This is a genomic window from Streptomyces sp. WMMC500 (genome assembly GCF_027497195.1).
Classification (GTDB): domain Bacteria; phylum Actinomycetota; class Actinomycetes; order Streptomycetales; family Streptomycetaceae; genus Streptomyces.
Window position 1 is genome coordinate 7,595,344 of sequence record NZ_CP114905.1, and the last position, 230,686, is coordinate 7,826,029.

Here is a 230,686-nt window from a genome sequence, read left to right on the forward strand (position 1 = left end):
GCCGAGCGTGAAGCGGTAGTGGATGCCCTCCAGGATCACGGCGAGCTTGAAGTACGCGAAGGCCGTGTACCACGACACGCGGGAGACGTCCCGGCCGGACCGCTCGGCGTAGCGGGCGGTGATCTCGGCGGGGGTCGGGTGGCCGGGGGCGTCGGCGGTGGTGGCGATGGGGGAGTCTCCGCCCGCGTTGCTGCTGTACATGGCCAGCAGGCCGAGGTCCGTGAGCGGGTCGCCGAGTGTCGACATCTCCCAGTCCAGGACGGCGGTCACGGTGTCGTCGCCGTCGACGAGGGCGTTGTCGAGGCGGTAGTCGCCGTGGACGACGGCGGGCGCGGAGCCGGACGGCAGGTCGCGGGCGAGGGCGTCGTGCAGCTCGTCGATGCCGGGCAGCTCGCGGCTGCGGGAGGCGTCGAGCTGCTTGCCCCAGCGGCGCAGTTGCCGCTCCAGGAACCCGTCGGGCCGGCCGAAGTCGCCGAGGCCCACGGCACCGGGGTCGACGGCGTGCAGGCGGACCAGGGTGTCGACGAGGCCGTCCACCACGGCGCGGGTGCGCGCCGGGCCCAGCGGGGCCAGTTGCCCGGCCGTACGGTACACCGTGCCGGGGACGGACTCCATGACGTAGAAGGGGGCGCCGAGCACGGCGTCGTCGGTGCAGAGCAGCAGCGTGCGCGGCACGGGGACCGGGGTGGGGTGCAGGGCGGTGAGCACGCGGTGCTCGCGGGCCATGTCGTGCGCGGTGGCGAGGACGTGGCCGAGCGGGGGACGGCGGACGACCCAGCGGCCGGTGCCGTCGGTCACGTCGTACGTGAGGTTGGACCGGCCGCCCTCGATGAGCCGGGCGCGGAGCCCGCCGCGGACGAGCCCGGGAATCCGCGCGTCGAGGTGACGGCGCAGCGCGTCGAGGTCGAGACCGGGCGGGTGGTCGTCGCTCATACGGGGTCCCTCCGGGACGGCGGCAGCGGGGGCCCGGGTCAGGGGCCCGGGTCCATAATGCCGACCGGTCGGTATGCAGTCCAGGCCGGAGAACCGGCCGGCCGCGCTAGCCGCGCTGTGTGCGCTGGCCGCGCTGTGTGCGCTGGCCGCGCTGTGTGCGCTGTGTGCGCTGTGCGCACCGCCGGGTTCCGTGCTCGTCCCGCCGCGCCCGCCGCAGGCGCTACGCGTGGCAGGGCATCATCTCGCCGCCGTTCAGCGCCGCCATGTCCGCGAAGTACTCCGCCGCGTCCAGCGGACCGCCCTCCGGCTCGCCGGCCAGCTCGCTGTACGCCCGGTGCAGATTCGCCACCAGCCGCTCCGGCTCCCGCAGCCCCGCGAACGCCTCCGGGTCCGCAGCACGCGCGGTCTCCAGCGGCGTCCGGCCCGCGGCGCGGCCCTGCGCCGCCAGCTCGCCGACGTACCGCAGGTACCGCTCCACCGCGTCGAACACCCCCGCGTCCGTCACCGGCCCGTGCCCCGGCACCACCGTCTCCGCGCCCAGCGACCGCAGGTGCTCCAGCGCCCGCAGCGAGCCCCCGAGCGAGCCGAACGCGACGAACGGCGTCCCGCCGCACAGCGCGATGTCCCCGGCGAACACGACCCGCTGCTCCGGCAGCCACACCACCGTGTCGCCGACCGTGTGCGCGGGCCCCGGGTGCAGCAGCCGCACCTCCGTGCCGCCCGCGGTCAGCGTCATCGACTCCGTGTACGTCATGTCCGGCGCCGTCAGCCGCACGTCCCCGTACTCCACCTCCGGCCACACCAGCTCCAGATGGCGCCCCGCGGCGAGCACCTGCTGCCGGCACGCGGCGTGGCCGACGACCGTGGCGGGCGCGAAGACGCTGTTGCCGTACGTGTGGTCGCCGTGGTGGTGGGTGTTGACCACGAGCGCCGGTTCGGGCGCCCCGCTGGCGAGCACCGCCTCCCGCAGCAGCCGCGCCCGGCGCTCGGTGGCCGCGGTGTCGACGAGCAGCGTGGTCGTGCCGTCGCTGACGAAGCCCGCGTTGCTCAGGCACCAGCCGCCGTCCGGCTGGATGTAGGCGTGCACGCCGGGGGCGAGCTGCACGCAGTACGGCGTGCGGGCGGCGTCGACCGCGCGGTCCACGATCTGCGCCGGCGTGCCGTCGATGCCGACCGCCGCCCCGTGCTCGTCGGGCGCCAGCGGTTCGAGCGCCGCGAACTGCGCGTCCAGCACGTCGTGCGGCACGAACAGCTCCTTGCGCTCGGCCAGCCGCGCGCCGACCAGCTTCCGCGAGCCCGCCAGGTGCAGGAAGTACAGCCCCGGCACCGCGGCCGCGAGCCGGTCGCGGTCGCGGCGGCGCAGCGCGGTCCTGCTGACGACGCCGCCGCTCGCGGCCCGCCTGCGGAGCCAGCCGGCGACGGCGTCGTGGGGCGGCTCGGCGAACCCGCCGGAGAGGCCGGCCTCCCGGCAGATGTCCGCGCCGTCCGCGTACGGCACGTTCAACCGCTCGGCCAGCTCCCGGCCCACCGTGGTCTTGCCGCAGCCGGACACTCCCATGACGACGATCAACGGCACGGTCACGGCCATGCGCATGCCCCCTCAAGAAAGCTCCCGCCCGCGCTGTGGTGCTGCTGCGAGCTTAGAACCACGCACCGGCGCGCGCGGCGGCCCGCAAGCGGCACCTGCCGGGGAGACCCGTCAGACGAAGAGCAGCACGGCGGCGGACGTCGCCGACGCCACGACGCACGCGCCCGCGACCAGCACGCGTCCCGGCGCCATCGCCGCCGGTGCGGTCGCGGCCAGTTGGGCTATCCGCCGCTGGCCCGTCGCCAGGAACGCCAGCCACGTGCACAGCGCCAGCGACAGCCCGGCGTAGCCGCCCGCCGAGCCGCCCTCGGCCACCAGCCGCCGTATCTCCAGCACCACCACGACGGCGAACGCCAGCGTCGTACGCCGCCACGCGAACCGCGTGCGCTCCGGCTGCGCCGCGGGGTCCCGGGCGTCGCTCACCCGCCCGTCCCGACCAGCACCGCCACGATCAGCCCCACCGCCGCCACCGCCGTGCCCACGGCGAGCAGCCCGGGGAAACGGGACTCCGGCAGGTCCTCGCCGCGGCGCATCGCCCGCTCGCAGCGGATCCAGTGGTTGACGGCCCGTACCGCGCAGACCGCCCCGCCGGCGAGCAGCACGGCGGCGATGGCCGTGCGGATGGGGCCGTACATGTCGGTGAGGAACTGGTCCGCGGCGATGCCGCCGCCGACGAGCGCCAGCGCGGTCCGTACCCACGCCAGGAAGGTCCGCTCGTTGGCGAGCGAGAAGCGGTAGTCGGGCGTGCGGCCCTCGGCGCGCAGCCGCCGGGGCGCGAACCACAGCCGCACGGCGGACGGACGCTCGGGGTCGCTCACGGCCTCGACCCTAACCGAACGCCCTCGTGCACCCGGCGGCCGACCCGCCCCGCCCGCGGGCCGGGAAAGTGCCCCGTGCCCGGCGGTTGACGGGCGGCGGCCCAGTCAACAGGATCTGAACCCACCGGTAACCTTCGAAGGGCGGCAGCCATGGTCCACGACGCCGACGTCATCGTGATCGGAGCGGGGCTCGCCGGCCTCGCCGCGACCGCGGAGCTTGCCGACGCCGGACGCAGGGTGATCCTGCTGGACCAGGAGCCCGAGCAGGCGCTCGGCGGCCAGGCGCACTGGTCCTTCGGCGGCCTGTTCTTCGTCGACTCGCCGGAGCAGCGCCGCATGCGCATCCGCGACAGCCGCGAGCTGGCCTGGCAGGACTGGCTCGGCACCGCCGGGTTCGACCGCGCCGAGGACCACTGGCCGCGCAAGTGGGCCGAGGCGTACGTCGACTTCGCCGCCGGCGAGAAGCGCGCCTGGCTGCGCTCCATGGACGTGTCGTTCTTCCCGGTCGTCGGCTGGGCCGAGCGCGGCGGCTACGACGCGGAGGGCCACGGCAACTCCGTACCCCGCTTCCACATCACCTGGGGCACGGGACCCGGCGTCGTCGCCCCCTTCGAGCGGCGGGTGCGCGAAGCCGCCGAACTCGGCCGCGTCGACATGCGGTTCCGCCACCGCGTCACCGGCCTCGCCCGCAGCGCCGGTGCCGTCGACACCGTCACCGGCGAGATCCTGGCGCCCAGCGACGCCGCGCGCGGCACCGCCAGCTCCCGGGAGGTGGCCGACACGTTCGAGCTGCGCGCCCAGGCGGTGATCATCACCTCCGGCGGCATCGGCGGCAACCACGATCTCGTCCGCGCCCACTGGCCCGAGCGCCTCGGCACCCCGCCGGCCAAGCTGCTCTCCGGTGTCCCGGCGCACGTCGACGGGCTCATGCTCGACGTCGCCGGGGCCGCCGGCGGCCGGCTGATCAACCGCGACCGGATGTGGCACTACACCGAGGGCATCGAGAACTGGAACCCCATCTGGGCCAGGCACGGCATCCGCATCCTGCCCGGCCCCTCGTCGCTGTGGCTGGACGCGACCGGCCGCCGGCTGCCCGTACCGCTCTTCCCCGGCTTCGACACGCTCGGCACGCTGGAGCACATCATGAAGTCGGGCCACGAGTACACCTGGTTCGTCCTCAGCCAGAAGGCCATCGAGAAGGAGTTCACCCTCTCCGGCAGCGAGCAGAACCCGGACCTGACCGGCAAGAGCGTGCGCGACGTGCTGGGCCGGGCGCGCTCCGGGGCACCGGCGCCCGTGCAGGCGTTCATGGACAACGGCGTCGACTTCGTCGTCGAACGCGACCTCGGCACCCTGGTACGCCGCATGAACGAGCTGACCGGCGACAAGCTCCTCGACGAGGAGGCGCTGCGCCGCACGCTGGCCGCCCGCGACCGCGAGATCGAGAATGCCTACACCAAGGACATGCAGATCACCGCCCTGCGCGGCGCCCGCAACTTCCTCGGCGACAAGCTCGTGCGCGCCGCCTCCCCGCACCGCTTCCTGGACCCGAAGAACGGCCCGCTCATCGCCGTACGGCTGAACATCCTCACCCGCAAGTCCCTCGGCGGGCTGGAGACGGACCTGTCGTCGCGGGTGCTCACCGAGGGCGGGGAGCAGTTGCCGGGCGTCTACGCGGCCGGCGAGGCCGCCGGCTTCGGCGGGGGCGGCGTCCACGGGTACCGGTCGCTGGAGGGCACCTTCCTCGGCGGGTGCCTGTTCTCCGGCCGCACCGCGGGCCGCGCGGCGGCGAAGGCGGTGGGCTGAGGGGCGTACGGGGCCGCGGGCGGCACGCCGCCCGCGGCTACGAGTCCGCCTTCGGTGCCGGCGCCGGATCCGGCAGGACGCCGGGCGCCCCGGCCTTCGTCTCCGAGCGCCGCCCGCGCAGCAGCCCCGCGCCCGCGACGAGCCCGGTGGCCAGCAGCGTCACCAGCCCGAACGACACGGTCAGCGACGTCGCGTCGGCGACCTGCCCGATCGCCGCCGGGGCGACCAGCCCCGAGGCGTACATGATCGTCGCCACCCCCGCGATCGCCTGGCTCGGCGCGTGGGCGGACCGCGCCGCCGCCGCGAAGACCACCGGGACCACGACCGCGATGCCGAGGCCCAGCAGCCCGAACCCGGCCATCGCCTGCGCCGGGACGGAGGAGGTGACGATCAGGACGCCGCCGAGCGTCGCCAGCACCCCGCCCGCGCGCACCGTGCGCACCGGGCCGAGGCGTTCCACGACCGCGTCGCCCACCAGCCGGGCCACCGCCATCGTCAGCGCGAAGCCCGTGGTGCACGCGGCGGCGAGGCCGGGCGAGGAGTCCATCTCCTCGCGCAGGTAGACCGCCGACCAGTCCAGGCTGGCGCCCTCGGCGAACACCGCGCAGAACCCCACCGCGCCGATGAGCAGCGCCGAGCGCGGCGGCAGCGCGAAGTGCGGCGGCGGCTCCTCGTCGGCGTGCGCGACGGGCGCGAGCACCCAGCGGCAGGCGACGGCGGAGACCGCGGTGAGGACGGCGGCGGCGAGCGCGAAGTGCACCCGGCCGTCCAGGTCGGTGTGCGCGGCGACGGTGCCGGCCGCGGACCCCGCGAGCGCGCCGCCGCTCCACATGCCGTGCAGCCCGGACATGATCGAGCGGCCGAGCCGCTGTTCGACGTCGACGCCGAGCGCGTTCATCGCGACGTCCGCCATGCCGGCGGTCGCGCCGTACACGAACAGGCCCGCGCAGAGCGTCGCGAGGCCGGGCGCGAGGGCCGGCAGCACCAGCGCGAGACACCACATGACCATCAGCCCGCGCAGCGCGCGGCGGGCGCCGAAGGTGTGGCTGATCCGGCCCGCGAGCGGCATCGCCGTGGCGGCGCCGAGCGCCGGCATCGCCAGCGCGAGGCCGAGTTGGCCGGCGCTGATCCCGGCGTGGTCCTGCACCCAGGGGACCCGGGTGGCGAAGCTGCCGGTGACGGCGCCGTGCGCGGCGAACACCGCCGCGACGGCGTACCGAGCCCGCCGTATCTCGCCCGTGCTCGCCACCCGGCCTCCTCCGCCCTCCCGTTGAGCCTGTTCCGGGCGCCGACGTCTCTCCGCCGCCGGCCTCCACCGGCCCGTATCCGCTGCCCGACCAGCTCGATTCCCGCCCACGATCGCATACGAACACCTGGAGGCCAGCCCTTTGGTGCGACCTTTCCCGGCGCGCGGGGTCTTGCCTCGCGCCGCGGCGCCCTCTACGTTTTGCGATCGGACATCCCACCTCCTACGTCCGACGACCTCGGGAGCCGCCGCATGCGCACCTCGACCAGCCTCCTGTTCCTCTCCGCGACCGCCCTCCTGGGCACCCTGGCCGCAGGCCCCGGCGCGGCGGCGGCCGACGCCGGGGCCACGGCCTCCGGCGAGGCCCGCTGCACGTCCTCCGTCCCCTACAGATCCGGCGAGGGCGGCTACGACACGTACCGCATCCCCGCCACCGTCATGACCCGCGGCGGCTCCCTCCTCGCCTTCGCCGAGGGCCGCGTCGGGGGCGCCGGGGACACCGGCAACATCGACGTCGTCGTCCGCCGCTCCGAGGACGGCGGCTGCACCTGGGGCCCGATGTCCGTCGTGGCCGCCGGCGGCGGCGACACCCGCGGCAACCCCGCGCCCGTCGTCGACCCGAAGACCGGCGACCTGGTGCTCGTCACCTCGTACAACAGCGGCGAGGTCACCGAGGCGCAGATCATGCGCGGCGAGGCCACGGCCGAGCAGAGCCGGCGGGTCTTCGTCCAGCGCTCCACCGACGACGGCCGCACCTTCGACGAGCCGCGGGAGATCACCGCCGACGTCAAGCTGCCGCAGTGGCGCTGGTACGCGACCGGTCCCGGGCACGCCGTCGCCCTCAAGCACGGGCCGCACCGCGGCCGGCTCGTCATCCCGTCCAACCACTCCACCGCGCCGCCCGCCGGCTCGCCCGACACCGGGCAGGAGGCCAAGTACTACGGGGCGCACGCCGTCTACAGCGACGACGGCGGGCGCACCTGGGAACTGGGCTTCATCGACGACGCGTACGAGGGCGAGGTCAACGGCAACGAGAACATCGCCGCGGAACTCCCCGACGGGCGCCTGTACTTCAGCACCCGGGACCAGAGCGGCACGTCGACCGGCAACCGCCTCGACTCCTACTCCAGCGACGGCGGCACGAGCCTCGACCGGCCGTACCGGGTGCAGCCCGACCTCAACGAGGTACCGGTCGTCCAGGCGAGCGTGCTGCAGACCGCCGGGCGGCACGCGCCGCTGCTGTTCTCCGGGCCTTCGAACCCGGCCAAGCGCGAGAAGCTGGCCGTCTGGCGCAGCGACGACGCGGGGCGCAACTTCACGAAGGTGACGACGCTGTCGCAGCAGCCGGCGGCGTACTCGGACCTGGTGCAGGTCAACGGCCGGACGGTCGGGGTCCTGTACGAGACGGGGGTGGCCGGGTCGTACGAGACCATTGAGTTCCGCCGCCTGGACCTGCGCAAGCTCGACGGCTGACGGCTGACGGCGCGGGGGTCCCCGCCGACGGCGACCGACGGTGCCTGACGGCCGGTCGGTCGCGTGCCGCTCGACCGCTGCCGGTGCGCCGGGACTTCCCCGGCGCACCGGCGGCGGCGGGCGCGACCTAAAATCTCCCTGTGGTGGCGATAGGCGTGCTCGGCCCGCTCGCCGCCGATGTCGACGGCGTGCCCGCCGAACTCGGCGGCCCGCGCCAGCGTGCCGTCCTCGCGCTGCTGCTGACCGCGCGCGGGGCGACGCTCTCCGCGGACCGCATGATCGACGACCTGTGGAACGGCACACCGCCGCCGCGCGCGCGGGCCTCGCTCCAGGCGTACGTCTCCCACCTCCGGCGCGGCCTGGAACCCGGCCGCTCCCGCCGTGCCCCGGCCCGGCTGCTGGTGAGCACCCCGCCGGGCTACGCCTTCCACCTGCCCGAGGAAGCCGTGGACGCCTGGCGGTTCGAGCGGGCGCTCACCCGGGCGCGGAGTCTCCTGGCGGCGGATCCGGAGCGGGCGCGCAGCCGGACGGCGGCGGCGCTGCGGCTGTGGCGCGGCGAGGCGTACGCGGAGTTCGCCGACGCGCCCTGGGCGGCGGCCGAATCCGCCCGCCTGACCGGCCTGCGGCTGACCGCCCGCGAAACCCACGCGGCGGCGACCCTCCACCTGGGCCGCCCCGCGGAGTCGGTGGCCGAGGCGGAGGCACTGACCCGCGAGGAGCCGCTGCGGGAGGAGGGCTGGCGGCTGCTGGCGCTGGCCCTGTGGGCGGACGGCCGCCAGGCCGACGCGCTGGCGGCGCTGCGGCGGGTGCGGCGGCGCCTGCGGGAGGACCTGGGGATCGAGCCGGGGCCGGAGCTGACGACTCTGGAGGACGCCATCCTGAACCGCCGCTGGGACGCGTTGCGCGACCAGGCGCGCGGCGGCCTGCGGCCGGCTTCGGGGGTGGGGGGTTCGGCCCCGGGCGGTGGAGTGCCGCGGGTATCCGGGGCGAGCGGGTCGGAGGCGGGCCGTGGTGGCTCGCGGGTTTCCGAAACGGCAGGGGCGGACCCGGTGTCGGCGTTCCCCGACGCGGACCCCGCCCCGGCGGTGCCGACTCCGGCCGGCCGGCCCGGGCGGGCCGCGCCCGGCGGCCCGGCCACTGCTCCCGAGCGCGGCGAGCTGCCGGGTTCCGCGCCCGCGCGGGGTGCGTCGCCGCGCGGTGCGGCGTCCGCCGCGACGGAGCGGCCCACGCCGGTCCCGGCCGGGCCGGCCGGGACCGCCGGCCCTGACCCGACCGCCGACCCGGAGCCCTCCGCGCCGCCGGGCGCCGGGCCCGCGGAGTCGGCCGACGCCGCGGTCGCCGGACCGGCGGGTTCGGTAGCGGCCCCCGTGCCGGCCGGCGACAGGGCGTCTCCCGGGCCCGTACTGTCCGTACGGACCGGTCCCGGGGCACTCGGTCCGTACCGCGCCGCCGTGTCGCCTCCGGTCGGCCCGTTCACCCCCGGTGGCGTCCCGGCGACGAGCGGCGGGCGCAATCCCTTCGACCCCGCCGCTCACACCCCCGTCCGTCCCTCCTCCGCACCCTCCTCGTCCCGCGGAGACCTCGCACCCGCCGCCGCGCACCCCGCCGGCCCGCCGCCCGAGGCGCCCGAGGCGCCCGTGCCGCACCCCGCCGGCCCGCCGCCCGAGGCGTCCGCCCCCTTCGTGGGCCGCGCGGCCGAGGTGGCGGCGCTCGACGCGGCGGCCGCGGAGGCGGTCGCGGGAGCGGTGCGGTTCGCGCTGGTGGCGGGGGAGGCCGGGGCCGGGAAGTCGCGGCTGCTTGCGCACTGCGCGCGGCGCCTCGAAGGTGCGGGGTGGATCACCGCCGTCGGCCGGTGCCCCGAGGCCGAGGGCGCGCCGCCGGCCTGGGCCTGGGAGGAGATCGCCGGCGAACTCGCCCGGCACGCGCCGCCCGACCCCCGGCTCGCCGACGACCTCGCCCCGCTGCTCGACCCCGGTCCGCGGGCGGCGGCGGGCCGGGCCAGCGACCGGTTCCGGCTGCACCGCGCCTGCCGCACCTGGTTCGCCGCCGCCACCCGCGCGCGGCCCGTCGCCCTCTTCCTCGACGACCTGCACCGCGCCGACCGCGAGACCCTCGCGCTGCTCGCCGGGCTCGCCGACGACCCGCCCGCCGGCCGGCTCCTGATCGTCGCCGCCCACCGCCCGGACGAGGGCGATCTCGCCGCCGCGCAGGCCGTCCTCGCCCGCCGCGCCCCGGTGCGGCTGCCCCTCGGCGGGCTCGCGCCGCCCGACGCCGTACGGCTCGTACGCGCGCTGGCCCCCGTCGACGCCGCGACCGCCGCCGCCCTCGCCGAACGCACCGGCGGCAACCCGTTCTTCCTGCTGGAAACCGCCCGCATGCTCACCGGGGGCACCGTCACCGCCGACGCGCTGCGCGCCGTCCCCGACGGCGTACGCGACGTGCTGCGGCGCCGCTTCGACCGGCTTCCGCCCGCCGCGCTGTCCGTGCTGCGCCTCGCCGCCGCGGCGGGCCGCGAGGCGGACGTCGAGGTGCTGGTCCGGGCCGCCGGCACCGGGGTCTCAGGCGCCGTCGAGGCCCCCACCGGATCCGACGCCGCCGCGCACCGGGCCGCGGATCCGGCCGCAGTTCCGGCCGCAGTTCCGGTCGCGGATCAGGAGCCGGCCCCCGCTCCCGACCCGTCCGCCGACCAGCGCGCCGCCGCCGAAGACGCCGTCCTCGACGGCCTCGACGCCGGCGTCGCCGCCGGGCTGCTCACCGAGCCGGGCCCCGGCCGCATCCGCTTCGCCCACGCCCTCGTCCGCGACACCCTCTACGCCGACACCAGCGGCCTGCGCCGCGCCCGGCTGCACGCCGCCCTCGGCCGGGCGCTGCGCGAACTGCGCCCCGACGACGTCTCCGCCATCGCCCACCACCACCTCCGGGCCCCCGCCACCGCGACCGCCCGCACCGCCGTCGACTACGCCGTGCGCGCCGCCGGTCTGGCCGGCCGCCGCTACGCCCACGACACCGCCGCCGACCTGCTGGCCCAGGCCGTCGCCTGCGTCGAGCGCCACCCGGCGGCGTTCGCCGCCGAGGACGCCCCCGCCCGCGTCGTCGCCCTGCTCGGGCTGCAGTTGCAGGCCCGGGCCCGCGGCGGCGCCGTCGTCGAGGCGCAGGGCATCCGCGCCCGCGCCATGGACGTGGCCGAGCGGCACGGCCGCGACGACCTGCTCGTGGAGGCGCTGACCGCCTGGACCGAGCCCAGCGCCTGGGAGCGCAGGACGTACGCGCACGAGGACACCCGCGCCGCCGCCGCGCTGCGCCGGCTGCTCGCGGACGGCACGCTCGACGACGCCACCCGCTGCCGGCTGCTGGAGGCCCTCGCCTCCGCCGTCGACAGCGCCGCAGGACCGACGCACGCGGCGCGCGCGGCGTCGGCCGAGGCCGTCGAGCTGGCCCGCGGCCTCGACGCGCCCGAGCTGCTCGCCCAGGTGCTCGCCACCCGGAGCAAGGTCATGGACTGGGAGTTCGACCCCGCGCCGCGCGAGCAGCTCGCCGCCGAGCTGGCGCGGCTCGCGGCCGGCCACGACCTGCCCGTCTACGCGTGGCACGCCGAGTACCTGGCCGCCGGGAACGCTGCCGTGCGCGGCGACGTCGCGGCGCTGCGCCGGCACGTCGACCGCGGGCTGGAGATCGCCGAGACCCACCGGCTCAGCGACCCCGCCGCCGTCGGGCGCGTCCAGTCGGCCGCGCTGCACATGGCCGCGGGCCGGGTGGCTGAGGCCGAGCGCGGCTACGCGGAGGCCGTCGACCGGCTGCGCGCCAACGGCTCCCCGCACGCGGGGGCCCTGTGGACGCTGGCGCGGTTCGCGCTGTGCTGGGTGAAGGGCCGGCCCGCAGAGGCGCTGCCGGAGATCGAGGCGGCGGTGCCCGTCTACGGGGCGGTCGCCGGCGACGCACTCGCGCTGGCCCTGGTCGACGCCGGCCGCCCGGACGAGGCCCGTGCCGTACGCGCCGAACGGCCGCCCATCAGGCAGGACTTCTTCTACTCGCTCTTCATGACCGCCCGCGCCCTGGCCGTGGTCGCGCTGGAGGAGCGGGACGAGGCCCCGGGCCTGCTGGCGGCGATGCTGCCGCTGCGCGACGTGGTCGCGGGCGCGGCGAGCGTCTGCCTGGCCATGCGGCCCGTCGCGCAGACGCTCGGCGACCTCGCCCTGCTGCTGGACCGTACGGACGAGGCCGCGGACCACTACGCGCACGCCGCCGTCGTCGCGCGCCGCTGGCAGGCGCCGCACTGGCGCGCGGACGCCGAGCGCGCCCTGGCCGCGCTGCCCGGCCGCACCGCGCCGGCGCCCGCCCCCGCTGAGCCCCGCTGAGCTGCGCCGGAACCCCTCCGCCCCGTTCCAAGAAGCCTCCAAGTCGCCTGCAAGAAGCCTCCGGCAGCGTGTGACCGGAATCGAACGGATCTGCCCAAGGAACGGTCATGACGCGACTGCTCGGCCGCCTCGGCGGCGCCTGCGCGGCGCACCCCTGGCGGACGATCTCCGCCTGGCTCGCCGCCATCGCCGCACTCGTCGCCCTCGCCGGGGCGTTCGGCGGCACCCTGCACGACGACTACCGCGCGGACGGCACCGCCGCCCAGGCGGGCACCGACTTCCTCGCCGACGCCTTCCCCGAGATGTCCGGCACCAGCGCCCGCGTCGTCGTCCACGGCGACTCCGGCGACACCCTGCCGGCCGACGTCCTCGCCGAGGTGCGCGAGCGGCTCGCGCGCGTGGAGGGCGCGTCCGTGGTGGACGAGCCGGTGCTCTCCCGCGACGGCGACACCGCGCTGTTCACCGTCGCGTACCGCATCGAGATCACCGACATCAAGGGCTCGGAGGGCACCGACGCGCTGCGCGAGGCCGCCGCGCCCGCCGAGGACGCGGGCCTGGACGTCGAACTGGGCGGCCAGGTGCCGGAGAACGTCACCAAGCCCGCCGTCACCGCCGAGATGATCGGCGTCGGCGCCGCCCTGATCATCCTGCTGTTCGCGCTGCGCTCGTTCACCGCCGCCGGGCTGCCCCTGGTCGTCGCCATCGGCGGCCTCGGCGCCGGCTTCGCGGGCATCACGCTGCTCTCCGCCGCCACCGACATCGGCAACATCGCGCCCACCGTCGCCTCCATGGTCGCCCTCGGCGTCGGCATCGACTACGCGCTGCTGCTCGTCGGCCGGCAGGCGGAGGGGCTGCGCGCCGGCCTCGCGCCGCGCGCCGCGGCGGCGGAGGCGACGGCCACCGCCGGCGTCTCGGTGGTCATCGCGGGCGCCACCGTCCTGCTGTCCCTCTTCGGGCTCCGGCTCAGCACGATCGGGGTGTTCGCGTCCTTCGGGTACGCGACCTTCTGCACCGTCATCGCCGTGATGGCCGCCGCGCTGACGCTGGTGCCGGCGCTGTGCGGGCTGGCGGGACGGCGCGTGCTGCCGCGGGCCGAACGCCTCGGCCTCGTACGCCCCGAGCAGACCGCGGAAGCGGCCCGGTCTACGGGTCCCGAGACGCCCCGCGCCACCCTCACCGAGCGCTGGGCCCGCGCCGTCACCAAGCGGCCCGTGGTCTCCGGCCTCGGCGCCCTCGTCGTGCTCCTCGCCCTCGCGGCACCCATCCTCGGCATGCGCACCTGGCCGCAGGACGCCGGCAGCCAGCCGGAGTCCAACACCACGCGGCGCGCGTACGACCTGGTGGCAGCCGAGTACGGCGAGGGCGCCAACGGCCCGCTGCAGATCGCCGTGGACCTCACCGAGGTGCCCGCGGACTCCCTGCCCGCGCTCCGCGACGACCTGGCCGCCACCGACGGCGTGGCCGCCGTGGCGCCGCCCCGCCTCAACGAGGCCGGCGACGCCGCCGTCGTCGCCGTCACCCCGGTCACCGGACCGCAGGACGAGCGCACGCACGACCTGCTGGACCGGCTGCGCGCCGACGTGCTGCCCGAGGGGGCCGAGGCCACCGGGGTCGTCGCCGTCTTCGCGGACATCTCCGACCGGCTCGCCACCCGGCTGTGGGTGGTCGTCCCGTTCGTCGTCGGACTGTCGCTGGTGCTGCTCACCGTGATCTTCCGGGCCCCGGTGGTGGCGCTGAAGGCGGCGGTGATGAACCTGCTGTCGGTCGGCGCGGCGTACGGCGTGATGACCGTGGCGTTCCAGACCGACGCGGGCGCGCGCCTGCTGGGTCTGCCGCACGGCGTACCGGTGTCGAGTTGGGTGCCGATCCTGATGTTCACCATCCTGTTCGGCCTGTCCATGGACTACGAGGTCTTCCTGCTCTCCCGCATCCGGGAGGACTGGCTGGCCACCGGAGACCCGCACGGCAGCGTCGTACGCGGCCTCGCGGCGACCGGGCGCGTCATCACCAGCGCGGCGGCCATCATGATCGCGGTGTTCACCGGCTTCGCGATCGACCCCGACGTGACGGTGAAGATGGTCGGCGTCGGCATGGCGGTGGCGGTGCTGGCGGACGCGACGATCGTCCGCATGGTGCTGGTGCCGGCCACCATGACGCTCCTCGGGCGGGCCAACTGGTGGCTGCCCCGCTGGGCCGACCGGCTGCTGCCGGAGCTGCATCTCGAACCGCCCGCCGCCGCGCGGCCGAAGGCGCCGGACGACCCGGCGGCGGCGCCCGGCGACCCGGCTGTCACCGCGGAGAACGGCGGCCAGGCGCGGGTGCCCGTCGGCGGCGGGGGGTAGAGCGGCGGGGAGGGGTCGGAGGGGCGGGCGCCCCCGGTGCCGGGGGTCCGCGCCCCTCCCGCCGCCGTACTGCGCGGAAGTTCCGTCAGCGCAGCCCCGCCGCGGCGAGGTGCTTCTCCACCCGCTGCACCTCCTCGGCGTCCAGCGGGATCTGCGGCAGCATCGTCGCCGGGCAGTCGATGACCCCGCGCAGATGCAGGGCGGCCTTGAACGCGCCGAGGGCCGAGGAACTCATGCCCATCCGCGCCGGGTCGCCGCTCCTGACCATCCCGAAGAGCGCAAGCAGCCGCTCCTGTTCGGTACGGGCCGTCTCCCAGTCGCCCTCCCGCGCGCTGCGGTACAGCCGCACGTAGCCGTGCGGGTCGACATTGCCGAGGCCGGGGACGACGCCGTGGGCGCCCATCGCCAGCGCGCTGTCGACCATCGTCTCGGACCCCGTCAGCGCGGAGAAGCCCGACACCTTCTCCCGTACGCCGACGATGACGCGGCGCAGGCCCGTCTCGTCGCCGCTGGAGTCCTTCAGCCCGGCCAGCACCCCGTCCGCGGCGAGTTGCAGCACCAGGTCGGAGCCGAGCTTGGTGTGCACCGACGTCGGCAGGTCGTAGGCGTAGACGGGCGCGCCGGTGCGGCCGGCGACCTCGCGGTAGTGCCGGTCGATCTCCGCCGGATGGGTGCGGGTGTAGAACGGCGCGGTGACGACGAGCGCGTCCGCGCCGGCGTCGAGCGCGCCGCGGGCGTGGTCGAGCACGCGCGGCGTCGTCATGTCGATCGCGCCGGCGAGCACGGGCAGTTGGCCGCCGACGTGCCGTACCACCGTGTCCACCACGGCTCTGCGCTGCTCGTCCCTGAGGTAGGCCGCCTCCGACGACGAGCCGAGCACGAAGAGTGCGTCGACGCCTCCCGCGACGAGGAAGTCCACCAGCCTGATCAGCGAGGCGGTGTCCACCTCGGCGTCCGGCGTCAGGGGGGTGCAGACGGGCGGTACGACGCCGGTCAGGTGGGTGGGACGGGTCATGCGCTCTCCTTCGCTTGGATCACGAGATCACGGGTGCTCTCCGCAGCGGCCACCGGATGATGGCAGCGGAACCGGTGGGCCTGCGCCGCCTGCGTGACCTCCGGCATGGCCGCGGCGCACTCCTCCGTGGCCTTCCAGCACCGGGTACGGAACGGGCAGCCGCTCGGCGGCCGGGTCGCCGACGGCACGGGACCGGCGAGCGGGATCGGGTCGATGGGGTCGAGGAGCCCCGGCGTCGCCGAGAACAGCGCCCGGGTGTACGGGTGCCGGGCGGTGTCCGTGCTGTGCTCCTCCGGGGCGTCGCTGCCCGAGCCCAGCGCCACCGCCGGCGCCTCCTCCACGATCCTGCCCAGGTACATGGTGATGACGCGGTCGCTCATCCGCCGCACCGTCTGGATGTCGTGCGAGACGAACACCAGCGCCAGGTTCAGCCGCTCCTTCAGATCCAGCAGCAGGTTGAGGATCTGGGCCCGTACGGAGACGTCGAGCGCGGACGTCGGCTCGTCGGCCACGACCAGGTCCGGCTCCAGCGCCAGGGCACGGGCGATGGCCACCCGCTGCCGCTGCCCGCCGGACAACTGGCCCGGCAGCGCGTCGGCGAGCACCGGCGGCAGCCCGACGAGGGCCATCAGCTCCCGCACCCGCTCGGTGCGCTGCGCGGACGTGCCGCGGCGGTGCACGTCGAGCGGGTCGCGGAGGATCTGCCGGACCGGCAGCCGCCGGTTGAGCGCGGTCGACGGGTCCTGGAAGATCATGCCCGTGCCGGTGCCGATGGCCGTACGCCGCTCGCTCCCGCCCATCTCCCAGATGTCGCGGCCCCGGAACTCCACCGTGCCGGCCGTCGGCGCCTGCACGCCGACCAGCACCTTCGCCAGCGTCGACTTGCCACAGCCGGACTCGCCGACCACGCCGACCGTCTCGCCGGCCGCGATCGTCAGGTCCGCGCCGGTCAGCGCGTAGACGCGGTCGCGGGCGAACAGCCCGCCGGTGCGCGCCCGGTGCACCACGTGCGCGTCCCGCACGGTGATCAGGGGCGGCGCCACACCGCCGCCTTCGAGCAGTGCGTCGCCCTCGACCAGGGGCTCGCTGGCCAGGTCGCCGATCGGCCCGGGGCCGCCGCTGTCCTTCGCGCTCATCGCAGCGCCTCCTTCTCCGCCTCGCCCGCGGCGGTCGCCGCCGGCCTGGCCGCCGGCTCGGCTCCCGGCCCGGCCGCCGGGTGGTGGCACGCCACCTCGTGCTTGCGTTCCTCGCCGACCAGTTCGGGCGCGGTCTCCTGGCAGACGTCGCTCGCCATCGGACAGCGGTCGGCGAACCGGCAGCCCGCCGGGAAGTCGGCGGGCGACGGCACCACGCCGCGGATCTGCGTCAGCCGCTCCTGAGCCGACTCCAGCGACAGCACCGAGCCCAGCAGGCCCCGGGTGTAGTGGTGGGTCGGCGCCTCGACCAGGTCGGCGGTGACGCCGGTCTCGACGATCTGCCCGCCGTACATGACGACCACCCGGTCGGTGACGTCGGAGATCAGCGCCAGGTCGTGGCTGACCAGGACGAGCGCGAAGCCCAGCTCCGCGCGCAGCCGCAGCAGCAGCTCGATGACCTGCGCCTGGACCGTCACGTCGAGCGCGGTGGTCGGCTCGTCGGCGACGATGAGCTTCGGGTTGCGCGAGAGCGCCATGGCGATGAGCACCCGCTGCCGCTGCCCGCCGGACAGCTCGTGCGGATAGCTGCGCAGCGTACGCTCCGGGTCCAGGCCCACCAGCTCCAGCAGCTCGGTCGCGGTGCGCGTGCCGCCGCGCCGGATCACCTGCTTGAGCTGGGCGCGGATCGTCATCGCCGGGTTCAGCGAGCTGAGCGCGTCCTGGTAGATCATCGCCATCTCGTGGCCGAGCAGCTTGCGGCGTACCCGCATCGGCGTGCCGATCAGCTCCCGGCCGTCGAAGACGACGCTGCCGCGGATCCGCGCGCCGGCCGGCTCCAGGCCCATCACCGTCAGCGCCGTCAGCGACTTGCCGCAGCCCGACTCGCCGACGAGGCCGAGGACTTCACCGGGCCTGACGTCGAAGCTGATGCCGTCGACGATGTCCACGCCCGAGTGCCGCTTGTCGAAGCCGATCGCCAGGTCCCGCACCGCCAGCACCGGCTCCCCGCCGGGCAGCGGCCGGGCCCGTTCGCGCAGCCGCCGGGCGGCCTCGGCGAGGCCGGGCAGCTCCACCACCTTGCCGGTGCCGGGCTTGGCGGCCTCGATCCGGTCCTCGGCCTCCGCTTCCTTGACCGGCACGCTCTCGGACCGCCGGGAGGCGGGCGCCGCCCAGGCGTCCGAGATGCCCTCGGAGAGGATGTTCAGCGCCAGCACGGTCAGCAGCATCAGCAGGCCCGGGAAGACCGTGGCCCACCAGCCGCCGAGCAGCACCATGTTCTTGCCGTCCGCGATGACGCTGCCCCAGGACGGGTCCGGCGGGCGGACGCCCGCGCCGATGAAGGACAGCGACGCCTCGAAGACGATCGCCTCGGCGACCTGCACGGTGCAGAACACCAGGATCGGCGCCGCGCAGTTGATGGCGACGTGCTTGACGATGATGTGCGGCGTACGGGCCCCGATGACCCGTTCCGCCGTCACGTAGTCCTCGCCGTACTGGTCGAGCACGTTGGCCCGTACCACCCGCGCGATCGGCGGCGTGTAGAGGAACGCGATGGCGCACACCAGCACCGGGATGCTGCCGCCGAACACGGCGACGAGCACCGCGGCCAGCGCGATCCCCGGGAACGCCATCACGACGTCCAGGCAGCGCATCACGAACTCGTCGACCGCCTTGCGGGAGGTGGCGGCGACGGCGCCCAGGACGGCCCCGGCGACCAGGCCGAGCAGGGTGGCGCCCAGCCCGATGACCAGCGACCAGCGGGCCCCGTACATCAGCCGGCTGAGGATGTCGCGGCCGAGGCTGTCCTGCCCCATCCAGTGGTCGCCGGACGGATGTCCGGTGCCGTCGACCTGGGCCTGCTGGTCGAGCGGGTCGTGCGGGGCGAGCAGCGGCGCGAACACCGCCACGGCCACGACCACGGCGAGCAGCCCGAGCGAGATCCGGGACATCCAGGGCAGCCGCTTCAGCCCGCGGAGCCGCAGGCCGGGCCGGGACAGCCGCTCCGCGAGCTTCTGGCGTCCCCCGAGGGTGGCGAGCATCAGGCGGCACTCCTCAGTCGGGGGTTGACCAGCAGGTACAGGATGTCGATGACGAGGTTGACGACGACGAACGCGACGGCCACGGTCAGCACCACGCCCTGCACGACCGCGGGGTCGCCGTTCTTCACCGCGTTGATCATCAACGTGCCCATGCCGGGCAGCGAGAAGATCGTCTCGATCACGACGGCGCCGCCGAGCAGATAGCCCACCCGCAGTCCGAGCACGGTCAGCGGGTTGATCAGCGCGTTGCGCAGCACGTTGCGGCCGACCACGACGACCGGCGGCAGCCCGCTGCCGATCGCCGTGCGCACGTAGTCCTTGTCCAGCTCCTCCACGACCGCGGTGCGGACGATGCGGGTGAGCTGCGCGGCGACGTGCAGCGACAGCGCGATGGCCGGCAGCGTCATCGTCTTGAGCCAGCCCGTGAAGGAGTCGCCCGGATTGACGTACCCCCCGGAGGGGAACCACCCCCAGTCCACCGCCAGGTACTGGATCAGCAGCAGCGCCACCCAGAAGGCGGGCGCGGCGACGCCGACCAGCGAGACGACGCGGATCACCTGGTCCGGGATCCGGTCGCGGTAGATCGCGGCCGAGACCCCGAAGAGCACCGACAGCACTATCGCGAGGGCGAGCCCCATGAAGGTGAGCTGCATGGTCAGGGGCAGCGCGGTGGTCACCTGGTCGATGACCGGCCGGCCGTTGAGCACGCTGAGACCCATGTCGCCCGTGATCAGCTCGCCGACGAACGCGGCGTAGCGGACGGGCAGGGGGTCGTTCAGCCCGTGTTCCTCGCGGTAGTCCTCGAGCTGCTGCTCGGTGGGGTTGGCACCCTGGAAGTGCGCCACCGCCGGGTCGATGTCCGAGAAGCGCATGACGAGGAAGACGAACAGCACGATGCCGAGCATCAGCGGGACGAGCAGGGCGATGCGGCGTAGCAGCATCCTGGCGATCTGGGCCACGTACGTGAGCTCCTAGCCTTGACAGACCGGGTCGGGCCGCCCTACGCGGGCTTGGCCTTGAGCAGGTTGATGCCGGGGTACGCCTGCGGCTGGATCCCGGTGATCGCGTCGGGGTCCCAGGCGGTGATCAGCTCGTTGTGGACCACGGGGTAGATGACCGCGTTCTCCGCGACGACGTCGAGGTACTCCTGCGTCATCAGCTTCTTCTTCTCCTGGTCGGGCTCGCGCGTGGCCGCGTCCATGAGCCGGAACAGCTCCTTGGCCTCCGGCGCCGCGGACCAGCGGGAGTACTGCATCCACACGTTGTCCGCCGTGTAGTTGTAACGGAGGATCAGGTCGGGGTCGATGCCGAGCTGGTTGGGGTTCGACGCGGAGGCGGCGACCTGGTAGTCCGCCTTCTGGTCCAGCTTGGTGAAGAGCGCGGAGGTCTCCTGCGGTTCGAGGGTGGTCTCGACGCCGATGGCGTCCCACGACTCCTTTATCGTCGGGATGCAGTCCGCGATCCAGCTCACGGTCGACGCCATGAGCGTGACCTTCAGCCCGCTGACCCCGGCGTCCTTCAGCAGCGCCTTGGCCTTGTCCGGGTCGTAGCCGTAGACGGTCTTGGCCTCGCGGTACGTGGGGTTGCCCTCGTCGAGGAAGGAGGTGGAGGCCTTGCCGTAACCCCTCAGGCCCGCCTCGATCATCTTGTCGGTGTCGATGGCGTAGTGCAGCGCCTGGCGCACGCGCACGTCGTCGAAGGGCGCCTTCTCGGTGTTGAAGAGCAGGAACATGTGGTTCATGCCGGCCCCGCCCTCGACGGTGAGGCCGTCCTGCTCCAACTGCTTGACGTTGGCGTACGGGATGTTGTCGGAGATCTGCGCGCCGGCGCTGCCTCCGGAGATCTTCGCGACCCGCGGGGCGGCGTCCACGATGGACAGCCAGTTCATCGACTTGAAGTTCGCCTTGCGGGGGCCGTTGTAGTCCGCGTACGCCTCGAAGGAGGTGTTCGACAGCGGCTGGTTGGCCGTCATCTTGTACGGGCCGGAGCCGACGACCACCTCGGGCACGCCGGTGTCGAGGTCGCGCCAGGCGCCCGACTTGCTCAGGATGTGCTTGGGCAGGATCTTCGCCAGGGTGAGCCGGGACAGCCCGTCCGGGAACGGGAAGGCGAGCACCAGGTCGACGGAGTTCTCCCCGGTCTTCTTGACCTCCTTCAGCCAGGCGGCGAAGAAGCCCCGGGCCAGGGTCTGCGTCTCGGGGTCGAGTATCCGGTCGAACGTGAACACCACGTCGTCGGCGGTGACCGGCTTGCCGTCGTGCCACGTCGCCCCGTCGCGCAGGGTGAACGACCAGGTGGCGGCCCCGGGGTCGGCGGGCAGCTCGGTCGCCAGCGCCGGGTAGGGCTCGCGGGTGATCGGGTCGGTGTCGAGCAGCCCCTCGAAGATGTGGTGGTTGCTGGCCACGGAGAACGCGGACGCGGTCAGCGTGGGGTCCCAGCTCTGGTCGTTGCCGTACCCGATGACGGCGGTGACGGAGTCGGCACCGCCGCCCCCGCCGGTGTCGGAGGTCGAGTCCGGCCCTCCGGAGCAGGCGGCCAGCGCCGGCGCCATGACGCCGAAGGCGCCCAGCGCCCCGCCGTACTGCAGCACTCGCCGGCGCTCGACGCCCGGCTCTGGTGATACGTCGCTCACGGTGCCTCCAGGAGGGAAATCAAGGGGATGGCGCCGCGCCCGTCCCTGTCCCGGGGATAGGCGGGGTCGTGGGAGGTCCTACGTTCTACCTCTTGGCGGTGAACATAGAAGTCAGCCCGGAGGCGGGTCAAGAGGTCGGCGGCAAGCGTTATCCGGTGTCAACCCGGCCCGAGCCGGGCAGCCACGACGATCTCGCCCGGCTCCGCGCGCCCTTCGGGCGTATCCGGCGGCGAGGTGCGATCCTGCGCGTCGTCCGGTACGCCGTGGAGCGCCGTCACGTCCGTCTCCAGCCGCGCGGTGGCCGGCGCGCCGGCCACCGCGCCCAACAGCCCGTGCTCCGCAGCGGCGTTGGCGGCGACCAGGTCCCCGGGTACGCCGGCGCCGGCACCGGCCCGGTCATCGCGGGCGGGTGCGCGACCACCTCCGCTGCGCGCATGAGGTGAATTCCGGTGAGGAGCACCCGAAAGGTGGAGAGCGGCGGCTTCGGCTCACCCGAGGAGCCGAAGAGCCGCCCCTCCCCACGCGCGAAGCCGCGGCAGTGGTGGGCGGGGGGCAGCGGCCCCTCCCGGTGCGCGGGCGGCTTCTCCAGCCGCCGGAACCACTCGGTCGGGGCGACGTCCCCGGCGCCGCCCGCCACCACCGCCAGGACGGTGTGCTCCTCGACCGGCAACCCGCCGCGCTCCACCGGGCCATCCTCGCCGGGCGCGAGCCCCGCCCGCCAGGGGTTTTACGGGCCGGCGCCGTCGGCCGAGGTGCTACGCCACCTGCCGCAGCACCTCGGCCGCGATCAGCTCCAGGTGGTCCAGGTCCGACAGGTCGAGGATCTGGAGGTAGAAGCGCTGCGAGCCGGCCGCGCCGTAGCGGCCGATCTTCTCGACCACCTCCGCCGGCGTGCCGGCCAGGCCGTTCTCCCTCAGCTCCGGCACCTGCCGGCCGATGGCCGCCGCGCGGCGGGCGACCTCCGCGTCGTCCCGGCCGACGCAGGCGACGAGCGCGTTGGAGTACACCAGGTCGGACGGCGTGCGGCCCGCCGTCTCGGCCGCCTCACGGACCCGCGCGAACTGCCGCTCGGTGTCCTCCAGCGAGCTGAACGGCACGTTGAACTCCGCCGCGTAGCGGGCGGCCAGCGCCGGGGTGCGCTTCGCGCCCATCCCGCCGATCAGCACCGGCAGCGGCGACTGCACCGGCTTCGGCAGGGCGGGGGAGTCCCGCAGCTCGTAGTGCGTCCCGGAGTAGGAGAAGGTCTCGTCCCCCGGTGTGCGCCACAGCCCCGTCACGATCGCGAGCTGCTCCTCCAGCCGGGAGAACTTGTCCTTCGGGAACGGGATCCCGTACGCCGTGTGCTCGTCCTCGAACCACCCCGCGCCGATGCCCATCTCGACCCGACCGGCCGACATCTGGTCCACCTGCGCCACCTGGATGGCCAGCGGCCCCGGCAGCCGGAACGTGGCGGCGCTCATCAGCGTGCCGAGCCGGATCCGGCTCGTCTCGCGGGCGAGACCCGCCAGCGTCACCCAGGCGTCGGTGGGTCCCGGCAGGCCGCTCACGTCGCCCATCTTCAGATAGTGGTCGGAGCGGAAGAAGGCGTCGAAGCCGAGGTCCTCGGTGGCGCGGGCCACCGCCAGGAGGGTGTCGTACGAGGCGCCCTGCTGGGGTTCTGTGAAGATGCGAAGATCCATGGGGCCATTGTGCTTCAGCCGTGCCGGCGGCTTCCCGGGGCACGGCGGCGGTGCATAGAGTGCTCTCACCGCACTGCCCGGCTTGCCGCTAGGGGGTCAGGATGACGGTCGTCTACCGCGCGCCGGAGGGGGACGGCGGACTGGAGTTCACGGTCCGGCTGACTCCCGAGGAGACCGGGGCACTGACCCGGGAGGCCCGGCTGCTGGCGGAGATCGTCGACAGTTGCCTGTGGGCCCTCGGCATGCTCCGCACGGGCGTCAACTCCCGCGACGCCGGCGGCCCGCCGCCGATTCCCGGCGACTGGTACGCCGCCCTGCGCGACCTGGAGCGCATCGCGCCCCGGATCGAGGGCACGCGGGACGCCGTGATCCGCGCGCTCGCCGTGTCGGGGGAGGGCACCGACCGGCTGGCGCAGGCGATGCACACCGACGAGGAGGCGGCCGTACGGCGCCGCGCCGACGTGCTCGGCAACCCGCCGTCCGAGTGGGAGACCTGGGCGGCGAAGGGCGTGGGGGAGTAGCGCTCCCGCGCGTCGCCCCGTTCCCTCAGGCCCGTTCCACCAGGACCGCCGAGCCCTGCCCCACCCCGACGCACATCGTCGCCAGCCCCCGCCGCGCGCCCGTGCGCGCCATCCGGTGCAGCAGCGTCGTCAGGATCCGCGCGCCCGAGCAGCCCAGCGGGTGGCCGAGGGCGATGGCGCCGCCGTCCGGGTTGACGGTCTCCTCGTCGAGCCCCAGCTCGTCCACGCAGGCCAGGGACTGCGCCGCGAACGCCTCGTTCAGCTCGGTCGTCTCCACGTCCGCCACCGACCAGCCCAGCCGGTCCAGGGCCCTGCGGGTCGCCGGCACCGGGCCGAGGCCCATGACGTCGGGGTGGACGCCGGCGGAGGCGCCGGCCGCGTACCGGCCCAGGGAGTCGAGGCCGAGGGTCTTCAGCGCCTCCTCGCTGACCAGCAGCAGCGCCGCCGCCCCGTCGTTCATGGGCGAGGAGTTGCCCGCGGTCACGCTGCCGCCCGCCCGGAACACCGGCTTCAGCTTCGCCAGTTGCCCCGCCGAGGTGTCCTCGCGGATGCACTCGTCCGCCGTCACCGCCGCACCGCCGTCCGGCCGTTCCACCGGCAGCAACTCCGCGTCGAAGTGCCCCGCCGCGCGCGCCGCCGCGGCCCGGCGGTGGCTGCGCAGCGCGAACTCGTCCTGCCGCGCCCGCCCCACCCCGTGGCGCCCGGCGACCTCCTCGGCGGTCTCGCCCATCGCGAGCAGCCCGTGCAGGTCCCGCATCCGCGGGTTGACCAGCCGCCAGCCGAGCCGGGTGTCGGCCGTCGCCAGCGCCCGCGGCAGCGCCTCGTCCGGCCGCGGCAGGACGAACGGCGCGCGGCTCATCGACTCCGACCCGCCGGCCAGCACCACGTCCGCCTCGCCGGCCGCGATGGCCCGGGCGGCGGTCGTGACGGCCTCCAGGCCGGAGGCGCAGAGCCGGTTGAGGGTGGCGCCGGGGACGGACTCGGGCAGGCCGGCGAGCAGGACGGCCATGCGGGCGACGTTGCGGTTGTCCTCGCCGGCCTGGTTGGCGGCGCCCCAGTAGACGTCGTCGATACGGGCCGGGTCGAGCGCGGGGACGCCGTCGAGCAGCCCGCGGATCACCCCCGCGGCGAGGTCGTCGGGCCGTACGGCGGACAGCGAGCCGCGCAGCTTCCCGATCGGCGTGCGGCGGGCGGCGGCGAAGTGGACGGTGCGCACGGCGGGCCTCCCCATCGAAACTAGCGGCGCTAGTTTCGGACTATAGCCCGCGCGCCGAGCCCGCGGCCAGCACGCACGATCCGCCCGCTCCGACAGTGATCGCTTACGATCGAACACGGCGTCCCGGACGTCCCGAAGCCGACGCGAGGAGAGCGCGATGAGCAGTGCCAAGGTTGCCGACCAGCTCGTGGACGTCCTGCTCCAGTACGGGGTGAAGCGCATCTACGGCGTCGTCGGCGACAGCCTCAACCCGCTCGTCGACGCCATCCGCCGCAGCGACGGCGCCATCGAGTGGGTGCACGTGCAGAACGAGGAGGCCGGCGCCTTCGCCGCCGCCGCCGAGGCGCAGGTCACCGGGCAGCTCGCCGCCTGCGCCGGCTCCTGCGGGCCCGGCAACACCCACCTCGTCCAGGGCCTGTTCGACGCGCAGCGCAGCGGCGCCCCCGTCCTCGCCATCGCCTCGCACATCCCCGCCACCCAGATCGGCAGCGGCTTCTTCCAGGAGACCCACCCCGAGAAGCTCTTCGACCAGGCGTCCGGCTACTGCGCGATGATCTCCCAGCCCGAGCAGATGCCCCGCATCGCCCGGATCGCCGCGCAGCACGCCGTAGGCGCCGGCGAGGTCGCGGTGCTCGTCCTGCCCGGCGACATCGCCGACAAGCAGGCCGCCAACCCCACCGGCCACACCGTCCCCTGCGTCCGCCCCGCGTCGATCGTCCCCGACGCGCAGACCGTGCGCGAGCTGGCCGACGCCGTCAACGCCGCCGACCGCGTCGCGCTGTTCGCCGGCGCGGGCGTACGCCACGCGCACGCGCAGGTGATGCGGCTCGCCGAGACCGTCAAGGCGCCCGTCGGGCACACGCTGCGCGGCAAGGAGTGGATCCAGTACGACAACCCCTACGACGTCGGCATGATCGGCCTCCTCGGCTACGGCGCCTGCTACGACGCGCTCCAGGACGCCGACCTCGTCGTCATGCTCGGCACCGACTTCCCGTACGACGCCTTCCTGCCCCAGGCTGGATCTGTGGCGATTGTCCAGATCGACGTCGACGCCACCCGCCTCGGCCGCCGCACCCCGCTGGAGGTCGCCGTGCACGGCGACGTCGCCTCCACCCTGGACGCGCTCCAGCCGCTGCTGCGCGAGAAGAGCGAGCGCCGGTTCCTCGACGGCATGCTGCGCAAGCACGAGCGGGCGCTGACCAAGGTCGTCGAGGCGTACACCTCGAACGTCGAGAAGCACGTGCCGATCCACCCCGAGTACGCCGCCCGGGTGCTGGACCGACTCGCCGCGGACGACGCGGTGTTCACCGTGGACACCGGCATGAACAACGTCTGGGCCGCCCGCTACCTCACGCCCAACGGCCGCCGCCGCGTCATCGGCTCGTTCACCCACGGCTCGATGGCCAACGCCCTGCCGCACGCGATCGGCGCCGCCTGCGCCGACCGCGACCGGCAGGTCATCTCGCTCTCCGGCGACGGCGGCCTCGGCATGCTGCTCGGCGAGCTGATCACCGTCAGGCAGCAGGACCTGCCGGTCAAGACCGTCGTGTTCAACAACTCCTCGCTGGGGATGGTCAAGCTGGAGATGCTGGTCGACGGCCTGCCCGCGTACGGCACCGACCACAGCAAGGTCGACTTCTCCGCCATCGCCCGCGGCGTCGGCATTCCCGCCTGGCGGGTGGAGAAGCCCGGCGAGATCGAGGGCGCGCTGCGCGAGGCGCTGGCGGCGAAGGGCCCCGCGCTGGTCGAGCTGATCACCGACTCCAACGCGCTGTCGATCCCGTCGCGGATCACGCTGGAGCAGGTGCGCGGCTTCGCGCTGGCCGCCGGGCGCACGGTGCTGGACGGCGGCGTCGGCACGATGCTCGACCTCGCCCGCTCCAACCTCCGCAACATCCCCCGGCCCTGACGCCCGCGCGGGCCTTCGTGCCGTACGGACCGGGCCGGCGCCGCGCCCGCCCGGTCCGTACGGCGCCGGCCCGCGGGCCCCTCAGGTCACCCAGGGCAGGTCGCCGAAGTAGCCGCCCTCCGCCGGCGGCGTGAGTATCGCCAGGCGCGCACGGTACGTCAGCGGCCCGCCCTCGCACCGCGCGACGGCCCGCGCGCGCAGCTCCCAGCGGCCCGCGGGCGCGCCCTTCGGCGGCGTGACCCGCCAGCGGGTGACCACCTCCGTGCCGGGCGCCAGCCGGCCGCGCGGCCGGCGGGTCGCGGCGCGCACCTTCCAGCCCTGGGGGACCTGCAACTGCACCCGCGGCTCGGTCCACAGGCTGCCGGAGCCGTTGCGCAGGGTGGCGGTGACCGTCAGCACGCGGCCCGGCTCGGCGTAGGGCGGGGCGCCGATGCGTACGCCGAAGGGCTCGCGGTCGTACGAGTCGTGCCACTCCCGCCGCATGACGTGCACCAGCCGGGCGGCGATGTCCGGGCGGTCCGCGGCGCGGTCGACGGACTCGGCGGGATCGTCCGCCAGGTTGTACAGCTCCACCTGCCAGCGCTCGTCCGGCACCCTGCGGTCCTTGCCGGGCGCGAAGCGCACCGCCTTCCAGTCGCCGGCGCGCACCGCCTCCGAGATCCGGCCGATCCGGTCGTGGTCGGCGGCGCGGGCCAGCGGCGTCGACGCCCGCTCGTTGCGGTACCAGTACAGGAACTCGTGCCGGGGCGCCGGCCCGGTGCCGGTGAGCAGCGGCGCGAGCGACAGCCCGTCGACGTCCCGGGGCGCGGGGGCGCCGCCCAGCTCGGCGAGGGTGGGCAGCAGGTCTATGTGGGGTGTCGGCCGGTCCACGACGCCCCGCCGGATGCGGTACGGGGACCAGGCGATGAGCGGCACCCGGATGCCGCCCTCGTACAGGTTCCGCTTGTAGCCGCGCAGCGGCCGGTCGCGCTGGAAGAGCGCCGGCGTCACGCCGCCCTCCTCGTGCCGGCCGTTGTCGCTGGTGACGATGACCACGGTGTCCTCGGCGACGCGCTGCGCGTACAGCTCCTCGATCACCTGGCCGACCATCCGGTCGAAGTTCGCGACCTGCGCGGCGTGCCCCTTGTCCTCCGGCTTCCAGTCGGTGTCGCTGTACTCGCCGGTGTCCGGCACGGTGCTCGGGGCGTGCGGCACGTTGGGGGAGAGGTAGAGGAAGAAGGGCTCCTCGGCGTGGCTGCGGATGAAGTCCAGGGCGCGCGTGGAGAACTGCTCGGGCGCATACGTGCCGCGCCCGCCGTCCCCGTTGCCGGCGAGCGGCACGCGGCGGCCGTTGTGCCACAGGTACTGCGGGAAGTAGGAGTGGGCGTGCCGGTGGGTCAGGTACCCGTAGAACTCCTCGAACCCGCGGTAGTTGGGGTGGCTGTGCTGGTCCGGCTCCTCGGGGCCGAAGCCCCACTTGCCGATGCACGCCGTGCGGTAGCCGCGGGCCCGCAGCAGCTCGGCGACGGTGGTGTCGCCGTCGCCGATGGAGGGCTGGATGCCGCGCATCGGGTTCTCCCGGACCCGGGCCCGGCCGCTGTGCAGGCCCGTCAGCAGCGAGGCACGCGACGGCGCGCAGACCGGCGCGGAGGCGTACGCCGCGGTGAACCGCAGGCCGTCGGCGGCGAGGCGGTCCAGGTGGGGGGTGCGGATGAGCTGCTGGCCGTACGAGCCGAGTTCGCCGTAGCCGAGGTCGTCGGCGACGATCAGGACGATGTTGGGGCGGTCGCCGCGCGGGCTGCCCGGCGCGGCGGCGAGCGGGGCGGGGGTCAGCGCCGCGGCGCCGAGGCCGGCGGCCGAGGCCGCGAGGAACTGCCGTCGGGTCGTCAACCGGCTCCCCCTCTCGGACGACTGGTGCCGATGAGCAGCGCCGTCCGGAGGCGGTGGCGGGCCGGTACGCAGTGTTCCGGGGCCGCGTCACCCGCCGGGGGTGAGCCGGTCCGGCAGCCGGATCCGCCGTGGCGGACTCCGGGCCGGAAGCGGTGCGACGGCGCCCGTACCCGGGTACGGGCCGGGCGCCCTCCTGGCGTGCCGTCTGGTCGGGACGGCGCGTTCGGCCGCGCAGGGGTGACCTACGGATCAGTTCCCCCCGGGACTGCGTCTACCCCGTGCGCTTGCGTACGGCTTGACGTTTCGAGGGGGACCCTACCACCAACGATCGACGCTCCCGCGCGCGTTGGGGCCCGGCGGAAGGCGCGACTCCGGTCGCCCCGTACCCGCTACTTGCGTCCCTCGCGCCCCTCACGCCACTCGCGTACCAGAGTGTCGGCGTCCAGCGGAGCCAGCTTCAGCGGCGGTCCGACGGCGGGCGCGCGGTGCGCCGCGAGGATCTTCTCGTTGACCTCCGCCACGATCTCGCGCACCTCCTTCTCGCTGCGCGCCCTGGTCACGGCGGCGAGCGCGGCCTCGGCCTCCCTGCGTACGGCGAGGGAGGGCGGCAGCGCGGACAACTGCTCGCGCGCCATCTTCGCCTTGACCCACCACAGCTCGTCGTACGGCCGGTCGAGGTCCGCGAGCGGCTTGCCCTTACCGGGGAGATCGTCGAACTCGCCGCGCTCCGCCGCCTCGCGGATCTGCCGGTCGATCCAGGACTCGAAGCTCACACCCGGCGGTTTGCGTTCGGTCACGTGCGCTGCTCCCTCCGCTCGCGGCGGTCGCCGATCGGCCGTTCGCCCACGTCAACGGTAACGCCGGCGGCGTGGGCCGCGGCGCGCGGGTGGTGTCACGCCGATGGCGGCTCTCAGCTTGCACACACCTTGGTAACAATTCAGACAATGGGCTCGGAAGGTGTCCATCCGGCCCCGATAGGGAGACCCTCGTGTCCCGTCTGCGTTCCGCGCGCCGTGCACCGCTGCCGCCGCGCCGTGTTCCGCGCGCCGTGCGCCCCGCGCCGCGGCTGCCGCGCTCCGCGCACCTCGCCGGCACCGCGGCCGTCGCCCTGGCCCTGTCCGTCGCCGCGGCGTCCTGCGCCGCACCGGGGCAGGGAAGCCGCGCGGCCGCCGCCGACCCGGCCGCGGAGCTGGTGCTGCAGCCCGTCGCCGACCGGGAGCACGACCCGTTCACCCCGAGCACCGCGACACCCGACGGCGCCGACCCGTCGCCCTCGCCCACCGCCGCGCCGCCCGACAGCACCCCGCCGGCGGAGCCGGGCAGGCACCAGTCGGTGCCGGGCGGACAGGCCGGTCTCTACGGCGGCGTACGGAACGTCGCGAGCTGCGACGTCGACAAGCAGATCGCGTTCCTCGGCCGCGACGCCGACAAGCAGGCGGCGTTCGCGCGGACCCTGCGGGTCGACGAGGGTGACCTGCCGGGCTATCTGCGCGAGCTGACCTGCGTGCTGCTGCGCGCCGACACCCGCCTGACCGGCCACGGCTTCGCGGGCGGCGAGGCGAGCCCGTTCCAGGCGGTGCTGCAGGCCGGCACCGCGGTGCTGGTCGACGACACGGGCGTACCGCGGGTGCGGTGCGCGAGCGGCAGCCCGCTGACGGAGCCCGAGAAGCTGAGCGGCGACGGCCGCTACGGCGGCACGGCCTGGCGCGGTTACCGGCCGTCGCGGACCGTCGTGGTCACGCCGGCGGACCGGGCGCTGTCGAAGCTCGTCATCGTGGACATCACCACGGACCTGTGGTTCGAGCGGCCGGTCGGCGCGCGACCCGGCGAGGACCGGAAGCTGCCCGAGGCGCCGCGGGACCACTTCGCACCGCCGGCGCCGGGCGGCGGGGCGTCGCCGAGCCCGACCACCGAGCCCACCGGCAGCCCCGGGCCGACCACCACGGGCCCGTCCGACGGACCCGGCACCGAGTCCGGGCAGCCGAGTACCGCCCCGCCGCTGCCGGGCGGCGCCGAGGACCCGGACCACGAGCGCGTCTCCGCGGGCGAGTCGGCGAGGAGCACCGCGTCAGCCCGGTGAACCCGCCGCCTCCTCCGCCGCCGCAGGACCCGGGGCCGTGCCGGGCGCGGCGGGCCCGCGGCGCACCGGCGCCAGCGTGAACCCGCGCGGCATCAGCGTCAGCCGCTCGGCTATCTCCAGCCGGTAGCCGGGGTCGCCGCGCAGCTCGTACCGGCGCAGCAGCAGACCCAGCACGAGCGTCGCCTCGTGCAGCGCGAACTGCCGTCCGATGCACGCCCGCTCGCCGGTCCCGAAGGGCTTGAACACGTGCCCCGGCCGGGCCCGTACCCGCTCCGGCAGGAACCGGTCCGGATCGAAGCGGTCGGCGTCCGCGCCCCACACCGCCGGGTCCCGGTGCAGGGCGGGGATCAGCACCAGGGCCCACGCGCCCGCGCGCATCGGGTGGACGCCGCCCAGCACCGTGTCCGTGCGTGCGGCGCGGGTGAACGCGGGCGCCGTGGGCCACATCCGCAGCGACTCGTCCAGCACCCGGCGCACGTAGCGCAGCTTGCTCACCTGCCGGTACGACGGTTCCCCGGTCCCTCCCCACACCTCGTCCACCTCGGCGCGGGCGCGGGCCGTCACCTCGGGGTGGCGGGAGAGGTAGTACAGCGCGAAGGACAGCGCGCCCGAGGTCGTCTCGTGCCCGGCGACCAGGAACGTGAGGATCTGGTGGCGGATGTTCTCCGGCGCCAGCCGCTCCCCGGTCCGCGGATGCCGGGTGTGGAGCATCAGCCCGAGCAGGTCCTGCGCACCCGGGTCCGGGCGCTCGGTGCGCTCCCGTACGACCTCGTCGACGACGGAGGCGAGATACGCGGCGTCGGCGGCGCCCCGGCGGCCGGGCCCGCGGTTCTTCATGGGGCTGAGCGGCCGGGGCACGGTGCCGCCCTGGGCGTGGCGCAGGGCGCGGACCATGGCGGCGACGAAGGGGTGCTGCTCGGTGCGCTCGAAGGAGCCGAAGTCGTAGCCGAAGCCGGTGTTCGCGATGGTCTCCAGGGTCAGCTTCGTCATGTCCGCGGACACGTCGGGCGCGGTGCCCGCGGCGGCGTGCGCGTCCCAGGCCGCCGTGAGCCGGCGGGCCATCGCGAGCATCACCGGGTGGTAGCGCTCCATCGCCTCGCGGGTGAAGCCGGGCGCGAGGATGTCGTGGCCGAGCTGCCAGTTGGGCTCGTGGCTGTGCGCCGTGAACAGGCCGTCGCCGGCGACGTCGCGCAGGTTGTGCACGGCGAGCACGACGCGCTTGGTGAAGCGCGACTCGTCCGCCAGCTCGGCGACCAGGTCGGCACCGGAGACCACCACGATCTCCAGACCGAAGATCTTGCGCCGGAAGATCGGCCCCAGCTCCCGGGCCATCCGCAGCGAGTCCTGTATGGGCGTGCCCGGGTCGAAGCCGAAGACGTCCCCCAGCACCGGCACCCGGTGGCGCGGGTGGGGGATGCGGGTCAGCTCCGGCCAGGAGCTGGGACGGGTGCGTAAGAACGGCTTCGCCATCGTGCGCCTCCCTTATTGAACTCGGTTCAGTACGCAGCGTGCGGTAGCGCTGAACCGGTGTCAAGTAAGGTGGCGCGATGGCTCGTTCCGGCGCTCGTGGTACGCGGTCGGGGCGCCCGCGCACCCGCATGGGCACCGAGGAGCGGCGCCGGCAGTTGCTGCGGATAGGCGCCGAACTCTTCGCCGAGCGGCCCTTCGACGACGTGTGGATCGAGGAGGTCGCCGAGCGCGCCGGCGTCTCGCGCGGGCTGCTCTACCACTACTTCCCGACCAAGCGGCAGTTCTACGCGGCCGTCGTCCGGCACGAGGGCGAGCGCCTCCTGCACCTGACCGAGCCGGATCCCGCCACGCCCGTCGACCGGCAGGTACAGCAGGGGCTGGAGGCGTACCTGCGGTACGCGGAGGAGCACGCGCGCGGCCTGCGCGCCTTCCACCGCGCCTCGGCCACCGGGGACCGGGAGATCCACGAGATCCACGAGCAGCTCCTCGCCGAGCAGGAGCGGAGGATCGTCGCGGCGCTCGACGCGCAGGCCGCCGCCGGGCTGCTCGACGGACCGTCGCCCGCCGCGCTGCGGCTCGCGGTGCACGGGTGGCTGGCGTTCGTCACGGCGGCGGTCCTGGACTGGCTGGAGCGCGGGGAGCCGTCGCGGGCGGAGGTACGGGAGGTGTGCACGCGGGCGCTGCTCGGCGCACTGGCGGGTGCGCGGGGAGACTGAGGCGCGGGGGACCCAGGCGCGGGGCCGGGCGCCCCCGCCGCGGGCCGTGCGCCTGTGGGCCGTGCGCCCGTGGGCCGTGCGGCGTGGACCGTGCGGCGTGGGTCGTGCACCGTGGGTGTCCGCCGGTCACCGCGCGGTCGCCGGGGGGGGCGGGCCGCTGTTCGATTCGTAGGGCGCGGGCGGCCGCCGTACGCTGGTGGTATGGCCGCGCGAGCACTGGACGCCACCGGGGCCGCGGAACTCGTACACGCAGCAACCGCCGCGCCCTCCATGCACAACGCGCAGCCGTGGCACTTCCGCTGCCACCTCGGACACCGGACCGTCGAGATCCGCGCCGACCCGGAGCGCGCCCTGCCGGCCTCCGACCCGGACCGGCGCGCCCTGCACCTCGGCTGCGGTGCCGCCACGTGCAACCTGCGCGCCGCCGCGGCCGCCGCCGGCTGGCGCACCGGCACCGTGCTGCTCCCCGACCCGGACGACCCCCTGCTGCTCGCCGTCGTCCGGCTCACCGAGCCGACGCCCGACGCGGACCCCGACGCGGCACTCGCCGGCCTGGAGCCGCAGATCGCCCGCCGCCACTCCAGCCGCTGGCCCTTTACGGACGAGCCGGTCCCGTCCGAGGACCTGGCCGACCTCGTCGAGGCGGCGCGGGCCGAGGGGGCGGACCTGGTCTTCCCCGACGCCTGGCACGCGGCCTCCCTGCTGGAGCTGGTGCGGGACGCCGAGCTCCGCGACGCGGAGACCCCGGAACGGGCCGAGGAGCTGGCCCGCTGGACGCACCCGTGGCCGGACACCGCCGACGAGGGCGTGCCCGGCTACGCCTACGGCCCCCGGCGCCGCGACGGCGCCGCACCGGTGCGCGACTTCGCCGGCGGCGCCGGCCGCGCCGGGCATGCCGGCCCGCCGGGACGGAGCAGCGTGGCCTTCGAGGCCCGGCCGACCATCGCCCTGCTCGGCACCGCGCACGACCGGCCGGCCGACTGGCTGCGCGCCGGCCAGGCGCTGGAGCGCGTGCTGCTCGCGGCCACCCGCGCCGGTCTCGTGGCCTCCCTGACCAGCCAGGCGCTGGAGTGGTCCGACCTGCGCGCCCTCGTACGGGACCCGCTCACCGACGTCGGCCAGGTCCAGATGATGCTGCGCGTCGGCTACGGCCCGCGTGGCCCGACGACGCCGCGCCGACCGATGTCGGAGGTCCTGGAGATCGTGGGCAACCCGCTGCTGTAGCGGGCCGGAAACGACGAACGGCAAGGAGCCCTGCGCTCCTTGCCACTCTCAACTTATAGCGCACCCCGGGGCTTGCGGCAAGGCCCGGGGCCCGGTGCAGAATCTCCCGCCGAGGCCAGGACCTGCGGAAATGGGGATTCATGAACGACGTGATCATCGCCGGCGGCGGCCCGACCGGGCTGATGCTGGCGGCCGAACTGCGGCTGCACGGCGTGCGCGTGGTCGTGCTGGAGAAGGAGCCCGAGCCGACGGCGGTCGTGCGGGCCCTCGGGCTGCACGCGCGCAGCATCGAGGTGATGGACCAGCGCGGCCTGCTGGAGAAGTTCCTCGCGCACGGCACGCGGCACCCGCTGGGCGGGTTCTTCGCCGGCATCACCAAGCCGGTGCCCGAGCACCTGGGCACCGCCCACGGGTACGTCCTCGGCATCCCGCAGCCGGAGATCGAGCGGCTGCTCGACGAGTACGCCCGCGCGCTCGGCACCGAGATCCGCCGCGGCACCGCGCTGACCGGGCTGAGCCAGGACGAGCACGGCGTGACCGTGCAGACGGCCGCCGGCGAGCTGACCGCCCGCTACCTCGTCGGCTGCGACGGCGGCCAGAGCACCGTACGCAAGCTCCTCGGCGTCGGCTTCCCCGGCGAGCCCGCCCGCGTCGAGACGCTGATCGCCGACGTCCGGCTCACCGCGCCGCGCGAGGAGATCATGGCCGCCGTGGCCGACATCCGCAGGACCCGGCTCCGGTTCGGCATCGCGCCCTTCCCCGGTGGCACGTACCGCGTCATCGTGGACGCCGCGGGCCTGGCCGCCGACCGCGGCGTCCCGCCCACCCTCGACGAACTCCGCGCGCGGCTGCGGGCCGTCGCGGGCTCCGACTTCGGCGCGTACGAGCCGACGTGGCTCTCCCGGTTCGGCGACGCCACCCGGCAGGCCGAGCGCTACCGCACCGGCCGCGTCCTGCTCGCCGGCGACGCGGCGCACGTCCACCCGCCGGTGGGCGGGCAGGGGCTGAACCTCGGTGTGCAGGACGCCTTCAACCTCGGCTGGAAGCTGGCCGCCGAGATCGCCGGCCGGGCGCCCGCCGGCCTGCTCGACACCTACCACGCCGAACGCCACCCCGTGGCCGCGGACGTGCTGGACAACACCCGCGCCCAGACGCTGCTGATGTCCCCCGAGCCGGGTCCGCGGTCCGTGCGCCGTCTGCTCGGGGAGCTGATGGACATCGAGGAGGTCAACCTGCGCCTCATTGAGAAGATCATGGCGACCGCCGTCCGCTACGACCTCGGCGCCGGCCACGACCTCCTCGGCCGCCGGCTGCGCGACCTGCGGCTCAAGCGGAACGGCCGGCTCTACGAGCTGACGCGCGCCGGCCGCGGGCTGCTGCTCGACCAGACCGGCCGGCTCTCGGCGGCGGGCTGGGCGGACCGCGTCGACCACGTCGCCGACACCGTCGAGGCGGGCGACGCGCGGGACGCGAGCGACGGCCTGGACGTGCCCGCGGTGCTGCTGCGCCCCGACGGCCACGTCGCCTGGGCCGGGGAGGACCCGGCTGACCTGCGCGACCACCTGGGCCGCTGGTTCGGCGTGCCGGCCGCCTGAACCCCGGCCCGGACGCCCCGGGTTCAGTACTCGGCGAGCAACTGCTCCAGCATCTCCTGGCTCGACTCCTGCTTCTCCGCCGCCGCGCACAGGCCGTCCATGGTCAGGAGATAGCGCTCGACGTCGTTGCGCTTGTCCAGATAGAGGGCGCTGGTCAGTTGCTCGATGTACGCCACGTCCGGGAGGTCCGGCTCCGCGAAGCGCAGGATCGTCAGCGGGCTGACGACGGCGGCGAAGCGGCCGGTGGCCAGCCGGGCCACCTGGACCGTGATGTTCGACAACTCCAGGATCCCGAGGAGGTGCTTGATCTGCGTGCGCATCACCCGGCGCCCGCCGAGCGGGCGGCGCAGCGCCGCCTCGTCGATGACCACCCAGTAGCGCGCCGGCCGGTCGGCGTGGCCCAGGATCTGCTGCCGGCGCAGCCGCAGGTCGACGTGGCGCTCTATGGCCGCCTCGTCCGCGTTCGGGTAGGCGATCTGCGCGAACGCCCGGGCGTAGTCGGCAGTCTGCAGCAGCCCCGGGATGCGCTGGGCCTGGTAGGAGCGGATCAGCGAGGCGGCCTCTTCGAGGCCGAGGAAAGTCTCCATCCAGGCGGGCGTCACATCGCTGTACTGATGCCACCAGCCCGTGGTGTTGGCGCCGCGGGCCAGCGCGAGGTAGTGCTCGCGCTCGACGTCGTCCTCCACCCCGTACAGCGTCAGCAGGGCGGCGATGTCGTGCTCCTTGCAGCCGCCCCGGCCCAGCTCCAGACGGCTCAGCTTGGGCTGCGAGGCGCCGATGGTGCGCGCGGCGGCCTGGAACGTGATGCCGCGCTGCTCGCGCAGCCGCCGCAGTTGGTTGCCGAGGATGATGCGGCGCACGGTGGGGCCGCCTCGGGAAGGGGCAGGCAGAGAGTTCGTCTCCGACATGCTTGGCGCGTGCATCGGGCTCCCAAGGATGATCAGGTCGCGCCCTTCAGTCTCGCATCCAACGCGTCGGCGTGTACAGGGGAAAGCGATTGTTCAAGCCGAATATGCCTCTGGTACGCGGCCGTTACGCGCGCCGTCCGCCCCGGACGTCAGGGCCGCCGCGCCAGCACGGCACGGGCGCGCGGACTGCCGTCCGGCCGCCGCCCCAGCTCCTCCAGCGCGGCCGTCGCCACGGTGAACCCGGCGCGCTCCAGGTCCGCCCGCACGTCCGGCAGGCGGAACGTGCGGTAGTACATGACGAACCGCGGGCGCCACAGGGCGTTGCGCACCCGCATCACGGCGTCGAACCCCCACAGCGCCCAGTAGCCCCGGGATCCCACCGGCGGCGGCGCGGGGATGGGGAAGGCGAAGTACCCGCCGGGCCGCAGCGACCGGAAGACCTGCGCGAAGAGCGCGGGGCGCTCCGCGGGCAGGAAGTGGCCGAAGGCCCCGAAGCTCACCGCGAGGTCGAAGGCGGGCGCGAAGGGCAGGGCCAGGGTGTCCGCCCGAACCCAGCGGGTCGGGGGCGCGCCGGCGTCCGCGTACGCGGCACGCGCCTCGGCGAGCATCCCGGCGCTGAAGTCGACGCCGACGACCTCGCCCGCACCCAGCCGGCGCAAGACCCCGGCCCCCGCGCCCGTACCGGTGCAGACGTCGAGGCCGCGCACGAACGGCCCCAGTGGCTCGACGACGGCGGCGAACGCGTCCAGCACGCGGTCGGGGGTGCGGAACGGCGTGCGGTCGAACTTCGGCGCCAGCAGGTCGTAGCCGCGCTCCGTGGAGGACATCGCCTGCACGGTCAGCTCGAGAAGGGTCGGACCCTCGGGACTGAACATCGCCGATCAGCGTAGCCGCCGGCGGCCGCACCGCCTGCCCGGGCGCTACGCCGCCCCCGACGGTTCGCCCGCCGCGGCCCGCCCGGCGGGCCCCGCGCCGGGCAGCCGCCGGATGCGTGGCACCGGCGACGGCAGCAGCCACAGCACGGCCAGTGTCGCGCCGGCTGTCGCCACCCACAGCGTCGGCCGCAGCCCGAGCGCGCCGCCCAGCGCCCCACCCGCGAGCGCGCCGAGCGGGCGGACGCCGAAGTTGACGGTCTGCAGGGCCCCGAGGACGCGGGAGCGCAGCGCGTCGGGGATGGCCGCGGAGAAGTAGGAGTTGGCCGAGATGTCGAGGATCATCACGCCGAACGCCGAGGCGAACTCGGCGGCCAGCAGCATCCCGGCGACCAGCGGCGTCGGCCCGTCCGCCAGCGGGATCAGCGTGAGCGGCACGCTGAAGCCGGCGAACCCCGCGGTCATCGCGGGGCCCACTCCGAACCGGGCCACGACCCGGGCGGCGAGGACCGCGCCGGCCAGGCCGCCGATGCCGCCGGCTCCGAGCACGACGCCGAGGAGTCCGGGGCCGAGGCCCAGCTCCCGAGTCGCGTAGAGCACGAACAGCGCCTGGAAGATGAAGTTGAAGAAGTTGAGCGTTGCGACCGCGGCGACGCAGGCGCGCATCGCGGGCGTCCGCAGGACCCACCGGATGCCGGTCGTCGCCCGGCTCTTCATTTGCACGGCGGGCGGCGGTTCCGCGGGGGAGATCCGGCCGAGGAAGAGCGCCGAGACGAGATAGCTGAGCGCGTCGAGCAGCAGCGCGAACGGCGCCGTGGCCATCTGCACGAGAGCGCCGCCGAGCCCCGGCCGGGCCGTGAACGCCAGCGCCCGGCTGCCGTTGAGCAGCGAGCTGCCCTGGACGTAACGCTCGACGGGCAGCAGGGCGACGTACACGGTGCCGGCGCAGACGTTGAACAGCGCGCCGAGGGTGCCGACGGCGAAGGCCGCCGCGTACAGGTGCGTGAGCGTCAGCGCGTCGAGCGCGTACGCGACGGGGACGGAGGCGACGGCCGCCATCCGGCCGAGGTCGGCGGCGATCATCACCCGGCGGCGGCTGCGCCGGCGGTCGGCCCAGGCGCCGGCGGGGACGGAGAAGAGTAGCGCGGGCAGCAGCGCCGCGGCGGTGAGGAGGCCCAGGTCGGTGGCGCCGGCGCCGAGGAGGAGCACGGCGGCGAGGGGGAGGGCTATGCGGTGGACCTCGTCGCCGAGGAGGGAGACGCTCTGGGCAGTCCAGTAGCGGCGGAAGGGGCGGTCGCGCAGCAGTTCCGGAACCGCGGGCAGGCGGGCGTGGCGTGTCACGACGGGCGCTGCGGGGGCTCGGCGGCGGGGTCGCCTGCTTCTCCCGGGTCTGTCGGGTCTGTCGGGTCGACGAAGGCCAGGCGCAGGACGCTGACCAGCCGGGCGCCCTCCGGGCGGCGCGCCGGGTCCGCGAAGCGGTCGTCGTAGCGGGACAGCAGCCGGGCCGTGTCCTCCGTCAGCCTGGTCAGCTCCCCCGGCGTGAGGTACAGGCTCCAGTCCCCCGAGTGCTCCGCGGCCTGCCACGCGCGCGGCAGCCGGTGGCGGACGGCGATCGCGGCGCCCAGCTTCCGCACGTACGCCTCCACCTGCGCCATCGTCAGGTCCCCGACGGCCTCGGTCGCGGCGGGGTCGTCGTACGCGGCCTCCCAGTGCGTCGTCCGCGCCGTGGCCCGCCACGGCTTCTCCCGCCCCCGGCCGCCGCCGCTCTGCTCCACGAGCCCGTACTTGGCGAGCATCCGCAGGTGGTACGAGCACCCGGCGACGGACTCCCCGGTCAGCTCCGCGGCCCGGGTGGCGGTGAGCGACCCGTGGCGGCGGAGCAGGCCGACCAGCTCCATCCGGGTGGGGTGGGCGTACGCGCGCAGAGCGCGGGCATCGGTGAGGTCGATACGATCCGGCATGCATCTAAAGGTACCTTTAGAAAGGTTTCTTTAGAAGCCGGGTGCGCCGACCGGGAGGAGAATGGCGGGGATGGATCTGGAGAGCGTTGCGGACGAGCTGTACGCGCTGTCGCCGGGCGAGTTCGTCGCCGCCCGCGGGCGGCACGTCGCCGCGGCGCGTACGGCCGGGGAGCGGGCGCTCGCCAAGGAGATCGCCGCCCTGCGCAAACCGACGCTCGCCGCCTGGGCCGGCAACCTGCTGGTGCGCTCCGCGCCCGAGCAGGTCGACGCGCTGCGCCGGCTCGGGGAGGGCCTGCGCGAGGCGCAGGACCGGCTCGCGGGGGAGCAACTGCGCGAGCTGACCCGGCAGCGCAACGCGCTGGTCGCCGAACTCGCCCGCGAGGCCCGCCGGCTCGCCGCCGAGGCCGGCCAGCCGGTCGGCGACGCCGTCCAGCACGAGGTCGAGACCACCCTCCACGCCGTCCTCGCCGACCCGGACGCGGCCCGCGAATGGGCCGCCGGCCACCTCGCCAAACCCCTCACCACCCGGCCCGGCTTCCCGGGCACCGCCACCACCGCCCGTGCACCCGCGTCCCGCCCCGCCCGCAAGCGCCACCTCAGGGTCGTCGAGGACACCGACAGGGCCCGCCCGGCAGAGCTGGCCCGGGCCCGCGAGGAGTCCAGGGCCGCGGAGCGCCGGGCCCGGGACCAGGACAAGGCGCTGCGCCGCGACGAGTCCCAGCGGGACAAGGCGGAGACCCGACTCGAAGAGGCCACCGCCCGGGTCGCCGAGCTGAGCGACCGGCTCCGGTCCGCCGAGAAGGCCGAAACGCAGGCCCGCGAAGCCCTCACGCAGGCCCGGCGCACGCTGACCGCCACCGCCCGCGCGACCCGCGAGTCCCGCAGGGCGGCGGACCGGGCGGCGGCGAAGCTCGAAGGTCTGGAAGAGGACACCTGAGGGCGTCCCGGCAGCGCACTCCGGTGTCACGCCGGGTCCGCTGTCACGCCCGGTCCGCGGGCGGTGTCTGGATGGGGACCAGATCGTTTGACCGAGGAGAGATCATGACGGTGCGTGTCCCGAAGGCGGAGCTTCCCGGCGAGGTGCAGGAGGCGATGGTGCGGCAGTTCGGCGAGGTGCCCGAGCCCGTGGAGGTGCTGTTCAACCATCCCGACCTGGCCGCCGCCAACCTGGAGTTCGCCGCGAAGGTGGCCTCGTGGAAGGCCGTCGACGCGAGTCTGAAGTCGTACGCCCACATGGCGGTCGCCGCGCTCGTCGGGTGCAGTTGGTGCCTCGACGTCGGCTACTTCCAGGCGCAGCACGAGGACCTGGACCTGGCCAAGGCCAGCCAGGTGCCGCGGTGGCGGGAGTCGGACGTGTTCTCGCCGCTGGAGCGGGAGGTGATGGCGTACGCGGAGGCGATGTCGGTCACGCCGACCACCGTCACCGACGAGCAGGCGGCGAGCCTGCTGCGGCAGCTCGGCACCGCCGGTGTCGTGGAGCTGACCGTGTTCGTCGCGTTCGTCAATCTGTCGACAAGGGCGAACACGGCGCACGGCGTCACCTCGCAGGGCTTCTCGGAGTCGTGCGAGATCCCGCTCGCCGGCCGCCCCGCGGCCGTCGGCCGGGCATGACCGCGACGCCCGACGACCCGTTCGTCACCCACCGCGGCCTGCTCTTCACCGTCGCCTACGAGATCCTCGGGTCGGCGGCGGACGCCGAGGACGTCGTGCAGGAGTCCTGGCTGCGGTGGGACGGCGCCGACCGGTCGCAGGTGCGGGACGCGCGGGCGTACCTCGTACGGACCGTCACCCGGCAGTCGCTCAACCGCCTGCGGACGCTGTCGCGCCGGCGCGAGGACTACGTCGGCGAGTGGCTGCCGGAGCCGTTGCTCACCACGCACGACGTCGCCGAGGACGTCGTGCTCGCGGAGAGCGTGTCGATGGCGATGCTCACCGTGCTGGAGACGCTCGGCCCCACCGAGCGTGCGGTGTTCGTGCTCCGCGAGGTCTTCGACCTGCCGTACGGCGAGATCGCCGGCGCCGTCGGCAAACCGGCGGCCACCGTGCGGCAGATCGCCCGGCGGGCCCGGCAGCACGTCGCTGCCCGCCGGCCGCGGGTGCGGGTCGGCCCGGCCGAGCAGCGGGCGGTGGTGGAACGGTTCCTCGCCGCGCTGCACACCGGGGACCTGCGGGAACTCCTGGAGGTCATGGCGCCGGACGTGGTCCTGGTCGCCGACGGCGGCGGGATCGTGGCCGCTGTGCTCTCCCCGATCCACGGGGCCCGCCCGGTGGCGGAGCTGCTGGCGACGGCGAACCGGGCGTCGCTGGAGACGGCCGCCGTCTGGCTGAACGGCGAACCCGCGGGCCGGCTCGACCTCGACGGCGAGCCGGCGGCGGTGAGCCTGGAGCTGGCCGAGGGGCGGATCACCCGGATCTACCTCGTCCGCAACCCGCACAAGCTCACTCGCCTCGACCACCCCGCCGATCTCACCAGATGACACGCAGACGCCGCGGCCGTCCGCACCGGCGCCGGCCGCGGCGCCGGGTGCGGGCGGCTGTGGCGCCGGGTGCGGGCGCCCGCTGCGCCGCCGCCTCCCGCCGGAGTACTCCGCCACGGCCTCCTCCGGCTCGACCGCGCCTTACTTCTGCGGTAATCGACGCCCGCCCCGCCGCCCCGCATCGTGGACGCATCGATCCGCAGCACCCCTGAGGAGGCCACCCCCATGCCGACGTACGAGACCGCCGTCGCCCGCTACTTCACCGCCTGGAACGCCCACGACCCCGCAGAGCGCGAGCAGGCCGTCGCCGCCGCCTGGACCGAGGACGCCACGTACACCGACCCCCTCGCCGAGGTCAGCGGCCACCCCGGCCTGACCGCCGCGATCGCCGGCGCCCAGGAGCAGTTCCCGGGCTTCGAGTTCCGCCTCCTCGGCCCGGTGGACGGCCACCACGACACGGCCCGCTTCTCCTGGGAGCTGATCGCCCCGGACGGCTCGGCGCCGGTGCAGGGCTTCGACGTCGTCACGCTGGCCGAAGACGGCCGTATCCGTTCCGTGTTCGGTTTTCTGGACCGAGTGCCGGACTGACGCGGGCCCCCACGGCAGACTGGTGCGGGTCGTGGCCCGAACCGATCCGCACCAGGAGCGCCGATCATGGACGAGCAGCACTTACCCGACGGAGCGAGGGAGCTGGACCAGCAGCGGCCCCACTCGGCGCGCGTCTGGGACTACTGGCTGGGGGGCAAGAGCAACTACGAGGTCGACCGCGCGGCCGGCGACCAGTTGCAGGAGGCCGTGCCCGACGTCGTGGAGGCCGCGCGGGCCGACCGCGGTTTCCTCACACGGTCGGTGCGCTGGCTGACCGCCGAGGCCGGGATCCGCCAGTTCCTCGACCTCGGTGCCGGACTGCCCACCAACCAGAACACCCACGAGGTCGCGCAGGCGGCGGCGCCCGAGGCCCGCGTCGTCTACGTGGACAACGACCCCCTTGTTCTGCGGTACGCCGAGGCGCTGCTGTCCAGCGGCCCGCAGGGCGCCTGCCGCTACCTCGACGCCGACGTACGCGACGTGGACGTGATCCTGGAGCAGGCGGCGAAGACCCTGGACTTCACGCGGCCCGTCGCGGTCATGATGCTGGGGATCGTGCAGTTCATCATCGACGACGCGGCGGCACGCGAGGTCGTGGGACGGCTCGTCGAGGCCGTGCCCCCGGGCAGTTGCCTGGCGATCGCCCACCCCGTCAAGGGGGTCAGCAGCGACGTGGACCGGGTCCTGCAGATGTGGAACGACACGGGCGTGGACCCGCAGACGCTGCGTACCCCCGCCGACGTCGCCGGCTACTTCGAGGGCCTGGAGATCGTCGAACCCGGGGTCGTCCCCTGCGCCGAGTGGCGGCCCGAGATCGCGGACGTCGGCGACCAGCGCGCGGTGGCGCCCTGGCGGCTCTGCGCCGTGGGCCGCAAACCCTGACGCCGGCGGGGCCGCCCCGTCAGCGGTCCTCGGCGACCTGGATGATCGTCTTCCCGGGAGTGCGCCGGCCGGGGGCGAACGCGTCCGCCGCCTCCGCGAGCGGCCGTACGCTCCCGACCAGCGGCTTGACCCGTCCGTCGCGCAACCGCCGCGCCAGCTCCACGAGGCGGGCCCGGTCGGCTTCGACGACGAAGAAGACCGCGCGTCCGTCGCGGGGCCGGACCGTGACCGGCTCGGCGATGGTCACCAGCGTGCCGCCGGGGCGGACCAGGGCGGCGGAGCGCTCAAGGATCTCGCCGCCGATGACGTCGAAGACCACGTCGCACTCGCCGGCGTCCTCCAGACGCTCCGCGTCCAGGTCGAGGAACGTGTCCACACCCAGCTCCAGGGCGGTGGCCCGGGAGGCGGCACGGCCGGTGCCGATCACCCGGGCGCCCGCCTCGCGGGCCAACTGCACGGCGACGGACCCGACCCCGCCGGCCGCGCCGTGGATCAGCACGGTCTGCCCGGTGGTGAGCCGGCCGTGGTCGAACAGCGCCTGCCAGGCGGTGAGTCCGGAGATCGGCACCGCCGCCGCGGTGACGTGGTCGACGTCGGCGGGCAGCGGCGCGAGGTTGCGCGCCTCGACGGCGGTGTACTGCGCGAGCGAGCCGTTGCGGGTCCAGTCGGCGAGCCCGTAGACCCGCTGACCGACGGTCAGCCCGGTCGTGCCGTAGCCGAGTTCGGCGACCACGCCGGACAGCTCGTGCCCGGGCACGCTCGGCGTACGGTCCCGGCCGGCGCGGTCGGTCCACGTGCCCGGCCAGGTCAGCTCGCCGGGGGTGAACCCGGCCGCGTACACCTTCACGATGACGTCGTTCTCGGCGGCGTGCGGGTGGGGCAGGTCCGTCAGGGACATCCCTGCCGGGCCGGCGTCACGGTCGCGGACGGTGATGGCTTGCACAGGATCCGGGCTCCTTACCAGGCGGTCGGGGGTGACTGCCCGCTCCGAACATAGCCGTGCCCCCGCCGGCGAGACGAGCCGACTCCCGCCCGCCGCCGCGATCGGCGCAGCCGAACGGGCCCCGGTGGGCCGACGTCATCGCCGGGCGCCTCGCTCGGCGGCGTCGAACGCGGGAGCGAGCGGCGCCAGCGCCGCGCGGAGCAGGTCGGGCAGGGAGCCCGAGGGCACGACCAGTCCGCCGGAACCGGAACTCCCGGCGGCTCCCGCGGTCCCGGCCGGCTGGAGCCAGCCTTCGCACGCGATGCGCACCGCCGCGGCTGCGCTCGCCGCGAGCACGCGAGCCGTGTGCGCTCCGGCGTCGCCCAGGCGTTCGGCGATCACCGCCGTGAGCGGGGCCTCGATGCCGGAGGTGGTGTCGAGGAACGCCTCGCGCAGTGCGGTCCGGCTGGTGATCAGCAGCAGCACCTCGCGTTCGCGCTCCCCGGTGTGCGTGTACTGCTCGACCACAGCTTCGGTGACGGCGTCGGCCAGGCGCTCTCCCGCGGGCCGGGCCGCGACCGCCGCAGCGACGCGCGCCTCCCGGTCCGCGGTGACGGCGGAGACGATCGCCTGCTCGCGGCTGGCGAAGTAGTTGTTGTAGGTGCGCGGCGAGACGCCGGCCGCCTCGGCGATGTCCTCGACCCGCACCCGGTCCGGTCCGCGCTCCACGGCCAGGCGCAGGGCCGCCGCGCGCAGCGCCTCGCGCGTGGCCTGCTTCTTCCGTTCCCGCAGCCCCGGTGGTGTCGTCACGTCGCCAGCGTTCCACAGAAGACTGCGTGTACGCAAACTTGCGTGCACGCACTTTTCCTGTCAGTCTCGGCCCGGCCCCGACCGACGGAGAGGACTCACCGTGCGAGCAAGAGGAATGACCTACGACACCGGACTCGTCGTGCACGGCCGGATATCCCGCGAGCAGTTCGATCCCGCGGTGGTCCGGCGCGAGCTCGCCGTCATCCGCGACGACCTGCACTGCAACGCGGTCCAGATCATCGGCGGCGACCCGGACCGCCTGGCGCAGGCCGCCGCCACCGCCGCCGAACTCGGCCTGGAGGTCTGGTTCTCGCCCTACCCGCTGGAACTGGATCCCGAGCAGATCCTCACGCTCTTCCGCGACTGCGCCGAGCGGGCGGAACGGCTCCGGCGGCGCGGGGCCACCGTCGTGTTCGTCGCGGGGGTCGAGCTGAGCGTGATGAACCACGGGTTCCTGCCCGGGGACAGCCCCGAGGAACGGGTCGAAGGACTGATGAGCCGACCAGAGCGGCGGGCCGAAAGTCTGCGCGAGCTCGGCGTACGCGTCAACGCGTTCCTCCGCGACGCCGCGGCCGCCGTCCGCGAGCGGTTCCGGGGCATGCTCACCTATGCGTCCATCCAGTTCGAGCAGGTCGACTGGACTCCCTTCGACATCGTGACGTTCGAGCTGATCCGCTCCGCCGAGGTCGCCGACCGGTTCCCCGACGCGGTGCAGGCCCTGGCCCGGGGCCCGAAGCCGCTCGCCGTCACCGGGTTCGGCACCGCGGCCTACCGCGGCGCGGGAGACCGCGGCGGGCGGGTGCTCGACGTGGTCGAGTACGACCCGGAGACCAGGGCCCCCGTGCGGCTGACCGGCGTGTACGAGCGTGACGAGGCCGGCCAGGCCGCCTATCTGAGCGAACTGCTCGACATCTTCGAGACCGCGGGCGTGGACAGCACGTTCGTGTTCCTGTTCGCCCTGCCCGGCTTCCCCCACCGCCCCGGCGGCGACCCCAGGGACGACCTGGACCGGGCGGGACTGGGCATCGTCAAGCTCCTCGAAGGGGGCCGCGGGCAGACGTACCCCGACATGGACTGGGAACCCAAGGCCGCCTTCACGGCAGTCGCGCAGCGGTACCTGCGCGGCATGCGAACGGCCCGGCCGCCGGCGTGATATTCGTGGCCCGGAACGCACAGCTCACCGCAGATGCGGTCCCGGTAAGGGGCGCCGACCCGGAGGGGGTCGCATGACAGCGACCCGTGCTGTCGGATAGTGGAGGCGAAGCCCCCGGGAGACGCGACCTCCCGGCAGGGCCCACGAAGGAAGGACGGCAGTAATGAGCGCTACCGCACAGATCGGTGTCACGGGGCTCGCGGTGATGGGCCGCAACCTGGCGCGCAACTTCGCCCGCAACGGCTACACCGTGGCGCTGCACAACCGCACCGCCTCGCGCACCCGTGACCTGGTGGCGGAGTTCGGCGGCGAGGGAGACTTCGTGCCCACCGAGAGCGCCGAGGACTTCGTGGCGGCGCTCGAACGCCCCCGGCGACTTGTGATCATGGTCAAGGCCGGCGAGCCGACGGACGCCGTGATCGAGGAGTTCGCGCCGCTGCTCGAACCCGGCGACATGATCATCGATGGCGGCAACGCGCACTTCGCCGACACCCGCCGGCGTGAGCAGGCCCTGCGCGAGCGGGACATCCACTTCGTCGGCACCGGCATCTCCGGAGGCGAGGAAGGCGCGCTGCACGGGCCGAGCATCATGCCCGGCGGCAGCGTCGCGTCGTACGCCTCGCTCGGCCCGATGCTGGAGAAGATCTCGGCGAAGGCGAAGGACGGCGCCCCGTGCGTGGCGCACGTCGGCCCGGACGGCGCCGGCCACTTCGTGAAGATGGTCCACAACGGCATCGAGTACTCCGACATGCAGTTGATCGGCGAGGCGTACCAACTGCTGCGGGACATCGGCGGGTACACCCCCGCCCAGATCGCCGAGACCTTCCGCACCTGGAACACCGGCCGTCTCGACTCGTACCTGATCGAGATCACGGCGGAGGTCCTCGCCCACGTGGACGCGGACACCGGCAAGCCCTTCGTCGACGTCGTCGCCGACCAGGCCGAGCAGAAGGGCACCGGCCGCTGGACGGTGCAGACCGCCCTCGACCTGGGGGTGCCGGTCCCGGGCATCGCCGAGGCGGTCTTCGCCCGCTCCCTGTCCGGGCACACCGACCTGCGGGCTGCGTCCGCGCACTTGGCGGGCCCGAAGCCGCAGCCGCTGGCCGGGGGAGAGGCGGAGGCGTTCGCCGACCAGGTCGAGCAGGCGCTGTACGCCTCGAAGATCGTGTCGTACACGCAGGGCTTCCACGAGATCGCCGCGGGCAGCGCCGCGTACGACTGGAACATCGACCCGGGCGCGGTGGCCCGGCTCTGGCGCGGCGGCTGCATCATCCGCGCGGCGTTCCTCGACCGGATCAGCGCGGCGTACGGCGCCGAGCCGGCCCTGACCTCGCTCCTGGCGGACAAGGGCTTCGCCGACGAGATCGCCGCCGCGCAGCACGACTGGCGGGCCGTGCTGAACGCCGCGACCACGCAGGGCGTTCCGGCTCCGGGCTTCGCGGGGGCGCTGGCCTACTACGACGCGCTGCGTGCCGAGCGGCTGCCCGCGGCTCTCACCCAGGGCCAGCGCGACTACTTCGGCGCCCACACCTACCGGCGCGAGGACCGCGAAGGGACCTTCCACACCCTCTGGGGCGGCGACCGCGCCGAGGTGCCGGCCTAGCAGTACGGACGGTGAGCGGTGGGCGGCGGCGAGCCGCTCACCGCACCCGGCGCAGGACCATGCGTACGGTGCCGTCCCGTTCCGTGGTCTCCTCGGCGAGATGGAAGCCCTCTTCCGCCAGGCGGGCCGCGGTGACGTGGTAGGCGTGGCGTGCGGTGAGCCGGTCCAGCCAGGCCGCGTCGTGCCTGCGGCGGTCGTAGTCGCTGATCGCGGCGGTGAAGCGGCCGTCCTCCCCGTGGAGGAAGCCGATGTCGTTCGACAGCCGCCCGACGTGTCTGCGCCGCACGATCACGTGTGCCGTGTGCTCCCGCCGGTCACCGCGGTAGCCGTGCAGCGGCTGCGCGGTGTCGTGCACCTCGACCTCGCGGTACCCGACGTCCGCCAGGGCGGCGCACAGCGCGTCGGTGTCGGTCAACGCCGTGCTGAGCACGCTGAAATGGGACATGCGACGACTCCGTCACGTCGGGAACTCATCGGGTTCGCGGGGCTCCAGCGGGTCGAGGGGCACGACGAACCGGCTCGCGGCCTCCCTCGTCTCGGCGAAGGACGCCGACTGCGCCCGGCCCTCCCGCAGCCAGGCGCGCAGCGCACCGATCGTCTCGCGCTGCGACACCGACAGCGGCACCTGCCGGGCGAGTGCGGTGAGAATGTCGTCGGTGGTGAACTCACGGCCCTCGTTGAACCCCACGTACATGGCGTCCACGACGGCCTGCTCGATCTCCGCGCCCACGTACCCCTCCGAGCTGCGGGCGAGCGCCGCGACGTCGAAGTCCGCCGGCAGCCTTCGGCGTTTACGCAGGTGCACCTCGGCGATTTCCGCACGTTCGTCGGCGATCGGCAGGTCGAGGAAGAAGATCTCGTCGAACCGGCCCTTCCGCAGGACTTCGGGCGGCAGGCTGGCCACGTCGTTGGCGGTGCCGACGACGAAGCACGGCGCCGTCTTCTCCTGCATCCAGGTCAGGATGGTGCCGAACACCCGCGTGCTGGTGCCGGAGTCGCCGCCGCCGTGCGCGAGCGCCTTCTCCATCTCGTCGATCCACACCACGCACGGCGCGACCGTCTCCGCGAGCCGCAACGCGCGGCGGGTGCGTTCCTCCGCCTCTCCGACCAGGGACCCGAAGAGCGCACCGACGTCCAGCCGCAGCAGCGGGAGCCGCCACAGCCCGCCGATCATCTTGGCGGTGAGGCTCTTCCCGGTCCCCGGAATCCCGATCAGCGCGATGCCCTTGGGCGCGGGCAGCCCGTAGTCGCGGGCCTCCTGGGTGAACGCCCGCTCCCGCAGCCGCAGCCACTTCTTGAGCACGTCGAGGCCGCCCACGTCGTCGGGGGTCTCGTGCACCGGATAGAACTCCAGCGCCTCGCTCTCCCTGATGACGTCCTTCTTCTCCTGCACCACCGCCTCGATGTGCCGGTCGTCGAGTGCGTTGTCCCGGACGATCGCCTTGGCGTAGGCGCGGCGTGCCTGCGCGGCGGTCATCCCGAGAGCCGCCTGCCCGAGCTTCTCCCGGCCGGCCGGGGTGAGGTCGACCTTCACGCCCGGTGTCGCCGTCAGCCCGCCCAGCACCTCGTCCAACTGCCCGCGATCCGGCAGCGGCAGTCCGATCACCACCGCCTCGTCCCGCAGTTCCTCGGGCACCGTGCGGTTCGGTGAGATGACGATGACCGACTTGCGGGTGAACTTCAGCCGCTGCACGGCGCTGCGCAGCTTGCGCTTCACCTGCGGGTTGCTCCAGCAGTCGTGGAAGTCCTTGAGGACGAAGACGGTGCCGTCCTCGGCCTTCTCCACCTGCTCGATCACCGAAACCGGGTCGCGCGCGGTGGGCAGCGCCCCGCCCTGGCCGTGCAGCGCCTCGAACCCGTCGGCGAGATCCCACGCGAGGCACCGGCGGCGTCCGCGCTCGCACACGGCGCGCACCGCCTCCAACGCCCGTTCCTCCTCCACCGTCACGGCCACGATCAGCGTGTACCGCGCGCGCAGGTAGAGGTCGAGATCGGTCCGAAATCCCACCGGATACCCCCAGCCCCTTCGCTGACCAGCCTCACGACCGTAGCCGACCGGTCGGTCATCCGTCGCTCACCTCGATGTCGGCGGTGCCCGGAATCCGTCCGGGGCCGGCGACTTCGATGTCATCGCGGTGGCCCCACCACGCCAAGGCGGAGATCGCGTCGGCCCACGCGCGGTGCGGCGTGCCCGGCGCCGCTTCCGGCAGGGCGTCGAGCCGCCCGGGATGCAACTCGTGGACCGGGAGCCGGCACAGCGCCGTCAGCTCCGGATCCCACAGGTGCCGCAGCCACAGGCCGCCGCGCCGGTCGCCGCTGACCAGCGAACCGCCGTCCGGGGTGAACACCAACTCGGTGACGCGCCGGTCGTGTTCGGCGCGGACCCCGGCGGCCTCGCCGGAGGGCAGCCGCCACAGCCGCACCGTCCCGCCCGCGTCGCCGCTTGCCAGGACGTCCCCGTCCGCGGACACGGCCAGGGCCGTCACCCCCTTTGCGTGGCCGGTCAGCACCCCGGCGGGCTCGCCCGAGGGCATCCGCCACAGCCGGATCGTACGATCCGCTCCGGCGCTGGCGAGCAGGGTTCCGTCCGCCGTCACGGCCAGGTGCTGCACCCAGCCCGTGTGCCCGTTCAGCACGCCCGCGGCCCGCGGCGCCTCCGCCTGCCACAGCCGGATGTCACCGCTGTCCCCGCCGGTCGCGACCAGCGCGGTGCCCGGGATCGCCACGACACGGTGCGGGGCGGTGCCGCTGCCGCTCATCGCCACCGTGTCGACGTCGGTGCCGGGCGGCAGGCGGGTGCGGCCTCCGACGAGGAAACGGCCGTCGGACGGGGACAGCATGGCGTGATAGACCGCCCTGTCGTCGGCCCTTTCGGTCTTCGGGCCCCAGGGGTCGCGCCACCGGGACGCGGTCCGGCCGTTGTCGATCAGCAGTTCCCCGTCCGGCGTCACCAGCAGCATGCCCGACCAGGATTCGTGCTGGGAGGTGCGTACGGTGCCGACCTGCTCGCCCGAGGGCAGCCGCCACAGCGCCGTCCTGCCGAGCTTGGCGGCGGCCAGCAGGTTCCCGTCCGGGAAGGCCGCCAGGTCGAACCAGCGCCCGTCGGCCAACTGGCGCATCGGCTCGCCGGTGGGCAGGTGCCACAGGCGTACGCCGCCTCCGTTGCCCGCGGACGCGAGCACGGTGCCGTCCGGCGTGGTCACCAGGCGGTTGACCTTGCCGGTGTGGCCGGGCAGCGCCCGCGCGTCGTCGTCTCCCGCGGCGGGGTTTCCGGTGCACCGCCGCGCCAGCGCGGTCAGCTCGCGGTAGCGGGCCCGGTCGGGCCCGGCGTCCGGTCGCCAGTCGTATGCGTGCAGTTCGGACAGGATGCGTACGGACCAGAACGACGGGGCCCGCAGGGCGAGCTGCCAGAGCCGCGCCGGTCTGCCCGCCGCCAGGAGCATGCCGATAGCGGCGTCCCACTCCACCTCGGACAGCTTCGCGACCGCCTCGTCGCGGCCGGAGCCGACGGCCGCGCGGACCCACTCGATACGTCCGGACTCGCGGGCCCGCTCGGCCAGCCGTGCGCGCAGGGGCTCGTCGGCGGCCGTACGTGCGGCGGCCAGGGCGCCGCCGTCGAAGTCCAGCGCGGCGTAGTCCTCGAACTGCCCGGTCAGGAACAGCAGCAGCGCCCGGCGGGCCGGATCGGAGTGCCGGTACCCGGCGGACGTGACCAGGTCGGCCAGCCGCGGGCTGTCGGTGCTGAACACCACCTCGCACAGCGCGTCGATCTCCGCCTGGCCGCCGAGCCGGGTCAGCCCGTCCTCGGCGATCGCCACGACCGTACGGTCCGGGCTCCCGGCGTACGCGGCAGCCAGCGCCCGTACGGCGGCCGGCGTGCGCAGCGCCGCCAGCCGTTCCGCCGCGCGGCGCCGCCGCCGGCCGCCGAACAGCGGGCCGCGGCCGTCCACTTCGGCGGCCAGCCGGGCGGTCTCGTCGCCCTCGACGCCGCTCACCGCCGCATCACTCCTGCCTCACTCCCGCAACTCGATGTCCGTCGCGGCGGCGGCCGAACCGTCGTCGATCTCCACGTCGTGCCGGTGCCGGCGCCAGGCCAGCCGTGCCAGGAGATCCACCCAGGGCTGCCCCGCGACGCCCGCGGACGCCCGTAGCCGCTCGACCTCGTCGGGGCGGAGCCGGCCCGCCGGGGCACGCGCCTGCGACAGGACCGCGGGCTGCCACAGCCGGAGCGAACCCGCGCCGCTCGCGGCCACCGCGTATCCGCCGGGAGCCACCGCCAGCGCGGTGATCTCGGCCCCGAGTCCCTCCGGGGCGACGGCGGGTTCGCCCGAGGGCAGCCGCCATGTCCACAGCCGGCCGTTGCGGCTGCCGGCGACCAGGAAGCGGCTGTCCGCCGTGACCGTGAGGCGGCCCACCTCGTCCCTGTTCCCCAAGTCCCAGGAGACCGGGCGCTCGTGGACGGGGAGCACTCCCGCCGGCTCACCGGACGGCAACCGCCACAGGCGCACCGTCCCCTCGCGGCCCGCACTGGCCAGCAGGCTGCCGTCCGGGGTGATCGTCAGGTGCGTGACGTTGCCGGCATGTCCGGTCAGTGTGCCGGCGGACTCGCCGGAGGGCAGGCGCCACAGCGCGATGTCGCCGCGCTGCGCGGGGGGTGGTGGCTGCCGCCCCGGTGTGCCCGCCAGCAGGGCGCCGTCCGGTGCGAGCGCCAGCGGGCCGTTGCCGTTGATCCGCTCCAGCAGGAGGGCGGACGGCAGCTCCCACACCCTGATTCCCCATCGGTCCAGCCCGGCCGCGCGTTCCCGGCCCGGGGTGGCGACGACGCCGGAGACGGAGCCGTAGAAGTCTTCGACGGTATGGACCGGGCGCAGCCCCGGCGACTCCCACACCTTCGGCTTGCCGTCGTAGCCCAGGGAGAACAGCGTCCTGCCGTCCGGTGCCGGCAGGAGGTTCGCCCGCGATTCCCACGCCCGCGCCAGCTCCGCGCCGTCCCGTAGCCGCCAGGAGGTCATCACGGCCGAACCCGCCGCGACCAGTGTGCCGTCGTCGATGACGATCGAGGTGACGGTGCCGGGGCTCACTTCGATACGCCGGAGCCGTCGCACCCGGGGCAGCGTCCACACCGTGATCACGCCGTTGTCGTCGCCGGCGGCGAGCGCCTCGCCGTCGGCGGAGACGGCGAGGGCGCGTATCGCGCGGGCTCCTTCGGGATCGAGCAGCAGCCGGTCCACCGGATGCAGCTCGCACCGGTCGGCGAGCCCGACGAGCGCCTCGTACTCGGCCCGCTCCACCGTCTGCCGCGGGCGCCAGCCGGATGCGCCGAGGTCACACAGGAGCCGTACCGCCCAGAACGGGGGAGCGGCCAGAGCCAGTTGCCACAGCTCCGCCCACCGCCGGGCGCGCCCGAGCATCGCGCGCGAGGTGTCCCACTCGTCGTCGGACAGCTCCGCGAGCCGCTCGTCGGAGCGGTCGAGCGTCACCGCGCGCACCCAGTGCAGCCGGCCGGTCCGCCGGGCCATCGCGGCCAGCCGGGCGCGCAGGGCCGGCTCCGCCGCCTCGTGCGCGGCGCGCAGCAGGCGCCCGTCGAAGTCCAACCGCCGGTAGGCGTCTTGTTGTTCGGTGAGGAAGAGGAGCACGGCGCGGCGACCCGGATCCTTCGGTGCGAACCCGCCGGCGACCGCCGCCCTGAGCGCGGCCTCGCTTCCGCTGTCGATGGCAGCCGCACACACGTGCTCGCGGGCCTCCTGGGCGTCCAGCCCGGCGAGCGCCGTGGCGGCCCGGGCGCGTAGCTCCGGGTCGCGGTCGCCGTCGGCGATGCCGACCATCGACCGTACGGTCAGCTCGTCGCTGCCGAGAACGTCCGGGCGGCCGGCCCGCAGCGCGGTCCGCACCCGCACGTACGGAGGATGCGAGGCGATCCAGCCGTGCTGCCCGACCAGCCGGTCGAGTTCATCGCTGCGCCGATAGCTCCAGACATGGCACACCACGTCGATCGCGCGCTGGTCGTCCAGCCGCGCCAGCGCCCGCCTCGCGACCTCGTGCGCGCCGCGGTCGTGCCCCCTGGCCAGCTCCTCGGCCAGGGCGCGTACGGCGTCCGGCGTGCCCGCCCTGGCCAGTCGTCTCGCCGCCCGTTGCGGCGGGATCCACACCGACCCACCGGATTCGAGGAGGCGGGCGAGCCGGTCCACCTGCTCGTCGCGCATCGTGGCTCACCACCCCGTGGGCGGGTCGATGCCGGTCAGGGTCACCCTGCCGTCGGGGTGCACGATGACCTCGGCTTCGGGCACGGCGTCGAGATCGGCGCGGGTGTAGCGGTCCGAGAAGAACCGGACAGTCTTGTCGGCCGATCCCCGCAGCCCGCGGGCGATCCGCAGGTCCTGCCGGTACCGGCCTGCCAGCAGCACGTCGACGCAGCGGCGCAGCTCGTCGAGCTCGCGCATCCGCAGCACCTCGGGCCAGTCGTAGCCGGTGAGCAGAATCGTCGACAGGCGCGTCCCGGCCCGTATCCGCCGCAGCAGTTCCAGCACGGCGCCGCGCTGCTGCAACGGCTCGCCGCCGGTGATCGTGACGCCCTCGATCCGGTCCGCGAGCGCGGCCACGCGGCGGTACAGCTCGGCCACCTCGACCTCCTCGCCCGCCCGGGCATGTGTGCCGGGGTTGAAACACCCCGGGCAGCCGAGCGTGCAGCCCTGTACCCAGATGACGGCCCGGGTGCCCGGTCCGTTGGCGACGCTGAACGGTTCGAAGCCGTGCGTCCGCAGCCGCCCGGGCACGGTCACGCCTGCGGCCCGCGGCGGAGGTGGTCCGGCACCTGCTCGTCGACCACCGCGTAGGCGTCCGCCGTGAGTTCGCGGCTGACGACCTCGCCGCCGAGCGCCTTCTCCAGGGCGGCCGTCAGGTCGAGGCAGCCGCGGCCGGGGACGCCGTGCACCTCGATCCGGGTCGTGCCGTCCGGCGCGATCGTCACCTCGATCTCCTGGAACTCCACGGTGCTCTCCTCACCCCGCAGGTCAGGTCAGCTTCACCACCGGGAAGTCCCGGTGCGTCTGCCGCCCGCTGACCAGATCGTAAGCCGTCAGCAACAGCCGTTTGTTGCCGTCGATGCCGAACTCGACCCGGAACCGGGCCTGCCCCGCCGTCGCGGCGGGGTCGGCGCGCAGGAACGTCGGGCTGTGCTCGTTCAGCCAGAACCGGTGGCGCTCCTCCTCCGCCGGCACCGCGCGCACCCGCCACGCTCCGGACGGGTCGCACACCAGCTCGGTGTTCCCCTCGCCGGCGCGGTGCCGGCTCAGCTCGTAGATCGCGATGCCCAGCTCGGTCTGGCCGTCGTGGGTGGCGTTCACGGTCATGGTGTGCACCGGCTCGGTGCTCGGATAGGCGGTACCCGCGGTGACGCAGGTGCGGTACTCGTAGCGCCCGGCCCGCCGGTCGAACCAGCGCACCGCGTAGTCGTGCTGGACGTGGTCGTAGAAGTCGGTGCCGGCGGCGAACGCCGCCGCCCCGCGCGCGACCGCGTCCAGCGGGCGCTCGGAGAGCACCCGGTCACGCCCGAAGATCCGCTCCAGCGTGCGGCGGACCGAGGGGATCAGGCTGCTGCCCCCGACCATCAGCACGGCCGCCAGATCGTCCTCGTCGTAGCCCCGGGTCGACGCGTCCCGTACGGCCCGGCGGACCACGCGGTCGATCCGGGAGAACAGCTCCCGGCGGTCCAGCAGTTCCTCGAACGACACGAGCCGCCGATCGCCACGCGCGGCGCCCTCCCGGACCAGTTCGAGGCCGAGCACCGCGCCGGTGTCCGGGTCCAGCACGCTGATCTCGGCGTGCTCCCGCGCGGACAGCGCCTCCTTCGCGCGCTCGCACTCCACCAGCAGCGCGCGGCTGACGCGCCGTACCTCCTCGTCGCTGTCGTGGCGATCGTTGCGCGCCAGCAGCTCCTCGAAGATCCACTGATCGACGGTGGCGCCGCCCAGCTCGTCACCGGCCTTGCCGAGCACCCGGCAGGTACGCCCGGTCGCCGCGCGCTCCTCCTCGTCCTGCACGCGCACCACGGCGGCCTGCACGGTTCCGCCGCCGAAGTCGAACATCAGGTAGACGTGCCCCGGCCGGATGTGCGCGCCGTAGCCCAGTGCCGCCGCGGACGGCTCGTCGATCAGCCGGTACCGGCTCAGCCCCGCGGCCTCGGCGACCTCGCCGAGCCAGTTCTCGTAGTGCTCGAACGACTCCACCGGCGCCGTCAGCGCGACCTCCTCGCCCTCGGCTCCCGCCTCGACGGCGGCGAACGCCAGAACAGCGGACAGGAAGTCGCGGCCGGCTTCGGAGGGGGAGACGCGCCGCCCGTTCGCCGCCATCGTCAGAGGACTCCGGTTGCCGACATAGCGCTTCATCCACCGGAAGGTGCCGGCGGCGTGGTAGAGGTTCCGGGCCAGCACCTGCTCGCCGAGGAGCCGGCGCCGGTCCCCGGTGTAGTGGATGAGGGAGGGCACCACGGGCACCCGGTCACCACCCTGTCCGAACGATCGCCCGTAGTCGGGCAATCGCAGGGCCGATCCCTCACCGGCCTCGTCGTCCCACAGGGCGACCACGGTGTTGCTGGTGCCGAAGTCGACACCCAGGCGACCCGCCATCAGGACTCCGGGTCAGCGGCGACCGGTTCGACCCCGGCCCGGCGCAGCACACGGCCCCGGTAGCACAGGCCGACCACCCGGATCCGCACCCGCGTCCCCGCTTCCGGTGCGCTGCTCATGCTCAGGGGGTCGTGCCGATCCGGATCGAACGCGGCTTCCTCGCCGAGCGCGCCGAGGGTGTCCACACCGGCCGCGCCCAACGACCGCACCAACCGCGCACCGACGGCAATCACGTCGTCCGCCCGCACCTGCACGGTGCCGCCGTGGTGGAGCTGAGCCTGCGTCGCCAACTGCACCAGCGAGGCACCCATGGACTCCACGAGCTGCTCGACCTGGGCCTGCCCCTGCCGCTCGGCCTCGTCCTCGGACGAGGTCCGGGCCCGTTCCAGGTCGGCGCGCAGTCGCCGCACCGAATCGTCGCGCTCCGTCAACGTCAGCCGGCACTCCTGGAGCTGCCGCTCCAACTCCAGCTCCCGCCCGGCCCCGCGCCCCCTGGCCCTCCACCGTCGGCGGAACTCTCCCCACATCCCACCGAACATACAGAACGCGACGGGGCGGGAACCAGGGAACGGCGCCCGGCCGGCCCCGGGGCAGTCCACGGTCCCATGAGGAGGCCGGGACGGGGGGCGGATCCGCCGCCTCGGCGATCCGGGCCGCGGCGTGCGGGGTGATCGGGATACGCGGGCTCTTCTTGCCGGAGGTCTCGGCTGGGAGCCGACCGCACCCTCCGGCGAACCACCGCACGGGACAGGGCTTCCGGGGCGGACCCGGGCGGATCGCGGATCCGCCCGGGGTAGCCGAAGGCCCTGTCTTCTCTTGTTTCTGCGTCGCCTTGTGCTGTGCCGGGCGTGGGATGGGTCAGTTCTTGATGTCGCCCTTGACGTGCTTGTCGACGAATTCGTGGGCCATGTCGCCGAACTGTTCGCCGAAGGTGATGGTGCGGTCGACGGTCTTCATGAAGTGGACGCCGCCCCAGACGCGGCTGGTGCCGCAGGCGCGGGTGAAGTCGGTCCAGGTGGGGAAGTGGAGCTGGAGGTCGGCGGCGGGGGTGATGCCGGGCTCGACCATGGTGGAGCCGGCTTTGTAGTCGATGGTCCAGTCGAGTTCGTCGGAGCCGAAGTAGCGGCGGGCGGCCTGGGAGGTGGCCGAGCACAGGCTGGTGGAGCCTGAGGGGTATTCGGGGTGGTCGCCGACGGGCAGGTAGCTGGACCACTCGGAGGCTCGGATGTCGTCGACGGTGCCCATGCCGATGCCGCCCCAGGCGGTGACCTTCTTCTTGCCGTAGACGTGCTGGACGACGGTGACGGGGCGGGCGGCGTCGAACTTGGTCTTCTGGTGCCAGGCGGCGATCAGCGGCTCGAACGTGGCCAGGACGTGGGAGAGCATCCAGTGGACCCAGCCGTGCATGCCCATCTCGTTGTTCTCATCGTGCTTCTTGGCGATGACGATCGATGAATGCCCGATGCCCCACAGCTTGTTCTCCATGATCTCGGTGACGACCTTGCGTTCGTCGGTGAGAGCGGCCGAGGTCTCCAGGATTTCGTCCGCGGAGCGCCTGAAGGCGCGGCGGTCGGTGTGGTCGATGTGGTCGGGGCGGGGCAGGCGGAACTGGGCGGGGTCTTTGAAGATGTGCGGCTTGGTGCGGGCGGCCTGGGGGGTGACGAAGTGCTGGGTGACGTAGATGCCGAGGTCGCCGGGGCCGCCGCCGGCGCGGCGGCCGTTGTGGCGCTGGAGTTGGGGCTGCCAGCGTGAGGGGTTGTTGACGTCGAAGGCGGTGTTGACCGGCTGGTAGCCGGTGTAGTCGGCCCAGGGTGTGGGGTTGTAGGTGCGGCCGCCTTCGTAGCCCAGGACGTTCATGCCGTCGTTCTTCAGCGCGTTCCACGCGTTCTTCGCGGCGACGTTCCCGATGCCGATGGGGCTGGTGAGGTTCTCCGACTCGTCCATGGGGTCCAGCCCGAGGCCGGTCATGAGTTCGCGGAGGCGGCCGACCTGCTGGGGGAGGATCTGTGTCCAGACGCCGTGCTGGGCGTAGAGGGCGGCGATGTTCATGTTGCGGTTGGTGGCCGATTCGCCGGCGGGGCGGCGGGGGATGCGGGAGTACACGCCGACGGCGGTCTCGTGGTAGGGGGCCAGGGCGTCGAAGGCGGCGAACCAGACGACGCGGTTGATCCACAGGAAGACGGTGACGTCCATGGGGCCGAGGATGGCCAGGGTGGGGGACTGGCCGGCGTTCTCGTCGGTGGGCTGGGCCCACTTGATGTAGTTGTCCTTGTCCAGGTCGAACTCGATCTGCGCCGACTGGGCCGCCCCACCCGCCGAGGTGCCGGCGGACGGGCTGGCCGGCTTGGGGGTGGCGTTGGCGGTGCCGGTGAGGCCCTGCGTGGTCAGGACGGCGGCGCCGGTGACGCCGCCGAGGAGCAGGGACCTGCGCCGCGGGGAGGAACCTGTGTCAGAAGTGTGTCCGGACGTCGTCATGTGTTGTGTTCCTTTCCAAGAAGAGAGGGGGGCTCCACGGTCCACGGCGACGCCCTTAGGGGGCAGGTGCTGCCCCGGGGCTTGTCGCACACACCGACTGTTCCGGCGCTTTCATAAAATGAAGAGGGGGCGGGTGCACCCGCTGTTCCTGTTCTTCTCGGGTATTTTCGGTAACGTCTTCAAATCCCTCGGACAGTATTTTCATTCCGCGCCGAAGGTCAGGAAATCATGCGCGGCACCCTGTGCGCTGCGGGGTACCTTACTGGGCTTTGCTAGAGGTCTGCTAGAGCGCAACTAAGAGTTGCGGCAACCAGCCCGACACGCCCGACACCCCCCACCGAAATTCATGACACGACGAGATATGTACGGAGTAGGCAAGGGACGGGGGGGTAAAGGCCATGCGCTCCCGGGCGCCGGCGGTGCGCGACTTCGGGGCGCCCGACGGGCGGTGCGATGCCCCCGCGGTGGCGAAGATCCCGTGTGGGTCGGTCCCGGTGGAGTCTGCACTGAGCAATCTGGGCGATGACAGGGTCTGTTGTGTGGGGTCAGTGTGGTGGTGAAGCGTGTTTTGGGTGCGTGGAGGGGGTCTTCACGCGAATCGCTGGTGCGGTCGTATCGGAACTGGGCATCGGAACGGGAAGGTCCTCTATGTCGTCCACTGTTGTCGGGTTTTCTGGCGATTTCGACGTTATCGTCATCGGCGGCGGGCCCGCCGGTGCGACCACATCCGCACTCCTGGCCAAGCGCGGACGCCGGGTCCTGGTCCTGGACCGCGAGCGGTTCCCCCGCTACCACGTCGGGGAATCCCTCATCCCCGGCGTGATGGTCCCCATGGAAGAACTCGGCCTCAAAGAACGCATGGAAGCCAAAGGCTTCGAGCGCAAGTACGGCGGCACCCTGGTCTGGGGCAACAACGAAGTCCCCTGGAACTTCTCCTTCACCACCGGCGGCCGCATCCCCTACGCCTTCCACACCCGCCGCGCCGACCTCGACGCGCTGCTGCTGGACCGGGCCCGGGAGCTGGGCGCCTTCGTCGTCGAAGACGCCACCGTCAAGGACACCCTCGAAGAAGACGGCCGCGTCGTCGGCGTCCGCTACGCCCTGCGCGGCCTGAGCGGCACCCAGGAAGCCCGCGCCTCCCTGGTCATCGACGCCTCCGGCCAGGCCCGCGTCATCGGCCGCAAGTACACCGAGGTCAACTGGAACGAACAACTGCGCAACGTCGCGGTATGGACCTACTTCGACAACTGCCACCGCCTGCCGGGCGACGAGTGGAGCAACATCCTCATCGAAGGCACCCGCGACGGCTGGTTCTGGGGCATCCCCATCGACAAGGGCGTCTTCAGCGTCGGCTACGTCACCCGCTCCGCCCTGGCCAACGAGTCCGACAAGTCACTGGAAGACCTCTTCGAGTCCGAGATCGCCAGCACCACCAAGCTGAAGGAACTCCTCAAGGACTCCACCCAGGCCGCCGGCTACCGCACCGCACGCGACTGGTCCTACACCAACGAACGCTTCCACGGCCAGGGCTGGGCCCTGGTCGGGGACGCCGCCGCGTTCGTCGACCCGCTGTTCTCCACCGGCGTCGCGCTGGCCACCCTGGCCGGCAGCACCCTGTCCAAGGTCGTCGACCAGATCCTGGAACACCCCCACATCGAGGAGAAGGCCCTCGACCGCTACTCCACCGCCTACCAGGAGTTCTTCCACGACATCCGCAAGTTCGTCGAAGGCTTCTACGACCGCTCCAAGACCAAGGGCTTCTACTTCAACATGGCCCAGGAGATGGTCGACCCCGAACGCGAAAACGAAGCCGAAGTCGACTTCGTCAAACTCATCTCCGGCCTCAGCGGCCGCCAAGGCGGCCTCTTCGAACTCAACGTCGACGACCTCATCGAAGACACCACCCCCACCCCCACCAGCACCTGACACCACACCCCGCACGAAGCTCCCGGCGGCGGAGGATCCAGTTGATCCTCCGCCGCCGGGAGCTTCTGCCGTTCATGCCCTGCAGTGCGCCGGCGCGGGGGCGCCCGACCTACCACAAGTCACCGCAGGGCCCCTATTCCCGACGCCGTACCTGCCCTGACATTTGCTTGCCGGTTACGATGAGCGGAGTAGGCGGGTAAGGTCCCACTCTATTCATCGCCCCGTGAATTTTTCGGCGCCGCACGCCCGAAATGTCAAGAATCCCTTCCATAGTTTCTTTCGAGTGGCTCTTGAGTGGCGAGTGTTAGGGTCCGCTCCAGGATTTCGCAAAAACGTTCGGCGTCGAGTGCGGGGGAGTGTCCGGTGGCCGAAGGTGCGGGGGCGGAAGGGCTTTGCTCGCCTATCGGGAAATCTGCTCGACTGGTCGATGCGCCCTTCTCGCGTGACAAGGTCTGGTCGATCCTCTCCGCATTCGAGCGCGGATTCTCAGACGCCCGCGGCGTCATTTCCCTCAACGTGGTCATAGCGGAGGAAGGCGTAGCCTCGTGACGACGTCCGCCCGTGTCCAGCAGATTCCGTTCGATTTCGGCAAGGGTAACTTCATCCGGGATTTGATCACGACTCATGGTGGTGGGGGGTATCCGCCGGCGGATGCGATGGCCCCGGGGGATGTGGCCTCGTACACGTGGGTGACGCATCTGCTGCAGACGTCATGGTTCGACGCGCTCGCCTCCTATCACCCCACCGCGGTGGGGGTGTGCCCCACCGCGGTGGGGGTGTGCTCCCGTATCCCGCGCCGTCCGGTGGGGGAGTCGGCGACCAACCGGAACAGGAACATCGCGGGCCTGTATGCGATGTTCCAGGTGGTCAAGGGGGTGTTCACGGAGCGGGAGCCGGTGTTGCGGCAGGCGTTCTCGGCACTGGGCCCGGATCCTGACGACGAGTCACGGGATGTGACGACCGCGGTGGGGATCGGCAACGTGGCCGGCACGTCGGTGGTCGCCACCCCCCAACTGGCCCTGGTCACCCCCCAGACCTACCACCACCCCGACCGCTTCACCCTCCCTGCACCGGGCCATCTCGACCACACGGACAGGAAGGCCTACCGGCAGGCGGTCGACGAGGTCCTGGCCGCCTCGGCCGGGCTGGACGACGAGCGGAAGATGAAGGCGGAGTTCTTCGAGCACACGCCGCTGTCGGTGACGCTGTCACCGCGGGCCGCGGCCATGGCCCACGATCTGGACCTGGACGGCTGGGCGCAGTTGTTCCTGGTGTGCTCGACCGCCCGGTTCGACAGCCTGATCGCCGCCTGGCACCACAAGCGCGCCTTCGACGCGGTGCGGCCCTTCGGCGCGGTGCGCCACTTTGCCGCCGGCTCCGGCCAGCGTGAACCCGGCACCGTCCCGGCCGCCGACCTCCAACTGACCTGGGCCACCTGGAGCGACTTCGAAACCGACTGCGCCGCCAGCCGCGTGTGGGCCGGCGCCCGCTTCACCCAGACCAGCCAAGCCTCCCCAGGCCTTCGGCACCCGGTTCGGCGACCTCGCCCACACCTTCGTCCACCAACACACCACCGGCAACGTCGACAACTGACCCCTCCTCCCACAAGCCACGACTGCCTTCCACCTCTGGGGACAAGGAAGATCACCATGACGACGTCCAGACGCACTCTCCTGCCCGGATCCCCCGGGGGCCGCAGATCCCTGCTGATCAGGGGTGCCTCGGCCTTAGTCGGCGAGAAGAAGGCCCGAGACCGACGCAGACATGTGGACGCACGACACCAACGCCTTGAAGAACGACGGATCGAACCTCCTGGGATACGAGAGCGGCCGCACACACAGCGCGCGACCCCGGGCGGATTACACCGGCTGGGCGCCGCTGAACTCGGCGTGCGAGGTGAACGCCCCCGCGGGCGCGCAGCCGCACCTCCAGGCCCCCGTCGACCGCCGCGCCTGCGGGGTCACGAAGTGCCGGGCACCTTCGCCGCCCGGCACTTCGTGACCCCGCAGGCCGCCCGGACCAGGGCCCTCATCCTCAAGGACCCGTCCCGGTCCCGGGTCGCCCGACCTGACCACGTCGATCACACCGCACGACCGGTGCGGTCAGGCACGTCCACGGCCGGCGTACCCGTCGGCCTCCACGAGCCTGTGCTCGGCCACCTCGCAGGCCGCCCGGAGCTCCAGCGGCTCCGACGACCCGCACGCCACTTCAACAGGACCGTCGACCCATCGAGTTCGGTGAGCAGTCGGCGACCTGACCCACGAGCAGCGCAACGGCACGTCGAGGGCAGCGTCAAGGGCTGAATCGTTTGCCCATGCCGCAGCCATCGAGAATCCCCCTTCCCTTGAAGGGCCCTTGCCAGGTTCGCCTCGGGAGGCCCTTCCCCGTAGACATCAAGGAAGACGATCATGACGACGTCCGGTCACACTTCTCCCGCAGGCACCCCGTTAAGCCGCCGATCACTGGTGGTCGGCGGCGCCTCGGCCGTGGCACTCTCCCAGTTGGCCTTCGCCCGCACGGCCGGTGCCGCGAGCGAGGAGCCGCCCGAACTCCTCGACCTGGACAAGGACAACTACGTCAAGTGGGCCCAGCCCGGCGACGACCAGGCCGGCCAGGTGCCCAGCCTGCAGTTCATCGGCCCGATGGATGCGACGGTCTTCCTCTGGACGAACCGCGCGGCGATGCTGGCGGCGTTCGACGCGCTCGCGCCGTACCACGAGACCGCGCTCGGCATCCACTCCCGGATTCCGCGCCGCCCCTCCAGTGAGTCCACCACCAACCGGAACATGAACATAGCCGTCATCTACGCCCAGCACGGCATCTGGAAACGTCTGCTGCCGGAGAACGTGGGTGCTCTGCAGCAGTTGATGACCGCGCTCGGCCTGGACCCCATGGACGAGTCGGAGAACCTGACCAGCCCGATCGGCATCGGCAACGTGGCCGCCGCATCGGTCTGGAAGTTCCTGGAGAGCGACGGCATGAACCTCCTCGGCGACGAGGGGGGCCGCAAGTACAACCGCCAGCCGTGGAGTGACTACACCGGCTTCGAGCCGGTGAACACGCCCTACCGGGTGGTCAACCCCTCACGCTGGCAGCCGCTGCTCGGCCCCCACAACGGCCGTCGTCTCGGTGGCGGCCCGGGCGACCTGGGCATCTACGTCGGCCAGCACTTCGTGACCCCGCAGGCCGCCAGGACCAAGCCGCACATCTTCGACGACCCCAGCCGGTTCCGGATCGACCCGCCCCGGCACAGCGACCACACCAACGCCCGCGCCTACAAGCGCTCCGTGGACGAGGTCCTGGAGGCGTCGGCCACGCTCACCGACGAGCGCAAGGTGCTCGCCGAGATCATGGACAACAAGCTCTGGGGCATCGGCCACTCGTCCATCGTCATCGCCCGCAAGCGCGACGAGGACAACCACATGGGTGTGCACGGCTGGGCCCAGTGGGTCCTCCAGAGCATTCTGGCGACCTTCGACACACTGATCGCCGACTGGTACCTCAAGGCCAAGTACAACGCCGTGCGGCCGATCACGGCGGTCCGGCACGTGTACGGCAAGAGCAAGATCACCGCCTGGGGTGGGCCGGGCATGGGCACGGTCGACGACATCCGCGCCGACGAGTGGACCAGCTACCTGCCGACGGGCGACCACCCGGAGTACCCGTCGGGTTCCACGACGCTCTGTGCCGCCGGGTCGCAGAACACGCGGCGCTTCTTCGGCGACGACGTGCTGGACTGGAAGTTCGTCTTCCCTGCCGGCACGTCGCTGGCGGAGCCCGGGGTCACCCCCGCCAGGGACATCGAGGTGCACTTTCCCACGTGGACGGACTTCGACAAGGCGTGTGCCCAGAGCCGGGTGGACGGCGGCGTCCACTTCAAGAAGACGGTCGAGCGGTCGATCAGGTTCGGTGAACAGTTCGGCGACCTGACCCACGAGTTCGTCCAGCGGCAGGTCAGGGGCGAGGTCAAGGACTGACCGCCGGCCGTAGCGGAAGGAAGGGCCCCCGGCGCTCCTGCCCGAGTGCCGGGCGGCCCCTTGCGCACCCGCCACGCACCACCACCTGACGAGCCCGCACCCACCTCCCCCCTCGCCCGGCGGCCGGTCCTGCGCAGCGCAGACTCCGCATCCCTTGTCGGGAGGAATCCATGGGTACGAACCCCGAACAGGCGGCACCCGCCGACGGGAGCGGCGGGGATGCGCTGGACGCGCGTCGGCGCGATCGGTGACCGTCTGGGCCGCAAGCCCACACTGCTCGCGGGGCTGGGCCTCTTCGGGGTGGCGAGCGTGGTGGCGGCGCTGGCGCCGAGCGCCGAGATCATGCTGGCCGCGCGGGTGGTCAGCGGCATCGGCGCGGCGACGATCATGCCCATCACGCTGGCCGTCATCACCTCCACCTTCCCCGAGGAGCAGCGCGGAAAGGCGGGACCGGCGTCGCGGGCGGAGGCGGCATCCTCGGCATGTTCCTGTCCGCCTTTCTCGTCGACGTCGCCGACTGGCGCTGGCTGTTCGCCCTGCCCGTGGCGCTGACCGTCGCGGCCCTGGCGATGACGCTGAAGACGGTGCCCAACTCCCACGAGCGCTCCGGTCACGCCCTCGACACCACCGGTGCGGTGGTCTCCGCCATCGCCGTGGTCGGCCTCATCTTCGCGCTGCAGGAGGGGCCGGAGCGCGGCTGGACCGAACCGGCCACCCTGATCAGCCTGGCCATCGGTCTCGTCGCCACGGCCGGGCTCGTGTTCTGGGAGCTGAGCCGCCGCGACGCCGCTTTGCTGGACGTGCGCCTGTTCCGCGAACGGGGCCTGGCCGGCGGGTCGACCACGCTGGTCGCGATCTTCGCCGTCCAGGGCGCGATCTCCGTCGTACTCTTCCCGTTCCTCCAGGCCGTACTCGACTGGTCCGCGCTGCTGTCCGCGGCGGCGCTGATGCCGCTGGCCGTCGCGATGATGATGACGTCGGGCCTGGCACCCAGGATGGCCGCGCAGGTGGGCCCCCGCCCGACCATGGCCACGGGGATCGCGCTCACCGGCGTCAGCCTGGCGCTCATGGCGGGGTTCGTCTCCGTCGACGACGGCTACCTGTCGATCCTTCCCGGCATCATCGTCATGGGTATCGGCCTGGGCCTGGCCATGGTGCCCTCCACCGAGGCCATCACCCGCTCGCTGCCGGAGGAGAAGCAGGGCGTCGCCTCCGCCCTGAACGACGTCACCCGTGAACTGGGCACCGCCCTGGGCATCGCGATGCTCGGGGCCATCCTGACGGCCGGCTACCGCAGCGCCATCGACGACGAACTGACCGGCTTCCCGGAGAGGGCCGCGGAGAGTGCGCGGGAGGGCGTCGCCAACGCCATCGAGGCCTCGGGCAGCGCGGGCCCGCAGGCACCGGCCCTGATCGACGCCGCACGGCAGTCCTACGTCGACGGATGGCAGCAGGCCATGTGGGTGGGCGTCGTCGTCATGGCCGTCCTGCTCGTCTACATCGTCTTCCGCGGCCCGGACAAGCCCGCCCCCAAGGCCGTTGCGGACAAGGCGGAGGGCGCCGAGGCCGTAGCGGCGGGGTGACCGGCACGGGCCGGAGGCACCGGCCCGGCGCTGCTCTCCGCCGGGCCGACGCCGTCCCGTTCGGGGCTCAGCTACCGATGCTCTGCGGGTGCCGGAAGAAGTTCGGCGCGTCGTACCGGCGCTTCACCGAAACCAGTCGGGAGTAGTTCTCGGCGTAGTACGACTCCCGCCAGTCCTCCAGGTCCGGGTTGGGGAAGCCGAGATAGGACTCTCCACTGGAGAGCGGGTCGATGACGTCGAAGCCCCGGGTGGGCCACACCATGGCGGCCTCGGCCTCCTCCGCGGGCGGCTGCGGGTCGGGCAGCAGGGACGCGCAGGCCACGAAGAACTCCGCGCCGCGGTGCACGAAAGCGGTCTGGTCGCGGGGGACGTCCTTGCCGGCGCCACCGAGCGACGTGAAGTACAGGTACGTGGTGTGCCCCGGCCTGCGGTTGGCCTCGTAGGTGGCGAGCAGGTCGGCCACCCCGGAGCTGCCCGTGGGGCGGTCGAGCAGCCGGGTCCGCTCCCTGAGGAAGGGGGTGCGCTGGATTCTGGCATCCGGGTTCGAGCCGGCGCGGTGGCACTCGGCCAGCGTGAACTGCTCGCAGCCGTAGACCGCTTTCATCCCCTTGTCGTACGGAAGCTCGACCACATGGAGACTGGGCGTGGCGCCCGACGTGGCGGCCAGCTCGTTCAGGAGCCGCTCGCACTCCGACTTCGGCCCGTGGTAGGCGCCGTGGATCCTGATGATCGGCACATTGCCCGGGGCGCCGTTGCTCAGCAGCACGGTCAGGGTCGAACCCAGGTCGCGCGGGCCGTGGTAGCACCACTCCTGCCAGGCCGTGATGATCTCCTGGGCCTTCTCCCACGGCCAGGTGGAGTCGAAGGACACCACGCTGGGGGCTGCCACCGGACGTACCTCGAAGTCGGTGACCACGCCGAAGTTGCCACCGCCGCCGCCGCGCAGGGCCCAGAAGAGGTCGGAGTGCTCCTCCTCGGAGGCGCGCACGACGCGGCCGTTGGAGAGGACCACCTGGGCCGAGACGAGGCGGTCGCTGCCGTAGCCGAACTTCCGTACCTGAAAGCCTATGCCCCCGCCCGATATGTAGCCGCCCATGCGTATGGTGGCGCAGGTGCCCGTGACCACCTGCCTGTCATAGGGCGCGAGCTCGGCCAGCACGTCGACGCTCTGTATCCCGGGCCCGAGCCGCACCGTGCGCCTGCCCGCCGCGACGTGGTCCAGCCGCGAGACGTCGAGGATCATGCCCTGGCCGGTGGACCAGCCGCTCAGACTGTGCCCGCCGCTGCGGGTGTGCACCGGTATGTCGTTGTCACCGGCGAACTTGACGGCCGTGCTCACGTCCCGGGCCGACTCGCAGTAGACGACCGCCCGGGGCGTCACGGTGTCGAACTCCACCAGAACGCCTTGCTTGGCATAGGCGTATTCCTGGTCTGAGGGCAGCACCACGTCGCCCTTCAGATGCTTGCGCAAACGCCCCCACTTGCCGTCATTTCCGTATACCGACCCCACTGATGCCCCGACTGCGGTGGCCGCGAGCGCTATGCCGCCTCCACCGCGAAGAAGGGATCGTCGACTCAGCATCGTTCCTCCTGTTACCAGCAGACAGAACGGACAGGTGGAGGGGGTCGACCGGGAGCCTTGAGGTCTCCTCATGCTTGGTCACGGGTCAGACGATGCTGCTGTGATCGGTGTGATCGGTGTGACCGCGCCCGTCGCGCCCGCCCCGAGCAAATGTTCGCCGACCCGAACCCCCGCGCCCCGGAGGACGGGTCGAGCCCCACTGGAAGCAGAGTCGACGTCCCCGGCCGCCGCCGACGTGGTTGATCCGATCAACTCCCTTGTCAACACAGGGTGGGCAGTCTCTCGCATGAATAGGATCGCGCGAGAGCGGACGCGAGGAGCAGGTGCCGATGACAGATGCGCGTTTCCTTCTGGCATCGACTCGTCCGAGTTGATGCGTCCTCTTGCCCGGGACGGCGCTCACGGGCCGTGGGATGCTGCGGAGCCGTTCCATCCCCGGGTCAGACGACTGGATCTCGGTACGCTCCTCGTGGCCGACGTCAACGGCGTTACCCTGCGCCCCGAGCAGCGTGGTCAGGAAGTCGGGGCCGTCACATTCGTCTTCGAGAAGTCGGCTCTCCAGCTACAGCTCTTTCATGCTGCCGAAGCGGGGGATGGGATGACGTGCGCGGCCGCTTGAGCTCTCAGGTGCTTGCGGCCGGGGGGCAGGTCGAGGAGAGGGCGGGCGCGCTGGGGGCGAGCTCGATTGCAGGCTTCCGGTGAGCGACGGATCGGGGCGGCTCGCCCGGGTGAGGTTCGTCGGCAGCCGTGGCCCCGGACGGCTACTGCGCGGAGTGCTACGGGGAGACGCCGCGGAGTCCGATGTCCACCACGCCTGTGAGTCGCCCGCCCGGAGCGGACTGCCGGTTACGAGCGGCTTACGCTCCTGGACTCCAGGAGGAATCTGGCCACAGCCGAGAGGATCCCCGGGACGGTGATGAACCAGAGATCGGCGTAGTCTCCCAGCCAGAGCAGGATCGCAGGGATCGCCGCGATCGAGATCACGAGATGCATCACCGCGACGGGGACCGCCGACTCCGGCCCGTCCGCGAACCAGGAGATCCAGGCCCGGGCGAGCATGGCCACCGGCACGCCGACGACGTACGCCAGTGTCAGCAGCAGCAATCATGTCTCCTTTACTTGAAGCTGAACTGCGGGTCGGGCTTCCCACTCAGAAGTGTCCCGAACGGTTCGCTTCAGCGGAGTCCAGGGGATTGATTCCCCACGAATCGCCGCCTCGTGGATTCCCGGCGAGCTATGCGGTCGTGCTGGTGCGCCCGTGTTCCCGTCTCGCAGGAAGTCTCTCGTCATCTTCGGGTTCGCCGTACGGTGCGTACAGGTGGCTCCGGTCGTGAACCGGCACGTTCGCGAACCGGGGAGGCTGCGCAGGGCGAGTGAAGAAGATGCTATGAGCGCCGCGCTAGCCCTCACCCGGGCCTCGACCGTCAAGGGCTTCGCGCAGACCCTGGCCGGGGGCAGGCTGCCCTCCGCCATCCGCGACCGCGGTAGCTCGGTGCGCAACGACTCCGGCCGCACCGCACGCGTCAGCCTCGCCCGCTTCGCAACAGCCCGCGACACAGGCCCGTTCGCGAGCGTTCAGCCGTTCGGCGGATTCAACGTGTTCGTATGGGTTTGAGAGGTGCAATTTGGTCAACCTCGACACTATGGCCCAGGCGAAGCAGGAGACGGAGCGCAAGTACGCCGCGGCAGCGGCCGAGGGCATCCCCTGGCTGCCCGAGCTGACCGCCGTGCACCCGGTCGCCTCGCTGGCAGACGCCGGGATGCAGGAGCTGGACGCCGTCCACTACGACACCGAGGATCTGCGGCTGACCCGCACGGGCGCGTCACTGCGCCGCAGAACCGGCGGCACCGACGCCGGCTGGCACCTGAAGCTGCCCCTGGAGGGCGACAGCCGGGAGGAGATCCAGGCCCCGCCGTCGTCGCAGGACGTCCCCGCGGAGCTACGGGAACTCGTTCTGTCCCGCACCCGCGGCGCGCCGCTGCGGCCGGTGGTGCGGATCCGCTCCACCCGCTGCCTGCACCGCCTCCTCGACGCCGACGGCGACCTGCTGGCCGAGCTGAGCATGGACGCGGTGCACGCCGAATCGCTGCTGGAGTCCGGCGGGCACGCGGTGTGGACGGAGATGGAGGTCGAGCTCGCCGACGGCGGCGACCCCGCGCTCCTGGACGACGTCGAGGAGGTGCTGCGCAGGAACGGCGTCGAACGCGCCGACAGCCCGGCCAAGGCGGTCCGCGCCCTGGCCGAGGCCGCGGGCCTGCCGCAGCGGACGCCGAAGAAGCGCCGCGTGCTCGCCGCGGGGTCGGCCGGCGACCACGTGCTCGCCTACCTGGACCGGATGGCCGCGAAGCTCAGGGACCTCGACCCGGCCGTCCGGCGCGACACGCCCGACGCGGTGCATCAGATGCGCACCACGGCCCGCCGCCTGCGCAACTGCCTGCGCTCCTACCGCTCCGTCCTCGATCGTGACGTCACCGATCCGATCCGCCGCGACCTGCGGTGGCTGGCCCGGGCGCTCGGTGCGGAGCGCGACCACGAAGTGCTCAACGAGCGGCTGGCCTCCGGTGTACGGGAGCTGCCCGGCGAGCTGGTACGCGGCCCGGTCGCCGCACGGCTGCAGGCCTGGGACGTGGCGCAGCGGGCCGAAGGCCGCCGGCGCACCCTCGACGCGCTCGCCTCGCCCCGCTACCTGGAGCTGCTGAACCGGCTGGCGGCGCTGACCGACGCTCCGCCGCTGCGCCCCAAGGCCGCCGGGAAGCCCAAGAAGGTACTGGTCAAGGCCCTCCTCAAGGAGTACGACCGGCTCGCCGAACGCATGGACCGCGCGCTGCAGATGCCCCCCGGGCCCGAACGCGACGCCGCGATCCACCACGCCCGCAAGACCGCCAAGCGACTCCGGTACGCCGCGGAGACCGCCGATCCGGCCCTGGGCAAGCCCGCGCAGCGGCTCCGCAAGCGCGCCAAGGCCGTCCAGCAGGTGAGCGGCGACCAGCACGACAGCGTCGTGGCCCGCGAAGCCCTGCTCCGCATGGCGGTCTCCGCGCACGCGGCGGGCGAGACCGCCTTCACCTGGGGGCTGCTGTACGGGGAGGAGCGGGCCACGGCCGGCGCACGGGAGAGGCAGCTCCCCGAGGCGTGGGCCCGGGTGCACCCGGCGGCTCGGCGCAAGGCCCTGCGCGGCTGAGCTTGTTCTTTAACCTTTGCCGCCTTTGTGTCGGTTGCGTTCGGGGTCCACAAAGCCCGAAATATCACGAACGCCCTGCCGAAGTCCGCGCAGCCGGGCGCGACGAAGGCCGTGCAGGAGATCTACAACGCCGAGGACCGCACGCACGCCGAGAAGGCCATCGAGGCGTTCGCGAAAACCGACGGCACGAAGTGGCCCAAGGCTGCCGCGAAAATCACCGACGACCGGGACGAGCTGCTCGCGTTCTACGACTTCCCGGCCGAGCACTGGGTCCACTTGCGGACCACGAACCCCATCGAGTCCACATTCTCCACGGTCAAGCTGCGGACCAAGGTCACTCGCGGGGCCGGCAGCCCGGCCGCCGCCCTCGCCATGGCATTCAAGCTGGTCGAGTCCGCCCAGGAACGCTGGCGCGCGATCACCGGCGCCTCCCTCGTCGCCGTGGTCCGCTCCGGGGCCACGTTCGAGAAAGGCTTCCTGGTCGAGCGCGACGAGACCGTCGCAGCCTGATCACACGTCACCGAACCACACCGATTGACAATCGGCTCTCGCCGCCAGCCTTCTTGACTCCCGGCTCCTCCAACGCGGGACATAATCGCCTATGTGGAATCGGCCACGCTCGCGTTCAGCGGCTTCACCAGATCCAGCGCCTGGCCGTCGCCGATCGCGGCCACCTGGTGAATACCTGCCCAATTAGCTAGGTTGCCCTCACCTCGTCCGTTTCTCACAGCCGGGAGTGGCAGCCGTGCGGCAACAGCACATGACCTTCCAGGCGATCGAGGTCGGCGACGGCGGCGACGGGCGGTGGGCCGCCTACGCCCGGGCCCTGTGGCAGGAGATGGAGGGCCTGCTGACCGAGGAGGGCCGGACTTCCCAGGGCGCGGACCGTGTTCGGGCGCTGTTCCGTGCACACATGCCGGAACTGGTCCCGGTGCTGGACCGCCTGGCCGGCCAACTCGACCGGCCCGAGGCGGACGTCTTCCTCACCCACGCGGCACTGCGGCCGTTCTCCCCATCCTGCACCCAGATCGGCCAGAGCGGCACTCTGCTGCGCAACTATGACCTACGGCCCGATCAGTGCGAGGGCACCATCGTCTCCTCCTGCCTCCTGCGCCCCGTGATCGGGATGCAGGACATGCTGTGGGGCTTGCAGGACGGGATGAACGACGCCGGTCTCGCGGTCTCGCTCACCTGGGGCGGACGTTCCGTCTACGGACGCGGCTTCGCCATTCTCATCGTGGTGCGCTACCTGCTGGAGACGTGCGACACCGTCGATGAGGCGGTCGGCAGGCTGCGGTCCCTGCCGGTCGCCGTCCCACAGAACCTCACCCTTGTCGATCCCGCGAAGGCGGTGACGGTGTTCGTGGGGCCGGACATGTCGCCGACGATGGCGCCGGATGCCTGCGCCGCCAATCACCAGCACCTGCCGGTGACCGACGAGCAGGAGCGGGCCTTGCAGACGCAGGAGCGGCTGCGCGCCATTCGCGCCGCCGGCGCAAACGTGGCGGCGATGCAGAAGCCGCCGCTGTATCGATCCGTCGACGAGCAGGGGTCGAGAACCCTCTACACAGCCCGCTACCGGCCCGTCGAGGGCCGTGTGACGTACTACTGGCCCGGTGAGTCCTGGCAGCAGTCCTTCGGTGACTTCGTACCCGGAGCCCGCACCGTGACCTTGGGCCAGGCCAGTTGAAAGGCTTTCCCGACTCCAGCTCACCCCTGCACGAAGATCTTGCAGGATCGTGACGTCACCCGCCGCCGACAGCCCCTCCCTCGGCCGGCCCTGCCACAGCCGCACGGTTGACCGGCAGTTACTCGGCACCGCTCCACAGATCGCACGAGCGCCCCGCCCGATACACCCGACAAGGCGTCTCTCGCCACGTGGTCACCAGTCCACAGGTCTTGACAATTGCTCCCGCGGGCATCTCCCCAGGTCAGAATCCAAACAGCCGCCCAAGGGGCGCCACTCAGGGCCAGAGGTTGAAGAACAAGCTGAGCGACGCCAACCTCGAGAAAGCTCGGGGGTGACCGGGACGGGTACCTACCGGGTACGCGCATCGACGAAGACCCCGACCGCGAACCGTCCCCGATTCCCAGCCCGACGACGTAACGCCACAGCCCGCGATCAGCGGCCGACTCCGGAGCCCGGGAGAAGGCCGGGCCGAAAAGCGCGCGACGGCGTTCCGAGTCGGCCGCTGCCAAGCGCTTCCACCTCCTCCAACCGCTCGGCGTCCCACGGTGGTCTCGTCAGCTTCGGGTCCCGGGTACGCGCGTTCAGGTGACGTCGGTCCCGAAGCGGAGCGGGTCTAGTCGTTGCGGCCGTAGAAGAGCCGCCCGCCCGCCGTGTCCACCAGGTACAGCACGTCCTGCCCGCTCGCGTTGCGGCGGACCGCGAGGCGGTCGACCGGCAGGCCGGGGGCGACGGTCGCGGCGGTCCATGCGCCGCCCGACTCGGTGGCGACGAACGCGTGGTCGGCGCCGGACTCGGTGACGTAGTAGACGCGCTTGCCCTCGTCCGCGTCCCAGGTGATGCCGAGCGCCGCGCGGGTCCCGGATCCGCCGTGCACCATCTGGCGGGCCCATGCGGTGCCTTGGGGGTAGGCGTAGCGGACCTGGAAGGTGCCCCCGTCTGTCGGCCGGTAGCGGTACGCGACCCTGGGCGCCGCGCCGTTGAGGGCGAGCTTCGCGCTCTGCACGGCCGGCCCGGTGTAGGTGTTGTCGCTGCTGTAGACCTCGCCGGCGCCGAGGGGCTGGAGCACGTCGGCGGTGGCGGGGGAGACGGGCGCGGCGACGGCGGCGCCCCGGGAGTCGGTGAACGCGCCGGTGGCCGGGGCGTACTTCAGGTACGACAGCTCGTGCCGGAACGCCGAGGACGGGAAGCGGCTCCACTGGAAGAGCAGGTGTACGTTCCCGGCCGTGTCGAACTGCAGGTCGTCCGGGTAGACGGCGCGGTCCGCTGCGCCGGCGAAGACCGCGGCCCTGCTCCACCGCGACTCGGCGTCGTGCCACCGGTAGAGCCTGCCTGTGCGGCGGTCCGCCTCGTCGATCCGGGCGATCAGCCACACGTCGCCGTCGGGGGCCGTGGCCACCACCGGATACGTGACTCCGGCGCCCTGGTCGGGCAGGTCGGCGGAGTGGTCGACGGGGGCGGAGCCGGTGGTGTCCGAGCGGAAGTACCGCCAGGGGTTGTTGTGCATCGAGGCGAAGACGTGGAACCTGCCGCTGCCGTCCCGGGCGATCGACGGCTGGTTGTGGCCGAGGTCGTCCGTGAACTCGGCCTGTGCGCCGCCCCGCATGACCGGGATGCGGGTCCATTGCCCCGCCGGGTCGCGGCGGGCGATCGCGACCCGGTGTGTGCCCGCGGAGGAGCCCGGCTCGTCGAAGGCGAAGTAGGTGTACTCGCCGGCGCCGCGGTAGGTGGCGACCGGCGTCCACCAGGCGGCCTGGTTGGAGGAGTCCATCGGATACGGCACCAGGACCGGGGCGGTGGGGGCTGCGGGGGCGGCCTGCGGCCGGGCGGCGGGGCCGAGGAGCGCGGCGGCCGGGGCGAGCGCGGCGGCAGTCAGCAGGCGCCGTCGACCCATGATGAATGAGGCATTCATATTGTGGGAGGATCACGCACAGAGCGGATGCCGTCAAGAGTAGGGCCCGGGGGAAGTAAGCCGCCGACCCGCCGCCCTGGCGCCGCCGGGCGTACAGCTCGCCGCCACGACGGCCGTCCATCGGATCACCACAGGAGAAACGGGGCTCGTCGGCGCCGTGAAGCCGGCCGCCGGTGAACCGCGTCCACGCTCTCAGCCCGCTGTCAGCCCGCCTTCTCGAAGCGGAACGAGCACCGCGCGGACACGCGCCGGGCGAGCCGGGCACGGCACCGCAGGGCAGGCACACCACGGGACACGCGCGAGCGGGACCCGGCGGGCTGCCCGCCCGTCGGTGTCAACCGGAACGGGGAATCCCCGCGCGGTGCCTGCCGGTCCGATAAGGAGGGGGCACGGCCCACCTCGACGACCCGCGGAGGATCGATGCGATGCGGCGGGCGGGTGACCTGACACGGGCCTACCTCTCCCAGGGCCGCGCCCGGGTCGCATCCTGCCTCACGGGCCTGGACGCCGACCGGCTCGAACACGTCATGTGTTGGCCGGGGGCCTCGATCACGACAAGCGCTTCGGCGAACTCGGGGAACCGTCCCTGACGGTACGCCAGATCCGCGCGGTGGCCGGCCTGGCACCGGTTGAGACCGAACTCGCTGTGACGACCGCCCTGCACCGCATCACCACAGGAGACAGGGGCTTCCCCCAGGCCCTGGAAGCCCTGGAGATGCGGGACCGCATCCACGCCCTCGCGATCTGGACCGCGGTCATGCTGCAGCGCTACTTCTCGCCGTGAACGCCGGTGCCCGTGGGGTGGTGGCGGGGAGGATACCGGTATGGCAGGTGGGGTGTTCCTCGGTGCGGGCAGCGGGCGGCGCCGGCTGGTGGTCGGCACGTACGTCATGCTCACCGCCTGCGGACTCGCGGCCATGGGCTGGGGTCTGCATCGCGGCACCGATGTGGCGACCGTCAGCAACGTGGCGGGCATCGTGAGTTCGCTCCTGGGCATGCTGGGGGTGCTGGCGGTCTGGGCGCGCCGCCCGGCGGTGGACGCCGCCGTCATCGGTGCCGCCGCCGACAACCTCGCGCTGGTGGTGCTGGCTCAGCACCGGGGGCGCCGCGAGCAGTTGCTCGGCGCGGAGTACCGGGCGATCGACGTCACCTTCCGGTACGTACCGGAGCCGGGCCGCAACGCCGAACACGCGGATGAACGGGGCAGCTTCACCGCCGTCGGCGCGTACTACACACAGCTTCAGCCCCGCCGGCTGGTGATCACCGGGGAGCCCGGGGCGGGCAAGACGCTGCTGGCAGTGGAGCTGGTGGTGCAGTTGCTCGAGGAGCGCCCGAGCGGCGGCGCGGTGCCCTTGGTGTTCTCGCTGCCGGCGTGGGACACCGACAAGCCGCTGACCGACTGGCTGGCCGCAGAGGTCGCGCTCTCCTACGGCCTGCCGCTGACGCTGGCCCGGGCGCTGGTCGAGCACGACCGCATCGTCCCGGTGCTGGACGGCCTGGACGAGATGGACGCCGCCGGCCGGCTGCCCGAGCGCGCGGAGGCGGCGCTCGGGCAGCTCAACCGGTACCACCGCGACCTCGTGCTGACCTGCCGGATCGGCCAGTACGCCGCGCTGCGGGGCAGGCGGCGCCGGTTGTGGGACTGTGCCGTGGTCGACCTCGACGTCGTCTCGGCGGCGCAGGTCCACGACTATCTGTCCGGCCGCTCCCCCGACCGTGAGCGCTGGCGGGCGGTCCTGGAAGACATCCGGCAGCGCGGCGACGGCGCGCTGGCCGTCACGCTCACCACTCCCTGGCTGCTGGCGCTGGCGTCGTCGGTGGCGCTGGCCGAGGAGAGCCCGGCGATATTGGAGCGGTTCGTCGGCGTCGCCGCGGAGCCCACCGGCGCCCGGGAGCTCCAGCAGACGCTGGTGCGGCAGTGCATCCCGGCGCTGACGGCGCTGCATCCCTCCACCACCGGGCGGCCCGCGGCCGCTCCGGGCCCCGCGGTCCCCGGCTCCGGTCCCGCTGTCTCCGGTGGCCTTGCCGGCCGCGGCCGCAGGGCCGGCCGCCGCTACGACAGCGCGGCCGTGGAGTCCTGGTGCGCGCATCTGGCTCGCTTCTTGCGGGACACCGGCGGGCGCAGCCTGGCGGGCCGGGTCATGTCCGGCACCGACATGGTCCCCCACTACCTCTGGCCCATCTCCGGATTGCGCGCGCCGCGGTTGGTCACCGCGGCGGTGACGGTGGCGCTGTGGGTCCCCCTGCTGGTCACCGGGAGCTTGTTGGTGGCACGCCAGGGCCACTTCCCGCATCCGGGGACCGCCGGAGTGCTGCTGGTCTGCACCGTTCCGGTGCTCTCCGTCTGGGGCGCGCTGAGCCACTGGCTGGTGCCCCGGCGGATCTTCTTCGACCGGCTGCTGACCCCGGGCGGCGCGCTCCGCTTCGGCCTGGGCCTCTTCCTGGGGTGCGTGCTCGGTCTGAACGCCGCCCTGGCGTTCGCGCCGGGTTTCGGGCTGCTGTTCTGCGCCGGCTTCTGCGGCGTGTTCGCCCTCGGCCTGGCCACGGCCGTGCGCTGGGACATCCACCTGCCGGCCGCGCTGGTCGGCGCCGGGCTCAGCGCGATCGGGCTGTGCGCCGCCGCGGGCGCCGTCAGCACGCAGCTCGGCGTCTCCGGCGCACTGGTCAGCGGGCTCGGCACCGGCTGCGTGGCGCTGTACGTCGCGGTCAAGGCCGGTGTGGCCGGCGCCCGCCGGTACGGCGGGGGGCTACCCGACGTCGCGGCCGAGGCGTTCTCCCCGCACGCCGCGCTGCGCTACGACATCGCCGCAGGTCTTATCGCCGGCACGGTCACGGCGACGGTGGCGTTCTTCGTCGGCTGGCAGGCCGCATGGGTGGCCGCCCCGCCGCCACTGGCCGCCGTGCTGGCGCTGACCGCCTTCTTGGCCGCGGGCCCAGGCTTCGTATCCGAAACCTCGCGCCGCTACCTGGCCATGCTGCTGACCACCCGCGGGCGGCTGCCCTGGCGGCTCGGACGCTTCCTCGCCTGGGCCCACGCCGCGGGCATCCTGCGCACCGCTTCGACCGCGTACCAGTTCCGCCATCATCAACTCCAGCAGTGGCTGGCACGCTGAACAGGCGGGGGTAGGGCCGGGCACGATCACCTCCTTGCGCGGGGCCCGGCCGGCCTGCGGGCCCGGGGCGATGCCGTGCAGCGTCTTCGGCGCCTGATCAGGGGAGTCGCCGCGGCGCCACAAGCGCAGCATGCTCACACCTCCGCGCGCCTGTTGCTCGCGCTTGGCGGCCTCGGACACGAACTGAACGCCGCGGGTGCGCCCCGCCGGCGACCTGGGCGCGGTGGGCCGGAGGGGTGGCCGGCCAGGTGGTGGGGTACGGGGGCCGGTGCGGCGATGAGTTTCGCGCCCCGCGCGAGTCACGATCAGTGGAGGCAGAAACGCCACGGAAGGACTCGCCATGACCAACGCAAGCCCCGACGTACCGGCCGCCCACCCGGACCTCGGCCCGCAGACCGCAGTCGTCGCCCGGCTCGCCGCCGGTGTCCCTGAGGACCGGCTGGAGGACCCCACGCCGTGCGAGGGCATGGCCGTACGCCACCTGCTGGGCCACCTGGTCGGCCTCACGGCCGCGTTCCGCGACGCGGGCCGCAAGGACCTCGGCCCCACCACCGGCACCGACCCGAGCTCCGCACCGCGCCCCGACATCGGCCCCGGCTGGCGCGAGGAGCTGGCGCGACAACTGCCCGAGCTCGCCCAGGCGTGGCACGACCCGGCGGCCTGGGAGGGCGACACCCAGGCCGGCGGCGTCACGTTCCCGGCCGCGGAGGCCGGCCGGGTCGCCCTCAACGAGCTGGTCCTGCACGGCTGGGACCTCGCCCGCGCCACCGGCCGACGTTACGAGCCGGACGAGGAAGCACTGCGTGTCTCGTACGAGCTCGGGCTGGCCACGCCCGACGGGCCCGCGCGAGAGGGGATGTTCGGGCCGATCGTCGCGGTGCCGCAGGACGCACCGCTGCTGGACCAGGTGGTGGGGCTCAGCGGACGCGACCCCGGCTGGACACCGCCCGGACACTGACGCCCGTCCATCGAGGGCGGTCCCGCCGCAGCGTAGCCGGGAGCGAAGGCCGAGGTCCATCAGACCTCGGCCTGAAGCTGACTTACCAGCCCGAAGGGCAACTGGTGCGGGTTGAGGCCGAGTTCGACCCGCACAGGGTGGGGACAAGGTCTGTGTCCAGGGGGGGACTTGAACCCCCACGCCCTAATACGGGCACTAGCACCTCAAGCTAGCGCGTCTGCCATTCCGCCACCTGGACCGGTGGGCGCCGCGCGGGCGTGGCCCGCCGCGACGCGGTACACCCTAGCAAACCCGCGGGCTCTCGCGATCACCCCGCGGGTTGGGTCGGGGGGTCCGGCGGGGCAGGATGGGGCGTGGACCCCGAACGTGCCAGGGAGGCATCGTGAGCCAGCCGGAGAACCCCCGTGGCGGCACCGTCGAGCGCGCGGAGGGCGAGGTCGTCGACCTCTGCCGCGAGCTGATCCGGATAGACACCAGCAACTACGGCGACCACTCCGGGCCGGGGGAGCGGGTGGCCGCCGAGTACGTGGCGGAGAAGCTGGCCGAGGTGGGGCTGGAGCCGGAGATCTTCGAGTCGCACCCCGGGCGGGCCTCGACCGTGGCGCGGATCGAGGGCGAGGACCCCTCGCGGCCCGCGCTGCTCATCCACGGGCACCTCGACGTCGTGCCGGCCAACGCCGCCGACTGGACCCACGACCCCTTCTCCGGCGAGGTCGCCGACGGCTGCGTCTGGGGGCGCGGGGCGGTGGACATGAAGGACATGGACGCCATGACCCTCGCCGTCGTACGCGAGCGGCTGCGCACCGGGCGCAAGCCCCCGCGCGACGTCGTGCTGGCCTTCCTCGCCGACGAGGAGGCCGGCGGGCTCTACGGGGCCCGGCACCTCGTGGACACGAAGCCTGAGCTGTTCGAGGGCGTGACCGAGGCCATCGGCGAGGTCGGCGGGTTCTCCTTCACCGTGAACGAGGACGTGCGGCTGTATCTCATCGAGACCGCGCAGAAGGGCATGCACTGGATGCGGCTGACGGTCGACGGGACCGCCGGCCACGGCTCGATGACCAACCGTGACAACGCCATCACCGAGCTGTCCGAGGCCGTGGCCCGGCTGGGGCGGCACGAGTTCCCCGTGCGGCTGACCAAGTCCGTACGCGGCTTCCTCGACGAGCTCGGCGACGCCCTCGGCGTCGAGCTGGACCCCGAGGACATGGACGCCACCCTCGCCCGGCTCGGCGGCATTGCGAAGATCATCGGCGCCACGCTGCGCAACACCGCCAACCCCACCATGCTCGGCTCCGGTTACAAGGTGAACGTCATCCCCGGGCAGGCCACGGCGCACGTCGACGGCCGCTTCCTGCCGGGGCACGAGGAGGAGTTCCTCGCCGACCTCGACCGCATCCTCGGCCCGCGCGTCAGGCGCGAGGACGTGCACGCTGACAAGGCGCTGGAGACCACCTTCGACGGGGCGCTGGTCGAGGCCATGGCGACGGCGCTGAAGGCGGAGGACCCGATCGCCCGCGCCGTGCCCTACTGCCTCTCCGGCGGCACCGACGCCAAGTCCTTCGACGACCTCGGCATCCGCTGCTTCGGCTTCGCGCCGTTGCAGTTGCCGCCGGAGCTGGACTTCGCCGGAATGTTCCACGGCGTCGACGAGCGGGTACCGGTCGCGGGGCTGCAGTTCGGTGTCCGGGTACTCGACCGGTTCCTGGATGCCTGCTGACCTGGGGTTTCTCCCTGACGTAGGCGCGGTCGCCGGCGCGTGGCGCACGCCGTCGAATCGACCGCTTGTGCCAAACGGCCTGAATCGGGTGAATGGCACGATAAGTGCGTAGCTCGACACCTACCTCGTCGTTGCATTGGATGCGGTCCGCTGCTGGGGCCGCACCGTCGATGAGGAGGAAGAATGATCAAGAAGGTTGTCGCTGTGGCGGCCGCCACGGGCGGCCTCGTGCTCGCGGGCGCCGGCGTCGCCGCCGCCGACGCGGGCGCTCAGGGCGCTGCCCTGCAGTCCCCGGGCGTGCTGTCCGGCAACGTCGTGCAGGCCCCGATTCACGTCCCCGTGAACGTCTGCGGCAACACCGTGAACATCATCGGTCTGCTGAACCCGGCGTTCGGCAACACCTGCGTCAACAAGTGACGTCGAACCTCCCTTGAGGGGGTGAACCGGACGGCCCCGGAGCGCGCAGCAGCGCTCCGGGGCCGGACGGGCTTTTTGGACGAGCAGGGCGGGGACGGCCCGCCTGCTCGCGTACCCAGAGCTCAGAAGGCAGGAAAAGACCCATGCGACATGTCGCAAGGAAGGGCTTGTTCAGCATCGCCGCCGCGGGCGGCATGCTGGTCGCCGCAGGCGCCGCCGCCCAGGCGGACGCGGGCGCCGAGGGCGTCGCGCAGAACTCACCCGGCATCGGCTCAGGCAACACGGTGCAGGTGCCGGTCAACGCTCCGGTGAACGCGTGCGGCAACTCGGTGAACGCCGGCGGGCTGCTCAACCCCGCGTTCGGCAACACCTGCGTCAACGACGGCGGCGGCACGAAGAGCGCCGGCGGCCAGACCGGCGTCCGGAGCGGCCAGACCGGCAGCCAGGGCGGCCAGACCGGCAGCCAGGGCGGCCAGACCGGCAGCCAGGGCGGCCAGAACGGCACCCAGAGCGGTCAGGCCGACACCCAGAGCGGTCCGACCCGTGGCAACACCACAGGCGGCGGCGCCCATGCCCAGGGCCTGTCGTCGCAGTCCCCGGGTGTGCTCTCCGGCAACACGGTGCAGGTGCCCGTGGACGTACCGGTGAACGCGTGCGGGAACTCCGCCAACCTCATCGGCCTCGGCAACGCCGTCTTCGGCAACGAGTGCGCCAACGGCGCCATCCCGAAGCCGCCCAGGCACGAGGCGCCGCCGGAGGAGCCTGACCGGCCCGACGTGGCGGACACCCCCGAGCGGTCCGACACCCCGGACCGGCCCGAGGAGCGGCGTACCCCGCCGAAGCACGAGACGCACGTCGCCCCCGTCCCCGCGGAAAAGCTCGCGGAGACCGGCTCCGAGATCCCGCTGGGGGCCATCGTCCCGATCAGCGGCGGCCTGCTGCTGGGCGGCGCGGTCCTCTACCGCCGCGCCCGCGCTTCCGCGGCCTGATCAAGTAGCCGACGGCAGGGGCGGGTCCGGCGAGCCGGACCCGCCCCTCCGCCGTGTCCGCCCACGTCGGGCACCCTCCGGCGCCGCCCCCTTGGGCGCGTAGAAGCCGCAGGTCAGCGGCGTGTCCCCGCGGTGGTCACGCGTCAACGGGGCTCACCACGTCGCCCGCACCTGCCTGATGATCCGGCGCCTCAGCCGCGCCCTGCGGCTGCCGTCGGGATACAGCCGCAGCCGGTGCAACTCCCAGTGCCCGTACTCGGCTTGGTCGGTGAAGAGCCTGGCCGCGGCGGCCCGGGAGACTCCCCGCGGCACATAGACATCACGAAACTCGTATTCCGGCATCGCATCCATTGTGCGGAAAGTGCCTCGCTCCGGATAGCGTCTGCACTATGTCTGATGCTGCGCAGCCTACGGCTGCCGAGGTACGCGCCGCCGCGTCGGCGCTGAAAGCCGCGATCGACCGCCACCTCGAAGCGGTCGAGCGCCGGTCGGGCGAGGAGGGCTCCGCCGTCTATGCCGCCTTCGAGGAGCTGGCAGCGGCAGCCGAGGCGTACGACGAGGTGTTGTACGAGGTCCACGACGAAGTGACCCCCTTCGAAATCCCCAGCAGCGACACGCTGCCCGCCTACACCGGGCCCGACGAGCCGGGGGCGCTCAGCGTCCTCATCCGCCGGGACTACACCGTGGCGGAGCCGCACCGGCTGCTGGCTCAGGCGCAGCGCATCGCCGACCTCGACCCGGACGTCGCGGGCGTGGACGACGCCGACGACCGGGAGGCCGTGGGCAGCAGCCTGACGGCGGCGGTCGGGGTGCTCTTCGGCGAGTTCGAACCCGACGAGATCGCCTCGCGGCACCGGGAGTTCGGCCTCTCCGAGGGCGACTCCGCGGTGTGGGTGGCGGCGGCGGAGGAGCCGGCGGAGCCGGGGGAGTGGCTGTCGGCGCCGTTCGACCAGGTCGACCCCGAGCTGGTCATCTGCCGCTTCGACGTCAGTGCGTCGTTCGAGGACGAGCTGGACTTCGACGCGGACGACGAGGCGGACCTCGAGGACGAGGACGCGGACGCCGAGGGCAGGGAGGACGGCCGGGCGGTCGACGCGCTCGACGACCTGGACGACGGCGACGACGAGCTGGAGCGGGTGGACACCGGCCGCTGAGCGTGGTCGCAGCGGGGGCCCGGCGCGCAGGCGCCGGGCCCCTTCGTGCCCGTACAGGGCGGCCGGGGCCGGGCCTCGCGGTCAGGCTTGCGCCTGGGCGGCGAGCAGGCCCCGTAGCCGTGTCGTACGCGGCGGGGCCGGCACCTCCGCGAGGCGCCGGGCCAGCACGGGGCCCGCGCCGTGCACGACGGACAGGTGCCGCTCGCCGCGGCCGAACGCCGTGTACGCCCACGCCCGGCTCAGCGCCGCCTCCGCGTCCCCGGGCACGACGACCACCGCGGCCGGCCAGCGCCGCCCCGCCGCCTGGTGCGCGGTCAGCGCCCACCCGTGCCGCACGGCCTCGCCCACCCGGTCCGGCCGGACGACGACGGCGGTGCCGCCGCAGTCGAGGTGCAGCCCCGCGTCGTCACCGGAGGTGACCAGGCCGGGCACGGCGGTGCCGGGGGCGGGGACGTAGACGACGCGATCGCCCGCGTCGAAGCCGCCGAACGCGCCGGGGCCGGGGTTCAGCCGCTCCTTCAGCGCCGCGTTCAGCACCCGGGTGCCGGCGGCGCCGCCGTGCCCCACGGCGATCACCTGCGTGTCCGCGGCGGGCACCCCGAGAGCGCGCGGCACGGAGTCCGCGACGAGCTGCACCGTGCGGTGGACCGCCTCGCCGGGGTCCTGCACCGGGACGATCACCACCTCCTTGCCGGGCGCCGCCACGGCCTGAAGCTCGCCGACGCCGATGCCGGAGACAAGCTCGCCGATCGGGCCGGGATCGGGGGTACGGGACGTCACCCGCGGGCAGACCCGGGCGGCGGCGACGTCGGCGAAGACCCGGCCGGGGCCGGCGGACTCCAGCAGCCCGGGGTCGCCGCTGAGGACCAGCCGGGCACCGTCGGGCAGCGCCTCGACGAGGGCCGCGGCGGCCTCGGCGTCGAGCTGCGGCGCGTCCAGCACGGCCAGCACGTCGATGCCGAGCACCCCGTCCGCGTCGCGCCCGGGGCCCTCCCGCCCGGAGAGCAGCCCGCGCACGGTCACGGCTCCGCCGGCGGCCGGGTCGGTTCCGGGTGCGGAGCCGCCCGGTACGGCTGCGTCCGCCGGCCCGCCCGCCGACTCCGGCCCGCCAGCCGCCGCGGCGAGCAGGGCGGCCAGGCGGGTGCGGCCGTCGTCGGTGTGGGTGGCCGCGTACGCGCGCAGCCCCAGGGCGCGGGCCGCGGCGACCAGGGCCGCGGGCTCCGCCCGGGCGGCTTCGCCGCCGGTGTGCACCACGAGCCCGCTCCCCGCGACGGCGCGGATCAGCTCGGCGGCCGAGGGCGACGAGGCGGCGCCGGCCGCAGCCTCCCACGCACCCGCCCCCGCGGTTCGGACGGCCGTGTCCGTGTCCCGTGGGCCGGGTGGGCCGGACGGGGGGCCGGCCGGCGCTGTCTGCGCGTCCGTCGCGGCTCCGCCGGCCGCAGGGTCGGCCGCCCCGCCGTCGTCGTCGGCCGAACCCGCCGGAGGCGGCGTGCACGTGCTCATGAGGCGGGACAGGCCGTCCGCCAGGCTCTCCTCCGCCATCGCGTAGCGCTCCAGGCCGAGGAGCAGCCGTACGGGGATCTCCTCCTCGCCCTCCTCGCCGCCCTCCGGGGCGCTCTGCGCCGCGGGCGGATCCTCCCGCTCCTCGAAGGCCAGTACGCCGCCCGTCGCCGCCGCCTCGCGCAGCGCCTCCCCGGCTTCCGGCACCCCGTACCCCGCCAGCGCCTCGGCCAGCGCCGGGAACTCCAGCGCGGTGTGCCCCCTGAGGGCCGCCTGCGTCAGCAGCCAGCCCACCAGCGCCTCCACCCGGCGGCCGTCGCCCGGCTCGGCGGACTCCAGCAGCCCGCGGGCGAACTCGTCGGCCTGCGAGGGCCGTACGCCCGGCACCGCGAGCAACTGCCAGGGGTCCGTACGCAACAACTCCGCCGCGCCCTCGCCGAAGTGCGCCGCGGCGCGGGCGCCCGGCTCCTCGGGGACGCCCGCGCCGGCGAGCAACTGCCGCACGGCGGCCACCGCCTCCGCGCTCGGCTCCGGCGCACGCACGGGCTGCCCCTGCTCGGGCCCGGCTCCGACACCGGCTTCGGCACCGGCACCGGCTTCGGCACCGACACCGGCTCCGGCCTCGACCCCGGCGGCCGGCCCGGCCGCCGGTGCCGCGCTCCGCGCGGGCCGGGGCGCCGGTGCCCGCGCCGGGGCGGGGAAGAACGCGGCGGCGGCGCGCTCGCCCCGCTCCACGGCCCGTACGGCGGCCAGCAGCTCCGCCGCCTTGCCGGTCAGTGCCGCGCCGCTCTCGACGGCCACCGCCGCCCGCCGCGCGCGCTCCTCGCCGCCGCCGTCGGCGCTCTCGCCGGTGCCATCGGCCGGTGCATCGTCGCCAGTCCCGCCAGTCCCGCCAGTCCCGCCAGTCCCGCCGGGCTCCGCGCTCGCGCCGGATCCCGCGCCCTCGCCACCGCCACCGGGCCCCGCATCCCCGCCGGTCCCGACGCCCGCCCCGGTGCCGTCCTCCGCGGCCTCCGGCCCCGTGCCGCCCCCCGCCGCCGCTTCGGCGGCCCCCGCGGGCCCCGCGGCCTCCCGTGCGTCGTTCACAGCGTGCTCCAGTCCTGATCGGGATAGCGGTGCACCGGCGCCGACACGTCGTCCAGCGCCCGGCAGATCTCGTCAGGAAGCGTAAGACCCTCCACCGACAACGCCGCCGTCAACTGCTCGGCGTTGCGCGCCCCCACCAGCGGCGCCGCCACCCCCGGCCGGTCCCGTACCCACGCCAGCGACACCTCCAGCGGCGTCACCGCCAGCCCGTCCGCCGCCGTGGTCACCGCGTCGACCACCCGGCTCGCCTCCTCATCCAGGTACGGCGCGACGAACGGCGCCAGGTGCTCCGAGGCGCCGCGCGAGCCCGGGGGCGTGGCGTCGCGGTACTTGCCGGTCAGGACGCCGCGGCCGAGCGGCGACGACGGCAGCAGGCCCACGCCCAGGTCCAGCGCCGCCGGCAGCACCTCCCGCTCCACCCCGCGCTGCAGCAGCGAGTACTCCATCTGCGTCGACGCCAGCCGGGTCCGCCCGCCCACCGCGCCCCCGCCGCCGCCCGCGACGCCGGCGAGTTGCCAGGTCGCGGCCTTGGCGAGCTGCCAGCCGCTGAAGTTGCTGACACCCGCGTAGCGCGCCCGGCCGCTCGCTATGGCGGTGTCGAGGGCCTGGAGGGTCTCGTCCATGGGCGTGTACGGGTCGAAGGCGTGCACCTGCCAGAGGTCGACGTAGTCGGTGCCCAGCCGCTCCAGCGAGGCGTCGAGCGCGCCGAGCAGGTGCCGCCGGGAGGTGTCGAAGCGGCGCTCGGGGTCGGGCACGCTGCCCGCCTTCGTGGCGACGACGATCTCCCGCCGCGGTACGAGGTTCCCCAGCAGGCGCCCCAGCAGATACTCCGCCCCGCCGTCCGCGTACACGTCGGCGGTGTCGACGAGCGTCCCGCCGGCCTCCCAGAACGTCTTCAGCAGGCCGGCCGCCTCGGGCTCTCCGGTGTCCCGCCCCCAGGTGAGGGTGCCCAGTCCCAAGCGGGAGACGCGAAGGCCGGTGCGGCCGAGTTGCCTGTGCTCCATGGGCGTTGAGATTACTGGGGACGGCGCACTGCGCGGCGGGGACGGTCACGCTAGAGTCGCACAGATATATTACCCACCGGTACGAAACCTCGGCGCGAGGCGCCGGAGAGCAGGAGGCCCGCATGCGGCTCGGGATCAACCTCGGCTACTGGGGCGCCGGCATGGACGCCGACAACCTCGCCGTCGCCCAGGAGGCCGACCGCCTCGGCTACGACGTGTGCTGGGCGGCGGAGGCGTACGGTTCCGACGCCGCCACCGTGCTCACGTGGGTCGCGGCCAAGACCGAGCGCATCGACGTCGGCTCCGCGATCTTCCAGATCCCCGCCCGCGCCCCCGCCATGACCGCGATGACCGCCGCCACCCTCGACTCCCTCACCGAGGGCCGCTTCCGCCTCGGCATCGGCGTCTCCGGCCCGCAGGTCTCCGAGGGCTGGTACGGGGTGCGGTTCGGCAAGCCGCTCGCGCGCACCCGCGAGTACGTGGAGATCGTGCGCAGGGCGCTGTCGCGTGAGCGGCTGTCGTACGCGGGCGAGCACTGGACGCTGCCCCTTCCCGACGGTCCCGGCAAGCCCATCAAGCTGACCGTGCACCCCGTGCGCGAGCACATCCCCGTCTACATCGCCGCCATCGGCCCGAAGAACCTGGAGCAGACCGGCGAGATCGCCGAGGGCGCCCTGCTCATCTTCTACTCGCCGGAGCACGCCGAGGAGACCACCCTGCGCCACCTGCGCGCCGGGCGCGCGAAGGCCGGCAAGGACATGGCGGGCTTCGACATCGTCCCCACCGTCCCGCTGGCGCTGGGAGACGACGTGTCCGCGCTCGCGGACGTCTTCCGCCCGTACACCGCCCTCTACGTCGGCGGCATGGGCAGCGCCGAGCAGAACTTCTACAACCGGCTCGCCGGACGCATGGGGTACGAGCGCGAGGCCGCCGAGATCCAGTCCGCGTACCTCGCCGGCGACAAGGCCGCCGCGGCCGCCGCCGTGCCGCAGGAGCTGATCGACTCCACCACGCTGCTCGGCCCGGTGGAGCGGATCGCGGACCGGATGCGGGCGTACGCGGAGGCGGGCGTGACGTCCCTGTCGCTGGCGCCCTCCGGATTCACCCGGGAGGAGCGCATCGCCGGCGTGCGCGCGGGAGCGGAGGCGCTGGACCGCGCCGGCCTCGCCTGACCCCGCAGCTCCAGAGCCCCCGGGCCCGAGCGGCGCCGCGGCCGTGGTGGGGGCTCGGGGTCCTCCCCGCCACGGCCGTCCCCCACCCAACGCGCCATCCGCCGATCGGTTACGGGATCGCCCGCATGGCGGATGGTGCGCACCGCGGTGTTGCGTCGAACGCATCTCCGTCATTCACTCGGATACGGGTGTATTCGGGCGGAGAGAGGCGGCGGTGACATGCTTTCGGCCAAGGACCTGTACCAGGAGATCCTGGACAACGACGAGACGTTCCGGCTGTTCTGCTCCATCGCCGCCGCCGGGGAGGCCCAGGGCGGCTGGGAGAACGCCCGGATCTCCGTCCTCGTCCCCGACTCGTACCGGGAGCTCGCCCCCAAGGTGGCCAGGCACGGCGCCGACGAGGACAAGCACGGCCGCATCTTCCACGCCCTCATGAAGAAGCGCGGCGTGGAGCCGGTGGACGTGCCCGGCGAGACGGACTACACGATGCTGCTGGAGGGCATCGGCATCGGCCTCGCCCACGACCAACTGCGCCGCGACCGGCAGCTCACCGAGGCCGACATCATCACGTACCTCGCGCACAGCCGGGTCACCGAGCAGCGGGCGTCGGACCAGATGCGGATGCTCCTCAAGTACTTCGGCGACCACCCGGACATCGGCCGCGCGGTGCGGATGATCTCCCACGACGAGGACAACCACCTCGCCTACTGCCACGAGGAGCTGCTCGGCATGGCCGCGCGGGGCCACGGCCGGCGCGTACAGGCCGCGCTGCGCGAGGCGGCCCTCGCGGAGATCCGCGTGTACCGGGACGTGAGCCACGCGGTGATGGCCCACATGGGGCGGATCCTGAAGTGGTCGCGGGCCAGGCGTGCGCTGCTGTCCGCGGGCATCCAGGCGGTGTACGCGTACGAACGCGCCGGCGGCTGGCGGCGGATGGTCTCGCTGCGGATGCCGGAGCGCCGCGACGCCCTCGGCGGCCCGCCGCCGCGCACCGCGACCGAGTTCGCCTGACGCGAACGGCACGCACACGGCACACACAGGGCACACACACGGCAGCTCCGGCCGTCAGCGCCCGTCGCTGCCCAGCCAGCCGCGCCGGCGGAAGAACATGTACAGCCACAGCACCACCGACGCCATCAGCAGCAGCACCGCCGGATACCCCAGCGTCCAGTGCAGCTCCGGCATGTGGTCGAAGTTCATGCCGTAGATGCTGCCGATCACGGTCGGCGCCGCGGCCATGGCGGCGTACGCGGAGATCTTGCGCATGTCGTCGTTCTGCTGCACCCCCACCCGTGCCAGGTGGGCGGAGAGGATGTCGGACAGCAGCCGGTCGATGGTCTCCCCGTGCTCGTTGACGCGCGCGAGATGGTCGCCGACGTCGCGGAAGAACGGCCGCGCCCCCTCGCCCACGAAGGGCAGCCCGGTCCCCGACAGCCGCGCGATCGGGTCGGTCAGCGGGCCGGTGACGCGGCGGAACTCCAGCGCCTGCCGCTTGAAGTCGTAGATGCGCGCGGCGGACCTGCGGGTGTCCGCACCGCCGGGCTGGAAGACGTCGGCCTCCAGCTCCTCCAGGTCGGTGTGGAAGTCGTCGGCGACGTCGAGGTAGTTGTCGACGACGGCGTCGCACACCGCGTACACCACCGCCGTCGGACCGTGCGCCAGCACGTCCGGCTGCTGCTCCAGCCGGGCCCGCACGCCGCCGAGCGGGTTCGCCTCGCCGTGCCGCACGGTGACCACGAAGGAGTCGCCGACGAAGACGTTGATCTCGCTGACGGTGATGGTGTCGGTGCGGTCGTCGTAGAGCACGGGCTTGAGCACGAGGAACAGCGCCGCGTCATAGACCTCCAGCTTCGGCCGCTGGTGCGCGGTGACCGCGTCCTCCGCCGCGAGCGGGTGCAGGCCCAGACCGTGGGTGACGGCGTCGAACTCCCCGCGCGAGGGTTCGAAGAGCCCGATCCAGCAGAAGGCGTCCTCCTCGGCGCGCGCCCGCGTGAGCAGGGCCTGGACGTCCGCGTGTGCGGCCACCCGCCGGCCGTGCCGGTAGAGCGCGCAGTCGACGATCACCTCGTCATTCTTTCCCGAACCCTGCCGGCTGTCTCGCAGGACGTACGCTGGCTGGCATGCCCACCCTCCTCCTGCTCCGGCACGCCCGGTCCACGGCCAACGTGGACGGCGTGCTCGCCGGCCGCAGCCCGGGCGTCGGGCTGGACGAGCGCGGCACCGAGCAGGCCGTCGCGCTGCCCGCGCGGCTGGCCGCTCTGGCGCCCGCCGCCGTGGTCACCAGCCCGCTCGAACGCTGCCGCGAGACGCTGAAGCCGCTGCTGGCCGCCCGCCCGGAGCTGCCGGTGCACGTCGACGAGCGGCTGAACGAGTGCGACTACGGGGACTGGACCGGCAGCAAGCTCGCCGAGCTGGCGCAGGACCCCCTGATGGACACCGTGCAGCAGCATCCCTCGGCGGCCGGGTTCCCCGGCGGCGAGACGATGCGCGCGATGCAGGCGCGCGCCGTCGAGGCGGTCCGGGACTGGAACGCCACCGTGACCGACGAGCACGGCCCGGAGGCGCTGTACGTGATGTGCAGCCACGGTGACGTCATCAAGTCCGTGGTGGCGGACGCCCTCGGGATGCACCTCGACCTCTTCCAGCGCATCGCCGTCGGCCCCGCCTCCGTGACCGCGATCCGGTACACCCCGCTGCGCCCCTTCGTGCTGCGCCTCGGCGACACCGGCGGCCTCGACGGCCTCGCGCCGCCGCCCCCGGCGGAACCGGGCGCGGAAGCGGAAGCGGCGCAGGAGAGCGCGCGGGGGAGCGCGGCGGACGCGTCCGCCGCGGAGGTGGGCGGCGGTGCCGGAGCCGGTTGATCCCCGATGATCAGCTCGCGCAGTAGGGTGGTCGGATCGGTCCCGCAGCGGATCCCGTTCAGGAGTCGAGCAATCGGAGCAGCACGTGCCGCGTGAGGTTTACTTCTACGACCCGCCGGACCGCTTCGTGGCCGGCACGGTCGGGCTGCCGGGGCGCCGCACCTTCTTCCTGCAGGCGTCCAAGTCCGGCCGCACCACCAGTGTGGCGCTGGAGAAGGCGCAGGTGGCCGCGCTGGCCCAGCGGATCGACGAGCTTCTCGACGAGGTGGTACGGCGCAGCGGCGGCACCAGCGACGTGCCTGCCGTCGCCCCCGCCGAGCTGTCCGACACCGCGCCCCTGGACGCCCCCATCGAGGAGGAGTTCCGGGTCGGCACGATGGCGCTGGCGTGGGACGCGGAGAGCGAGCGCATGGTCGTCGAGGCGCAGGCCCTGGTCGAGTTGGACGCCGACTCCGACGAGGACCTGGCGGCGGCCGAGGAGGCGCTGCTGCAGGACGACGAGAACGGCCCCCCGATGCTGCGCGTACGCCTCACCGGGCAGATGGCGCGCGCCTTCGCCAAGCGGGCCAACGACGTGGTGAACGCCGGCCGGCCGCCCTGCCCGCTGTGCAGCCTGCCGCTCGACCCGGAGGGACACGTATGTCCGCGCCAGAACGGATACCGCCGGGGAGAGTGAGCCCGCTCGCCCTGGCGCCCGACGAGGCCCGCACGCTGCTCACCGGCGGCGAGCTGACCGTCGCCGGGCGCATCCGCGGCGCGTCGAACGCGGTCCTGTTCTGCACCGTCGCCCACGACGGGCGCACGGCGGAGTGCGTGTACAAGCCGGTCGCGGGGGAGCGGCCGCTGTGGGACTTCCCGGACGGCACGCTGGCGCAGCGCGAGGTCGCGGCGTACGAGGTCTCGGAGGCCACCGGCTGGGGTCTGGTGCCGGCGACGGTGCTGCGGGACGGGCCGTTCGGCGAGGGCATGTGCCAGCTCTGGATCCCGTCCCCGGACGCGGAGGACGAAACCGGCCGGGCGGCGTCCGCCGGCGCCGACCTGCTCGCCCTCGTCGAGGGCGACGAGCCGGGACCCGGCTGGAAGGCCGTCGGCCTCGCCGAGACCGGCGAGGGCCGCCCCGCGCTGCTCGTGCACGCCGACGACGTACGGCTGCGCCGCCTCGCCGTCCTCGACGCCGTGATCAACAACGGCGACCGCAAGGGCGGCCACCTCCTGCCCGCCGCCGGCGGCAGGCTCTACGCCATCGATCACGGCGTGACGTTCCACACCGACGACAAGCTCCGCACGCTGCTGTGGGGGTGGGCCGGCGAGCCGCTGCCCGCCGAGGCCGTCACCGTGCTGCGCCGGCTCGCGGACGGCCTCGCCGCGGACGGGCCGCTGGCCGCCCGGCTGGCGCCGCTGATCACCCCGGCGGAGGTGGCCGCGCTGCGCGCCCGTACCGTCGCGCTGCTGGCCTCGGGACGGCACCCCGAGCCCGGCGGCGCGTGGCCGGCCATCCCCTGGCCGCCGGTCTGAGTCCGCCCGGACGGCATTCGCGTACCGCCCGGGCACCCGGCGGGGCCGCCCACGTCGCCGCCCCCGGTCATATTCCGTGCGAACCCTCCCACCCCTGTCCGAAACCGCGGCCTCGCGTCGCCCCGGTCGTTTCACCAGGCAACCGGCGGTTACGCTCGTGACATGCATGCCTGGCCTGCTCCCGAGGTCCCGGTGCTCCCCGGCACCGGCCGCGACCTCCGCCTCCACGACACCGCGACCGGAGGGCTCGTCACCCTCGATCCCGGCCCGGAGGCCCGCATCTACGTCTGCGGCATCACCCCCTACGACGCCACCCACATGGGGCACGCGGCCACCTACACCGCGTTCGACCTCGTGCAGCGCGTCTGGCTGGACAACAAGCGGCAGGTCCATTACGTGCAGAACGTCACCGACGTCGACGACCCGCTGCTCGTCCGGGCCGCCGAGACGGGCGAGGAGTGGACCGCGCTCGCCGACCGCGAGACGGACCTGTACCGCGACGACATGACGGCCCTGCGGAACCTGCCGCCCCGCGAGTTCGTCGGCGCGGTGGAGGCGATACCGGGCATCGTGCCCCTGGTGGAGCGGCTGCGCGACGCCGGCGCGGCGTACGAGCTCGACGGCGACGTCTACTTCTCGGTCGAGTGCGACCCCCGCTTCGGCACCGTCTCCGGGCTCGGCGCCGCGACCATGCGCGAGCTGTCCGCCGAGCGCGGCGGCGACCCGGGCCGCGCCGGCAAGAAGAACCCGCTCGACCCGCTGCTGTGGAGCGCCGCCCGCGAGGGCGAGCCGAGCTGGGACGGCGGCTCCCTCGGCCGCGGCCGGCCCGGCTGGCACATCGAGTGCGTCGCCATCTCGCTGGACCACCTCGGCATGAGCTTCGACGTCCAGGGCGGCGGCAGCGACCTGATCTTCCCGCACCACGAGATGGGCGCGTCCCACGCGCAGGTGCTGACCGGCGAGTTCCCCTTCGCCAAGACGTACGTGCACTCCGGGCTCGTCGCCCTCGACGGCGAGAAGATGTCGAAGTCCAGGGGCAACCTGGTCTTCGTCTCCCAGTTGCGCCGCGACGGCGTCGACCCCGTGGCCGTACGGCTCGCGCTGCTCGACCACCACTACCGCGAGGACTGGGAGTGGACCGCCTCCGGGCTGGAGCGGGCAGAGCGGCGGCTGGCGCAGTGGCGCGACGCCGTCTCCCGGCCGGAGGGGCCGCCCGCGGAGGGGCTCGTGGAGGAGATCCGGGCCGCGCTGGCGGAGGACCTGGACTCGCCGGCGGCGCTGGCCGCCGTGGACCGCTGGGCGGCGCTGCAGCGCGCCGGGGGCGGTACGGACACGGGGGCGCCCGGGGTGGTCTCGCGGGCGGTGGACGCGCTGCTGGGCGTGGCCCTGTAGCGGGGCGGGCGGCGCGGCGTCAGTCCTTGTCGCCGGTCCCGCCGTCGCCGCCGGGGCGGGGCTCGTCGCCGTCGCCGTGGGTGTCGGCGACGTCGGTCTCGGAGTCCCCGGCGGCTCCGGTGGCCTCGCCCTTGTCGCCGGTCTCGCCGCTCTCGCCGTTCTCGTCGGCGTGGCCGTCGTCCTCCGGCTCCGCGGCGCCCTCCGCCGCGGACGTGCCGTCGTCCTCGTCCTCGCCGCCGTCCTCGCCGCCGTCGTCCTCGCCGCGCTCGCCGGGCGCCCGCGGCTCCTCCCGCCCCGTGAGGTCCGCGAGGGGCTGCGGTCCTGAGAGGTCGCGCAGGTAAGGTCCCGCGCCCGGGTCGCGGCGGCGCAGATAGCGCTCGAACTCGCGCGCGATCGCCTCGCCCGACGCCTCCGGCAGCTCCGCCGTGTCGCGGGCCTCCTCCAGCGTCTGCACGTACTCCGCGACCTCGCTGTCCTCCGCGGCCAACTGGTCCACGCCCGTCTGCCAGGCCCGCGCGTCCTCGGGCAGCTCGCCGAGCGGGATGCGCACGCCGATCAGGTCGTCGAGCCGGTTGAGCAGCGCCAGGGTGGCCTTCGGGTTCGGCGGCTGGGAGACGTAGTGCGGCACGGCGGCCCACAGGCTGGCGGTCGGCACGCCCGCGTGGGTGCACGCCTCCTGGAGGATGCCGACGATCCCCGTCGGGCCCTCGTAGCGGGTCTCCTCCAGGTCCATCGACTCGGCCAGCTCGGGATCGGAGGTCACCCCGGTCACCGGCACGGGCCGGGTGTGGGGGGTGTCGCCGAGGAGCGCGCCGAGGAGGACGACCAGCTCGACGCCCAACTCGTGGGCGAAGCCCAGGATCTCGTTGCAGAAGGAGCGCCAGCGCATGCTGGGCTCGATGCCGCGGACGAGGACGAGGTCCCGCGGGTGGCCCTTGCCGTCGGCGTCCGCGATCCGCACCGCGGACAACTGCGTGGTGGGCCAGGTGACCTTCCGTACGCCGCCGTGCAGGGTGACGGTGGGCCGGTTGACCTGGAAGTCGTAGTAGTCCTCGGCGTCCAGCGACGCGAAGACGTCGCCCTTCCACTCCCGGTCGAGGTGGCCCACCGCGGAGGAGGCGGCGTCACCGGCGTCGTTCCAGCCCTCGAAGGCGCAGATCATCACCGGATCGACCAGTTCGGGCAGCCCCTCCAGCTCGATCACCCAGCGCCTCCTTCCGGCGGTAACGGCCCCTGTGGCCACATGCTCCGAGACCCGCGGCCCCCAGCCTAAGGCTTTCCCGCCTACGCGCCGTATCCCGTACGGCACGAGTACCGATTCATCCGAGGTGTTCCCCTTGAGGAGGGTTGGCAGCGCGTCCGTGCGGATAAATCACTCACTGCCTCTGGACGTTGGCAAGCGCATCCGGCTATACATCGGATGACTGTTCAAAGATCCGATGTTCCAAGTGTGAGGGAAGCCCGCATGCGACCGACTGTCACCGATGTGGAAGTCTCCGACATCCGCTTCCCCACCTCCCTGGAGCTCGACGGGTCGGATGCCATGCACCCCGACCCCGACTACTCCGCCGCGTACGTCGTGCTGCGCACCGACGCGCCCGGCGTCGAGGGCCACGGCTTCTGCTTCACCATCGGCCGCGGCAACGACGTCACCGCCGCCGCCATCCGCTCCCTTGCCCCCCACGTCGTCGGCCGCCCCGCGCCGCGTACCGCCGCCGAGCTCGCCGAGCTGTGCGACACCCTCACCCACGACTCCCAACTACGCTGGCTCGGCCCGGAGAAGGGCGTGATCCACATGGCCGCGGGTGCCGTGGTCAACGCCGCCTGGGACCTGGCCGCCGGGCAGGCCGGGCTGCCGGTGTGGGAGTTCCTGGCCCGCATGACCCCCGAGGAACTGGTCTCCCTCGTCGACTTCCGCTACCTCTCCGACGCTCTCACCCCCGACGAGGCGCTGGCCCTGCTGCGCGCCGCGGAACCCGGCCGCGCCGAGCGGGCCGCCCGGCTGCGCGCCGAGGGCTACCCCGCGTACACCACCACCCCCGGCTGGCTGGGCTACTCCGACGAGAAGCTCGTCCAGCTCTCCAAGGCCGCCGTCGCCGAGGGCTTCGGGCAGATCAAGCTGAAGGTCGGCGACGACCTCGACGCCGACGTACGGCGCATGCGGCTCGCCCGCGAGGCCGTCGGCCCGGACGTCCGCATCGCCGTGGACGCCAACCAGCGCTGGGACGTCGCCGACGCGGTGCGCTGGATGACCGCCCTGGCCCCGTACGCGCCGCACTGGATCGAGGAGCCCACCAGCCCCGACGACGTGCTCGGCCACGCCGCCGTACGCGCCGGGCAGCCGGTGAAGGTCGCCACCGGCGAACACGTCGCCAACCGCGTGATGTTCAAGCAACTGCTCCAGGCCGGCGCCGTCGACTTCGTGCAGATCGACGCCGCCCGCGTGGCCGGCGTCAACGAGAACCTGGCCATCCTGCTGCTCGCCGCCAAGTACGGCGTCCCGGTCTGCCCGCACGCCGGCGGCGTCGGCCTGTGCGAACTGGTGCAGCACCTGGCCATGTTCGACTACGTCGCCGTCTCCGGCACCCGCGAGGACCGCGTCATCGAGTACGTCGACCACCTCCACGAGCACTTCACCGACCCGGCCGTCGTCGTCGACGGCCGCTACCGCGCGCCCGAGGCCCCCGGCTTCTCCGCGCGGATGCACCCCGAGTCGCTGGCCGCGCACCGCTACCCGGACGGACCCGTCTGGCAGGCCGTGGCCGAGCGGGACCAGGGGAGCTGAGCCCCATGCCCGGCGTACCGCACGCCGCACCCGAGACCGCGCGGCCGGCCCTCCGGCCCGCCGCGGCCCGAGCCGAACCCCCCAGCCGCATACCCGAGACGAACGACGGGACGGGACTCCCATGCTGACTCGCAGCCTCCGCAGGACCGCCGTCGCGGCCTGCACCACCCTCCTCGCCATCGCCCCGCTCGCCGCCTGCAACCGCGGCAACGACGAGGCCGGCGCCGACGGCCAGGTCGGCATCGACATGCCGCGCACCGACAGCGACTTCTGGAACTCCTACCACCAGTACCTGAAGAAGGGCGTCTCGGACGGCGTGGTCGACGCCCTGCCGATCACCAACTCCCAGAACGACATCGGCAAGCTCGTCGCCAACGTGCAGGCGTTCACCGACCAGGGCGCCGACGCCGTCGTCATGGCGCCGCAGGACACCGGCGCCGTCGCCTCCACCCTGGAGCGGCTGGCGGAGGAGGACATCCCCGTCGTCAGCGTCGACACCCGCCCCGACAAGGGCGAGATCTACATGGTCGTACGGGCCGACAACGAGGCGTACGGCATCAAGGCCTGCGAGTACCTCGGTGAGCAGCTCGGCGGCAAGGGCAAGGTCGTGGAGTTCCAGGGCGACCTGGCCTCCATCAACGGCCGGGACCGCTCGGTGGCGTTCAAGAAGTGCATGGACGAGAAGTACCCCGACATGGAGGTCTTCGAGCTGCCCACCGAGTGGAAGGGCGACGTCGCCTCCGCCAAGCTGCAGAGCGTCCTGGCCAAGGAGAAGTCGATCGACGGCATCTACATGCAGGCCGGCGGCGTCTTCCTGCAGCCCACCCTCGCGCTGCTGGAGCAGAAGAACATGCTCAAGCCCGCCGGCGAGGAGGGCCACATCACGATCGTCTCCAACGACGGCATCCCCGAGGAACTGGACGCCATCCGCGAGGGCACGATCGACGCCACCGTCTCCCAGCCCGCCGACCTCTACGCCGAGTACGCGCTCTTCTACGCCCAGCAGGCGCTGAAGGGCAAGGAGTTCAAGCCGGGCAAGACCGACCACGGCTCGAAGATCGTCAAGATCCCGAACGGCCTGGAGGACCAGTTGCCCGCCCCGCTGGTCACCAAGGAGAACGTCGACGACCCCGAGCTGTGGGCGAACCAGCTCGAAAAGCAGGGCTGAGCCGTGGCCGCGGCGCCCCCTGCCGTACGCGCCGACGGCGTCGTCAAACGCTTCGGCCCCACGCTCGCGCTCGACGGCGTGCACCTGGAGGTCGCGGCCGGCGAGGCGCACGCCCTCGTCGGCCGCAACGGCGCCGGGAAGTCGACCCTCGTCTCCGTGCTGACCGGCATGGAGCGCCCCGACGCGGGCACCGTCGCCTTCTCCGGCGAGCCCGCGCCGCCGTTCGGCGACACGTCGGCCTGGCGCGCCAAGGTCGCCTGCGTCTACCAGAAGCTCATGATCGTGCCGGACCTCACGGTCGCCGAGAACCTCTTCCTCAACCGCTTCACCGGCCCCGGCGCCATCAACTGGCGCCGGCTGCGCTCACGCGCCCGCGAGCTTCTCGCGGCGTACGGCGTGGAGGTGGACCCCGCCGCGCGGGCGAAGGATCTCGGCGTCGAGCAGCGGCAGTTCGTGGAGATCGCGCGAGCCCTCAGCTTCGGCGCGCGGCTGATCATCCTCGACGAGCCGACCGCCCGGCTCGACGCCGGCGGCATCGACCGCCTCTTCGGGAAGCTGCGCGAACTGCAGCGGCAGGGGGTCGCCTTCCTGTTCATCTCCCACCACCTGCAGGAGGTCTACGAACTCTGCGACACGGTCACCGTCTTCCGCGACGCGCGGCACATCCTGACCGCGCCGGTCTCCGGACTGCCGAAGGAGGACCTCGTCGCCGCGATGACCGGCGAGGGGGCACCCCCCGGCGGCGCGGCCGTGGCGGAGGAGTCGCCCAGCCGGGCGATCCCGGGCCAGGCGGCGCGGACCGGCACGACCGCGCCCGCCGGGGACGGCGGCGTCGCGCCGGTGCTGCGGGCGCGGGCGCTGGCCGTCGCCGGCGCGTACGAGCCGCTCGACCTGGCGGTCGCCGCCGGCGAGGTCGTCGGCCTCGCCGGCGCCGCCGCCAGCGGCAACACGGCGATCGGGGAGACCCTCGTCGGCATGCGGGCGCCCGACGGCGGCGGGGTCGAGGTGCGCGGCGCCGCCGTCCGCACCGGCAGCGTGCCGCACGCGCTGGAGGCCGGCATCGGGTACGTACCGGAGGACCGGCACGAACAGGGCCTGGTGCCCGGCCGCAGCGTCGCGGAGAACGCCACGCTCACCGTCGCCGACCAACTCGGCCCGTACGGCACGGTGCTGCCCTCGCGGACCCGCCGGTTCGCGCAGCGCATGATCGAGTCGCTGGACATCAAGACCTCCGGGCCCGGCCAGGACGTCGACGGGCTGTCCGGCGGGAACCAGCAGAAGGTCGTCATCGCCCGCGCGCTCGCCCGGGACCCCGGCGTGCTGGTGGCGATCAAGCCGACCGCGGGCGTGGACGTGAAGTCCAAGGACGCCCTGCTGGGCGTCGTCCGGCGGGTGGCCGAGAGCGGCAGCGGCGCCGTCATCGTCTCCGATGAACTGGACGACCTGCGCGTCTGCGACCGCGTGCTCGCGCTCTTCCACGGGCGGGTGGTCGCGGAGTTCGACGGCGGCTGGACCGACCGGGAGCTGGTCGCCGCCATGGAGGGCATCGAACCCGGACGCCCGGAGCAGCAGAACGTGCAGAACGAGCAGAGCCAGCCAGACCAGCCAGACCGGCCGGACGGGCCGGACCAGCGGGAAAAGGGGCAGCAAGCATGACACGGCCTACGTCCACAGCGCCGCCGGCCGCCGCGGCCGAGGGCGGAGCGGCGGTGGAGAAGAAGCCGCAGTTGCAGCTCGGCGGGGTGGAGATCGACCTCGGCCGCTGGCGCGACTTCTCGCTCGTACCCGTCATCTTCGTGCTCGGCGTGATCGGCTTCATCGTCTCGCCCGCCTTCCTGACCTCCGACAACCTCATCGGCGTCGTCCAGCAGTCCACCGAACTCGGGCTGCTGGTCCTCGCGCAGGCCCTGATCCTCATCAGCGGCCGGATGGACCTGTCGCTGGAGTCGACGATCGGCGTCGCACCGGTGATCGCGCTCTGGCTCGTGCTGCCCGCCGAGGGCGGCCGGTTCACCGGCATCGAGCTGCTGCCGTCTGGCACGTCGATCTTCCTGTGCCTCCTCGTCGGGGCCGTGATCGGCCTGTTCAACGGCTTCCTCATCCTCAAACTCCGAGTCAACGGATTCATCGCCACGCTCGGCATGCTGGTCATGCTGCGCGGCCTGCACGAGGGCATCACGGGCGGCAAGTCCATCATCGAGGTGCCCGAGTCCTTCGCCTACCTCGGCAAGGAGAGCTGGCTCGGCATCCCCGCCGCCGTCTACGTCTGCCTCGGCCTGTACGCGGTGGGCGGCCTGATGCTCGGGTATCTGCGGCACGGCCGCGCGCTGTACGCCATCGGCGGCAACCCCGAGGCGGCGCGCGCCGCGGGCATCCGCGTCGACCGCATCACCTGGGTCGTCCTGGCCATCGGCGGCATGCTCGCCGCCTTCGCCGGCGTGCTCTACACCGGCCACTACGGCTCGGTCTCCGCCGGCCAGGGCAAGGACATGATCTTCCAGGTGTTCGCCGCGGCGGTGATCGGCGGCATCAGCCTGCGCGGCGGGCGCGGCACCCTCTTCGGGGCGCTGACCGGCGTGCTGACCCTCCAGCTCGTCATCAACGTGATGACGCTCGCGGGCGTGCCGGCGGAGTGGACGAAGTTCCTCAACGGGGCGATCATCATCGTCGCCCTGGTCATTTCCCGGTTCGTCAGCGGCGAGAAACAGGACTGAAAGGCGGCGGATGCCCCCCATATCCAGGCTCGGCCTCGGTTGCGCCAACCTCGGCAACCTCTACCGGGCGATGTCCGACGCCACCGCGGCCGAGATCGTCGAGACCGCGTTCGCCCAGGGCTACGGCTACTTCGACACCGCGCCCCACTACGGCGTCGGGCTGTCCGAGGAGCGCCTCGGCCGAGCGCTCGCGGGCCGGCCGCGGCACTCGTACACCGTGTCCACCAAGGTCGGCCGGCGGCTGCGGCCGCTGGGCCCCGGCGAGTCCGAGCCCGCCCACGACTTCGTCGGCACCCCCGCCCGCGGGCGGGTGTGGGACCTGAGCCGGGACGGGATCCGGGCGACGCTGGAGTCGTCGCTGGAGCGGCTGGGGCTCGACCACGTGGAGATCGCGTACCTCCACGACGTCGAGAACCACCTGCCGCAGGTGTACGAGACCGCCTTCGCCGCGCTCGCGGAGCTGAAGGCGGAGAAGGCCGTCGGCGCCATCGGCTTCGGCATGAACTTCAGCGACCACCTGGGCCGGCTCGTCGCCGACCTCGACGTCGACGTGGTGCTCTGTGCCGGCCGCTGGACGCTGCTGGAGCGCAGCGCGTACGACGACCTGCTGCCCGTCTGCGAACGGCGCGGCACCGCCGTCGTCGTCGGCGGCGTCTACAACACCGGGCTGCTCGCCGACCCGCGGCCCGGCGGCCGGTTCCACTACCGCGAGGCGCCGGCCGAGGTGGTGGCGCGGGCGCGCGGGATCGCCGAGGTGTGCGCCGAGTTCGGGGTGCCGCTGAAGGCCGCGGCGCTCCGCTACCCGTTCGCGCACCCGGCGGTGATCTCGGTCGTCCCGGGGGGCTCCCGGCCGGAGGACGTCAAGGAGAACGCGGAGATGTTCGCGTACGACATCCCCGACGGGCTCTGGCCCGCCCTCGTCGAACGCGGGCTGCTCGACGCCGACCTGCCGCTGCCGGCACCCGCGGGAGGTTGAGCGTGCCGCGCATCGACGCCCACCACCACCTCTGGGACATCACCCGCCGCCCGCAGCCGTGGATGGACGGCTCCTGGGCCGACCCGCTGCGGCGCACCTTCACGCTGGCCGACCTCGGGCCGCATCTGGCGGAGCACCGCATCGACGGCACGGTCCTGGTGCAGACCTCGTCGTCGTACGAGGAGACGCTGGAGCTGTGCGAGGAGCCGAGCCCGCCGGTGGAGCTGGTCTGCGGCTGGCTCGACCTGACCGCGCCCGGCCTGGACGCGGACACCCTGCGCCGCCGCCCGCCGCGCCTGCGGGCGCTGCGCCACCAGGCGGAGGACGAGCCCGACCCGCGGTGGCTGGTACGCCCCGACGTGCTGCGGGCGCTGGGGCTCGCGGGGGAGAGCGGCCTCGTCTACGACCTGCTGGTGACGCCGCGCGAGCTGCCGGCGGCCATCGCCGCGGCGCGCGCGGTGCCGCACACCCGGTTCGTCCTCGACCACGCGGGCAAGCCGCCGATCGCGGCGGGGGAGTGGCAGCCGTGGGCGGATCTGGTCACGGAGCTGGCCCGGCTGCCCAACGTGAGCTGCAAGGTGTCCGGCCTGGTCACGCAGGCGGACTGGGAGCACTGGCGGCCGGCGGACGTGCTGCCGTACGCCCGGCACGTGATCGACGCGTTCGGCCCCGGACGGATCCTGTTCGGCTCGGACTGGCCGGTGTGCACGCTGGCGGCCGACTACGGGCGGGTCGTCGAACTGGCCGAGGAGGCGGCGGCGGAACTGGCGGCCGAGGAGCGCGAGGCGTTCTTCGGCGGCAACGCCCGCCGGATCTACCTCCCCGGCTGACGCCGTCGCCGGGCGCGGCCGGTGGCCGTGCCCGGCGCCACGGCGCTCACAGCGTCCGGCGCAGCCACTGCTCCACGCTCGCGATGTGCACCGTGGCCCACGACCGCGCCGCCTCCGCGTCGCGGCTGCGCATCGCGTCGAGGATCGCCCGGTGCTCGGTGAGCGTGCGCCGTACCGCGTCCTCCTGCGTGAGGCCGCGCCAGATGCGGGCGCGGGCCGTCGGCCCCGACAGCCCCTCCAGCAGGGAGCTGAGCACGGAGTTCCCGGACGCCTGCACGATCCGGCGGTGAAACTCCAGGTCGGCGCGGACCAGTTCCTCCACCGACGGGTCCTCGCCCAGCTCCGTCAGCTCCGCCTCCAGCGCGTCCAGCTCCGCCTCCTCGATGCCGGTGCAGGCCAGCGAGGTCGCGGCGGGCTCCAGGATGCGGCGTACGGCGAGCAGCTCCAGCACGGTGTCGTCGCGGTGGAAGTCGACGACGAAGCTCATGGCCTCCAGCAGGAGTTGGGGGTCGAGGCTCGTGACGTAGGTGCCGTCGCCCTGCCGTACGTCGAGGATGCGGATCAGCGCCAGGGCGCGCACCGCCTCGCGCAGCGAGTTGCGGGACAGACCCAGCTCGGCCGCCAGCTCGCTCTCCTTGGGCAGCCGGTCGCCCGGCCGCAGCTTGCCGGAGACGATCATTCCCTTGATCTTCTCGATCGCCTCGTCCGTGACCGCCATCTCGCGCCCTCCCTGACACAGACATCCGATGTCTGCGCCGCTTCCATTATGACCTGCGCACGCGGTGAGAGAGGCGGCGGTGGGCGGTGAATCCCGCGGGAGGCGGAAGCCGGCGAGGGGAGAGGCGCCCCACGGTACCTCCCCCCTCGGACCTCCCGGCCGGCCGCCGGCGCTCAGTCCCGCCTGTGTGCGAGCAACTCCCGCACCCGGGCCCGGACGTCGGCGGTGTCCAGGCCGCGGATCACCGCCGTCGTGCGGCGGCGCAGCACGTCGTCCTCCGTCGCGGCCCACTCGTGGTCGCGGGCGTAGACCACCTGCGCCCAGATCTCGGGCCCGTCGGGGTGGATGCGCTCGCCCAGGTCGGGGTTCTCGTTGACCAGACGGGCGATGTCGTACGACAGCGAACCGTAGTGCGTGGCCAACTGGCGTGCGGTGTCGGGGGCCATGCGGTGGCCCGGGTCGCGGTCGACGAGGAGCCGGTGCGCGACCGCCTGGGGGTTCGCCACCCCCGGCAGCGGCGTGTGCGGCACCAGGGACTTCACCGGCTGCATGTCCTCGGCGATCGCACCGCCGTGCTCCTTGGCGAGCTTCCCCAGCACCATCCGGCCGATGTGCCGGTACGTCGTCCACTTGCCGCCCGCCACCGACAGCATCCCGCCGGTGCCCTCGGTGACGACCGTCTCCCGCCTGGCCTGCTCCGTGCCGCCGGGACCGCCCGGCAGCACCCGCAGCCCGGCGAAGGTGTACGTCACGAGGTCCGGCGACAGGTCCTCGTCGCGCACCGAGAGCGACGCCTCGTCGAGGATCTGCGCGATGTCGGCGTCGGTCGGGCTCACCTCGCCCGGGTCGCCCTCGTACGCCTCGTCCGTGGTGCCCAGCAGCAACTGGTCCTCCCACGGCAACGCGAAGGTGACGCGGTACTTGTCCACCCACGTCGACATCGCCGCGCGCCACGGCGACCGCCGCTTGAGCACGACGTGCGCGCCCTTGGAGAGCCGGATGGAGGGCGCCGCGGCCGGGTTCTCCATCCGCCGCAGGTGGTCCACCCACGGACCGGTCGCGTTGAGCACCAGCCGGGCGTCGACGCCGAACTCGTCGCCGCTCAGCCGGTCCCGCAGGTCCGCACCCGTCACCTGGCCGTGGGTGAACCGCAGCCCGGTGACCTCGGCGTGGTTGAGGACGACGGCACCGGCGCCGACCGCGGCCCGTACCGTCATCACCGACATCCGGGCGTCGTTCATCTGGTGGTCGCCGAAGACGGCGACCGCCTTCAGCCCCTCGGTACGCAGCGCGGGGACGGTCCGTGCCGCCTTCGCCGGGGTGATGAGGTGCCCGACGCCGTCGCGGAACGCGGAGAGCGCGGAGTAGGCGAAGACGCCGGCGCCGAGCTTGGCGGCGCCGTGCGGGCCGCCCTTGTAGAGCGGCAGGTAGAAGGGGAGCGGGCTGACCAGGTGCGGTGCCACGTCGCGGGCGAGCACCCGGCGCTCGTGGTGGTTCTCGGCGACCAGCTTCACCGCGCCGTTCTGCAGGTAGCGGATGCCGCCGTGGACGAGCTTGGAGGACGCCGACGAGGTGGCGCCGGCGAAGTCGCCGGCCTCCACCATCGCCACCCGCAGTCCCGACTGAGAGGCGTGCCAGGCCACCGAGGTGCCCAGGATCCCGCCGCCGATGACCAGGAGGTCGTAGGTCGCCCGGTCGAGCAGATCCCGCGTCTCCGCACGGCTGAGGTCGCGGCCGGCAGTCGGGTGCGTCCCCAGCGCGGGTATCGCCTCCGGGACGGTCTGCGGGAGAGTCATCGTCGCTACTCCTTGTCCTCGATCCAGCCCATGGTGCGTTGGACCGCTTTGAGCCAGTCGTTGTACTCGCGGTTGCGGGTGGCTTCGTCCATGCGGGGGGTCCATTCCGCCGCGCGGCGCCAGTTGGCGCGCAGGGCGTCGGTGTCGGGCCAGTAACCGACCGCCAGACCCGCGGCGTAGGCGGCACCCAGACAGGTGGTCTCGGCGACCAGCGGACGCACCACCGGCGCGTCCAGCACATCCGCCAGGGTCTGCATCAACAGATTGTTGGCCGTCATACCGCCATCGACCTTCAAACTGGTCAGCTCGACACCCGAGTCCTTGGTCATCGCATCGACGATCTCCCGGGTCTGCCACGCGGTGGCCTCCAGCACCGCCCGCGCCAGATGCGCCTTGGTCACATACCGCGTCAGCCCCGCGATCACCCCACGCGCATCATCACGCCAGTACGGAGCGAACAACCCCGAAAACGCCGGCACGAAATACGCCCCGCCGTTGTCCTCCACACTCAACGCCAGAGTCTCGATCTCCGCGGCGGTGGAGATGATGCCCATCTGATCACGCATCCACTGCACCAGCGCACCCGTGATCGCGATCGACCCCTCCAGCGCGTAGACCGCCGGCTGGGTACCGATCCGGTAGCCGACGGTGGTCACCAGCCCGTTCTCCGAGTGCACCGGCTCACCCGCGGTGTTCATCAACAAGAACGTGCCGGTCCCGTAGGTCGACTTCGCCTCCCCCTGATCGAAACACGTCTGCCCGAACAACGCGGCCTGCTGATCGCCCAGTGCGGAGGCGACCGCAATCCCCGTCAACGTCCCCGAAGCAGCCCGCCCGTAGACCTCCGCCGAAGACCGGATCTCCGGCAACACCGCCTGCGGCACCCCCATGGCCTGGCAGATATCCGCATCCCAGTCCAGGGTTTCCAGATTCATCAGCATCGTGCGCGAGGCGTTGGTGACATCAGTGACATGCACCCCCCGGCCCGGACCCCCGGTGAGGTTCCAGATCACCCAGGAGTCCATCGTGCCGAAGAGGATGTCACCGGCCTGGGCACGGGCCAGCAGCCCGGGCGTGTTGTCCAGCAGCCACCGGATCTTCGGCCCCGCGAAATACGACGCCAGCGGCAGACCGGTCGCGGCGCGGAAGCGGTCCTGGCCCTGGCTGCCGCCGAGCTGACGGCACAGCTCCGCGGTGCGGGTGTCCTGCCAGACGATCGCGTTGGCGACCGGCTCGCCGGTGTTCTTGTCCCACAGCAGGGTGGTCTCACGCTGGTTGGTGATCCCGATGGCCTTCACATCCGCCGAGGTGATCCCGGCCTTGGTGACGGCACCGTCGACGACCTGCTGGACGTTGCGCCAGATCTCGTTGGCGTTGTGCTCCACCCAGCCGGGCCTGGGAAAGATCTGCTCGTGTTCCTTCTGGTCCACCGACACGATCCGGCCATCGGTGTCGAACACGATGCACCGGCTCGAAGTCGTCCCCTGATCGATAGCCGCAATGAACGGGCCTGCAGTGTGTGCGTCGGTCATGTCGCTCCGATACGTCGTTGGTTCGGCGTGGTCGAGGTGCTGCCCTGCGGCGTCCCGCCCGCCGGGCGGGACGTGCCGGCTCAGGCGAAGACGGCTTCGTAGAGCCCGCCGGCGGCGGCACCGCCGATGAGCGGTCCGACGACGGGGATCCACGCGTAGGACCAGTCCGAGCCGCCCTTGTTGGGCAGCGGCAGCAGCGCGTGGACGATGCGCGGCCCGAGGTCGCGCGCGGGGTTGATGGCGTAACCCGTGGGGCCACCGAGCGAGAGACCGATGCTGACGACGACCAGGGCGGTGATCAGCGCGCCGAGGGTGCCGAGCCCGTTGCCCTCGTCGTTCAGGCCCTGGGTGAGGATCGCGATGACGAGGACGAAGGTCGCGATGATCTCCGTCATCGTGTTCTGCACGGCGTTGCGGATCTCGGGGCCGGTGGAGAAGATGCCGAGCACCGGGCCCGCGCCCTTCTCGTGTGCCTCGATCGCCTTCTCGTCCGCGCCCTCCAGATGGCCGACCACGTCCCTGTCGGTGAGGTGGTGGTGGAACTGGCCGTAGTAGGCGAGCCACACGAACGCGGCGCCGATCATGGCGCCGAGCATCTCGGAGGCCATGTACAGCGGCACGTCGCCCCAGTCGGTGTCGCCCTTGATCGCGAGACCGAGGGTCACCGCCGGGTTCAGGTGAGCACCGGAGACGCCGGCCGCCATGTACGCGCCCGTCAGAACCGCGAAACCCCAGCCGAAGGAGACCGCGACCCAGCCCGCGTCGAAGGCCTTCGACTTCTTGAAGGTGATGGCGGCGACCACGCCACCGCCGAGAACGATCAGCAAGGCAGTCCCCACTACCTCACCGGAGAATATGTCCCAATTGGACGGCTCCATCCTGCGACTCCTTTGTCCTGGGTGGTCCGTGTGAGGAAACCGGCCCGCGACACACCATACGTCAAAAATGTCGTCAGGTGTTCGACAATGCCGACCGGTGCACGGCAGTGTTCCGCCACGTCACGGGCGAGTCAAGGCCCGGTGACGGGAAAACGAAGAATCGGCTGAACGGAGGACGTGCGGACCCCGTGCCGCTCAGAAGCGGCCGGCGCCCAGGTCCCTGGCCACCGCCCGGGCGCAGTCGCGCACCGCGGCCACCAGCTCCGGCCGCAGTTCGCCGCCGGGGCAGAGGCGCTCCACCGCGCCGGTGACGCCGACGGCGCCCACGGGCATGCCCCGTCGGTCGCGTACGGGGGCGGCGACGGAGGCGATGCCGTCCCAGGTCTCCTCGACGTCCGAGCCCCAGCCGCGGGCGCGGGTCAGCTCCAGGATCTGCTCGAACTCGGCCGACTCGGTGACCGTGGCGGGCGTGAGCGCCTTGCGGTCGCCCTCCGCGGCCTCGGCGTGCGCCACCGGGTCCACGGCGCACAGGACCTTGCCCAGCGCCGTGCTGTGCAGCGGCTGCATGGCGCCGATCTCCAGCACCTGCCTGCTGTCGTCGGGGCGGAAGACGTGGTGGACGATGAGCACGCCCTGGTGGTGCAGCACGCCGAGGTGCACGCTCTCGCCGCTGGCCCGGGCCAGGTCGTCGGTCCAGGGCAGGGCGCGGGCGCGCAGCTCGTGCACGTCGAGATAGCTGTTGCCCAGGCGCAGCAGCTCGGCGCCGAGCTGGTACCGGCCGGAGACCGGGTCCTGCTCGACGAAGCCCTCCTGCTGGAGCGTGCGCAGGATGCCGTGCGCCGTGCCCTTGGCCAGCCCCAGCGTCGAGGCGACGTCCGACAGGCCGAGGCGCCGCTCTCCTCCGGCCAGCAGGCGCAGCACCGCAGCCGCTCGTTCGAGCGACTGGATGTTCCGTGCCACGGAAGATCCTCCTCAACGAGACCGGCAGTTCGACAATGCTGAACAGTATGGGTCATTGTCACGCCGCAGGGGGGCCGTCGGGGAAGTCCCCGGAAGTGCCGCCCGCGCACGAGTCTGCCGGAAAGCCCGCAGACCCACACCGTCCGGGTTGCGGGACGGCCCGCCCCGAATCGGCTGCGGCCGATATCCTGGGCCCGTGCAGCGGTCCTCGCGGGCCGCGCATAGCCGACAGCCGTCGCACACGAGGGAGTATCCCCATGGCCTCGCAGCCGTCCCAGCCCGCCGCCAGCCAGCAGACCCGAGCCGACGCACTCCGCGAGGCCCTCGCCACCCGTGTGGTGGTGGCCGACGGCGCCATGGGCACGATGCTCCAGGCGCAGGAGCCCACCCTGGAGGACTTCGAGCAGTTGGAGGGCTGCAACGAGATCCTCAACGTCACCCGCCCCGACATCGTGCGCTCCGTGCACGACGAGTACTTCGCGGCCGGTGTCGACTGCGTGGAGACGAACACCTTCGGCGCCAACCACGCCGCCCTCGCCGAGTACGACATCGCGGACCGGATCTTCGAGCTGTCCGAGTCCGGCGTGCGCGTCGCCCGCGAGTCCGCCGACGCGTACACGGCGGGCGACGGCCGCCAGCGCTGGGTCCTCGGCTCCATGGGCCCGGGCACCAAGCTGCCGACCCTCGGCCACGTCGCGTACGACACGCTCCGCGACGCCTACCAGCAGAACGCCGAGGGGATGATCGCCGGCGGCGCCGACGCGCTGCTCGTCGAGACCACCCAGGACCTGCTGCAGACCAAGTCCGCCGTCCTCGGCGCCCGCCGGGCGCTGGCCGCCACCGGCGTGGACCTGCCGCTCATCTGCTCGGTGACCGTCGAGACCACCGGCGCCATGCTGCTCGGCAGCGAGATCGGCGCCGCGCTCACCGCGCTGGAGCCGCTGGGCGTCGACATGATCGGGCTGAACTGCGCGACCGGCCCGGCCGAGATGAGCGAGCACCTGCGCTACCTCGCCCGGCACTCCCGGGTGCCGCTGTCCTGCATGCCCAACGCCGGCCTCCCGGTCCTCGGCAAGGACGGCGCGCACTACCCGCTGACCCCCGGAGAACTGGCCGACGCCCAGGAGACGTTCGTCCGCGAGTACGGGCTGTCCCTGGTCGGCGGCTGCTGCGGCACCACCCCCGAGCACCTGCGGCAGGTGACCGAGCGGGTACGGGACCTGCGGCCGGGCGAGCGCTCGCCCCGGCCCGAGCCGGGGGCCGCGTCGCTGTACCAGACGGTGCCGTTCCGCCAGGACACCTCGTACCTGGCGATCGGCGAGCGCACCAACGCCAACGGCTCGAAGAAGTTCCGCACCGCGATGCTCGAAGGCCGCTGGGACGACTGCGTGGAGATGGCCCGCGACCAGATCCGCGAGGGCGCCCACATGCTCGACCTCTGCGTCGACTACGTCGGCCGCGACGGCGCCGCCGACATGGCCGAACTCGCGGGCCGGTTCGCCACCGCCTCCACGCTGCCCCTCGTGCTGGACTCCACCGAGGTCGACGTGATCCGCGCCGGCCTGGAGAAGCTCGGCGGCCGGGCCGTCATCAACTCCGTCAACTACGAGGACGGCGACGGCCCCGAGTCCCGCTTCGCCCGCGTCGCGGCCCTCGCCCGCGAGCACGGCGCCGCCCTGATGGCGCTGACCATCGACGAGGAGGGCCAGGCCCGCACCGCCGAGCACAAGGTCGCCATCGCCGAGCGGCTGATCGAGGACCTCACCGGCAACTGGGGCATCCACGAGTCCGACATCCTCATCGACTGCCTGACGTTCACCATCTGCACCGGCCAGGAGGAGTCCCGCGGCGACGGCGTCGCCACCATCGAGGCGATCCGCGAGCTCAAGCGCCGCCACCCCGACGTGCAGACCACGCTCGGCCTGTCGAACATCTCCTTCGGCCTCAACCCGGCCGCCCGGGTCGTGCTCAACTCCGTCTTCCTGGACGAGTGCGTGAAGGCCGGGCTCGACTCCGCGATCGTGCACGCCAGCAAGATCCTGCCCATCGCCCGGCTGGAGGAGGAGCAGGTGCAGGTCTGCCTGGACCTCATCCACGACCGGCGCCGCCCGGCGCAGGGCGACGAGCCCGCGTACGACCCGCTGCAGCGCCTGCTGGAGCTGTTCGAGGGCGTCGACACCAAGTCGATGAAGGCGGGCAAGGCCGAGGAACTGGCCGCGCTGCCGCTCGACGAGCGGCTGAAGCGGCGGATCATCGACGGCGAGAAGAACGGCCTGGAGGCCGACCTCGACACCGCGCTCGCCGAGCGGCCCGCCCTGGAGATCGTCAACGAGACGCTGCTGGACGGCATGAAGGTCGTCGGCGAGCTGTTCGGCTCCGGGCAGATGCAGCTTCCGTTCGTGCTCCAGTCCGCCGAGGTGATGAAGACCGCGGTGGCCTATCTGGAGCCGCACATGGAGAAGGTCGAGGACGGCGAGGGCGGCTCCGGCAAGGGCACGATCGTGCTGGCCACCGTGCGCGGCGACGTGCACGACATCGGCAAGAACCTCGTCGACATCATCCTGTCCAACAACGGCTACAACGTGGTCAACCTCGGCATCAAGCAGCCGGTCTCGGCCATCCTGGAGGCCGCCGAGGAGCACGCGGCCGACGTCATCGGGATGTCCGGGCTGCTGGTGAAGTCCACGGTGATCATGAAGGAGAACCTGGAGGAGCTGAACCAGCGCCGGCTGGCCTCCCGGTACCCGGTCATCCTCGGCGGCGCGGCCCTCACCCGCGCGTACGTCGAGCAGGACCTGCACGAGGTCTACGAGGGCGAGGTCCGCTACGCCCGCGACGCCTTCGAGGGACTGCGCCTCATGGACGCCCTCATCGGCGTCAAGCGCGGCGTCCCCGGCGCCGAGCTGCCCGAGCTGCGCCCCCGCCGGGTGCGGGCGGTCCCCACGCCGGCCGCGGCCGGCGCGGACGACGAGCGCGCCCCCGCCCGCTCCGACGTGGCCACGGACAACCCCGTGCCCACCCCGCCGTTCTGGGGCACCCGGGTCGTCAAGGGCATCCAGCAGGCCGACTACGCCTCCTGGCTGGACGAGGGCGCGCTGTTCAAGGGCCAGTGGGGGCTGAAGGCGCCGCGCGGCGGCGACGGACCCTCGTACGAGGACCTGGTCGCCGCCGAGGGCCGGCCGCGGCTGCGCGGGCTGCTGGACCGCCTGCACACCGGCAACCTGCTGGAGGCCGCCGTCGTCTACGGCTACTTCCCCTGCGTCTCCAAGGGCGACGACCTGATCGTCCTCGGCGACGACGGCGGCGAGCGCACCCGCTTCACCTTCCCGCGGCAGCAGCGGGGCCGGCGGCTGTGCCTGGCGGACTTCTTCCGCCCGGAGGACTCCGGCGAGACGGACGTCGTCGGCTTCCAGATCGTCACCGTCGGCTCGAAGATCGGCGAGGCCACGGCCGAGCTCTTCGCCGCCGACTCCTACCGCGAGTACCTGGAGCTGCACGGGCTCTCCGTACAGCTCGCCGAGGCGCTGGCGGAGTACTGGCACGCGCGGGTACGCGCCGAGCTGGGCTACGGCGGCGAGGACCCGGCGCAGATCGAGGACATGTTCGCGCTGAAGTACCGTGGCGCGCGGTTCTCGCTCGGCTACGGTGCGTGCCCGGACCTTGAGGACCGGGCGAAGATCGCCGAGCTGCTGGAGCCGGAGCGGATCGGGGTGAAGCTCTCCGAGGAGTTCCAGTTGCACCCCGAGCAGTCCACGGACGCGATCGTCATCCACCACCCCGAGGCGAAGTACTTCAACGCGCGCTGAGCGCCGCCCGCGCCCGGCGCGTACGCCGGTCGTGTCCGAAGAGCGCCCGGAGGCGCTCCACGGGCGCTTTTCGGACAGTCGGCTTACACTGGTCGGTCCGGAACAGGCCGGTCGCTTCTGGCGGCCGGCCTTTGCGCCCCTTAGAGGGAGGTGAGCGGATGACCGGCAGCATCCCCGCTGAAGGCACCCGAACGGCCCAGGGCACCGCCCCGGTCCGCCACGTGCGTACAGCGCGCGGTACGACCCTGCAGGCCGTGCTGCTCGACATGGACGGCACCCTGGTCGACACCGAGGGCTTCTGGTGGGCCGCGGAGGTCTCGGTCTTCGCCGAGTTCGGCCACGAGCTGACCGAGGAGCAGCGCCAGGTCGTCGTCGGCGGCCCGATGTCGCGCAGCGCCGCGTACCTCATCGCCACCACCGGCGCCGACATCGGCCTGACCGAGCTGGCCGGCCGCCTCAACACCCGCTTCGAGGAGCTGATCGACGGCGACGTGCCCCTGATGCCCGGCGCCCGGCGGCTGCTCACCGAACTCGCCGCGCACGACGTGCCCACGGCCCTGGTCTCCGCCTCCCACCGGCGCATCATCGACCGGGTGCTGCGCTCCCTGGGCCACGAGTTCCACCTCTCCGTGGCCGGCGACGAGATCCCGCGCACGAAGCCCCACCCCGACCCGTACCTGCACGCCGCGGCCGCCCTCGGGGCCGACACGCGGCGCTGCGCCGTGGTCGAGGACACCCTCACGGGCGTGACGGCGGCGGAGGCGGCCGGCTGCGCCGTCGTGGCGGTGCCGTCGGTGGCGCCGATCGAGCCGGCGCCGGGACGGCACCTCGTGCGTTCCCTGACGGAAGTCGATCTCCCCTTTCTCCGCTCCGTAGTCGACCGCCTCCAGTGAGAAAGCGGCGGGGAAACTCCGCGCAGTGGTTCATGTATTTTGCGTGACGAAAGCCGTTACCTCATTGCCGCTGCACGGCGCGGATTCGCCGGGGTGAGCTTTCTCACGCGCACAGCTCTCGACAGGCGTGCGGAACTGTGCTGGAGGGGAGCGCGGCGCCTGCCGGGGCGCCTCTCTGTGCCCGGTTTGATTCAGGTTCGCGGCCATTGTTCCGGCGTCCGGTTATCGGAAAGGCGCCGGGCGTAATCAGCACGTGATTTCTTCTCAACTTCCCTGCGGCCCAGCCCGGCTGGGTGCTGCGGCTAACCTCTCCGGGGACGCCCGAGGGAGAAAGTCGACCATGATTCGTAAGTCGTTGGTGCTGCCCGCGTTGCTGGGCCTGCTCGTCCCGGTTGCCGCCTCCTGCGGGGTGGTGGGCGATTCCGGTGGAGACGGTGACGCGATCGTGGTCGGCACGACCGACAGGCTGGAGCTGACCGAGGAGAACCCCGCCCCCCTCGACCCGGCCACGGCGTACGACATCAACTCCTGGAACGTGCTGCACAACACCTTCCAGACGCTGATGCGGATGCCGCGTACGGGCTCGGAGCCCGCCCCCGACGCCGCCGAGCAGTGCGTCTTCGCCGACCGGCTCAGCGAGCAGTACCGCTGCACGCTCCGCGACGGCCTGAAGTTCACCAACGGCCACGACCTCACCGCCGAGGACGTCAAGTTCTCCATCGAGCGGATGCTGGAGATCAAGAACCCCAACGGCCCGTTCCCGCTGCTCGCCAACGTCGACACGGTGGAGACCCCCGACGAGCGGACCGTGGTCTTCCACCTCAGGACGCCGGACGCCACCTTCCCCCTCAAGCTCGCCACCCCCGCCGCGGCCATCGTCGACAGCGAGGTCTACGAGAAGGACAAGCTCTACGAGGGCTTCGAGATCGCCGGCTCCGGCCCGTACAGCCTGAAGGTGGAGCACGACGACGACGTCGCCACCAAGGCCGTCTACACCGGCAACGGCGACTACAAGGGCCAGCTCGACCCGCAGAACGACGCGGTCGAGGTCCGCTACTTCGACGACTCCAAGAGCATGGAGGACGCCATCGCCGGCGGCGACGTCGACGTGATGGGCCGCAGCCTGGAGCCCGAGCAGATCAACCGCCTCGACGACGACACCGACGGCGACGTCAGCCTCTACGAGACGCCCGGCGCGGAGATCGCCTACCTCGTCTTCGACGTGAAGAACCCGACCGTCGAGGACCGGGCCGTGCGCCGCGCGACGGCCGAGGTGATCGACCGGACGAAGATCGCGCGCGAGGTCTACCAGCGCACCGTCGAGCCGCTGTTCGCGATGATCCCGAGGGGCATCATCGGCCACAACACCGCCTTCCACGACGCCTACGGCGACCGTCCGGACGTCGACAGCGCCCGCGAACTGCTGCGGGACGCAGGCGTGGAGACGCCCGTCCGGCTCACCCTGAACTACACCACCGACCACTACGGCGAGACGACGAAGGCCGAGTTCGAGGAGCTGCGCGACCAGCTCAACAGCTCCGGCCTGTTCGAGGTCACCGTCAAGGGCGACACGTGGGAGACGTACAAGAAGAACTACGCGGAGAACAAGTACGCCGTCTACGGTCTCCACTGGTATCCCGACTTCCCCGACCCCGACACGTTCACCGCGCCGTTCGTCGGCGAGGAGAACTTCACCTACAACAACTACGAGAGCTCCGTCATCGAGGACCTGATCCCGCGGACCCGCCAGGAGGCACAGCGGGAGCGCACGACGGACAGCTTCGAGCGGGTGCAGGACGTCCTCGCGACCGACGTCCCGTACCTCCCGCTCTGGCAGGGCAAGCAGTACATCGCGGCGCGCGACACCGTCACGGGGGCGGAGTGGGCGCTCAACTCGTCCTCGACGCTGCAGCTCTGGGAGCTGCGGCGCGGGCTGAGCGAGTAGGGGCCACCGGCGGTGCCGCGCCGGGCAGAGAACCGACCCGAGTGAAGGAACCCACACACGTGAAGAAGGCTGTCCAGCGGCTCGCCCCACCCCTCGGCGCCGCCATGGCCACCGTGCTGCTCGCGGCCGGCTGCGGCTCGGACTCCGGACCGGGGGCCGGCTCCGGCGACGCGGTGGTGATGGGCATGACCGACGAGGTCACGGCCATCGACCCCGCGGCGGGCTACGACGTCGGCTCCTGGCTGGTGTTCAACAACGTCTTCCAGTCCCTGCTGAGCTTCCCCAAGGGAGCCACCGAGCCCGAGCCCGAGGCGGCGAAGGAGTGCGCCTTCGAGGACGCCGACAGCCGCGTCTACACCTGCAAGCTGCAGGACGGGCTGACGTTCTCCAACGGCTCCGACCTCACCTCCGAGGACGTGAAGTTCTCCTTCGAGCGCACCATCGGCATCGACGACCCGGCGGGCCCCGCCGTCATGCTCGACTCGATCGGCGCGATCGAGACGCCCGACGAGCTGACCGTGACCTTCCGGCTGGACTACCCCGACGCGACCTTCCCCATGAAGATCGCCTCCGGCGCCGGCTCGATCGTCGACGGCGACTCCTACCCCGCGGACAAGCTGCGCGAGGACGGCAAGGCCGTCGGGTCCGGCCCGTACAAGCTGGACTCCTACCAGGAGGGCAAGGAGGCCGACTTCTCCGTCAACTCCGGCTACAAGGGCACCGCGGAGGTCCAGAACTCCGGGATGACGCTGAAGCTGTACGGCGACTCCGGCGGCGACGACAGGCTGAAGGCGGACCTGGAGAGCGGCGACATCGACCTGGCGTACCGCGGCCTGGCGATGAGGGACATCGCGGAGCTGCAGGACCAGGCCGGGGCCGGCCAGCAGATCCAGCTCGTCGAGGGCACCAGCGCCGAGGTGCAGCACCTGGTCTTCAACATGGACGACCCGGTCGCCGGCAACCCCGCGGTGCGCAAGGCGTTCGCCTACCTCATCGACCGCAACGCGCTGGTCCGCGAGGTCTACGAGGGCACCGCCGAGGAGCTGTACTCGATCGTCCCCGCCGGTATCACCGGCCACAACACCGCCTTCTACGACACCTACGGCGACCGGCCCGACCCGGCCAGGGCCGAGCAGGTGCTGCGCGAGGCGGGCATCGACGAGAAGGTGCGCGTGACGCTGCACGCCACGCCCGAGCGCTACGGGCCCGGCACCGTGCCGTCCTTCGAGCTGATCGCCGAGCAGCTCAACGCCAGCGGCCTGTTCCAGGCGGACGTCGAGTCCGTTCCGCTGGACGAGTTCGAAAAGGGCGTCGAGAAGGGCGCGTACGGCGTCTACGTCAAGGGCTGGGTGCCGGACTATCCGGATCCGGACAACTTCACCGCGCCGTTCTTCGGCGAGGGCAACGTGCTGGCCAACAACTACGACCCGGGCCGGATCACCAGCGAGCTGATCCCCGCGACCGCCGCGCAGTCGGAGCGTACGGCCACGGTGGACGCCTACGGCGAGCTGCAGGACATCGTCGCCGACCAGTTGCCCGTGATACCGCTCTGGCAGGGCAAGCAGTACGCCGCCGCGCGGGAGAACATCCTCGGCCTGGAGTGGACGCTCGACGCCTCGACGGTCTTCCGCTTCTGGGAGATCTCGAAGGGCTCGGAGTGACCCGCCGGCCGGCCTGACCGCGTCCGCGGCCGGGAGCTCCGCGCGCCGCGGGGCTCCCGGCCGGCGCTCAGGAACCGCCGGGGCGCACCAGCCCGCTCTCGTACGCGTACACCGCGGCCTGCACCCGGTCGCGCAGGCCCAGCTTGGTCAGCACGTGGCCCACGTGGGTCTTCACCGTCGTCTCGCTGACGAACAGGTCGGCGGCGATCTCCGCGTTCGACAGCCCGCGGGCGACCAGCTTGAGCACCTCGACCTCCCGCTCGGTGAGCGTGCCCAGCGTGTCCGGCACGTCCTGCTCTCCCGTCGGCAGCTTCGTGGCGAACTTGTCGAGCAGCCGCCTGGTGATGCTCGGGGCCAGCATCGCGTCCCCCGCGGCCACCACCCGGATCGCCTGCACCAGCTCGCCGGCCGGCGCGTCCTTCAGCAGAAAGCCGCTGGCCCCGGCGCGCAGCGCCTCCACCACGTACTCGTCGAGGTCGAAGGTGGTCAGCACCAGCACCTTCGCGGGCCCGTCCCGGCCGGCGCCGGTGATCTGCCTGGTGGCCTCCACGCCGTCCATGCGGGGCATCCGGATGTCCATCAGCACCACGTCCGGCTGCAGCGCCCGGACCTGGTCGAGCGCCTGCAGTCCGTCGCCGGCCTCGCCGACGACGGCGATGTCCTGCTCGGCCTCCAGGATCATGCGGAAGCCGGTGCGCAGCAGCGGCTGGTCGTCGACGAGCAGGACGCGGATGGCCACAGGGTCTCCTCTTCCTCGGCCGGACCGAACTGTCAGGCGGTGTCCATTCTGCCCTGCGCACCGTCCCCGTCCCCGGCCGGGCGGGGCTGCGGCAGGCCCGGGTCGGCGACCGTCAGCGGATACGGGGGCGGGGTGCCGCCGAAGGCCGGGCAGGAGTCCTTGAAGTCGCACCAGCCGCACAGCCGGCCCGGCCTGGGCCGCCAGTCGCCGCTTTCCGTCGCCCGCCTGATCGCCTGCCACAGCGCGAGCACCTTGCGCTCCACGCCGCGCAGATCGGCCTCGTCCGGGTCGTACGTCAGCACGTCGCCGCTGCCGAGGTAGACCAACTGCAGCCGGCGCGGGACCCGGCCGCGCAGCCGCCACAGCACCAGCGCGTAGAACTTGATCTGGAACAGGGCGTCCGCGGCGTACTCCGGCGGGGGCGCCTTGCCCGTCTTGTAGTCCACGACGCGGACCTCGCCCGTCGGCGCCACGTCGACCCGGTCGATGACGCCGCGCAGCTTCAGCCCGGAGGCCAGCACCGTCTCCACGAACAGCTCCCGCTCCGCGGGCTCCAGACGCGCGGGGTCCTCCAGCGTGAACCACCGCTCGACGAGCTGCTCGGCCCCGGCCAGCCACTCCGCCAGCCGCTCCGCGGCCCCGTCCGTGCCGGAGCCGCCGCCTTCCCCGTCCCCGCTCCCGTCTCCGTCCCCGTGCCCCCCTTCGGAACCCGCCTCGTCCCCGTCCGTGAACAGCTCCGCCAGCTCAGGCCGGTCCGCGAGCAGCCGCTCCCACGCCGGCGCCACCAGCGCCCGCGCCCGCGGCGGCGTACGCTCGGCAGCAGGATCGTCGAAGAGCCGCTCCAGCACCGCGTGCACCAGCGTCCCTCGGGCCGCGGAGGCGCGCGGCTTCTCCGGCAGCCTGTCGATCACCCGGAAGCGGTACATGAGCGGGCAGGTCATGAAGTCCGCCGCGCGTGAGGGCGACAGCGACCGGGGCGGCGCCGGCGCCCGTGGCGCGTCCGGCCCGGGGTCCCCCTCGGGGGGCGGCGGGGCGGGGTCCGCGGGGTGGTTCCCGGTGTCGGTGCGGGTACTCATGGTGTACGACCCTAGGGCCCGGGACCGACATCCGGCGGCATACGATGCAGGCCGGACGGGCGGGCAGGAATACGGCACCGCGAGCGGGCAGGAGTGGAAGTCGTGAGCGAGGAGCGCAGGGGCGATCGCCCCGGCCGCGGCGGCGGCATCCTCATGGGCCGCCCCTTCGGCGTGCCCGTGTACGTCGCCCCGAGCTGGTTCCTCGTCGCTGCCCTCATCACCTGGGTCTTCGGCGGCCAGCTCGAACGCATCCTGCCCGAGCTGGGCGCCCTGCGGTACGTCATCGCGCTGTTCTTCGCCGTCGCGTTCTACGCCTCCGTGCTGGTCCACGAGCTGGCCCACACCCGCGTCGCCCTCCACTACAAGCTGCCCGTACGCCGCATCCAGTTGCAGTTCTTCGGCGGCGTCTCGGAGATCGAGAAGGAGTCCGAGACCCCCGGCCGCGAGTTCTGGCTCGCCTTCGCCGGGCCGCTCCTCTCGCTGGTCCTGGCCGGCGGCTTCTACGGCGCCCTCCAGCTCGTCGAGCAGGACACCGTGCCCGCGGTGCTGCTCGCCGCGCTCACGATCTCCAACCTCATCGTCGCCGTCTTCAACCTGCTGCCCGGGCTGCCGCTGGACGGCGGCCGGATGCTGCGCGCCCTGGTGTGGAAGGTCAGCGGCAAACCCATGACCGGCACCGTCGTCGCCGCCTGGGTGGGCCGCGCGCTGGCCGTGACCACGCTCATCGGCCTGCCGCTGTTCACCCACTCCCGGGCCGCCGACCCCGGCAGCTTCGACACCGTCACCGACGCCCTGCTCGCGGCCATCCTCGCCGCGATCATCTGGACCGGCGCCGGCAACAGCCTGCGCATGGCCCGGCTGCGCGAGAAGCTGCCCGAGCTGCGCGCCCGCGCGCTCACCCGCCGGGCGGCGCCCGTCACCGCCGACACCCCCCTGTCCGAGGCGCTGCGCCGCGCGGACGCCGCCGGCGCCCGCGCCCTCGTCGTCGTCGACGGCCGCGGCGACCCCACCGGCGTCGTCCGCGGCGCGGCCATCGCCCAGACCCCCGCCCACCGCCGCCCCTGGGTGGCGGTCAGCTCGCTCTCCCAGGACCTCACGGACGAGATGAAGCTCTCCGCCGAGCTGACCGGCGAACAACTGCTGGAGCACCTGCGCGACAGCCCGCACAGCGAGTACCTCGTGCTGGAGGAGACCGGCCACATCTACGGGGTGCTCGCCACCGCCGACGTGGAGCGCGCCTTCGTCGCCGCCATGGCCCGGCCGCAGTCCTGACCTCCGCAGGCCGGTAGGGTGAGCGGCATGTCCGAGCCGACCGGTGCCGCCCGCCGCCGCGGGCCCTTCCAGGTCGGGGACCAGGTACAGCTCACCGACCCCAAGGGCCGCCACTACACGTTCACGCTCGAAGCCGGGAAGGCCTTCCACACCCACAAGGGCTCCTTCCCGCACGACGAGCTGATCGACGCCCCCGAGGGAACCGTCGTGCGCACCACGGGCAACGTCCCGTACCTCGCGCTGCGCCCCCTGCTCCCCGACTACGTCCTGTCCATGCCGCGCGGAGCGGCCGTCGTCTACCCCAAGGACGCCGGCCAGATCCTGGCGTTCGCCGACGTCTTCCCCGGTGCGCGCGTGGTCGAGGCGGGCGTCGGCTCGGGGTCGCTGACCAGCTTCCTGCTGCGGGCCGTCGGCGACGGCGGCATGCTCCACTCGTACGAGCGCCGCGCGGACTTCGCCGACGTCGCCCGGCAGAACGTCGAGCGCTACTTCGGCGGCCCCCACCCCGCCTGGCAGCTCACCGTCGGCGACCTCCAGGACAACCTCTCCGACGCCGACGTGGACCGCGTCATCCTCGACATGCTCGCCCCCTGGGAGTGCCTGGACGCGGTCGCCAAGGCCCTGGTGCCCGGCGGCATCCTCTGCGCCTACGTCGCCACCACCACCCAGCTCGCCCGCACCGTGGAGTCCATCCGCGAACACGGCAACTTCAACGAGCCGCAGGCGTGGGAGACCATGCTGCGCAACTGGCACGTCGAGGGCCTGGCCGTACGGCCCGACCACCGCATGATCGGCCACACCGGCTTCCTGCTCACCGCCCGCAGGCTCGCCGACGGCGTCGAGCCGCCGCTGCGCCGCCGCCGGCCCGCGAAGGGGGCGTACGGGGAGGATTACACCGGTCCCGGCGGCCAGCGGGCCGCCGCCGGGAACTGAAGGCGCACCGAAGCGGCGGGGACCGTTCCGCGGGCGGCCGGTGTGTGACACCATGCTGGCCTCCCCACGGCCCTCCCAGCCCTCCCAGGAGCCTCACCCGTGCAGCCTCTGCCCGGCGCCGACCTCCCGCACACGCACCCCCGCCCGGTGCACTGGATCGCCACCGCTGCGGCCATGGCCGCCGTCATCGCCCTCGCGGCACTCATCCAGCCCCCGACCGTCGCCGCCGGCGACGACGGCAAGGGCGACCACGGCGGCAGACCGGCTCCCGGACCGCACCCCGGCGCCGCCCACTACCCGGTGGACTGCGCGGGCACCGAGCCGGAGGTCTTCAAGCACGGCTCCGCGGACTTCGACGGCGACGGGCGCGCCGAGACCGTGGCCGTCGTGCGCTGCCGGTCCGCCGCCGGCACCCCGCCCAGCGGGATGTACGTCGTCTCCGCCACCCGGCCCGGCGTGTCACCGCGCGTGACCGCGACGCTGCTCGACCCGGCCGAGGGCATGAGCGTCGGTGAATTCGCTGTCCGCGAAAATGAGATTTCGGCCACCCTCCTCGGCTACTCCTCGCCGGACGTCCCCCGCAGCAAGCCGGACAAGCAGCGCAACGTGACCTGGACGTGGGAGAACGACCGCTTCCGCCTCACCGCGGAGCCGGTCCCCGGCACCCAGGTCTGACCCGCTCCGCGCACCCCGCCCACGGCGCATTCCCGCCGGTCGCCGGAACCGGCGGGGGAGCGGTCGCCGTTCCGCTGCAATTCCAGGCACCCTTGGTGGGTGTTGAGCGTTGTAGACGAAACAAATGGCTGCTTTCCGATGTTGCTGGATGGGTATTTGCCTGGCGTGAGGACGGGCGCACGGGTGAAGATCGGATGCACCCCGACCGTCTTTGTGATCTAGGGGTTTCAAGTGGGACGCGGCCAGGTAGGGTCAGGAAGCGTCCAGCTCCCCTTGGAGGAGGTGAGGACCGTGGCAGCCCACGACGACGACACCAACCGCGGCATCCGGCCGGGTCGAGGGTCCGAAGACCCTGCCGGTCAGGTCGCCTACCTTGAGCAGGAGATCGCCGTCCTGCGACGAAAGCTCGCCGACTCGCCGCGTCACACGAGGATCCTCGAAGAGCGCATCGTCGAGTTGCAGACCAACCTCGCCGGAGTGTCCGCGCAGAACGAGCGCCTGGCCAACACTCTCCGTGAGGCCCGCGACCAGATCGTCGCCCTGAAAGAAGAGGTCGACCGGCTGGCCCAGCCGCCCGCCGGCTTCGGAGTCTTCCTCCAGGCGAACGACGACGGCACCGCGGACATCTTCACCGGTGGGCGCAAGCTGCGGGTGAACGTCAGCCCCGGCGTCGAGCTCGACGAGCTGCGCCGCGGGCAGGAGCTGATGCTCAACGAGGCGCTGAACGTGGTCGAGGCCATGGCGTTCGAGCGCTCCGGGGACATCGTCACCCTGAAGGAGATCCTGGAGGACGGCGAGCGCGCCCTCGTGATGGGGCACACCGACGAGGAGAGGGTGGTACGGCTCGCCGAGCCGCTGCTGCACACCACCATCCGTGCCGGCGACGCCCTGCTCCTGGAGCCCCGCTCCGGGTACGTCTACGAGGTCATCCCCAAGAGCGAGGTCGAGGAGCTGGTCCTCGAAGAGGTCCCCGACATCGACTACACCAAGATCGGCGGCCTGGGCAACCAGATCGAGCTGATCAGGGACGCCGTCGAGCTGCCCTACCTCTACCCCGACCTCTTCAAGGAGCACGAGCTGCGGCCCCCCAAGGGCGTGCTGCTCTACGGCCCGCCCGGCTGCGGCAAGACGCTGATCGCCAAGGCGGTGGCCAACTCCCTCGCCAAGAAGGTCGCGGAACACACCGGCCGCCCGGCCGGCAAGAGCTACTTCCTGAACATCAAGGGCCCCGAGCTGCTCAACAAGTACGTCGGCGAGACCGAGCGGCACATCCGCCTGGTCTTCCAGCGGGCCCGTGAGAAGGCCAGCGAGGGCACCCCCGTCATCGTCTTCTTCGACGAGATGGACTCCCTCTTCCGCACCCGCGGCTCCGGCGTCAGCTCCGACGTGGAGAACACCATCGTCCCGCAGCTCCTCTCCGAGATCGACGGCGTCGAGGGCCTGGAGAACGTCATCGTCATCGGCGCCTCCAACCGCGAGGACATGATCGACCCCGCGATCCTGCGCCCCGGCCGGCTCGACGTGAAGATCAAGATCGAGCGCCCGGACGCCGAGGCCGCCAAGGACATCTTCTCCAAGTACCTCACCCGGACCCTGCCGCTGCACGCCGAGGACATGTCCGAGCACGGCGGCTCTCCCGAGGCCACCGTCGACGCGATGATCCAGTCCGTCGTCGAGCAGATGTACGCCGAGTCCGAGGAGAACAGGTTCCTGGAGGTCACGTACGCCAACGGCGACAAGGAAGTCCTCTACTTCAAGGACTTCAACTCCGGCGCGATGATCGAGAACATCGTGGACCGCGCCAAGAAGATGGCCATCAAGGCGTTCCTCGACCACAACCAGAAGGGCCTGCGCGTCTCCCACCTCCTCGCCGCCTGCGTCGACGAGTTCAAGGAGAACGAGGACCTGCCCAACACGACCAACCCCGACGACTGGGCCCGCATCTCCGGAAAGAAGGGCGAGCGGATCGTGTTCATCCGCACCCTCGTCACCGGAAAGCAGGGCGCGGACACCGGCCGGTCGATCGACACGGTGGCCAACACCGGTCAGTACCTGTAAATGCGGCGATCCGGCTGCGGGGGGCACCACACGGCCGCCCGCAGCCGGACACGTATTTCCCCAGGTGCGAACGGACCGGAGCAAAGACTGTAATGATCTCCCCACTGCCGCCAAGGCGTTCTAGGCTCTTCCGTACCGGCGCGCAGCGCAGCGCAACGCCGCCGCGGGGACCACACGTGCCGCAGACCAAGCGGTACTCGAGTGCCGTCCAGGGCCGCGGACGGTACCGGGCAAGGAGGGCCGCATGACCGTACGGCGAGTAATGGGCATCGAGACGGAGTACGGCATCTCCGTCCCGGGCCACCCGAACGCCAATGCCATGCTCACCTCATCCCAGGTCGTCAACGCCTACGCGGCGGCGATGCACCGGGCGCGCCGCGCCCGCTGGGACTTCGAGGAGGAGAACCCGCTGCGGGACGCCCGCGGCTTCGATCTCGCCCGCGAGGCCGCCGACGCCAGCCAGTTGACGGACGAGGACATCGGCCTCGCCAACGTCATCCTCACCAACGGCGCCCGGCTCTACGTCGACCACGCGCACCCCGAGTACAGCGCCCCCGAGGTCACCAACCCCCGCGACGCCGTGCTCTGGGACAAGGCCGGGGAACGCATCATGGCCGAGGCCGCGGAACGCGCGGCCCAACTGCCAGGCTCCCAGCCGATCCACCTCTACAAGAACAACACCGACAACAAGGGCGCGTCCTACGGCTGCCACGAGAACTACCTGATGAAGCGGGAGACCCCCTTCTCGGACATCGTGCGCCACCTGACGCCCTTCTTCGTCTCCCGCCAGGTCTTCACCGGCGCCGGCCGCGTCGGCATCGGCCAGGACGGCAACGAGCACGGCTTCCAGCTCAGCCAGCGCGCCGACTACTTCGAAGTCGAGGTGGGCCTGGAAACCACACTCAAGCGCCCCATCATCAACACCCGCGACGAGCCCCACGCCGACGCCGAGAAATACCGCAGGCTCCACGTCATCATCGGCGACGCGAACCTCTCGGAGATCTCCACCTACCTCAAGCTCGGCACCACCGCCCTGGTGCTGTCGATGATCGAGGACGACTTCATCGCCGTCGACCTGGCCGTCGAGCAGCCCGTGCGCACGCTGCACCAGGTCTCGCACGATCCGTCACTGCGCCACCAGGTCGTGCTGCGCAGCGGCCGGACGCTCACCGCCGTCCAGCTCCAGATGGAGTACTGCGAGCTGGCCCGCAAGTACGTCGAGGAGCGCTTCGGCGCGGACGCGGACGACCAGACCAAGGACGTGCTCACCCGCTGGGAGGACACCCTCAACCGGCTGGAAGCCGACCCCATGAGCCTGTCCGGCGAGCTGGACTGGCTGGCCAAGCGGGAACTGCTGGAGGGCTACCGCCGCCGCGACGCCCTGGACTGGGACGCGGCCCGCCTGGCCCTGGTCGACCTGCAGTACGCCGACGTACGCCCCGACAAGGGCCTGTACAACCGGCTGGCGGCCCGCGGCCGCCTCAAGCGGCTCCTGGACGAGGACGAGGTCCTGCGGGCCGTGAAGAACCCGCCGGAGGACACCAGGGCGTACTTCCGCGGTCGCTGCCTGGAGCAGTACGCGGACGACGTCGCCGCCGCCTCATGGGATTCGGTCATCTTCGACCTCCCCGGCCGCGACTCCCTGCAACGGGTTCCGACGCTGGAACCCCTCCGGGGTACCCGCAACCACGTGAAGGCCCTGCTGGACCGCTGCCGCACGGCGGAGGAGCTGGTACGGGTCCTCTCGGGCGGCTGATCCGGGACGGACCGGGCTAAAGGCGGCGCGGCGGGGAATCATCGTGGTGGCCTCCGAGCGTTGAGAGAGCGCGGGCCGATGTCGGGCCCACCTTGTAGGGTCGGATCTTGCAGGGCGACGCAGTCAGGACCATCGGGCGACACCGAGCGGGGTGAGGGAAATGGCGACCAAGGACACCGGCGGTGGTCAGCAGAAGGCCACGCGGTCCCAGGAAGAGGTCGAGGAGCAGGCGCAGGACGCCGAGGTCTCCGAGGACCTGAAGGAACGGCAGGAGAAGCTCTCGGAGGACGTGGACTCGGTTCTCGACGAGATCGACGACGTCTTGGAGGAGAACGCCGAGGACTTCGTGCGCTCGTTTGTGCAGAAGGGCGGCGAGTAGCCGTCCCGGGCGTCTGTCCGGGGAGTACCGGGCGGACGCCCGGCCGCCGCACGGGTAAGGTCCGTGCCCGGCGCAGTTCACCGGCTCGGCCCGCGGGGGGCGGGCCGCCGTACCCGGAAGGATTCGCGTGGAAGCCAACATCCGTGGCACAGGGCGACTGCCGGCTGCCTTCCTCACCCCGGGCTCGTCCTCGTTCATGGACTTCCTGGGTGAGCACGCCCCGGCTGCCCTGCCGGGCAACCAGGAGCTGCCGCCCGTGAAGGGCGCCGTCGAGGCGCCCCACGGCACCACCATCGTGGCCGTGACCTTCCCCGGCGGGGTCGTCCTCGCCGGCGACAGGCGCGCCACGATGGGGAACATGATCGCTCAGCGTGACATCGAGAAGGTCTTCCCCGCGGACGAGTACTCGGCCATCGGCATCGCGGGCACCGCGGGTGTCGCCGTCGAGATGGTGCGGCTGTTCCAGTTGGAGCTGGAGCACTTCGAGAAGGTCGAGGGCGCGCAGCTCTCCCTGGAGGGCAAGGCCAACCGGCTGTCGACGATGATCCGGTCCAACCTGGGCATGGCCATGCAGGGTCTGGCCGTGCTGCCGCTCTTCGCGGGCTGGGACCCGGCGCGGGAGAAGGGCCGCATCTTCTCGTACGACGTGACGGGCGGCCGGACCGAGGAGCGCGGTTTCGCCTCCGTGGGTTCCGGGTCGGTGTTCGCGCGCGGTGCGCTGAAGAAGCTGTTCACCGACGAGCTGACGGAGGAGCAGGCCGCCACCGTCGTCGTCCAGGCGCTGTACGACGCGGCGGACGACGACTCCGCCACCGGCGGGCCGGACCTGACCCGCCGTATCTTTCCCGTCGTTACGTCCATCACCGACGAGGGCTTCCGCCGGCTGAGCGAGGCCGAGGTCTCCGAGATCGCCCGCGCGGTGGTCGACGGCCGGCTGGAGCTGCCCGACGGCCCGCGCGCGTCCGTGCTGTAGCGGGCGTGCGGCCCCACGAGATTTCTCCACGAGCAGAGAGGGACGGATAAGCCGGTGTCGACACCGTTCTATGTCTCACCCCAGCAGGCCATGGCGGACCGCGCGGAGTATGCCCGCAAGGGCATCGCGCGCGGGCGCAGCGTGGTCGTGCTGCAGTACAGCGACGGCATCCTGTTCGTCGCCGAGAACCCGTCCCGGGCCCTGCACAAGGTCAGCGAGATCTACGACAGGATCGCCTTCGCCGCCGTCGGCAAGTACAACGAGTTCGAGAACCTGCGTATCGGCGGCGTCCGTTACGCCGATCTGCGCGGGTACACCTACGACCGTGAGGACGTCACCGCCCGCGGCCTCGCGAACGTCTACGCGCAGACTCTCGGCACGATCTTCTCCAGCGGCGCGGAGAAGCCGTACGAGGTGGAGCTGATCGTCGCGGAGGTGGGGGAGACCCCCGCCGACGACCAGATCTTCCGGCTGCCGCACGACGGTTCGATCGTCGACGAGCACGGTTCGGTCGCGGTCGGCGGCAATTCCGATCAGATCAGCAGCTATCTCGACCAGCGGCACCGCGAGGGCATGACGCTGGCTGAAGGGGTGACGCTGGCCGCCGAGTCCCTGGCGCGGGACAACAACGGCGGCGAGCGGGAGCTGACCTCGAAGCAACTGGAGGTCGCGGTCCTGGACCGGAACCGGCCGCAGCAGCGGAAGTTCCGGCGCATCCTCGGCAGCCAGCTCTCCCGGCTGCTGGAGGAGGACGGCGACGGCTCGCCGGGCGCCTCCGGCGCGGAGGAGGGCGACAAGGCCGGGGAGGGCGCGAAGGCCGCGGACGACGCGGACGGCGCGAAGGCCCCGGACGACGCGGACGCCTCGGACGGCGGCGCGGAGGAGCCGGGGGACGAGCCGGGCAAGAAGAAGAAGTAGCGGCGGCGGTACGACCGCGATCGGGCGGGCCCGGGGACGGGCCCGCCCGTCGTCGTGTCCGGGAGACCTCACCCCCCGGCCGTGCCGGGGGGCCTCCAGGCGCCCCTACGCGCCCGGTGCGGGGGCCGTGGAGGTGCGTACCGTCAGCCGGGCCGGGACCGTCGTGCCGGCCGTCGCGCGCCCCGCGAGGGCGTCGAGCAGCGCCGTCATGCCGGCCGCGCCCACGGTGCCGGCCGGGAGCGTCACGGTGGTCAGCTCCGGCTCGACGGCCGTGGCGAGCGCCAGGTCGTCGAAGCCGGTGACCGACACGTCGTACGGCACCCGCAGCCCGAGGCGCCGTACGGCCTTGAGGGCGCCGGCGGCGAGCAGGTCGTCGTCGCAGACCAGCGCCGTGGGCCGGGTCGCGACCGGGCCGGTGAGCGCCCGCTGTGCCGCCGCAAGACCGCCGCCGACGGACAGCTCGGCGGGCTCCGTGCGCAGCCGGGTGCCGGGCATGGCGACGAGCGCGTCGGCCAGCGCCCGGCCGCGGGCGGCGAAGGTCCAGGAGTCGATGTCGGCGGCGAGGTGGGTGATCCGCCGGTGGCCGAGTTCGAGCAGGTGCCGGGCGACCTGGCGCATGCCGTCGGCGACGTCGGCGTTGACGGTGGCGACGGCGCCGGCGTCGGCGGGGTCGCTGTCGAGCATGACGAGCGGCAGCCCGCCGCCGCGCAGCGCCCGTACGGCGTCGGTGGCCATGGAGGAGGCGATGACGCCGTCGACGGCGGTGTGTGCGGCGGCGAAGGGGTCGCGGGCGGGGCCGATGCCCTCGGGGGAGGGGTAGAGCACGACGCCGAAGTCGTGGGCGGCGGCGGCCCGTGCGGCGCCGGCGTGGACGCCGGCGAAGAACTCGTTGGTGAGTGCGGGGACGACGAGGAGCGCGGTGCGGGTGCCGCCGGTGCGCAGGGTGCGGGCGGCGGCGTTGGGGCGGTAGTCCAGGTCGCGGGCGGCGGCGCGGACGGCGTCGGCCTTGGCGGCGGAGACCCGGCCGCGCCACTTGCCGCCGAGGACGAGCGAGACGGCCGCCTGGGAGACGCCCGCGGCGCGGGCGACGTCGCGGCTGGTGACGCCGCCGCGGCCCGCGGCCGGCGGCCGGGTGGCCCGGTCGGCCGGCTCGGGTGGTCCGGTGCGCGCCGCGGCGCGCCTTCCGTCCTCATGCCCGCCCCGCATCGTGCCTCCTCGTCGCGTTCCGGCGTACGGGGTCGACCCTCGCCCGTGTTACGTATAACCTACGGCGTTATACGTAACACTTCAGCGTCTCGGGAGGGGCCGTGCTGCGGGGATACGCCGAGTTGCTGCGCGTCAGACACGTCGGCCGGCTGCTCACCGGGACGCTCGTCGGCAGGCTGCCCAACGCCACCGCCGCGTTCGCCATCGTCCTGTTCGTCCGTGCCGAAGGCGGCTCGTACACCCTGGGCGGCATCCTCTCCGGCGTCTACGGGCTGGCCACCGCGATCGGGCAGCCGCTCCTCGGCCGCGCCGTCGACCTGCGCGGCCAGCCGCGCGTGCTGCTGCCCAGCGCCCTGCTCTCCGCCGCCGGCATGGCCCTGTTCGCCGTCGTGGGCATCGAGCCGCGCTGGGTGGCCTGCGCCGCTGTCCTGGTCGCCGGGCTGTTCACGCCGCCGCTGGAGGGCGCCCTGCGGGCGCTGTGGCCGAGCGTGCTGGGGCGCGCCGACCGGGTGCACGGGGCGTACGCGCTGGACGCCGTCGCGCAGGAGGTGATGTTCGCCGTCGCACCGCTGATCGTGACCCTGCTGGTCGCCACCGGCTCCGAGGCCGCCGCGCTCCTCGTCCTGGCGGCCCTGGGCGTGCTGGGCGCCCTGTGGGTCGTGCTCTCGCCGCCCGCCCGCCGGTGGCGCTCCGAGCCGCGCGAGGCGCACTGGCTGGGCGCGCTGCGCGCGCCGGGGCTCCTGGTGGTCCTGGGCGCCTTCTTCTTCGTCGGCGTCGCCCTCGGCGGCACGGCCGTCGCCTCCGTCGCGTACGCCGACGCCCGGGGCGACGACGCCATCGGCGGCTACCTCCTCTCCGCGCTCGGCGCCGGCGCGCTGGTCGGCGGCCTCGTCTACGGTGCCCGGCAGTGGCCAGGCCGGGCCGAGCGGCGGCTGCAGTTGCTGCTGGCGGGCCTCGCGGCCGGCTACCTGCCGCTCATGCTCACGCCGGGCACCGCCTCGATGACGCTGCTCTCCGGAGTCGCGGGCCTGTTCCTGGCCCCGGCGCTCGCCTGTTCCTTCGTCGTCGTCGACCGGCACGCCCCGCGGGGCACCGCCACGGAGGCGTTCTCCTGGCTGGTGACCACCTTCGGTTTCGGCGCCGCAGCGGGCACCGCGATCAGCGGCCCCGCCGTCGAGCACGGCGGCGAGACCGGCGGGTTCGCGGTCGTCGGCCTCGGCGGGGCGGCGGCGCTGCTGGTGCTGACCGGCTTCGTACGGATTCTGGCGGACCACGGCCGCCCGGGACCGCGGGCCGAAAAAGATCGAATCGACGGAGCTGCACCCGGTTTCGAAACAGAGCGACAGGCGTAATGTTCAGGCATGGACCGCCGCATTTTCGGGCTTGAGAACGAGTACGGCGTCACGTGCACGTTCCGGGGGCAGCGCCGCCTGTCCCCGGACGAGGTGGCGCGCTACCTCTTCCGACGAGTCGTCTCCTGGGGCCGCAGCAGCAACGTCTTCCTGCGCAACGGCGCACGCCTGTACCTGGACGTCGGCTCGCACCCCGAATACGCAACTCCCGAATGTGACAACGTCATCGAGCTGGTCACCCACGACAAAGCGGGCGAGCGCATCCTCGAGGGCCTCCTCGTGGACGCCGAGCGCCGGCTCCACGAGGAGGGCATCGCCGGCGACGTCTACCTCTTCAAGAACAACACCGACTCCGCCGGCAACTCCTACGGCTGCCACGAGAACTATCTGGTGGCCCGGCACGGCGAGTTCTCCCGGCTCGCCGACATCCTCATCCCGTTCCTCGTCACCCGGCAGCTCATCTGCGGCGCCGGCAAGGTGCTGCAGACGCCGCGCGGCGCCGTCTACTGCGTCAGCCAGCGCGCGGAGCACATCTGGGAGGGCGTCAGCAGCGCGACGACGCGCTCCCGTCCCATCATCAACACCCGCGACGAGCCGCACGCCGACGCCGAGCGCTACCGCCGGCTGCACGTCATCGTCGGCGACTCCAACATGTCCGAGACGACCATGCTGCTCAAGGTCGGCGCCACCGACCTCGTCCTGCGCATGATCGAGGCCGGCACGGTGATGCGGGACCTGACCCTGGAGAACCCGATCCGGGCCATCCGCGAGGTCAGCCACGACATGACCGGGCAGCGCAAGGTGCGGCTCGCCAGCGGGCGCGAGGCGTCCGCGCTGGAGGTGCAGCAGGAGTACTACGAGAAGGCCGTGGACTTCTGCGAGCGCCGCGGCATCCGCACCGGCACCGTCGAGCGCGTCCTGGAGCTGTGGGGGCGCACCCTGGAGGCGATCCGCTCCCAGGACCTCGGCAAGGTCGGCACGGAGATCGACTGGGTCATGAAGCACCAGCTCATCGAGCGCTACCGGGCGAAGAACAACATCACGCTCTCCCACCCCCGGATCGCGCAGATAGACCTCGCGTACCACGACATCCACCGCCGCCGCGGGCTGTACTACCTGCTGGAGAAGCGGGGCCAGGCCGCCCGGGTCTGCAACGACATGAAGATCTTCGAAGCCAAGTCGGTCCCGCCGCAGACCACCCGGGCCAGGCTGCGCGGCGACTTCATCCGCCGGGCGCAGGAGCAGCGCCGCGACTTCACGGTGGACTGGGTGCATCTGAAGCTGAACGACCAGGCCCAGCGGACAGTCCTGTGCAAGGATCCGTTCCGCTCCGTGGACGACCGGGTGGAAAAGCTGATCGCCGGAATGTAGACGGGGCGCGATGCACGCGGGACGGATGTGATGACGGGGATCCGGGCGCGAAGGCCGTAGAGTGGCCGGAGCTGCCCGGACCCCCTACACGAGTTGGACCCATGACACATCGCAAACTGACCCGCACGGGGGCGGCGCTCGTCGTGCCCGCCCTGCTGTTCGCCGCGGCCTGCGGCTCCGAGGACTCCTCCGACTCGGACAACGGGGGCAAGGCCGGCGCCGTGACCAAGGTCACGGGAGCCTTCGGCGAGGAGCCGAAGTTCGACGTCCCGGACGACGCGAAGGCGTCCGACGAGGCCGTCGTCAAGGTCCTCAAGGAGGGCGACGGCGCCAAGGTCGGCAAGGGCGACCAGGTCCGGCTGGACTTCGCCGGCAAGGCCATGAAGGACGACAAGGACCTGGGCAGCACCTGGGCGCAGCCCGCTGCGGGCGGCGGCGGCCAGCAGGGCGCCGGGGCCGTGCACCCGCAGCTCATGGGCAAGGTCGGCGAGCCGAACCAGTCGCTGCCGCCGGACGTCCTCGACTCCGTCGAGGGCCACACCGTGGGCAGCCGCCTGCTGGTCGAGGGCACCGCCGGCGCGCTCGTCGGCGAGAGCCTCAACCCGGAGTCGGGCATCGAGAAGGGCGACGGCCTCGTCTGGGTGATCGACGTCGCCGGCGCCGGGAAGGTCGACCCCAAGGCCGAGCTGAAGGGCGAGTCCGCCGAGCCGCGCGACGGCATGCCGGAGATCGAGGTGCCGGCGGGCAAGGCCGCGAAGATCACCATCCCGGAGGGCGAGGACGCCCCGAAGGAGCTGCAGGAGCAGGTCCTCATCAAGGGCAAGGGCGCCGAGGTCGAGGCCGGCCAGGGGCTCGTCGCCCAGTACACGGGCTACGCCTGGGAGGACGGCAAGAAGTTCGACGCCTCCTGGGACAACGCCGGCGCGGCCACGTTCCAGATCGGCACCGGCTCGGTCGTCCCGGGCTGGGACAAGGCGCTGGTGGGCAAGAAGGTCGGCGACCGGGTGCTGGTGGTCATCCCGCCGGACCTCGGCTACGGCAAGTCCAAGGGCCACGAGCTGGAGAAGAAGACGCTGGTCTTCGTCGTCGACATCCTCGGCACGGTCTGACCTGCGGTCCGCACGGGCGGATCGGGTCGGGGGCGCTCGGGGGCTCCGCCGCCCGGCGCCCCGGCCGAAGGGGCGGACCCGGTCGTGGCGTCGGTCGCGATCGGGTCGGGGATTCTCCGGGCCACCGGTGCCGTCCGCCGGACGGCTCCCGGCGCGGCACGCCCCCGGGAGGGCGGCGCCACCGGCGGCCCGGGATGTCTGCGAGACTTGGCAGCCCAGTCACCGTCACTCATGCGCGAGGAGTGTTCTTCCGTGAGCATCGACAAGCCCGAGGTCGACTTCCCCGAGGGTCCGCCGCCGGCCGACCTGGAGGTCCAGGACCTGTGGGAGGGCGAAGGACCCGTGGCGAAGGCCGGTGACACCGTCTCCGTCCACTACGTCGGGGTCGCCTTCTCCAGCGGCGAGGAGTTCGACGCGAGCTGGAACCGCGGCAAGCCGCTGCAGTTCCAGCTCGGTGTCGGCCAGGTCATCCCCGGGTGGGACCAGGGCGTGCAGGGCATGAAGGTCGGCGGCCGGCGCCGGCTGACCATCCCGCCGCACCTGGCCTACGGCGAGGCCGGCGCCGGCGGCGGCCGGATCAAGCCGGGCGAGACGCTGATCTTCGTCTGCGACCTGGTCGCGGTCTGACGGCACCGTCCGCACGGAGCGGAGCGCAGGGCCCTCGTCGTACGGCGAGGGCTTTCGCTTTGGCCGCCGGGCCCGGGCGGAGTACGGTCGTCATCTGCGAACACCGGCGACACGTGCGGACGACGGTCGCCGGCGGCGGCTACCGGCTGCCCCGGACGGGCGACAAGGAGACCCCCTCGATGGCGATCGCCAAGGCGGAGCGGCTGATGTGCCTGGCGCTGTGCCTGCTCGGCACCGGCCGCCCGCTCAGCAAGCGTGAGCTGCGCACGTCCATCGAGGCGTACGTGGAAGCCTTCGGACCGGGCCACGGAACGGCGTTCGGCTCGGACACGTCCGGCGAGGACGCCTTCAACCGGATGTTCGAGCGGGACAAGGACGACCTGCGCGAGCTGGGCATGGTCATCGACACGGTGGAGGGCCTGGACGGCGAGCCGGGCTACCTGGCGCGCCGGGACCACAACAGACTGCCGCCCGTCACCCTCGACGCCGAGGAGGCCGCCGCCCTCGGAGTGGCCGCGAAAGTCTGGCAGCAGGCCCGGCTCGCCGGCGCTGCCAGCGGCGCGCTGCAGAAGCTGCGCGCCGCCGGGATGCCGCTCGCCGAGGCGGCCGGCGGCCCCGATGCCGGCGCGGTGGAGCAGGTCAGCGCGCTGGAGCCGCGGATTCCGGTACGCGAGGCGGCGTTCGAGCCGCTGATGCTCGCCTGCCGTGACCGCCGGCCCGTCGTCTTCCCGTACCGCAAGGCCAATGCGGCCCGCCCGGAGGAGCGGCACGTCGAGCCGTGGCAGTTGGAGTGCTGGCGCGGCCACTGGTATCTCGTCGGCCACGACCGCGGCCGCGACGCCGAGCGCGTCTTCCGGCTCTCGCGGATCACCGGCCGGGTCCGCACCCGCGGCCGCGGCTTCACGGCCGAGGTGCCGGACCGCGTGACCGTTCGCGAGACCGTCGAGCGCTGGGCCGGCGAGAGCGCCGACCGCTCGGCGCTTATCCGGCTGCGCGTCGGCGCCGGCTACCCGCTGCGCGCCCGCGCGTACGGCATCCGCGAGGCCGTGCTGCCCGGCTGGGACGAGCTGGAGATCCCGTACGGGCACGGGCTGGACGCCTGGCTGGTGGAGTTCGGGCCCGACGTGGTCGTCCTGGAGCCCGCCGAGCTGCGGGCCGACGTCATCGACCGGCTGCGTGCCGTGGCCAAGGGCTGAGGGGGGACGGGGGAGCAGTGGCGAGCGCCATCGACCAGACCAGGCGGATGCTGTCGCTGGTGACGTACCTGCGGGAGCGCAACGGCGCGTATCTCTCGGACGTCGCCCGCGCCTTCGGTGTCACCGAGGACGAGCTGATCGCCGACCTGGACGTACTGCCCATGTGCGGGACGAGCTTCCGCGGCGGCGACCTGCTCGACATCGACACCGACGGCGAGCGCATCTGGTTCCGCAACCCCGAGTCCACCGGCACTGGTGAGCCGCTGCGCCTGGCCGCCGACGAGGCCACCGCCCTGCTCGTCGCCGCCCGGGCCGTGGCCACGCTGCCGGGGCTGCGCGCCGGCGACCGGCAGGCGCTGCTGCGGGCCACCGCGAAGCTGGAGGCCGCGGCCGGTGAGTCGGCCGCGGCCAGCTCCAGTCTGTCGGTGACGTTCGAGTCCGAGGGCGGGGTCTTCGCCGAGGTGGACCGGGCCATCTCCGAGCGGCGCCGGCTGTGGCTGCGGTACTACTCGCCGTCCCGCGACGAGCTGACCGAGCGGGAGATCGACCCGATCCGGCTGGTCTCCGTCGGGCACACCTACGTGGAGGCGTGGTGCCGGCTGTCGGAGGCCCGGCGCACGTTCCGGCTCGACCGGGTCGCCGAGATCCGGATCCTCGACGCCCCGGCCGACCCCCCGCCCGTCGAGCTGCGCGACCTGTCCGAGGGCATCGTCCAGCCGTCCGCGGAGGACCCCGAGGTCGTCATCGAGGTGGGCCCCGGCGGCCGTTGGGTCGCCGAGTACTACCCGCACGACAGCGCGGAGGAACTGCCCGACGGGGGCCTGCGGATCTCGCTGCGCGCCCCCGATCCGGCATCGCTGCGCCGGCTGGCGCTGCGGCTGGGGCGGGACGGGCGGATCGTCGCCCCGGGCGACCTGGCGGACAGCGCGCGTGACGCCGCCGTCAAGGCGCTGACCGCGTACGACGTTTAGATGCATGGTCGGCAATTCCGGCATAGAGGATATTGCGCACATGCCGGCGGTGGTCCCCTCCGGGGACGCCGGTGTCCTCCGTGGCCGCCGCGGCGGCTAGGCTGCGCCCATGCTGTGGCCCATGACCGCCGTCGCCCTCGGTTTCCTCGGGCTCGTCGTCCTCGCCGTTCCCGCTGCTAGAGTCGGCCTGGAGGCCCGCCGGCTCGCCCGCCGGCTGGACGATGCGGCGCAGCAGGTCAGCCGCGTGACGCGGGATCTGGAGCGCTCGGCGGCGGACGTCGCCCGGCGGGCGGGGCCGACAAGTGACCTCCCCGGATCCGATTTCGGGAGGTAGGCTGCAGATCGCGGCTCCGATGCGAGGCGGGGGCCACGATTGGTGTACGCCGGGGGATTGCCTGGAGTTCACCCCTGCGGGTTACGATCGATCACGCCCAAACCCACGCAGCCTCGGTGAGAAGGTAGACGCATATGTTCGGACGGCTCGGCCCTACCGAGATCATCCTCATTCTCGTCGTCATCATCCTGCTGTTCGGCGCGAAGAAGCTTCCGGACATGGCCCGTTCGCTGGGCAAGTCGGCCCGCATCCTCAAGAGCGAGGCCAAGGCCATGAAGAACGAGGGCAAGACGGACGAGGCCGCTCCCGCGGACCCGCCGCAGCCCGCGCCGAAGACCATCCAGGCCGCCCCCGGTGACGTGACCAGCTCCCGCCCGGTCAGTGAGCCGCAGGTGAACGACCAGCAGCCGCAGCAGCAGTCGCAGTCGCAGCGCTGACGAAACCGCAGGGGCACACCGCGGCCGGAGACGGCCTCGCGGCACGAGATGAGGACGTGGGTTGCTAAGCGTTGCCCGCCGTAAGGAGCGCAAAGAGCGCAAGGAGAAGGACCCCGAGGGGCGCATGCCCCTTGCGGAGCACCTGCGGGAGCTGCGTGACCGGCTGATCAAGGCTGTCGGGGCCATCCTCGTCGTCTGCATCGTCGCGCTCTTCTTCTATCAGGACATCGTCGACTTCCTGATGGATCCGGTGCTCGAGTCCGTCGGCTGCCCCGACGACCTCGACGCGTCGGAGATCGGCAAGGAGGAGGACTGCGCCTCCTTCACGGTCAACGGCCTCATCTCGCCGTTCACCATCATGCTGAAGGTCTCCTTCATGACCGGCATGGTGATCTCGACGCCGATCTGGCTGTACCAGTTGTGGGCGTTCCTGGCACCCGGGCTGCACAAGGAAGAGAAGAAGTACTCGCTCGGATTCGTCGCCGCGGGCGTGCCGCTCTTCCTCGGCGGCGCCTTCTTCGCGTACAAGATCCTGCCGACCACGGCCGAGGTGCTGCTGGAGTTCACTCCGGAGAACGCCACCAACCTGCTGCCGCTGCCGGAGTTCATCGACCTGCTGACCCGCATGGTCGTGGTCTTCGGGCTCGCCTTCGAGCTGCCGCTCGTGCTGGTGATGCTCAACATGGGCGGCGCCGTCACCGGGCGCCGCATGCTCGGCTGGTGGCGGGCCATGATCTTCGGCATCGTCGCCTTCGGCGCCATCGCCACCCCCAGCACCGACCCGATCGGGATGTTCGCGCTGGCCGGTCCGGTGATCGTGCTGTACTTCATGGCGACCGGGTTCTCCCTGCTCAACGACCGCCGCCGGGCCCGTATCGCGGCCCGTGGCCCGGCGGACGACGAGGCGTCCGACCTCGACCTCACGCCGGAGGCCGTGGGCGACGTGGAGCCCGTGGGCGCCTCGGCGTCGCTGCCGGAGCAGTCCACCGGCGAGGCCGACAGCGCCGGCGGCGCCGGCGCGGGGGACAGCACGCCCCGCAGAAATGGTTACGACGACGCCACCTGACCGCTAGGGTCACGCGGGTGACCAGCGATATCACCGTGTTCGTCAACCCCACCGCGGGCCGCGGCCGGGGCGCCAAGGCCGCCCCCGTCGTCGCCGACGCCCTGCGCGAGGCCGGCTACGAGGTGACCACCGTCCGTGGCCGCGACGCGGCCGGAGCGCTCGCCGGCGCCCGCGAGGCCGTCGCCGCGGGCACGGGGGCGCTCATATCGGTCGGCGGCGACGGCATGGCCGCCCTCGCCCTGCAGGCCGTGGCGGGCACCGAGGTGCCCGTGGGCGTCGTGGCCGTGGGCACCGGGAACGACTTCGCCCGCGCCACCGGGTTGCCCGTGCGCGACCCCGCCGCCGCGGCGGAGGTCGTCGTCGGGGCCCTGGAGTCCGGCACGACCCGGGCGATCGACCTGGGCAAGGCGGGGGACACGTACTTCGGCACCGTGCTGGCCTCCGGCTTCGACTCCCGCGTCAACGACCGGGGCAACCGGATGAGCTGGCCGCCCGGCCGCTTCAAATACGACGTGGCGATGGTCGCCGAGCTGGCGTCCTTCCGCCCGATCCCGTACCGGATGCGGCTCGACGACGGCCCCGAGACCGAGATCGAGGCGACCCTCGTCGCCGTCGGAAACGGCCCGTCGTACGGCGGCGGCATGCGGATCTGCCACGAGGCACGGATGGACGACGGGCTCTTCGACATCACCGTCGTCGGCCGGTGCAGCCGGCGCACGCTGCTGCGGGTCTTCCCGCGGGTTTACAAGGGCACGCACCTGACCCATCCGGTCGTCACCGTGCACCGGGCCGCGCGCGTGTCGCTGACCGCCGCGGACGTCACCGGGTACGCGGACGGGGAGCCGCTGGGTCCGCTGCCGCTGACCGCGGAGTGCGTGCCGGGCGCGGCCCGGGTGCTGGTGCGCTGAGCCGCCCGGCCGGGCCGGGTGCGCGCCCCGCCGGCCCCGGCCCGGGCCTGCCGCCGTCCGGCTGACCTGGGGCCGTGCGCAAAGATCGGGTGCGCTGTCGGCGGCGCCCGGTAGGCTCGTAACCACGATGACCGACGAGCACATCCCTCCCGCCGAGGCGTACGCGGCGCACCGCCGCAGGGCCGCCGAGGAAGCCACCGCACTCGGCTCGTTCCGCGGGCTGTACGAGTTCGCGCTCGACCCCTTCCAGATCGACGCCTGCCGGGCCCTGGAGGACGGCAGGGGCGTGCTGGTCGCGGCGCCCACCGGCTCCGGCAAGACGGTCGTCGGCGAGTTCGCCGTGCACCTCGCGCTGGAGCAGGGCCGCAAGTGCTTCTACACCACGCCGATCAAGGCGCTGTCGAACCAGAAGTACGGCGACCTCGTCCGCCGCTACGGCCCGGCGAAGGTCGGCCTGCTGACCGGCGACAACACGATCAACTCCGAGGCCCCGGTGATCGTCATGACCACCGAGGTGCTGCGGAACATGCTGTACGCGGGCTCGCAGACCCTCCTCGGCCTCGGCTACGTGGTCATGGACGAGGTGCACTACCTGTCCGACCGCTTCCGCGGCGCCGTCTGGGAAGAGGTGATCATCCACCTGCCGGAGTCCGTCACCCTGGTGTCGCTGTCGGCGACGGTCTCCAACGCCGAGGAGTTCGGCTCCTGGCTCGACACCGTGCGCGGCGACACCGCCGTGATCGTCTCCGAGCACCGCCCGGTGCCCCTGTGGCAGCACGTGATGGCCGGCCGCCGGATGTACGACCTGTTCGAGGAGCGCACCGCCGCCGGCGGCCGGCAGGAGCCCGCCAAGGCGGTCAACCCCGACCTGCTCCGGCTGGCCCGGCAGGAGTACTCCCGCCCGTCCGGCCCCCGCGACCGCCGCCGCGGCCGGGGCCGCGAGGCCGACCGCGAGCGCGAGCGCCGCTCCCGCTCCCGGGTGTGGACGCCCAGCCGCGTCGAGGTCATCGAGCGGCTGGACGCCGAGGCGCTGCTGCCGGCCATCACGTTCATCTTCAGCCGCGCCGGCTGCGAGGGCGCGGTGCAGCAGTGCCTCCACGCGGGCCTCAGGCTCAACGACGAGGAGGAGCGCGCCGCGGTCCGCGAGATCGCCGAGCTGCGGACGGTGGCGATCCCCCGCGAAGACCTGCACGTGCTGGGCTACTTCGACTGGCTGGAGGCCCTGGAGCGGGGCGTCGCCGCGCACCACGCCGGGATGCTGCCGACGTTCAAGGAGGTCGTCGAGGAGCTGTTCGCCAAGGGCCTGGTCAAGGCGGTGTTCGCGACCGAGACGCTGGCCCTGGGCATCAACATGCCGGCTCGCTCCGTGGTGCTGGAGAAGCTGGTGAAGTGGAACGGCGAGACCCACGCCGACGTCACCCCCGGCGAGTTCACGCAGCTCACGGGCCGCGCCGGGCGCCGCGGCATCGACGTCGAGGGCCACGCCGTGGTGCTGTGGCAGCGCGGCATGAGCCCGGAGTACGTCGCGGGCCTGGCCGGCACCCGCACGTATCCGCTGCGCTCCTCCTTCCGCCCGTCGTACAACATGGCGGTCAACCTCGTCGCCCAGTTCGGCCGGCACCGTACGCGCGAGCTGCTGGAGATGTCCTTCGCGCAGTTCCAGGCGGACAAGTCGGTCGTCGGCATCTCCCGCCAGGTGCAGAAGAACGAGGAGGGCCTGTCCGGCTACCGCGAGGCGATGACCTGCCACCTCGGCGACTTCGAGGAGTACGCGCGGCTGCGCCGCGACCTGAAGGACCGCGAGACGGAGCTGGCCCGCCAGGGCGCCGCCCAGCGGCGGGCCGCCGCCGCTGGCTCGCTGGAGAAGCTGCGCCCGGGCGACGTGATCCACGTGCCCACCGGCAAGTTCGCCGGCCTCGCCCTCGTCCTCGACCCCGGCACGCCCGCCGGCCGCACCAACGGCCACCGCGGCTTCGAGCACCACGACGGCCCCCGCCCGCTGGTGCTCACCGCCGCCCGGCAGGTCAAGCGGCTGGCCGCGATGGACTTCCCGGTGCCGGTGGAGCCGCTGGAGCGGATGCGCATCCCCAAGTCGTTCAACCCCAGGAGCCCGCAGTCCCGCCGTGATCTGGCCTCCGCGCTGCGCACCAAGGCCGGCCACCTGGAGCCGCGGCGGCACCGCAAGGAGCGCGCCCCCGCCGCCGACGACGCCGAGATCGCCCGGCTGCGCAAGGCGATCCGCGCCCACCCGTGCCACGGCTGCGACCAGCGCGAGGACCACGCCCGCTGGGCCGAGCGCTACCACCGGCTGCTGCGCGACACCCGGCAACTGGAGCGCCGTATCGAGGGCCGGACGAACACCATCGCCCGCACCTTCGACCGGGTCTACGCCCTCCTCACCGAGCTGGGCTACATCGCCGAGGAGGGCGGCGGCGAGAAGGTCACCGAGGACGGCCGCCGCCTCGCCCGGCTCTACGGCGAGCTGGACCTGCTGGCCTCGGAGTGCCTGCGCGAGGGCGTCTGGGAGGGCCTGGGCCCCGCCGAGCTGGCCGCCTGCGCCTCCGCGCTGGTCTACGAGGCCCGGCAGTCCGACGACGCGCTGCCGCCCAAGCTCCCCGGCGGCGGCGCCAAGCGGGCCCTGGGCGACATGGTGCGCATCTGGGGCCGGCTCGACGCCCTGGAGGAGGACCACCGCATCAGCCAGACCGAGGGCGTCGGCCAGCGCGAGCCGGACCTCGGCTTCGCCTGGGCCGCGTACCAGTGGGCGTCGGGGCGCAGCCTGGACGAGGTGCTGCGCGAGGCGGACATGCCGCCGGGTGACTTCGTGCGCTGGTGCAAGCAGTTGATCGACGTGCTCGGGCAGTTGTCCGGCGCGGCCGACCCCGAGAGCACGGTCGCGGGCAGCGCCCGCAAGGCGGTCGACAAGGTGCTGCGCGGCGTCGTGGCGTACAGCTCGGTGGGCTGAGCAGGACCGGGACTCCGCCGCGCACTACCCTTCCCGGGTGATCTCCTACGACGATCTGACGCCCCCGGAACGGGAGTTGTGGGCCGCGTTCCCCGAAGGCCGCCGGGTGGACCTGCGCGTCGGTGACGCGGCCCGGGACGACCCCGCCGGCGCCGCGGACTGGGGAGCGGAGCGTACGGTACGGGCCGCGGTCCTCGCCGCGCTGCTGCTGGGCGCGCACCCGCCGCAGCCGGGCGCCATAGCGGCGCTGCGGCTGGCCGGGGCGCGGATCACCGGGGGACTGGACCTGACGGGGGCCGAGACCGCCCACCAGGTGCGGCTGGAGCACTGTTTCCTGGACGAGGCGGTCGTCCTCAACTCGGCGGCCACGGCGAGCGTGCGCATCGACGGGAGCGTGCTGCCGCGCGTCGACGCCCGGATGGCCAGGGTCGAGGGCGTGCTCGCGGTGCGGCGGTGCCGGGTCGCCGGCGCGCTGCTGGCCACCAACGCCCGGATCAGCGGCGAACTCCTCCTGCACGGCACCCGGTTCGCCGGCGAGAACGGCTGGTCGGTGTTCGCCGGCGGGATGGAGGTGGGCGGGGCGGTCTTCTGCACCCACGGCTTCACCGGCGGCGGCGGGATACGGCTCATCGGCGCCCGGCTGTCGGGCGGGCTCTTCCTGGACGGCGCGCGGATCGGCGCGGCGGACGGGCTGGCGCTCAGCCTCGACCACGCCCAGGTCACCACCGTCCAGCTCACCGACGGCTTCTTTGCCGCGGGCCGCCTGGAGCTGCGCGGCGCGCAGATAGCCGACCTGCTCAGCTTCGACGGCGCGGCGCTGGGCGGGTGCACCGGCGTCGACGGCGCCCGGCTGCACGCCACCGACCTCCGCTTCACGCCCGCGGAGCCGCCCGCGGGGCCGGTGTCCCTCGGCGGCGCCCAGGTGACCGTCCTCCACGACGACCTCGACCGCTGGCCCCGGACCGTGCACCTCGACGGCTTCGCGTACGGCTCCATCCAGCCGGTGCGCGCCGCCGAGCAGGACTCGGTGCCCCGCAGGCTCGACTGGGTCCGCCGCGGCGCGGGCTACGCCCCGCAGCCGTACGAGCAGCTCGCGGCCTGGTACCGGCAGATCGGGCACGTCGACGACGCCCGCCGCGTCCTGCTCGCCAAGCAGCGCGCCCGCCGCCGCACCCTGCGCCCCGCCGGCCAGGTCTGGAGCCTGCTGCTCGACGGGACGGTCGGCTTCGGCTACCGCCCGTGGCTGGCCGGGCTGTGGCTGGCGGCGCTCACGCTGCTCGGCAGCCTGGTCTTCGCGGCGGGGGACAGCAGGCCCGTGAACAAGGGCGAGGGACCGCGCTTCCACCCCTTCGTCTACGCCCTCGACCTGCTGATCCCCGTCGGCGGTCTCGGTCAGCGCGACTTCTGGTACATGTCCGGCGGGGCGCCGCAGGCCCTGTCGTACGTCCTCGTCGCCGCCGGCTGGCTGCTGACGACGGCGCTCGTGGCCGGGATGACGCGGACGCTGGAACGGACGTAGCGGGCCGGCCCGGCCGCCTGCCAACCGCTGGCCCCGGCGGCAAATTCGCGATACATCTCGTCTTGACGGCCTCGTGAAAATCGAGATATGTTCGGCTGCGAGTATCCGGTGGCGAGCACAGAGGGGAGGGTCCGTGCCCCCGAAGCGGCGGAAGCCGAGCAACCCGCTGGCCCTGGCCGTGCTGGCCTTTCTCGCCGAGCGGTCGATGCACCCGTACGAGATCGCCCAGTTGCTGCGGCAGCGCGGCAAGGAACACAGCATCAAGATCAATTTCGGCTCCCTCTACACCGTGGTGCAGAACCTGGAGAAGCACGGCTTCGTCGCCGCCGCCGGTGTGCAGAAGCAGGGGAACCGGCCCGAGCGCACGGTCTACGCCATCACCGACGCCGGTCGCGAGGAGATGCACGACTGGCTCACCGAGATCGTCGCCGTCCCCCGCCGGGAGTACGCGCACTTCGAGGCGGCCCTCTCGCTGATCAGCGTGCTGCCGCCGGACGAGGCGGTGGAGGCGCTGCAGACGCGGCTGGCGCGGCAGGAGGTCGCGGCGGCGGGTCTGCGCGGCGCGCTGGCGAAGCTGTACGAGACGCTGCCGCGCGTCTTCGTGATCGAGACGGAGTACCAGGCGCACATGCTGGAGGCGGAGGCCGCGTGGCTGCGCGGCGTCCTGCCGGAGCTGACCGACGGCTCCCTCGGCGGCGTCGAGGACTGGCGCGCCTGGCACCGGACCGGCGAGGTGCCGGCCGAGTGGCAGAACCTGGAGGAGGAGTTGCCCGGCGGCGAGGGCGGGACGCCCGGCGCCGCCCAGGAGACGTACGACGCACACGAGGGCCCGTAGCGGCCGTCGGAAAGGCGTCCCGGCGGGCTGCGCCAACAGCCCGCCGGGACCGACCCCGTCCATCCGGACCTGCGCGAAACGCGGGCGCCAGGCGTCGAGGTGCGGCACACCCAGGATAGCCAGGCTCCGCTTTCGCCGTCGTCCGGCAGACCCACGCACACCATGCGAGAGCGGAGTTCGCCATGCCCGGAAACGGGACGCTCGCCGTCGAGGCGCGCGAGCTGACCAAGAGCTATCCCCACGGCGTCACGGCCCTGGACGGCATGTCCCTGGCCGTACGGTCCGGCACGGTCTTCGGGCTGCTCGGCCCGAACGGCGCCGGCAAGTCCACCACCGTCAAGATCCTCACCACCCTGGCCCGGCCCGACGCCGGCGCCGCCACCGTCGCCGGCCACGACGTGCTGCGCCGCCCCGGCCGGGTGCGGCGCGCGATCGGCGTCGTGGCGCAGAAGTCCGGCGCCGACCCGATGGCCACCGGACGCGAGAACCTGCTGCTGCAGGGCCGCCTGTACGGGCTGCGCGGCGCGCCGCTCGCCCGCCGCGCCGCCGAGTTGCTGGCGCGCTTCGCACTGGCCGACGCCTCGGACCGCCTGGTACGGGGCTACTCCGGCGGCATGCAGCGGCGCCTCGACGTGGCGCTGGGGCTGGTGCACCGGCCCGCGGTGCTCTTCCTGGACGAGCCGACGACGGGTCTCGACCCCGAAGCCCGGACGGCCATGTGGGAGGAGATCGCCCGGCTCGCCGGCGGCGAGGGGCTGACCATCGTGCTGACCACGCACTACCTGGAGGAGGCCGACAGGCTCGCGGAGCGGATCGCGATCGTCGACCGCGGGCGCGTGGTCGCCGAGGGCACGCCCGACGAGCTGAAGGGCGAGCTGCGCGGCGACGCCGTGCACGTCGAACTCGCCCGCACGCCGGGGGAGGTGGACGCCGGGCTGCTCCGGGCCGCGCTCACCGAGTTCGCGGGTGTGCGCGAGGTCGTGCTCGACGGGCGCCGGCTGAGCGCCCGGGCGGCGGACGGCGCCGCGGCGGTGCCGCGGGTGCTGTCCGCGCTGGAACGCCAGGGCGCGGAGGTGGCCGCGATCACCGCCGCCCGGCCGTCGCTGGACGACGTCTACCTGCGTTACGCGGGACGCCGGTTCGCCGACGCGGACGGCGCGGGCGGGGGAGACGGCGGCGGGGACGCAACCGCTCCGGTCGCGGCGGGAGGTGCGCGATGAGCGCCGTCGCCGCCCAGACCTGGTACATGACGCAGCGTCAGCTCACCGCGATCCTGCGGCAGCCGGCGTACCTGCTGATCACTCTCGTCCAGCCGGTGATCTGGCTGTTCCTGTTCGGCAACCTGTTCCGGGAGATCACCGAGCTGCCGGGCTTCGGGGCCGGCTCGTACCTGGACTACCTGATCCCCGGCGTGGTGGTGATGACCGCGCTCAGCTCCAGCATGTGGGCCGGCATGGGCACCCTGGAGGAGATCGAGCGCGGCACCCTCAACCGGTTCCTGACCACCCCGGTCAGCCGCGGGGCGCTGATGAACGCCAACGTGGTCAACAACGGCCTCAGCGTGCTCGTGCAGTCGGTCGTGATCGTCCTGCTCGGGCTCCTCGCCGGGGCGGACTACCCGGGCGGGATCGTCGGGCTGCTGGTGCTCGTGGCGGCGGCGATCCTGCTGGGCACCGTCTTCGGGGCGATGTCCAACGCGATCGGCATGGTGGTGCGGCAGCGCGAGTCGATCATCGGCATCAACACGTTCCTGCTGCTGCCGTTGACGTTCCTGTCCTCGTCGTTCATGGCGCCGGCCCTGATGCCGTCCTGGATGCGGCGCATCGCCGAGGTCAACCCCGTCGACTGGGCGGTGGTGGCCGGCCGGGGCGCGCTGTCGGCGGACCCCGACTGGGGCGCGGTGCTGGGGCGGGGCGGCGCGCTGCTCGCGGTGGCGGTGGCGGCGGTGTGGCTGTCGACCCGGACGTTCCGCACGTACCAGAAGTCGGTGTGAGCCGCCCCGCGCGCGGGACGGCTCACACCGCCCCGCGCGCGGGGCTCAGGGGGTGGCGCCGGCGGCCGGGTCCGCGCCCTCCTGCTCGCGCTCGACGGCCTCGTTCCACCGCTTCTTCGAGGACTGCCAGCCGTCCTCGTCGTGGCCGAGCCGCCAGTAACCGGAGATCGACAACTGCTCGCGCGGCACCTGCCGGTCCAGCCGCAGGTGCCGGCGCAGCTCCTTGACCATCCCGGCCTCGCCGTGCACGAAGGCGTGCGCCCGGCCGGGCGGGAAGTCCAGCGCCCCGACGGCCTCGACGAGGGGCCGGCCCACCGGCCGGCCGTCGCGGTACAGCCAGGTGACCACGGCGCCCTCGGGGGCCGCCAGCGGCTGGCGCTCGGCCGCGTCGGCGACCTCGACCAGCACGTGCGCGACGGCGCCGTCCGGCACGCGCTCCAGCGAGGCGGCGATGGCCGGCAGCGCGCTCTCGTCGCCCGCCAGCAGATGCCAGTCGGCGGCCGGGCTCGGGGCGTACGCGCCGCCGGGGCCGAGGAAGCGCACCACCTCGCCCGGGCGGGCGCCGAGCGCCCAGGGGCCGGCCACGCCCGCCTCGCCGTGCACGACGAAGTCGAGCGCCAGCTCCCGTGCCTTGGCGTCCCAGGAGCGCACGGTGTACGTGCGCATCAGCGGCCACTGGTCGCGCGGCAGGTCGCGGCGGATGGCGTCCAGGTCGTACGGCTCGGGGTACTCCGCGCCGGGCGCGGGGAAGAGGAGCTTGACGTAGTGGTCGGTCCACTCGCCCGCCGTGAAGCCGGACAACTCCTCGTCGCCGAGGACCACGCGCACCATGTGCGGGGTGAGTTGCTCGGTGCGTACCACGCGGGCGGTGTGGACCTGGCGCTTCCGGCCGGCGGGGCGGTCTGCCACGTGAACCTCCGGGACGAGAGGAAGTTAGGGTTACCTAACCTAACACCCCGGCCGCCGGTCCGCGGCCGGGAGCCCCCGGGCGCGGCCCGCGCCGCGGCCCCGCCGTCAGCCCCGCAGCGTCGTCAGCAGCCGCTCCAGCGAGCCCCCGAGCCCCCAGCGCTTCGCGAGCGCCGCCAGCCGCTCCGGGTCCCGCGGCGCCCGCGGCAGCTCCGGGTCGTACGCCGGCAGCGGCACGTCGGCCGCGACCCGCACCACGGTCGGCGCCACCTCGACGTACGGCCGCGCCTCGGCGAGCCGGCGCCGCTGCGCCGGGGTGAGCCGCGAGGCGGGGTCGTCGACGGCGGCCATGATGCCGGCGAGGTCGCCGTAGGCGTCGAGGAGCTTGGCCGCGGTCTTCTCGCCGATGCCGGGCACGCCCGGCAGCCCGTCGCTGGGGTCGCCGCGCAGCAGGGCGAGGTCCGCGTAGCCGGGGCCGTCGACGCCGTACTTCTCGCGCAGCGCCGCGCCGTCCATGACGGTGGCGTTGCCGACGCCCTTGACGGGGTAGACCACCCGTACCCCGCGGGCGTCGTCGATGAGCTGGAACAGGTCGCGGTCGCCGGTGATGATGTCCACCGGGCCGGTCGCGTGCGCGGTCAGGGTGCCGATCACGTCGTCCGCCTCGTACGGGGCCACGCCCACCCGCGCGATGCCGAGGGCGTCGAGCACCTCCTCGATGACCGGCACCTGCGGCGACAGCGTGTCCGGCACCACCTCCTCGTCCGCCTCCCCCTCGCCCGGGTGCTCCTCGGCGACGCGGTGCGCCTTGTACGAGGGGATGAGGTCCACCCGCCACTGCGGGCGCCAGTCGGCGTCCATGCAGGCCACGAGGTCGTCGGGGCGGTGGTCTGCGACGAGCCGGGAGATGAAGTCGAGCAGGCCCCGCACGGCGTTCACGGGAGTGCCGTCGGGGGCCGTGACCGATTCCGGTACGCCGAAGTACGCGCGGAAGTAGAGGCTTGCCGTGTCGAGCAGCATCAGGCGTCGGGTCATCCCCTGATGATGCCGCATGCCCCGCGACCAAACGCGATCGGGATGTGAACTGGATCACGCCCCGGTTTGGACATCGTGATCCTGGGCAGCGGCGGAAGTGGAGTGAACCGATGGTCTATACAAGGACAATTCGGTAAGCATCAGGGCAGAACCCGCGTCACTCCACGACCTGCCGACGGGGGAGGCAGGTCGATTTTTCCGTTCGAAGCGTGAGGTGTATGTGAGCAGGCTCCAGGCGGAGCACCTGTACAAGGTGTTCGGCAAACGGCCAGATGACGCGGTCGCCCGGCTAGAGGCCGGCGAGGACCGCGAGAAACTTCGCAAGAAGGGCACGACCGCGGCGGTGGTGGACGCCTCCTTCACCGTCGAGTCGGGCGAGATATTCGTGGTCATGGGCCTCTCCGGGTCCGGCAAGTCCACGCTGCTGCGCATGCTGAACGGGCTGCTCGACGCCACGTCCGGCCGGGTGCTCTTCGACGGCCAGGACCTGACGTCGCTGACCCACCGCGAGCTGCGCGAGGTGCGCTCCACGAAGATCAGCATGGTCTTCCAGCACTTCGCGCTCTTCCCGCACCGCAGCGTCCTGGAGAACGCCGCGTACGGTCTTGAGGTCCAGGGCGTACCCCGGGAGGAGCGCGAGAAGCGCGCCGCCGAGGCCCTGGAGCTGACCGGCTTGAAGGGCTGGGAGCACCACTGGCCGGACGAGCTGTCCGGGGGCATGAAGCAGCGCGTGGGCCTGGCCCGCGCCCTGGCCACCGACGCCGACCTGCTGCTCATGGACGAGTCCTTCAGCGCCCTCGACCCGCTGATCCGGCGCGACATGCAGGACCAGCTCATCGAGCTGCAGTCCAAGCTCAGGAAGACGATCGTCTTCATCACCCACGACCTGAACGAGGCCATGCGCCTGGGCGACCGCATCGCCGTCATGCGCGACGGCCGCATCGTCCAGATAGGCAGCCCCGAGGACATCCTCGTGCGGCCCGCGGACGACTACGTGCGCCGCTTCGTCGAGGACGTCGACCGCACCCGGGTGCTCACCGCCGGCTCCATCATGGAGGAGCCGCAGGACGGCCTCTCCCCGAAGGAGCTGCGCGAGACCGCGCCCGTCAGCGTCACCGAGGACACCCCGGTGGCCGAGCTGTTCGGTCCCTTCGCGACCGGCGACGACGCCGTGGGCGTCACCGACGCCGAAGGCGACCTCGTCGGCCTCGTGGAGCGCGGCCGGCTGCTGTCCATCCTCGGCGACCAGGCCGGCGACGACGAGGGCGAAAAGGTGATCGCCGGTGCCTGAGATCGACTTCGGGTCCCGGGTCGAGTCCGCCGTCGACTGGCTCAAGGACCACCTCGGCTGGCTCTTCGACTTCATCGACACGGTCCTCACCGGCATGTACGACGGCGTCAACGCCGTCCTCGACGCGCCGGATCCGCTCGTCCTGGCCGGCATCTTCGCCGTGATCGCCTTCTGGCTGCGCGGCCCGCTGCCCGCGGTGCTCACGTTCGCCGGCTTCGCGATCATCGACTCGGTGCAACTGTGGCCGGAGGCCATGGAAACCCTGTCGATGGTGCTGGTCGCCACCGCGATCACCGTGGTGGTCGCCGTGCCGCTGGGCATCTGGGCGGCCCGCAGCAAGGTCGTCAGCACCGCCGTGAGGCCGATGCTCGACTTCATGCAGACGATGCCCGCCTTCGTCTATCTGATCCCGGGCGTCATCTTCTTCTCCATCGGCATCACCCCGGGCATCATCGCGACCATCGTGTTCGCCATGCCGCCGGGCGTGCGCATGACCGAGCTGGGCATCCGGCAGGTCGACGCGGAACTGGTCGAGGCCGCCGAGGCGTTCGGCACCAAGCCCGCCGACACCCTGCGCCGCGTGCAACTGCCGCTGGCGCTGCCGACGATCATGGCCGGCGTCAACCAGGTCATCATGCTCGCGCTGTCCATGGTCGTCATCGCCGGCATGGTCGGCGGCGGCGGCCTCGGCGAGGTCGTCTACAACGCCGTCACCCGCGTCGCCATCGGCACCGGCTTCGAGAGCGGCCTCGCGGTCGTCATCCTCGCCATGTACCTGGACCGGATGACCGGCGCGCTCAACCAGCGCGTCTCGCCGCTCGGCCGGCGCGCGCTCGCCAAGACCGCCGCCGCGGTCGACCGGTGGAAGTTCCTGCACTACAAGCCCACCACCGCGATCGCCACCGTCGGCATCGTCGTGCTGGCGCTGCTCGCCGGCGGGCTGAACCTGGCCGAGTCCGACGACGAGGGCACCCCGCAGGCCGCCGCCTCCACGGACGTCGGCCAGGGCCGGCAGATCGACATCGGCTACATCCCCTGGGACGAGGGCATCGCCTCCACCTTCCTGTGGAAGGAGGTGCTGGAGCAGCGTGGCTTCGAGGCCGAGGCCAAGCAGCTCGACCCGGGCCCGCTCTTCACCGCCGTCTCCGAGGGCCAGGTCGACTTCCAGACCGACGCCTGGCTGCCCGTCACGCACGAGCAGTACTGGAAGCAGTTCGGCGGCAAGATGGAGGACATGGGCTCCTGGTACGGGCCGACGACGCTGGAGCTGTCCGTCCCGTCGTACATGAAGGACGTCAAGTCGCTGGAGGATCTGAAGGATCACAAGGGCGATTTCGAGGGGAAGATCATCGGCATCGAGGCCAGCGCCGGGATGATGGGGATCCTCAAGGACAAGGTCGTGAACGAGTACGGCCTGGAGGACTGGGAGGTCGTCTCCTCGTCCACCTCCTCGATGCTCGCCGAGCTGGAGCGCGCGTACCAGGCCGAGGAGCCGGTCGTCGTCACGCTGTGGTCGCCGCACTGGGCGTACTCCAAGTACGACATGACCAAGCTGGAGGACCCGAAGGGCGCCTGGGGCTCCGGTGACGACGTGCACACCACCGCGCGCAAGGGCTTCGCGAAGGACGAGCCCGTCGTCGCCGAGTGGCTGCGCGACTTCACCATGAAGGAGAAGGAGCTCACCAGCCTGGAGGAGATGATCGTCGACGCCGGCGAGGGCAACGAGCAGGAGGCCGTGCGCGACTGGCTGGAGCAGAACGAGGGCTACGTCGACAAGATCGCCCCGCTGCCCGGCGGCGGTGGCGCCACGGAGGGCAAGGACGCGGGCAAGACCGTGAACCTCGGCTACTTCCCGTGGGACGAGGCCATCGCGTCCACGTACCTGTGGCAGAACGTGCTGGAGGACCGCGGCTACAAGACCAACGTCAAGCAGCTCGACCCCGGCCCGCTCTACACGGCGCTCGCCGAGGGCCAGATGGACGTGCAGTTCGACGCCTGGCTACCGGTGACGCACGAGCAGTACTGGGAGAGATTCGGTGACGACCTCACCGACGTCGGCTCCTGGTACGGGCCGACGACGCTGGAGCTGTCCGTCCCGTCGTACATGAAGGACGTCAAGTCGCTGGAGGATCTGAAGGATCACAAGGGCGATTTCGAGGGGAAGATCATCGGCATCGAGGCCAGCGCCGGGATGATGGGGATCCTCAAGGACAAGGTCGTGAACGAGTACGGCCTGGAGGACTGGGAGGTCGTCTCCTCGTCCACCTCCTCGATGCTCGCCGAGCTGGAGCGTGCGTACGACAAGAAGGAGCCCGTCGTCGTCACGCTCTGGTCGCCGCACTGGGCCTACGGCAAGTGGGATCTGACCAAGCTGGAGGACCCGAAGGGGGCCTGGGGCGAGGGCGACGACATCCACACCGTGGCCAAGAAGGACTTCGCCGAGGACTTCCCGGAGTTCCACAAGTGGCTGAAGGACTTCACGCTCTCGGAGGAGGAACTGTCCTCGCTGGAGGTCGAGATCCAGAACGGCGGGGAGGGCAACGAGAAGGAGTCCGCCCGCACGTGGATGGAGGACAACCCGGAGGTCATCGACAGGATCGCGCCGGTCTCCTGACCGGCGGTCCCGCGCCGGGCGCCCCGTCGTCCCCCTCCGGGGGGCGGCGGGGCGCCCGCCGTCCGGGTTCCCTGTCCCTGTCCCTACGTCCCGCGCAGCGCGGCGGCCAGCACCTCCGGCGCCTCGGCCAGCGACGGCCCGTACCACGTCAGATGGCGCCCGCTCACCAGCGCCGCCGCCATCCCCCCGAACGCCTCGGGGCCGTCGTCCGCCGCGAACGCGTAGGGCTCGTCCGGCAGCACCACCAGCTCCGCCCCGCCGCCGCGCAGCTCGGCGAGCGGCACCCGCGGGTACCGCTCCGCGTGCCCCGCGTAGACGTTCTCCACCCCCAGCCGCGCCAGCAGGTCCCCGGCGAACGTCTCCCGGCCCAGTACCATCCACGGCCGCCGCCACACCGGCACCACCGCGCGCCGCGCCCGTCCCGCCGGCGGCCGCACGTCCCGCCACGCCGCCTCCGCGGCCGCCAGCCACCCCGGCCGCGCCTCGGCCCCGCAGGCCGCCAGCACCCGCGCCAGCTCGGCGAACCCCTGCTCCAGCGTGCGGACTTCGGTGACGAGCACCTCCAGACCGGCCGCCCGGAGCGCGGCGAGGTCGGGTGCGCGGTTCTCCTCCTCGTTGGCGACGACCAGGTCGGGGGCGAGCGCGACGATCCGCTCGACGTCCGGGTTCTTCGTCCCCCGCACCCGTGCGACGTCGAGACCGGCCGGGTGGCTGCACCAGTCGGTGGCGCCGACGAGCGCGCCGGGCGCCGTGACGGCGATCGCCTCGGTCAGCGACGGAACCAGGGAAACCACGCGCCTGCCTGCCATGCCCCCAGGCTACGGCGACCGGTCGCCGGTGGTGTCGCCGGCGGCAGGGCTGTCGGCGGCGGGCACGGCGAGGAGGTCGCCGCGGGCCACCGCCGTCGCCGTACGCACCGCGGCCGTCAGCCAGGCCGCCACCAGCAGCCCGTACAGCAGCGCCGCCAGCCCGCGGAACGCCGCGAGTCCGGTGTGCTGGGCCAGGCTTGCCGCGCCCGTCACGCACGTGCCGACCGGGAAGGTGAACGCCCACCACGTCAGCGCGAACGGCATGCCGCGGCGCGCGGCCCGTACGACCAGCGCCCCCGCCACCGCCAGCCACAGCAGCGCGAAGCCCAGCACCGGCACCCCGTACAGCGTCGCGAACGCCCCCGGCACTGCAGCCGAGCCGTCCGCCAGGGCGCCCGCCGCCGTCGTCGACTGCCCGAGCGGCCCCAGCACCAGGAACAGCGTCGGCGTCAGCGCCGGCGGCAGCGGCCCCCGCTCCACGAGCCGGGAGAAGACCGGCGGCAGCATCAGCAGCGTCGCCAGCAGGCTCATCCCGAACATCGCGAAGCAGCCCAGCACCAGCGACTCCCGCCACTGCCCCGCCGGCAGCCGCGGCGCCAGCGCGGGGCCCGTCGCGGCCGACACCATCGGCGCCACCACCGGCAGCAGCCACACCGGCGAGGCGTCGCCCGGCCGCACCCGGTGGCGTACGACCATCAGACACGGCACCGCCACGGCCGCCACCAGCCCCACGGCGGTGCCCGCCACCCACAGCGCGGCGTGCACGGCGAACGCCGCGTCCGCGCCCGTGACGCGCCCGCCCACGGCCGTCGTCGCGGCACCGACCGCGAGCAGGGCCATCGACAGGCACCCGTAGAACGGCGCGACCGCCGGGTCGGCGAGGTGCTCCCGGGCGCGGTCGGCGTGCCGGGCCCAGTGCACGGCGCGGGCGGCCAGCAGCACGGCGAGGAGGACGGCGGACAGCGCCCAGACGGGCACGAGGGCGGCGGCCGGGAGCCCCGCGGCGGCGCCGGCGGTCGCGACGATGGCGGTGCCCATCGCGGAGGAGTACCAGTTGGGGCCGAGATCGCGGGCGGACAGCCGTTGCCGGACGCGGATCGTGGGGTGCGGGCGTACGAGCGCGGTGGCGGCCATGGCGCCAGCCTGGCCGCGGCCGTGGGCGCCCGGTAGGGACCGCTCCCCTCTCAGCTCATAAGCTGGGGTTATGAGCGAGTACGAGGCCGGGGGCGTCCCCGGGTCGTCGCCGGCCCGCCGGGTGCCGGACCTGGCGGCGCTGGAACTGCTGCTCGCGGTCGCCCGGCTGGGCAGCCTCGGGCGGGCGGCGAAGGCCGTCGGCGTGAGCCAGCCCGCCGCCAGCGCCCGCATCCGGTCCATGGAGCGGCAGCTCGGCGTCGCGCTCGTGCACCGCTCGCCGGCCGGCTCGCGGCTCACCGAGGCGGGCGGCGTGGTGACGGAGTGGGCCCGGCGGGTGGTGGAGGCGGCGGAGGCGTTCGACGCGGGTGCGGCGGCGCTGCGCGCGCGGCGCGACTCGCGGCTGCGGGTGGCGGCGAGCCTCACCGTCGCGGAGTACCTGCTGCCGGGGTGGCTGGTCGCGCTGCGCGCGGCGCGGCCGGAGACGGCGGTGTCGCTGCAGGCGGGGAACTCGGCGGCGGTGGCGTCGCAGGTCCGGTCCGGGGCGGCGGACCTGGGGTTCGTGGAGGGCACGGGAGCGCCGGAGGGGATGGACGGCGCGGTGATCGGCCACGACCGGCTCCTGGTCGTGGTGGCGCCGTCGCATCCGTGGGCGCGGCGGCGCGGCCTGCCGCCGGCGGAGCTGGCGGGGGCGGCGCTGGTGCTGCGGGAACAGGGGTCGGGTACGCGCCAGGTGCTGGACGAGGCGCTGGCCCCGCACGGCGGGCTGGGCGTGCCGCTGCTGGAGCTGGGATCGACGACGGCGGTGAAGTCGGCGGCGGTGACGGGCGCGGGCCCGGCGGTGCTGTCGGAACTGGCGGTGGCGGACGAGGTGGCGGCGCGGCGGCTGGTGGCGGTGGACGTGACGGGCATGGACCTGACCCGGGCGCTGCGGGCGGTATGGCCACGGGGACAGCGCCCGACGGGCCCGGCCCGCGACCTCCTGTCGCTGACGAGAAGGGGGGCCGGGTCGTAGGGGAGCGGCCCCCGTCCCGTACCCCTGCGTCACCCCCGCCCCTGCGTTACCCTCGTTCCAGCCTGTCTTGATCTTCGAGGCGTCGAGTGGACGCGGGGAGCGCGCGGTGTCAGCAGCAGACGACCAGTCCTTCATACCCGGCGTCTCCGTCGAGCAGCCGACCTCCGCCCGCGTCTACGGCTGGCTTCTCGGCGGCAAGGACAACTACGCCGTGGACCGGGAGTTCGCCCTCAAGCAGCTCCAGGAGTTCCCCGCCGGGCTCGACATCACCCGGGAGAACCGGCTGTTCCTCTTCCGTGCCGTGCGCTGGCTCGTGCAGGAGGCCGGCATCCGGCAGTTCCTCGACATGGGCTGCGGGCTGCCCACGGACGACAACGTCCACCAGGTCGCCCAGCGCTTCGCCCCCGACGCCCGCGTCGTGTACGCCGACAACGACCCCATCGTCCTCGCCCACGGCCGCGCCCTGCTCGCCGAGGACGCCTCCACCATCGTCGTCGACGGCGACCTGCGCGACCCCGCCACCATCCTCGACGACCCGCTCGTCACCCGGCTCATCGACTTCGACGAACCGCTCGCCGTGCTCTACCTGTCGGTCATGCACCACGTCCCCGACGCCGACGACCCCGTCGGCGTCCTGGGCGCGGTGCTCGACCGCGCCCGGCCCGGCAGTTGCGTCTGTCTGTCGCAGGTGGTGGCCGACGACCCCGCCACCAGCGCCGCGATGACCGAGAGCGTCCGTGCCAAGGGGATCCCGTGGCAGACGCGGACGCCCACCGAGGTCGACGCGCTGGTCACGGGGCTGGAGCCGGTCGAGCCCGGGCTCGTCGATCTCGTCGACTGGCGGCCCGACCCGTTCCAGCCCCCGCTGGCACCCGTCGACCCGGTCCTGCAGCCCTACCTCGGCACGACGAAGCACGCCAAGCCCGTCTACGAGTACGGCGGCATCGTCCGCAAGCCCGGGGACTGAGCCGGTCAGCCGGCGGCCGCCGCCACCAGGCCCCGCATCACCCGCAGGTCCTCGCCCATCTCCGGGTGCCACTGCACCCCCAGCGCGAAGTTCCCCGCGTCCGGCAGCTCCAGCGCCTCCACCACCCCGTCCGCCGCGTGCGCCGACGCGATCACGCCGGCGCCCAGCTCCGCCACCGCCTGGTGGTGGTACGCCGGGACCGTCACCGCCTCCGGCACCAGCGAGGCGAGCCGCGTGCCCGGGACCGGTTTGATCTCGTGCTCGCCGAAGACGCCCGGGGTCCCGCGGTGGCCCTCCATGTGCTGGAGCAGCGTGCCGCCGCGTGCGACGTTCAGCAACTGCGAACCGCGGCAGATCCCCAGCAGCGGCAGCTCCGCCGCCAGCGCCGCGTCGATCAGGGCCAGCTCCCAGGCGTCCCGCTCGCGCGACGTCGCGGTGACGGCGTCCGTGGACGGTTCCGCGACGGCGCCGTAGCGGGCCGGGTCCAGGTCCGGGCCGCCCGCGACGACCAGGCCGTCCAGGCGGCGCAGCGTTTCCGGCGCGCGGGCCGGGTCGTCCGGCGGGAGCAGCGCCGCGAGGCCGCCGGCACGCTGGGTGAGGCGGTGGTAGCCGGCGGGCAGGAGGGCGGCGGGCAGGTGCCAGTGGTGGCCCCACCTGGCCTCGTCGAGGAGGTAGGTGGAGATGCCGATCAGGGGCCGGTCCGTCATTTCTCCCTCACCGTGGGACGCTCCAGTTCCGCCTCCGCCTCGGCCAGCGCCGCGAACTCCTCCTCGGGCGCCGCCGCGACCAGACGGTGCCGACTGTAGAGGGCGAAGTAGATCAACGCCACCGCGTATACGCAGCCGGCGATCATCGCCGCCCACTTGTCCACCAGGAACGTCGCCACCAGCGCCGACAGCGCGAGGACGAACGCCACCGACGACGTCCCCGCCCCGCCCGGCGTGCGGTACGGGCGGTCCAGCCCCGGCTCGCGGCGGCGCAGCACGATGTGCGAGAGCGCCATCAGCGCGTACGAGATGGTGGCCCCGAAGACCGCCACGTTCAGCATCCGCGCCCCGTCCCCGGTCCCGGCCGCGAGCGCGAAGCCGATCGCGCCGGGTACGAGCAGACCCAGGTACGGGGCCTTGCGGCGGGAGGTGAGGGAGAGGACCCGGGGCAGGTAGCCGGCCCGGGAGAGCGCGAAGAGCTGGCGGGAGCCGGCGTAGATGAGGGAGAAGAACGACGCGACGAGCCCGGCGAGGCCCGCGTAGTTGACGAACCGGCTGAGCGCGGTCGCCTCGCCGTCCGGCTGCAGGGCCTCGACCAGCGGGTTGCCCGCGTCCTGCACGGCGGCGGAACCGCGGGCGCCGGCCGCGGCGATGAAGGTGACGACGGCGAGCAGCAGCAGCACGCCCATCGCCCAGGCCATCGCGCGCGGCAGCGTACGGGACGGGTCCTTGGTCTCCTCCGCGGCCAGGGGTACGCCCTCGACGCCCAGGAAGAACCACATCCCGAACGGGAACGCGGCCCAGATGCCCATGATCCCGAACGGCAGCCAGGAGTTGGCGCCGAACGAGCCGGAGTCGACCGGGATGTCGTTCAGCGAGCCGGCGCTGAACTCGGTGAGGGCGCCGACGGCGAAGATGAGCAGCGCCGCGACGGCGACGGCGGTCACGACGAGGCTGAAGCGCAGCGCCTCGCCGACGCCCCACAGGTGGATGCCGAGGAAGAGGACGAAGCAGGCGAGGTAGACGGGCCAGCCGGAGGTGAGCCCGAAGAGTTCCAGCGACTCGACGTAGTCGCCGATGAAGATGACGATCGCGGCCGGCGCGAGGACGTACTCGATGAGGATCGCCGTGCCGGTCATGAACCCGCCCCAGGGGCCCAGCGCCTTGCGGGCGAAGCCGTAGCCGCCGCCGGCCGTGGGCAGGACGGCGGCCAGCTCGGCGAGGGCGAAGACCAGGCAGGTGTACATCACGCCCATGAGCAGCGCGGCGATGGCCAGGCCGCCGAAACCGCCCTCCGCGAGGCCGAAGTTCCAGCCGGAGAAGTCGCCGGAGACGACGTACGCCACGCCGAGGCCTGTCAGCAGCAGCGGCCCGGCGCTCCCGGCGCGCAGCGCGCGGCGGCGCAGATAGTCGTCGTCCGCGGCGGCGTGCGCGCCGGGATGCGGGGCGGCCGGGGGGCCGCCGTCGGGAGCGGCGCGGGGGCCGGGCGGTGCGGTGCGGGACTCGGTGCCTTCGCTCATGGTGCCGCTCCTGCCTCAACGGACGCTGGGAACCCAGCAATGGTGTGGTCCCATACCTTTGCGGCGCCGGGGCGACGAGCGCAAGCCCCGTGCATGAACGTCCTGTTACGCCGCCCGGGCCGCGGCGGTGCCGCTGCAGTGTTCAGCCCAGGAAGCCGCGCAGCAGCGCGGCGGTGCCCGCGCAGTGCTCGCGCATCATCTCGCGGGCGGCGTCCGGATCGCCGTCGAGCACCGCCCCGACGAGGGCCGCGTGCTGCGCCTGGCTGTGCTCCAGGTTCCGCACCAGCAGCGGGATGCAGTCCAGCAGGTCGTTGACGGTGGCCCGTACGGCGGCGTACTGCGCGGCGAGCCGCGGGGAGCCCGTCAGCTCCGTCAGGGTCAGGTGCAGCAGGGTGTCCAGCCGCCGGTAGTCGCCCAGCGGCGCGTCCTGGGTGGCCCGGAGGGCGGCGCGCAGCCGGTCCCGCTGCTCCGCGGTCATCTCGGTGCCGGCGCACAGCTCGGCCGAGCCGGTCTCCAGCACCTCGCGGAAACGGAGCACGTCCTCCAGGTCCGTACGTTCCGTGCGCCGGCGCAGCTCCTCCTGCGCGTCCCGAAGTGCGGGCGTCCGCTCCCGTACGAACGTGCCCCCGTAGCGCCCCCGGCGGCTCTCCACCAGACCCTCGTCCTGCAGCACCTTCAGCACGTCCCGCAGCGTCACCCGGCTGATCCGCAGCCGCTCCGCCAACTCCCGCTCCGCGGGCAGCCGCTCGCCCGGCGGCACCAGACCCAGCCGCAGCACCTGCAGTATCTGCTCCAGCGCCTCCTCGAAGCCGTTGCCCGCGCGCACCGGACGCAGTACGGTCCGCAGCCCGTCGCCGGCCGCCGCGCCGGTGAACGCCCTCATCCCGACCCCCGCTCCTGGACCCACGTCCTCCGCCTACTTCCCAATCAAAGGTATCCATGCATACCTTAAGACGTCCGTAGAAGAGGAGACCCCGCCCGTGACCGACTCCGCACGCACCCCCGCGCTGCCCGTATCCGAGCTGCGCCGGCTCGTCGACGCCGGCGAGCTCGACACCGTGGTCCTGGCCTTCACGGACATGCAGGGCAGGCTCCAGGGCAAGCGCTTCGCCGCCCGCTTCTTCCTCGACGAGGTCCTGGCGCACGGCACCGAGGGCTGCAACTACCTGCTGGCCGTGGACGCCGACATGAACACCGTCGACGGCTACGAGATGTCGTCCTGGGAACGCGGCTACGGCGACTTCGCCATGCACCCCGACCTCGCCACCCTGCGCCGCATCCCCTGGCACCCCGGCACCGCCATGGTCACCGCCGACCTCGCCTGGCACGACGGCGCGCCCGTCACCCCCTCGCCGCGGCAGGTGCTGCGGCGCCAGCTCGACCGGCTCGCCGAGCGCGGCTGGACCGCCTACGCGGGCACGGAGCTGGAGTTCATGGTCTTCAAGGACACCTACGAGCAGGCGTGGACCGCCGCCTACCGGGACCTGACCCCCGCCAACCAGTACAACGTCGACTACTCCGTCCTCGGCACGGGCCGCGTCGAGCCCCTGCTGCGCCGCATCCGCAACGAGATGGGCGCCGCAGGCATGACTGTGGAGTCCGCCAAGGGCGAGTGCAACCTCGGCCAGCACGAGATCGCCTTCCGCTACGACGACGCGCTGACCACCTGCGACCAGCACAGCATCTACAAGACCGGCGCCAAGGAGATCGCCGCCCAGGAGGGCACGGCGCTGACCTTCATGGCCAAGTACGACGAGCGCGAGGGCAACTCCTGCCACATCCACCTGTCCGTGCGCGACGCCGACGGCGCCCCCGTCTTCGCCGCCCCCGAGGGCGCCTCCGCCCCGTACGGCATGTCGGAGACGATGCGGCACTTCGTCGCCGGACAGCTCGCCTGCCTGCCCGAGCTGACCCTCCTCTACGCCCCGAACATCAACTCCTACAAGCGGTTCCGCCCCGGGTCCTTCGCCCCCACCGCCGTCGCCTGGGGCCCCGACAACCGCACCTGCGCCGTCCGGGTCGTCGGCCACGGGGCCTCGCTGCGGCTGGAGAACCGGCTCCCCGGCGGCGACGTCAACCCGTACCTCGCCGTCGCCGGGATGATCGCCGCGGGGCTGCACGGCGTCGAGCGGAAGCTCGAACTCCCCGAGCCCTGCACCGGCAACGCCTACACCGGCGACGCCGCGCACGTGCCCGCCACCCTCCGGGACGCCGCCGAGCTGTGGAGCGACAGCACGCTGGCCCGCGACGCGTTCGGCGAGGACGTCGTGCGCCACTACCGCAACATGGCGCGGGTCGAGCAGGAGGCGTACGACACCGCCGTCACCGACTGGGAACGCTTCCGGTCCTTCGAGCGCATGTGAGGACGAACCCCTTGGCAGCAACAGCACCGGCAACACCGGCAACGCCGGCAGGATCAGCCACGCCGCACGAGCACACCGTCGTCAACCCGGCCACCGAGGAGGCCGTCGCCACCGTCCCGGCCGCGGGCCCCGCCGAGGTCGCCGCCGCCGTCGCCCGCGCCGCCCGCGCCCAGCGGGGCTGGGCCGCCCTCGCCCCCGGCGACCGCGCCCGGCTGCTGCGCCGCTTCGCCGCCGAGGTCGACGCCCGCGTCGAGGAACTCGCCGCGCTGGAGGTCACCGAGGCCGGGCACCCGGTGGCCGCCGCCCGCTGGGAGGCCGGCAACGTACGCGACCTCTTCGACTACGCCGCCGGGGGAGTGGAACGCCTCACCGGTAGCCAGATCCCGGTGGCCGGCGGGCTGAACGTCACCTTCGCCGAGCCGCTCGGCGTCGTCGGCGTCATCGCCCCGTGGAACTTCCCCATGCCCGTCGCCGCGTGGGGCACCGCCCCCGCGCTCGCCGCCGGCAACGCCGTCGTGCTCAAGCCCGCCGAGACCACCCCGCTGACCGCGCTGCGGCTCGCCGAGCTGGCGCTCGAAGCGGGCCTGCCGGAGGGGCTGTTCCAGGTCGTGCCGGGCGCGGGACCCGTCGCGGGCGCGGCGCTCGTGGACCACCCGGACGTGGCGAAGGTGGTGTTCACCGGCTCCACCGCCGTCGGCAAGCAGATCGCCGCGCGCTGCGCGGAACAGGTGAAGCGCGTCACGCTCGAACTCGGCGGCAAGAACCCCAACATCGTCTTCGCCGACGCCGACCTGGAGCGCGCGGCGGCCGCCGCCCCCGCCTCGTTCCTCGACAACACCGGCCAGGACTGCTGCGCCCGCAGCCGCATCCTCGTCCAGCGGAGCGTGTACGACCGCTTCCTCGCCCTGCTGGAGCCCGCCGTCCACGCCTTCACCGCCGGCGACCCCGCCGACCCCGCCACGCGGATGGGCCCGCTGATCTCGGCCGCCCACCGCGAGCGGGTCCGCGGCCACGTCCCCGAGTCCCGCCCCGCCGCCATCCGCGGCACCGTCCCCGCGGGACCCGGGTACTGGTACCCCGCCACCGTCCTCACCGACGCGCCGCCCGGCGACCCGGTCAGCCGCGAGGAGGTCTTCGGCCCCGTCGCCGTCGTCCACGCCTTCGACGACGAGGCCGAGGCCGTACGCCTCGCCAACGCCGGCCCGTACGGCCTGTCGGGCTCGCTGTGGACCCGCGACACGGCCCGTGCCGTGCGCGTCTCGCGCGCCGTGGCCGCCGGGAACCTCTCGGTCAACTCGCACAGCAGCGTGCGCTACTGGACGCCCTTCGGCGGCTTCAAGCAGTCCGGTCTCGGCCGCGAGCTGGGCCCGGACGCACTCGCGTCGTTCACCGAGACCAAGAACGTCTTCATCAGCACCGAGGAGTGAGCACGTTGACCGACGAGACCGACGAGACCGCAGTCTGCCGCCGGCTGCCCGGCCGCACCGCCGTCGTCACCGGCGCCGGCAGCGGCATCGGCCTGGCCGCCGCCCGCCGGCTCGCGGCCGAAGGCGCGCACGTCGTGTGCGCCGACGTCGACGAGGCCGCGGGCAAGGCGGCGGCCGAGGCCGCCGGCGGGCTGTTCGTCCGGACCGACGTGACGGTCCCCGACGACGTCGAGGCGCTGTTCCGGGCCGCGTACGACACGTACGGCTCGGTCGACGTCGCGTTCAACAACGCCGGCATCTCGCCGCCCGAGGACGACTCCATCCTGAGCACCGGCATCGACGCCTGGCGCCGCGTGCAGGAGGTCAACCTCACCTCCGTCTACCTGTGCTGCAAGGCCGCCATCCCGTACATGCAGCGCCAGCGCCGCGGCTCGATCGTCAACACCGCCTCGTTCGTGGCCGTCATGGGCGCCGCGACCTCCCAGATCAGCTACACCGCCTCCAAGGGCGGGGTGCTGGCCATGTCCCGCGAGCTGGGCGTGCAGTTCGCCCGCGAGGGCATCCGCGTCAACGCCCTGTGCCCGGGGCCGGTCAACACCCCGCTGCTCAAGGAGCTGTTCGCCAAGGACCCCGAGCGCGCGGCCAGGCGGCTGGTGCACATCCCCGCGGGCCGTTTCGCGGAGGCGGAGGAGATCGCCGCGGCGGTGGCGTTCCTGGCGAGCGACGACGCGTCGTTCGTGAACGCCGCGGAGTTCCTGGTCGACGGCGGCATCGCGGGCGCGTACGTCACGCCGCTGTAGGCGCGGGCCGGCTCACGGGAACGTACGGCTCACAGGAACGTACGGCCCTCGCCGCGGTACGTCGGGACCGACTCCGTGACGCGCTCGCCCTCGATCAGGTGCAGCGCGTCGAACCGCTCGCACAGCTCGCCCGCCTTGGCGTGCCGGAACCACACCCGGTCGCCGACCAGCAGGTCGTCGGCCGGGGAGCCGAGCAGCGGGGTCTGCACCTCGCCGGCGCCCTCCTGCCGGTCGTAGCGCAGCCCCTCCGGCAGGTACGGCACGGGCAGCCGGTCGGCGCCCGCGGCGCCGGAGGCGGGGTAGCCGCCGCCGAGGACGGTCACCGCACCGACGCCGGGGCGGCGGACCACGGGCAGCGCGAAGACGGCGGCGGGGTGGCCGTCGAACGCGGTGTAGTTGTCGAACAGCCGCGGCTGGTAGAGCCCCGAGCCGGCGGCGATCTCCGTGACCGCGTCCTCGGCGGCGGTGTGCTGCACGCTGCCCGTACCGCCGCCGTTGACGAACTCCAGGTCCGCCAGCCGCCGCACCGCCGCCACCGCCTCCGCCCGCCGCTCGGCGAGCTGCCGCCGGGCCACCGCCTGCATCAGCCGTATCGCCCGCGACGTCACGGGCGACCCGGGGACGTCGTCCCCGACGCCGGCGACGTGCCCCTCGTACGCCATCAGCCCCACCAGCCGGAAGCCCGGCCGGCGCACCACCTCGCGGGCCAGCGCCGCCAGCGCCGCCGGATCCGCCAGCGGCGAGCGGCGGGCGCCGACGCGCACCCGGCCGCCGAGCAGCCGCAGCGAGGTGTCCAGCTCCAGGCAGACGCGCACCTCCTCGCGCCCGCGCCCCCGCGCCGCGTCCACGAGGTCCAACTGCGCCGGGTCGTCCACCGTCACCGTCACCGCGGCGGCGAGCTTCGGGTCGCCGGCCAGCTCGGCGAAGCCGGCGCGGTCCGCGGACGGGTAGGCCAGCAGCACGTCCTCGACGCCGGAGCGCGCCAGCCACAGCGACTCGGGGAGCGTGAAGGACATGACGCCGGCGAAGCCCGGCCGGGCCAGCACCCGCTCCAGCAGCGCCCGGCACCGCACCGACTTGCTCGCCACCCGGACCGGCTTGCCCCCGGCGCGGCGCACGAGACCGGCGGCGTTGGCGTCGAACGCCTCGGTGTCGACGGCGGCGAACGGGGCGTCGAGGTGGGCCGTGGCGCGGTCGTACCGGGCGCGCAGGGCGGCGCGGTCGGGAGGGAGGTCCGGGGGGAGGGCGGTGTGGTCCGGCATGAGGGAAGCCTGCCACCGCGTGGCCGGGAGGCGGTAGTGGGTACGGACAGGATGAGGCAATCGGGCGGCGCACCGTCCGCCGCGGGAGCCCAGTAGAGTGTCGCGAGCGCTGTCGGCAGGTCATCCGGGGGCTACTCACAGGAGGGGAGTGAGGGGGCTGTTGAGCACGGACGCTGAGCAGACGCCCGCGGCCCCGCCGTCGCCGGACTCCCCGCCCGCGGCGAAGCCGCGGGAGGGTGCGGAGCCCGCACGGCCGGTGCCGGCGGCGGGGACCTCCGGCGCCGCGGCACAAGGCGCCGGGCCCGCTTCGGCCGCGGAGCCCGTACCGCCCCCGAGGCGCGCGCCCGGGGCCGAACCACCACCACCACCACCGCCGCCTGCCGCCGAGTCCGGTGCCGCGCCCGCGCCGTCCTCGTCCGCCCCGCGGTCGTCGGCCACCCCGCGGTCGTCGGCAGCCCCTCGGGCCTCGTCCGCCGAGTCTGCCGGATCCGCCGGGTCCGGTTCGCCGCACCATCCGCCGCGGCCGTACGCGCCGCCCGTGCCCGCCGCCCCTCCCAAGCCCGTGGGCGCCCCGCTGCACATGGCATCCGTGCTCCCCTCCGACATCCCGCGCCCCGAGCCGGAGCAGCCCGCGGAACGCCGCGGCGTCGCGCGCACCGTGGCCGCCGCCGTCGCGCTCGTCACCGGCGTCGGGCTCGTCGCCGGCGCCGCCACCGGCAGCCTGCTCAGCGACGGCTCGCGGGCGCAGGCACAGCCCGGGGCGTACGAGGTGGCCCGCGACCTGTGGCACACCGCCCCCGTCGACACGCTCTTCCCGCCCCGGCTCGAAGGCGACGGCGCGGGCCCCGGCGGCGCCGACCGCGTCTGGGTGCGGGTCGCCGTCGCCCCGCCCGCGGACTGCCGGAAGGGCCTCGACGCGGCGCTGGCGCGGGAGTTGCGCCGCGTCGGCTGCGAGAAGCTGCTGCGGGCCACGTACGCCGACGCCACCCGCAGCAGCGTCACCACCGTCGGGCTGGTCTTCACCGCGGCCGGCGCCGCCGGGACCGGCAGGTTCGAGGACCGCTTCGAGGCCGAGGAGCTGGGCGCGCGCCCGGACATGCTGCCGCGCGCGTACGGCACGGAGACCGGCCCCGCCGCCGGCTTCGGCGACGAGCAGCGCGCCACCTGGACCGTACGGGTGCTCTCCGACGCCCCCGTCGTCGTCTTCGCCGTCACCGGCTTCGCCGACGGCCGCGCCGTCGCCGAGCCGCAGCCCGCCAACGAGGCCGTCCACCCCAGCGCGACCACCGTGCCCGCGCAGGCCGGCCTCGGCCACGACGCCGAGGGCCTCGCGGACCGCGTCGAGCGCGGCCTGCGCAAGACCTCCGCCAGGGCGACGGAGTCCCCGCGGTGACCCGCCCGTCGTCCGCACGCCGCCGCGCCACCGCGCTCCTCACCGCGCTGACGGCCGCCGCCGCCCTGCTCGGCGCCGCCGCCGCGCCCGCCCACGCGGACGGCCTCCAGGAGCTGCAGTGGGGCCTGGACGACGTCCGCGCCCCCGAGGCGTGGGACACCACCCGCGGCGAGGGCATCACCGTCGCCGTGCTCGACACCGGCGTCGACGCCGGCCACCCCGACCTCACCGGGCAGGTGCTGGACGGCAAGGACTTCGTCGGCTTCGGCGCCCGCCGCGGCGACGACTCCTGGGCCCGGCACGGCACCGCCATGGCCGGCATCATCGCCGCGCACGGCCACGGCCCCGGCGCCGCCGAGGGCGTCACCGGCGTCGCGCCGGAGGCGAAGATCCTGCCGGTACGGGTCATCCTGGAGGACGGCGACGCGCAGCGCGGCAAGGCCCGCGACACCCGCGGCAGCGCCCTGGCCGACGGCATCCGCTGGGCCGTCGACAACGGCGCCGACGTCATCAACCTCTCCCTCGGCGACGACAGCAAGTCCGCCCACCCCGAGCCCGGCGAGGACGCCGCCGTGCAGTACGCGCTGCGCAAGGGCGTGACCGTGGTGTCGTCCGCCGGCAACAGCGGCGAGAAGGGCGACCGCATCTCCTACCCCGCGGCCTACCCGGGCGTCATCGCCGTCACCGCCGTCGACCAGTCGGGGCAGCGCGCGGACTTCTCCACCAGGCACTGGTACGCCACCGTCGCCGCCCCCGGCGTCGACGTGGCCATCGCCGACCCCGACCGCACGTACTACGAGGGCTGGGGCACCAGCGCCGCCGCCGCGTTCGTCTCCGGTGTCACCGCCCTGGTGCGCTCCGCCAACCCCGATCTCACCCCCTGGCAGATCCGCGACCTGCTGCGGGACACCGCCCAGGACCCGCCCGAGGGCGGCCGCAGCGACGATCTGGGCGCCGGCCGCGTGGACGCGGCGGCGGCCGTCGCGGCGGCGGGGGAGCTGACGGCCGCGCCGCAGGAGCCGAAGTCGGCGGCGTACGACGAGAAGCGGTTCGGCTCGGCGCCCGCGCTCGTCACCGCGGAGGACGACGGGCCGGGCGGCCTGGCGCTCGCCGCGGGCGTCATAGGCGTGGGGCTGATCGCGGGCGCGTGGTTCCTGTGGCGCGGCCCGCGACCGGGCGCGACGGGCGCGACCGGCGCCTGGCGCGGCCCCGAGCCCCCGCCCTTCGCGCCGCCGCCGGCCGGGCCGCCGCGGTCGGCGCCCCCGCCCGCGGGACCGCGCCCGCGGGGCGGCGACGGGCCCCGCTAGGCTCGTCGGGTGCCGCTGAAGAACATCCCTGACCCGGGCTTCGCCGCCGACGACGGCTCCGCCGACCCCCGCCTCGCCGCCGCCCTCACCGCGTACGCCGAAGCCCCCGACGCCCCCGGGGCCGCACCCCGGGTGCTCGCGGCGCTCGCCGGCACCCGGGTGCTGGTCCCCGTCGTCGCGCTCCTCGGTGAGTCCGAGGGGCTGGGGGCGCCCCCGTCGAAGGCAGGGGGAGGGCTGCGGCGCGACAAGACCAGCGACATGGCGGTGCCCACCCTCGACATCCCCGGCGGCCGGCGGGCCCTGCCCGCCTTCACCTCCACCGCCGCGCTCGCCCGCTGGGACCCCGCCGCCCGCCCCGTCGCCGTCCCGGTGCCGCAGGCCGTACGGGCCGCCGTCGCCGAACGCGCCGACACCCTCGTCCTGGACGTCGCGGGACCCGTGCCGTACGAGCTGACCGGCCCGGCGCTGCTCGCCGCCGCCGAGGGCCGCGGCAGCACCGACCCGCTGGCCGACCCCGCCGTGGTCGCGGCCGTGACCGCCGTGGTGTCCGGGGTCGCGGGCGTACGCGCCGCGTCCCTGGCCCGCGCCGGCGGGGCCGACGGCACCCTGGCCCTCGTCCCCGGACCCGGCGCCGCCCCCGCCGAGGTCGCCCGCGGCGTCGCCGAGGCGCTGGCCGCCGACGCCACCCTGCGGGCCCGGCTGGTCCGCGGCCTGGACCTGGCCCTGCTGCCCCCGGACACCCCGCTCCCGGGCGAGCCGCTGCCGCTGCGCTGACCGGGCGGCCCGCGCACCCGGCCCCGGGCCCCGGCTCCGGCGCTGGTTAGGGTGGCCTCCGGTCCCGTACGAGGAAACAAAAGGAAGCAGCCCCATGAGCGACACCGGTCCCGGCGCCGACGCAGGACCCGACTTCGACGCGATGACCCGCGACATCGCCGAGGTCCCCGCCGTGGAGGTGATCACGACGGTGGCGGTGCACCTGATGAGCGCCGGTGCGGTCAAGCTCGGGCTCGCCGAGGACGGCGCCGCGCACAAGGACCTCGACGAGGCCCGCAAGCTGATCACCGCGCTGGCCGGGCTGGTCACCGCGGGCGCCGCGGAGGTCGGCTCGTACCACGCGGCACCGCTGCGCGACGGGCTGAAGTCCCTGCAGCTCGCCTTCCGCGAGGCGTCCGAGCACCCGGACGAGCCGGGCCACGGCCCGGGCGAGGCGTACACGGGGCCGGTCTTCGGCTGACCCCCGGTCGCTCCTCTTTCCTGCACGGCGCCCGTTTCCTGCACGGCGCCCGCGGATGTGCGGTGTCTGCGCAGGCCCTGGTATGCTTGACAGCGACCGGCCGGACGCACCATGCAGGAAAGAGGAGCGACCGGCCCGCAAGTGGAGGCTCCGATCTCCCACCTTCCGGCCCCCGGTCGGCGGGTCACCGGTCTCAAGCGCCCCGCGGCTTGCGCTGCGGTGGTGTTCCCCCGGCAGGAGCCCGCATTTGCGTTCCGTCCGGGGTTTTTTCGTGCCCCGCGGCGGATGGTCGGCAGACAGAACGTGACGCGGTTGCCCGCCAGGCAGTCGCGTGGTGGACACTAGGAGGCCACATCAGCGCCGAGCCCCGCATCAACGACCGGATTCGCGTCCCCGAGGTGCGACTTGTCGGCCCCAGCGGCGAGCAGGTGGGCATCGTCCCGCTCGCCAAGGCTCTGGAGCTTGCCCAGGAGTACGACCTCGACCTGGTCGAGGTGGCGGCGAACGCCCGTCCTCCGGTGTGCAAGCTGATGGACTACGGGAAGTTCAAGTACGAGTCGGCCATGAAGGCCCGTGAGGCGCGCAAGAACCAGGCGCACACGGTCATCAAGGAGATGAAGCTCCGGCCGAAGATCGACCCGCACGACTACGACACCAAGAAGGGTCACGTCGAGCGGTTCCTCAAGCAGGGTGACAAGGTCAAGATCACGATCATGTTCCGCGGTCGTGAGCAGTCCCGTCCCGAGCTGGGCCGGCGGCTGCTGCAGCGGCTTGCGGAGGACGTGCAGGAGCTGGGCTTCGTGGAGTCCAACCCCAAGCAGGACGGCCGCAACATGATCATGGTCCTCGGTCCGCACAAGAAGAAGACCGAGGCGATGGCCGAAGCCCGCGAGGCCCAGGCCGCCCGCAAGGCGGAGCGCAGGGGCGACGAAGCCGCTCCCGCGGAGCGCGCCGAGGCCTGATCGCGGACCCGGCCCCGGGTCCGGAGACGTAGTACGAAGACAGTCTGACGCTTTCGCATGCCCTTTTACCCCGGGCGGCGGGAGGCGCCGAAGACGAGGAGTGAACGGCGAGATGCCGAAGAACAAGACCCACAGTGGTTCCAAGAAGCGCTTCCGCGTGACCGGCTCCGGCAAGGTGCTGCGTCAGCGTGCCAACCGGCGCCACTACCTGGAGCACAAGCCGTCGACTCTGACCCGGCGCCTCGCCGGCACGGTCGAACTGTCCAAGGCCGACGCCAAGAAGGTCAAGAAGCTTCTCGGCAGGTGAGCCGCCGCCCTGCACCGGCAGGGCGCAGGACGACCAAGAGACCGGGACCCAGCCGTTCCGGGTCGCGCAGCCGACGCGACCCAGCCCCAAGGAGTGAACAAGTGGCACGCGTCAAGCGGGCAGTCAACGCCCAGAAGAAGCGCCGGGCGATCCTCGAGCAGGCCAGCGGTTACCGCGGCCAGCGCTCCCGCCTCTACCGCAAGGCGAAGGAGCAGGTCACCCACTCCCTCGTCTACAACTACAACGACCGCAAGAAGCGCAAGGGCGACTTCCGGCAGCTCTGGATCCAGCGGATCAACGCCGCTGCCCGCGCCAACGGCATCACCTACAACCGCTTCATCCAGGGCCTGAAGGCCGCGGGCGTCGAGGTGGACCGCAAGATGCTGGCCGAGCTGGCCGTGAACGACGCCGGCGCCTTCACCGCGCTCGTCGAGGTGGCGCAGAAGGCGCTGCCCAGCGACGTCAACGCGCCGAAGTCCGCCGCCTGAGCCACCGCGCTCGCGCGTGACGTATCCAGAACCCGCAGGCCCCGCCGGCCTGCGGGTTCTGCCGTCCGGTACGGGTCGCAGGACGATCCCTGCACGAACCGCCGAACGCACCGCTGTACGCACCCGCTGGACGAAAGGTCCCCCGCCGCCCATGGGCACCCCCGAGCCGATCTCGCCGCGCTCCGCCCGCGTCACCGCCGCCCGCAAGCTGCTCCGGCGGAGCGGGCGGGCCAAGGAGCGCAGATTCCTCGCCGAGGGGCCGCAGGCCGTACGGGAGGCGGTGGCGTACGGGACCGGCGCGGCCGGCGGCGGGGAGCCGGTGCTGGCCGAACTGTTCGTCACGGCCGAGGCCGCCGCGCGGCACGCGGAGCTCGTCGAGTCCGCCCGCGGCGCGGGGGTGCGCGTGCACGCCGCCGCGGAGGAGGTCGTCGCCGGGCTCTCGCAGACCGTGACGCCGCAGGGCCTGGTCGGCGTCTGCCGGTTCCTCGACGTGCCCCTCGCCGGCGTCGTCGCCGCCCGCCCCCGCCTCGTCGCCGTCCTCGCGCACGTCCGCGACCCCGGCAACGCCGGCACCGTGCTGCGCTGCGCCGACGCCGCCGGCGCCGACGCCGTGGTGCTGACCGACGCCTCCGTGGACCCGTACAACCCCAAGGCCGTACGGGCCTCCGCCGGCAGCCTCTTCCACCTGCCCGTCGTCACCGGCGTGCCCGCCGCGCACGTCGCCGGCGAGCTGCGCGCCGCCGGGGTGCGGCTGCTGGCCGCGGACGGTGCGGGCGAGCGGGACCTCGACGACGAACTGGACGACGGCGGCCTCGCCGCCCCCACCGGCTGGGTCTTCGGCAACGAGGCGTGGGGGCTGCCCGCCGAGACCAGGGCCCTCGCGGACGCCGTGGTGCGGGTGCCGATCCACGGCCGCGCCGAGAGCCTGAACCTCGCCACCGCCGCCGCCGTGTGCCTCTACGCCTCGGCCCGGGCGCACCGTCCGATCGGCGGGTGCCGTCCCGTCAGCTCCGCCCGGTAAGGTGACCGCTCTAGGTCCGCGAGTCGACCGTACGGGCAGGCCAACGCCCGGTCTGTGGGAGGGGGTTCATGGGGTGGAGAGTGCAGATGACGGGCCCGGGGTCGAGGACCTCGGCTGTGCGCCCGACGATCTGCCGGACGGCCTCGTCGTGGCCGACGAGCGCGGCCTCGTGGTGCGCTTCAACGCCGCCGCGGCCCGGATCACCGGCCTGGAGCCGGCCGCCGTCCTCGGCCGCCCGCTCGCCGAGGCGCTGCCCCTGGAGGACCTGAAGGGCCGCCGCTGGTGGCGGCTGACGGACCCGTACGGCGGCCTGGCCATCCGCACCGGCCACCCGGAGCGCAACCTGCTGCTGCCCGGCAACCGCGAGGTGCTGGTCGCCGCCCGGTACGTACGCGACGGGCGCACGGGCCCGGTGCGCAAGCTCGTCGTCACCCTGCGCGGCACGGAGGCTAGGCGGCGCAGCGAGCGCAGCCACGCGGAGCTGATCGCCACCGTCGCGCACGAGCTGCGCTCGCCGCTGACCTCCGTGAAGGGCTTCACCGCCACGCTGCTGGCGAAGTGGGAACGCTTCACCGACGACCAGAAGCGGCTCATGCTGGAGACGGTGCACGCCGACGCCAACCGCGTCACCCGGCTCATCGCCGAGCTGCTGGACATCTCCCGCATCGACTCCGGCCGGCTGGAGGTGCGCAAGCAGCGCGTCGACGTGGTCGCCGCGGTGCACCGGCACGTGGAGGCGCAGACCACCGCGGGCCAGGACCCGGCGCGCTTCCGTACGCTGGTGCCGCGGGAACTGCCCGACCTGTGGGCCGACCCGGACAAGGTCGACCAGGTGCTGGGCAACCTGCTGGAAAATGCCGTGCGGCACGGCGCGGGCCTTGTCACCATCGAGGTGGCACCCGCCACCCTCAACCACGGCAGGGAAGGCACCCAGGTCACCGTGAGCGACGAAGGCCCCGGCATCCCGGAGGAGTCGATGAGCCGCGTCTTCACCCGCTTCTGGCGGGGCAGCAAGCGCGGCGGCACCGGCCTGGGGCTGTACATCGTCAAGGGCATCGTGGAGGCCCACGGCGGGATCATCACGGTCGGCCGCGCCCCCGGCGGCGGCGCCCGCTTTCGATTTACGTTGCCCGTCGGCGCCCCGGCCCACCTCGCCTGAGCGGGGCCGGCCCGCCCACGGGCCACACCAGCGTCCACGCGCCCGTAGACTCGATCCCCGGCCCCTCGGCGACCCCGCTCGCCGACACCGCCGCGGCCGCCGGGTCGGGGCGCAGCCAGCCAACCGGAAGCACGGGAAGAGATGTCGGCACCGAACAAGTCGTACGACCCTGTCGAGGTCGAGGCACTGAAACCGGAAGAGATCGACCGGGTACGCGACGAGGCGCTCGCCGCCGTCGCGGCGGCCGGCGACCTCGCGGCGCTCCACGAGGTGAAGATCGCCCACGCCGGCGACCGCTCGCCGCTGGCGCTGGCCAACCGGGAGATCGGCGCCCTGCCGCCGCACGCCAAGGCGGACGCGGGCAAGCGCGTGGGCCGGGCCCGCGGCGAGGTGGGGCAGGCGCTCAAGCGGCGGCAGGAGGAGCTGGAGGCCGAGCGCGACGCCCGGGTGCTGGTCGAGGAGGCGGTGGACGTCACGCTGCCGTACGACCGCACCCCCGCCGGCGCCCGGCACCCGCTGACCACGCTCTCCGAGCGCGTCGAGGACATCTTCACGGCGATGAGCTGGGAGGTCGCCGAGGGCCCCGAGGTCGAGACGGAGTGGTTCAACTTCGACGCGCTCAACATCGCGCCGGACCACCCGGCGCGCAGCGAGCACGACACCTTCTTCGTACGCGGCCCGCGGCGCGACGGCGCGGGGGAGCGGCAGGGCGACGACGAGTCCGGCGTCGTGCTGCGCACCCACACCTCGCCCGTGCAGATCCGCTCCATGCTCGACCGCGAGCCGCCGGTGTACGTGATCTGCCCCGGCCGCGTCTACCGCACCGACGAGCTGGACGCCACCCACACCCCCGTCTTCATGCAGGTCGAGGGGCTGGCCGTGGACGAGGGCCTGACGATGGCCGACCTCAAGGGCACCCTCGACCACATGGTCTCCTCGCTCTTCGGCGAGGGCATGCGGACCCGGCTGCGGCCGGACCACTTCCCGTTCACCGAGCCGTCCGCCGAGATGGACATGGTCTGCTTCGTCTGCCGCGGCGCGTCCGTCGGCAACCCGGACCGGCCCTGCCGCACCTGCGGCTCCGAGGGCTGGATCGAGCTGGGCGGCTGCGGCATGGTCAACCCGAAGGTGCTGGTCGCCTGCGGCATCGACCCGGAGCGCTACAGCGGGTTCGCGTTCGGGTTCGGGATCGAGCGGATGCTGATGTTCCGCCACAACGTCGAGGACATGCGAGACATGGTCGAGGGTGACGTGCGCTTCACCCGGCCGTTCGGGATGGAGATCTGATGCGAGTCCCGCTTTCGTGGCTGCGGGAGTACGTCGACCTGCCGGCCGGCGAGACCGGTCGCGGCGTCCAGGACAGGCTGATCAGCGCCGGCCTGGAGGTCGAGACCGTCGAGCGGCTCGGCGCCGGCCTCAGGGGCCCGCTCGTCGTCGGCCGGGTGCTGGCGATCGAGGAGCTGACGGAGTTCAAGAAGCCGATCCGCTACTGCCAGGTCGACGTCGGTGAGGCCAACGGTACGGGCGAGCCGCAGAACATCATCTGCGGGGCGAGCAACTTCGCCGTCGGCGACAAGGTCGTCGTCATACTGCCCGGCGGCGAGCTGCCCGGCGGCTTCGAGATCGGCGCCCGCAAGACGTACGGCAAGGTCTCCGAGGGCATGATCTGCTCGGTGCGCGAGCTGGGCATCGGCGACGACCACGACGGCATCCTGGTGCTGCCGCCGGAGTACGAGCCGGGCACCGACGCCGTCGCGCTGCTGGAGCTGAACGACGAGGTCCTCGACATCGCCGTCAACCCCGACCGCGGCTACGCGCTGTCCCTGCGCGGCGTCGCCCGCGAGACCGCCATCGCCTACGGCGTGCCGCTGCGCGACCCGGCGCTGCTCGACGTGCCCCCGCCGAACGACTACGGCTACGAGGTGAAGGTCGACGACCCGCGCGGGTGCGACCGGTTCACGGCCCGCGTCGTCACCGGCGTCGACCCCGAGGCCCGCTCGCCGATCTGGCTCCAGCGCCGGCTGCAGAAGGCCGGCATGCGCCCGGTCTCGCTCGCCGTCGACGTCACCAACTACGTGATGCTGGAGATCGGCCAGCCGCTGCACGCCTACGACCGCGCCCGGCTCGACGGCCCCCTCGGCGTCCGCCGCGCGGCCCCGGGCGAGAAGCTCACCACCCTCGACGGCGTCGAGCGCACCCTCCACCCGGAGGACCTGCTGATCACCGACGACCGCGGCCCCATCGGGCTGGCCGGGGTGATGGGCGGCGCCGACACCGAGATCGCCGAGGCCGAGGTACGCGACCACCTGCTCGGCGCCGTGGAGGGCACCACCGAGATCGTCATCGAGGCCGCGCACTTCGACCCCGTCTCCATCGCCCGCACCTCGCGCCGCCACCGCCTGACCACCGAGGCGTCGCGCCGCTTCGAGCGCGGCGTCGACCCGCAGGCGGGGCCCGCCGCGGCGCAGCGCACCGTGGACCTGCTGGTGCTGCTCGCGGGCGGCTCCGCCGAGGCGGGCGTGACCGTGGCCGCCGCGCCCGGCGGGCCGCGTACCGTGCGGATGACGGCCGACCACCCGGACCGGGTGGCGGGCGTGACGTACGGGCGCGAGGCCGTGGTGCGCCGGCTGCAGGAGGTCGGCTGCGACGTCTACGGCGCCGACGAGCTGACCGTCACCGTGCCGTCGTGGCGCCCCGACCTGGGCTCGCCGAACGACCTCGCCGAGGAGGTCATCCGGCTCGAAGGCTACGAGAACCTGCCGTCCACGCTGCCCCGGCCGCCCGCCGGCCGCGGCCTGACCGGCCGGCAGCGGCTGCACCGCAGGGCCGGCCGCGCGCTGGCCGGCGCCGGTTACGTCGAGGTGCTGAACTACCCGTTCGTCGGCGAGGCGGCCCTCGACGCCCTCGGCCTGGAGCCGGACGACGCCCGCCGCCGTACCGTCACCCTCGTCAACCCGATCAGCGACGAGGAGCCGGCGCTGCGCACCACGCTGCTGCCCGGCCTGCTCGCCGCGCTGCGCCGCAACCACGGCCGCGGCGCCGCGGACCTGGCGCTCTTCGAGACGGGCCTGGTCTTCCGGCCCTCCGGGTACGAGACCGCGCCGGTCCGGCTGCCCGTCGACCGGCGGCCCACCGACGAGGAGGTCGCCCGGCTGAACGCCGCCCTGCCCAAGCAGCCGCGCCACGCCGCCGTCGTGCTCGCCGGCGCCCGCGAGCGGGCCGGCTGGTGGGGTCCCGGCCGCCCGGCGGACTGGGCGGACGCGGTGGAGGCGGCCCGCACCGTGGCCCGGGAGGCGGGTGTGGAGCTGGCGGCGGAGCCCGACCGGCACGCGCCGTGGCACCCCGGCCGGTGCGCCGCGCTGTCCGCCGTCGTGGACGGCGGCCGGCGGGTCGTCGGCCACGCCGGCGAGCTGCACCCGCGGGTGGTCAAGGCGCTGCAGTTGCCGGAACGCACCTGCGCGGCGGAGGTCTCGCTCGACCTGCTGGAGATCGCCGGCGGCGGGCCGCTGCAGGCGCCCCGGATCTCCACGTACCCGGTGGCGACGCAGGACGTGGCGCTCGTCGTGGCCGCGGACGTGCCGGCGGCGCAGGTCGCCGAGGCGCTGCGCGCGGGCGCGGGGGAGCTGCTGGAGTCGGTGCGGCTGTTCGACGTCTTCACCGGCGAGCAGGTGGGCGAGGGCCGCAAGTCGCTCGCCTACGCGCTGCGCTTCCGCGCCGCCGACCGCACGCTGACCGCCGAGGAGGCGGGCGCGGCCCGGGACGCGGCGGTGGCCCGGGCCACGGAGGAGGCGGGCGCGGTCCTCCGCGGCGCGTGACCCCCACCCGCGCCACGGGGCCGGCCACCGGCCCCGTGGCGCGGGCGACTCCGCGCCCGGGGCCCGCACGTCCCGCCGGCGGTCCCGCCGGCGGGACCGCCTAGTAGGTGTAGAACCCGGCGCCCGACTTCCGGCCCAGCCGGCCCGCCTCCACCATCCGCGCGAGCAGCGGCGGGGTCGCGTACGACTGGTCCTTGTACTCGACGTACATCGAGTCGGCCACCGAGGCGACGATGTCGAGGCCGATGAAGTCCGCCAGCTTCAGCGGTCCCATCGGGTGGGCGCAGCCCAGCTCCATGCCCTTGTCGATGTCCTCGCGCGTCGCGATGCCCGACTCGAACATCCGGACCGCGGCCAGGACGTACGGGATGAGCAGCGCGTTGACGACGAACCCGGAGCGGTCCTGGGCCCGGATGGCGTGCTTGCCCAGCACGTCGCGGGCCAGGGCCTCGGCCCGCTTGAGCGTCTCGTCGCTCGTCGTCAGCGCCGGGATCAGCTCGACCAGGTGCTGCACGGGCGCGGGGTTGAAGAAGTGCATCCCGATGACCTGCTCCGGCCGCGTGGTGGCGACGGCGAGCTTCACCAGCGGGATGGAGGAGGTGTTGGAGGCAAGGAGGGCGTCCTGGCGGGTGACGACCTGATCAAGGATCTGGAAGATTTCGGTCTTGACCTGCTCGTTCTCCACCACCGCCTCGATCACGAGGTCGCTGTCCGCCAGCTCTCCGAGATCGGTCGTGAAGCTCAGCGCGTCGAGTGCCGCGTCCCGTTCGGGCCCGCTGATCCTGCCGCGCTCCGCCGCCTTGGCGAGCGAGTTGGTGACGCGGGTACGGCCCAGTTCGAGGGCGTCGCCGGTGGTCTCGGCGACGACGACCTGAAGGCCGGAGCGGGCACACACCTCGGCGATGCCCGAGCCCATCTGGCCGGATCCGACCACTCCGACGCGTTCGATGTCGGTCAATGTCTCTCCTCGTCCCTCGTCCTGCCGTGTGGGCAACCCTTTCGGACCCCGACGTTACCCGCGTAGGGCATGGCTCTTGTCCCCGGGTGACGCCGGAGGCGAGGATGTGCCGCAACTGACGAGTGGTTCAGACCACTTGGCTCAGTGGGATTCGTGTTCTCGGCGACACTCGGAGGATCCAGATGGGGAGCAGCTCTCCCGAAAGACCGCGCCACCTCAGCCGGCGCCGCTTCGGCGCGGCGGCGGTGGGCGCCCTGTCCGCGGCGACCGTGGCGGGCGACGCGATCGCGGCCCCGGCCGGCGCGGCGGGGCGCGGGCACGGCCGCCCGGCCGGGCAGATGCGCGGCTCGTGGGTGGCGACGGTGGCGAACATCGACTGGCCGGTCCAGCAGGGCCTGAGCGCGGCCGAGCAGCAGCGCCAGTTGCTGGCCCGGCTCGACGAGGCGGCGGACCGCCGGTTGAACACCGTCGTCTTCCAGGCCCGGCCGACGGCGGACGCGATGTGGCCGTCGCCGTACGAGCCGTGGTCGGAGTGGCTCTCCGGGACCCAGGGCGCCGACCCGGGCTGGGACCCGCTCGGCTTCGCCGTGCGCGAGGCCCACCGGCGCGGGCTGGAGCTGCACGCCTGGTTCAACCCCTACCGGGTGCGCAACGACGCGCTCGCCGAGAAACTGGTGCCCGACCACCCGGCCAACACGCACCCGGACTGGGTCGTCCCGTACGGCGGCAAGATCTACTACGACCCGGGGGTGCCGGAGGTCCGCCACTTCGTCCAGCGGTGCATCCTCGACGCCGTACGCCGCTACGACATCGACGCCGTGCACTTCGACGACTACTTCTACCCGTACCCGGTCGCCGGCCAGGAGTTCGCCGACGATGAGACGTACCGGAAGTACGGCGGCGCGTTCGCGGACAAGGCCGACTGGCGGCGCAACAACGTCGACCTGCTGGTCGCGGAGCTGGGCCGGGCCATCAAGCGGACGAGGCGGAACGTGCAGTTCGGCGTCAGCCCCTTCGCGGTCTGGCGGAACGCGGCCACCGACCCCGAGGGCTCCGACACCCAGGCGGGCACGCAGACCTACGACAACCTCTACGCCGACACCCGCAAGTGGGTCCGCGAGCGCTGGATCGACTACATCGTCCCGCAGGTGTACTGGAACATCGGCTTCGCGGTCGCCGACTACGCCAAGATCGTGCCGTGGTGGAACGACGTGGTCGCCGGCACCGGCGTCAACCTCTACATCGGCGAGGCGCTGTACAAGGTCGGCGCCGCCGGCCAGCCCGCGGCGTGGTTCGACCCGGCGGAACTCTCCCGGCACCTGACGTTCTGCCAGGACTACCCGGAGGTCCAGGGCAACATGTACTTCTCCGCGAAGCTGCTGCCCCAGGACCCGCTGGGCGCGGTCAGCAGGCTCGTCGCGGACCACTACCCCACCCCGGTCCGCCCTCCGCGCTGCTGACGGCGCGCCCGCCCGGTCCTCGGCGCCCCCGGCCGTACCCCCACCCGCGGCCGGAGGCGTCAGCCCTGCCCCGGCTCCTGGTCCCGATGCCGGACCACGGAGTCCGGGCCGGGGGACATCACCGTCTCGTGGCCGTCGTCGTACCGCACCCGGTAGGGCGGCGTGCCGGCCGGGCCCATGACTTCGACGATCTCCGCCGTCCGGTCCTCCTGACCGACGACGCGGCCGTGCACACACAGCTTGTCGCCCACTTCAGCCTGCATGGAGTCGACCTCCCTGTCCGGCTCGTCACGGAATAGTTGGGTCCGTGACGGCCATTCTAGGATCCGGTTCCGCCCTTGGCGCCCGGAGAATTTCCGGTGTACGGGCCACCTACCGCGTGTCAGGCTCTGCCCATGGCTCACGTACCCGTCCCGTACGAGGTCTCCACCGACCCCGCCCGGCTCGACCGCGCCCTCGTCCACCGCTGGCTGTCCACCGACGCCTACTGGGCGCTCGGCCGCAGCCGCGAGCAGCAGGACACCGCGATCGACCACTCCCTGAACTTCGGCGTCTACGCCCCCGAGGGTACTCCCGAAGGCGCCCCCGGCGGCGCGCCGGGCGGCGGGCGAGTGCAGGTCGCGTACGCCCGCGTCGTCACCGACCGCGCCACCTTCGCCTGGCTCTGCGACGTCTACGTGGCCCGCGCCGCCCGCGGCGCCGGTGTCGGCACCGGCCTGGTCGCCACCGTCCTCGACCACCTCGCGCCGTACCGGCTGCGCCGCGTCCTGCTGGCGACCGGCGACGCCCACGGCGTCTACGCGAAGCACGGCTTCGCGCCGCTGGCGGATCCGACCCAGTGGATGGCTCTGGGCAGAGCCTGACCGCACTCTTACCATCACCGCATGAACGTTCGTCTCACGTTGCTCGCCGCGGCCCGCAACTCCTCGCGGCTCGCGGAGCGCTTCGAGGACGACCGGCCGCTGGACGCGGCCGGCTGGGTGCTGGCCGAACGCGCCGTTCCGGTGTTCTCCCCGCTGGCCGCCGCCGAGTTGCGGTACTGCTCGCCCACGCAGCGCTCGCGCGAGACCGGCCGGGTGCTCGGCCTCGCGCCGCTGGCCCAGCTCGCGCTGCGCGACTGCGACATGGGACGGTGGCGGGGCCGCACGCTGGAGGAGGTGATGGCGACGGAGCCGCGCGACGTGGACGCCTGGCTCGCTGATCCGCACTCCGCGCCGCACGGCGGCGAGCCGCTGATCACCTTCATCCAGCGGATAGGGGGCTGGCTGGACACCCGCCCCGTGGACGACGGCACCCACGTGCTCGCCGTCACCGAGCCCTCGATCATGCGTGCCGCGCTGGTCTACGCGCTGAAGGCGCCGCCCGCCTCGTACTGGCACATCGACGTGATGCCGCTGTCGACGATCACCCTGACGGGCCGGCCCGGGCGGTGGAGCCTGCACGTCGACAGTTGGGTGTGAGCGCCGGGAGAGTGGACGCCGGGGACGCGGCGGGCGGATGATGCCGGAGCCATTGCCAACTCCCTACGGGTAGGTAAGTCTACTGCGAAGTAGGTAGGCGCAGCACCGGGTGCGAGGAGCGGCCAGCGATGAGCTCGTACGACGTGATCGTGATCGGTTCCGGCTTCGGCGGCTCGGTGGCCGCGCTGCGCCTGACCGAGAAGGGCTACAAGGTCGGCGTGCTGGAGGCCGGGCGCAGATTCACCCGCGAGCAACTGCCGAAGAACTCCTGGCGGCTGCGCGACTACCTGTGGGCCCCCGCCCTCGGCCTCTACGGCATCCAGCGCATCCACCTCCTCAGCAACGTCATGGTGCTCGCCGGCGCAGGCGTCGGCGGCGGCTCGCTCAACTACGCCAACACGCTCTACGTGCCGCCGCCCGCCTTCTTCCAGGACCGCCAGTGGGGCCACATCACCGACTGGCAGGAGGAGTTGGCCCCGTACTACGACCAGGCCCGGCGGATGCTCGGAGTCCGGGAGAACCCCACGACCACCGAGGCCGACACGTACCTGAAGACCACCGCCGAGCGCATGGGCGTCGGTGACTCCTTCCGGCTCACCCCCGTCGGCGTCTTCTACGGCGACGGGCACGACGCGCGCGGCGAGACCAGGGCCGCCCCCGGCCAGTCCGTCCCCGACCCGTACTTCGGCGGCGCGGGCCCGGAGCGCTCCGCGTGCCTGCAGTGCGGCTCGTGCATGACCGGCTGCCGCTTCGGCGCCAAGAACACCCTGACGGAGAACTACCTCCACCTCGCCGAGCGGCAAGGCGCCGTCATCCACCCCCTCACGACCGTCGTCGACGTGCACGAGGTCGCCGGCGGCGGCTACGAGGTGACCACCGTGGCGACGAACAGGCGGCGCCGCGGCAAGCGGCAGGTGCTGCGCTGCGACCGCGTGGTGGTCGCGGCGGGCACGTACGGCACGCAGACCCTGCTGCACCGCATGCGGGCCACCGGCCGGCTGCCCGGGCTCTCCCCGCGACTCGGCGAGCTGACCCGCACCAACTCCGAGGCGCTGGTGGGCGCCGTGACCTTCCCGCGCACGTACCGCAAGAAGCGCGGCGGGGGCACGCCGGACTTCACCAAGGGCGTGGCCATCACCTCCTCGATCCACCCCAACGCCACCACGCACATCGAGAACGTGCGCTACGGCAAGGGCTCCAACGCGATGGCGCTGCTGTGCGTCCCGCAGTTCCGGGCCGAGGGGAGGCTGCCCAAGGCGCTGCGCGTGCTCGGCGCGTACCTGCGCCACCCGGTGCTGGTGGCGCGCACGGCCACGACGTACCGGTGGTCCGAGCGGACGATCATCGGGCTCGTCATGCAGACCCACGACAACTCGCTGACCACGTACCTGAAGGACAAGGGCCTCGGCAAGGGCCTGCTCACGGCCCGGCAGGGCCACGGGGCGCCGAACCCGGTGCACCTGCCCGAGGGCGCCGAGGCGGCGCGGCTGCTCGCCGAGCAGATCGGCGGCCAGCCGGGCACGAACCTCGGCGAGCTGATGGGCAAGCCGCTGACCGCGCACTTCCTCGGCGGCTGCCCGATCGGCGAGGACGCGGAGCACGGCGTCATCGACCCGTACCACCGGCTGTACGGCCACCCCGGGATCTCCGTCGTGGACGGCTCGGCGGTCTCGGCGAACCTCGGCGTGAACCCGTCGCTGACGATCACGGCGCAGGCGGAGCGGGCGATGGCGCTGTGGCCCAACAAGGGCGAGGAGGACCCGCGCCCCGCCCAGGGCCGCCCGTACACCCGTGTCCGCCCGGTCGCCCCCCGGCAGCCGGCGGTCCCGGCGGGCGCGTTCGGCGCCCTGCTGCTGCCGGTCCCGCAGGTCCCGCCGAAGCGCTGAGCCCCGCGGGCGGCGCTCGCGCTCCCCGGCGCGGTTGCCGGGCGGCCGAGCCCGCGCCCGCACGCCCCGGCACCCCCGGCCCGGATACCGCCGTACACCCCGCCCGTACCCGCCGCGGCGCCGGACCGGCCCGTCCCTGCCCTCACCCCCCGTTCCCCGCCGCTCCGGCCACGGCCGGCGTCCCGGCCGCGCCGCCCGCCTGTGCGCGGCGTGAAATCCTCTTTGCATAGCTCTGCTGGGCTCCGTATAGTCATGCCGTGAGCGAGGAGGAGCGGATGACCGTACGGGTGGCAGTGGCCGGGGCGAGCGGGTACGCGGGCGGGGAACTGCTGCGGCTGCTGCTGGCGCACCCCGGGGTCGAGATCGGGGCGCTGACGGCCCACGCCAACGCCGGCCGTCCCCTCGGCGACATCCAGCCGCACCTCGCGCCGCTGGCCGGCCGCGAGCTGGCCGAGACCGCGCCCGCCGTGCTCGCCGGGCACGACGTGGTGTTCCTCGCGCTGCCGCACGGGCAGTCCGCCGCCGTCGCCGCGGCCCTCGGCGACGACGTGCTCGTCGTCGACTGCGGCGCCGACCACCGGCTCGCCGACGCCGCCGACTGGGAGCGGTTCTACGGCACGCCGCACGCCGGCACGTGGCCGTACGGGCTCCCCGAGCTGCCCGGGCACCGCGCGGCGCTCCGCGGGGTCCGGCGCATCGCGGTGCCCGGGTGCTATCCGACCGCCGTCAGCCTCGGCCTCTTCCCGGCGTACGCCGCCGGGCTCGCCGAGCCGGAGGCCGTCGTCGTCGCCGCCTCCGGCACCTCCGGCGCCGGCAAGGCGCTCAAGCCGCACCTGCTGGGCAGCGAGGTGATGGGCTCCATGAGCCCGTACGGCGTCGGCGGCGGGCACCGGCACACGCCCGAGATCGGCCAGAACCTCGGCGCGGTCGCGGGCGAGCGCGTCACGGTCTCCTTCACCCCGACCCTCGCCCCGATGCCCCGCGGCATCCTCGCCACCTGCACGGCGCGGGCCCGGCCCGGCACGACGGCGGAAGCGGTGCGCACCGCCTACGAGAAGGCGTACCAGGACGAGCCGTTCGTCCGGCTGCTGCCGCCGGGACAGTGGCCCGCCACCGGCGCGGTCACCGGTTCCAACACCGCGCTGCTGCAGGTCGCGTACGACGAGAGCGCGCACCGCATCATCGCGATCAGCGCCATCGACAACCTCACCAAGGGCACCGCGGGCGGCGCGGTGCAGAGCATGAACATCGCCCTCGGCCTCCCTGAGGAGCTGGGGCTCTCTACGACAGGAGTGGCACCTTGAGCGTCACGGCAGCCAAAGGGTTCACGGCGGCGGGCATCGCCGCCGGGATCAAGGAGAACGGCAACCCGGACCTGGCCCTCGTGGTCAACGAGGGGCCGCGACGCGCCGCCGCCGGCGTCTTCACCGCCAACCGCGTCAAGGCGGCCCCGGTCGTCTGGTCCGAGCAGGTGGTCAAGGGCGGCGAGGTGTCCGCGGTCGTCCTCAACTCCGGCGGCGCCAACGCCTGCACAGGTCCCCGCGGCTTCCAGGACACCCACGCCACCGCCGAGCGCGTCGCCGACGTCCTCGGCCACAGCGCCGCCGAGGTCGCCGTGGCCTCCACCGGGCTGATCGGCACGCTCCTGCCGATGGACAAGCTGCTGCCCGGCGTCGGGCAGGCCGCCGCCGAACTGTCCGCGCACGGCGGCGAGAAGGCCGCCATCGCCATCAAGACCACGGACACGGTGCACAAGACCGCCGTCGTCACCGCCGAGGCGGAGGGCGGCGCCGCCTGGACCGTCGGCGGTATGGCCAAGGGCGCCGGCATGCTCGCGCCGGGGCTGGCCACCATGCTCGTCGTCCTCACCACCGACGCCGACGTGCCCGCCGCCGAGCTGGACGCCGCGCTGCGCGCCGCGACCCGTACCACCTTCGACCGCGTCGACTCCGACGGCGCCATGTCCACCAACGACACGGTGCTGCTGCTGGCCTCCGGCGCGAGCGGAGTCCGGCCGGACCGGGCGGAGTTCGCCGAAGCCGTACGGGCCGTCTGCGACGACCTCGGGCGGCAGCTCATCGCGGACGCCGAGGGCGCCAGCAAGGAGATCAAGGTCGAGGTCGTCGGCGCGGCCAGCGAGGACGACGCGGTGGAGGTCGGCCGCTCCATCGCCCGCAACAACCTCCTCAAGTGCGCCATCCACGGCGAGGACCCCAACTGGGGCCGGGTGCTGGCCGCGATCGGCACCACGTCCGCCGCCTTCGAGCCGGACCGGCTGAACGTCGCGATCAACGGCGTGTGGGTGTGCAAGAACGGCTCGTTCGGCGAGGACCGCGACCTGGTCGACATGCGCTACCGCGAGGTCCGCATCGTGGCGGACCTCGCGGCGGGCGATGCCGAAGCGGTGATCTGGACCAACGACCTGACCGCGGACTACGTCCACGAGAACAGCGCCTACAGCTCATGACGACGACCTCCGCGACCGCCGCGTCCTCCGCGACCCCGGCGACGCCCGCGGCAAGGACCGCGCCCACCCGCAAGCACACCGCCCTGCCCAAGGCGCACATCCTCATCGAGGCGCTGCCCTGGCTGACCCGGCACCACGGCAAGGTCGTCGTGGTCAAGTTCGGCGGCAACGCCATGGTCGACGAGGACCTGAAGCGCGCCTTCGCCCAGGACGTCGTCTTCCTGCGGCACGCCGGGCTGCGGCCCGTCGTCGTCCACGGCGGCGGCCCGCAGATCAGCGCGCAGCTCGACCGGCACGGTCTGGTCAGCGAGTTCCGCGCCGGGCTGCGGGTGACGACGCCGGAGGCGATGGACGTCGTGCGGATGGTCCTCGCGGGGCAGGTGCAGCGCGAGCTGGTCGGGCTGCTCAACGAGCACGGCCCGTTCGCGGTCGGCCTGACCGGCGAGGACGCGCACACCATCACCGCCACCCGGCACCGCCCGCTGGTCGACGGCGAGCCGGTCGACATCGGCCGCGTCGGCGAGGTCACCGGCATCGACACCGGCGCCATAGAAGCGCTGCTGGCGGACGGCCGCATCCCGGTCGTCTCCTCCGTCGCCCGCTCCGCCGACGAGGCCGACGCGGCGGGCGAGGTGTTCAACGTCAACGCCGACACCGCCGCCGCCGCGCTGGCCGCGGCGCTCGGCGCGGAGACCCTGATGGTCCTCACCGACGTCGAGGGCCTCTACGAGAACTGGCCGGAGAGCGACGAGGTCATCAGCCGGCTCACCGCCGGCGAGCTGGAGCGGCTGCTGCCCGGCCTGGCCAGCGGCATGGTCCCGAAGATGGAGGGGTGCCTGTACGCGGTGCGCCACGGCGTGCACACCGCGCGGGTCATCGACGGCCGGGTGCCGCACTCCATCCTGCTGGAGATCTTCACGGACGAGGGCATCGGCACGATGGTCGTGCCGGACGCGGAAAGGTCTGCGACATGAGCGGCGAGACGAGCGGCGAGACGAGCGGCGAGACGAGCGGCGGCGCGAGCGGCAACGCGGAGCTGACGGAGCGCTGGCGGGGCGCGCTGATGGACAACTACGGCACCCCCCGCCTGTCGCTGGTCCGCGGCGAGGGCGCGAAGCTGTGGGACGCCGAGGGCAACGAGTACCTGGACTTCGTCGGCGGCATCGCCGTCACCTCGCTCGGCACCGCCCACCCGGCCGTCGTCGCGGCCGTCTCGAAGCAGATCGCCACCCTCGGCCACGTCTCCAACCTGTACGCCGCCGAGCCGCCTGTAGTCCTCGCCGAGCGGCTGCTCGACCTCGCCGGCCGGCCGGGCCGGGTGTTCTTCGCCAACTCCGGCACGGAGGCGGTGGAGGCCGCGTTCAAGATCGGCCGGCTGACGGGCCGTCCGCACATGGTCGGCACCGTGGGCGGCTTCCACGGCCGCACCATGGGCGCCCTGGCGCTGACCGGGCAGCCCGGCAAGCAGGAAGGTTTCGGCCCGCTGCCGGGCGAGGTCACCCACGTACCGTACGGGGACGCGGACGCGCTGCGGGCCACGGTCACCGAGGAGACCGCGCTCGTGATCGTCGAGCCGGTGCAGGGCGAGAACGGCGTCGTCGTCCCGCCGGACGGCTACCTGGCCGCCGCCCGGGAGATCACCCGGGCCGCGGGCGCGCTGCTCGTCCTGGACGAGGTGCAGACGGGCATCGGGCGTACGGGCCACTGGTTCGCGGCGCAGGCGCAGGGCGTGGAGGCGGACGTCGTGACCCTGGCCAAGGGGCTCGGCGGCGGGCTGCCGATCGGCGCCACGCTGGCCTTCGGCCCGGCGGCCGGTCTGTTCACCCCCGGAAGGCACGGCTCCACCTTCGGCGGCAACCCGGTCGCCTGCGCCGCCGCGCTGGCGGTGCTGGACGTGATCGCGTCCGAGGGGCTGCTGGCGCAGGTCAAGCGGGTGGGGGAGCGGCTGCGGGACGGAATCGGCCGACTCGGGCACCCGCTGGTCGACCATGTGCGAGGCGCGGGGCTGCTGCTCGGTATGGTGCTCACCCGGGCCGTCGCACCGCAGGTGCAACAGACGGCCCAGGCAGCGGGATTCCTGGTCAACGCGGTGGCGCCGGACGTGATCCGGCTCGCCCCGCCGCTGATCCTCGGCGAGGCGGAGGCGGACGCGCTGCTCGCCGCGCTGCCCGCCGTGCTCGACGCGGCGGGTCCCGCCGCCTAGCCCCGACGAGCCGGAGAGTGACGATGTCCGAGGAGCACAACGGTCCCGCCGTGCCGCACACGCGCACGGCACGCCACCGCAGGATCGTCGACATCCTGAACCGGCAGCCGGTCCGCTCGCAGAGCCAACTGGCCAAGCTCCTCGCCGACGACGGCCTGACGGTGACGCAGGCGACGCTCTCCCGCGACCTCGACGAGCTGGGCGCGGTCAAGATCCGCAACACCGGCGGCGAGCTGATCTACGCCGTGCCCTCCGAGGGCGGCTTCCGCACGCCGCAGGTGCCGCTGGGCGAGTCGGCGAAGGAGGAGCGCATGGCCCGCCTCGCCGGGGAACTGCTCATCTCCGCGGAGGCGTCCGCGAACATCGTCGTGCTGCGCACGCCGCCGGGGGCCGCGCAGTTCCTCGCCTCGGCGATCGACGCGGCGGAGCTGTACGCGATCCTCGGCACGATCGCGGGTGACGACACCTTGATGGTCATCAGCCGCGATCCCGCCGGCGGTCAGTCCCTCGCGGATCACCTGCTGAAGCTCGCCGAGCGCGAGCGCTGACCTCCGCGCCGTTCCGTACGTTCTCCGCCGGGGCGCCCGCGAACATCGTCGCGGGCGCCCCGGCGGGGGCTGGGCACGTTCGCGGGTGATTCCGACGGTCATCAGCCGCGACCCGGCCGCGGTCACGCACGCGCCGAGCGCGAGCGGTGACCTCCGCGCCGTCCCGTACGCCCCTGCGCCCTCCGCACCGGCGGGCCCGTGCCGTACACTCGAAAACCTGGACAGATGTCCAGCTTGTTGTGTGCGGGAGGGGCGGACGATGACCTACGTGCTGCTGATCGGCGCGATCCTCAGCGAGGTGACGGCGACGGTCTCCCTGCGGCTGTCGGACGGCTTCTCGAAGATCGTCCCCTCGATCGTGGTGGTGATCGGCTACCTCTCCGCGTTCACGCTGCTGAGCCTCGTGCTCAAGCGCGGCATGTCCATCGGGATCGCCTACGGGATCTGGGCCGCCGCCGGCGTCGCGCTGGTGGCGCTGATCGGCGCGGCCTTCCTCGGCGACGGGCTGACCGGAGTGCAGATCGGCGGGCTCGTGCTCGTCGCGGCGGGCGTCGTCGCGCTGGAGGCGGGCGGTGCGCACTGAGTCCGGCGCCGTGGACGGGCGTGTGCAGCGCGGGCTGGAGCGGCGGCGCCTGCTGCTGGCGGCCACGGTCCGCGTCATCGGCCGGGGCGGCGTCGCCGCGGTGACGCACCGGGCCGTCGCCGCCGAGGCGGGCGTGCCCAAGTCGGTGGCCACGTACCACTTCCCGGCCGTCGCCGACCTGCTGGCCGCGGCGCTGGCCGACAGCGTCGACGCCTACGCGACCGCGCTGGCCGGCGCGCTGCCCGAGTCGTACGACACCGCCGATCTGGCGCGGTACCTGGCGGCGTACCTGGACGAGCACGGCGTGCGCTGCGCCGCCGAGTTCGACCTGTACCTCTACGCCGCCCGCCACCCCGAGCTGCGCCCCGTCCTGGGCCGCTGGCACGCGCTGCTGGCGGAGATCGCCGGCCGGTTCACCGCCGACCCCGTCGCCGTCGCCGCCTTCGCGGCGGCGCTCGACGGGCTCAGCCTGCAGTCGCTGCTGCGGGCGGAGCCGCTGACCGCCGCCGAGATCCAGCGGGTCGTCGACCACGTGCTGCACCGCCGCTGAGCCGGCGGCGCGTGCAGCACGTGCGCGCGTGCAGCACGTGCGCGTGTGCGGTGCGTGCGCGTGTGCGGTGCGTGCGCCGCGGGGGGCGTCAGCCGCCCTGCGCCCCGGCCCACTCGTGGCGCAGCAGCGACCAGACCTCCAGGTCGCGCCGCGTGCCGGCCATCTCGAACCGGCTGCGCAGCGTGCCCTCGTGGCTCATGCCCAGGCGCCTGGCGACCGCGATGCTGGCCTTGTTCGCCGGGTCCACCAGCCACTCGACGCGGGACAGGCCGCGTACGCCCACCGCCCAGTCGATCATCCGCCGGGACGCCTCGGTGACCAGCCCGCGGCCCTGCGCCTCCGGCGCCAGCCAGGCGCCCAGCTCGCAGAAGCCCTCCGCGGTGTCGAAGAGCCGGTAGATCATGCCGCCGACCAGCTCGCCGTCGAGCCGGACGGCGAACAGCCGTCCCGAGTCACGGGCCTGCTTGTCGGCGTACGCCTGGAGGAGGCGGCGGGCGCTCGCCTCGTCGGTGACGAGGTGCGCCCAGGGCAGCCACGGCTCCAGGTGCGCCCGGTTCCGGTCGGTGAACGCGGCCAGCTCCGCGGCCTGCCACGGCTCCAGCGTGGTCAGTTCCGCGCCCTCGCCCAGGGGTGTGCTCAGCATCGGTGCGTCTTCTCCTCGGTCACGGGGTGGGTGGCAGCGGCAGCGGAAGGCCGGGCAGTCCGTCGATGCTGACGGCGACGTGCTCCTTCTTACGGAAGTAGGCGTCCAGCCCGGCGTCGTCCTCCCGCTCGAAGCGACGGCCGTGCAGGTCGCGGTCGGCCTCGTACGCCATGAAGGGCACGGCGTAGCCGCAGGTGTCGCGGATCAGCTCGGCCGTCACGACGATAACCGCCCGCAGCCCGTGCCGGGACGGGTCGGCGGCGGGGAAGTGTGCGAGAAGGGCCGGGAAGCGCGGGTCGTCGCGGAAGACGGCCTCCCCGCTGCCGTGGACCCGCACGATGTTCGGCGGCCCCTGGAAGGCGCACCACATCAGCGTGATCCTGCCGTTCTCCCGCAGGTGGGCGATGGTCTCGGCGTTGCTGCCGGCGAAGTCGAGGTAGGCGACGGTGCGGTCGTCGAGGACGGCGAACGAGCCCGTCAGCCCCTTCGGCGAGAGGTTCACGGTGCCGTCCGCCGCCAGCGGCGCGGTCGCGGTGAAGAACATGTGCTGCGCCTCGATGAAGGCACGCAGCCGGCCGTCGATGCGTTCGTACGTTTTCCCCATACGCCGAGTGTGCGGCGCGGCACGGCCGCCGTGCCCGGAGTTTCGCAGTGCGAGACCGCGTGCGGCGCTCCCGGCCCGGCCCGCCGTCACAGCCGTGCGATCACCGTCCGCGTGAACTCGTCCGTCGTCGCCGAGCCGCCCAGGTCCGGGGTGCGGAGGTCGGTGCCGGCGAGGGTCGCGGCGATGGCGTCGACGACCTCCGCGCCCGCCGCCTCGTGGCCGAGGTGGTCGAGCATCAGCGCCGCCGACCAGATGGCGCCGACCGGGTTGGCGATCCCGCGGCCCGCGATGTCCGGCGCGGAGCCGTGCACCGGCTCGAACATGGACGGGTAGGTGCGCTCGGGGTTGAGGTTCGCCGACGGCGCGATGCCGATGGAGCCGGCGACGGCGGCGGTGAGGTCGCTGAGGATGTCGCCGAAGAGGTTGGAGGCGACGATCACGTCGAAGCGCCCGGGGTCGAGGACGACCTTGGCGCACAGCGCGTCGATGTGCTCCTGGTCCCAGGTCACCTTGGGGTGCTCCCCGGCCCGTTCGCGCACCATCTCGTCCCAGAACGGCATGGTGTGCACGATGCCGTTGGACTTGGTCGCCGAGGTGAGCCGGCCCGTGCGGCGGCCGGCGAGGTCGAAGGCGTAGTCGAGGACGCGGGTGACGCCGGCCCGGGTGAAGACCGTCTCCTGCACGGCCATCTCCTCGGGGAAGCCGCGGTGCGGCCGGCCGCCGACCTCGCTGTACTCGCCCTCGGTGTTCTCGCGCACCACCACGAGGTCGACGTCGCCGGGGCCGACGCCACGCAGCGGGCTCTCCGTGCCCTCGAAGATCCGGACGGGCCGGAGGTTCACGTACTGCGCGAAGGCCCGGCGGATCGGGATGAGCAGTCCCCACAGCGACACGTGGTCCGGCACCTCGGGAGCCCCCACGGCGCCGAGGAACACCGCGTCGTACGCGCGCAGCCGCTCCAGGCCGTCGTCGGGCATCATGGCGCCTTCGCGCAGGTAGCGGGCGCAGGACCAGTCGAGGTGGGTGTACGCGAACTCCACCCCGTGCCGCCGTCCGACGGTGTCCACGACCTCGAGTGCGGCGGGCGTGACTTCCTGACCGATGCCGTCGCCGGGGATGACGGCGATGCGATGTGTGGTCATGACCCCTTCCCCTCAGCCGAGTTGTGCCCCACCTTACGGAGCAGCCGTGAATGTAAGCCAGAGCACGTTTTCCGGAGGGGACGATGAAGTCCGACACTACGGGTCCACGGGCCAAGACCGATGTCGAGCAGGCACTGCTCGGCCATGCCACCTACCGTAGCCTTGGCGAGCAGAAGCTCTCGCCGCAGGAAGAGAGGTTCGAACGGGGGCGGCGGACCACCGGGTTCTGGCTGGCCCCGCTGGTCTCCGTCATCTTTCTCGCACTTCCCCTGGACATGGCGCCCAGCCAGCAGACGTTGGCCGGCATCCTGCTCGGCGTCATCGTGCTGTGGGTCACCGAACCCGTGCCGATCCCGGTGGGCGGACTCATCGGCGTCGGCGCGATCGTCGTCCTCGGCGTGGTGCCGCCGGACGACGCGCTGGCGCCGTTCGGCTCCTCCACGATCTTCACCTTCATCGGCGCGTTCATCCTCGCCCAGGCCATGCTCAAGCACGGCGTCGCCCGCCGGTTCGCGTTCTGGATCCTGGGCCTGCCGGGGGTGGGCCGCTCGACGTTCCGGCTGATCGCCGCCTTCGGCGTGATCACCTGCGTGTTGTCCGCGTTCGTCTCCAACACCGCGACGGTGGCGATGCTGCTGCCCACCGCGCTGGGCATCCTCACCGTCATTGCCAAGATGCTCCAGGACCGCGGCCTGGTGGAGCAGGACTTCGACCCCACGCGGCTGCGCGTCGGCGCGGCGCTGGTGCTCATGCTCGCGTACGGCGCCAGCGTCGGCGGCCTGCTCACCCCGGTGGGCAGCCCGCCCAACCTCATCGGCCGCGGCCTGATCGAGGAGGCGACCGGCGAGAAGATCTCCTTCGCCGAGTGGACGGCCACCGCGCTGCCGCTGTGCGCGTGCATGTTCGTCGTCCTCGTCGTCGTCCTGCTGCTGCTCAACAAGCCGGAGATCCGGCGGATCGAGGGCGTCGAGGAGTACGTGCGCGAACAGCGCGCCGCGCTGGGGAAGTTCTCGCGGGCGGAGTGGAACACGCTGATCGCCTTCGGGATCACCGTGTCGCTGTGGATCACCCCGGGCATCATCGCGCTCGCCGTGGGCACGGACGCCTCCGCGTACACCACCGTCAGCGACCGGCTCGACGAGGGCATCGTGGCCGTGCTCGGCGCCGCGCTGCTGTTCATCCTGCCGACGAACTGGGCGCGCCGTGAGGCGACGCTCAACTGGAGCGACGCGGCCCGCATCGACTGGGGCACGATCCTGCTCTTCGGCACCGGCATCATCTTCGGCTCGCTGCTCGCCGACACCGGCCTGGCGGAGACCATCGGCAACGAGTCCAACGACCTGCTCGGCTTCTCCAGCGTCTTCACCATCACGGTCTTCGCGGCGGTGCTGGCGGTGATCGTCTCGGAGACGACGAGCAACACGGCGTCGGCGGCGGTGGTGGTGCCCATCATCATCCCGATCGCGATGGCCGCCGAGGTCGATCCGTTCGTCCCGGCGCTGGCCGCGACCTTCGCCGCGTCCTTCGGCTTCATGCTGCCGGTGTCGACGCCGCAGAACGCCATCGCCTACGGCTCCGGCGTCGTGCCGATCACCACGATGATCCGCTCCGGCGCGGGCTTCGACTTCCTCGGCGTGATCCTGGTCATCCTGGGGCTGCCGCTGATGGTCGAGGTCACCGGCATCGGTTAGCGGGACGACCCCGGGCCCGTACCCGAAGGGCCGGAGACGCGCGCGTCTCCGGCCCTTCGGCGCGCCGTGCGCGCGGCGCTTTGACGAATCATACGGTGTGCTGCATACTTATTCTGGTCAGCGTATGCATCCTAAGGAGACTCCCGTGACCGAGCGCGTCGTACTCGCCTACTCGGGCGGCCTGGACACCTCCGTCGCCATCGGCTGGATCGCCGCGGAGACGGGTGCCGAGGTCGTCGCCGTCGCCGTGGACGTCGGCCAGGGCGGCGAGGACCTCGACGTGATCCGCAAGCGCGCGCTGGCCTGCGGCGCCGTGGAGGCCGAGGTCGCCGACGCCAGGGAGGAGTTCGCCGACGAGTACTGCCTCCCGGCGATCAGGGCCAACGCGCTGTACATGGACCGCTACCCGCTGGTCTCCGCCCTCTCCCGGCCCACCATCGTCAAGCACCTCGTCGCCGCGGCCCAGAAGCACGGCGCCGGCACCGTCGCCCACGGCTGCACCGGCAAGGGCAACGACCAGGTCCGCTTCGAGGCCGGCATCTCCTCCCTCGCCCCCTCCCTGAAGTGCATCGCCCCCGTCCGGGACTACGCCATGACCCGGGACAAGGCCATCGCCTTCTGCGAGGAGAAGGGCCTGCCCATCGCGACCACCAAGAAGTCGCCGTACTCCATCGACCAGAACGTCTTCGGCCGGGCCGTCGAGACCGGCTTCCTGGAGGACATCTGGAACGCCCCGATCGAGGACGTCTACGAGTACACGCAGAACCCCGCAGCGGCCCGTGAGCCCGACGAGGTCGTGATCACCTTCGAGCGCGGCGTGCCCGTGGCGCTCGACGGCCGCCCCGTCACCGTGCTGCAGGCGATCCAGCAGCTCAACGAGCGGGCCGGCGCCCAGGGCGTGGGCCGGATCGACATGGTCGAGGACCGGCTCGTGGGCATCAAGTCCCGGGAGGTCTACGAGGCGCCCGGCGCCATCGCGCTGATCACCGCCCACCAGGAGCTGGAGAACGTCACCGTCGAGCGGGAGCTGGCGCGCTACAAGCGCCAGGTCGAGCAGCGGTGGGGCGAGCTGGTCTACGACGGCCTGTGGTTCTCGCCGCTCAAGCGGGCCCTGGACGGCTTCATCCAGGAGGCGAACGAGCACGTCACCGGCGACATCCGGATGACGCTGCACGGCGGCAGGGCCGTCGTCACCGGCCGGCGCTCGCCCGCGTCGCTGTACGACTTCAACCTCGCGACGTACGACACGGGCGACACCTTCGACCAGTCCATGTCCAAGGGCTTCATCGAGATCTTCGGCCTCTCCTCGAAGATCGCGGCCGGCCGGGACCTGGCCCGGTGAGCGGCGACGCACCGGGCGGCGCGCCGGGAGGCGGGAAGCTCTGGGGCGGCCGGTTCGCCGACGGCCCCGCGGCGGCGCTGGAGCGGCTCTCCGCGTCCGTCCACTTCGACATGCGGCTCGCCCCGTACGACATCGCCGGCTCCCGCGCGCACGCCCGGGTGCTGCACCGGGCGGGGCTGCTGACGCCGGACGAGCTGACCCGGATGCTCGCGGGACTGGACCGGCTGGAGGCGGACGTCGCGAGCGGCGCGTTCACCGCCACCGTCGCCGACGAGGACGTGCACACCGCGCTCGAACGCGGCCTGCTGGAGCGGCTCGGCCCGGAGCTGGGCGGCAAGCTGCGCGCCGGCCGGTCCCGCAACGACCAGATCGCCACCCTCTTCCGGATGTACCTGCGGGACCACGCCCGCACCCTCGGCGGCCTCCTCGCCGAGCTCCAGCAGGCCCTCGTCGGCCTCGCCGAGGCGCACCCGGACGTCGCCATGCCCGGCCGTACGCACCTCCAGCACGCGCAGCCCGTCCTCTTCGCCCACCACGTGCTCGCGCACGCCCAGGCGCTCTCCCGGGACGCCGAGCGGCTGCGCCAGTGGGACGAGCGCACGGCCGTCTCGCCGTACGGGTCCGGCGCCCTCGCCGGCTCCTCGCTCGGCCTGGACCCCGAGGCCGTCGCCGCGGAGCTGGGCTTCGAACGCGGCTCGTCGGGCAACTCCATCGACGGGACCGCGGCGCGCGACTTCGCCGCGGAGTTCGCGTTCGTCACCGCGATGATCGGCATCGACGTCTCGCGGATCGCGGAGGAGGTCATCCTCTGGGCCACGAAGGAGTTCGGCTTCGTCACCCTGCACGACTCCTTCTCGACCGGCAGCTCGATCATGCCGCAGAAGAAGAACCCGGACATCGCCGAGCTGGCGCGCGGCAAGTCGGGGCGGCTGATCGGCAACCTCACGGGGCTGATGGCGACGCTGAAGGCGCTCCCGCTCGCGTACAACAGGGATCTGCAGGAGGACAAGGAGCCGGTCTTCGACTCGGTCGACACCCTGGAGGTCCTGCTGCCCGCCTTCACCGGCATGATGGCCACGCTCACGGTCAACCGGGAGCGGCTGGAGGAGCTGGCCCCGGCCGGCTTCTCGCTGGCCACCGACATCGCCGAGTGGCTGGTCAAGCAGGGCGTGCCGTTCCGCGTCGCGCACGAGAGCGCGGGGGAGTGCGTCAGGGTCTGCGAGGCCGAGGGGATCGAGCTGGACCAGCTCACGGACGAGCAGTTCGCGAAGGTCTCCCCGCATCTGACGCCCGAGGTGCGCACCGTGCTCACCGTCCCCGGCGCGCTCGCCGCGCGCGACGCCCGCGGCGGCACCGCGCCCGCGGCCGTCGCGGTGCAGCTCGCGGAGGTCAAGGAGGACGTGGCCGCGCAGGTGCGGTGGGCGGCGGCGACGCGCCCGGCCGGCCCGGCTGCGTAGCACAGCGGGCCCGCCGGTGCCGCCCGGCGGGCCCGGCGGCGGGGCGGTGGAAAGCCGTGTCGGGCTGCCCGGGGCGGCGCCCGTCTTCTACGGTGGACGGGCCTGACAGCCGCACCGAGGACGTAGGAGCCCGCGATGGCGTTCGACCGACTGGCCGCAGTGACGACGCCCGCCGCCCACATCGGCTTCGGACTCGCCGCCGTGGGCCGCCCCGCCTACCTCACCACGGGCCGCGCCGCCGACCTCCCGGACGGACGGAGCGTCGAGGACATGCGCGCCCGCACCCACGAGCTGCTCGACGCCGCCTACGCCCAGGGCGTCCGGTACTTCGACGCCGCCCGCTCCTACGGCCGCGCCGAGGAGTTCCTCGCCGACTGGCTGCGGCAGCGCCCCGGCGCCGGGGACGCGGTCGTCGGCAGCAAGTGGGGGTACGCGTACGTCGGCGACTGGCGCGCGGACGCCGAGGTGCACGAGGTCAAGGACCACGGCGTCGACGCCTACGACCGGCAGCGCGAGGAGTCCGCGAAGCTCCTCGGCGACCGGCTCGACCTCTACCAGATCCACTCCCTCACCCCCGACAGCCCGGCGCTCACCGACACCGCCCTGCACGCGCGCCTCGCCGCGCTCGCCGGGGGCGGCGTGACGGTCGGCTTCTCCACCAGCGGGCCGGAGCAGGCCGCGGCCGTACGCGCCGCGCTGGACGTCACGGTCGACGGCGAGCGGCTGTTCCACACCGTGCAGAGCACGTACAACGTGCTGGAGCCCGCGGTCGGCGAAGCACTGGCCGAGGCGCACGACGCGGGGCTCACCGTGATCGTCAAGGAGGCGCTGGCGAACGGGCGGCTGGCCGGCGCCGACGCGCCCGCGGAGCTGCGCGCCGTCGCCGCCGAGACCGGCGCGGAGCCCGACGCCGTCGCGCTCGCGGCCGTGCTGCGCAGGCCGTGGGCCGGCGTCGTGCTCTCCGGCGCCGCCACCGCCGCGCAACTCCACTCCAACCTCGGCGCCGCGGCCGTCGACCTCGACCCCGCGCAGTGCGACCGGCTCACCGCCCTCGCCGAGCCCGCCGGGGACTACTGGCGCCGCCGCGCCGCCACCCCCTGGGCGTAGGGGCGCGGGCCCGCACGACGGCCCCTGCTCGCGGCGGCTTTAAGGGGATTTTCGCCTCCCGGTGATGACATGCGGTAACGCAGTCGTCTGACGGAGGAGACCCCGATGTCCCGTCGTATACGCAGGCTCTCGGTCGCCGGTGCCGCCGTGTTCGCCGTGGCCGGCCTGGCCACCGGCGCGTCCGCCGCGCTCGACAGCGCAGACGAGAAGCCCGAGGTGCGGCTCGTGGTCAACGAGGACCGCGAGCAGACCGGCGCCCCGGGCGGCAGCAAGAAGGACTGCCCGGACAAGGGCGGTTCACAGGCGCCCTCGGGCGCGGCCGAGAACGCGGGCGACCTGTGACCACCACCACCCCCGCAGGCCCGGGGCCCGCCGCCGCGCCGGGCCCCGGGACTGCGCTCCTGGAGCAGGCGCTCTTCGAGGTCAAGCGGGTGATCGTCGGCCAGGACCGGATGGTCGAACGGCTGCTGACCGCCGTGCTCGCCCGCGGGCACTGCCTGCTCCAGGGCGTGCCCGGCGTCGCCAAGACGCTCGCGGCGGCCACCCTGGCCACCGTGTCGGGCGGCACGTTCCACCGCATCCAGTTCACCCCCGACCTGGTGCCGTCGGACATCACCGGCACCCGCATCTACCGGCCCTCCAGCGAGACGTTCAGCGTCGAACCCGGGCCGGTCGCCGCCAACTTCGTCCTCGCCGACGAGATCAACCGCGCCCCCGCCAAGGTCCAGTCCGCCCTGCTCGAAGTCATGGCCGAGCGGCAGGTCAGCATCGGCGGCCGGACCATCCCCATGCCCGAGCCGTTCCTCGTCCTCGCCACCCAGAACCCCATCGAGTCCGAGGGCGTGTACGAGTTGCCCGAGGCCCAGCGCGACCGCTTCCTGCTCAAGGTCGACGTCTCCGCGCCCACCGAGGACGAGGAGCTGGCGATCCTCTACCGGATGAGCGTCGACCCGCCCGCCGCCCGGCGGGTGCTCGGGCCGCACACCCTCGCGGCCCTCCAGCGGCGCGCCGACGAGGTGTTCGTCCACCACGCCCTCGCGCAGTACGCGGTCCGCCTCGTCCTCGCCACCCGCGAACTCGCCGCCCGCGGCGACGCCTCCGGCGGCGGCCGGCTCGCCTACGGCGCGGGGCCGCGGGCCACGCTCGGTCTGGTGGCCGCGGCGCGGGCGCTCGCGCTGCTGCGCGGGCGCGAGTACGTGCTCCCCGCCGACATCGCGGCGCTCGCGCACGAGGTCATCGCGCACCGCCTGGTGCTGTCCTTCGACGCGCTCGCCGACGGCGTCACCCCCGAGTCCGTCGTCGACGAGGTGCTGGCCGCCGTACCGCAGCCGCGGGTCACCCCGCACCAGGCCGAGGACGCCGCCGCGGACCTCGCCGGATCCGGGAAGGCCGGGAGGGCGGCGTGAGCGCGGCGGGCACGGCAGCAGGCGCGGCGTCCCCGAAGGTGCCCGGGTCGCCGTCGCTGGGCGAACTCACCCCCGAACAGGCGCTCCGGCACCTGCGGCTCCTCTTCACCCGCCGCCCCGACGGCCTCCTCCAGGGCGAGCACACCGCCCTCGTGCCCGGCCCGGGCGCCGACCCCGACGAGAGCCGCCCGTACGCCCCGGGCGTCGACGACGTACGCCGCATGGACTGGAACGCCACCGCGCGCACGACCGTGCCGCACGTGCGGATGACGCTCGCGGACCGCGAACTGACCACCTGGATCGTCCTGGACGCCAGCGCCAGCATGGACTTCGGCACCGGCCGGATGGAGAAGCGCGACCTGGCCGTCGGCGCCGCCGCGGCCGTCGCGTTCCTCACCGAGCGCGCCGGCAACCGCCTCGGCGCCCGGCTCGTCCGCCCCGACGGCATCCAGCACATCCCCGCCCGCAGCGGCCGGCGGCACCTGATGCGGGTGCTGCGCACCGCGCTCGAACGGCCCCGCGTGCCCGCAGGGCCGCAGACCCACACCCTGGCCGGGGCGGTGGCCGCGCTGCAGCGCGCGGAGCGCCGCCGCGGGCTGGTCGCGGTCGTCTCCGACTTCCTCGAACCGGGCTGGGAGCAGCCGCTGCGGGCCCTGGCCCGGCGGCACCAGGTCCTGGCCGTCGAGGTCGTCGACCCCCGCGAGCTGGAGCTGCCCGCGGTGGGGCTGCTGACCGTCGTGGACCCGGAGTCGGGACGGCGCCGGGAGATCCCCACGCACTCCAGGCGCCTGCGGGAGCGGTACGCCGCCGCCGCGGCGGAGCAGCGCGCGGCGATCGACCGGTCGCTGCGGACCGCGGGGGCCGCGCGGCTGCGGCTGCGTACGGACCGCGACTGGGTGCGGGAGATCGCAAGGTACGCGGCGGCGCGACGCCGCGGGACGGGCGGTGCGGCATGACCTCCGGTCCGGCTCGCGCGTGTTCCGGTTCCGCGGTGGGCGCGGCGGTTCCGTCGCTCCTGTCGGCGTCGCCGGCCTCGTCGGTCTTGCCGGGCCCGGCCCTGCGGGCCGCGGGCGCGGCTGCGTGCGGACGGCGACCCGGTTCGGGAGATCGCACGGCAACCGTGCCCGCCGGACCGCATCCGGGCGGGCCCGGGGCCGTCGCGGCTCCGGTGCCGCGGCCCGCGTCGCGGGCGGGCCGGGCCCCGTACCCGCGGCGCCCGCCGCAGCGTGAGGACGGCCGCCGCCCCGACGGCCGCCGGTGCGCGGACACCGGACCCGCCGTACCCGCACGCCGGGTCCCGGCGCCGGACCCGCGCCCGGACGCCCCCGGGCCCGGTCCGTACCTGCTCGGCTGCGGCCCCGGGTCCGGCGGTTGCCCCGCCGACCGCACCCGGCCGCCCCGCACCTGTCCGCCCCGCAGCCGTCCGCGCGTCCGCCGCGGCGGCCGTCGCCCCGGAGGTGGCGTATGAGCCTCGCCTCGCCCGGGTGGCTCGTGCTGCTCGTGCCGCTCGCCGCCCTCGTCGTCGCCTACGTCGTCACGCAGGCCCGGCGCAGCCGCTACGCGGTGCGGTTCACCAACGTCGACCTGCTCGACAAGGTCATGCCCCACCGCCCCCACTGGCGCCGGCACGTGCCGGCCACCGCGTTCTGCGCCATGGCCGGGCTGCTCATCGTCGGCTTCGCCCGGCCCACCGCCGAGACGGAGGTGCCGCGCGAGCGGGCGACGATCATGGTCGCGCTGGACGTGTCCGCCTCGATGCGCGCCACCGACGTGCAGCCGTCGAGGTTCACCGCCGCGCAGGACGCCGCCCAGGCGTTCGTGGCCGAACTGCCCGAGCGGTTCAACGTCGGGCTCGTCACCTTCAGCGGCACCTCCACCCTCGCCCTGCCGCCGACCACCGACCGCGAGGCCATGCGCCGCGCGCTCGACCGGCTCGACACCCGGCAGGGCACCGCGATCGGCGAGGCGGTGTTCTCCTCCGCCGAGGCCATCCGCACCCTCGACGAACAGGCCGAACGCGAGCCGCCGCCCGCGCACGTCGTGCTGCTCTCCGACGGGCAGAACACCACGGGCCGCGGCACGCCCGCCGCCGCCGAGGAGGCGGCCGCGGCCGGGATCCCGGTGTCCACCATCGCGTACGGCACCGAGAACGGCACCATCGACCTGGCCAGCGGGCAGAGCGTGCCCGTGCCGGTCGACGGGCCCGCGCTGGAGGAGCTGGCCACCGCGACCGGCGGCGCGTTCCACGAGGCCGCCTCCGGCGAGGAGCTGGAGGCCGTGTACGAGGACATCGGCAGCTCCGTCGGCTACCGCACAGAGGAGCGCGAGATCTGGCAGTGGTTCGTCGCCGCCGCGCTGGTCGCGGCGCTGCTGGCCGCGGCCACGTCCCTGCTGTGGTTCTCGCGCCTACCGTGAGGAGAACGACCGTGACCCACGCCCGTACCGGCCTAGGCGAACCCCGCGGCCCCGCGTTCACCGCCGCCGCTCGCACCGGCCCCGCGGCCCCGCGGCCCGCGGCCGGGCCCCCGCCACCGTCCGCGGCGCACACCGCTCCCGTGCCCCCGTCCCCCACCCTCACCCCGACCCCGCCCCCGGCGCCGCGCCGCGCGGCGAACCGAGCCCTGGCCGTCGCCGTCGTCGCCGCAGTCCTCGCCGGCGGCGCGGCCGGGTTCGCCGCCGGCGAGCTACGCGGCCCCGCGGGCGGCGAGGAGGCGGCGGCCGGCGTCCCCCCGCCGGCCGCCGCCGGGCGGAACCCGGGCGGCCTCGACAGCGTCGCCGCCCGGGTGCTGCCCGGCGTGGTGTCCGTGCAGGCCGGCGCACGGCAGGGCTCCGGCTTCGTCTTCGACGACCGCGGCCGCGTCCTCACCAACGCCCACGTCGTCGGCGGCGCCACCGACGCCACCCTGGTGCTGCACAGCGGGCGCCGCGTCGACGCCCGGGTGCTGGGCCGCGACACCGGCCGGGACGTGGCGGTCCTGGAGCCGGCCGGGTCGTACGCCCCGCGCCCGCTGCCCATGGGCCGCTCCGCGGACCTGTCCGTCGCCGACTCGGTCCTCGCCATCGGCTCACCGCTGGGGCTGTCCGGCACCGTCACCTCCGGCATCGTCAGCGCCGTCGAGCGGGAGGTCTCCCTCGGCGGCGGCGCACAGCAGCGGGCGGTGCAGACCGACGCCTCCATCAACCCCGGCAACTCCGGCGGTCCGCTGGTCGACGCCCGGGGCCGGGTCGTCGGCATCAACACCGCCATCGCCTCGCTGGACCGGGGCGGCGGCGGCTCGATCGGCATCGGCTTCGCCGTGCCCGTGGAGGACGCGGTCCGGGCGGCGGACTCGATCATCGACGGCGATTAGGTTCGTCCCATGCGGATTCTCGTGGTCGAGGACGAAGAGGACCTGGTGGGCGCGCTCAGGGTCGGTCTGGTGCGCTCCGGGTACGCGGTCGACACCGCCGCCGACGTGGACGGCGCGCTGGAGAAGCTCGGGGTCAACGAGTACGACCTCGTGCTGCTGGACCTCACCCTGCCCGACGGCGACGGCCTCGCCGTCTGCCGGGAGATACGCGCGGCCCCCGGCGGCCCGCGGATCCTGATGCTCACCGCCCGCGACCGCCTCGCCGACCGGGTGCGCGGCCTCGACGCGGGCGCCGACGACTATCTCGTCAAGCCGTTCGCGCTGCCGGAGCTGCTGGCGCGCATCCGCGCCCTGCTGCGCCGCGACGAGGGCGGCACGTCCGTCGTGGAGGTCGGCGAACTGCGGCTGGACACCGCCAGGTTCGAGGCGTACCGCGGGAGCCGCGCGCTGCGGCTCACCCCCAAGGAGTTCGGCGTGCTGCACTACCTGATGACCCGGCCGGGCCGCGTCGTCTCCGCCGAGGAGCTGCTGGAGCACGTCTGGGACGAGAACGCCGACCCGTTCACCAACACCGTGCGCGTCACGGTCGGTTCGCTGCGCCGCAAGGTCACCGGCCAGGACGAGCCGCTGATCGAGACCGTCATCCGGCACGGCTACCGGCTGAAGGAGGAGACGCCGTGAGGCGGCCCCGGCTGCCGCTCCCGGCGTTCGTCCACACCATCCGCTTCCGGCTCACCGTGCTCTACTCGGTGCTGGTGTTCTGCCTGACCGCGCTGGTGCTCGGCGGCGCGTACGTCGCGGTGCAGCGCAGCGGCGACGCCCAGCCGGTCAGCAAGGAGCTGCGGGCCGAGAAGCGCGTCGACGGCGTACGGGTCGGGGACATCGACGTCGTCAAGGCCGAGGACGTCGAGGCCGCCGTCAACTACGAGACGCTGGGCAACCTGCGCACCTTCTCCTTCGCCGTCCTCGGCGGCGTGGCCGTCGCCAGCCTCGGCACCGGCTGGGTGCTCTCCGGCCGGGCACTGCGCCCCGTACGCGCCATCGCCCGCACCGCCGAGGAGATCCAGGCCGGCAGCGACCTCTCCCGCCGCATCCGGCTCGACGGCCCCCGCGACGAGCTGCGGATGGTCGCCGACACGGTCGACTCGATGCTCGACCGGCTCGACGGCGCGTTCGCCGCGCAGCGGCAGCTCGTGGACGACGCCTCGCACGAGCTGCGCACCCCGCTGGCCATCATCCGGGCCAACCTCGACGCGGTGCTCACCGTCGAGGAGTCGGAGCCGGAGGAGCGCCGGCGGGCCGTCGCCGTCGTCGACCGGGCCACGACGCGGATGACGAGGCTGGTGGAGGACCTGCTCGCGACCGCGCGCCGGTCGGCCGCCGCGTTCGCGGACGCGGACGTGGACCTGGCGGCGGTGGCGGACGAGGCGTGCGAGGAGTTCGCGCCGCTGGCGGCGGAGCGCGGGCTGTCGATCCGCCGCCGGCTGGACGAGGGCCTGGTGCTCATCGGCGACCCGTACGCGCTGCGCCGCGCCGTCGGCAACCTGCTCTCCAACGCGGTACGCCTCGCGCCCCCCGGCACCGGCATCACGGTCGCGGCCGGCCGTGCGGAGGGCTGGCTGTGGATCGCCGTGCAGGACGCGGGGCCCGGCATCGGCGAGGGCGAACAGGCCCGGGTCTTCGACCGGTTCTGGCGCGGCGACACCGGACAGGAGGGCCGGCCCCGCGATCGGCACGCGGGTCTTGGCCTGGCGATCGTGCGGCAGATCGTGGAGTCGCACGGCGGCCGGCCGCGGCTGTTCTCGCGGGTGGGCGCGGGCAGCACGTTCGTGCTGTGGCTGCCCGACCCCGGCGCGGCGGCCGGGGCGCGCGGTGCCGGCGGGCCGCCGGACGAACTGCCCGCCGGGATGCGCGGCGCGGGGGACGACCGGCCGGGTGACGGCGGGGCCGGAGACGGGGGGCCGGGAGACGGGGGTGCGGCGGAGGTGCTGCAGAAGTAGGCGCCGCCGCGCGGCGGCGGTTCGTACCGCCGGACGGGTCCTAGGCCGCGGACTTCACCTTCGTGGCGTACACGTCGACGTACTCCTGGCCGGAGAGCCGCATGACCTCGCTCATCACCTCGTCGGCCACCGCCCGCAGCACGTACCGGTCGCGGTCCATGCCCTCGTAGCGGGAGAAGTCCAGCGGCTCCGCGAAGCGCACCGTGAACCGGGCGATCCGCGGCCGGCCCGCGCCGCCCGGCTGGATCTTCTCCGTGCCCACCATCGCGAACGGCACCACCGGCGCGCCGGTCATCAGCGTCAGCCGCGCCACGCCCGTACGCGCCCGGTACAGCCGGCCGTCGGGGGAGCGGGTGCCCTCGGGGTAGATGGCGAAGACCCGGCCCTCCTCCAGGATCCGGCGCCCGGTCATCAGCGCCGCGACGCCGCCCCGGCCGCCGTCCCGGTCCACCGGGATCATCCCGACCGAGGTGAAGAACCAGGCCATCAGCCGGCCCTTGACCCCCTTGCCCGTGACGTACTCGTCCTTGCCGATGAAGAACACCGGCCGCTTCACGACCAGGCCGAGGAACATCGAGTCCACGAACGTGAGGTGGTTGCCGGCGAGGACGACCGGGCCCGTGCCGGGGATGTGCTCGTGGCCCTCCACCCGGGGGCGGTACAGGACACGCATGAGCAAGCCGAGAAACGCCTTGATCAGAATGCGGAACAAGGAAGGATCCTCCGGTCGGGACGGTGACGCCTGCGACGATACCCGCCTGTCCGCGCCCTTCCCACCCCGGATTCAACCGGCCGAGACGCAGTGTTGCCGTTGATTTCACGAGCACGCCCGCCGCAGGTCTCCCGCGTCCCCGCCGGTGCGCCCTAGCATCGGGCCGTCTTTTGTCGAGGCGCCGGTGGGGCGCGGGTACGGCGGAGAGGTAGCTGACATGAGCGACGGCGGTACGGAGCGGCGGCAGCCCGGCAGACGGGCGGTGCTCGGCGCGGCGGCGCTGGGCGGCGCGGTGGCCGCGGCGGGCCTGCCCGGTACGGCGCGGGCCGAGGGCGGGTCCGGCGGCCACGGCGGGCCGGGGCGGGGCGGGCGGCTGCCGAACCCGGCGGTGATCGCGCACCGCGGGGCCAGCGGCTACCGGCCGGAGCACACCCTCGGCGCGTACCAGTTCGCCCTCGACATGGGCGCCGACGTCATCGAGCAGGACCTCGTGCCGACCAGGGACGGCCACCTCGTCTGCCGCCACGAGAACGAGATCGGCGGCACCACCGACGTCGCGGACCACCCCGAGTTCGCCGGCCGCAGGACCACCAAGACGGTCGACGGCGCGAAGATCACCGGCTGGTTCACCGAGGACTTCACCCTCGCCGAGCTGAAGACGCTGCGCGCCACGGAGCGCATCCCGGACGTACGGCGGCGCAACACCCTCTACGACGGCCGCTGGGAGGTGCCCACCTTCGAAGAGGTGCTGCAGTGGGCGGAGCGGCAGCGGCGCGGTACCGGCCGGGCGGTCTACCTCCACGTGGAGACGAAACACCCGAGCTACTTCCGCTCCATCGGCCTGGAGTTGGAGAAGCCGCTGGCGCGGCTGCTGCGCCGCTACGGCCGGGACGAGCGCAACTCGCCCGTCTTCCTGCAGTCGTTCGAGCCCACCAGCGTCGAGCGGCTCGCCGGGCTCGTCGACTCCCCGGTCGTCGTGCTGCTCGGCGCGGCGTCCTCGCGGCCGTGGGACTTCGTCGAGGCGGGCGACCCGCGCACCGTCGCCGACCTGGTCAGGCCCGAGGGGCTGGCGTGGATCGCGGGCTTCGCCAAGGGCATCGGGCCGACGCTCGACCTGATCATCCCGAAGGACGCCACCGGCAAGCTGCTGGAGCCCACGACCCTCGTCCGCGACGCGCACGACGCCGGGCTGGTGCTGCACCCGTACACGATGCGCAACGAGAACAGCTTCCTGCCCGCGGACTTCCGCACCGGCACGGACCCGGCGCAGTACGGCGACGCCTTCGGCGCCTTCCAGGTCTACTTCGAGACCGGCATCGACGGCATCTTCACCGACAACCCCGACACCGGGCTGCTCGCCCGCGACGACTTCCTCGCGCGGGACTGACCGTCACGGGCCGCCGGGGGCGGCCGGCGGCCCGTCCGCCCGTCGCCCCCGGCCGGTCCCGCACCCGGCCCACGTACCCGGACATCTCAGGCGAGTTGGCAATATCACAGGGAAGCCTCGGCCCGGTACGTAGCCACGGCACGACCGCTCCGCGCAGAATGCTCCCGGCAGAGGTTGGGCCGGGTGAAGTGCGGGGAAACACGCGGTAGGCCGCAAGTTCTTGCGGTCTGTCTACCGGGTGCACTTGAGGAGGCGGGCGCGGCATGGGCAAGAGTGTGACGATCACGCCGGCGACGAACGACGACGCCGAGCAAGTCCTGAAACTCCAGTACCTCTGCTACCAGGCCGAGGCCGCGCTGTACGGCGACTACCGCATACCGCCGCTCACCGAGACCCTCGACGAGCTGCGGGCGGAGTTCGACCGGGGCGCCGCCGTCGTCGCCCGCCTCGGTGACGAGGTCGTCGGCGCCGTCCGCGGCACGGTCGAGGTCAACGGCACCGCCGTCATCGGCCGGCTGATCGTGCACCCCAGGATGCAGGGCCACGGCCTCGGCGCCCGGCTGCTGCTCGCCATGGAGGTCCTGCTCGCCGAGGGTGGGAACCCCGTCAAGCGCTTCCAGCTCTTCACCGGGCACCGCAGCGAGGCGAACCTGCGGCTGTACCGGCGGCTGGGCTACGAGCCGGTGGGCACGGAGAAGGTCAGCGCGCGGCTGAGCCTGGTCACTTTGGAGAAGGCTCCGCGGGGCGCCGCTCAGGCGGCTGTCTCCTCAGCCACCACAGCCCGATGACCGGCAGGATCACGGGCAGGAAGAGGTAGCCGCGGCCGTAGTCGGACCACACGGTCTGGTCCGGGAACTCGGACGGCTGCACCTCCGTCCACGTGCCGATCGTCAGTACGCCGATCAGTTCGGCGGTGATGCACCACAGTGCGAGCCGGCGTGCCGTCTCACCGCCGCGGGCGAGGGCGGCGGTGATGAAGACGTAGACGACGGCGGCCAGCGCGGAGAGCACGTACGCGAGCGGAGCCTCGTCGAACTGCGTGCTGAGCTGGTAGACGGCCCGCGAGGTCGCGCCGACCGCGAAGACGCCGTACAGCGCGAGGATCAGCCGCCCGGGCCCGCTGGACAGCCCGGTGCGCCCCTGCTCGCGCGGCTCCCCGGCCGCCGGCTGTCGCTCAGCCACCGCCGCCCGCCCAGATGTCGTGCAGCCGCACCTGCAGCACGGCCAGGACGAAACCCCCGACGGCCACCGTCGCCGAGCCCCAGCGGCTGCGCTCCGACAGCGACAGCAGGCCGGTCGCGGGCACCGCGAACCCCGCCGCGAGGAGGTAGGCGACGAACACCGCCGTGCCCTCGTCCGGGTCCTCGCCGCGGCCGAGCTGTACCAGGCCGACGACCACCTGAACCAGTGCGAGGAAGGTCACCACGGCCATGCCGATGAAGTGCCAGTCCTTCGTGGGCTCATCCTTGACGGCGGCGTACCCGCACCAGGCCGCGAGGGCGAGCGCCGCCACCGCGACGGCGATCGTCAAGGGGAGGAACATGACTCGACCTTACTGCGTCGTCGCCCGCCCCCCGATCCGGGTCCCGGCACCGTCCGTACGCTCCGGGCCCACGCCCCCGCGGCCGTGGCGTTGACCACAGCGCCCACCCCGCACCGGCCCGCCGGATTCTCCGCCCGGAACCGTATCCATGCAGGTCACAGCCGTATACGGGGGCGATGGCGGCGGTCCGTCCTGCGCTGTCCGGAATGCGGACGGCGGTCCCGGCCCGCGCCGGCGATCTGTTTTACTGGCCCGCATGACCACGACGAGCAGCCGCACCCGTGCGACCGAGGCGAGCAGCATGACGCCCGGTGCTCGTTGTATGTGTCGAATGCACCCCTGAGGGCCCCCGCCACGAGACTCGCGCCCCGAAGCGAGACCGCGGGCCGCTCCGCCGCCGTGCCCCGCACGGCCGTGCCGGGAGCCGGGCCCGCGGGCCCCGGGCCGCGCCGCGCCGCCGCCCGGAGCATCCACGCCTGCACCCACCCCCAGCAGCGCGCCCCGCCGTGGGCGCGCCGTGCCCGTCCGCGCCCGCGGCGGGCACCCGAGAGCAATGGAACCCACGTGATCACAGTCACGGACCTGAAGAAGGTCTACCGCTCCCGCGGTCGCGAGACCGCCGCGCTCGACGGCGTCGACCTGCGCGTACGCGAAGGCGAGGTCTTCGGCGTCGTCGGCCGCAGCGGCGCCGGCAAGTCCACCCTCATCCGCTGCGTCAACCTCCTGGAGCGCCCCGACTCCGGCACCGTCACGGTCGCGGGCCAGGACCTCACGGCCCTGACCGGCCGCGAGCTGCGCGCCGCCCGTACCCGTATCGGCATGATCTTCCAGCACTTCAACCTGCTGAGCGCCCGCACCGTGCAGGACAACGTCGAACTGCCGCTGGAGATCCTGGGCCTGTCCGGGCAGGAGCGCGCCCGCAAGGCGCTCGACCTCCTCGACCTCGTCGGGCTGGCCGACCGCGCCAGGGCCTACCCGGCGCAGTTGTCCGGCGGCCAGAAGCAGCGGGTCGGCATCGCCCGCGCGCTCGCCGGCGACCCGCAGGTGCTCCTCTCCGACGAGGCGACCTCCGCGCTCGACCCCGAGACCACCCGCTCCGTCCTGGAGCTGCTGCGGGAACTCAACCGCGAACTCGGCCTCACCGTCCTGCTCATCACCCACGAGATGGACGTCGTCAAGGCCGTCTGCGACTCCGCCGCCCTGATGCGCTCGGGCCGGATCACCGAGTCCGGCACCCTCGACGACCTGCTGGCCACCCCCGGCTCCGAGATCGCCGCCCAGCTCTTCCCCGTCGGCGGCGAGGCGTACGGCACCGGGAGCACCATCGTCGACATCACCTTCCACGGCGACACGGCGAGCCGCCCGGTGATCTCCCACCTCTCGCGCACCTACAACCTCGACGTGTCGATCCTCGGCGCCGCCATGGACACCGTCGGCGGCCGGCAGGTCGGCCGGATGCGCATCGAGCTGCCCGGCCCGTACGAGCAGAACGTCGTCCCCCTGGGCTTCCTGCGCGAGCAGGGCCTGCAGATCGACCCGGTCGGCGTCGACGCCGACCTGCCCGCCCTGGAGAGTGCCAAGTGAGCTGGACCGAGATACGCCCCGAGCTGCTGACCGGCCTGTGGGAGACGCTGGCCATGGTCGGCTGGGCGGCGCTCATCGCCGTCGTCCTCGGCACCCCGCTGGGCGTGCTGCTGGTCCTCACCGACCGCGGCCGGCCGCTTCAGAACACCGTCGTCAACCGGGTCATCGGACTCGTCGTGAACATCGGCCGCTCGCTGCCGTTCATCATCCTGATGCTGGCGCTCACCGCGTTCACGCGCGCGCTGGTCGGCACGTCCATCGGCCTCAAGGGCGCCATCGTGCCGCTGGCGATCAGCGCCATCCCCTTCTTCGCCCGGCTGGTCGAGACCGCGGTGCGCGAGGTCGACACCGGCCTCGCCGAGGCCGTGCAGTCCATGGGCGGCAGCACCTGGACCGTCGTCGTCAAGGCGCTGCTGCCGCAGGCCCTGCCGTCCCTGGTGGCGGGGCTGACCACCACCGTCATCGCCCTCGTCGGCTACTCCGCCATGGCCGGCGCGGTCGGCGGCGGCGGCCTCGGCGACGTCGCCATCCGCTACGGCTACCAGCGCTACGAGGGCGACGTCATGCTCGTCACCGTCGTCCTGCTCGTCGTCCTCGTCAACGGCGTCCAGCTCATCGGGGACTTCTTCGTCCGCAGCCTCAGCGACCGCAGCACCCGCAGCGCCGCCTACCTGCGCGTCTCCCGCCCGGCGCGGGCCGGGGTCACCGCGGTCGCCGGCGTCGCCCTCGTCGGCACGCTCACCGTGGGCACCGTCAACCTCACCTCCGAGGGCGGCGACGGCGGGTCCGGCACCGTCACCGTGGCCGCGACGCCCGCGCCGCACGGCGAGATCCTCGACTTCGTCAAGGACAACCTCGCCGAGGACGCCGGGATCGACCTGCGCGTCCGCGAGTTCACCGACTACGTCAAGCCCAACGAGGCGGTCGCGAACGGCGAGGTCGACGCCAACTTCTTCCAGCACACCCCGTTCCTCGACGACTACAACGACAAGAACGGCACCGACATCGTCCCGACCGTCGGCGTGCTGGTCGAACCCCTCGGCCTCTACTCCGACGGCGCCGACGACGTCTCCGCACTCGGCGGCGGCGACACCGTCGCCGTGCCGAACGACACCACCAACGAGGGCCGCGCCCTCCATCTCCTCGACGCCGAGGGCCTGATCGAGCTGAAGGACGGCACGGGCCTGAACGCCACCCTCGGCGACGTCGCCGACGACCGCGGTCTGGAGATCCGGGAGCTCGAAGCGGCCCAGACCCCCCGGGCGCTCCAGGACGTCGACGCCGCCGTCGTCAACGGCAACTACGCCATCGACTCCGGCCTCGACCCGCGCTCGGACGCCATCGCGCTGGAGAAGGCCGAGGGCAACCCGTACGTCAACATCCTGGCCGTGCCCGCCGACGACGCGGACGACCCCGAGATCAGGAAGCTCGGCGAACTGCTCCACTCCCCCGAGACCAAGGCGTTCATGGAGAAGGAGTTCCCGTCGTCCGTGCCGGTGTTCGGCCCCGTGGGCTGAGCCGTGGCACATCCGCCCGCGGATGCTGCATGCTGTCCGGGTCAGCTCGTCATCGGTCCACGCACTCGGAGAAGCGCATGTCATCCACCTTCCCGGACGTCTCCCTCAGCACGGACCGGCTGGTGCTCCGCCCGTTCGACGAGGAGGACGTGCCGGCGCTGACGGAGATGATGAACGACGAGGCCGTCACCGCGTGGACGCAGGCGCCGCACCCGTACACCCGGGACGACGCCCGCGACTGGGTGACGCGCGTAGCCCCGGCCGAGCGCACCGGCGGCCGGGGCATCGTCTTCGCGGTCTCGGAGTTCCTCACCCAGCGGCTCGTCGGCATCGTCCACCTCAGACGCACCGACTGGCGCACGCTGGCCGCCGAGGTCTCGTACGTCGTCGCCCCCTGGGCGCGCGGCGAGGGGTACGCCGCGGAGTCCGTGCTCGCCGTCGCGCGCTGGCTCTTCGACGTGCAGAAGTTCGAGCGTCTGGAGCTGCGCACCGCCGCGGACAACACCGCGGCGCAGCAGGTCGCGCAGAAGGTCGGCGGCATCAGCGAGGGCGTCCTGCGCAACGCCTGGATAGCGCGCACCCGCACCGAGGACGGCGGCTGGACGGACATCCGCACCGACCTGATCGTCTGGAGCCTGCTGCCGGAAGACCTGGACGCCGACGGCGAGAGTAGTGTGCTCTGACGCTCCCTCGCCGCCGGCGCGCGTGCGCGTGGACGGAACGTCCGCGCGTGCCGCCGCGGGCCGGGAGCGGGCGCCGGCCCGCCGGCGCGCCCCGCAGCCGACGACCAGGAGAGAAGTGAGCGATGGCGGACCGGGTCACCGTGATCGGGTGGGACGGTTCTCCGCTGACCGAGGCGGCGCGCGCCGCGCTCGGCGCGGCCAGCCTCGTGGCCGGGGCGGCGCACCACCTCGCCCTGCCCGAGGTACCGCCGGGCGCCGAGCGGATCCGGCTGGGCAGCGTGGGCCTCGCGGCCCGCAGGATCGCCCGGCACCGCGGCACGGCGGTGGTCCTCGCCGACGGCGACCCGGGCTTCTTCGGCGTCGTACGCACCCTGCGCGCCCCTGAACACGGCCTGGAGGTCGAGGTGCTGCCGGCGGTCTCGTCCGTCGCCGCCGCCTTCGCCCGCGCCGGGATGCCGTGGGACGACGCGCAGGTCGTCGTCGCGCACGAGCGCAACCTGCGCCGGGCCGTGAACGTCTGCCGGGCGCACCCCAAGGTCGCCGTCCTCACCTCGCCGGGCGCGGGCCCCGCCGAACTCGCCCTGCTGCTGCGGGACGTCCACCGGACGTTCGTCATCTGCGAGGAACTGGGCGGGGCGCAGGAGCGGGTGACGGTGCTCACCTCCGACAAGGTCGCGGACCACGTGTGGCGGGACCCGAACGTGACGCTGGTGATCGGCGGCGGCATCGGGGCGGGGTCCGGGCCGACCGCTCCCGGCCCCGCCGCCGCGCCCGCGGCCGGCGGCTGGCTCGCCGGGCACGACGCGGGCTACCCGCCCGCGGTGCGCGGCTGGGGCCTGGCCGCCGCGGAGTACGCGGCCCTGCCCGACGAGGGCGAGGCGCCGCAACTGCGCGCCGTCCAACTCGCCCGGCTCGGGCCCCGGAAGGGCGACCTCGTGTGGGACATCGGCTCCGGCGGCGGCGCGGCCGCGGTCGAGGCCGCCCGCTTCGGCGCCGCCGTCATCGCCGTCGACCGCGACCCCGACGCCTGCGCCCGCGCCGCCGCCGCGGCCCGCCGCTTCGGCGTGCTGCTGCAGACCGTCCACGGCACCGCGCCCGGGGTCCTCAACGACCTGCCGGAGCCGGACGTCGTCCGGGTCGGCGGCGGGGGCGCCGCGGTCGTCGCGGAGTGCGCCGCCCGGCGCCCCGAGCGGATCGTCGCGCACGCCCGCACCCGGGACGGCGCGGAGGAGGTCGTACGGGCCCTCGCGGACGCCGGATACGCCGTGGAGTGCTCGCTGCTGCAGTCGGTCGACCTCGACCCGGAGGTCCCCGCCGACGCGGGCCAGGGTGCCGGCTGGCGGGAGCGGGAGCGCACGGTGGTGTTCCTCATCGCCGGGAGCCGCGCGGGCTGAACCGGGGGTGCGCGGGGTGCGCGCGATGCGCTCCGGGCGCGCGGGAGGCGTGCGCCGGGTGCTCCCCACGGTGCACCGGACGGCGCCCGCGCGGCTCGACCCCCGCCGGACCCGCGTGCGGATTGCGGGTAGGCTGGCCGACTGTTGTGCCGTGACCTGGCATTCGTTGGAGTGTTGCCGAATGCCGGTAATGTCCGGGGGTCTTGTCGCAGTTGTCGGGAACGTAATCCCTGCGGGCCGGTCGTGCCGCCGGGCAGGGTGTGCTCGTTCTGGTTACGGGCGGCCGGTCTGTCCCGCGGGGGCTGCTGCCGGACGAACGGTCGGAAGGAGCTGGAGCGATGGGCGAGGGGTACGGACGCATGACTGACACCGGCAAGCTCCCGGAAGGGCACCAGCCGGGGCCGGACGACGCCGCCGGAGGACACCACCCCGCCCCCGCCGCAGACCCGTCGGCCACGGCCGCACCCGCCGAGGCCGCGCCCGCGGCGGAGGGCGCGGCGGACGACGACGACTTCCTGTTCCTGCCGGGCGCCCAGGGCGCCTGGACGGACCCGCGGCTCCCCGCCTCCGCCGGCGCGCGGACCGCGCCCCCGGCGGGCGGTACGGAGCCGGCCACGGGCGGGCAGCGGCGTCCGCTGCACATGGGCCCGCCGGTGCCGGAGCAGGCCGGGGGAGTGGTGCGCTCCCTCGCGGACCGGGGCCCGGCGGGCGGCTCCGCGGACACGCACGAGGCGGTCGCCGCCGACGCGGTGCACGCGACGGGCAACGAGGACGCCGCGGGCGCCGGTTCGCCGGCTCCGGCCGGCCGGCAGGCCGCGGCGGCGGGCTCGGAGCAGGCCGGACCCGCGGGAGCGGCAGCGGCATCGGGCGCCGTACCGGAGCAGGGTGCTGCCGCTCCGGACGGTGCGGGCCCCGAGGCGGTGGCCGCCGAGCCGGCGGTGGACGGGGCTGCCGAGCCCGGCCCGGCCGCGGCGGGCGGACTCGCCCCCGCCGGGCAGATCCCGCAGCAGCCGGTACGTACGCCGGGGCCGCCCACGGCCGGCCCGGAGTACCTGGACGTCACCCGGGTCGCCACAACCCGCCTGCCGGGCCCGCAACTCGGCGAGATCCCGCCCGCACCGGCGGGCTGGACGACGGTGCCGCACCCCGCGAACGGGGAGACCGTCGCCCGGCCGCCGCACGCCGGCGGAGAGGACTCCGCGGCCGCCCCCCTCCCGGTGCCGGCGGACGCCCGGGAGGCGGCGCCCGCGAGCCCGCCGTCCGGCGCGACGGCCGCGCACGGCACGGCCGAGGGGGCAGGTCCTGCCGCGAACGGCGAACCGGCCGCGGCAGGGCAGGACACCGGCGCCACCGCCGGGCAGAGCACGGCCGGCACGCCCTCGCCCGCCCCCGTGGACGCCGCACAGGCGGCCGTTCGCAGGGCGGCGGCCTCGGCGGGCGCGTCGCTGGGCCGCGGGATCTCCGCCCACGGCGGGTCCGCCCCGCCCACCGCCGGCGGGAACGGCCCGGCGGAGGCGCAGGCACCGCAGAACCCGTCGCCGGATGGTCAGCCCGACGTACCCGCCGCGGCGGGTACCGGGAACGGGACGCAGACCGAAGGCGGTGCACCCGCCCACGGCGCGGCCCCGCACGCCGCTCCCGCCGCGCGCCCCGGCGAGGGAGCCGGGACCGAGCCCGCCGCCGTGCCGAGCGGCCCGGAGGGCCCCGCGGGCGGCCGGGCGACGGACGGTTCCGTGAACGGGACCACGCCGCACGCCGTACCCGCCGGCCGGTCCGCCGACGACACCGCGGCCCGGCCCGGTGCCGCCGTACCGGGCGGGCAGGCCGGCGACGACTCCCCGGCTCCGGCCGCCGGTCCGGGTGAGTCCGCGGCGGCGGCCCGGCCCGCGGACGGGGTGCTCCTCCGCGCCGTACCCGGCGACGACAGCGCGGCTGGGACCGCGGACGACGGGCCGGTCCTTCCTGCTTCGAACCGGGAACCCGGCGACGGCTCCCGGCCGCGGGCCGACGAACCCGCGCCGCGCGACCGTACGGCCACCGCCGCGCCCGCCGCGGCGCAGGCGAACGGGCAGCCCGGCGGCAACTCCCCGGTCCGGCCGGGTCGTCACGGCGACCCCGCCGGGCCGGAGGCCCCCGCCGGGCAGCACACGAACGCGACCGCGGCCCACGGGCAGCCCGCCGACGGCGCCCGGGCGCGGGCGGCGAACGGCCGGGCCGTGCCCGGCGGGCAGCCCGCCGCACCCTCTCCCAAGGGCCACCGGCAGGCTCCGGTCCACGGGGTGCCCGCATCGCGGGCGTCGAGTGACGACGCGGCCCCCGCCGCCGTGCACGCCGCTTCCGGCGGGCGGCGCGGCGTGTCGCTGGGCGTCCGCAACGGCGCTCAGGAGACCCCCTCCGGCAGTGCCGGGGAAGCGGCGGCCGACGCGTCGTCCGAGGCCCGGCCCGGGGGCGACGACCCGCAGCGCACCGCCGCGCCCGTGACGCAGATCCGCGGCCGGCGGCGGCGCGGCACGGCCGTGAGCGCACCGGTCACGGCCGCCGCCACCCCGGCCCATGACGCGCAGGACGGGAACCCACAGGACGGAGACCCAGCGACGGCGGGCGCCTCCGTACCCGCGCAAGGCTCCCCGCACCCCCGCCCCGCCCCCGCGGACGAGGCACCGGCCGCGGCGTCGGCGCCCGCCGCCGGGACCCCGGCGCCCGCCGCCGCACCCCCGGCCGCCGCGCCGGTCCCCGCCGCCCCCGCGGCAGACGAGCCCGGCACCCCGGCCCCCGACCCCGCGGCTCCCGGCTTCGCCGACGCCGAGCGCGCGGCCGTCCACCGCGTCATGCGCGAACGCCGCGACATCCGCAACGGCTTCCGCTCCGACCCCGTACCCCACGAGGTGCTGCTCCGCGTTCTGGAGGCCGCCCACACCGCCCCCAGCGTCGGCCACTCCCAGCCGTGGGACTTCGTCGTCATCCGCTCCGAGGAGACCCGCCACCGGATGCACGAGCTGGCGGCGCGCCAGCGCGAGGCGTACGCGAAGAGCCTGCCCAAGGGCCGCGCCAAACAGTTCAAGGAGCTGAAGGTCGAGGCGATCCGGGACACCCCGGTGAACATCGTCGTCACCGCCGACCCCACCCGCGGCGGCCGGCACACCCTCGGCCGGCACACCCAGCCGCAGATGGCCCCGTACTCCTCCGCGCTCGCCGTCGAGAACCTCTGGCTCGCCGCCCGCGCCGAGGGCCTCGGCGTCGGCTGGGTCAGCTTCTTCGACGAGCGCGAGCTGGTCCGCGAGCTGGACCTGCCGGAGCACCTGGACGTCGTGGCGTACCTCTGCCTCGGCTACGTCGACGAGTTCCCGGACGAGCCGGAGCTGGTGCAGGCCGGCTGGTCCAAGCGCCGCCCGCTGTCCTGGGTCGTCCACGAGGAGAGCTACGGCCGCCGCGCGCTGCCCGGCGAGGACCCGCACGACCTGCTCGCCGAGACCCTGGAGGGCATCCGTCCGCTGGACGCCAAGGCGCTCGGCGAGGCGTGGGAGCGGCAGAAGCGGATGACGAAGCCCGCCGGTTCGCTCGGCATGCTGGAGATCATCTCGGCGCAGCTCTGCGGCCTGTCCCGGAAGTGCCCGCCGCCCGTGCCGGAGCCCGCGGCCGTCGCGGTCTTCGCCGGCGACCACGGCGTGCACGCGCAGGGCGTCACGCCCTGGCCCCAGGAGGTCACCGGCCAGATGGCCGCCAACTTCCTCGGCGGCGGCGCCGTCTGCAACTCCTTCGCCGCCCAGGTCGGCGCGGAGGTGTGCGTCGTGGACGCCGGGGTGGCCGCAGAACTGCCCGCCACGGCCGGGCTCGTGCCGCGGAAGGTGCGCAGAGGCACGGCGGACATGACCGCGGGTCCCGCGATGACCCGCGAAGAGGCGCTCCGGGCCGTCGAGGTCGGCATCGAGACAGCCCGTGACCTGGTCGCGGCGGGCAACAAGGCGCTGCTGACCGGCGAGATGGGCATCGCGAACACGACCGCCTCCGCCGCGATCATCGCCGTCTTCACCGACTCCGAGCCCGCCGAGGTGACCGGCCGCGGCACCGGCATCGACGACGAGACGTACGCCCGCAAGGTCGAGGCCGTCCGCCGCGCCATCGAGGTCAACCGCCCCGACCCGTCCGACCCGATCGGCGTGCTGGCCGGGGTCGGCGGCCTGGAGCACGCCGCGCTCGTCGGCTTCATCCTCGCCGGCTCCTCGCTGCGCACGCCCGTCGTCCTGGACGGGGTGAGCGCGGGCGCGGCGGCGCTGGTCGCCCGCGCGGTGGCGCCGGAGGCGCTGGCGGCGTGCATCGCGGGCCACCGCAGCCCGGAGCCGGGGCACGCGGCGGCGCTGACGAAGCTGGGGCTGCGTCCGCTGATCGACCTCGACCTGCGCCTCGGCGAGGGCACCGGCGCGCTGCTGGCGCTGCCGCTGGTGCAGAGCGCGGCGCGGGCGATGCACGAGGTGGCGACGTTCGACGCGGCGGGCGTGACGGAGAAGGGCTGAGCGCGGGTTCCGGCCGGGACGGTCCGTCCGTCGCCTTCCGGGCGCCCGACGGCCCGTCGGGCCGGTCCGTATCGCGGTGTCCCCCGCGGCGGGGCCGCCGCGCGGGCCATAGGGTTGGCGTCGCGGGCCGTCCCCGGCCGTCACCGGCCGCGGCCCGCGACGAACCGCCGCTCCAGCGCCGCAGCGGCCGGCACACCGTACGAGGAGCCGCTCCGCCATGTCCCGTCCCCCCGCCCGCCTCGCCCCCGGTCCCGACGCCTTCGCGTACCCCGTCGGCCTGCGTCTCGCCGGCCGGCGCGTCGTCGTCCTCGGCGGCGGCCAGGTCGCCCAGCGCCGGCTGCCGGCGCTGATCGCCGCCGGCGCCCGGGTCACGCTCGTGTCCCCGTCCGTCACCCCCTCGGTGCAGGCGATGGCGGACGTCGGGGAGCTGACCTGGGAGCAGCGGCCGTACGCGGACGGGGATCTGGAGGGCGCCTGGTACGCGGTCGTGGCCACCCGCGACCCCGAGGCCAACGCCGCCGCCTCCGCCGAGGCGGAGCGCCGCCGCGTCTGGTGCGTACGCAGCGACGACGCCTCCGCCGCCACCGCCTGGACCCCGGCCACCGGCCGCAGCGAGGGCGTCACCGTCGCCGTGCTCACCGGCAGCGACCCGCGCCGCTCCGCGGCCGTCCGCGACGCCGTCGTGGAGGGCCTGCGCGACGGCACGCTCAGCGCCCCGCACCACCGCACCCGGGCCCCCGGCGTCGCCCTCGTCGGCGGCGGCCCCGGCGACCCGGACCTCATCACCGTCCGGGGCCGCCGGCTGCTCGCCGAGGCCGACGTCGTCATCGCCGACCGCCTCGGCCCCCGCGACCTCCTCGACGAACTGCCGCCGCACGTGGAGGTGATCGACGCCGCGAAGATCCCGTACGGCCGGGCGATGGCCCAGGAGGCGATCAACGACGCGCTGATCGAGCACGCCAGGGCGGGCAAGGCGGTCGTGCGGCTCAAGGGCGGCGACCCGTTCGTCTTCGGCCGCGGCATGGAGGAGGCGGAGGCGCTGGCACGGGCGGGCGTGGCGTGCACGGTGGTGCCGGGCGTCACCAGCGCGATCAGCGTCCCGGCGGTGGCCGGCATCCCGGTCACGCACCGGGGGGTGGCGCACGAGTTCACCGTCGTCAGCGGCCACGTCGCGCCGGACGACGCGCGTTCCCTCGTCGACTGGCCGGCGCTCGCGCGGCTGCGCGGCACGCTGGTGCTGCTGATGGCGGTGGAGCGGATCGGGGCCATCGCGGAGACGCTCGTCCGCGAGGGGCGTCCCGCCGCGACGCCGGTGGCGATCGTGCAGGAGGGCACGACGGCGGCGCAGCGCCGGGTGGACGCCACGCTCGGCACGGCGGCGGCGGAGGTGGAGCGCGCGGAGGTACGGCCGCCGGCGGTGATCGTCGTCGGCGAGGTGGCCGCCCGGCCGGCCGGCTGACGAGGCGGCGGGCGGCGACGGGCCGCGCCCGCGGCGTACCCCGGCGGCGGAATCGCGCCGGCCGCACGGCAGGATCGTGCCGTGGCAGAACTCATCACGATCGACGACCCCGCCGACCCGCGCCTGTCCGACTACGCCGGCCTCACCGACGTCGAGCTGCGCCGCCGCCGTGAGCCGGCGGAGGGGCTGTTCATCGCCGAGGGCGAGAAGGTCATCCGGCGCGCGGTCCTGACCGGCTACGAGACGCGCTCCATGATGCTCTCCGCCAAGTGGGTCGACGTGATGCGGGACGTCATCGACGCGCTGCCGGCGCCGGTGTACGTCGTCGGCGTCGAGGTGGCCGAGCAGGTCACCGGCTACCACGTGCACCGCGGGGCGCTCGCCTCCATGCGCCGCAAGCCGCTGCCCGACGCCGCCGGGCTGCTGGCGCACGCCCGCCGGGTCGCGGTGCTGGAGACCGTCAACGACCACACCAACGTCGGCGCCGTCTTCCGCAGCGCCGCCGCGCTCGGCATGGACGCCGTGCTGCTCTCGCCGGACTGCGCCGACCCGCTGTACCGGCGGTCGGTGAAGGTCTCCATGGGCGCCGTCTTCCACGTCCCGTACGCGCGGCTGCCCTCCTGGCCGCAGGACCTGGAGACCGTCCGCGCGGCGGGCTTCACCCTCCTCGCGCTCACCCCCGACCCGCAGGCCGTGCCGCTCGCCGAGGCGGCGCCGCAGCGGCTGCCGCGGCTCGCGCTGATGCTGGGCACGGAGGGCGCGGGGCTGTCGGCGCGGGCCCTGCGGGCGGCGGATCAGCGGGTACGCATCCCGATGTCGCACGGCGTCGACTCGCTCAACGTGGGCGCCGCCGCGGCCGTCGCGTTCTACGCGGTGGCGACGGCCCCGGCCGACGGCTGAACCCTCGCCGTACCGGTCTGCGGACCCGTGGCCGAAAACCGCCGCGGGTCCGGCGGGGCACGGCGGATCATGCCCGCGCGGCACGCCGCGGCCTGCTCCAGGCGTCGTACTAGAGCGGGCCCTGACAGCCCTGAGCCGCGGCGATGCCGAGCGCGACCAGCAGCGTCACCGTCACGAACACGATCAGGCGCTGCCGCATCAGCCGCGCCCGGTCCGGCGTAGGCCGTCGCTGCGGCGCGGGCTTCCGCGGCGCCGCCGCCGCGCCCTCGCGCGGCCCGCTCCGCGACCCCTGCGTACGCTGCTCCGCCTGCCGCGCGCGGTGCTCCGCCTGCCGCCCGCGCTCCGCCGCCGGCCGGCCCCGCTCGGGTGCCTGACCCCGCGGAGCACCGCCGCCCGCGCGCTGTCCGGGGCGCTGCGCCGGACCGGGCCGCTGCGCCCCACCCGCCCGCCCGGCGCCCTGCGGCCCCGGGCGCTGCGCGGCGCCGGCACCGGGGCCCGCCCGCCCCGCGCCCGTGGGCCGCGGCGTCGGCGGCCGGTGCGCGGCCGTGGGGCCCGGAGGCGTACGCTCCGCGGCGGTCCTGCGCTGCGGGGCGGGCTCCGGCCCCGCCCCGTGCGCCTCGCGGGCCGCGATCTCCTTCAGCCGCAGCGACAACTGCAGGGTCGACGGCCGGTCGTCCGGCGTCTTCGCCAGGCAGGTGCGCAGCAGCGGCGCCAGCGCGTCCGGCACCCCGTCGAGGAGCGGCTCCTCGTGCACCACCCGGTAGAGCATCACCTCGGAACTGCCCTGCCCGAACGGCGAGTCGCCCGTCGTCGCGTACGCGAGCGTGGCGCCCAGCGAGAACACGTCGCTCGCCGGCGTCACCGGCTGCCCCCGGACCTGCTCGGGCGCCAGGAACCCGGGCGAGCCGACCGCCGTGCCGACGTGCGTCAGCGTGGAGGCCCCGGTCGCCCAGGCGATGCCGAAGTCGATGATCCGCGGGCCCTTGGGGGAGAGCAGGATGTTGGACGGCTTCAGGTCGCGGTGCACCACTCCCGCCTCGTGCACGGCGACCAGGCCCTCCGACAGGGCCGCGCCGATCGCCGCGACCCGCGCGGCCTGGAGCGGCCCCTCGTCGCCGACCTTGTCGTGCAGCGAGGGCCCCGGTACGTACTGCGTGGCGAACCACGGCCGGTCCGCGTCCAGATCGGCGGCCACCAGCCGCGCGGTGCAGCCGCCGCGGATCCGCCGGGCGGCGGAGACCTCGCGGGCGAACCGCGACCGGAACTCCTGATCCTCCGCCAGGTCCGGCCGGATCACCTTGAGCGCGACCCGCTGGCCGCGCCGGTCAGAGCCCAGGTAGACCACGCCCATGCCGCCCGCGCCGAGCCGCCGGTGGATCCGGAACGAGCCGACGACACGCGGATCCTCGCGACGGAGCCGCATCATCGCCATGCCGTAACCATCCCCGCTGCCCGGTCTGTCTGCCGTGCACAGCTTACGGACTTGACCGCCGCTCGCGCTGGCAGGGCGCAGTGCGGCGGGCCGAATTGTCAGTCCCGGGTGGGATCCTGGAGGTATGGCCGGGCCCAAGTGCGGCCCCTAGGAAGGGGGATGCGGGACAGGTGAAGGGCGATCGAGTGGAGATAGTCGTGGACGCGGGGGACACGACGCGGACGTACCAGGTGGTGGCCTCGCGCGCCGGCCGGAGGGTCGAGACGACGGTGCGCAGGGGAGTGGTCGAGGTGACGGAGGTGACGCGCAGCGGTTCCGTGGTGCGCACGGCGCGGTTCATGGCCGCCAGGGTGCTCGCCCTGGTGGAGCATCCCGTGCCGCGCGTGGACGGCGTGGCCCCCCTCGGGGAAGACCCTGGGACGTAGTACGCGGTCTCCACCCATGGGAGTAGCGACTTCGCGCCGCAGTCATCCTCCGGGAGGCCAGGCAATCGGTACGCGGGCATGACGACCCGCGCCGATCATTTCCCTAATGTTGTCGTCAAGCGGCGGGCGCAGCACTCGTCCCCCGAGGTCGGACGCCCGCCGCCCCAGCACAGGAGTGGGAGCCATGGAGAGAACAGCGGAGCACGCCGCACGGCCCGAGGCCGTCGCAGGGGCGCTCGCCGCGTTCGGCGCACAGCCGTCGGAGCGCCGGCACCCGCTGGTCGCCCTCGCCATGGTGCTGCCCTTCGCGATCGTCCTCACCGTCGTCTTCGGCGGCTGGGAGGCGGTCATCACACATGCGTCGTCCGTGGCCGGAATGATGGGGCGCTAGCCCCGTCAGGCCCGGGAGAGCGGCCCGGGCCGGGGACAGCCGGCTCAGCCCCGTGGGGACGGGGGTGCGGCGGACGGACGTGTACGCCCGGGCGTCTGGGGAGACGCCCGGGCTACGCGTTTTCCGGACCCGGTGCGGGCCGCGCATCGCGGAGTCCGCGGGATGCGGCCGATCCGTACGCACACCCGGCACCGACGGCACGACGATCGGTGCGCCCGCGTGTCCGGAGCTTCCTCTCCACGGAGCCCGTCACGTTCGTGCAGGCCGTCGCGGTACGGCGCCTAGGATGAGCCCGTGCGCACACGCCTCGTGGACCGGCTGGCGGAGCTGAGCCGCGGTGCCGGCGAGCCCGTGGTGATCGCCGACGGCCCGGACGTGACCGTCGTACGCGACGGGGGGACCGTACTCAAGGCGCACGCCCCGCGGCTCGACCCCGCGGCCCTCGCCGTCCGGCTGCGGGTGGCCGCGCACCCGCTGCTCGCGGGCATACTGCTGGCGCCTCTCGGCGGGCTGACCGGTCCCGTCGAGGGCAGGCAGGTGAGCCGCTGGCCGTACGGGACCACGGTTGCGCCGGACGCTCCCGAAGCGGCGCCGTGGCGGGCGGCGGGGCGGCTGACGGCCCGGCTCCACGCGGTACCGGCGGACCGGCTGCCGGGTCCGCTGCCCCCGATGTCCGGCCAGGCGAACGCGGCCCGCGCCCTGGCGGCACTCCGCGCGACGCTCACCGTCCCCGCGCCCCGCGCGCCCGCGCCGCGCACGCCCGCGGACCCGGGCCCGGCCCCGGCACGTACTCCCGCCGCCGCACTCGTCCTGCGGGCCTGGGAGCGCCTGCCCGCGTGGGCCCGGGACGAGGAGCCCCGAGCCCGGCCCCGCGCCCTCCTCTGCCACGGCGACCTCCATCTCGGCCAACTCGTGCGCCATCCCGCCCCCGACGGGCCCTGGCACCTCATCGACGTCGACGACCTCGGCCTCGGCGAGCCCGCCTGGGACCTCGCCCGCCCCGCGGCCGGCTACGCCACCGGGCTCATCCCGGCCGCCGACTGGGCCGCCTTCCTCGCCGGCTACCGCGCCGCCGGCGGCCCCGCCGTCGCCCCCGGGGACGACCTCTGGCCGCCCGAGGTCGACGTGCCGGCCCGCGCCCTGACCGTCCAGCTCGCCGCCCGCGCCCTCGTCGACGCCGTGACGGGCGTGCGGCCCCTGGACGACACCGACCACGACCTGCTCGCCGCCTGCGCGCGTATCGCCGCCATGGGGGACGGGACGCGGCCGGGCGGCGCGACGTAGGCTGTGCAGCCATGGCCGCCGTTCGTCATCCGCGACGGCGGGAGAGTTGAGGAGTTGAGGGCGACCATGCAGTGTCCCAAGTGCCGTGCGCCGATGCAGACGTACAACCGCAACGGCGTGCAGATCGAGCAGTGCAGCGGGTGCCGGGGGATCTTTCTCGACTACGGCGAGCTGGAGACCCTGAGCCGGCTCGAGTCCCAGTGGGCACAGCAGGCCCCGCCGCCCCCGCCGCCGCCCGCCCAGGGCTACCCGCAGCAGGCGCCGGGCTGGGGCGGTGGCCACCACGGCGGCCACGGCGGCCACTACGGTCACCGCAAGGGCGGCTTCTCCCGCATGCTCTTCTCGTCCTGACCCGCGTCCTTCCGCCCCCGCCGCGCGCGGGGGCGGAGCGACCGCACGCCAAAGGGCCGGAGCGAACTACTCCGGCCCTTCGTCCTTCTGAGGTGCGCGGTACTGGGATTGAACCAGTGACCTCTTCCGTGTCAGGGAAGCGCTCTCCCGCTGAGCTAACCGCGCGTGGTTTCTGCGGCTAGATACTTCCACGCGCTGACCGCCATCGCAAGTCCATGATCATCGTATGCCGGTACGGCCCGTGCCACCCGCCGGCGGGCGGGCGGCACGGGCGAGCGGTCACCGGCGAGGGGCCGGTGCCACGGGGTGCGGTCGCGCTACGCGGTGTGCAGCGTCAGCCCGTAGCGGCCGAGGATCTCGTTGACCGGCTGGTACCAGGTCTCGCCGCCGCTGCTGCAGTTGCCCCAGCCGCCGGACGTGACGCCCTGCGCCTGGTCGCCGCTGATGTACGAGCCGCCGGAGTCGCCGCCTTCCGCGCAGACGCTCGTCTTGGTCAACTGGTGGACGACGGCGCCGCCGCTGTAGTTGACCGTCTCGTTCTTGGCCAGCAGCGTGCCGCAGTGCCAGCGCGTGGTGGAGCCGGAGCGGCAGATGGAGGCGCCCACCGGGGCCTCCGCGGAGCCGCGGACGAGCTGGTCGGGCACGGTGCCCCAGCCGAGGACCACGGGCACGGTCCACCAGCCGCTGCCGACGTTGACCCAGGCGTAGTCGTTGTCGGGGAACGACGAGCCCTGGAAGGTGCCGATGTGCGAGCCGTCCCAGCCGCGCACCGCCGCGCCCACGCCGCCGCAGTGGCCGGCGGTGACGAAGCCGCCGTGCACCGAGAAGCCGATGGAGCAGCGGACGTTGCCCGTGTAGTACGGGTCCCCGCCGACGGTTCCGGCGGCGAAGGTGCCCGGCGCCTCGGCGACCGTCCCGACCTCGACGGGGCCCGCGGCGCGGGCCCGGGCGAGGAACGCGCGGACGGCGGCGTCGTCGCGGCGGTCGGCGACGACGTCGACCCGGACGCCGTTGGCGCGCGCGTCGACGCGCCAACTGGCCACCCCGGCGGGCGCGGAGAGCCCGTCGAGGCGCTTCAACGTGGCGTCCAGCTCGGCGGCGCTGTGCTCGACGACGCGGACGTCCGCGCCCGTCGCCCGTACCGCGTCGGCGTGCCGCGCGGAGGTGACGGCGACGGTGAGCCGGCCGCTGTCCGCGTCGAACCAGGAGCCGCCGTAGGCGGATCCGGCGGCGCGCTCGGCCTTCTTCTCGACCGCGGCCGCCCGGCGTTCGTCGGCCAGCCGCTCCCGGGCCTGGTCGGGCGTCAGGCCGAGATCCCGCTCCAGCGCGGTCAGCAGGCCGGGCGAGAGCCGCTGCGCGGAGTCCGCGCCGGCGGCCGGGGCGAGGGCGGCGGCGCCGCCCCAGGTGCTCAGCAACAGGAGTGCGGACAGGCCGAGCCTTAATCCGAAGGTGCGTCTCACGATGGCGGACCTTTCTGTAGTTCCCTCATGTCGAGTGGGGGTGGAACACAGATGGTTGAGAGCGCTCTCAATCGGCGCGCTGTCACCACAGCACGGGCCCGCATGTTTGTCCAGACCTTTCGCAGGCGCGACGAGGCGCCGCCCGGACCCGCACGGGACCGGGCGGCGCCTGCCAACCGCCTTGCGGCGTACGTCTCTTCGGGCGTGCCGCGCTAGAACTCCTCGACGGTGTGCGGCAGCAGCGGCGTGCGCAGCGCCGCGTCGAGCGCGTCGGCCGCGCCCGCGGTGTGCTCGGTCGCCAGGCCGGCGCCGACGGCCGCGGCGAGGGTGGTGCCGCCGAGGTAGGCGGCGGACAGGTCGCGTACGTCGACGGTGAGGTCCGGCACCGCGTCGGACGTCTCGTACGCGGCCGGAGCGCCGGGCGCGGCGGTGAGCCGGTAGGTGCCGGCGTTGGCCGGCATCGCGGTGTCCGTCACCGCCAGCACGACGTCCGCCGCGGCGGCCCAGGAGCGCAGCCGCAGGGCCGTGCCGACGTCGGTCAGCCGCACCCACAGCGCCGGGAAGGTGCTCGTGACCCGTACCTGGTCGCGGTCGGCGGCGAAGAGCAGCAGGGGGTCGTCGAGCGGGCGGCCCCAGGCGCGTACCGTGCCGGTCAGGTCGAGGGAGACGAGGTAGCGCCACAGCGCCGCGGCCACGGCCGGGGTGTCCGCCTCCAGCTCGTCCAGGCGTACCAGGCCCGGGGAGCCGGGGCGGTCGCCCTCGTCCTTCGTACGGTAGACGGCGTAGCCGGCGAGGGGGTCGCCGAGGGCGACGACGCGCGGCCGGGAGAAGTCCTCGTCGTCCGGATCCTGTTCGACCATCCACTCCTTGGCCCACCACTCCTCGCTGCGCGCGGGCCGGCCGCCGCGCGCCGCGCGGGTGCGGTCGTAGTAGGGGCCGAGCAGCGCGGGCGCCGCGGCCGGGTCGACCAGCCGCAGGGGCCGCTCGTCGGGGGTGATCCGCAGCCGCAGTGCCTCCCGGGAGTCGATCTCGACGGTCGCGCCGTACGTGCCGGGGCCGAAGCCGAACCGCCCGTAGATGGCGGTCTCCGACGCCCACAGCGCCGCCATCGGCCAGCCCTCGGCCGTGCACCGCGCGAACAGCTCGGCGATCATCCCGGAGAGCACCCCGCGACGCCGGTGGGTGGGCGCGACGGAGACGAACGTCAGGCTGGGGCAGGGGAGTTCGGCGCCGGGGACGGCCATGGTGAACGGCAGTGTGGCGACCATGCCGACCAGCGTGTCCGCGTCGTACGCGCCGATGCGCAGGCAGCCGGCCAGGAGTTCGTGATGGCGTTTGCGAAGCGCGTCCTCGGGCTTCTCGTGGAAGACCAGATAGGCCAGTTCCTGCGCCCGGTCGATGTCACTTTCGGGTATTTCACGGAACACAATGGCAGCACGGTCGTTCATATTCCGACACTATCCGTCACACCCGAACCGCGCACATCGCTTTCCTGTCAGGCTCGGGACCCGCGCGGGTCGCCCTTCGGCTCCGGGGGGCGGGGGCGGAGCCCTCGCAGAAGCGACGAAGCCGACCCGGCCCGCGCGTTCCGCGGGCGCAGGTCGGCTGTCGGCTCCGGGGGTGCGGGGGCGGAGCCCCTGCAGAAGCGACGAAGCCGACCCGGCCCGCGCGTTCCGCGGGCGCAGGTCGGCTGTCGGCTCCGGGGGTGCGGGGGCGGAGCCCCCGTAGAAGCGACGAAGCCGACCCGGCCCGCGCGTTCCGCGGGCGCAGGTCGGCTGTCGGCTCCGGGGGTGCGGGGGCGGAGCCCCTGCAGAAGCGACGAAGCCGACCCGGCCCGCGCGTTCCGCGGGTACAGGTCGGCTGTCGGCTCCGGGGGTGCGGGGGCGGAGCCCCTGCAGAAGCGACGAAGCCGACCCGGCCCGCGCGTTCCGCGGGCGCAGGTCGGCTGTCGGCTTGGTGGACGATACTGGGATTGAACCAGTGACCCCTTCCGTGTCAGGGAAGTGCTCTCCCGCTGAGCTAATCGTCCGAGGTGGAGACGGGATTTGAACCCGTGTAGACGGCTTTGCAGGCCGTTGCCTCGCCTCTCGGCCACTCCACCGGCGGGGGCCCGGGAGACCCCCATCGAGCGGACGACGAGATTCGAACTCGCGACCCTCACCTTGGCAAGGTGATGCTCTACCAACTGAGCTACGTCCGCCGGTCGTGCTCCGAAGGCGCCGGTGGGGCGCTTCCGGTAGTAGTCATGAACCTTAGCGGATTCCGGAGCCAGCTCAAATTCGTTTCCCCCACGCGTCCGGCCCCGCCCCGCCCGGCCCGCGCCGGGCCGGGCGGGGGCTCCGCCGCCGCCTTAGACTCACGGCGTGCCCCGCCTCGCCCCGCTCGCCCGCTTCGGCGGTCTCGTCGCCTCCGACCTGCGCGACGTGACCGGCGACCCGGCCGCGCTCGACTCGTCGGGCTGGTGGGCCGTCGTCGTCGGGTACGAGGGCCGGACGGTGTGCGCGCGCTTCGGGGACGTACGCCCCGATCCGCACCCGCCCGCCCGCCGCGCGCGCCGCTGGCGCGGCCCCGGCGCCGCGTGCTGGACCAGCTCGCTCGACCGCGCCGGGTACGTCGCGGGGGTGCACCGCATACGGGAGCGCATCGCCGCCGGCGACGTCTACCAGGTCAACCTCTGCCGCATCCTCACCGCCCCGCTCCCCGGCCCGGGAAGCTCCACCGGCGCACCCGACGCAGCCTCCAAATGCGACACAGCCGACACAGCCGACACAGCCGACACAGCCGACACAGCCGACACAGCCGACACAGCCGACACAGCCGACACAGCCGACGTCGACGCCCTCGCCGCCGTCCTCGCCCGCGGCAACCCCGCCCCGTACGCCGGCGTCGTCCGGCTGCCCGCGCACGGCGTCGAGGTCGCCACCGCCTCGCCCGAGCTGTACCTGCGCCGCGCCGGCCGCACCGTCGAGTCCGGCCCGATCAAGGGCACCGGCCGCACCGCCGCCGACCTCACCGCGAAGGACCGCGCCGAGAACGTCATGATCGTCGACCTCGTCCGCAACGACCTCGGCCGCGTCTGCACCACCGGCTCCGTCACCGTGCCCGCGCTGTGCGCGGTCGAGGAGCACCCCGGCCTCGTCCACCTCGTCTCCACCGTCCGCGGCGAGCTGGCCCCCGGCGCCGGCTGGGCCGAGCTGATCGGCGCCACCTTCCCGGCCGGCTCCATCACCGGCGCACCGAAGAGCAGCGCGCTGCGGCTCATCGACGAGCTGGAGACCGCCCCCCGCGGCCCGTACTGCGGCGGCGTCGGCTGGGTCGACGCCGATCGCGGCACGGGCGAACTGGCCGTCGGCATCCGCACGTTCTGGATCGACCGCGCCGTCGCCGGCGGCCCCGTGCTGCGCTTCGGCACCGGCGCGGGCATCACCTGGGGCTCGGATCCGGGGCGGGAGTGGCGGGAGACCGAACTGAAGGCGGCCCGGCTGCTCGCGGTAGCGTCGGAGGGGGAAGTCACGAGTGAAGGGACCGTACGTCCATGAAGGTCTGGCTCGACGGCGGGCTGCGCGAGGTCGCCGAGGCACGGGTGTCCGTCTTCGACCACGGCATCACCGTGGGCGACGGCGTCTTCGAGACGCTGAAGGCCACCGGCGGCACCGCCTTCGCCCTCACCCGGCACCTGGAGCGCCTGGCCCGCTCCGCCCGCGGCCTCGGCCTGCCCGAGCCCGACCTGGACGAGGTGCGCCGGGCCTGCGCCGCGGTGCTGGCCGCCGAGCCCGTGCCGCACGGCCGGCTGCGCATCACGTACACCGGCGGCGCCGCGCCCCTGTCCTCCCACCGCAGTGACGCGGACGACAGCCGGCCCACCCTGGTCGTCGCCCTCGCCGCCGCCGCGCCGCGGCCGGACGAGACGGACGTCGTCACCGTGCCCTGGACGCGCAACGAGCGCGGGGCCGTCACGGGCCTGAAGACCACGTCGTACGCGGAGAACGTCGTCGCGCTGGCCCGCGCGCACGACGGCGGCGCCAGCGAAGCGCTCCTCGCCAACACCCGCGACCGGCTCTGCGAGGGCACCGGCTCCAACGTCTTCGTCGTCCTCGACGGCGAAGTGCACACCCCGCCGCTCGCCTCCGGCTGCCTGGCCGGCATCACGCGGCGGCTGCTGCTGGAGTGGACCGGCGCCCGGGAGACGGACCTGCCGTTCTCGGTGCTCGCGCCGGGCGGCGGGGCGGAGGAGGTCTTCCTGACGTCCTCGCTCCGCGACGTCCAGGCCGTACGCCATCTCGACGGCCGTGAACTGCCCGGGGTGCACGGGCCGGTCACGGCGAAGGCGATGCAGGTGTTCGCCGAGCGGTCGGCGGCGGACGTCGACCCGTAACGGCGCCGGACGACCGGGAGCGGAACGCCGAGCGGTGCGAGGACGGAGGGGATGCGATGACGACCCACCTGCGCCCGGCCGGAGCCGAGCGGCGTGAGCCGGACGGCGGCCGGACGCGGTCGTACGCCGTGTGCGTCAACGGCCGCCCGGTCGGCGACGTCGAGCTGGCCACCGACCCGCGCCTCGGCCCCGCCACCGGCCGGGTCCGCACCCTGCGGATCCGCAGGCCCGAGCGGCACCGCGGGCGCGGCACGGTGGCGGCGCTCGCGGCCGAGGAGGTGCTGCGGAGCTGGGGCTGCCGGGAGGTCGTGCTCAGCCTGGACGCCCGCGCGGACATCGGCCTGCGGCTGGCCGCGGCGCTGGGCTACACGGAGACCGGCCGGACGCTGGACAAGGAGCCGGGCGAGGCGCCGGAGCCGCCGCCGCACGCCGTGGTGCGGCCGCTCACGGCGGCCGAGTACCCGGACTGGCTGACCGCGGAGACGCAGGCGTACGCCCGGCGGTGGCTGACGCGGGGGATGGCGCCCGACGAGGCGCTGCGCCGCTCGCGCGCCCTCCACGACGACCTGCTGCCCGCGGGCGCCGCCACCCCGGACGCGGCGCTGCGCGTCCTGGAGCACGGCGGGGTGGCGGTGGGCACGGTCTGGATCGCCCTGCGGCCCCGGATCGCCGCCGGGGGATACGTCCACTCGGTCACGGTCGCGCCCGAGCACCGGGGGAGGGGCCACGGCCGCACGCTGCTGCTCGCCGCGGAGCGTGAGTGCCGGGCGGCCGGGCTGCGCACCGTGGGGCTGCACGTCCTCGCCGGGAACGAGGTGGCACTGCGGCTGTGCGAGTCGATGGGCTACCGCCCCGCGGCGTACCACCTGAGCAAACCCCTGATCTGAGCGGGTGCCGTACGCCCTCCTCCCCGGCCCGGCCGCGGCGCCCGCCCACGGGTCCGACCAGGCGCGGTCCGGCCCGCCGCTCCCCGTCTCAGTCCGCCGCGGCCAGCAGGCGGTCGGTGATCTCCTCGATCCGCTCCCGCAGCCCTTCCTGGCTCTTGCCGCCGTCCAGGCGCTCGCCCCCGACGACGTACGTCGGCGTCCCCGTCACCCCGATCGCCCTGCCCTCCGCGACGTCGGCGTCCACGACCAGGAAGTGCCGCCCGTCCACGAGCGCCGTCTCCACCTCCGCCGCGTTCAGGCCCAGTTCCCGCGCCGTCTCGACCAGCAGAGGCTCGCCCCGCTTGCCGAACTCCTCCGCCCGCGCCAGCACGGCCTCCGTGTACTCCCAGCCCTTCCCCTGCGCGACGGCCTCCTCGGCGGCCTGGGCGCCCGCCATCGCGTGCTGGTGCTTGTCCAGCGGGAAGTGGCGCAGCCGGATGTCGAGCCGGTCCCCGTAGCGCTCCCGCAGCGCGCGCAGGTCGGCGAGCGCCGACCGGCAGTCCGGACACTGCAGCTCGCACCACACGTCGAGGACGGGTGCGCCGTTCACATCGTTCTCCATGGCGTCAGTCTTCCAGGCCCCGCGGCGTACCGCCGTCTCGGTCCTGCGGACGAGCCGGACCCGGAGATGTCCCCCATGCCGTGCCGCACCATGGCAATCGCGGCGCGTTCCGGTGCACGATGGAAGCATGTTCACCACCACGGTCTGCGCCGCGCTCTCCGCGGCGGGGCTCGCGATCTCGTTGCTGACCGCATACCGGCGAAGGTTCCGGCGGGCGACGAAGATCGCCGCCCTGTCGCTGGTGCCGGTCGGCCTGGCCATGGCGGGGCTGGTCGAGCTCGGCGGCAAGGTCGGCGAGGCCGTCGGGGACTGGGCGACCGACCTCGCCTTCAAGCCGTCGGTCTGGGGCGGCTTCGGCGTGCTGGCGGTCGCCGTCGTGCTGTGGGTCGGTCAGCGGCTCGTCGGCGAGCGCGCCAAGCGCAAGGCGGGCGGGAGCGCCCCCGCGGCGGCACCCTCGGCATCCCGGCCCGCGCTCGGCGGCGGCCGGGCCGGCAAGTCGCGCGGCTCGGCGCCGGCGACGACCGGGCGGCGGGGGTCCGGCTCCGGGGACGAGGACTTCTCCGACATCGAGGCCATCCTGAAGAAGCACGGAATCTGACGCTACGGGCCCGTCGAACTACCCTGCGCAGCCGGTAAGTCGATCTCCATCGGCAAGAACCGATCATGCGCGGCCGATCTTCGTGAACGGGCCGTCTTTTCCTGGCGTGTTGCCCACATGGGTATGCGCCGCTGCGCAATTATCTGCGCGAGATGAACGACCACACGCCCGCACCGCGGCCTCCCGCCCCCGCCGAGCCCCGCGGCTGCCTCTTCGCCCTGTCCCAGCCGCCGTTGATGCTCTTTCTCACCGTCGTGGGCGTGCTGATCTTCGGCACCTCGGTCTACGACCTCATCGGGTGGTGAGTGCCGCCCCGGTCCCCGGCCCGTTCGCGTGCTCGGCCGCCGCCTCGCGCTGCCGGGCGCGGTACGCCGCCACGTGCAGCCGGTTGCCGCAGGTGCGGCTGGAGCAGTAGCGGCGGGAGCGGTTGCGCGAGTAGTCGACGAAGGCCCGGCCGCAGTCCGGCGCCTCGCAGCGGCGCAGCCGCTCGCGCTCGCCGGCGACGACGAGGAACGCCAGCGCCATCCCGCCGTCCGCGGCGAGGTGCTCGGCGACGGACGCGCCGGGCGCGAAGTAGTGCACGTGCCAGTCGTAGCCGTCGTGGTCCGTGAGCTGCGGCGTGGTGCCGGCGGCGGCCACGATCGCGTTGAGCCGCTCCGCCGCCGCCCGGTCGTCCGGGGCGGCGAAGACGGCCGAGAGGTCGCTCCGTACGGCACGGACCGCGGCCACGTCGGAGCGGCAGAGTGCGTCGATGCCGCTGATCCCGTGCTCGTCGACGAACGCCTGGAGCGCCCCCACGTCCACGAGCGCGTCCGCTTCCTCGCCCCCGTCCCCGGTGTCGGTGTTCAAGAGCGCCACGACGATGTCGAGCGCGCACCGGGTGTCGTGATTGATCAGCACCGTGTTCCGCTCCCCTGGTCGGGCCGCGCGTTCCCCTGGCCGGTCTGACGCCGACTCTAGCCAAAACGTGACACCGCCGTCGCCCACGGTGGGGACGACGGCGGTGCCTGAGACGACTGTCGGGTCGGGTCCGGCCGTCTCCCCGAGGCTGACGGCTACGGACGGTGAGGTCGGGGGGCTCAGCTCTCCGCGAGGATGTGCGAGAGCTCGGTGTCGAGGTCGAAGTGGCGTGGCTCCGTCCCGGGCGGCACGGCGGCGTCCGTGCGCTTCAGGAAGGACTCCAGCGCCCGCGCGGGCGCTTCGAGCAGTGCCTCGCCCTCGGGCGAGCTGAGGGCGATGCAGACGACGCCCTGGCCGTGACTTCTGGACGGCCAGACGCGGACGTCTCCGGTGCCGGTCGGGCGGTGGAGCCCTTCGGCGAGCAGATCGCGGGCGAACACCCATTCGACCGTCTCTTCTGCGCCCGTGTGGAAGGTGGCGTGCACGGCGTAAGGATCCGCGGTGTCGTACCGCAGACCTGCGGGGACAGGCAGGGAAGACTCGCTCGACACAACGAGGCGCAGGTGCAGCTCGCAGCTGACCGTGTGGTTCATAAGCGCCAGGGCCTTTCGCTCAGTGTGCGCTCGGGGATTCGCACGTCGGCGAAGTCGACATGCCACCTACCGGGGCGTTGTAAACCCCTCTGACTGTTTTGTGATGTTTTTCGTAGTTCGTACGGCCTAGTGACGGTTCTCGGAGCAGGGCCGTTCCGGTGAACTCTGCGGCACGGATAGTTTGGGCTCCATCGATGCGGAGAGTAACGAGAATCGGGCGCAGTGTGACGGAGGCGCGCGGAGGCGCGTCGGCGAAGGCCGGTTCAGGGGCGCACGGGGATGCTCACATCGGGTAACGTGGTCTCCCGTACGGGC

General features: G+C 73.6%; 198 protein-coding genes, 6 tRNA genes and 5 pseudogenes (2 of these 209 running past the window's edge). 133 read left to right on the forward strand and 76 right to left on the reverse strand.

What is annotated here, in order from left to right:
- From O7599_RS32765 to O7599_RS32780, 5 genes and pseudogenes are all read right to left on the reverse strand, one after another.
- On the reverse strand, positions 1-933 hold the 5' portion of the coding sequence (locus tag O7599_RS32765) for a phosphotransferase family protein (RefSeq protein ID WP_281619223.1). Its footprint begins 87 nt before the window's first position; the window shows 933 of its 1,020 coding nt (coding positions 1-933); its start codon is at positions 931-933; its stop codon lies off the left edge, out of view.
- Positions 934-1,153: 220 nt separating this feature from the next.
- Complete coding sequence (locus tag O7599_RS32770; protein ID WP_281623618.1) at positions 1,154-2,080, reverse strand: MBL fold metallo-hydrolase; 927 nt, start codon at positions 2,078-2,080, stop codon at positions 1,154-1,156.
- Positions 2,081-2,377: 297 nt separating this feature from the next.
- Positions 2,378-2,527: pseudogene (locus O7599_RS36935) on the reverse strand (AAA family ATPase); the annotation flags it as partial.
- Positions 2,528-2,632: 105 nt separating this feature from the next.
- Complete coding sequence (locus O7599_RS32775) at positions 2,633-2,944, reverse strand: DUF202 domain-containing protein (RefSeq protein ID WP_281619224.1); 312 nt, start codon at positions 2,942-2,944, stop codon at positions 2,633-2,635.
- Positions 2,941-3,339 (reverse strand): DUF202 domain-containing protein, encoded by a 399-nt coding sequence (locus tag O7599_RS32780; protein ID WP_281619225.1) that lies wholly within the window; start codon positions 3,337-3,339, stop codon positions 2,941-2,943. The genes O7599_RS32775 and O7599_RS32780 overlap by 4 nt, the downstream gene beginning before the upstream one ends.
- Positions 3,340-3,489: 150 nt before the next feature.
- Here O7599_RS32780 and O7599_RS32785 point away from each other — a divergent pair, with 150 nt between their 5' ends.
- Positions 3,490-5,145 (forward strand): FAD-binding dehydrogenase, encoded by a 1,656-nt coding sequence (locus tag O7599_RS32785; RefSeq protein WP_281619226.1) that lies wholly within the window; start codon positions 3,490-3,492, stop codon positions 5,143-5,145.
- Between the two features lie 37 nt (positions 5,146-5,182).
- On the opposite strand, the gene O7599_RS32790 is transcribed toward O7599_RS32785, so the two are convergent.
- The gene (locus tag O7599_RS32790; RefSeq protein ID WP_281619227.1) at positions 5,183-6,394 is read right to left on the reverse strand and encodes an MFS transporter; all 1,212 of its coding nucleotides are present in this window, start codon (positions 6,392-6,394) and stop codon (positions 5,183-5,185) included.
- A 249-nt stretch (positions 6,395-6,643) separates the two neighbouring features.
- Between O7599_RS32790 and O7599_RS32795 the strand changes: the two genes are divergently transcribed.
- The 3 genes from O7599_RS32795 to O7599_RS32805 all read left to right on the forward strand — a co-directional run bounded on the left by O7599_RS32795 (position 6,644) and on the right by O7599_RS32805 (position 14,561).
- Positions 6,644-7,864, forward strand: a complete 1,221-nt coding sequence (locus O7599_RS32795; protein ID WP_281619228.1) for a sialidase family protein — start codon at positions 6,644-6,646, stop codon at positions 7,862-7,864.
- A 140-nt stretch (positions 7,865-8,004) separates the two neighbouring features.
- Positions 8,005-12,219: a BTAD domain-containing putative transcriptional regulator gene (locus O7599_RS32800; RefSeq protein WP_281619229.1), complete on the forward strand. Its 4,215-nt coding sequence runs from the start codon at positions 8,005-8,007 to the stop codon at positions 12,217-12,219.
- A gap of 107 nt (positions 12,220-12,326) precedes the next feature.
- Complete coding sequence (locus O7599_RS32805; RefSeq protein WP_281619230.1) at positions 12,327-14,561, forward strand: MMPL family transporter; 2,235 nt, start codon at positions 12,327-12,329, stop codon at positions 14,559-14,561.
- A gap of 85 nt (positions 14,562-14,646) precedes the next feature.
- Here O7599_RS32805 and O7599_RS32810 read toward each other — a convergent pair whose 3' ends face one another.
- The 7 genes from O7599_RS32810 to O7599_RS32840 all read right to left on the reverse strand — a co-directional run bounded on the left by O7599_RS32810 (position 14,647) and on the right by O7599_RS32840 (position 23,062).
- Positions 14,647-15,576 carry a dihydrodipicolinate synthase family protein gene (locus O7599_RS32810; RefSeq protein WP_281619231.1) on the reverse strand — a complete coding sequence of 310 codons (930 nt, stop codon included), beginning with the start codon at positions 15,574-15,576 and terminating at the stop codon, positions 14,647-14,649.
- Positions 15,573-16,712, reverse strand: a complete 1,140-nt coding sequence (locus tag O7599_RS32815; protein ID WP_281619232.1) for an ABC transporter ATP-binding protein — start codon at positions 16,710-16,712, stop codon at positions 15,573-15,575. The genes O7599_RS32810 and O7599_RS32815 overlap by 4 nt, the downstream gene beginning before the upstream one ends.
- Positions 16,709-18,751, reverse strand: coding sequence for a dipeptide/oligopeptide/nickel ABC transporter permease/ATP-binding protein (locus tag O7599_RS32820; protein WP_281619233.1), 2,043 nt, complete (start codon positions 18,749-18,751; stop codon positions 16,709-16,711). The genes O7599_RS32815 and O7599_RS32820 overlap by 4 nt, the downstream gene beginning before the upstream one ends.
- Positions 18,751-19,710, reverse strand: coding sequence for an ABC transporter permease (locus O7599_RS32825; protein ID WP_281619234.1), 960 nt, complete (start codon positions 19,708-19,710; stop codon positions 18,751-18,753). Before O7599_RS32825 ends, O7599_RS32820 begins: the two co-directional genes overlap by 1 nt.
- 41 nt (positions 19,711-19,751) lie before the next feature.
- Positions 19,752-21,383, reverse strand: coding sequence for an ABC transporter substrate-binding protein (locus O7599_RS32830; protein WP_281619235.1), 1,632 nt, complete (start codon positions 21,381-21,383; stop codon positions 19,752-19,754).
- A 274-nt stretch (positions 21,384-21,657) separates the two neighbouring features.
- The gene (locus O7599_RS32835; RefSeq protein ID WP_281619236.1) at positions 21,658-22,068 is read right to left on the reverse strand and encodes a hypothetical protein; all 411 of its coding nucleotides are present in this window, start codon (positions 22,066-22,068) and stop codon (positions 21,658-21,660) included.
- A 70-nt stretch (positions 22,069-22,138) separates the two neighbouring features.
- A complete protein-coding gene (locus O7599_RS32840; RefSeq protein ID WP_281619237.1) occupies positions 22,139-23,062 on the reverse strand; it encodes an LLM class F420-dependent oxidoreductase in 924 nt (307 codons plus the stop codon).
- A gap of 101 nt (positions 23,063-23,163) precedes the next feature.
- Here O7599_RS32840 and O7599_RS32845 point away from each other — a divergent pair, with 101 nt between their 5' ends.
- Positions 23,164-23,583, forward strand: coding sequence for a hypothetical protein (locus O7599_RS32845; protein WP_281619238.1), 420 nt, complete (start codon positions 23,164-23,166; stop codon positions 23,581-23,583).
- 25 nt (positions 23,584-23,608) lie between these two features.
- Here the strand turns inward: O7599_RS32845 and O7599_RS32850 are convergent, their stop codons facing one another.
- Positions 23,609-24,799, reverse strand: coding sequence for a thiolase family protein (locus O7599_RS32850; RefSeq protein ID WP_281619239.1), 1,191 nt, complete (start codon positions 24,797-24,799; stop codon positions 23,609-23,611).
- Between the two features lie 157 nt (positions 24,800-24,956).
- Between O7599_RS32850 and O7599_RS32855 the strand changes: the two genes are divergently transcribed.
- Positions 24,957-26,708, forward strand: a complete 1,752-nt coding sequence (locus O7599_RS32855; protein ID WP_281619240.1) for a pyruvate dehydrogenase — start codon at positions 24,957-24,959, stop codon at positions 26,706-26,708.
- An 81-nt stretch (positions 26,709-26,789) separates the two neighbouring features.
- Here the strand turns inward: O7599_RS32855 and O7599_RS32860 are convergent, their stop codons facing one another.
- Together O7599_RS32860 and O7599_RS32865 are read right to left on the reverse strand one after the other, a co-directional pair.
- Positions 26,790-28,577, reverse strand: coding sequence for a sulfatase-like hydrolase/transferase (locus tag O7599_RS32860; protein ID WP_281619241.1), 1,788 nt, complete (start codon positions 28,575-28,577; stop codon positions 26,790-26,792).
- A 389-nt stretch (positions 28,578-28,966) separates the two neighbouring features.
- Positions 28,967-29,374: a DUF1992 domain-containing protein gene (locus tag O7599_RS32865; RefSeq protein WP_281619242.1), complete on the reverse strand. Its 408-nt coding sequence runs from the start codon at positions 29,372-29,374 to the stop codon at positions 28,967-28,969.
- 191 nt (positions 29,375-29,565) lie between these two features.
- Here O7599_RS32865 and O7599_RS32870 point away from each other — a divergent pair, with 191 nt between their 5' ends.
- Positions 29,566-30,657: a DUF6777 domain-containing protein gene (locus O7599_RS32870; RefSeq protein ID WP_281619243.1), complete on the forward strand. Its 1,092-nt coding sequence runs from the start codon at positions 29,566-29,568 to the stop codon at positions 30,655-30,657.
- Here O7599_RS32870 and O7599_RS32875 read toward each other — a convergent pair.
- On the reverse strand, positions 30,646-32,127 hold the full coding sequence (locus O7599_RS32875; protein ID WP_281619244.1) for a cytochrome P450: 1,482 nt from the start codon (positions 32,125-32,127) through the stop codon (positions 30,646-30,648). The two genes, O7599_RS32870 and O7599_RS32875, sit on opposite strands and share 12 nt — an antisense overlap.
- A gap of 77 nt (positions 32,128-32,204) precedes the next feature.
- Between O7599_RS32875 and O7599_RS32880 the strand changes: the two genes are divergently transcribed.
- The 3 genes from O7599_RS32880 to rox all read left to right on the forward strand — a co-directional run bounded on the left by O7599_RS32880 (position 32,205) and on the right by rox (position 35,662).
- Positions 32,205-32,843, forward strand: coding sequence for a TetR/AcrR family transcriptional regulator (locus O7599_RS32880; protein WP_281619245.1), 639 nt, complete (start codon positions 32,205-32,207; stop codon positions 32,841-32,843).
- A 201-nt stretch (positions 32,844-33,044) separates the two neighbouring features.
- On the forward strand, positions 33,045-34,067 hold the full coding sequence (locus O7599_RS32885; RefSeq protein ID WP_281619246.1) for a nitroreductase family protein: 1,023 nt from the start codon (positions 33,045-33,047) through the stop codon (positions 34,065-34,067).
- Positions 34,068-34,207: 140 nt separating this feature from the next.
- On the forward strand, positions 34,208-35,662 hold the full coding sequence (gene rox / locus O7599_RS32890; protein WP_281619247.1) for a rifampin monooxygenase: 1,455 nt from the start codon (positions 34,208-34,210) through the stop codon (positions 35,660-35,662).
- 23 nt (positions 35,663-35,685) lie between these two features.
- On the opposite strand, the gene O7599_RS32895 is transcribed toward rox, so the two are convergent.
- The 4 genes from O7599_RS32895 to O7599_RS32910 form a co-directional block, all read right to left on the reverse strand.
- Positions 35,686-36,522, reverse strand: a complete 837-nt coding sequence (locus O7599_RS32895; RefSeq protein ID WP_281619248.1) for a helix-turn-helix transcriptional regulator — start codon at positions 36,520-36,522, stop codon at positions 35,686-35,688.
- Positions 36,523-36,719: 197 nt separating this feature from the next.
- Positions 36,720-37,445 carry a class I SAM-dependent methyltransferase gene (locus tag O7599_RS32900; RefSeq protein ID WP_281619249.1) on the reverse strand — a complete coding sequence of 242 codons (726 nt, stop codon included), beginning with the start codon at positions 37,443-37,445 and terminating at the stop codon, positions 36,720-36,722.
- Positions 37,446-37,490: 45 nt separating this feature from the next.
- A complete protein-coding gene (locus tag O7599_RS32905; RefSeq protein WP_281619250.1) occupies positions 37,491-38,783 on the reverse strand; it encodes an MFS transporter in 1,293 nt (430 codons plus the stop codon).
- Positions 38,780-39,403: a helix-turn-helix domain-containing protein gene (locus O7599_RS32910; RefSeq protein ID WP_281619251.1), complete on the reverse strand. Its 624-nt coding sequence runs from the start codon at positions 39,401-39,403 to the stop codon at positions 38,780-38,782. The genes O7599_RS32905 and O7599_RS32910 overlap by 4 nt, the downstream gene beginning before the upstream one ends.
- A 70-nt stretch (positions 39,404-39,473) precedes the next feature.
- On the opposite strand from O7599_RS32910, the gene O7599_RS32915 reads away from it, so the two are divergent.
- The 5 genes from O7599_RS32915 to O7599_RS32935 all read left to right on the forward strand — a co-directional run bounded on the left by O7599_RS32915 (position 39,474) and on the right by O7599_RS32935 (position 43,350).
- Complete coding sequence (locus tag O7599_RS32915; RefSeq protein ID WP_281619252.1) at positions 39,474-40,340, forward strand: hypothetical protein; 867 nt, start codon at positions 39,474-39,476, stop codon at positions 40,338-40,340.
- Between the two features lie 104 nt (positions 40,341-40,444).
- Positions 40,445-41,014: a carboxymuconolactone decarboxylase family protein gene (locus O7599_RS32920; RefSeq protein WP_281619253.1), complete on the forward strand. Its 570-nt coding sequence runs from the start codon at positions 40,445-40,447 to the stop codon at positions 41,012-41,014.
- Complete coding sequence (locus O7599_RS32925; RefSeq protein WP_281619254.1) at positions 41,011-41,880, forward strand: RNA polymerase sigma-70 factor; 870 nt, start codon at positions 41,011-41,013, stop codon at positions 41,878-41,880. Before O7599_RS32920 ends, O7599_RS32925 begins: the two co-directional genes overlap by 4 nt.
- A gap of 225 nt (positions 41,881-42,105) precedes the next feature.
- Positions 42,106-42,468, forward strand: coding sequence for a nuclear transport factor 2 family protein (locus O7599_RS32930; protein ID WP_281619255.1), 363 nt, complete (start codon positions 42,106-42,108; stop codon positions 42,466-42,468).
- A gap of 66 nt (positions 42,469-42,534) precedes the next feature.
- Positions 42,535-43,350, forward strand: coding sequence for an SAM-dependent methyltransferase (locus tag O7599_RS32935; protein ID WP_281619256.1), 816 nt, complete (start codon positions 42,535-42,537; stop codon positions 43,348-43,350).
- A 19-nt stretch (positions 43,351-43,369) separates the two neighbouring features.
- On the opposite strand, the gene O7599_RS32940 is transcribed toward O7599_RS32935, so the two are convergent.
- A complete protein-coding gene (locus tag O7599_RS32940; RefSeq protein ID WP_281619257.1) occupies positions 43,370-44,293 on the reverse strand; it encodes an NADP-dependent oxidoreductase in 924 nt (307 codons plus the stop codon).
- A 135-nt stretch (positions 44,294-44,428) separates the two neighbouring features.
- The gene (locus O7599_RS32945; protein WP_281619258.1) at positions 44,429-45,082 is read right to left on the reverse strand and encodes a TetR/AcrR family transcriptional regulator; all 654 of its coding nucleotides are present in this window, start codon (positions 45,080-45,082) and stop codon (positions 44,429-44,431) included.
- Positions 45,083-45,197: 115 nt separating this feature from the next.
- On the opposite strand from O7599_RS32945, the gene O7599_RS32950 reads away from it, so the two are divergent.
- Together O7599_RS32950 and gndA are read left to right on the forward strand one after the other, a co-directional pair.
- Complete coding sequence (locus O7599_RS32950; RefSeq protein WP_281623619.1) at positions 45,198-46,235, forward strand: hypothetical protein; 1,038 nt, start codon at positions 45,198-45,200, stop codon at positions 46,233-46,235.
- A gap of 163 nt (positions 46,236-46,398) precedes the next feature.
- Positions 46,399-47,838: an NADP-dependent phosphogluconate dehydrogenase gene (gndA, locus tag O7599_RS32955; protein WP_281619259.1), complete on the forward strand. Its 1,440-nt coding sequence runs from the start codon at positions 46,399-46,401 to the stop codon at positions 47,836-47,838.
- Positions 47,839-47,875: 37 nt separating this feature from the next.
- On the opposite strand, the gene O7599_RS32960 is transcribed toward gndA, so the two are convergent.
- From O7599_RS32960 to O7599_RS33000, 9 genes are all read right to left on the reverse strand, one after another.
- Positions 47,876-48,283 (reverse strand): DUF1257 domain-containing protein, encoded by a 408-nt coding sequence (locus tag O7599_RS32960; protein ID WP_281619260.1) that lies wholly within the window; start codon positions 48,281-48,283, stop codon positions 47,876-47,878.
- Between the two features lie 12 nt (positions 48,284-48,295).
- Entirely contained in the window at positions 48,296-49,846 is a 1,551-nt protein-coding gene (locus O7599_RS32965; RefSeq protein ID WP_281619261.1) for an AAA family ATPase, read from the reverse strand.
- Positions 49,847-49,901: 55 nt separating this feature from the next.
- Positions 49,902-51,833 (reverse strand): WD40 repeat domain-containing protein, encoded by a 1,932-nt coding sequence (locus O7599_RS32970; RefSeq protein WP_281619262.1) that lies wholly within the window; start codon positions 51,831-51,833, stop codon positions 49,902-49,904.
- A gap of 18 nt (positions 51,834-51,851) precedes the next feature.
- Entirely contained in the window at positions 51,852-54,041 is a 2,190-nt protein-coding gene (locus O7599_RS32975) for a hypothetical protein (RefSeq protein ID WP_281619263.1), read from the reverse strand.
- Between the two features lie 6 nt (positions 54,042-54,047).
- The gene (locus tag O7599_RS32980; RefSeq protein WP_281619264.1) at positions 54,048-54,617 is read right to left on the reverse strand and encodes a 4Fe-4S single cluster domain-containing protein; all 570 of its coding nucleotides are present in this window, start codon (positions 54,615-54,617) and stop codon (positions 54,048-54,050) included.
- A complete protein-coding gene (locus tag O7599_RS32985; RefSeq protein WP_281619265.1) occupies positions 54,614-54,826 on the reverse strand; it encodes a DUF2997 domain-containing protein in 213 nt (70 codons plus the stop codon). Before O7599_RS32985 ends, O7599_RS32980 begins: the two co-directional genes overlap by 4 nt.
- 22 nt (positions 54,827-54,848) lie before the next feature.
- On the reverse strand, positions 54,849-56,462 hold the full coding sequence (locus O7599_RS32990) for an Hsp70 family protein (RefSeq protein ID WP_281619266.1): 1,614 nt from the start codon (positions 56,460-56,462) through the stop codon (positions 54,849-54,851).
- Positions 56,462-56,989, reverse strand: coding sequence for a nucleotide exchange factor GrpE (gene grpE / locus O7599_RS32995; RefSeq protein WP_281619267.1), 528 nt, complete (start codon positions 56,987-56,989; stop codon positions 56,462-56,464). The genes O7599_RS32990 and grpE overlap by 1 nt, the downstream gene beginning before the upstream one ends.
- A gap of 331 nt (positions 56,990-57,320) precedes the next feature.
- Entirely contained in the window at positions 57,321-58,937 is a 1,617-nt protein-coding gene (locus O7599_RS33000; protein WP_281619268.1) for a DUF6851 domain-containing protein, read from the reverse strand.
- 648 nt (positions 58,938-59,585) lie between these two features.
- On the opposite strand from O7599_RS33000, the gene O7599_RS33005 reads away from it, so the two are divergent.
- The 5 genes and pseudogenes from O7599_RS33005 to O7599_RS33025 all read left to right on the forward strand — a co-directional run.
- Positions 59,586-60,863 (forward strand): NAD(P)/FAD-dependent oxidoreductase, encoded by a 1,278-nt coding sequence (locus O7599_RS33005; RefSeq protein ID WP_281619269.1) that lies wholly within the window; start codon positions 59,586-59,588, stop codon positions 60,861-60,863.
- Between the two features lie 363 nt (positions 60,864-61,226).
- Positions 61,227-61,412, forward strand: coding sequence for a hypothetical protein (locus O7599_RS33010; RefSeq protein WP_281619270.1), 186 nt, complete (start codon positions 61,227-61,229; stop codon positions 61,410-61,412).
- Entirely contained in the window at positions 61,409-63,166 is a 1,758-nt protein-coding gene (locus O7599_RS33015; RefSeq protein WP_281619271.1) for a DUF6851 domain-containing protein, read from the forward strand. The genes O7599_RS33010 and O7599_RS33015 overlap by 4 nt, the downstream gene beginning before the upstream one ends.
- A 105-nt stretch (positions 63,167-63,271) precedes the next feature.
- Complete coding sequence (locus tag O7599_RS33020) at positions 63,272-64,840, forward strand: DUF6851 domain-containing protein (protein ID WP_281619272.1); 1,569 nt, start codon at positions 63,272-63,274, stop codon at positions 64,838-64,840.
- Positions 64,841-65,074: 234 nt separating this feature from the next.
- Positions 65,075-66,423, forward strand: a pseudogene (locus O7599_RS33025) (MFS transporter); the annotation flags it as partial.
- A gap of 67 nt (positions 66,424-66,490) precedes the next feature.
- On the opposite strand, the gene O7599_RS33030 reads toward O7599_RS33025, so the two are convergent.
- Complete coding sequence (locus O7599_RS33030) at positions 66,491-67,894, reverse strand: FAD-binding oxidoreductase (RefSeq protein WP_281619273.1); 1,404 nt, start codon at positions 67,892-67,894, stop codon at positions 66,491-66,493.
- 484 nt (positions 67,895-68,378) lie between these two features.
- Here O7599_RS33030 and O7599_RS33035 point away from each other — a divergent pair, with 484 nt between their 5' ends.
- Complete coding sequence (locus O7599_RS33035; RefSeq protein ID WP_281623620.1) at positions 68,379-68,624, forward strand: DUF3710 domain-containing protein; 246 nt, start codon at positions 68,379-68,381, stop codon at positions 68,622-68,624.
- Positions 68,625-68,851: 227 nt separating this feature from the next.
- Here O7599_RS33035 and O7599_RS33040 read toward each other — a convergent pair whose 3' ends face one another.
- Complete coding sequence (locus O7599_RS33040) at positions 68,852-69,109, reverse strand: hypothetical protein (protein WP_281619274.1); 258 nt, start codon at positions 69,107-69,109, stop codon at positions 68,852-68,854.
- A 283-nt stretch (positions 69,110-69,392) separates the two neighbouring features.
- On the opposite strand from O7599_RS33040, the gene O7599_RS33045 reads away from it, so the two are divergent.
- The 4 genes and pseudogenes from O7599_RS33045 to O7599_RS33060 all read left to right on the forward strand — a co-directional run bounded on the left by O7599_RS33045 (position 69,393) and on the right by O7599_RS33060 (position 72,877).
- Complete coding sequence (locus tag O7599_RS33045) at positions 69,393-69,620, forward strand: hypothetical protein (protein ID WP_281619275.1); 228 nt, start codon at positions 69,393-69,395, stop codon at positions 69,618-69,620.
- A gap of 28 nt (positions 69,621-69,648) precedes the next feature.
- The gene (locus O7599_RS33050; protein WP_281619276.1) at positions 69,649-71,187 is read left to right on the forward strand and encodes a CYTH and CHAD domain-containing protein; all 1,539 of its coding nucleotides are present in this window, start codon (positions 69,649-69,651) and stop codon (positions 71,185-71,187) included.
- Between the two features lie 48 nt (positions 71,188-71,235).
- Positions 71,236-71,697: pseudogene (locus O7599_RS33055) on the forward strand (transposase); the annotation flags it as partial.
- Between the two features lie 250 nt (positions 71,698-71,947).
- A complete protein-coding gene (locus O7599_RS33060; protein ID WP_281619277.1) occupies positions 71,948-72,877 on the forward strand; it encodes a C45 family peptidase in 930 nt (309 codons plus the stop codon).
- Between the two features lie 613 nt (positions 72,878-73,490).
- Here the strand turns inward: O7599_RS33060 and O7599_RS33065 are convergent.
- Entirely contained in the window at positions 73,491-74,768 is a 1,278-nt protein-coding gene (locus tag O7599_RS33065; protein ID WP_281619278.1) for a BNR-4 repeat-containing protein, read from the reverse strand.
- Between the two features lie 550 nt (positions 74,769-75,318).
- On the opposite strand from O7599_RS33065, the gene O7599_RS33070 reads away from it, so the two are divergent.
- The 3 genes from O7599_RS33070 to O7599_RS33080 all read left to right on the forward strand — a co-directional run bounded on the left by O7599_RS33070 (position 75,319) and on the right by O7599_RS33080 (position 78,857).
- Complete coding sequence (locus O7599_RS33070; protein WP_281619279.1) at positions 75,319-75,570, forward strand: hypothetical protein; 252 nt, start codon at positions 75,319-75,321, stop codon at positions 75,568-75,570.
- A gap of 40 nt (positions 75,571-75,610) precedes the next feature.
- On the forward strand, positions 75,611-77,899 hold the full coding sequence (locus O7599_RS33075) for an NACHT domain-containing protein (protein WP_281619280.1): 2,289 nt from the start codon (positions 75,611-75,613) through the stop codon (positions 77,897-77,899).
- Positions 77,900-78,239: 340 nt separating this feature from the next.
- A complete protein-coding gene (locus O7599_RS33080; RefSeq protein WP_281619281.1) occupies positions 78,240-78,857 on the forward strand; it encodes a TIGR03086 family metal-binding protein in 618 nt (205 codons plus the stop codon).
- 153 nt (positions 78,858-79,010) lie between these two features.
- Here the strand turns inward: O7599_RS33080 and O7599_RS33085 are convergent.
- A tRNA-Leu gene (locus O7599_RS33085) sits at positions 79,011-79,095 on the reverse strand.
- 144 nt (positions 79,096-79,239) lie between these two features.
- Between O7599_RS33085 and O7599_RS33090 the strand changes: the two genes are divergently transcribed.
- From O7599_RS33090 to O7599_RS33100, 3 genes are all read left to right on the forward strand, one after another.
- On the forward strand, positions 79,240-80,574 hold the full coding sequence (locus tag O7599_RS33090; RefSeq protein ID WP_281619282.1) for a M20/M25/M40 family metallo-hydrolase: 1,335 nt from the start codon (positions 79,240-79,242) through the stop codon (positions 80,572-80,574).
- 183 nt (positions 80,575-80,757) lie between these two features.
- Complete coding sequence (locus O7599_RS33095; RefSeq protein ID WP_281619283.1) at positions 80,758-80,991, forward strand: chaplin; 234 nt, start codon at positions 80,758-80,760, stop codon at positions 80,989-80,991.
- Between the two features lie 143 nt (positions 80,992-81,134).
- Positions 81,135-81,980: a chaplin gene (locus tag O7599_RS33100; RefSeq protein WP_281619284.1), complete on the forward strand. Its 846-nt coding sequence runs from the start codon at positions 81,135-81,137 to the stop codon at positions 81,978-81,980.
- A 153-nt stretch (positions 81,981-82,133) separates the two neighbouring features.
- Here the strand turns inward: O7599_RS33100 and O7599_RS33105 are convergent, their stop codons facing one another.
- Positions 82,134-82,322 (reverse strand): DUF5703 family protein, encoded by a 189-nt coding sequence (locus tag O7599_RS33105; RefSeq protein WP_281619285.1) that lies wholly within the window; start codon positions 82,320-82,322, stop codon positions 82,134-82,136.
- 47 nt (positions 82,323-82,369) lie between these two features.
- On the opposite strand from O7599_RS33105, the gene O7599_RS33110 reads away from it, so the two are divergent.
- The gene (locus O7599_RS33110) at positions 82,370-83,134 is read left to right on the forward strand and encodes a hypothetical protein (RefSeq protein WP_281619286.1); all 765 of its coding nucleotides are present in this window, start codon (positions 82,370-82,372) and stop codon (positions 83,132-83,134) included.
- An 81-nt stretch (positions 83,135-83,215) separates the two neighbouring features.
- Here O7599_RS33110 and O7599_RS33115 read toward each other — a convergent pair whose 3' ends face one another.
- Both O7599_RS33115 and O7599_RS33120 read right to left on the reverse strand, forming a co-directional pair.
- Entirely contained in the window at positions 83,216-85,720 is a 2,505-nt protein-coding gene (locus O7599_RS33115; RefSeq protein WP_281619287.1) for a helix-hairpin-helix domain-containing protein, read from the reverse strand.
- Positions 85,717-86,724, reverse strand: coding sequence for an aldo/keto reductase (locus tag O7599_RS33120; protein WP_281619288.1), 1,008 nt, complete (start codon positions 86,722-86,724; stop codon positions 85,717-85,719). Before O7599_RS33120 ends, O7599_RS33115 begins: the two co-directional genes overlap by 4 nt.
- A 122-nt stretch (positions 86,725-86,846) precedes the next feature.
- On the opposite strand from O7599_RS33120, the gene O7599_RS33125 reads away from it, so the two are divergent.
- Both O7599_RS33125 and O7599_RS33130 read left to right on the forward strand, forming a co-directional pair.
- Positions 86,847-87,896, forward strand: a complete 1,050-nt coding sequence (locus O7599_RS33125; protein ID WP_281619289.1) for an LLM class F420-dependent oxidoreductase — start codon at positions 86,847-86,849, stop codon at positions 87,894-87,896.
- A gap of 219 nt (positions 87,897-88,115) precedes the next feature.
- Positions 88,116-88,907 carry a ferritin-like domain-containing protein gene (locus tag O7599_RS33130; RefSeq protein ID WP_281619290.1) on the forward strand — a complete coding sequence of 264 codons (792 nt, stop codon included), beginning with the start codon at positions 88,116-88,118 and terminating at the stop codon, positions 88,905-88,907.
- Positions 88,908-88,961: 54 nt separating this feature from the next.
- Here O7599_RS33130 and corA read toward each other — a convergent pair whose 3' ends face one another.
- Positions 88,962-89,960 carry a magnesium/cobalt transporter CorA gene (corA, locus tag O7599_RS33135; protein ID WP_281619291.1) on the reverse strand — a complete coding sequence of 333 codons (999 nt, stop codon included), beginning with the start codon at positions 89,958-89,960 and terminating at the stop codon, positions 88,962-88,964.
- 56 nt (positions 89,961-90,016) lie between these two features.
- Here corA and O7599_RS33140 point away from each other — a divergent pair, with 56 nt between their 5' ends.
- The 4 genes from O7599_RS33140 (at position 90,017) to mshC (ending at position 93,664) form a co-directional block, all read left to right on the forward strand.
- Entirely contained in the window at positions 90,017-90,757 is a 741-nt protein-coding gene (locus tag O7599_RS33140) for a histidine phosphatase family protein (protein ID WP_281619292.1), read from the forward strand.
- A gap of 85 nt (positions 90,758-90,842) precedes the next feature.
- Complete coding sequence (locus tag O7599_RS33145) at positions 90,843-91,433, forward strand: DUF3090 domain-containing protein (protein ID WP_281619293.1); 591 nt, start codon at positions 90,843-90,845, stop codon at positions 91,431-91,433.
- Positions 91,397-92,272: an SCO1664 family protein gene (locus O7599_RS33150; protein WP_281619294.1), complete on the forward strand. Its 876-nt coding sequence runs from the start codon at positions 91,397-91,399 to the stop codon at positions 92,270-92,272. Before O7599_RS33145 ends, O7599_RS33150 begins: the two co-directional genes overlap by 37 nt.
- 162 nt (positions 92,273-92,434) lie before the next feature.
- Positions 92,435-93,664, forward strand: coding sequence for a cysteine--1-D-myo-inosityl 2-amino-2-deoxy-alpha-D-glucopyranoside ligase (gene mshC, locus O7599_RS33155; RefSeq protein ID WP_281619295.1), 1,230 nt, complete (start codon positions 92,435-92,437; stop codon positions 93,662-93,664).
- Positions 93,665-93,683: 19 nt separating this feature from the next.
- Here mshC and O7599_RS33160 read toward each other — a convergent pair whose 3' ends face one another.
- On the reverse strand, positions 93,684-94,868 hold the full coding sequence (locus O7599_RS33160) for a PAC2 family protein (RefSeq protein WP_281619296.1): 1,185 nt from the start codon (positions 94,866-94,868) through the stop codon (positions 93,684-93,686).
- A gap of 261 nt (positions 94,869-95,129) precedes the next feature.
- Between O7599_RS33160 and O7599_RS33165 the strand changes: the two genes are divergently transcribed.
- The 6 genes from O7599_RS33165 (at position 95,130) to O7599_RS33190 (ending at position 102,137) form a co-directional block, all read left to right on the forward strand.
- A complete protein-coding gene (locus O7599_RS33165) occupies positions 95,130-96,449 on the forward strand; it encodes an enolase C-terminal domain-like protein (RefSeq protein WP_281619297.1) in 1,320 nt (439 codons plus the stop codon).
- Between the two features lie 121 nt (positions 96,450-96,570).
- Positions 96,571-97,617, forward strand: a complete 1,047-nt coding sequence (locus O7599_RS33170) for a sugar ABC transporter substrate-binding protein (RefSeq protein WP_281619298.1) — start codon at positions 96,571-96,573, stop codon at positions 97,615-97,617.
- Between the two features lie 3 nt (positions 97,618-97,620).
- Positions 97,621-99,273, forward strand: coding sequence for a sugar ABC transporter ATP-binding protein (locus O7599_RS33175; protein WP_281619299.1), 1,653 nt, complete (start codon positions 97,621-97,623; stop codon positions 99,271-99,273).
- 53 nt (positions 99,274-99,326) lie between these two features.
- Positions 99,327-100,331: an ABC transporter permease gene (locus O7599_RS33180; RefSeq protein ID WP_281623621.1), complete on the forward strand. Its 1,005-nt coding sequence runs from the start codon at positions 99,327-99,329 to the stop codon at positions 100,329-100,331.
- A gap of 10 nt (positions 100,332-100,341) precedes the next feature.
- A complete protein-coding gene (locus O7599_RS33185) occupies positions 100,342-101,307 on the forward strand; it encodes an aldo/keto reductase (protein ID WP_281619300.1) in 966 nt (321 codons plus the stop codon).
- Positions 101,308-101,309: 2 nt separating this feature from the next.
- Positions 101,310-102,137, forward strand: a complete 828-nt coding sequence (locus O7599_RS33190; protein ID WP_281619301.1) for an amidohydrolase family protein — start codon at positions 101,310-101,312, stop codon at positions 102,135-102,137.
- 46 nt (positions 102,138-102,183) lie between these two features.
- Here O7599_RS33190 and O7599_RS33195 read toward each other — a convergent pair whose 3' ends face one another.
- From O7599_RS33195 to O7599_RS33215, 5 genes are all read right to left on the reverse strand, one after another.
- Positions 102,184-102,855: a FadR/GntR family transcriptional regulator gene (locus O7599_RS33195; protein ID WP_281619302.1), complete on the reverse strand. Its 672-nt coding sequence runs from the start codon at positions 102,853-102,855 to the stop codon at positions 102,184-102,186.
- Between the two features lie 173 nt (positions 102,856-103,028).
- A complete protein-coding gene (locus O7599_RS33200) occupies positions 103,029-104,651 on the reverse strand; it encodes a glycerol-3-phosphate dehydrogenase/oxidase (RefSeq protein ID WP_281619303.1) in 1,623 nt (540 codons plus the stop codon).
- Positions 104,652-104,656: 5 nt separating this feature from the next.
- Positions 104,657-106,183 carry a glycerol kinase GlpK gene (gene glpK, locus O7599_RS33205; RefSeq protein WP_281619304.1) on the reverse strand — a complete coding sequence of 509 codons (1,527 nt, stop codon included), beginning with the start codon at positions 106,181-106,183 and terminating at the stop codon, positions 104,657-104,659.
- Between the two features lie 80 nt (positions 106,184-106,263).
- Entirely contained in the window at positions 106,264-107,061 is a 798-nt protein-coding gene (locus O7599_RS33210; protein ID WP_281619305.1) for an MIP/aquaporin family protein, read from the reverse strand.
- Between the two features lie 195 nt (positions 107,062-107,256).
- Entirely contained in the window at positions 107,257-108,021 is a 765-nt protein-coding gene (locus O7599_RS33215) for an IclR family transcriptional regulator (RefSeq protein ID WP_281619306.1), read from the reverse strand.
- 257 nt (positions 108,022-108,278) lie between these two features.
- Here O7599_RS33215 and metH point away from each other — a divergent pair, with 257 nt between their 5' ends.
- From metH to O7599_RS33235, 4 genes are all read left to right on the forward strand, one after another.
- Positions 108,279-111,827: a methionine synthase gene (gene metH, locus O7599_RS33220; RefSeq protein WP_281619307.1), complete on the forward strand. Its 3,549-nt coding sequence runs from the start codon at positions 108,279-108,281 to the stop codon at positions 111,825-111,827.
- 158 nt (positions 111,828-111,985) lie between these two features.
- Entirely contained in the window at positions 111,986-112,720 is a 735-nt protein-coding gene (locus tag O7599_RS33225; protein ID WP_281619308.1) for an HAD family phosphatase, read from the forward strand.
- Positions 112,721-113,060: 340 nt separating this feature from the next.
- On the forward strand, positions 113,061-114,665 hold the full coding sequence (locus O7599_RS33230; RefSeq protein WP_281619309.1) for an ABC transporter substrate-binding protein: 1,605 nt from the start codon (positions 113,061-113,063) through the stop codon (positions 114,663-114,665).
- Between the two features lie 59 nt (positions 114,666-114,724).
- Complete coding sequence (locus tag O7599_RS33235; RefSeq protein WP_281619310.1) at positions 114,725-116,326, forward strand: ABC transporter substrate-binding protein; 1,602 nt, start codon at positions 114,725-114,727, stop codon at positions 116,324-116,326.
- 67 nt (positions 116,327-116,393) lie between these two features.
- Here O7599_RS33235 and O7599_RS33240 read toward each other — a convergent pair whose 3' ends face one another.
- Together O7599_RS33240 and O7599_RS33245 are read right to left on the reverse strand one after the other, a co-directional pair.
- Positions 116,394-117,065 (reverse strand): response regulator transcription factor, encoded by a 672-nt coding sequence (locus O7599_RS33240; RefSeq protein ID WP_281619311.1) that lies wholly within the window; start codon positions 117,063-117,065, stop codon positions 116,394-116,396.
- A gap of 32 nt (positions 117,066-117,097) precedes the next feature.
- Complete coding sequence (locus O7599_RS33245; protein WP_281619312.1) at positions 117,098-118,141, reverse strand: PD-(D/E)XK nuclease family protein; 1,044 nt, start codon at positions 118,139-118,141, stop codon at positions 117,098-117,100.
- Positions 118,142-118,294: 153 nt separating this feature from the next.
- Between O7599_RS33245 and O7599_RS33250 the strand changes: the two genes are divergently transcribed.
- From O7599_RS33250 to prcA, 8 genes are all read left to right on the forward strand, one after another.
- The gene (locus tag O7599_RS33250; RefSeq protein WP_281623622.1) at positions 118,295-119,413 is read left to right on the forward strand and encodes a site-2 protease family protein; all 1,119 of its coding nucleotides are present in this window, start codon (positions 118,295-118,297) and stop codon (positions 119,411-119,413) included.
- A 27-nt stretch (positions 119,414-119,440) separates the two neighbouring features.
- A complete protein-coding gene (locus O7599_RS33255) occupies positions 119,441-120,346 on the forward strand; it encodes a tRNA (adenine-N1)-methyltransferase (RefSeq protein ID WP_281619313.1) in 906 nt (301 codons plus the stop codon).
- 99 nt (positions 120,347-120,445) lie between these two features.
- A complete protein-coding gene (locus O7599_RS33260) occupies positions 120,446-121,021 on the forward strand; it encodes a hypothetical protein (RefSeq protein ID WP_281619314.1) in 576 nt (191 codons plus the stop codon).
- 291 nt (positions 121,022-121,312) lie between these two features.
- A complete protein-coding gene (gene arc / locus O7599_RS33265; RefSeq protein ID WP_281619315.1) occupies positions 121,313-123,079 on the forward strand; it encodes a proteasome ATPase in 1,767 nt (588 codons plus the stop codon).
- Positions 123,080-123,323: 244 nt separating this feature from the next.
- The gene (dop, locus tag O7599_RS33270) at positions 123,324-124,835 is read left to right on the forward strand and encodes a depupylase/deamidase Dop (RefSeq protein ID WP_348652579.1); all 1,512 of its coding nucleotides are present in this window, start codon (positions 123,324-123,326) and stop codon (positions 124,833-124,835) included.
- Positions 124,836-124,995: 160 nt separating this feature from the next.
- A complete protein-coding gene (locus O7599_RS33275; RefSeq protein WP_018836875.1) occupies positions 124,996-125,214 on the forward strand; it encodes a ubiquitin-like protein Pup in 219 nt (72 codons plus the stop codon).
- Positions 125,215-125,341: 127 nt separating this feature from the next.
- On the forward strand, positions 125,342-126,187 hold the full coding sequence (gene prcB, locus O7599_RS33280; protein WP_281619316.1) for a proteasome subunit beta: 846 nt from the start codon (positions 125,342-125,344) through the stop codon (positions 126,185-126,187).
- Positions 126,188-126,241: 54 nt separating this feature from the next.
- Positions 126,242-127,105 (forward strand): proteasome subunit alpha, encoded by an 864-nt coding sequence (gene prcA, locus O7599_RS33285; RefSeq protein WP_281619317.1) that lies wholly within the window; start codon positions 126,242-126,244, stop codon positions 127,103-127,105.
- A gap of 105 nt (positions 127,106-127,210) precedes the next feature.
- Here prcA and O7599_RS33290 read toward each other — a convergent pair whose 3' ends face one another.
- On the reverse strand, positions 127,211-128,311 hold the full coding sequence (locus O7599_RS33290; RefSeq protein WP_281619318.1) for a LacI family DNA-binding transcriptional regulator: 1,101 nt from the start codon (positions 128,309-128,311) through the stop codon (positions 127,211-127,213).
- 101 nt (positions 128,312-128,412) lie between these two features.
- Here O7599_RS33290 and O7599_RS33295 point away from each other — a divergent pair, with 101 nt between their 5' ends.
- The 15 genes from O7599_RS33295 (at position 128,413) to O7599_RS33365 (ending at position 144,994) form a co-directional block, all read left to right on the forward strand.
- Positions 128,413-129,663 carry an MFS transporter gene (locus O7599_RS33295; protein WP_281619319.1) on the forward strand — a complete coding sequence of 417 codons (1,251 nt, stop codon included), beginning with the start codon at positions 128,413-128,415 and terminating at the stop codon, positions 129,661-129,663.
- Between the two features lie 9 nt (positions 129,664-129,672).
- On the forward strand, positions 129,673-131,034 hold the full coding sequence (gene pafA, locus O7599_RS33300; protein ID WP_281619320.1) for a Pup--protein ligase: 1,362 nt from the start codon (positions 129,673-129,675) through the stop codon (positions 131,032-131,034).
- 101 nt (positions 131,035-131,135) lie between these two features.
- The gene (locus O7599_RS33305; protein WP_281619321.1) at positions 131,136-132,143 is read left to right on the forward strand and encodes an FKBP-type peptidyl-prolyl cis-trans isomerase; all 1,008 of its coding nucleotides are present in this window, start codon (positions 131,136-131,138) and stop codon (positions 132,141-132,143) included.
- Between the two features lie 252 nt (positions 132,144-132,395).
- Entirely contained in the window at positions 132,396-132,770 is a 375-nt protein-coding gene (locus O7599_RS33310; protein WP_281619322.1) for an FKBP-type peptidyl-prolyl cis-trans isomerase, read from the forward strand.
- 179 nt (positions 132,771-132,949) lie between these two features.
- Positions 132,950-133,966 carry a WYL domain-containing protein gene (locus tag O7599_RS33315; RefSeq protein WP_281623624.1) on the forward strand — a complete coding sequence of 339 codons (1,017 nt, stop codon included), beginning with the start codon at positions 132,950-132,952 and terminating at the stop codon, positions 133,964-133,966.
- Positions 133,967-134,013: 47 nt separating this feature from the next.
- Entirely contained in the window at positions 134,014-134,937 is a 924-nt protein-coding gene (locus O7599_RS33320; protein WP_281623625.1) for a WYL domain-containing protein, read from the forward strand.
- A gap of 109 nt (positions 134,938-135,046) precedes the next feature.
- A complete protein-coding gene (locus tag O7599_RS33325) occupies positions 135,047-135,271 on the forward strand; it encodes a hypothetical protein (RefSeq protein ID WP_281619323.1) in 225 nt (74 codons plus the stop codon).
- Positions 135,272-135,405: 134 nt separating this feature from the next.
- The gene (gene tatA, locus O7599_RS33330) at positions 135,406-135,708 is read left to right on the forward strand and encodes a Sec-independent protein translocase subunit TatA (protein ID WP_281619324.1); all 303 of its coding nucleotides are present in this window, start codon (positions 135,406-135,408) and stop codon (positions 135,706-135,708) included.
- Between the two features lie 124 nt (positions 135,709-135,832).
- A complete protein-coding gene (tatC, locus tag O7599_RS33335; protein WP_281619325.1) occupies positions 135,833-136,774 on the forward strand; it encodes a twin-arginine translocase subunit TatC in 942 nt (313 codons plus the stop codon).
- Positions 136,775-136,791: 17 nt separating this feature from the next.
- Positions 136,792-137,682, forward strand: a complete 891-nt coding sequence (locus tag O7599_RS33340; protein WP_281619326.1) for a diacylglycerol kinase — start codon at positions 136,792-136,794, stop codon at positions 137,680-137,682.
- A gap of 127 nt (positions 137,683-137,809) precedes the next feature.
- Complete coding sequence (locus O7599_RS33345; RefSeq protein WP_281619327.1) at positions 137,810-140,647, forward strand: DEAD/DEAH box helicase; 2,838 nt, start codon at positions 137,810-137,812, stop codon at positions 140,645-140,647.
- A 37-nt stretch (positions 140,648-140,684) separates the two neighbouring features.
- Complete coding sequence (locus tag O7599_RS33350; protein WP_281619328.1) at positions 140,685-142,166, forward strand: oxidoreductase; 1,482 nt, start codon at positions 140,685-140,687, stop codon at positions 142,164-142,166.
- A gap of 133 nt (positions 142,167-142,299) precedes the next feature.
- Positions 142,300-143,001, forward strand: coding sequence for a PadR family transcriptional regulator (locus O7599_RS33355; RefSeq protein WP_281619329.1), 702 nt, complete (start codon positions 142,300-142,302; stop codon positions 142,999-143,001).
- Positions 143,002-143,183: 182 nt separating this feature from the next.
- Positions 143,184-144,221 (forward strand): ATP-binding cassette domain-containing protein, encoded by a 1,038-nt coding sequence (locus tag O7599_RS33360; RefSeq protein WP_281619330.1) that lies wholly within the window; start codon positions 143,184-143,186, stop codon positions 144,219-144,221.
- Complete coding sequence (locus O7599_RS33365; protein WP_281619331.1) at positions 144,218-144,994, forward strand: ABC transporter permease; 777 nt, start codon at positions 144,218-144,220, stop codon at positions 144,992-144,994. Before O7599_RS33360 ends, O7599_RS33365 begins: the two co-directional genes overlap by 4 nt.
- A gap of 45 nt (positions 144,995-145,039) precedes the next feature.
- Here the strand turns inward: O7599_RS33365 and O7599_RS33370 are convergent, their stop codons facing one another.
- Together O7599_RS33370 and O7599_RS33375 are read right to left on the reverse strand one after the other, a co-directional pair.
- The gene (locus tag O7599_RS33370) at positions 145,040-145,903 is read right to left on the reverse strand and encodes a siderophore-interacting protein (protein WP_281619332.1); all 864 of its coding nucleotides are present in this window, start codon (positions 145,901-145,903) and stop codon (positions 145,040-145,042) included.
- Positions 145,904-146,008: 105 nt separating this feature from the next.
- Positions 146,009-146,920 (reverse strand): 5'-3' exonuclease, encoded by a 912-nt coding sequence (locus O7599_RS33375; protein ID WP_281623626.1) that lies wholly within the window; start codon positions 146,918-146,920, stop codon positions 146,009-146,011.
- A gap of 235 nt (positions 146,921-147,155) precedes the next feature.
- On the opposite strand from O7599_RS33375, the gene O7599_RS33380 reads away from it, so the two are divergent.
- Both O7599_RS33380 and O7599_RS33385 read left to right on the forward strand, forming a co-directional pair.
- A complete protein-coding gene (locus O7599_RS33380; RefSeq protein ID WP_281619333.1) occupies positions 147,156-148,226 on the forward strand; it encodes a betaine/proline/choline family ABC transporter ATP-binding protein in 1,071 nt (356 codons plus the stop codon).
- Positions 148,219-150,840 (forward strand): ABC transporter permease/substrate binding protein, encoded by a 2,622-nt coding sequence (locus O7599_RS33385; protein WP_281619334.1) that lies wholly within the window; start codon positions 148,219-148,221, stop codon positions 150,838-150,840. The genes O7599_RS33380 and O7599_RS33385 overlap by 8 nt, the downstream gene beginning before the upstream one ends.
- A gap of 83 nt (positions 150,841-150,923) precedes the next feature.
- Here O7599_RS33385 and O7599_RS33390 read toward each other — a convergent pair whose 3' ends face one another.
- Positions 150,924-151,649: a helical backbone metal receptor gene (locus tag O7599_RS33390; protein ID WP_281619335.1), complete on the reverse strand. Its 726-nt coding sequence runs from the start codon at positions 151,647-151,649 to the stop codon at positions 150,924-150,926.
- A gap of 9 nt (positions 151,650-151,658) precedes the next feature.
- Positions 151,659-152,783, reverse strand: coding sequence for a TDT family transporter (locus tag O7599_RS33395; RefSeq protein ID WP_281619336.1), 1,125 nt, complete (start codon positions 152,781-152,783; stop codon positions 151,659-151,661).
- Positions 152,784-152,853: 70 nt separating this feature from the next.
- Here O7599_RS33395 and O7599_RS33400 point away from each other — a divergent pair, with 70 nt between their 5' ends.
- On the forward strand, positions 152,854-153,795 hold the full coding sequence (locus O7599_RS33400; RefSeq protein ID WP_281619337.1) for a LysR family transcriptional regulator: 942 nt from the start codon (positions 152,854-152,856) through the stop codon (positions 153,793-153,795).
- 106 nt (positions 153,796-153,901) lie between these two features.
- Positions 153,902-154,762 carry an SAM-dependent methyltransferase gene (locus O7599_RS33405; RefSeq protein ID WP_281619338.1) on the forward strand — a complete coding sequence of 287 codons (861 nt, stop codon included), beginning with the start codon at positions 153,902-153,904 and terminating at the stop codon, positions 154,760-154,762.
- 5 nt (positions 154,763-154,767) lie between these two features.
- On the opposite strand, the gene O7599_RS33410 is transcribed toward O7599_RS33405, so the two are convergent.
- From O7599_RS33410 to O7599_RS33420, 3 genes are all read right to left on the reverse strand, one after another.
- The gene (locus tag O7599_RS33410; protein ID WP_281619339.1) at positions 154,768-155,469 is read right to left on the reverse strand and encodes a gamma-glutamyl-gamma-aminobutyrate hydrolase family protein; all 702 of its coding nucleotides are present in this window, start codon (positions 155,467-155,469) and stop codon (positions 154,768-154,770) included.
- Complete coding sequence (gene eat, locus O7599_RS33415; RefSeq protein WP_281619340.1) at positions 155,466-156,989, reverse strand: ethanolamine permease; 1,524 nt, start codon at positions 156,987-156,989, stop codon at positions 155,466-155,468. Before eat ends, O7599_RS33410 begins: the two co-directional genes overlap by 4 nt.
- Before the next feature lie 142 nt (positions 156,990-157,131).
- Positions 157,132-157,872 carry an FCD domain-containing protein gene (locus tag O7599_RS33420; protein WP_281619341.1) on the reverse strand — a complete coding sequence of 247 codons (741 nt, stop codon included), beginning with the start codon at positions 157,870-157,872 and terminating at the stop codon, positions 157,132-157,134.
- 97 nt (positions 157,873-157,969) lie between these two features.
- Between O7599_RS33420 and O7599_RS33425 the strand changes: the two genes are divergently transcribed.
- Genes O7599_RS33425 through O7599_RS33435 form a run of 3 tightly spaced genes read left to right on the forward strand, consistent with a single transcriptional unit; the run spans position 157,970 to position 161,579 of the window.
- Positions 157,970-159,352, forward strand: a complete 1,383-nt coding sequence (locus O7599_RS33425; RefSeq protein WP_281619342.1) for a glutamine synthetase family protein — start codon at positions 157,970-157,972, stop codon at positions 159,350-159,352.
- Between the two features lie 11 nt (positions 159,353-159,363).
- Complete coding sequence (locus tag O7599_RS33430; RefSeq protein WP_281619343.1) at positions 159,364-160,779, forward strand: aldehyde dehydrogenase family protein; 1,416 nt, start codon at positions 159,364-159,366, stop codon at positions 160,777-160,779.
- Positions 160,780-160,784: 5 nt separating this feature from the next.
- A complete protein-coding gene (locus tag O7599_RS33435) occupies positions 160,785-161,579 on the forward strand; it encodes a 3-oxoacyl-ACP reductase (protein ID WP_281619344.1) in 795 nt (264 codons plus the stop codon).
- Positions 161,580-161,608: 29 nt separating this feature from the next.
- On the opposite strand, the gene O7599_RS33440 is transcribed toward O7599_RS33435, so the two are convergent.
- Both O7599_RS33440 and O7599_RS33445 read right to left on the reverse strand, forming a co-directional pair.
- Entirely contained in the window at positions 161,609-162,841 is a 1,233-nt protein-coding gene (locus O7599_RS33440) for an amino acid deaminase/aldolase (RefSeq protein WP_281619345.1), read from the reverse strand.
- A gap of 135 nt (positions 162,842-162,976) precedes the next feature.
- The gene (locus O7599_RS33445) at positions 162,977-163,279 is read right to left on the reverse strand and encodes a hypothetical protein (RefSeq protein ID WP_281619346.1); all 303 of its coding nucleotides are present in this window, start codon (positions 163,277-163,279) and stop codon (positions 162,977-162,979) included.
- A 100-nt stretch (positions 163,280-163,379) separates the two neighbouring features.
- On the opposite strand from O7599_RS33445, the gene O7599_RS33450 reads away from it, so the two are divergent.
- The 11 genes from O7599_RS33450 to pheT all read left to right on the forward strand — a co-directional run bounded on the left by O7599_RS33450 (position 163,380) and on the right by pheT (position 174,527).
- Positions 163,380-164,234, forward strand: a complete 855-nt coding sequence (locus O7599_RS33450) for a hypothetical protein (protein WP_281619347.1) — start codon at positions 163,380-163,382, stop codon at positions 164,232-164,234.
- The gene (gene mycP, locus O7599_RS33455; RefSeq protein WP_281619348.1) at positions 164,231-165,541 is read left to right on the forward strand and encodes a type VII secretion-associated serine protease mycosin; all 1,311 of its coding nucleotides are present in this window, start codon (positions 164,231-164,233) and stop codon (positions 165,539-165,541) included. The genes O7599_RS33450 and mycP overlap by 4 nt, the downstream gene beginning before the upstream one ends.
- A 9-nt stretch (positions 165,542-165,550) precedes the next feature.
- Complete coding sequence (locus O7599_RS33460; RefSeq protein WP_281619349.1) at positions 165,551-166,315, forward strand: SseB family protein; 765 nt, start codon at positions 165,551-165,553, stop codon at positions 166,313-166,315.
- 94 nt (positions 166,316-166,409) lie between these two features.
- Positions 166,410-166,775 carry a DUF1844 domain-containing protein gene (locus tag O7599_RS33465; protein WP_281619350.1) on the forward strand — a complete coding sequence of 122 codons (366 nt, stop codon included), beginning with the start codon at positions 166,410-166,412 and terminating at the stop codon, positions 166,773-166,775.
- A gap of 353 nt (positions 166,776-167,128) precedes the next feature.
- Positions 167,129-167,737 carry a translation initiation factor IF-3 gene (gene infC, locus O7599_RS33470; RefSeq protein WP_281623627.1) on the forward strand — a complete coding sequence of 203 codons (609 nt, stop codon included), beginning with the start codon at positions 167,129-167,131 and terminating at the stop codon, positions 167,735-167,737.
- Between the two features lie 112 nt (positions 167,738-167,849).
- Positions 167,850-168,044: a 50S ribosomal protein L35 gene (gene rpmI, locus O7599_RS33475; protein WP_018852864.1), complete on the forward strand. Its 195-nt coding sequence runs from the start codon at positions 167,850-167,852 to the stop codon at positions 168,042-168,044.
- A gap of 101 nt (positions 168,045-168,145) precedes the next feature.
- Positions 168,146-168,532 carry a 50S ribosomal protein L20 gene (rplT, locus tag O7599_RS33480; protein WP_281619351.1) on the forward strand — a complete coding sequence of 129 codons (387 nt, stop codon included), beginning with the start codon at positions 168,146-168,148 and terminating at the stop codon, positions 168,530-168,532.
- A gap of 151 nt (positions 168,533-168,683) precedes the next feature.
- A complete protein-coding gene (locus O7599_RS33485; RefSeq protein ID WP_281619352.1) occupies positions 168,684-169,553 on the forward strand; it encodes an RNA methyltransferase in 870 nt (289 codons plus the stop codon).
- Between the two features lie 73 nt (positions 169,554-169,626).
- Positions 169,627-170,712 carry an ATP-binding protein gene (locus tag O7599_RS33490; protein ID WP_281619353.1) on the forward strand — a complete coding sequence of 362 codons (1,086 nt, stop codon included), beginning with the start codon at positions 169,627-169,629 and terminating at the stop codon, positions 170,710-170,712.
- A gap of 141 nt (positions 170,713-170,853) precedes the next feature.
- Positions 170,854-171,999, forward strand: coding sequence for a phenylalanine--tRNA ligase subunit alpha (gene pheS, locus O7599_RS33495; RefSeq protein ID WP_281619354.1), 1,146 nt, complete (start codon positions 170,854-170,856; stop codon positions 171,997-171,999).
- Entirely contained in the window at positions 171,999-174,527 is a 2,529-nt protein-coding gene (gene pheT, locus O7599_RS33500; RefSeq protein WP_281619355.1) for a phenylalanine--tRNA ligase subunit beta, read from the forward strand. The genes pheS and pheT overlap by 1 nt, the downstream gene beginning before the upstream one ends.
- Positions 174,528-174,627: 100 nt before the next feature.
- Here pheT and O7599_RS33505 read toward each other — a convergent pair whose 3' ends face one another.
- On the reverse strand, positions 174,628-175,485 hold the full coding sequence (locus O7599_RS33505; protein WP_281619356.1) for a 3-hydroxybutyryl-CoA dehydrogenase: 858 nt from the start codon (positions 175,483-175,485) through the stop codon (positions 174,628-174,630).
- Positions 175,486-175,730: 245 nt separating this feature from the next.
- Between O7599_RS33505 and O7599_RS33510 the strand changes: the two genes are divergently transcribed.
- Positions 175,731-176,945: a family 10 glycosylhydrolase gene (locus O7599_RS33510; RefSeq protein WP_281623628.1), complete on the forward strand. Its 1,215-nt coding sequence runs from the start codon at positions 175,731-175,733 to the stop codon at positions 176,943-176,945.
- Positions 176,946-177,004: 59 nt separating this feature from the next.
- Here the strand turns inward: O7599_RS33510 and O7599_RS33515 are convergent, their stop codons facing one another.
- Entirely contained in the window at positions 177,005-177,208 is a 204-nt protein-coding gene (locus tag O7599_RS33515) for a DUF1918 domain-containing protein (RefSeq protein WP_281619357.1), read from the reverse strand.
- Positions 177,209-177,340: 132 nt separating this feature from the next.
- On the opposite strand from O7599_RS33515, the gene O7599_RS33520 reads away from it, so the two are divergent.
- The 10 genes from O7599_RS33520 (at position 177,341) to O7599_RS33565 (ending at position 186,642) form a co-directional block, all read left to right on the forward strand.
- Positions 177,341-177,808 (forward strand): GNAT family N-acetyltransferase, encoded by a 468-nt coding sequence (locus O7599_RS33520; RefSeq protein WP_281619358.1) that lies wholly within the window; start codon positions 177,341-177,343, stop codon positions 177,806-177,808.
- 21 nt (positions 177,809-177,829) lie between these two features.
- Positions 177,830-178,405: a histidine phosphatase family protein gene (locus O7599_RS33525; RefSeq protein ID WP_281619359.1), complete on the forward strand. Its 576-nt coding sequence runs from the start codon at positions 177,830-177,832 to the stop codon at positions 178,403-178,405.
- A 128-nt stretch (positions 178,406-178,533) separates the two neighbouring features.
- Positions 178,534-180,291, forward strand: a complete 1,758-nt coding sequence (locus tag O7599_RS33530) for a GMC family oxidoreductase (RefSeq protein WP_281619360.1) — start codon at positions 178,534-178,536, stop codon at positions 180,289-180,291.
- 275 nt (positions 180,292-180,566) lie between these two features.
- The gene (gene argC, locus O7599_RS33535) at positions 180,567-181,595 is read left to right on the forward strand and encodes an N-acetyl-gamma-glutamyl-phosphate reductase (RefSeq protein ID WP_281623629.1); all 1,029 of its coding nucleotides are present in this window, start codon (positions 180,567-180,569) and stop codon (positions 181,593-181,595) included.
- The gene (gene argJ, locus O7599_RS33540; RefSeq protein ID WP_281619361.1) at positions 181,592-182,758 is read left to right on the forward strand and encodes a bifunctional glutamate N-acetyltransferase/amino-acid acetyltransferase ArgJ; all 1,167 of its coding nucleotides are present in this window, start codon (positions 181,592-181,594) and stop codon (positions 182,756-182,758) included. The genes argC and argJ overlap by 4 nt, the downstream gene beginning before the upstream one ends.
- On the forward strand, positions 182,755-183,732 hold the full coding sequence (gene argB, locus O7599_RS33545) for an acetylglutamate kinase (protein WP_281619362.1): 978 nt from the start codon (positions 182,755-182,757) through the stop codon (positions 183,730-183,732). Before argJ ends, argB begins: the two co-directional genes overlap by 4 nt.
- On the forward strand, positions 183,729-184,961 hold the full coding sequence (locus O7599_RS33550) for an acetylornithine transaminase (RefSeq protein ID WP_281619363.1): 1,233 nt from the start codon (positions 183,729-183,731) through the stop codon (positions 184,959-184,961). Before argB ends, O7599_RS33550 begins: the two co-directional genes overlap by 4 nt.
- 23 nt (positions 184,962-184,984) lie before the next feature.
- Entirely contained in the window at positions 184,985-185,509 is a 525-nt protein-coding gene (locus O7599_RS33555; protein WP_281619364.1) for an arginine repressor, read from the forward strand.
- Between the two features lie 259 nt (positions 185,510-185,768).
- Positions 185,769-186,092, forward strand: coding sequence for an SMR family transporter (locus O7599_RS33560; RefSeq protein WP_281619365.1), 324 nt, complete (start codon positions 185,769-185,771; stop codon positions 186,090-186,092).
- The gene (locus O7599_RS33565; RefSeq protein WP_281619366.1) at positions 186,082-186,642 is read left to right on the forward strand and encodes a TetR family transcriptional regulator; all 561 of its coding nucleotides are present in this window, start codon (positions 186,082-186,084) and stop codon (positions 186,640-186,642) included. The genes O7599_RS33560 and O7599_RS33565 overlap by 11 nt, the downstream gene beginning before the upstream one ends.
- Before the next feature lie 88 nt (positions 186,643-186,730).
- Here O7599_RS33565 and O7599_RS33570 read toward each other — a convergent pair whose 3' ends face one another.
- From O7599_RS33570 to O7599_RS33580, 3 genes are all read right to left on the reverse strand, one after another.
- Positions 186,731-187,285, reverse strand: a complete 555-nt coding sequence (locus O7599_RS33570; RefSeq protein ID WP_281619367.1) for a GNAT family protein — start codon at positions 187,283-187,285, stop codon at positions 186,731-186,733.
- A 19-nt stretch (positions 187,286-187,304) separates the two neighbouring features.
- Positions 187,305-187,889 carry a pyridoxamine 5'-phosphate oxidase family protein gene (locus O7599_RS33575; RefSeq protein WP_281619368.1) on the reverse strand — a complete coding sequence of 195 codons (585 nt, stop codon included), beginning with the start codon at positions 187,887-187,889 and terminating at the stop codon, positions 187,305-187,307.
- An 86-nt stretch (positions 187,890-187,975) separates the two neighbouring features.
- On the reverse strand, positions 187,976-189,031 hold the full coding sequence (locus O7599_RS33580; RefSeq protein WP_281619369.1) for a tartrate dehydrogenase: 1,056 nt from the start codon (positions 189,029-189,031) through the stop codon (positions 187,976-187,978).
- An 83-nt stretch (positions 189,032-189,114) separates the two neighbouring features.
- On the opposite strand from O7599_RS33580, the gene O7599_RS33585 reads away from it, so the two are divergent.
- The 11 genes from O7599_RS33585 to O7599_RS33635 all read left to right on the forward strand — a co-directional run bounded on the left by O7599_RS33585 (position 189,115) and on the right by O7599_RS33635 (position 201,384).
- Positions 189,115-190,722 (forward strand): DASS family sodium-coupled anion symporter, encoded by a 1,608-nt coding sequence (locus O7599_RS33585; RefSeq protein ID WP_281619370.1) that lies wholly within the window; start codon positions 189,115-189,117, stop codon positions 190,720-190,722.
- A 145-nt stretch (positions 190,723-190,867) separates the two neighbouring features.
- Positions 190,868-192,064: an argininosuccinate synthase gene (locus tag O7599_RS33590; protein ID WP_281619371.1), complete on the forward strand. Its 1,197-nt coding sequence runs from the start codon at positions 190,868-190,870 to the stop codon at positions 192,062-192,064.
- Positions 192,061-193,521 (forward strand): argininosuccinate lyase, encoded by a 1,461-nt coding sequence (argH, locus tag O7599_RS33595; protein ID WP_281619372.1) that lies wholly within the window; start codon positions 192,061-192,063, stop codon positions 193,519-193,521. Before O7599_RS33590 ends, argH begins: the two co-directional genes overlap by 4 nt.
- Positions 193,522-193,656: 135 nt before the next feature.
- On the forward strand, positions 193,657-194,628 hold the full coding sequence (locus tag O7599_RS33600) for an aldo/keto reductase (RefSeq protein ID WP_281619373.1): 972 nt from the start codon (positions 193,657-193,659) through the stop codon (positions 194,626-194,628).
- A gap of 105 nt (positions 194,629-194,733) precedes the next feature.
- On the forward strand, positions 194,734-194,970 hold the full coding sequence (locus tag O7599_RS33605; RefSeq protein ID WP_281619374.1) for a hypothetical protein: 237 nt from the start codon (positions 194,734-194,736) through the stop codon (positions 194,968-194,970).
- Positions 194,967-196,034, forward strand: coding sequence for an AAA family ATPase (locus O7599_RS33610; RefSeq protein WP_281619375.1), 1,068 nt, complete (start codon positions 194,967-194,969; stop codon positions 196,032-196,034). Before O7599_RS33605 ends, O7599_RS33610 begins: the two co-directional genes overlap by 4 nt.
- Positions 196,031-196,990 carry a DUF58 domain-containing protein gene (locus O7599_RS33615; RefSeq protein WP_281619376.1) on the forward strand — a complete coding sequence of 320 codons (960 nt, stop codon included), beginning with the start codon at positions 196,031-196,033 and terminating at the stop codon, positions 196,988-196,990. The genes O7599_RS33610 and O7599_RS33615 overlap by 4 nt, the downstream gene beginning before the upstream one ends.
- 508 nt (positions 196,991-197,498) lie before the next feature.
- Entirely contained in the window at positions 197,499-198,449 is a 951-nt protein-coding gene (locus O7599_RS33620; protein WP_281619377.1) for a VWA domain-containing protein, read from the forward strand.
- A gap of 140 nt (positions 198,450-198,589) precedes the next feature.
- Positions 198,590-199,384 carry a trypsin-like peptidase domain-containing protein gene (locus O7599_RS33625; protein WP_281619378.1) on the forward strand — a complete coding sequence of 265 codons (795 nt, stop codon included), beginning with the start codon at positions 198,590-198,592 and terminating at the stop codon, positions 199,382-199,384.
- A gap of 9 nt (positions 199,385-199,393) precedes the next feature.
- A complete protein-coding gene (locus O7599_RS33630; RefSeq protein WP_281619379.1) occupies positions 199,394-200,065 on the forward strand; it encodes a response regulator transcription factor in 672 nt (223 codons plus the stop codon).
- A complete protein-coding gene (locus O7599_RS33635; RefSeq protein ID WP_281619380.1) occupies positions 200,062-201,384 on the forward strand; it encodes a HAMP domain-containing sensor histidine kinase in 1,323 nt (440 codons plus the stop codon). The genes O7599_RS33630 and O7599_RS33635 overlap by 4 nt, the downstream gene beginning before the upstream one ends.
- Positions 201,385-201,424: 40 nt before the next feature.
- On the opposite strand, the gene O7599_RS33640 is transcribed toward O7599_RS33635, so the two are convergent.
- On the reverse strand, positions 201,425-202,096 hold the full coding sequence (locus tag O7599_RS33640; protein WP_101425485.1) for a lysophospholipid acyltransferase family protein: 672 nt from the start codon (positions 202,094-202,096) through the stop codon (positions 201,425-201,427).
- Positions 202,097-202,313: 217 nt separating this feature from the next.
- Between O7599_RS33640 and O7599_RS33645 the strand changes: the two genes are divergently transcribed.
- Together O7599_RS33645 and O7599_RS33650 are read left to right on the forward strand one after the other, a co-directional pair.
- Positions 202,314-203,483: a glycerophosphodiester phosphodiesterase gene (locus O7599_RS33645; protein ID WP_281619381.1), complete on the forward strand. Its 1,170-nt coding sequence runs from the start codon at positions 202,314-202,316 to the stop codon at positions 203,481-203,483.
- 263 nt (positions 203,484-203,746) lie between these two features.
- Positions 203,747-204,271 (forward strand): GNAT family N-acetyltransferase, encoded by a 525-nt coding sequence (locus O7599_RS33650; RefSeq protein WP_281619382.1) that lies wholly within the window; start codon positions 203,747-203,749, stop codon positions 204,269-204,271.
- Here the strand turns inward: O7599_RS33650 and O7599_RS33655 are convergent.
- Both O7599_RS33655 and O7599_RS33660 read right to left on the reverse strand, forming a co-directional pair.
- Positions 204,204-204,665 (reverse strand): hypothetical protein, encoded by a 462-nt coding sequence (locus tag O7599_RS33655; protein ID WP_281619383.1) that lies wholly within the window; start codon positions 204,663-204,665, stop codon positions 204,204-204,206. The genes O7599_RS33650 and O7599_RS33655 overlap by 68 nt on opposite strands.
- Positions 204,658-205,026, reverse strand: a complete 369-nt coding sequence (locus O7599_RS33660) for a hypothetical protein (RefSeq protein ID WP_281619384.1) — start codon at positions 205,024-205,026, stop codon at positions 204,658-204,660. Before O7599_RS33660 ends, O7599_RS33655 begins: the two co-directional genes overlap by 8 nt.
- Before the next feature lie 564 nt (positions 205,027-205,590).
- Here O7599_RS33660 and O7599_RS33665 point away from each other — a divergent pair.
- The 8 genes and pseudogenes from O7599_RS33665 (at position 205,591) to O7599_RS33695 (ending at position 217,074) form a co-directional block, all read left to right on the forward strand.
- Positions 205,591-206,610, forward strand: coding sequence for an ATP-binding cassette domain-containing protein (locus tag O7599_RS33665; RefSeq protein ID WP_281619385.1), 1,020 nt, complete (start codon positions 205,591-205,593; stop codon positions 206,608-206,610).
- Positions 206,607-207,251, forward strand: a pseudogene (locus O7599_RS36940) (methionine ABC transporter permease); the annotation flags it as partial. The gene O7599_RS33665 and the pseudogene O7599_RS36940, both read left to right, overlap by 4 nt.
- Before the next feature lie 165 nt (positions 207,252-207,416).
- Positions 207,417-208,127 (forward strand): annotated as a pseudogene (locus O7599_RS36945) (MetQ/NlpA family ABC transporter substrate-binding protein); the annotation flags it as partial.
- A 77-nt stretch (positions 208,128-208,204) separates the two neighbouring features.
- Positions 208,205-208,810 (forward strand): GNAT family N-acetyltransferase, encoded by a 606-nt coding sequence (locus tag O7599_RS33675; protein WP_281619387.1) that lies wholly within the window; start codon positions 208,205-208,207, stop codon positions 208,808-208,810.
- A gap of 122 nt (positions 208,811-208,932) precedes the next feature.
- Complete coding sequence (cbiE, locus tag O7599_RS33680; RefSeq protein ID WP_281619388.1) at positions 208,933-210,204, forward strand: precorrin-6y C5,15-methyltransferase (decarboxylating) subunit CbiE; 1,272 nt, start codon at positions 208,933-208,935, stop codon at positions 210,202-210,204.
- 359 nt (positions 210,205-210,563) lie between these two features.
- Positions 210,564-214,715 carry a nicotinate-nucleotide--dimethylbenzimidazole phosphoribosyltransferase gene (cobT, locus tag O7599_RS33685; RefSeq protein ID WP_281619389.1) on the forward strand — a complete coding sequence of 1,384 codons (4,152 nt, stop codon included), beginning with the start codon at positions 210,564-210,566 and terminating at the stop codon, positions 214,713-214,715.
- A 217-nt stretch (positions 214,716-214,932) separates the two neighbouring features.
- Positions 214,933-216,174, forward strand: a complete 1,242-nt coding sequence (gene cobA, locus O7599_RS33690) for a uroporphyrinogen-III C-methyltransferase (protein ID WP_281619390.1) — start codon at positions 214,933-214,935, stop codon at positions 216,172-216,174.
- A gap of 81 nt (positions 216,175-216,255) precedes the next feature.
- On the forward strand, positions 216,256-217,074 hold the full coding sequence (locus tag O7599_RS33695; protein WP_281619391.1) for an RNA methyltransferase: 819 nt from the start codon (positions 216,256-216,258) through the stop codon (positions 217,072-217,074).
- A gap of 109 nt (positions 217,075-217,183) precedes the next feature.
- On the opposite strand, the gene O7599_RS33700 is transcribed toward O7599_RS33695, so the two are convergent.
- The gene (locus O7599_RS33700) at positions 217,184-218,506 is read right to left on the reverse strand and encodes a serine/threonine protein kinase (RefSeq protein WP_281619392.1); all 1,323 of its coding nucleotides are present in this window, start codon (positions 218,504-218,506) and stop codon (positions 217,184-217,186) included.
- Positions 218,507-218,676: 170 nt separating this feature from the next.
- Here O7599_RS33700 and O7599_RS33705 point away from each other — a divergent pair, with 170 nt between their 5' ends.
- From O7599_RS33705 to O7599_RS33720, 4 genes are all read left to right on the forward strand, one after another.
- Positions 218,677-218,931, forward strand: coding sequence for a hypothetical protein (locus tag O7599_RS33705; RefSeq protein WP_281619393.1), 255 nt, complete (start codon positions 218,677-218,679; stop codon positions 218,929-218,931).
- 184 nt (positions 218,932-219,115) lie between these two features.
- Positions 219,116-219,322: a hypothetical protein gene (locus O7599_RS33710; RefSeq protein WP_281619394.1), complete on the forward strand. Its 207-nt coding sequence runs from the start codon at positions 219,116-219,118 to the stop codon at positions 219,320-219,322.
- Positions 219,323-219,616: 294 nt separating this feature from the next.
- Complete coding sequence (locus tag O7599_RS33715) at positions 219,617-220,606, forward strand: phosphotransferase (RefSeq protein WP_281619395.1); 990 nt, start codon at positions 219,617-219,619, stop codon at positions 220,604-220,606.
- A 66-nt stretch (positions 220,607-220,672) separates the two neighbouring features.
- Positions 220,673-220,957 (forward strand): zf-TFIIB domain-containing protein, encoded by a 285-nt coding sequence (locus O7599_RS33720; protein ID WP_281619396.1) that lies wholly within the window; start codon positions 220,673-220,675, stop codon positions 220,955-220,957.
- A 93-nt stretch (positions 220,958-221,050) separates the two neighbouring features.
- Here the strand turns inward: O7599_RS33720 and O7599_RS33725 are convergent.
- From O7599_RS33725 to O7599_RS33750, 6 genes are all read right to left on the reverse strand, one after another.
- A tRNA-Val gene (locus O7599_RS33725) sits at positions 221,051-221,122 on the reverse strand.
- 152 nt (positions 221,123-221,274) lie between these two features.
- The gene (locus O7599_RS33730) at positions 221,275-222,417 is read right to left on the reverse strand and encodes a S1 family peptidase (protein WP_281619397.1); all 1,143 of its coding nucleotides are present in this window, start codon (positions 222,415-222,417) and stop codon (positions 221,275-221,277) included.
- A 212-nt stretch (positions 222,418-222,629) separates the two neighbouring features.
- Positions 222,630-223,844 (reverse strand): GNAT family N-acetyltransferase, encoded by a 1,215-nt coding sequence (locus O7599_RS33735; protein ID WP_281623630.1) that lies wholly within the window; start codon positions 223,842-223,844, stop codon positions 222,630-222,632.
- Between the two features lie 527 nt (positions 223,845-224,371).
- A tRNA-Val gene (locus tag O7599_RS33740) sits at positions 224,372-224,446 on the reverse strand.
- Between the two features lies 1 nt (position 224,447).
- Positions 224,448-224,518 (reverse strand) — tRNA-Cys (locus O7599_RS33745).
- A gap of 26 nt (positions 224,519-224,544) precedes the next feature.
- Positions 224,545-224,617, reverse strand: a tRNA-Gly gene (locus O7599_RS33750).
- A 163-nt stretch (positions 224,618-224,780) separates the two neighbouring features.
- Here O7599_RS33750 and O7599_RS33755 point away from each other — a divergent pair.
- Genes O7599_RS33755 through O7599_RS33765 form a run of 3 tightly spaced genes read left to right on the forward strand, consistent with a single transcriptional unit; the run spans position 224,781 to position 227,679 of the window.
- Positions 224,781-225,956 (forward strand): chorismate-binding protein, encoded by a 1,176-nt coding sequence (locus O7599_RS33755; protein WP_281619398.1) that lies wholly within the window; start codon positions 224,781-224,783, stop codon positions 225,954-225,956.
- Entirely contained in the window at positions 225,953-226,792 is an 840-nt protein-coding gene (locus O7599_RS33760) for an aminotransferase class IV (protein ID WP_281619399.1), read from the forward strand. Before O7599_RS33755 ends, O7599_RS33760 begins: the two co-directional genes overlap by 4 nt.
- A 56-nt stretch (positions 226,793-226,848) precedes the next feature.
- On the forward strand, positions 226,849-227,679 hold the full coding sequence (locus tag O7599_RS33765) for a GNAT family N-acetyltransferase (protein WP_281619400.1): 831 nt from the start codon (positions 226,849-226,851) through the stop codon (positions 227,677-227,679).
- Positions 227,680-227,767: 88 nt separating this feature from the next.
- Here O7599_RS33765 and O7599_RS33770 read toward each other — a convergent pair whose 3' ends face one another.
- On the reverse strand, positions 227,768-228,280 hold the full coding sequence (locus O7599_RS33770) for a DsbA family protein (protein WP_281619401.1): 513 nt from the start codon (positions 228,278-228,280) through the stop codon (positions 227,768-227,770).
- Positions 228,281-228,407: 127 nt separating this feature from the next.
- Between O7599_RS33770 and O7599_RS33775 the strand changes: the two genes are divergently transcribed.
- Together O7599_RS33775 and O7599_RS33780 are read left to right on the forward strand one after the other, a co-directional pair.
- Positions 228,408-228,878 (forward strand): hypothetical protein, encoded by a 471-nt coding sequence (locus O7599_RS33775; protein ID WP_281619402.1) that lies wholly within the window; start codon positions 228,408-228,410, stop codon positions 228,876-228,878.
- Between the two features lie 152 nt (positions 228,879-229,030).
- Entirely contained in the window at positions 229,031-229,183 is a 153-nt protein-coding gene (locus tag O7599_RS33780; RefSeq protein ID WP_199850565.1) for a hypothetical protein, read from the forward strand.
- Here the strand turns inward: O7599_RS33780 and O7599_RS33785 are convergent.
- Positions 229,170-229,778 carry a CGNR zinc finger domain-containing protein gene (locus O7599_RS33785; RefSeq protein ID WP_281619403.1) on the reverse strand — a complete coding sequence of 203 codons (609 nt, stop codon included), beginning with the start codon at positions 229,776-229,778 and terminating at the stop codon, positions 229,170-229,172. The genes O7599_RS33780 and O7599_RS33785 overlap by 14 nt on opposite strands.
- Before the next feature lie 179 nt (positions 229,779-229,957).
- A complete protein-coding gene (locus tag O7599_RS33790) occupies positions 229,958-230,371 on the reverse strand; it encodes an SsgA family sporulation/cell division regulator (protein ID WP_018836768.1) in 414 nt (137 codons plus the stop codon).
- Between the two features lie 311 nt (positions 230,372-230,682).
- Between O7599_RS33790 and O7599_RS33795 the strand changes: the two genes are divergently transcribed.
- A tRNA-Val gene (locus O7599_RS33795) sits at positions 230,683-230,686 on the forward strand; it runs 68 nt beyond the window's last position.

What these genes read in the sequence shown, in the direction of transcription:
- O7599_RS33400 (WP_281619337.1), top strand. Translation starts at nt 152,854, where the DNA reads ATGAGCGAGTACGAGGCCGGGGGCGTCCCCGGGTCGTCGCCGGCCCGC.
- O7599_RS32885 (WP_281619246.1), top strand. Translation starts at nt 33,045, where the DNA reads ATGGCCGCGCGAGCACTGGACGCCACCGGGGCCGCGGAACTCGTACAC.
- O7599_RS32930 (WP_281619255.1), top strand. Translation starts at nt 42,106, where the DNA reads ATGCCGACGTACGAGACCGCCGTCGCCCGCTACTTCACCGCCTGGAAC.
- O7599_RS33570 (WP_281619367.1), bottom strand. Translation starts at nt 187,285, where the DNA reads ATGCTGAGCACACCCCTGGGCGAGGGCGCGGAACTGACCACGCTGGAG.
- O7599_RS33375 (WP_281623626.1), bottom strand. Translation starts at nt 146,920, where the DNA reads ATGCTGCTCGACACGGCAAGCCTCTACTTCCGCGCGTACTTCGGCGTA.
- O7599_RS33605 (WP_281619374.1), top strand. Translation starts at nt 194,734, where the DNA reads ATGTCCCGTCGTATACGCAGGCTCTCGGTCGCCGGTGCCGCCGTGTTC.
- O7599_RS32925 (WP_281619254.1), top strand. Translation starts at nt 41,011, where the DNA reads ATGACCGCGACGCCCGACGACCCGTTCGTCACCCACCGCGGCCTGCTC.
- O7599_RS33185 (WP_281619300.1), top strand. Translation starts at nt 100,342, where the DNA reads ATGCCCCCCATATCCAGGCTCGGCCTCGGTTGCGCCAACCTCGGCAAC.
- O7599_RS33315 (WP_281623624.1), top strand. Translation starts at nt 132,950, where the DNA reads ATGGCGATCGCCAAGGCGGAGCGGCTGATGTGCCTGGCGCTGTGCCTG.
- O7599_RS33045 (WP_281619275.1), top strand. Translation starts at nt 69,393, where the DNA reads ATGAGCGCCGCGCTAGCCCTCACCCGGGCCTCGACCGTCAAGGGCTTC.
- O7599_RS33525 (WP_281619359.1), top strand. Translation starts at nt 177,830, where the DNA reads ATGAACGTTCGTCTCACGTTGCTCGCCGCGGCCCGCAACTCCTCGCGG.
- O7599_RS33250 (WP_281623622.1), top strand. Translation starts at nt 118,295, where the DNA reads ATGGGCCGCCCCTTCGGCGTGCCCGTGTACGTCGCCCCGAGCTGGTTC.
- O7599_RS32805 (WP_281619230.1), top strand. Translation starts at nt 12,327, where the DNA reads ATGACGCGACTGCTCGGCCGCCTCGGCGGCGCCTGCGCGGCGCACCCC.
- O7599_RS33275 (WP_018836875.1), top strand. Translation starts at nt 124,996, where the DNA reads ATGGCGACCAAGGACACCGGCGGTGGTCAGCAGAAGGCCACGCGGTCC.
- gndA (WP_281619259.1), top strand. Translation starts at nt 46,399, where the DNA reads ATGAGCGCTACCGCACAGATCGGTGTCACGGGGCTCGCGGTGATGGGC.
- O7599_RS33675 (WP_281619387.1), top strand. Translation starts at nt 208,205, where the DNA reads ATGTCATCCACCTTCCCGGACGTCTCCCTCAGCACGGACCGGCTGGTG.
- O7599_RS33485 (WP_281619352.1), top strand. Translation starts at nt 168,684, where the DNA reads ATGGGCACCCCCGAGCCGATCTCGCCGCGCTCCGCCCGCGTCACCGCC.
- O7599_RS33710 (WP_281619394.1), top strand. Translation starts at nt 219,116, where the DNA reads ATGGAGAGAACAGCGGAGCACGCCGCACGGCCCGAGGCCGTCGCAGGG.
- O7599_RS33420 (WP_281619341.1), bottom strand. Translation starts at nt 157,872, where the DNA reads ATGAGGGCGTTCACCGGCGCGGCGGCCGGCGACGGGCTGCGGACCGTA.
- O7599_RS33395 (WP_281619336.1), bottom strand. Translation starts at nt 152,783, where the DNA reads ATGGCCGCCACCGCGCTCGTACGCCCGCACCCCACGATCCGCGTCCGG.
- O7599_RS33700 (WP_281619392.1), bottom strand. Translation starts at nt 218,506, where the DNA reads ATGGCGATGATGCGGCTCCGTCGCGAGGATCCGCGTGTCGTCGGCTCG.
- argB (WP_281619362.1), top strand. Translation starts at nt 182,755, where the DNA reads ATGACGACGACCTCCGCGACCGCCGCGTCCTCCGCGACCCCGGCGACG.
- cbiE (WP_281619388.1), top strand. Translation starts at nt 208,933, where the DNA reads ATGGCGGACCGGGTCACCGTGATCGGGTGGGACGGTTCTCCGCTGACC.
- O7599_RS33100 (WP_281619284.1), top strand. Translation starts at nt 81,135, where the DNA reads ATGCGACATGTCGCAAGGAAGGGCTTGTTCAGCATCGCCGCCGCGGGC.
- O7599_RS33065 (WP_281619278.1), bottom strand. Translation starts at nt 74,768, where the DNA reads ATGGGTCGACGGCGCCTGCTGACTGCCGCCGCGCTCGCCCCGGCCGCC.
- O7599_RS32810 (WP_281619231.1), bottom strand. Translation starts at nt 15,576, where the DNA reads ATGACCCGTCCCACCCACCTGACCGGCGTCGTACCGCCCGTCTGCACC.
- grpE (WP_281619267.1), bottom strand. Translation starts at nt 56,989, where the DNA reads ATGTGGGGAGAGTTCCGCCGACGGTGGAGGGCCAGGGGGCGCGGGGCC.
- O7599_RS33790 (WP_018836768.1), bottom strand. Translation starts at nt 230,371, where the DNA reads ATGAACCACACGGTCAGCTGCGAGCTGCACCTGCGCCTCGTTGTGTCG.
- O7599_RS32920 (WP_281619253.1), top strand. Translation starts at nt 40,445, where the DNA reads ATGACGGTGCGTGTCCCGAAGGCGGAGCTTCCCGGCGAGGTGCAGGAG.
- O7599_RS33530 (WP_281619360.1), top strand. Translation starts at nt 178,534, where the DNA reads ATGAGCTCGTACGACGTGATCGTGATCGGTTCCGGCTTCGGCGGCTCG.
- O7599_RS33650 (WP_281619382.1), top strand. Translation starts at nt 203,747, where the DNA reads ATGGGCAAGAGTGTGACGATCACGCCGGCGACGAACGACGACGCCGAG.
- O7599_RS33095 (WP_281619283.1), top strand. Translation starts at nt 80,758, where the DNA reads ATGATCAAGAAGGTTGTCGCTGTGGCGGCCGCCACGGGCGGCCTCGTG.
- O7599_RS33560 (WP_281619365.1), top strand. Translation starts at nt 185,769, where the DNA reads ATGACCTACGTGCTGCTGATCGGCGCGATCCTCAGCGAGGTGACGGCG.
- O7599_RS33585 (WP_281619370.1), top strand. Translation starts at nt 189,115, where the DNA reads ATGAAGTCCGACACTACGGGTCCACGGGCCAAGACCGATGTCGAGCAG.
- O7599_RS33720 (WP_281619396.1), top strand. Translation starts at nt 220,673, where the DNA reads ATGCAGTGTCCCAAGTGCCGTGCGCCGATGCAGACGTACAACCGCAAC.
- O7599_RS32815 (WP_281619232.1), bottom strand. Translation starts at nt 16,712, where the DNA reads ATGAGCGCGAAGGACAGCGGCGGCCCCGGGCCGATCGGCGACCTGGCC.
- O7599_RS33760 (WP_281619399.1), top strand. Translation starts at nt 225,953, where the DNA reads ATGAAGGTCTGGCTCGACGGCGGGCTGCGCGAGGTCGCCGAGGCACGG.
- O7599_RS33255 (WP_281619313.1), top strand. Translation starts at nt 119,441, where the DNA reads ATGTCCGAGCCGACCGGTGCCGCCCGCCGCCGCGGGCCCTTCCAGGTC.
- O7599_RS32910 (WP_281619251.1), bottom strand. Translation starts at nt 39,403, where the DNA reads ATGCCGGATCGTATCGACCTCACCGATGCCCGCGCTCTGCGCGCGTAC.
- O7599_RS32935 (WP_281619256.1), top strand. Translation starts at nt 42,535, where the DNA reads ATGGACGAGCAGCACTTACCCGACGGAGCGAGGGAGCTGGACCAGCAG.
- O7599_RS33150 (WP_281619294.1), top strand. Translation starts at nt 91,397, where the DNA reads ATGTCCGCGCCAGAACGGATACCGCCGGGGAGAGTGAGCCCGCTCGCC.
- O7599_RS33165 (WP_281619297.1), top strand. Translation starts at nt 95,130, where the DNA reads ATGCGACCGACTGTCACCGATGTGGAAGTCTCCGACATCCGCTTCCCC.
- O7599_RS33575 (WP_281619368.1), bottom strand. Translation starts at nt 187,889, where the DNA reads ATGGGGAAAACGTACGAACGCATCGACGGCCGGCTGCGTGCCTTCATC.
- O7599_RS33775 (WP_281619402.1), top strand. Translation starts at nt 228,408, where the DNA reads ATGTTCACCACCACGGTCTGCGCCGCGCTCTCCGCGGCGGGGCTCGCG.
- O7599_RS32915 (WP_281619252.1), top strand. Translation starts at nt 39,474, where the DNA reads ATGGATCTGGAGAGCGTTGCGGACGAGCTGTACGCGCTGTCGCCGGGC.
- O7599_RS33290 (WP_281619318.1), bottom strand. Translation starts at nt 128,311, where the DNA reads ATGCGGGGCGGGCATGAGGACGGAAGGCGCGCCGCGGCGCGCACCGGA.
- O7599_RS33520 (WP_281619358.1), top strand. Translation starts at nt 177,341, where the DNA reads ATGGCTCACGTACCCGTCCCGTACGAGGTCTCCACCGACCCCGCCCGG.
- eat (WP_281619340.1), bottom strand. Translation starts at nt 156,989, where the DNA reads ATGAGCGAAGGCACCGAGTCCCGCACCGCACCGCCCGGCCCCCGCGCC.
- O7599_RS33225 (WP_281619308.1), top strand. Translation starts at nt 111,986, where the DNA reads ATGACCGGCAGCATCCCCGCTGAAGGCACCCGAACGGCCCAGGGCACC.
- O7599_RS33120 (WP_281619288.1), bottom strand. Translation starts at nt 86,724, where the DNA reads ATGGAGCACAGGCAACTCGGCCGCACCGGCCTTCGCGTCTCCCGCTTG.
- O7599_RS33170 (WP_281619298.1), top strand. Translation starts at nt 96,571, where the DNA reads ATGCTGACTCGCAGCCTCCGCAGGACCGCCGTCGCGGCCTGCACCACC.
- O7599_RS33105 (WP_281619285.1), bottom strand. Translation starts at nt 82,322, where the DNA reads ATGCCGGAATACGAGTTTCGTGATGTCTATGTGCCGCGGGGAGTCTCC.
- O7599_RS32950 (WP_281623619.1), top strand. Translation starts at nt 45,198, where the DNA reads ATGACCTACGACACCGGACTCGTCGTGCACGGCCGGATATCCCGCGAG.
- O7599_RS33600 (WP_281619373.1), top strand. Translation starts at nt 193,657, where the DNA reads ATGGCGTTCGACCGACTGGCCGCAGTGACGACGCCCGCCGCCCACATC.
- O7599_RS33320 (WP_281623625.1), top strand. Translation starts at nt 134,014, where the DNA reads ATGCTGTCGCTGGTGACGTACCTGCGGGAGCGCAACGGCGCGTATCTC.
- O7599_RS33630 (WP_281619379.1), top strand. Translation starts at nt 199,394, where the DNA reads ATGCGGATTCTCGTGGTCGAGGACGAAGAGGACCTGGTGGGCGCGCTC.
- O7599_RS33035 (WP_281623620.1), top strand. Translation starts at nt 68,379, where the DNA reads ATGCGTCCTCTTGCCCGGGACGGCGCTCACGGGCCGTGGGATGCTGCG.
- O7599_RS32785 (WP_281619226.1), top strand. Translation starts at nt 3,490, where the DNA reads ATGGTCCACGACGCCGACGTCATCGTGATCGGAGCGGGGCTCGCCGGC.
- O7599_RS33230 (WP_281619309.1), top strand. Translation starts at nt 113,061, where the DNA reads ATGATTCGTAAGTCGTTGGTGCTGCCCGCGTTGCTGGGCCTGCTCGTC.
- O7599_RS33365 (WP_281619331.1), top strand. Translation starts at nt 144,218, where the DNA reads ATGAGCGCCGTCGCCGCCCAGACCTGGTACATGACGCAGCGTCAGCTC.
- O7599_RS33110 (WP_281619286.1), top strand. Translation starts at nt 82,370, where the DNA reads ATGTCTGATGCTGCGCAGCCTACGGCTGCCGAGGTACGCGCCGCCGCG.
- O7599_RS33195 (WP_281619302.1), bottom strand. Translation starts at nt 102,855, where the DNA reads ATGGCGGTCACGGACGAGGCGATCGAGAAGATCAAGGGAATGATCGTC.
- O7599_RS32975 (WP_281619263.1), bottom strand. Translation starts at nt 54,041, where the DNA reads ATGCGCGACGAGCAGGTGGACCGGCTCGCCCGCCTCCTCGAATCCGGT.
- metH (WP_281619307.1), top strand. Translation starts at nt 108,279, where the DNA reads ATGGCCTCGCAGCCGTCCCAGCCCGCCGCCAGCCAGCAGACCCGAGCC.
- O7599_RS33000 (WP_281619268.1), bottom strand. Translation starts at nt 58,937, where the DNA reads ATGACGACGTCCGGACACACTTCTGACACAGGTTCCTCCCCGCGGCGC.
- O7599_RS33550 (WP_281619363.1), top strand. Translation starts at nt 183,729, where the DNA reads ATGAGCGGCGAGACGAGCGGCGAGACGAGCGGCGAGACGAGCGGCGGC.
- O7599_RS33305 (WP_281619321.1), top strand. Translation starts at nt 131,136, where the DNA reads ATGACACATCGCAAACTGACCCGCACGGGGGCGGCGCTCGTCGTGCCC.
- O7599_RS33140 (WP_281619292.1), top strand. Translation starts at nt 90,017, where the DNA reads ATGCCCACCCTCCTCCTGCTCCGGCACGCCCGGTCCACGGCCAACGTG.
- O7599_RS33020 (WP_281619272.1), top strand. Translation starts at nt 63,272, where the DNA reads ATGACGACGTCCGGTCACACTTCTCCCGCAGGCACCCCGTTAAGCCGC.
- glpK (WP_281619304.1), bottom strand. Translation starts at nt 106,183, where the DNA reads ATGACCGACGCACACACTGCAGGCCCGTTCATTGCGGCTATCGATCAG.
- O7599_RS33345 (WP_281619327.1), top strand. Translation starts at nt 137,810, where the DNA reads ATGACCGACGAGCACATCCCTCCCGCCGAGGCGTACGCGGCGCACCGC.
- cobA (WP_281619390.1), top strand. Translation starts at nt 214,933, where the DNA reads ATGTCCCGTCCCCCCGCCCGCCTCGCCCCCGGTCCCGACGCCTTCGCG.
- rpmI (WP_018852864.1), top strand. Translation starts at nt 167,850, where the DNA reads ATGCCGAAGAACAAGACCCACAGTGGTTCCAAGAAGCGCTTCCGCGTG.
- O7599_RS33390 (WP_281619335.1), bottom strand. Translation starts at nt 151,649, where the DNA reads ATGGCAGGCAGGCGCGTGGTTTCCCTGGTTCCGTCGCTGACCGAGGCG.
- O7599_RS33125 (WP_281619289.1), top strand. Translation starts at nt 86,847, where the DNA reads ATGCGGCTCGGGATCAACCTCGGCTACTGGGGCGCCGGCATGGACGCC.
- O7599_RS33210 (WP_281619305.1), bottom strand. Translation starts at nt 107,061, where the DNA reads ATGGAGCCGTCCAATTGGGACATATTCTCCGGTGAGGTAGTGGGGACT.
- O7599_RS33765 (WP_281619400.1), top strand. Translation starts at nt 226,849, where the DNA reads ATGACGACCCACCTGCGCCCGGCCGGAGCCGAGCGGCGTGAGCCGGAC.
- O7599_RS32960 (WP_281619260.1), bottom strand. Translation starts at nt 48,283, where the DNA reads ATGTCCCATTTCAGCGTGCTCAGCACGGCGTTGACCGACACCGACGCG.
- O7599_RS33005 (WP_281619269.1), top strand. Translation starts at nt 59,586, where the DNA reads ATGTCGTCCACTGTTGTCGGGTTTTCTGGCGATTTCGACGTTATCGTC.
- O7599_RS33410 (WP_281619339.1), bottom strand. Translation starts at nt 155,469, where the DNA reads ATGACGGACCGGCCCCTGATCGGCATCTCCACCTACCTCCTCGACGAG.
- O7599_RS32900 (WP_281619249.1), bottom strand. Translation starts at nt 37,445, where the DNA reads ATGTTCAGTCCCGAGGGTCCGACCCTTCTCGAGCTGACCGTGCAGGCG.
- tatA (WP_281619324.1), top strand. Translation starts at nt 135,406, where the DNA reads ATGTTCGGACGGCTCGGCCCTACCGAGATCATCCTCATTCTCGTCGTC.
- O7599_RS33050 (WP_281619276.1), top strand. Translation starts at nt 69,649, where the DNA reads ATGGCCCAGGCGAAGCAGGAGACGGAGCGCAAGTACGCCGCGGCAGCG.
- O7599_RS33555 (WP_281619364.1), top strand. Translation starts at nt 184,985, where the DNA reads ATGTCCGAGGAGCACAACGGTCCCGCCGTGCCGCACACGCGCACGGCA.
- mshC (WP_281619295.1), top strand. Translation starts at nt 92,435, where the DNA reads ATGCATGCCTGGCCTGCTCCCGAGGTCCCGGTGCTCCCCGGCACCGGC.
- tatC (WP_281619325.1), top strand. Translation starts at nt 135,833, where the DNA reads ATGCCCCTTGCGGAGCACCTGCGGGAGCTGCGTGACCGGCTGATCAAG.
- O7599_RS33130 (WP_281619290.1), top strand. Translation starts at nt 88,116, where the DNA reads ATGCTTTCGGCCAAGGACCTGTACCAGGAGATCCTGGACAACGACGAG.
- O7599_RS33060 (WP_281619277.1), top strand. Translation starts at nt 71,948, where the DNA reads ATGACCTTCCAGGCGATCGAGGTCGGCGACGGCGGCGACGGGCGGTGG.
- O7599_RS32820 (WP_281619233.1), bottom strand. Translation starts at nt 18,751, where the DNA reads ATGCTCGCCACCCTCGGGGGACGCCAGAAGCTCGCGGAGCGGCTGTCC.
- O7599_RS33200 (WP_281619303.1), bottom strand. Translation starts at nt 104,651, where the DNA reads ATGACTCTCCCGCAGACCGTCCCGGAGGCGATACCCGCGCTGGGGACG.
- O7599_RS32840 (WP_281619237.1), bottom strand. Translation starts at nt 23,062, where the DNA reads ATGGATCTTCGCATCTTCACAGAACCCCAGCAGGGCGCCTCGTACGAC.
- O7599_RS32795 (WP_281619228.1), top strand. Translation starts at nt 6,644, where the DNA reads ATGCGCACCTCGACCAGCCTCCTGTTCCTCTCCGCGACCGCCCTCCTG.
- O7599_RS32875 (WP_281619244.1), bottom strand. Translation starts at nt 32,127, where the DNA reads ATGGCGAAGCCGTTCTTACGCACCCGTCCCAGCTCCTGGCCGGAGCTG.
- O7599_RS33780 (WP_199850565.1), top strand. Translation starts at nt 229,031, where the DNA reads ATGAACGACCACACGCCCGCACCGCGGCCTCCCGCCCCCGCCGAGCCC.
- pafA (WP_281619320.1), top strand. Translation starts at nt 129,673, where the DNA reads ATGGACCGCCGCATTTTCGGGCTTGAGAACGAGTACGGCGTCACGTGC.
- dop (WP_348652579.1), top strand. Translation starts at nt 123,324, where the DNA reads ATGACCGTACGGCGAGTAATGGGCATCGAGACGGAGTACGGCATCTCC.
- O7599_RS33325 (WP_281619323.1), top strand. Translation starts at nt 135,047, where the DNA reads ATGCTGTGGCCCATGACCGCCGTCGCCCTCGGTTTCCTCGGGCTCGTC.
- O7599_RS33080 (WP_281619281.1), top strand. Translation starts at nt 78,240, where the DNA reads ATGACCAACGCAAGCCCCGACGTACCGGCCGCCCACCCGGACCTCGGC.
- O7599_RS33245 (WP_281619312.1), bottom strand. Translation starts at nt 118,141, where the DNA reads ATGAGTACCCGCACCGACACCGGGAACCACCCCGCGGACCCCGCCCCG.
- O7599_RS33660 (WP_281619384.1), bottom strand. Translation starts at nt 205,026, where the DNA reads ATGTTCCTCCCCTTGACGATCGCCGTCGCGGTGGCGGCGCTCGCCCTC.
- O7599_RS32845 (WP_281619238.1), top strand. Translation starts at nt 23,164, where the DNA reads ATGACGGTCGTCTACCGCGCGCCGGAGGGGGACGGCGGACTGGAGTTC.
- O7599_RS32880 (WP_281619245.1), top strand. Translation starts at nt 32,205, where the DNA reads ATGGCTCGTTCCGGCGCTCGTGGTACGCGGTCGGGGCGCCCGCGCACC.
- argC (WP_281623629.1), top strand. Translation starts at nt 180,567, where the DNA reads ATGACCGTACGGGTGGCAGTGGCCGGGGCGAGCGGGTACGCGGGCGGG.
- cobT (WP_281619389.1), top strand. Translation starts at nt 210,564, where the DNA reads ATGACTGACACCGGCAAGCTCCCGGAAGGGCACCAGCCGGGGCCGGAC.
- rox (WP_281619247.1), top strand. Translation starts at nt 34,208, where the DNA reads ATGAACGACGTGATCATCGCCGGCGGCGGCCCGACCGGGCTGATGCTG.
- O7599_RS32990 (WP_281619266.1), bottom strand. Translation starts at nt 56,462, where the DNA reads ATGGCGGGTCGCCTGGGTGTCGACTTCGGCACCAGCAACACCGTGGTC.
- O7599_RS33770 (WP_281619401.1), bottom strand. Translation starts at nt 228,280, where the DNA reads ATGGAGAACGATGTGAACGGCGCACCCGTCCTCGACGTGTGGTGCGAG.
- O7599_RS33580 (WP_281619369.1), bottom strand. Translation starts at nt 189,031, where the DNA reads ATGACCACACATCGCATCGCCGTCATCCCCGGCGACGGCATCGGTCAG.
- O7599_RS33075 (WP_281619280.1), top strand. Translation starts at nt 75,611, where the DNA reads ATGGCAGGTGGGGTGTTCCTCGGTGCGGGCAGCGGGCGGCGCCGGCTG.
- O7599_RS33440 (WP_281619345.1), bottom strand. Translation starts at nt 162,841, where the DNA reads ATGCCGGACCACACCGCCCTCCCCCCGGACCTCCCTCCCGACCGCGCC.
- pheT (WP_281619355.1), top strand. Translation starts at nt 171,999, where the DNA reads ATGCGAGTCCCGCTTTCGTGGCTGCGGGAGTACGTCGACCTGCCGGCC.
- pheS (WP_281619354.1), top strand. Translation starts at nt 170,854, where the DNA reads ATGTCGGCACCGAACAAGTCGTACGACCCTGTCGAGGTCGAGGCACTG.
- O7599_RS33620 (WP_281619377.1), top strand. Translation starts at nt 197,499, where the DNA reads ATGAGCCTCGCCTCGCCCGGGTGGCTCGTGCTGCTCGTGCCGCTCGCC.
- O7599_RS33360 (WP_281619330.1), top strand. Translation starts at nt 143,184, where the DNA reads ATGCCCGGAAACGGGACGCTCGCCGTCGAGGCGCGCGAGCTGACCAAG.
- O7599_RS33645 (WP_281619381.1), top strand. Translation starts at nt 202,314, where the DNA reads ATGAGCGACGGCGGTACGGAGCGGCGGCAGCCCGGCAGACGGGCGGTG.
- O7599_RS32855 (WP_281619240.1), top strand. Translation starts at nt 24,957, where the DNA reads ATGAGCAGTGCCAAGGTTGCCGACCAGCTCGTGGACGTCCTGCTCCAG.
- O7599_RS33515 (WP_281619357.1), bottom strand. Translation starts at nt 177,208, where the DNA reads ATGCAGGCTGAAGTGGGCGACAAGCTGTGTGTGCACGGCCGCGTCGTC.
- O7599_RS33465 (WP_281619350.1), top strand. Translation starts at nt 166,410, where the DNA reads ATGAGCGACACCGGTCCCGGCGCCGACGCAGGACCCGACTTCGACGCG.